Origin of the sequence: Streptomyces sp. NPDC007929, from assembly GCF_042959065.1 — a bacterium.
Classification (GTDB): domain Bacteria; phylum Actinomycetota; class Actinomycetes; order Streptomycetales; family Streptomycetaceae; genus Streptomyces.
Map to the genome: position 1 here is coordinate 110,944 of NZ_JBIBKD010000005.1, position 230,686 is coordinate 341,629.

A 230,686-nucleotide genomic window follows, 5' to 3' on the forward strand; every position below is an offset into this window, starting at 1 on the left:
GGCCGGGAGGTGCTCCCGCGCCGGCAGGGTGCCGGGAGAAGAGTCGGTTCGCATGGCACCGACTTTCGTCAGGCGTCCTGTTGCGCCCGTGTGGTGAGGCTGTGGCGTGCCTGTGAGTCCGGCTGCCGGTTCGTGTCCGGCTGCCGGTTCGTGTCCGGCTGCCGGTTCGTGTCCGGCTGCCGGTTCGTGTTCGGCTGACGGTACGTGTCCGCTTGCCGGTACGTGTCCGGCTGACGGTTCGTGTCCGGCTGTGGCTCGGGCGGCAGCGGCTCGGGCGGCAGCGCGGGCAGGTGCACCGTGAACACGGTCCGCCCGGGCACGCTGTCGACGGTCACGGCACCACTGTGCGCGGTCACCACGGCCTGCACGATGGCGAGGCCGAGACCGGTCGACCCGGTGGCGCGGGAGCGCGCGGAGTCGCCGCGCGCGAACCGTTCGAAGACGTGCGGGAGCAACTCGGCCGGGATGCCCTGCCCGTTGTCCTCGACGTCCACGCACAGCCAGGTCCCGCGCCGCTGAACGCGGGCGGTGACGGTCGTGCCGGGCGGCGTGTGCTTGCGGGCGTTGCCGAGGAGGTTGACGAGGACCTGTTGCAGCCGGGCGGCGTCCGCCGGCACGAGGGCGGGTTCGTCGGGCAGGTCGAGGCGCCACTTGTGGTCCTGGCCCGCGGCCCGGGCGTCACTGACGGTGTCGATGACGAGCGGCGCGAGGTCGGTCTGCTCGAACTGGAGCGGCCGTCCGGCGTCGAGCCGGGCGAGCAGCAGCAGATCCTCGACGAGGAGGGTCATCCGGCCGGCCTCGGACTCGATCCGGCCCAGGGCGTGCCGGGTGTCGGGCCCGACCTGCTCCCTGCCGCGCCGGGTGAGTTCGGCGTAGCCGCGGATGGAGGCGAGAGGGGTGCGCAGCTCATGGCTGGCGTCGGCGACGAACTGTCTGACCCGCGTCTCGCTCTGCTGCCGTGCGTGCAGCGCGCCGTGGACGTGGTCGAGCATCCGGTTGAGCGCGGCGCCGACCCTGCCGACCTCGGTGTGCGGGTCGGTCTCGGAGTCGGGGACCCGCTCGCTGAGGTTCACCTCGCCGGTGTGCAGGGGCAGTTCGGACACGCGGGTGGCGGTGGCGGAGACACGGCGCAGGGGCCTGGTGGCCACGCCGATGAGGACGGAACCGGCGATGGCGGCGGCGACCAGTCCGGCACCGGTGACGCTGACCTCGACGATGATCAGGGTGTTGATGGTGGTGGTGACGGACTCGGTGGGCAGGGCGACGTAGTAGGTGCCGCCGTCCTTCCCGTGCACGTACTGCACGCGGTACTCGCCGAGGTCGGGGAGGTCGACGGTGTGCAGGCCCCTGGTCGGAACCTCGGCCAGGGCGGCCTTCTGCTCGTCGGTGAGGCCGACGACCGAGTTCCTCTGGAAGGGGCCGTTGTCGTTGGACGACTGCTGGGCGAGGGCCGCCCGGGTGAGCGTACCGTCGGTTCCGACCTCGGCGGCGACGGTCCTCGGCTGTGCGGGCCCCTTGATGAAGCCGGTGATCCGGTCCGTCGTCGGCTCGGGGTCGTCATCGTCGCCCCCGGGCTTCATGGGTCCGGAGAGTCGCTTGCCGATGTCCTCGACCTGCGCGTCCAACTGCTCGTACAGATGCGACCGCAGCGCCAGCGTCGTCACCGTCCCGATCACCGCGCACACCACCGCGATCAGCACCACGGACGCGACGACGAGCCGTGTCCGCAGCGTGCGCGGCTTGCCTGCCCACCGCCTGCCCGCCGGCTGCTGCGTACGCGACCGCCGGCGTCCACTCATGACGCCGCGGGTTTGATCAGATACCCGGCACCGCGCCGTGTGTGGATCATCGGCTCGCGCCCGGCGTCGATCTTCCGCCGCAGATAGGAGATGTACAGCTCGACGACGTTGGCCTGGCCCCCGAAGTCGTACGACCAGACCCGGTCGAGGATCTGCGCCTTGCTGAGCACGCGGCGGGGGTTGCGCATCAGGAATCGCAGCAGCTCGAACTCGGTCGCGGTGAGGTGGATGTTGTCGCCGCCCCGCGTCACCTCGTGGCTGTCCTCGTCGAGGGTGAGGTCGCCGACGACCAGCATGGAGTCGGAGCGGCGGTCGGCGGCGCCGGAGCGGCGGATCAGCCCGCGCAGCCGCGCGACGACCTCTTCGAGGCTGAACGGCTTGGTGACGTAGTCGTCGCCACCGGCCGTGAGCCCGGCGATCCGGTCCTCGACGGCGTCCTTGGCGGTGAGGAACAGCACCGGGACGTCCGGCAGTTCCCGGCGCAGTCGCCCCAGCACGGCCAGTCCGTCCATGTCGGGCAGCATCATGTCGAGGATGACGGCATCGGGCCGGAAGTCGCGGGCGGTCTGGATCGCGCCCGTGCCGTCACCGGCACTGCGGATCTGCCATCCCTCGTAGCGCAGGGCCATGGACAGCAGCTCGGTGATCGACTGTTCGTCGTCGACCACCAGCACGCGGACGGGGCTCCCGTCCGGCCTGAGCAGTTCGGTGCGCCCCTGGGGCGAGGTCGTGGTCATGTGAACACGGTGTCGGCGACCTCTGAGAGCACGCTTTCGGCAACCTGTGTTTTCTCTGAGAAACACACAGGCGGTTCTCAGGGATCGGCTGGGGGGCCCGCCTTGGCGGCCGCACCCTTGCGGCCGCGCCTTGGCCGAGCCGGTTAGAACAAGCCGTCCTGCACGCCTGCCGCCTCCTTGAACTGCCGTACGGGCACCGTCAGTACGTCTGTGGTGGCGGGCACCAGCCCCCATCCGGTCATCAGCCGTGTGTCGAGTACGACGACTCCGCCGCCGGTGGCGAGGTGCAGATCGGGCCCGGCTGCCGCGACCAGCTCCCCACCGACCGCACCACCGGCGACCAGCTCACTGACGCCGCCGACGGCGACGGGCACCTCCGCCAGCCCGAACACCCCCATGTGATCGACGACCCGCAACGGCTCCCGCACCAGCGACTCCGGCCACGCGGGAAGCCGCACCGCCCTCTCATGCAGCTCGGCGACCTCACGGGCCCGGTCCGCGGCGGCCTCCGGCAGGGCGGCCCGTACCGCCCGCTTCTCGGCGTACGGAATCCGGTCGGGCACCCTCAGGGCGGCTCTGAGCAGCTCCTCCGTACGCCGTGCGGCCATGAGCGGACCGACGCCGAGCCAGCTGAAGCAGACGGCACCCTGTTCGAGCAGCCGGGCGGAGCCGCGCGCCTCGGCGGTGATCCCGACCTTGAGCATGCCGGGCCCGAACCACGCCAAGTAGACGTGGTACGGCCGGGGATCGTCGGCGATGGTGTCCGCGGCCACGGAGTGCGCCCGGTCCAGCCGCGCACACTCCTCGCACCGCGCCCCCGTACTCCGCCCCGGCACGGCCGCACCCACCGGACACGCGTGCCCCCGAGCCCCCACACAACTGCGCACACCCCCCTCCGCGACCTCGAAGGCCACGCGTTTCCCCCAGGTCAGCGCACTGCGCCGCCCGCCGTCCCACAGCAACACGGGACCGTCCGCCGACCACCGCAGCCCCGAGCATCTCCATGCCTGTGCCATCTCTGCCGAGAGTAGAGGGCACCACTGACAACGGAGGGTGTTCGACGGGGGGGCGCTCAGGGGACGGAGTCGGCCCTGGCGGGGACGGGGGGTGAACTCAATGCACCGGGTCGCCCCCGGCGGTGACGGGTGAGGCGGGCTCAGCGCACCGAGTCACCCCCTGCGGTGACGGTCTCCGGCTCGGCCGCGCGCTGCACCGGCATGCTCAGCTCTCCCGCTCCCGCACCCGCACCCACACCCGCACCACTCCGGCGCCCCCGCCCGGCCAGCCGGCACCCCAGGCACTCCGCGTGCCCGCCCGGCGCGGCCGAGTCACGGACCCGCCACCCCCACTCCGCCCGGGGCCGTACGCCCGGCCCCTTGCCCCACCCGGCGAGATGCAGGGCCCACGTGACGAGCAGAGCCACGGCCCCGATCGCCACCCCGCCCGCGATCAGCACACCGGAGACGGTGCAGACCCCCAGCCCCGCCACCCCGGCCCCGACGGTGGCGATGCCGAACCCGACCCAGCCCGCAGCCGTGTGCCCGTGGTCATACTGATGTGCACTCACGTGTCACTCCCTCGCACCTCGCACCCGAGGACTCCGACGCGCCGAACCCCTCACCTACTAAGACTTCTATAACCCAAACATCTCACGAACTAAGGGATCTGGGAATGCAAGCCAAGCCTCGTCCGGCCGCCACACCGGAGCAGGCGCTGTCGGCGATGGACCAGCTCATCGCGACTCACCTGGTCGGACAGCACGAGATCGCCCAGCAGGTGGGCCTGAGTGTGACCGACCTCACCTGCTTCGCCTATGTCATCGAGGCCGGCGAGAACCTCCCCACGGCAGGCGATCTGGCGGCCCGCGTCCATGTCACGACCGGCGCGGTCACCGGCATCCTCAACCGTCTGGAGCGCGCCGGCTACATCACCCGCCGCCCCGACCCGGCGGACCGCCGCCGCATCCGCGTGGCGGCCCAGCCCGAGGCGGTCGCCCGCGTCCGAGAGGTCTACGAGCCGTACTACGCCCGCCTCACCCACCTCTTCGCGGACTACTCCCCGGACGAGATCGCGGTCCTGCACGACTGGTTCACCCGCGCGAGCACACTCGCGGCGAACTACCTGGAGGAACACTGCCGCCCCGAGTGAACAGGCCACGGCACCGACGTGGAAGCCACCGCCCCCTTACCGCCACTCCAGGACCTCCCCCACGCGCAGCGCCCGGTCCGCGTCCCCTGCGGTGATCTTCTTCGGGGTCGTGCCGGGGGCGATGGGGGAGAGGAAGAACTCCAGCCGGGTGCCCTGGAGCGAGGCGAAGATCATCTGCTTGCCGTCCCGCGCGATGGCCCGCACCGTGTTCTTGCGATCCGTCGCCGGGATGATCGGGCCACCCAGGGCACCCTTCGGCAGATCCTCCGAGTCGTCGAGCCGGGAGGTGTCCAGCGTCCAGAAGGAGTTCTTCCGCTTCGGGTCCTTGGCCTCGCCGAGCCGGGGCCCGCACAGCACGGTCCTGTCGTCGACCCAGCCGTAGGGGTAGCAGTCGGCCTCGAACGGAATGCCGGTCGTTTTCACACCCTCGGCCTTGAGCAGCGCACTGCGCTGTGGCACGTCGACCACGTTGTAGCCGTTCCAGGTGATGAAGGCCGTGGCCTTGCGCCCGTCGGGACCGACCCGGACCTCCTTGCCGAAGAGTCCGCGCACCGGGTCTCCCGCGAGCGCGAGGCCGGCCCCGTCCATGTAATTGCCGTCGCCCTCCCCCTGTTCGGTCACCGCGTGATCCCCCGCCACGGAACGGCTGCCGATCCGCACCCGATCCGAGGAGTCGGTCTCGGTGAACCAGACAGCACTGCCGTCCTCGGCGAAGACCGCGTTCTCCTCCTTGGGCGTGTCACCGAAGTCCTCGCCCTGCCCGCCGGACAGCTTGGTCAGCTTGCCGCTGGTGTCGACGTAACCCACCCCTGTCGCCTCGGTCTCCCGATCGACGAGGACGACGGCCATCCGGGAGAAGTCCTTGTCGAAGAGCTGCCGCAGCCGGGTGGAGGAGACGGCGCGCGGCCCGTCCTCGGACGTACCCACACCGGGGAAGTTGTCAGCACACAGCTCTACAAGCGGGGAGGCGACGTCGTCGGCCTCCGCGACGACGGCCTCGGCCGGCACGGTGAAGGTCCGGGAGACGGTCTGCTTCCACGTCGCCGGATCCCAGCCCGTGACCGTCACGCTGGCGGGCCTGCTCGCGGGCACGGAACACAAGGCAGTGACGACGACCCCCCGTCCGGGAAACGCCCCGCTCCCCTGCGCAGCACCCTTACCCCCACCCTCGGCTCCCTTGGCCCCCGTGGCCCTCTTTCCCCCCGTGTCGCCGGACCCGGAGCCACACCCCGCGACGACCGCAACCAGCACCGCGGCCACCACCGACACACCCCACCGACGACCCCCGCGCCCCTCAGCCCTACGCACGCCGACGCCCCCTCACGCTCTCTGCTTACCCATCAACGGCCAGGTGATCGTAATGCGAACGGGCCCGAGCCACCGTGGAGTTGATCGCCGACCAGATAGAGTCCCGTGGCACCACGCAGGCCTGGCGACCAACCCTTGCCGTGTCGCCCGCCTCCGGCACCTGGCCGAGGCCGCGGTGGTCAACGACCGCCAAGAGGCTGATGATGTGGCGCCACCGCTTCATCACCGACTCGTGAGCAGTGGATCCCTGGTCGGCCTGCTCTACCTGCTCATGGCCGAAGCGATCCGCTGACCGGTGGGAGGAGTTCCCGAAGCCGCGCCTCGAAGGCAACGGCTACTGGCTCCTTACCTGAGCGTCGGCGATCAAGGGTTCGGCGGTCGCCGCTTCGCCCAGGCGACCATGGGCCATGCCCGTGTCCACGATGAGCTTCGGCTCGTCGAAGTAGCTCACCGTACGCCGAGCTGTGCGACCGGTACGCAACCGGACGGCACGAACCTTGCCCAGTGCGACTCCGACTGCGGCCGCCCGTACGGCCAGGCGTAGCACCAGACAGCAGCGGCGCGGCCGGCCTCGACTCGTGGTCGGCCGCGCTCGCCCGGAAGGAGAACAGACGTTGTCCGGCTCACCCTCTGAAATGCCGATCGTGGCCCTCGATGCCCTCATGCCCACGTCCCAGCGCCTGGTCCTGAACCGCCGGGGCTCCATGGTCTGGGAGGTGCAGAGCCATCGAGGTCACTACGCCGTCAAGGTCGGCTATCCGATCGAGGCTACGGCCGACTGGCCCGCTCAGCCCTGGACCGCCCTCGCCCCCGCACGCGAAGGGGCCGTGCTGCATCGCCTCGGCTTCGACGACTTCGCGTACGGAGAGTGGGAGCACGGGACGTGGAACTTCCAGCCGTGGCATGAAGGACCGGACCTGTACCGGCGGTGGGAGCCCTGCCGTGGCAAAGGCTCGTCCGTCGCACCGCACGCCAGCGTGGCGCTGGGTTGTGTCGAGGCCCTGGCCGAACTGCACGCCAAGGGCTGGGCCCACGGCGACGTGCAGCCCGCCCACTTCATCGTCGGGCCGGAAAGGACGCATCTCATCGACCTGGCGCTAGCCCGAGGCGGCCACGTCCCCGAGGGGTACGACTTCCCGTTCCGAGGCTGCCTCGTCCACTACGAAGCACCGGAGATCGCGCGCAGCGTGCTCGCCACGGGTGAAGCCGAGCCCACTCCGGAAGCCGACGTCTACGCCCTCGGCGCCTCCCTGCTCATCTCGGCCACCGGTTGGCGGGCTGTCGAGTATCCGGACGACGCTCCGCGCCATGTCCAGAGAGAGGCCGTGGCCAACGGCAGACGCCGCCCCGTCAATTCGCCCGGCGAGCTGGGCGAGTTGATCGAAGCCATGCTCAGCCACGCTCCCGAAGACCGGCCGACCATCTACGAGGTGGGTAAAGCCCTGAGCTGCCTCTAGAGCCCGGTTCGGCCCGGCGACGAACAGGGCGCCAACGCCCGCATGATCATGGAAGTCCTGGGTCACAGCTTGATTCGCGTGACCATGGACATCTACACCTTCGTCCGGCTCGACTCGCAGCGCTTGGCCTTCGACCGCGTGGGCCAAGCCCTGCGGAAGGACGACGACACGAAGCTGGGTGAATAGGTGGAGGCGAAACCGAGGCCCTGACCGGAACCACCGTGGTTCCGCATACCCGGGGCCGAGACGGAGCCCTCGCCGCGTTGGCAGGGGCTCCGTCTCAGCACGGGCCTACCTAAGTCAGCCGCTGATCAGGTCAATGGTTTCTACCCGAGCGGACCGGATCCTGAGCGTCACGACGATGTCACCGTCGCTGTCGAGGGTGTAGAAGTCGATGAAGTCGCCAACAGTCTTGAACCCGGTGGCTTCAACCTCACGCTTCCCGCTGAAGTCCTTATTGATCACGTACTTGTCCATCGCGATCAGCCCTTCGACTTCTTCGGGTCGCTGCCCGGCGGGACGGTGTTCTGCTCCCGCACCTGGCCGTTCTTGCCACGGACACGCAGCTCGCCGCCGCCGTCGTTGGCCAAGATCTCCTTGGCACGCGAGACCGCCTCAGCCTGAGTCGGCAGAACGGCACTGGCCCTCTCGGCCCCGGGCTTCGTCACTGCCCAGCCATCACCGCGCTTCGACACGTCCCGAGTATTGGGTCGGCCTGTCATGGCACATCCGTTTCTGAGGACGGACGCACGGGACGGCCATCTTGGAGGAACCAAGATGGGGCGATAGGGTCCGAAGGCGCGACCAACGCATCAGGCCCCATGCCATGCGCCCAACCTCGAGTTGGGCCCCGGCTGGGGCCTGCTTTGGTTTGGCGCACCTAGTGAAGCACCACTTACGACCCGTCAGCAAGCAAGACACCCCTACATATGCTGGGGTATCGACTACTCACCACAACATCTTGTGTTTAGGGAAGAGCTCAACACCAGGGTAACGGCACCCACTGACAGTCAGGCTTCCACGGCCAGGAGCCATCCATCCGCAAAGCCCCGCGCCCTACATCATCGAGCTGGCAGAGACCAAGATCGTGATCTTGGCAGCTGCGAGAGTGGTGGCACGTGAATCGCACCGCCCCCTTCGACCGTCACCGACACTCACCCCCGCCCACCGCCGGGGCCCCAAGCCGAGCTGCGGCCGGTTGCCGTCAACCGCTGCCGTCAACGCAAAAGCCAGAGGCCCTGTGGATCACTCCACAGGGCCTCTGACGTGCTGTGCACTCGGCAGGATTCGAACCTGCAACCTTCTGATCCGTAGTCAGATGCTCTATCCGTTAAGCTACGAGTGCTTGTTCTGTTTTTTCGCCGCTCTCGGGCCTTGCGGCTCGCTCGCGGCGACAGGAAGAACATTACATGACTGCCGCCGCCATGTGAAATCCGTTAGCCGCACCCCTTGTGAGCTGCGGAAACAGTGCTTACGGGCCGTATGACTGAGGTGCGTGAGTGGGACGACAACGAAGCCCCGGTCGGGTGACCGGGGCTTCGTGATCGAGTGCGGAGGCGGAGGGATTTGAACCCTCGATGGGCTTTAAGGCCCAAACCGCATTAGCAGTGCGGCGCCATAGACCGGACTAGGCGACGCCTCCAACATCACTGCCCGCGCGAGCGGTGCGTGCCGATGATGACACAGTCGAGCGTGCTGTCACCAATCGACCCCCACGGTACTAGGCGGGCGGGGCGCAGGGCAAAGGCCTTGTCAGGCGCCTGCGGGTCCCCGCCCGGGCGGGTGCGCGCAACATCCGGGGCCGCGCCGCGTTAGGCAGGGCATGTTGCGTGCCACTCCCCGGGCCACCGCCCGCCCCGTCCTGCGGCGCCTCCTCGTCGGTGCCGCCGCCTCCCTCGCCGCCGCCGGGTCGCTGACCGCGGCGCCCCCGGCCGCCTCTGCCCAGCCCGGCGGGGCCGACCTGCTGTCCCCGGTCCTGCCCGACGCCGGCCCTGATCGCGATCACCTCACCGTCACCGTGCGGAACGCCGGCGACGGCGCCGACGGGACGTTCGAGCTGTACTGCGGCCCCGACGGCGGCAGCCACCCCGACCCGAGCGGCGCCTGCGACGCGCTGGAGCGTGACACGCGGTGGGGGCGGGACGTCTTCGCACCCTCCCCGGAGGGCGGCTTCTGCACCATGCAGTACGGCGGACCGGCCACCGCGCACGTCACCGGCACCTGGGCCGGGCGGCCCGTCGACGCCAGGTACGACCGTCGCGACGGCTGCCAGATCTCCCGCTGGGACCGGCTCGTGCCGCTCCTGCCAGGGGTGGGGGGCGGCCAGGGCGTCAAAGCCTGAGCCGGAGCATGAGCCTGAGCTGGAGCTTGAGCCGGAGCCGGAGCTGGAGCCGGAGCTGGAGCCGGAGCTGGAGCCGGAGCCGGAGCTGGAGCTGGAGCCGGAGCATGAGGTGATCGTCGGGCCTGCGTCACTCACCCCCTTTGCGCCACTCTCCGCCCCCATCTCGCCAGCCCGGCCAAAAGGTACAGAAACGCCGTCGTCGTAAAGGCCTCGCGAAGGTCCCGCGACGTCGTCGCAGGAGGGCGGGTGTTTGGGGGTTACTCGGTCGTCAGTTCGGGGTCACTTCCTCGTGCGACCTCGCTCTCATCCGGCGTCGCGAGCGCAACCGCAGCCCTTAGACTCCCTCGCGTGACACGCTGCGGGACGGTTGGCAAGATGGCCCGAGCGGTCGGCAAGGTGCGGTAACAGGGAGGAAGCGTCTCGTGAGCAGCAGGCCATCCCGAGGCGCTGCTCGCCTCGCAGCCATACTGGACGCGCTTCCCGATGCGTTGGTGCTGGTCAACGCCAATGGGACGGTCGTCAACGCCAACACCATCGCCCTGGAGGCCTTCGAGACCCCGGGGACCGCTCTGGTGGGGCGCGGGCTGCTCGATCTGCTGCCGCAGTTCGACTCCAAGCTCATCCCCGGCTCCATGCGCCGGCCGGAGCACCTCGATCCGCACGCCCGGACCAAGCCCACCCGGATGATCGCGCGCAGGACCGACGGGAGCGAGTTCCCCGTCGAGGTCACCAGTGCGAATCTCGAGAACGGCCAGCAGGCCTACGACGGTTACGGCTACACCGGCGACGAGCTGCTCATGCTCGTCGTGCGCGACCTGTCCGGGACCGTGGACACCGAGGCCGAGCTCGCCCGCTCCCAGCGGCAGACCGAGATGATCCTGCGGGCCGCGGCCGAGGGCGTCGTCGGCACCGACACCGACGGGCGGGTCGTACTCGTCAATCCGGCCGCCGCCCAGATACTGGGCTTCCGGGCCAGCGACCTCGGCGGACGCGAACTGCACGACCTCGTCCTGCACTCCCGTGCCGACGGCTCGCCCTTCCCCTACGAGGACTCGCCGCTCGCCGACACCCTGCGCTCCGGGCGCAAGCACCGGGTGCGCGGGCAGGTGCTGTACGCCAAGGACGGCGGCAAGGTGCCGGTCGACCTGACGACCGCGCCGGTACGCGACGGCGACCAGCTCGTCGGCGCCGTGATGACCTTCACCGACCGGCGGCCGTACGACGCCGTCGTCGAGGAGAAGGAGGCCGCGCAGAAGCGGCACGCCGAGGCACTGGAGCGGATCGCCGAGGAGCACGCCTCCGAGCTCACCGCACTGCGCCAGCAGCACGTCACCGAAGTGGAGGAGCTCAGCGAGCGGCACGCCGAGGAGCTCGCCGCGAACGAGGAGCGGTACGCCGCCCTCGGCGAGCGGGAGAAGGACCGTTTCGAGGCGCTCGCCGCCCGGCACGAGCAGCTGCTGACCCTGCTCGGCCGGTCGCTGCGCGGACCCCTGGAGGAACTGCGCCGCGAGCTGGCCGCGCTGGCCGCCGACGACGCCGGGCAGCTGTGGCCCGAGGCCAACCAGGTGCTGCATCACCTGTCGGCCGGCTACTCGCGCATCACGACGCTGATCGACAACGTCCTCGGGTACCAGCGGCTCGACACCGGCAGCGAGAGCGTCTCCCGTACGAAGGTGATGCTGGACGCCGTCGTGGCCTCCGGGGTCGACGGGGCCATCGAGCTGATCGGGCCCGGGCGGGTGCAGTTCGCCGTGCACGCGCCGCCCATCGAGGCCGAGGTCGACCCCCGGCTGCTCGCGACCGCCCTCGCGCATCTCGTCGCCGACGTGGCCGGGGTCGACGCGACCGGCAACACGCCCGTGTCGGCGGGCGGTTACCTGGACAACACCGTCGTCGTGGCGGCGGCGCAGCGCGGCGAGGTCGTACGCATCGAGGTGCGCGGGCCGTACGCCGGTGGCGACACCGTGCACGAGCCGATCGTGCGCGGGATCGTCCGGGCCCACGGCGGTGTGCTGCAGACGCATGACGTGCCGGGGATGAGCGGGAGCGCCTACGTCCTCGAGGTGCCGATCGGGGGCGGGGCCGGGGCCGTCGCCGCCCAGCCGGTGGACGAGTCCGCCGCGCTCGCCCTCGTCGAACCCGCCGATCAGACGTCGGGTGGGGGGCGGCGCCGGGCGCGCCGGGCGTCCACCGACGCGTTCCTGGACGAGGACGTCCCGGGCGGCGAGGGCGACACGGCCGCGCCCGCCGGAGCCGATGCGGCGGGTGGTGCCGGAGCCGACGGGGCCGTGCCCACCGGGCGGCGCAGGCGCCGGGCCGGCGGCGAACAGGCGGCTCTTCCGGCGCAGGCGTCGGGTGAGGGCTCCGCGTCGGGCGGCACCGGACGGCGGCGGCGCGCCGCCGAGAACGCCGGTGCGGAGGGCGTCGGCAGTGCCGTCCAGGGTGTCGCCGAGGGAGCGGTGATGACGGCCGCCGAGCATGCGGCCGGGGCCGCCGCGTCCAACACGGGGCTGGGCGGGACCGTGCCGCCGCAGGGTGTGCCCGGGCCGTCCGGTCGGCGGGCCCGGCGTGAGCCCGGTGAGCAGGCCGCGCTGCCGCCCGCGTTGCCCGCGGCGTCCTCCGGTGGTGAGACCGCGGGTCCGGCCGGGGTGGATCAGGGGCAGGCCCAGCAGCCGACCGGGCGTCGGCGGCGTGCGCTGGCCGCCGCCAACGAGCGGGCCGCTGCTGCCGCGCAGGAGGCCGCGGCCGGGCCGCGGCCGGTGTTCGCGCTGCCGCCTGCCGAAGCGGATCAGACTCCGGGCCCTGCCCAGGGCCAGGCGCCTGCCCCTGCCCCTGCTCCTGCTCCTGCTCCTGCTCCGGCTCCGGCTCCGGCTCGGCAGGAGGCTCCGGGCTCGCAAGGGCAGCAGGTTTCCGCTGGACCCGGTGGTGCCGTGGGTGCTCCGGGTGTCGTGCCCCCTCAGGGGCAGGCCGCCATGGCCGTTCCCGGAGCGGCTGCCGCCGGGGCGGGTGTGGTCGAGGAGGGCCAGCACGACGCCGTTCCGCACGATCAGTCCGCCGACCACACTCCGCCGCAGCCGCATCCGACCAGCGCGCCGACCGGCCGTCGGCGACGGGCCGTCGCGGCCCCGCAGCCGGTTGAGGCGACGGAGGCGACGGAGGCGACCGGGGCGCAGGTGCCGGGCGGTGCCGGCCAGGTGAGCCCTGTGGCACCGGGCGCCGTACCGGCCGCCGGTCCTGTGCCTCCCGGCGCCGTGCCAGCCGCCAGCCCGGTAGCTCCCGGTGCCGTACCGGCCGCCGTCCCTGTGCCCCCCGGCGCCGTACCGGCCGCCGGTCCCGTGCCCCCCGGTGCCGTGCCAACTGCCGGTCCCGTGCCTCCCGGGGCCGTACCGGCCGCCGGTCCCGTGGTCACGCCGATGTCTGCGGGGCCCTCTCCGCAGGACGTCACCGGGCAGATCTCGCTGGGTCCTGCTGGGCTGGGCGGGCCCGTCGCGCCGGGTGCCGCCGTGCCGCCGCAGGGCAACGCGCCCCAGGCGACCGCCGGTGTGTCCGTCCCGGCTCAGGGCGGGCTCGGGCAGAGTGTGCAGGCCGCTCTCCCGGGGCAGGGCGTCGCCGTACCGGGGCCGCAGCAGTCCGTCGGCAGGCCGCTCCCCGCGGAGGCCGGGCCCGGGCAGGGCACCCCGCCTCAGGGCACTCCCGCTCAGGACACCAACGCCCACGGCGTATCCGCCCCCGGGGCCCCGCCGCCCGGCGGCACCCCCGCCGCCCAGCCCTGGCCCGCCGCCGACGAGACATCCGGGGCCGGTGTCGCCCACCCCGCGCCCCCCACGCCCCCCACGCCCCCCACGCCCCCCAACGGCGCCCCGCCCCGGCCCGCGCAGCACCACCACACCCCCGCCCCGGGCACCCCCCTGCCACCGGCAGGCGCGCCGCGGGCCGCTCAGCCGCTGCCCGCCGAGGCCGCAGCCCCCGTCGACCCGAACTCGACGCAGGGGCGGGCGATCAGCGTGCGGACGCTGGGCCAGGGCGTGCCGTTCACCCGGCAGGCCGCGCAGGTCCAGCAGCCGTCGGCCACGCCGGTACCGCAGTCCGTTCCGCAGGCCACTCCTGCGTCAGTTCCGCAGTCCGTTGCGCCGCAGTCGGAGACGCCCGCCCCGCATCAGCCGGGCGGATCGGGGCGGCGCCGCAAGCTGGGTACGCCGCCCGACCCGGCGACGCGTACGGACCAGGCGGCCCGCGCCGAGCAGGGGCAGCCGCGTCCGGCCGACCAGGCGCCCCGCCCGGAGCAGGGCGCGCGTCCGCACCCGGGCGCCGGGCACACGCCGCCGCCCGTCGCCGCGCAGGCCCCCGCCCCGGCCACCGCACCGGCCCCGGCGCAGCCGTCCCTCGCCGGGCAGTCGCGCCTCGCCCCGCTGACCGAGGGCGGTGGACGGTCGTACGCCATAGGCGCACCGGACGAGAACGCCGCCGAGGGGCCCGAGCCGCTGGACGGGCCCGGCGGGGCCGTCGAGGTGGCCGATCCGCCGCGGCCGCAGCCGATGGACGACGAGTTGCCGCCCGAGCCGCTGGACAACCCGCGGCGGCTGCTGGTGTGGCCGGCGCCGGACGTCAGCACGCAGCAGGCGCTGAGCGACCGCGGCTACCGGCCGGTGATCGTGAACTCGCGCGAGGAGGTCGACGCGCAGATCGCGGCCTTCCCCGCCGCGCTGTTCGTCGATCCGCTGACCGGGCCGATCACGCGTACGGCACTGCAGTCGCTGCGGCAGGCCGCGGTGGCCGCCGAGGTGCCCGTCCTCGTCACGGCCGGGCTCGGCCAGGCCTCACGGGACGCGGCGTACGGCGCCGATCCGGCCGTGCTGCTGAAGGCGCTGGCGCCGCGCGACAGTGAGCAGCACCCGCCGCGGGTGCTGCTGATCGAGGAGCACGCGGAGATCGCGCTGGCGCTGACGGCGACGCTGGAGCGGCGCGGGATGCAGGTCGCGCGGGCGGCGAGTGACGCGGACGCGGTGACGCTGGCGGGTCAGTTCCGGCCGAATCTGGTCGTGATGGACCTGCTGCAGGTGCAGCGGCGGCAGGAGGGATCCGCCGGGATCGTCGACTGGCTGAGGGCGAACGGGCAGCTCAACCGCACTCCGCTCGTCGTCTACACCGCCGCCGTCGACCAGGCCGACCTGCCGCGGCTGGCCTCCGGGGAAACGGTGCTGTTCCTCGCGGAGCGGTCCACCAGTCCCGAGGTGCAGACCAGGATCGTCGAACTGCTCAGCCGGATCGGCACCAACTAGCCGACTTGCTCAGCCGGATCCAGCCGGATCGACGACACCGATCGGTCGGCCTTGCCCAGCCGGATCGACAACACCGGGTTGGCCAGGGCGGTGGGGCAGTTCGGTGCTGCCGTACTCCGGGCCTCCCAGAAGCGCGACCGCCGGGCTCTTCGGGCTGTTCGGGCTGACCGCGAGCGCGGTGGCGCCGCTGGCGGGCGGACTGGTGGACCGGTTCGGGGCGGCGCGGGTGGTGCGGTCGGCGTATCTGATCGCCGCCGTGTCCGTACCGCTGTTCCGGCTGGGCGGGCACGTGCTGGGGGCGCTGTTCGCCGCCGTGCACGCCGCGCTCGTCGCCTCTCACGTCGCCAACCAGACCCTCGCCCTGACCGCGACCGCCAACCCCGCCACCCCCACCAACCCCGCCAACCCCGCCACGGCCAACACCGCCTATGTGGTCGCCGGTTTCGCGGGCGGCGCGGCGGCCTCGGCCCTCGCGGGGGTCGCCTTCAGCCACTTCGGGTGGGGCGGGGTGTGCGTCATCGCGGGGGCGTGGCTGGTGCTGGGGTGGGGCGTGACCGCCGTACGACGGTGAGCTGCCGTACGGCGGTCCGTGGGCGGGTCAGAGGCTGGTGACGTCCAGCTCCCCCTGGGCGTACTGCCGGCGCAGTACCTTCTTGTCGAATTTGCCGACGCTCGTCTTGGGGACCGCCGCGATGATCGTCCAGCGTTCCGGGAGCTGCCACTTGGCGATCTTGCCCTCGTCGGCGAGGAAGGCGCGCAGGGTCTCGAAGGTGGCGGTGGAGCCCTCCTTGAGGACGACCGTGGCCAGGGGGCGTTCGCCCCACTTCTCGTCGGGGACGGCCACGACGGCCGCCTCGGCGACGTCCGGGTGGGACATCAGCGCGTTCTCCAGCTCCACCGACGAGATCCACTCGCCGCCGGACTTGATGACGTCCTTCGCGCGGTCGGTGAGGGTGAGGAAGCCGTCGGCGGAGATGGTGCCGACGTCGCCGGTCTTGAGCCAGCCGTCCTCGCTGAACTTGTCGGCGGGGCGCAGCGGTTCGGCGCCGGGGCCGTTGTAGTAGGCGCCCGCGATCCAGGGGCCGCGCACCTCCAGCTCACCGGCGGACTCGCCGTCCCAGGGCAGGCGTTCCCCGCCCGGGCCGGTCAGGCGGGCCTCGACGCCGGCCGGGAAGCGGCCCTGAGTGAGGCGGTAGGCGAACTCCTCCTCCGTACCGGCCACACCGGCCGGCGGACGGGCGATCGTGCCGAGCGGGGACGTCTCCGTCATGCCCCAGGCGTGGCAGACCCGCATGCCCAGCTTGTCGAAGGCCTCCATCAGCGCGGGCGGACAGGCGGAGCCGCCGATGGTGACCTGGCCGAGGGAGGAGACGTCGCGGGGGTTCGCCGTCAGCTCGGCGAGCAGGCCCTGCCAGATGGTCGGGACGGCGGCCGCGTGGGTCGGCTTCTCGGCCTCGATCATCGCGGCGAGCGGGGCCGGCTGGAGGAAGCGGTCCGGCATCAGCATGTTCACGCCGGTCATGAACGTCGCGTGCGGCAGGCCCCAGGCGTTCACATGGAACTGGGGGACCACGACCAGCGAGGTGTCCTCGTCGGTCAGACCCATCGACTGGGCCATGTTGACCTGCATGGAGTGCAGGTAGATGGAGCGGTGGCTGTAGACCACGCCCTTGGGGTCGCCGGTGGTGCCGGAGGTGTAGCACATGGCGGCGGCCTGGCGTTCGTCCAGCTCGGGCCAGTCGTACGAGGTCGGCTTGCCGGCGATCAGGTCCTCGTACTCGTGGACGCTGACGGCCGCGTCGGCGAGGAGGGAGCGGTCTCCGGGGCCCGTGACGACCACGTGCTCGACCGGCTTGAGGTGCGGCAGCAGCGGGGCGAGCAGGGGGAGCAGCGAACCGTTGGCGATGATCACGCGGTCGGCGGCGTGGTTGACGATCCAGGCCAGCTGCTCGGGCGGGAGGCGGAGGTTCAGGGTGTGGAGGACCGCGCCCATGGAGGGGATCGCGAAGTAGGCCTCGACATGCTCCGCGTTGTTCCAGGCGAGGGTTGCCACGCGCTCGTCGCCGGTGACGCCGAGGTCGTCCTTCAGCGCGTGGGCCAGCTGGGCCGCGCGGGCGCCGATCTCCGCGAAGGAGCGGCGGTGCGGCTCGTCCTCACCGGTCCAGGTGGTCACCTGCGATGTCCCGTGGATCGTCGACCCGTGGGTCAGGATCCTCGAAATCAGCAGCGGTACGTCCTGCATCGTGCTCAGCACGGCGTCCTCCCGGGGCGACATTGCCTACGCGGTGGTAAGAGTTGCGCTGATTCTGCGCACATACCGCGCGGTATGTCACTAGGACCGGGCGATCGATCACATCACGGCGTGCCGGAGGGGCATCTCACAACCGGCCGACGCACCGCCTCACTGGCGGACAAGTCCCAGCTCAGCGTCCTCGCGGAGCTTGCCGAGCGCCCGGGAGACGGCCGATTTGACCGTACCCACCGAAACGCCGAGCACCTCGGCCGTCTGCACCTCGCTGAGGTCCTCGTAGTACCTGAGGACCACCATCGCCCGCTGCCGGGCGGGCAGCCGCATGATCGCCCGCCACATCGCGTCGCGCAGCGCCTGCTGCTCGGCCGGGTCGGCCCCGCCCGCCACCGGGTCCGGCTCGGGCAGCTCGTCACAGGCGAACTCGTCGACCTTGCGCTTGCGCCACTGGGAGGTCCGGGTGTTCAGCAGCGCCCGGCGCACATAGCCGTCGAGGGCACGGTGGTCCTCGATGCGCTCCCAGGCGACGTACGTCTTGGCGAGCGCGGTCTGCAGCAGGTCCTCCGCGTCGCTCGGGTTGCCGGTGAGCGAGCGGGCGGTACGCAGCAGCACCGGCTGGCGGGCCCTGACGTACGACGAGAACGACGGGTACGGAAGGGTCTGCGCCGCTGGTCCGGACGCCTTCGAAGCGCTCGAGCAGACGAGTGTGGTCATGGCTCCACGCTATGAGCGAGACCCCGGCGAGCGGATCGCCCGCAGGTCCCTAAGCGGGGTCCCCCTCAGGTTGTAGGGGTAGGGCCTGCTGCACCTCCTACAGGTGGAGCGCCGGCCCCGGGGTACTGCGGGTTCACCCCTGCGGGTCGGCGGTGAGGACGAGTCCCGACGTCGGTACGCCCGTCCCCGCCGTCACCAGGACCCGCTCCGCCCCGGGCACCGGGTTCGCCGCGGTGCCCCTGATCTGCCGGACGGCCTCCGCGATGCCGTTCATGCCGTGCAGGTACGCCTCCCCCAGCTGGCCGCCGTGTGTGTTGAGGGGCAGGTGCTCCTCGGCCACGAAGTCCGCCGCCTCACCGGGGCCGCAGAAGCCGAACTCCTCCAGCTGGGTCAGCACGAACGGGGTGAAGTGGTCGTAGAGGATGCCCACGTCGATGTCGGCCGGCGCGAGCCCCGAGGTCCGCCACAGCTGCCGGGCCACGACCGCCGCCTCGGGCAGGCCGGTCAGGTCGTCGCGGTAGAAGCTCGTCATCTGCTCCTGGGCGCGTCCGGCGCCCTGGGCCGCCGCGGCGATCACGGCGGGCGGATGCGGCAGGTGGCGGGCCCGTTCGAGCGAGGTGACGACGAGGGCCTGGCCGCCGTCCGTCTCCTGGCAGCAGTCCAGCAGCCGCAGCGGTTCGGCGATCCAGCGCGAGGCGGCGTGATCGGCCAGGGTGATGGGGCGGCCGTGGAAGTGGGCCGCCGGATTGGTCGCCGCGTACTTCCGGTCGACGACCGCCACATGCCCGAACGCCTCGGGGGTCAGCCCGTAGGTGTGCAGGTAACGCTGGGCGGCCATCGCCACCCACGAGGCCGGGGTGAGCAGGCCGAACGGCAGCGACCAGCCGAGGGCCGCGCCCTCCGCCGAGGGTTCCCGGTGGCGCACCCCGGAGCCGAAGCGGCGGCCCGAGCGTTCGTTGAACGCCCGGTAGCAGACGACCACGTCGGCCACGCCCGCCGCGATCGCCAGGGCGGCCTGCTGGACGGTGGCGCAGGCCGCGCCACCGCCGTAGTGGATCCGGGAGAAGAAGGAGAGCTCCCCGATGCCCGCCGCCTGGGCGACGGTGATCTCGGGGCTGGTGTCCATGGTGAAGGTGACCATCCCGTCGACGTCGGCCGGGGTCAGCCCGGCGTCCGCCAGGGCCGCCCGCACGGCCTCCACGGCGAGGCGCAGTTCGCTGCGGCCCGAGTCCTTGGAGAACGCGGTGGCCCCCACACCGACGACGGCCGCCCGCCCGCCGAGTGCGTCCCGCCTCCTGAGGCTCATGCCGGGACCCTCACCGTCACGGTGCCGGTGACATGGTCGCCGAGGCCGTTGGCGCCGACGACCCGGACGGTCGCCGTGTCGCCGTCGACCTCCTCGACCGTGCCGGTCAGGACCATGGTGTCGCCGGGGTGGTTGGGCGCGCCGAGCCGGATGGCGACGCGCAGCAGCTGTGCCCGTGGGCCGAAGTGGTCGGTGAGATAGCGGCCGACCAGGCCGTTGGTGGTCAGGATGTTCATGAAGATGTCGGGAGAGCCCTTCTGCCGCGCCAGGTCCGGGTCGTGGTGGACGTCCTGGTAGTCGCGAGAGGCGATCGCCCCGGCGATGATCAGGGTCCGGGTGATGGGAATCTCCAGCGGCGGAATCCGGTCACCGGGCTTCACGGCGTCACGCCCAGGGGTCCGGTCACCGGGCTTCACGGCGCCACCCTCGGACAGGCGGGCATCGGGCTTCACCGCGTCACCCCCTGGAAGACGGGCAGCACCAGTTCGTCGTCGTAGCGCCGGAACTCCAGCCGTACCGGCATGCCGATCCGGACCTCGCCGTAAGGGACGCCCACCACGTTGCTGACGATCCGCACCCCCTCGGCCAGCTCGATCAGCCCGACCGCGTACGGCGGTTCGAAGGCCGGGAAGGGCGGGTGGTGCAGGACGACGTAGGAGTAGACGGTGCCCTCGCCGCTCGCCTCGACGGTGTCCCAGTCGGGGGAGCCGCAGCTCGCGCACCCCGGCAGCCAGGGGAAACGCAGGGTCGCGCAGGCGGTGCAGCGCTGGATGAGGAGCGCGTGGCGGGCGACGCCCTCCCAGAAACCGGCGTTGTCGCGGTTGACGACGGGTCGGGGGCGGCGTTCGGCTGGCTTCGAAGGCCGGTGCGCGGGGGCGTACTTGAGGATGCGGAAGCGGTGGGTGCCGGCCGGCTCGCCGCCCGCGCGGACGTCCGTGCGGGTCGTGATGAAGTAGCCCGCCCCGAGTTTCGTGGTCTTGCGGCCGGACACCGACTCGATGACCGAGTCGAACGTGATCTCGTCGCCCGGGCGCAGCGGGCGCAGGTACTCCTGCTCGCAGTCGGTGGCGACGACCGCGTGGTGGCCCGACTCGTCGAGCAGGGTGAGGAGTTCGTCGTAGGCGGCGGTGCGTTCCGGGCGGCGGGTGAGGCCGGCCATCGTCCAAGCTTGGAGCATGGTGGGCGGAGCGACGGCGTCCGGCCCCGTGTACGCGGGGCTGGTGTCGCCCATGGCCTCGCACCAGTGCCTGATCATCGGCTCGTTGACCGGGTCGCGGCCGACTCCGGTGGCGGCGGCCGACCGGCCCTCGTAGGCCTTCAGGCGCGCCTCGAACTCCTCGTGGACCTCCGGCTCACCACTCACGGTTTCTGACTGTCCGTCAGATACGGTTCTCCGTCAAGACCCCGCGGCCCTCCCCAAGACCCCGCGGACGCGAGCACGCCTGCGCGGCGGTACCGGAGTACCGCCGCTCAGACGTTTGTCACCCCCACGAGACACCCCCCACGGCCCCCGGGCCGATGCCGCCGCACCGGCCCGGTCAGCTCACCACCACAGCGGGGAGAAGCTGACGGCGGTGTTGGCGTTGCCCTGGTTGACGGCGGTGAACTCCGAGCCGGTGACCTGGGCGGTGTTGCTCTGGTTCGAGGCGCCGTCCCCTACGGCCTGCTGCTGGGTGGTGGCCCCGTTGCCGAAGTTGTCGCCGCCGATGCCGCTGCCGAGGATGCCCTGCTCGGCCTCGGTGGCGGACGCGATGGATCCGTTGTCCGCGAAGGCGCCGCTGTCCGCCGTCGCGACCCCGGTGAAGAGGGCGGCCGCGAGCGGAAGGGCGGAGACGGCCGCGATGACGCGGGCGGTACGGATGCTTGCCATGTTTCTTGTCCCTCCAGGACTTTCGGGAACCGAGAACGCACCGGCCGATGACCGCCGGGTACGTGAACCACTGCTGTCACCAGGGAAGTTGGCCGACCGCCCCGGTGCGGTGCTCGACGTCGCGAGTCCAGAGTTGCCCACCGAATCCCCGGCGAACCACACCGGAAGCCGCGATTCGCACGCAAGCGTGAGGACATGTCGATAAACCCCCGTTCGTCACATCCGTACCGGACGGGACCGGAAGGGGGCGTTCGAACCCGGGTGCCGCAAGGGAAGAAGCGTCCCGGCACACCCTCGGGCCGCTGCCCGGCCCCGGCGCGCCGCACCCGATCCCCCTTTCCTTTTTCGAACGTACGTACGAAACTAGAGGCATGGCCACCACCGACCGGCAGGCCACGACGCTGGCCCTCGCACACGCCCTGTCAGCCGCCGAACGCGGACTGGCCGTCATCCCCCTGTCCCGCTCCAAGCTCCCGGCCCTGCGCTCCCCGCACCGCGACGAACCCGCCCCCTCCCCCTGCCACGGCGCGTGCGGGCGCCTCGGGCACGGGGTCTACGACGCCTCCAGCGACCCGGACCGCATCCGCGAGCTGTTCGCCGCCGCGCCCTGGGCGACCGGCTACGGCATCGCCTGCGGGCTGCCCCCGCACCATCTGATCGGTCTCGACCTGGACGTGAAGACCGGCACGGACTCCTCGGCCGCCCTGCGCGAGCTGGCACTGCGGCACCTGTTCACGATCCCGCCGACCGTGGTCGTCGTGACGCCCTCGGGCGGGCGGCACCTGTGGTTGAGCGGCCCGCCCGACGTGGTCGTCCCCAACTCGGCGGGCCGCCTCGCGCCCGGTATCGACATCCGGGGGGCGGGCGGCTACCTCGTCGGCCCCGGCTCCCGCACGGCCCACGGTGTGTACGCCGCCGCCCCCGGCACGGCGCACCTCGCCCCCGCCCCCTGCCCGCGCTCCCTGCTCCGGCTGCTGCTCCCGCCGCCACGCGCCCACCACCCGGTGTCCGCGGCGGCCGACGGACACGGCCAGGGCCTGATCCAGTTCGTCCTGGCCGCGCACGAGGGCCAGCGCAACACCCGCCTGTTCTGGGCGGCCTGCCGGGCCTACGAGAACGGCATCGGCCCCGCACTGTTGACCCCCCTGGTCGACGCGGCGCTGCACACCGGCCTGTCCGAACGGGAGGCTTGGACGACGATCGCGTCGGCGGCCCGGATGACGGGGCACCGGCCGTGAGCGGGGGCCCCGGGGCGGCCCTGCGCTCCGGGCCGTTCGAACGGGGGGCTGGACCGGGCGACCGCCTCGGCCCACCGAGGGCAATGCCCCACCACGACCGACAAGCCACCTCGGCCCACCGAGATCAAGGCTCCACACCACGACCGACAAGCCACCACGCTCCCCCCGCCGTGCCCCAGGCCCCGCCCATTCCCCCCAGCGGAAGAGCTCGATGCACCTCCACGCACCATCGCCGGTCCCGGCGCCCCGGCAGGCGAGAACGCCGGCCCTGGCGCTGGCCCGGCTCGTCCTGGCCTCCGGCCGCCCCGTGGATCTGGCCGAGCTGTGCTTCTCCTCGACCTACGGCGAGCTCCAGGACGGCTACCCCTGCAAGCCGCTGAACGACCTGCGCATCCGCGACCTGCTGCGGGCCGCCGAGCGGTGCCGCCCGGGCACGCCGGTGCACCTGGTCCCGCCCCGGCGCGAGTACCCCGACCAGTACGCGGGCGGGCTCGGGCCGGTCGAGGTGCTGCCCGCCGTGGCCTGTCTCGGCACGTTCCACTCCACGGCCCTGGACCCGGCTCGCGACCCGGTCGCCTACGGCTCGCGCCTGACCGTCGTCTGGTTCCAGGCCACCCCGCGCCTGCCCTCGGACTGCGACGCCGAGCCCGCACTGCGCGACCTCGACTGGCCGATTCTGGCCCGGGACACCCCGGCACGTCCGTAGGGTCGTCCGATGAGCTCTTCCCGTACGGAACTGCTGCGCCAGCAGTTCGAGTTGACCTGGTCGCTGTTCGAGTACCACCTGGAGCTGCTGGAGCCCGGCGACTTCCTCTGGGAGCCCGCGGCGCATTGCTGGACGATGCGCCGGGGTCCCAAGGGCACCTGGGTGCCGGACTGGGCGGACACCGAACCCGACCCGGTGCCCGTCCCCACCCTCGGCTGGGTGAGCTGGCACCTCGGATGGTGGTGGAGCGTCACCCTCGACCACGTACAGGGCCGCCCGCCGCGCGACCGCGAGGACGTCGAGTGGCCCGGCGAGGGCGCCCCCACCGTGGAGTGGCTGCGCGGCCTGCGCACGGAGTGGCTCAAGGTCCTGGACGACGTCACCGGCCCGGACCTGGACGCCGCGGCCTCGTTCCCGGTGCCGGACGATCCCGAGTACACCGTCGCCCACATGCTGGCCTGGGTGAACGCGGAGCTGATGAAGAACGTGGCCGAGATCGGCCAACTCCGGCTCCTGCGGGCGGCGTCCGCGCACAGCGAGACACGATGACCGCACGAGAAGAGGCGCGGTGACCGCACGAGAAGAGGCCCGGTGATCGCGTACGGCCCGGCCGCGTCCCGCTTCCCCGGCCGCGTCCCGTCTCCCTGGCCGCGTCCCGTCTCCTGGCCGCGTCCCGTCTCCCCGGCCCCGTCCCATTTCCCCGGGCGCGGCCACCCCGTGCGTGGCATCGTGGGGGCATGAGCATCACCGTCCGGCCGGCCCGGGACTTCGAGGGCGTCCGTGCCGTGCTCGGGCCCAAGTCGCCCGGGGCGAACGTCTGCTGGTGCCTGAGCTACCGGCTCCCCTCCCGGCTCAACAACGAACTGCGCGGCCCGGCCCGCGGCGAGTACGTCGCCGGACTGTGCCGCGAGGAGCCGCCCCCGGGTGTCCTCGCCCACGACGGTGACGAACCGGTCGGCTGGGCCGCCGTCGCCCCGCGCGCTGACACCTCGTTCGCCCGCAACCGCAAGATCCCGCACATCGACGACCTGCCGGTGTGGTCGCTCTGGTGCGTCCGGGTCCGCCCCGGCCACCGCAAGCAGGGCATCTCGCACGCCCTCATCGCCGGCGCCGTCGAGTTCGCCCGGGAGCGGGGCGCACCGGCGATCGAGGCGTACCCCCTGGACAACGGCGACGCCCGGGTCGACCTGACGATGGCCTACGCGGGACTGCGGAAGAACTTCGAACGCGCCGGCTTCGTCCACGCCGCCGACACGACGTCGGTCCTGGCCGGTCATCCCCGGATCCTGATGCGCCTCGACCTGCGCTGAGAGGCGTCTTGGAGCGCACAGAAAAACGCTCGACCGCTGGCGACGGGGGATGCACCAGCGGTCGAGCTATGGCCAAGGGTAACAAGCGCTTGCCCACCATGAGCCGACTGCCCGTCAGGAAGCCCAGGTTGTGACCCGTATCACGCAACTGCCGTGACCGCCGGAGCCGTTGGGCGGGACGGCCCCGTCAGCCGTCGCACGGCGGATCGTAGTCGAGCCGGGGCAGGTACTCACGCCAGGTGTCCGGCGTCAGCACACCCCGCGTCATCGAGCAGATGCGGCGCACGGCCGTGTCGACGTCGAGGTCCCAGAGCCTGATGGTGTCCGAGCCGCTCGACACCCCCAGCATGTGGCTGTTCGGGCTGAACGCCAGGAACGTGCCCGTCTTGGAGTTGGGGCTCATCGACTGCCCGATCGCGGTGGCGTGCGAGGGCTCGGAGACGTTCCACAGCCGGACGGTGCTGTCGTTGCCGCCGCTGGCCAGGGTGCGGCCGTCGCGGCTGAAGGTCAGCGACACGACCGCCTCCGTGTGGCCGGTGAGCCGCGCCTGCTGGGAGGCCCCGGCGGGGTTCGCGATGTCCCAGAGGCGGACCGAGTTGTCGTCACCGGCGCTGGCCAGGGTGCGGCCGTCGCGGCTGTAGGCGAGCGCGTTGACCGCTCCGAGGTGGCCCCGCAGCGGCTTCCCGATCAGGGTCGCCCGGCCGGGGGCGGTCACGTTCCACAGCCGGATCGTGCCGTCCGCGCTGCCGCTGGCGAGCGTCCGGGCGCCCGAGCCACTCTGGCCGCTCGGGCCGCTCGGGCCACTCGGGCCGCCCGGGCTGAACACGAGGTGGTTGACATAGCCCTTGTGGCCGGTGAGGGGCCTGCCGAGCGGGCGCGGCCGGGCCGGGTCGGCCACGTTCCACAGCTGGATGGTGCGGTCGTCGTAGGCGGTGGCCAGGAGCTGCCCGTCGGGGCTGAAGGCCAGTGGGTCGGCGTAACGGATGTGCAGGGGGAGGGGAGAGCCGCGGCGGACCGGGCGTTCGGGGTTGCCGAGGTCCCACAGCTCGACCACCCGGTCACTCGTCACGACCGCGAGGGTGCGGCCGTCCGGGGAGAACTCCAGCGAGCGCACATCGCCCTTGCCCGGGCGGAACGGTGCCCCCTGCCGCACGGGCTGCCCGGGCCTGCGCACGTCCCACAGCCGGATCCGCCCGTCCCGTGCGGCCGTCGCGAGCAGCCGGCCGTCCGGCCGGAACACTCCCGTCCGGCCGGTCATGTCCGCCGTCGGCAGCGACCACAGGCGGACCTTGTTGTCCCCCGCCCCGGTGGCGAGGGTGCGCCCGTCGGGGCTGAAGCCGAGCGCGTACATCTCGCCGCTGCTGCCCGCGAGGGGCCCGCCGACCTGCGACGGGTACTTCGGGTCGGTGACCTTCCACAGGCTCGCGGTGCTGTCCGCGCTGGCCGCGGCGAGCATGTTCCCGTCGGGGCTGAACGCCACCGACCAGACCGGCCCGGTGTGACCGGTCAGCGGCGCGCCGATGGGGGCCGGGCGGCCCGGACCGGCCATGTTCCACAGTTGGACGGTGCCGTCCGCGCCGCCGCTGGCGAGGGTGCGTCCGTCGGGGCTGAAGGCCACGGAGTGCACGGTGGCCGTGTGCCCGGTCAGCGGCGACCCGGCGGGCTCCGGGCGGGCCGGGTCGGACACGTTCCACAGCCGTACGGTGCCGTCGTCGCCGCCCGCGGCCAGGGTCCGCCCGTCCGGCCCGAACGCCACCGACCGCACGGCCGCCGTGTGCCCGGTCAGCGGCTCGCCCAGCGCCCGCGGCCGACGCGGGTCGGCCGTGTTCCACAGCCGTACGGTGTGGTCGTCGCCCGCGGAGGCCAGCGTGCGCCCGTCCGGGCTGAACGCGATCAGGTAGATCGTGCCGTCATGCCCGGTCAGGGGCTTGCCGAGCGACTTCGGATGCCCAGGGTCCGACACGTCCCACAGCCGTACGGTGCCGTCGTCGGAGGCGCTGGCGAGCGTACGGCCGTCCGGGCTGAAGACCGCGCTGCTCACCCAGCTCGTGTGTCCGGTGAGCGGCTTGCCCAGCGGCTCGGGGCGTCTGGGGTCGGAGACGTTCCACAGCCGTACGGTCCGGTCGTAGCTGGCGGTGGCCAGGATTCGTCCGTTCGGGCTGAAGGTCGTGAGGTAGACGGCGCCGGTGTGACCGGTGAGGGGGGTGGAGAGCGGGGCGTTCACGATGGAGATCAGGCGGCTGTTCGCGCCCTTGTCGTCCGGCCGCAGACCGTGTGCCACCAGGTCGAGCTGCGCGGACAGCGACGGATCAGTGTCCTGCACGCGGTCGGACTGGGCCAGCACCTGCTCGAAGACGGCCTCGTCCCGCTGCTGCCAGGCGACGACGGCCGACCCGACGGCCACCATCGCCAGGGCGACGAGCGTGGCCACCGCGCCCCGGCTGATCCAGATGATCCGCCTGCGCAGCCGGACCGACGCGGCCAGGAACTCCACGGCGCTGCGGGTCAGGAACGTGTCCCCGGCGGATCTCGCCCAGCCGTGCGCCTGCTCCAGCCGGGAGCCCCGGTAGAGCAGCGAGGCGTCGCGGTTCGACTCCTCCCAGGCCCGGCCGTCCTCCTCCAGGCGCTGGCGCAGCAGATTGCCCTGCCGGTCCTCGTCGATCCAGTCGCGCAGGCGCGGCCAGGCGTGCAGCAGTGCCTCGTGGGTGATCTCCACGGTCTCCGCGTCGAGCGTCACCAGCCGGGCGCGGACCAGCGCTTCGAGGGACTCCTCGGTCTTGCCCGGGTCGGTCGACTCCGCGGCGAGCTGACGCCGGGTCCCGCGGCGGCGCGTGGCCTGGGTGTCCTCGCCCAGCCGGACCAGGCGGAGCAGGAGCAGCCGGGCGGCGGTGCGCGCGGCGGGGTCGAGGCCGGTCCAGGCCCGTTCGGCGGTCGCCGCGACCGCGCCCTGGATGCCACCGGCGGCGCGATAGCCGGCCAGGGTGAGCCGGCCCCCCTTGCGGCGCTGCCAGGTGGCGAGCAGGGCGTGCGAGAGCAGCGGCAGCACGCCGGCGTCGTGCGCCCCGCGCGGGCCGTCCGTGCTGACCTCCCGGACGATCAGCTCCGCGAGCCCCGGCTCCAGCTCCAGGCCGACGGCCTTGGCCGGACCGGTCACGGCCTCGCGCAGTTCCGTGGTGGTCAGCGGCCCGAGCACCATGTGCCGGTGCTGGAGTGCGTCGGCCAGCTCGGGATACCGCAGGCAGCGGTCGTAGAAGTCGGCGCGTATGCCCAGCACGACGATCGCCGGGGCCCCTTCGCCCGGTGCGGCGGGTGAGCAGGCGGCGTGCAGGACCTCGACGAACGTACGCCGGTCCGCCTCGTCGGGGCAGAGGGTGAACGTCTCCTCGAACTGGTCCACGATGACGACCGGCCGGGCTCCGGAGGGGTCCACGCGCCGGGCCCACGCGGCGACGGCGGCGCGGACGGTCGCGGGGGAGGGCGGATCGGGGTGTTCTTCGGGGGCGGGGTCGGCTGTGGGGGAGGGCGGATCGGGGTCGACTGTGGGGGAGGCGTCCGAGGATCCGGTTCGTTCGGCAAGGGACGCGTCCGTCGCCGGCGCCCCCTCGGCCTCCTGAGGTGGGACCGCGGCCGTGACTGCGGCGGCCAGCTCGGGGATGCAGCGCCCCAGTTCGGCCAGCGGATCGCCACCCGGCACGAGCTGCACGACCTCACGCGCCCGTCCGCTCCCGCCGCCGCTCCCCTCATCGCCGCCGTCGACGTCACCGCCCAGCGCACCGTCCCGCAGGGCGGGCACCAGGCCGGCGTTCAGCAGCGAGGACTTCCCCGCCCCCGACGCACCCACGAGCATGACCAGCCCGCCCGCCCCCGCGACGGACCCGAGCTGGGTGACGAGCGCGTCCGTGCTCCGTTCCCGGCCGAAGAACCACCGGGCGTCCTCGCGCCGGTAGGAGGCCAGTCCCCGGTACGGGCACACCCCGCCGGGCGCGGACGCACTCTCGTCGGCGGACCGCTGCCGTTCCTCGGCGGTGGACGCGGACGCGGCAGGACGCTCGCCGACCGGGTCGGCCACCGCGCGCTCCCAGAGCCGCTGCCACTGGCCGAGGTCGTACAGCCCGGGGGAGACCGGCGTGGGCCGCGAGCGCCGCGCGTCGGGGATCAGCACGTGCAGCACCGCCGCCAGGGCGGGGAACTGGGCGGGTACGTTCCGGGCCCGCCGCCAGTCGCTGATGCGCTGGGCGGACACCCGCACGGGCCGCCCGCGTTCGTCGACGCGCTGGAGCCGGACGACCGCCTCGGACACCCGCTTGAGGGGAGGATTGCCGGCTTCCTTGTACAGCAGTGCGAGGCGTTCCGCGAAGGCGGTGCGTGCCCCCGAGTCGGAACTCAAGGTCTCAGCTCCTTACTTCCACGCCTGGACGTCCGGACCGGAAAACTCACTCTATATGGCTGACCTGCGGCTATACCCTCCGCCAAGCCCCGGAACCTCCTCCTCCGTGGCCGGAAATGGCAGGATCCGGACGCAGTAGAGCACCCATCCGGTCAGCTTCCGTCCGTGCCGGACGACGGCAGCTCCACCGTCCGGTACCGGTCCCCACGAGGGGAGGGACCGGTGCCGGACGCCGTGGTGAACCACCCCGCCGGTCCCGCTCGATCCACCCTGGAAAACTGACGACCCGTCAGCTATGGTCGCCCTGCCGTACCGCTTCCGGAGCGATGTACAGGGGTGAGCGCAGTGGAGTCACGTCCCGAGAGCCCACGACCACAGGGTGCTCCGCGCTGGGTCGCGATGTTCTACCGCCCGGCCACGGGCACCTGGCGAACGGCCGCCCAGGCCCCCCACCGCACACCCGTCCTGTACGCCCTCGGCGAGATGACCCACACCCTGCGCGCACGGGGCGACGAGGTGACGGTCGCCCTGTGGGGCCCCAGGGACGGCGCATGGCACCGCTTCGACACTCCACGTCACCCGACCCCCGCTTCTCAGCCCGATCCCGCCCCCGCGGCCCCGCCCTCCCCCGCCGAACCGGCCAAACTCACGGAGCGGATGACCGGCCGCCGCCACCAGGTCCTCCTGTCCGGCCTGACCAAGGCGGGCTTCTACGACCTCTCCCCCGAGGACGACACGACCGTCCAGGCCCTGGTCGACCGCCTCGACGAGGCCGCCGTACGACGGGTGGCCCACTGGCTGGCGACCGCCGCGGACAGGCGCTGACCGGCCCGGTTCAGCCCGCGCCCCACTGGGCAGTCAACTCCCGACGGCCATGGATTCCCTGGCCCCGACGCCGTCAGAAGGGAGACAGAAGAGGCATGAGGATCTCCGTCGACCGCGACCTCTGCTACGGCTCCGCCGAGTGCGCCCACCGCGCCCCGGCGGTCTTCGACTTCATCGACGGCTACGGCGTCGTCCGCCCGGGCCACGAGGAGACAGGCGAGAACCCGTCGATCCTGGAGGCGGCCGAGAGATGCCCGAGCCAGGCGATCAGCATCGCCCGCTCGTCCTCACCCCCGGGCCACCCCTAGGTGTGCAGCTGACGGATGCTGACGGATGCCTGCACCGAGCCTGCTCGCGGTCTTCGCCCACCCCGACGACGAGTCCCTGTCGGCGGGCGGCGTCCTCGCGCGCCACGCGGCCGAGGGCGCACGCACGGCGGTCGTCACGGCGACCTGGTCGGCGGACACCCCGCGCGCCGCGGAACTGGCCGACGCGCTCCACATCCTGGGCGCGGGCACCCCGCGCATGCTGGGCTACGCCGACTCCCGCGTCCCGGACTCGGCTCCGGGCAGGCCGCGCTGGTGCGAAGCGCCGCTGGACGAGGCGGTGCGGGAACTGGTCGCACACCTGCGGGACTTCCGCCCGCAGATCGTCGTCACGCATGACGCCTACGGCGGCCTGACCGGCCACGAGGACCATGTGCACACCCACCGAGTGGCCACGCTCGCCGTCACAGCGGCCGGTCTGGAACGTCTCTACCCGGACGCGGGAGAGCCCTGGCAGCCGAGCGCCCTCTACCTGTCCACGCACTCGCACGCGGCGGTCGGGGCATGGGGCGGACACCTCGCCGACGTGGGGAAGGCGCTGCGGACGGTCCCCGGCGAACGCGTCACCGCCACCGTCGACGTCACCCCCTGGCTGGACCGGAAGGTCGCGGCGATCCTGGCGCACCGCACGGAGGTGGCGCGGGGAGCCGCGCCGGGCCTGGTCGCCGCCCTGCCCGGGCCCGAAAGGGAACGGCTGCTCGGCACGGAGTACTACACCCGCCACGACCCGTCACCCACGGCCCCGGCACAGACCGAACTTCTCTCATAACGCCGCCGGCGCCCCCCACCGGAGGTGCGAGAGGGCTTGGGCCCTGGCCTCCACGACGGCCATGCGTACCTCGCGCTCGGCACGGTCCGTGTGGGCCGGCTGTCCCGTCACCTGCCCGGCCCACTTCCGGTACAGCAGGCCCACCTCGGCCGAGAACCAGCCCCGGCTCACCGCGTTCAGGGCCAGCAGGAGCCCGGTGTCCTCCGAGGCGGGCAGTGCCATCCAGCCGCCCAGGGCGAGCAGCAACTCCCGTCGTACGAACAGTGAGGCGGGATGCACGGGCGCGAGGAAGCCGTTCGCCTTCCAGTGCGCGAGCACCTCTCCGCGCTCGATCGGCCCCTGGTCCGGATCGCCGGGGAACCCTCCGGTCGACCCGTCGGGCAGGAGGTCGAGCACCCGCGACGTGGCCCAGCCGAGGTCCGGGTCACCCTCCAGCACGGCGAGGTCCCGGGCGAGCGCGCCCGGCGTCAGCTGGTCGTCGGCGTCGAGGACCTTCACGTACGCCCCGTCCCCGTGGGCCAGCGCCATGGTCCTCGCGACCCCGGGCCCCCCGGCCCGCCCCTGCCGGAACGTCACCCGAGCGTCGCTGGGCACATGCGGCAGGACGTCCTCGCTCTCCCCGTCCTCCTGCACGACCCAGTGCCACTCCCAGCCCTGGGGGAGTCGCTGCGCGCACAGCGACGCGTAGGCCTCCGGCAGGAACCGGGCGTGGGGGCCGTGCACGGCGGTGACGACGACGATGCGCCGACTCACGGCGACGCTCACCCACCCTTCTCCGACCGGCACGCCCTGGTGATCGTAGTGCTCAGTGCGCGTCCGGCGGCCCGGCCAGTTCCAGGACGAGGTGATGGCCGCCGACCAGGTCGATCCCGGTCCGCTCGCGCAGCAGCTTGATCGCCGCGATCTGCTGCCCGTTGCCGAGCAGCGCGGTCAACTCCCCGACCAGCGGGGCATCGAGCGTACGCAGCACGTCCAGCGCCTGACCACTGCTCGTGGGCAGCGCCTGCCCCTCGACCAGCAGCTCCAGGGCCTCCCGCGCCGCCCCCCGCTTGAGCCACGACCCCTTGCGCAACCGCCGCACGGCCTTCCCGGCCCGCCCCTCCCGCACCAACTGCCGCGCCTCGTCCTGGGCCTCCTGCCCAACAGGCGTGATCATCGCGGCGGTCCGGGCCTTGCTGTTCGTCATGACACTCCTGCGTCGTGAGGGGACTCACGCTGGAAGACGACACAGAGCCCACCCCCGTTGCCCCACACGAAAGGGGCGCCTCTCTCGCCGAGAGGCGCCCCTTACCTACTGCCACATCCATGACCTGCGCGGAGGCGGTGGGATTTGAACCCACGGTGACATCGCTGCCACGACGGTTTTCAAGATCTCTCGGCGGTACGGCAGGCCGGTGACTCTGCCGCAGGTCAGACGGGTACGAGCACCCTGGCGGAGCCGTCGTCATCGTCGTCGTGCCCCCTACGTGCCCCAGGCGGCACGATTGTGCAGGCTCAGCCACCAGTCGCAACGGGAACGATCACCGCCGCGACGGCCGACAGCAGCCCTGCCACAGCGAGGGCGCCATTGAACTTCTCTTTGGCTGTCGGGAACACGGAGCGACTCGCGCTCCCGACCTTGCTGCGCAAAACGATCATCTTCATCTTCTGCCACCGGTGCTGACGCTTCGGACAGCCCATCAACACGCCGTAGGCGTTGTTGCGACAGTAGGTCTGCCCATCCCGGTTGAGGGCTCCGCACCAGACAGGCACTTGGAAGGCCGCATAGGCCGAGAGACGCCAAGTGACAATGCCACGATCACCGGCAAGGACCACTGCTGGCTCCAAGCAACGATCAGAGCCGCGGCCACCATGTATCCCCAGTACAGATGCACCACTTTCCCCATGAGCACGCAGAGTATCTGTGCATATGCACAACGCATAGGTGTGAATTGGCCACGGCGAACGCCCCTGGTCGTGTTGCTGACCAGGGGCGTCACAAGTGCAGCGCGTCTCAGATCCCTTCTTGCCCTCCGAGCCACGCATCGGCCGCCTCCGCCACCTGGTCGTCACGACCGGCGACCGGCCGGGCGTAATGGCGAGTGGTGGCGCTCGCGTTCGAGTGGCCGAGCCGGTGAGCGGCGGTCATCACGCCGTACCGGTCGGCGACCCAGGTCCCGTGCGAGGCCCGGAGGTCATGCGGGGTCACGTCGGTCAGCCCGGCCGCCGACACTGCGGGGTCGAAGTAGGCCTTGCGCCACTGGTTGTAGCGCAGAGGCTTGCCGCCAGGCGTCGTGAACAGAAGCGCGTCATCCCCTCCGGGCAGGGACTCAAGGTGCCGGCGGCCGGAGCAGTGGCGTGCGCGGGGAGTTCCCATCCCGCCTGCCATCGACCCAGGCAGAGCCGAGCAGACGCGGCCCCTGGCGTCCAGGTCGTTCGTACAGTGGCGCGCTCCACCTGGACGCCAGGAACCACGCCCGCTCCACGGTGTGTGGGTCGACGGCAGACGGGATGGGAGCTGGGGTGAGTGGTGGGTTTCGGCGGAGCCGATCGTCGTAGCGCAGGCGAAAGCCCGGCAGGTCAATCGTTGTCGGCCGAGATGTCCGAGCGCATGGCCCCTCTGGTCTCCAGACGCAGTTCCAAGTACCTGCGTGTCAGTTCCTCAAGTTCATCACTATCAAGACGCGCCCCCGCGCTCACGGCATCGCGCATCATTCGCACTGCCCGACTACATTCCTCAGCTGGGCGAACGACGGAGGGCGGCGCGAGAAGCTCCAACTCATGGCGTGATGCGTAGCAGTGGGTGTAGGCCGACCGTGTCAGCCGGTACCGCTCGCCCGCATCGAGGCCGGGCGTGGCAGCAATGTTCCGCAGATCGCTGCCAGCTTGGGCATGAGCCGCGAGAAACCTTGAGTAAAGCTCCCGCCGTGTCCTATCCCACTCAGACACCGCCTCTCGCCGCGCTCTTCGGTGCTCCACGAGAAGTGCCGATCCCAGAGCAATCACGCCACCAGCAAGTGTTGCAAGTAGTGATATCCAGGCCACTTCGGAACGGTACAAGCGTCGGACGCGGGGGCCCAGTGGGCGTGCCCCAGCCGTGCCCGACAAAGCGGTAAGCAACGGGGAACCCCGGGCAGTCACAGAGTCCCAGCATGAGAACGGCCCCCGACCAAACATCCAGGTCAGGGACCGTTCTCACTGCTCAACCACGCGGAGGCGGTGGGATTTGAACCCACGGTGACATCGCTGCCACGACGGTTTTCAAGAGCGCTGTGTAGCGCGGCGCTGAACTGCCGTTGACCAGGGAGTTTACCGGCTACCTCACCAGTGGGGGGCCCGAGTTGGCCAGAGGATGGCCGCAAGGCGATCAGGCATCATTCACCGACCCGGCTCCGCCGACCTTAGTGAAGGGGCGTCCTATCCGAACGGGTTGCCGCCCTGTGCCTGGACTGCGGCGGTGACTGCTGCGAGATAGGCGGCGTACGTTTCCCGCTGGTTCCATGTGAAGAGGACGGTCCGCGAGTTGTTCGCGATGGCCTTCTGTGCCTCGGCGGTCGCTATCCGGAGCTGTCCGCGGTCCTGCTCGGTGGCGAGCTGTACGTACCCGTTCACGAGGCGGGTGGGCTCCTTGCACTGCACCTTGATGACGTCGCGGAGGGGGATCACGGAGTCCCTGGCCCCGGTCACCTTCCCCATGAGCTTGCGCTTGATCTCGGCACGATCCGCATGGAGCGTCACCGTCGCGACGTAGCCCTTGAAGACCTGGGATTCGGGCTGAGGTGCAGGCTCACCCTTGGAGAAGTCGTATGCCATTGGATCAGTTTGCCGCTTTGCCTGACGATCTGAGCCAAGTATGCCCGCAGTTGTGCGGTGGAGCGTCAGCAGAGAGGGTCCGAGCCATGGCAGACCTGCCGGCTCACGCGATTGTCATGACACCGGGCCTTCGTCGTCCACCGCATCCTCCTCGCGGGGGTCGACGCTGGCGGGATCGGGGTCCTGCAATAGCTCGAAGCGGCGTCGCTGGGCCAGCTCGTGCTGGATGGCCCGTTGCCGCTTCGACTCCGTCCGCTCGGAGAGGGGTGGGAGAGGATCGGAGCGGATGTAGGCCGAAAGGAGTTCAGTCAACTCGTCCGCCAACTCCGCGAGCCAGCTCACCGCGAACAGGTGCCGCACCCCGGCAGCCCTGAACTTCCGCATGACGCTCAGGAGGTCCCTCATGCGTGTGCGGAGTTCCCGGTCAGGGATGCGGGCCACGGCCCTCTGGACCCTCTCCATGTGGCCGAACACGGTGTCCAGGTACTCGGCGCTCTCGTCGGTGCGCATCGCGGCGACTTCGCCCCTGACGGACTCCAAGAACTCCCCGAGCGTGATCAGCTCGTTCAGGGCCTTGTCCGCCGCCTCTTGTCCGATCTCCAGGAGCCGGGACTCACGGGCCTGCTTCCTCTGGTGAGACAGGGTGAGCCACACACCCCCAAAGGACGACGCGCCACCAACGAGGGCGCCACCGAAACCGATCAGACCGGAGAGCACTTCAGGTTGCATGACGATCATCATGCCGACGGGATCAGTCGCGTGGGACTGATCCCGTCAAGTCCTGGCTAGCTAGCAGGCGACGGAGCGCGCCCTGCTCTCGGACCACTGGACGAATAGTCGATCGGCGGCCTGAACAACTACCAACACGATCACCGTCACCACCAGCCACGTAGCTTGCTTGAGAATCCCCGTGAGCGTCTCGCCATTGATCACGCACGCTAGGCAAGTGGCGAGGAAGATCAAATAGATGTTGCGACTGTCAGTGCCGTATGCGAGGGTACGAGACAGCATGCCCCCTCCAAGGGGGGCGATTGCACTGCGAGCCGGGCTGGACGTCACACGTTCTCCTTGTGTTCGTTAGAGGGGCGCCCGAACTTCTTTTGGCGAGAGGCGGGCGCCCCTTCCTGTTGTGTTGTGCCGCCAACGCTAGCGCACGGCACTGACAGATTTTTTTCGACCAATGGCTGCGTCGTGGAAAGAGCATGACGGCACATCAGCGATACGCCAAGCAGGTTATCCACAGGTGCACCTCAAAACCTGTGGATAACCATGTGGAGACTGTTCATAAACCTGTGTGAGCACACCGATAAATGAACACCACACATCCCCTGACCTGCGAAAACGCCTTTCTTGGCGTGTGACGGATGTCACACAACCGTGATCGAATCTATGACTTCCGGCGTTGTCAGTGGACGGGTATATAATCCCGAGCTTTCACCGGATTAGTGACCCGTGAGTAACAAGAATGACAGCCTCCGAACCCTGGGGCACTCTGACCGAACACGCTCGTTGTCAGTGGGTGCCTATATAATCCCGGCCCGTTCCATGAGTGATAGAGGCTGGACAACCTTCAGGCAGATCCCGGAATGCATTATTCCGAATGCGAGCTTCCGAATAATTCGGGTTCAGGCAAAAGGAAAGAAGGGCCCGGCCTGGAGAGCCGAACCCTTCCTCTACCTGCGGTTAAAGAGTGCATGCGACGAACGCTGACTGAGAGCCCGTCACGGCTGACCAGCGCGTTGCCCTCTCTGAGCCGGCACCTCGGAGTGCGCGGCTGCATCTGTGTGCGGCTCTGCGGTGGGAGAGATAAGCAGGGGAGCATCAGGCATGACCAACTCGCCCACCGGCCGTTGGGCCAACCATCCCGATCGTCGGTGCGACGGCTCCTCCGTGCGCACGTGCCTGAAGCGCAGACGTTCGTAGTAAGCGTGCAACTCCGTGTTCGTGCGCCAGGTGTCGATGCGCACCCAGGTGCGACCTTCCAGTGCTGCCAGGCGGCACATCCAGTCAATAACCCGCGTGCCGAGGTGCCGCCCGGATGCTTCGCGCGCAACGATCAGCTTGTACAGGTACAGGGCTGATTCGGGGCGGTCGGCGTCCCTCCAGAAGTCGCGATCGACGGGGCCGCGACTCACCGTCGCGAGCACTCGGTCGTGCTCACCAACGACGACCCACGCACGCCCCTCATCTATGCTGGCCCGCCACTTCGTGATGGCCTTCTCGCCGGTCTCAGGATCGCTCCACTGGTCCGTGCCCTTGGTTCGGAGCCACTCCTCTGCCTCTGTTCGAAGAGCCAAGAGGGCGGGTACGTCCTCCGCCGCTGCGGGGCGGAGGTACTCAGTCGGTGCTGACTTCATAGAGGATCTTGTGCCTGTCTCCGGGGAGGATGGTGACCATGCAGCGGAGGGGACGGCCGTCCGCGTCATAGCCGGTTCGGGTGTGCTCTGCAATTGGTGTGGCCGCAGGTAGGGCGAGTAGTTCAGCCTCCTGGCGAGTCGGCATGCGGACGGAGATCTCGTCCCTGTACTTGGCCTGCACAAGCCCAACGGAGGCCAGTACGCCGCCGGGTGCGGAGACGTCGCGCGGCTCCATCAAAGGGGTGCCGGTCACGAGGTCTTGAGGGAAGTACGAGTCGGCGAGGGCGTAAGGCCGGTTGTCTATGTACCGGACACGCTTACGTGCCACGGCCAGGCCGTCTGCGGGGAGTTCGAGGCATTCGCGGACGTGGGGCGGCGGCTCCACGATCGACACTGTGATGTCCTGGCGGGGGGCGTTCCCGTTCTCCGAAATCGCACTTGCCCACTGGTCACCGGCGGTCTGCCCTTCCACCGCTGTGGCGTGGCGACTCCGGCTCTCCAGCGTCGTCCAGTTCCATACGACCGGTGGGTAGTCCTCGCGAACGTACTTCCCCTGCCCCTGCCCCGTGACTACGAGTCCTTCCTCGATCAGGAGGCGGACGCCGGCGCGGATGGTCTCGCGACTGTAGCCGTACTGGCCCATCATCTTGGATTCGCTGGGGAGTGCCTCACCGCCCCCCAGTTGTCCGGACTGGATCTGTTGGCGCAGGTCAGAGGCGATTTCCTGAGCCTTTGTCATACCGCGTCGCACCGGTGATGCATCTCCTCTACTCCGACTCCTCCGTACAAGTTAGACCAGGGGGCTTGACTCTCCAAGCACGACTCGTGCAATCTCTTGCCCAGCGGCACTCCTCCAGACAAGCCGGACGGGGTGTCACGTACGGTTCGCCCGTACAGGCTGCGCTGGAGGAAAGCCCTGCAAGGGGTCAGTACGAAGGGAGCGGCGGTTGATTGAAAAATGAACAGTGATCGTGCGGGGCCGACGCGGGAGCGGCGGTCGCGGTAGGCGTCTAGGGCGAGGGCCCGGGGGCGAACCGCCATGATGAACGCCGCTCTCCCCCTATGCGCTTGGCAGGCGCCACCCGGATCGGGTGTGGGGAGGTGCAGCGGGGCCCCAATGCACGTGGCGGATATGAGAAGACCGCCCCCGCGACGACCGGGTGACGTCGTCGGCGGCACGCCACCCTGCACCGTTTCGTGCAGGCCGCCCTGCTGGCGTCAGAGCAGTGACGATGACGCGCCCGACATCCTGGCTCGGGATCGGTACTCCATGGCAACGGTGCACCGGTGAAGCCAGGTCCCATCGGACCCGAAACCGAGGGAGAACCTCGTGCCGAAGTACAGCTTCACCGCCGAAGAGCTCGCCGACGCCCTGGTCCCTGGGGAGATCACGAGCGCGAGCGGCACGTTGAACGCATCCTCGCCGCAGGCCGCCAGGGAGGCGGTCGAGCGCAGCTTGCGCAGCAGGGGATACGAGCCGACCGGCGACATCACGATCACCCAGAAGTAGCCGTACCTGCCCCCGCCTACACCCCATGAACGGCGCGCGGCCCCGGTGCTCGAACACCGGGGCCGCTGTTTGGGCCGTTACCACCTGCTAGGGAGACCACGACCCATGAACCACATCGTCACTGTTCAGGACGCTGTTACCGCATTCGCCGACTGGATCGAGCCGACGGACGCGGAGCTGGACGCGATCGAGCAGGAGATGCCCGTCATCCGGGCGGACGTTGACCTGCTCGACGCGCAGATCATCACGCTGGACCGCATCCCGACCGAGCTGGACAACCGGCGCCTGCGCCGGGCCCGCCGACGGGCACTGGCCGCGCGGCTCGCCGCAGCGAAGACCACCGCCGCCGCGACGGTGCCCGGGGGTGCCGCATGAGCGCCACCCGGAGCCTGGCGGCCGCGCACGCCGAGGTGAAGGCGGAGATCACGCGGACCGACACCAAGACCGGTCTCCTGCTGGCGTTCGTCGGCGCGGTCCTGGCTGGCGCCTGGACGGTCGCCCGCGACCTGCCCCTCACTGTCCCTGCATACATCGCGGGCGGGCTAGGGACGGTGCTGCTGGTCGCGGCGGCCGGTCTGCTGCTGCGCTCCACCCGGCCGAACCTGCGCGGCCGGCACGGCTTCCCGCTGTGGGCCACGCTCACCGCCGAGGAGATCACCGACGCTGTCGCGATCGACCTGGCCGCCGACATCGCCGGACTCTCCCGGCTCGCGGTCGCCAAGTTCACGATCCTGCGCCGCGCGGTCGACCTCACCTGCGCTGGCGGGGCGCTGCTCATCCTCGCTGTGCTGCTGACGCTGGGGGGTGCGCGGTGAACGCCACCAAGCTGACCCGCGTTCAGGTCGGGGTGCTGACGGCCGCGTTCGTGCCGATGCTCGCCACGGGCGTGTTCGGCGGGATCGGCACGTACAGCAACATCGGCCACGCCTACGGCAAGGGCACCGCGCTGGGCGCGCTCGCGGCCGGAGAGGGCGCCACCGCCGTGCTCGCCCTGGTCCTGCTCGGGCTGACCATGCTCGGGCAGTCCTCCCCGCGCATCGTGCGGGCCGGGCTGTGGGCGCTGCCGGCCGCCGCCGCCGTCATGGGCGCCATGGCCGCACCGGATCCGGGGCGCACGGTCATCTACGCCCTGACTCCGATGGGCATGTCTGTCTCGGCTGAGGGCATGGCGTTCCTCGCCCGAAGGATCGTCGTCCACACCGACGGCCGCGACGCGGAGAACGAACGCCGCACCGCCGATCTGGTCCAGGCGCTCGCCTACCACCGGGCCCGCGCCACCCAGCACCCCAGCGACCGAGTAAAGAAGTGGTCGGAGCGCAAGTCGTGGCGGCTGGCCCGCAAGGTCGGCGTCGGCGACACCGCGCTCGGATCGAGGCTGCTCGACGTGCAGCGCGACCGGCTCACGGCCGGAGCGGATGCCGCACTCGCCTCGATGTTCGGCGGAACCGCCCCCACCCCCACCCTCGATGCCGCACACTCCGCGAATACGGAGGAATCCACCGTGACCGTCAGGAAACGGTCTACGGCTGAACTGCGGGAATCGCCCCCTGACCCGGTGGTGACACTGACCCGTCTGACCGTGCCGGAGCCGGTGGCGGTCGACCTGGGCAAGTCGATCCCTCCGCTCAAGCCGGTGCCCGCGATCCCCGCCCCGATCGAGCCCCCGACCGCCAAGCCCGTGCGGCGGGCCGTGGCTGCGGAATCGACCCCGCCGGGCCGCCGGGCGACCGGTCGACTCCCCGACGTGGCCCGATCGCCCCGGCCCAAGCGCACCCCCGAAGAACTGCTCGCCGAAGCGCGGTCGGCTACGGCCGAATGGCCGGACGCGAAGGTGACCGCCGAGGGCATCCGCCGCGCGATCCGCACCTCACCGGCCAACGCCCGCACGCTGCGCGACACCCTCCTCGCCGAACGCGCCGCCTGACCTGCGGCAAGCCCCTGAGACGGAGATCAGTCGTGAAGACATCCGTGAGCACGCACAAGCTGCCCGGCTACGGCTCCACCCTGCGCACCTCCAGGCGGTTGACCGAGCAGGCCGTCAAGCTCGTCAGCCGGTCCGTGTCCGGCCGTATGCCGGACGTGGAAGTCATCCTGACCAACGAGCGCGGCATGGCCGAACTGATGGTCGCCGCTGACGTCGCCCTGGCCGGCGCCGTCGACCGCCGCGCCCTCAAGCGCGCCACCCGCCAGGCCAAGCACACCGCCCGTGAGGTGCAGGGGGCGGCGATCCCGCGCCCGGACGGCTCGACGCTGATCCTGATCGACGCCGACAAGCACCCGACCCCGGCGGACTTCGCTGTGACGCTCGTGCACGAGCTGGTGCACGCCATGCAGTTCAGCCGCAAGGGCGTGGTGGAACGGATCGTGCGCAACACCCGCGACGGTCTCGGCGTCGAGCGCCAGTCCCGCCGCCAGGCCCGCGAGTACGAGCAGCTGGTGGAGCTGGACGAGAACGAGGCGCACAGCCGCGAGTACCTCGCCGAGAAGCTCGTCCCCGGCGCCCGCGCCGCCTGACGCACACCGCACTGCTGCCCGGGGGTGGCCCCTTGTCTGCCAGGACCAGGCCACCCCGGGCGTCTCCCTCAACTCCCGCCCCCGCTCGGGGCAGTCAGGAGAACCCTCAGCATGTCCGACAACGTCGTACGCCTCCACAATGACCCCGAACCCCCCTCGCAGGACGCACCGGTGACCACGCTCACCGTGGTGCCCGACGTCCCCGCGCCGGCCCGGGTGCCGCTGTGGGTGCGCTCCGGGCGGGCCGTCAAGCGCATCGCCACCGACGAAAAGACCACCGCCACCCTCCGCGCGGTCGCCCGGCACGGGATGTACACCATCAACGGCAGCCGGATCATGGCCCGCCGTACCTGGGACGGCCGCACCGGCTCCCGCTACGAACGCATGATCCGCGCCGCTGAAGCCGCGGGGAACCACGAGCTGGCCGAGGAGTGGGAGGAGCGTCTCCAGCGCTTCCGCGATGCCCGGCACCGGCGCCGCATGGACCTGCTCACCTCGCCCGTCGACGTGGCCAAGGGCGCCGCCATCGGCACCGGGATGAGCATCGGAACCCTGGTCGCCCTCGGCATCGTGATGGCCCTCAACACCAAGGACATCGCCGACGTCATCACCCCGCTGAGCGCGGTGATCGAGTTCATCGGCCTGCTCATCACCATCGTTCAGGTCGTCTGGCCCTACGCCATCACCCTTGGCCCGCTGTTCGCCCTGCTCGCCCTGTGGTCGGTCGGCCGCAGGCAGCAGGCCGCACCCAACTGGGCACTGCCCGACAACGTCCGCAACGGCGAAGGTGAGCCGATCACGCCGTCCATCGTGGTCAAGGCCCTGCGCGACCTCGGAGTACCGGCCCTGCGCAACGCCATCAAGGAGATGGGCGACGCCGGCGCCTCCATGCTCGGGCCGATCCGGATCGCCGGATGCGGCGTGGAGGTCGACGTCACGCTCCCGTCGGGGGTGTCGACGGTGGAGGTGCAGCAGCGGCGCCGCAAGCTCGCCGAGAACCTCACGAGGCATGAGCACGAGGTGTTCATCACCATCCCCCAGGCCGCCCGCACGGTGCGGCTGTGGATCGCCGACTCCGGGGCGCTGGACGAGCCGATCGGCCCGTCTCCGCTGGTCACCGACGAGACGATGACCGCCGACTACGCCAAGGGCAAGGCGCCGTGGGGCCAAGACCTGCGCGGGGATGCGGCGGCCCTGAGCCTGTATCAGCGACACCTGCTCATCACGGGCCTGTCCAACCAGGGCAAGACCGTCGCGCTTCGGTCGTTGGCGCTGTGGCTGTCGCTGGACAAGTCGGTGCAGTTCCTCATGGGCGACCTCAAGGGCGTGGGCGACTGGGCCATGTTCGACGGGCTGGCCAGCACGCTCATCCAGGGTCCGACGGATGAGCACGTGATCCAGGTGACCGAGATGGTTGAGGGCGCCGTGGACGAGATGAACCGACGTATCCAGGCGCCGCCCGGAACGACGTTCCCGCCGCTGATCGTGCTGGTCGACGAGGCGCAGGTGGCGTTCATGTGCCCGGCCAAGGACGCCGACAAGCGCCCCTACGGCGGCGCCAAGGCCAACTCCCGGTACTTCATGGCTGTCCGGAAGATCCACAACCAGGGCCGGGCGGTCAACGTGCTGATGTGGCAGGGCACTCAGGACCCGACGAACGAGAACCTTCCCAAGCTGGTCCGCGAGGGCGCCCACACGCGGGCCTCTCTGGCGCTGGGCACCGAGTCGCAGGCCCGCATGGCGCTGGGGGACAAGGCCGTCGATGGCGGCGCCGCTCCCAACCTGCTGCGTCCCGGCCTAGACCGGGGAACCCTGGTCGTCGCATCCGACGGCATCACCATCCCGGCCGGACAGTCGTCCATCACGGTGCGCACGCACTACATCGACGACGACAGCGCCGAGGCCATCACCGACCGGGCCAAGGCGATCCGCGACGGCGTCACCACCCTGCACGCCATCGAGCAGGGCGAGGAGCGTGACTCGCTCGCCGACATCGCGAGCGTGCTCGGGGAGTCCTCGCGGGTGCGGACCAAGGATGTGCTCACCCGTCTGGCGAACCTGAACCAGGACGCCTACGGCGGCTGGTCGTTCATCGACCTCAAGCGCGTCCTGGACGACGCCGGCGCCGAGCCGTACAAGTCCGACGGCGTCATGGTCGTCAGCCGCGACCGCGTCGCCCGCGCCCTCGCCAACCGCGATGGAGACGGTTCCGCTTCCGCCGCCGAATGACAGGGAGCCGACCCCCGACGGGTCAGGGAGGCAGGGAGAACTCCCTAACCCCCTCCCTGACCCGCCTCCCTGGCCCTGACCTGCACAAATGATCAGTCAGGGAGTCAGGGAGGCACGCAGGTCAGCACCCCTGAAACCCCCTCCACAGCACTCCCGGAAGGGGGTGCCTCCGCCTCCCTGAACCGGCACCGGAAGGGATTCCACATGTACCCCGAACAGCACGGCCAAGCCCCCGCCGAGAGGGCCGTGGAAGTCCACCACCCCACCCCCATCGCCCCCGCCGCTGTGACGCCGGCGCCGCTCATACCTGTCCAGCCCGGCACCGTCCCGTCCGTGGCGAGCGTGGTCCTGCCCGACGGCCGGGTCGTCACCGGCTACGCCATCGAGCCCGCCAAGCCCGAACCGGCCGCGACCAAGCCCGTCGTCTCCCGCACAGCGGTGAACGTCGCCCTCGGTGGCATCGGGTTCCTCGCCGTCTGCGGCGGCCTGCTGCTGCTCACCACATTCATCACCGCCCTGACCGCGCTCATCACGCAGCTCATCACCCTCGCCGCCGTCATCTTCGGCGGCTGGATCGCCGTGCAGGTCTTCAGCGCGAGCAGCCACAAGGGCGGCAACACCTTCAACATCCGCAAGGCCGTCTTCAAGCGCAACCACTTCAACGGCTGACAGGAGCCCACGTGTTCGAGATCCGCGTCATCTGCGACCCCGCCGACACTGACCGTGTCGTCGCCGCACTGGACGGCACATTCACCGTCGGCACCGTGACCGTCTGCCCAACCCACGACGGCAAGCGACACCGCCTGTACGCCCCCGCCGACCTCCGCCCCACCCCGGCGGACTGGCCCACCCCCGAGGAGGCGTACTCCAAGGCGCCCAGCATCGTCAGCGAGATCGGCTGGACCGCGCGCACCATCGCCACGGCCGAGTGCTTCACCGAGCTGGACCGGGAGTTCTACCTGCGCAAGGCCGCCCTGCTGGACCGCATCGCGCTCATGGACGAACCCACCCCCGCCAGCGGCCTCGCCACCGAGACCGCCGAAGCGGCGGCCGTCTCCCTGCTCGACATGGACCAGCCCGGCCTGATCTGCGACCCGCGCGCCTACGTCCGCCAGCAGTACGCCCTCCTGGCCGTCGACGACCAGTAGCTACGCCAAGGGCGGCCCCCACCTCACGCCAATGAACGCGGGGCCGCCCTTGTCCACCTGCCACTCAACTGACCTGTGGAGGTCTTCCAGCATGACGCAACCCACCGTCATCCGGCGAGTGCCGGACACGTTCCGCCCGTTCCGGGTGCTGGACGCCTACTCGTGCATCGGCGGCGGCACCAAGGGCATCAAGCGAGCCATCCCGGGCGTGCACGTCACCGGTGTCGACGTCCAGGCGCAGCCGGACTACTGCGGCGACGCCTTCCACCAGGGCGACGCTATCGAGTTCATCCGCGCGCACGGCCACGAGTTCGACTTCATCCATGCCTCTCCGCCCTGCCAGGGCGAGGGCGCTCCCACTAAGGGCACCAATCGGGCTCGCAACGCAGCCATCGGCCGGACCTATCCGCGGCTCATCGCCCCCACCCGGGCCGCGCTGGAAGCGACCGGGCGGCCGTACGTGATGGAGAACGTGGCCGGCTCCGAGGTCCGCAAAGACCTGCGTCTGTGCGGCGAGATGTTCGGCCTAGGCGTGATCATGCACCGCTACTTCGAGTTGGGAGGCTGGACCACTCCGCAACCGGCCCACCCCCGGCACCGGGGCTACGTGCGCGGCTGGCGTCACGGCGTCTACCGCGACGGCCCCTACGTCGCCGCGTACGGCGCCGGCGGAGGCAAGGCCACCGTGGAGGAGATCCGCACGGCCAAGGGCATCGACTGGTCCACCGACCACCTGCGCCTGCGGGAGGCACTCCCGCCCGCCTACACCGAATGGATCGCCCACGCCTACCTCGCCACCCTCGCACCCGCGCTGGAGGTAGCCGCATGAGCACGCTGCACGAACCCCTGCGGACCGCGCTGACCCTGGCCGCCACCGGTGTCCCGGTGCTGCCCCTGCGCGAGGGCAAGGCACCGTTCGGCAACTGCCACCGGTGCGCGAACAACGCGTGCGGCGGCCGGCCGAACATGAAGAGCGCTGGACTGTGCCGCTGCCCTGGTGTCTGCCACGCGTGGGCCGCCGCCACCACCGACCCGGCCGTCCTCACCTCCCCGGCCTGGACGGCCGCATGGCGGCGGGCTGTCTGCGTCGCCTACCACCCGGGCGCCGCCGGGGTGACCGTGGTGGACCTGGACGACGCAGCGGCCGTCGACTGGGCCCGCGCTGCTCTGCCCGCCACACGGGCCGTGCGGACGACGCGCGGTGAGCACTGGATCTACCGGGGCACCATGCCGTCGCACAACGCGGTCCGTCCTGGTGTCGACATCAAGTCGACCATGGCCTACGCCCGGTATCTCGGGCCCGGCACCGGCACCATCACCGCCCTGCCGGACACCGTCCGCGCGCTGGCCGTGAAAGAACCGCCCGCCGTCCGGCCATCGCCCCGTTCCGTCTCCGTGCCCGCACGGTCCGACGGCGGGCAGTGCCCGCACCGCACGCCCGTCTTCCTGGAACGCGGCATCACCATGGCGGAGCAGCGCATCACGCAGGCCCGTAGCGCGATCCACGCCACCGTGTACGGGGCGTTCCTGGCCGTGCTGTCGACCCACGGCCGGTGCGGCTGCCTCACCGACACCCACGTCGCCCGGTTGTTCACCGCCGCGCAGGCCAAAGGCGAAACCCTGCGGCACTGCACGGACGCGTGGACCAACGCCCGCACCACGTTGGGACTGTGACCATGTCCGACGACGACAAGAACCCCGCACGCGAGGTCATCACCGACTACGCGCAATCCCACTTCCGGTACTTCCGCACCGCCGATGGCACCGTGTACGCGCAGAGGAACGGCCACCCCGTGGCCCGCCCGATCCGCTCCCAGGGCACCACGGGAAGCCACCGGCAGGAACTCATGGTCGGACTGTTCAAGGACGGCATCGGCGTGTTCAACGGCACCGCCATGAAGGAGGCGCTCGACTTGATCGAGGCACTCGCGCTGACCGAGGACGTGCAGCCCGTGCACATCCGCGTCGCCCCTGGATTCGACGGGGCCACGTGGCTCGACCTGGGCCGCAGCGACGGGCAGTCCGTGCGGATCCACCCCACCGGCTGGGACATCCGCACCCCGGACCCGCGTGAGGTGTGTTGGCGGCGCACCCAGCTCACCGGGGAACTGCCCCTGCCGGTCAAGGACACCGACGGCAAGGGCATCGATCTGCTGATGCGGCTGTGCAACTTCGCCACAGCGGAGACCGAGTGCCTGGCCATCGCCTGGCTCATCGGCTGCCTGGGGCCGACGGTGCCCGTCCCGGCGCCGTTCCTCACCGGGCCGCAGGGGGCGGGCAAGTCCACCGGTGGGCGGATGCTCGTGCGGATCATCGAGGGCATGACCGGGGACCTGCGCCGGGCCCCGAAGGATGAGGAGAACCTGATCACGGCGGTGGCGGCCGGTTGGGTCACCGCCCTGGACAACCTCTCCCACATGACTCCGGAGCTGTCCGACGCGATGTGCTGCATCGTGACCGGGGCGGAGAACGTCAAGCGCGCCCTGTTCACCGATGGGGACGTCTTCCGCGTCGGCTACCGCCGTCCCCTGCTGCTGACCGGCATCGACGTCGGTGTCATCCGGCCGGACCTCGCCGAACGGCTGTTGCCCCTGCGGCTGGAACGCCCCCGCGTCCGACGCACGGAGGCGGAACTGTGGTCCGACTTCGCGGAGGTGCTGCCCGTCATCCTCGGCTCGCTCCTGGACCTCACCGTGCAGGTGCGCGCGGCTGAGGCGGATATCCCGACGGACCTGCGCATGGCCGACTTCGCGCACCTGTGTGCGCAGCTCGACGCGGCCACCGGTCTGGGGGCGCTGGCTGCCTACCGGGCCAGCCTGGACGACCTCAATGACGACGTCATCGAGGGCGACTTGCTAGCGCAGACGGTCCTCAAGCACGCCGCCGGCATCGCCCCGGGCGCCGAGCAGCGGATGACGTCCGCTGAGTGGCTGCACTGCCTCACCGGCCTCTACACGGGCGAGGACTTCCGTCCCCTGCCTAAAGGGTGGCCGACCACCGGCAAGGTGCTCTCAGACCGCCTCAAGCGCCTTCAGCCCACCCTCGCCGCCCGGGGCGTCCTCATCGACTGGGGGCGCACCAAAACGTCCCGCTACATCGAGATCGCCCGGCCGTCCTCCGCACCGCCGCCGCACGAGCAGGAACCGGCCTTCTGACCGCGCGGCACCACGGCTGCCGGAACAAGCAAGAGGAGCACCCGGCGGCGCGTGCTCCTCTTGCTGTGCGGCGGCGGCGCCGCCCTGCGATGGACGCGCCGCGAAGCGGCCCCTTCTTCACACTCTCAGCCGCGCACCACTACAGACACCACCCCTCGCTTGTCCGAAGTAGAAGACCCTGCGTCACCTGCGTCACCCACACCCCGTAAATGGTCTGTGACCTGCTGAAAGAGCGGTGACGCAGACGGCCTATTTCCACGTCACCCTGCGTCACCCGCGTCACCCGATGACGAAGGCCTGTGTCACCGGTGACGCACCCCCAGGTTCCTGCGTCACCTCGAAGCCGCAGGTCAGAGGCGTGAATGACGCAGATGACGCGGGTGACGCAGAAATCCGCACCTCGGACAGACACGGACCCGCTTGCCCACCCTGCCCGCTGAACTCTCCGAAGGAGTCACTGCCTTGGCCCGCCCCAAGATGCTCAAGCTCCCCGAAGTCCTCGAAGAGATCGAGATGAGCCGCGCCGCGTTCTACCGCATGCGCGCCCGCGGCAAGGCCCCCAAGCTCATCAAGCTCCCCAACGGACAGCTCCGCTGTCGCCGCAGCGACCTGGACGCGTGGTGGGCCGAGCACGAGATGTGCGCCTGACCACGACCGACCCGAGGGGACCTCGCGGTTTGGCGAGGTCCCTTCTCCGTGAAGGAGAGCCATGCACAGCTACGACGTGCGCATTTGGAGCATCCGGAAGCGTCCGAGCAAGGCCGCGCCGTTCCAACTGCGGTGGCAGGTGGACGGCAAGGAGCACCAAGAGAAGTTCGCTACCAAGACACTCGCCGATGCGCGCCGCGCGGAGCTGCTGACAGCCACACGCAAGGGCGAGCCGTTCGACACGGAAACCGGGCTCCCCGTCTCCGAGGTGCGAGAGCGAAACCGCACGAACTGGTACACCCATGCTCGCGCGCACGCGGCCCGAAAGTGGCCGACAGCAGCAGCGAAGCACCGCGCGAGTATCTCGGAGAGCCTGACCATCGCCACGATGGCGCTGTGCCCGGCCGGGAAGGGCCGACCGGCGGACGAACTCTTGCGCCGCGCGCTTTACCAGTGGGGATTCAACGCGGGCCGCCACGGCCAGGAACCGCCAGAGGCGGAAGGCAAGGCGCTGGCATGGGTGGAGCGCAACGCGCCGGCCGTGGTCGACCTCGACAGCGCCCAGCGCGTGCGGGCGGTGCTGGAACACCTGGCCAAGCGGCAGGACGGCAAGCCGGCCGCCGCCAACACGTTCCGGCGCCGCCGCGCGGTGCTGAGCAACTGCCTGCGCCTGGCCGTCGAACACGAGCTGCTGCCCGGCAACCCGCTGCACCGCGTCCACTGGGAAACCCCCAAGGCGGTAGAGGAGCTGGACGTGCGGAGCGTCGCCACGCCGGCGCAGGCACGGGCCCTTCTGGACGCCGTCCGCGCTCAGGGGCCCCGTGGGGCGCACTTGGTCGCGTTCTTCGCGTGCATCTACTACGCGGCGATGCGACCCGAGGAGGTGTCCATGCTCAGCGCTGAACAGTGCGACCTCCCGTCGGACGGGTGGGGCCGTCTCATGCTGGCCGGCGCACGGCCACAGGTCGGATCGGCGTGGACGGACGATGGCAAGCCGTACGAGGAACGGCAACTGAAGCACCGGGCCCATCGCGCGGTCCGACCGGTGCCCATCCCGCCCGTGCTGGTCGGCATCCTGCGGGACCACCTGGAAGTGTCCGGGACCACGGCCGACGGTCGGCTGTTCAGCGCCGTGCGGGGTGGCCCGGTTCGGTCGCAGGAGTACGGGGCGGTGTGGAAGGAGGCCCGGCGGAAGGCGCTTACGCCCGCGCAGGTCGCCTCTCCGCTGGCCGCCATCCCGTACGACCTTCGGCACGCGTGTGTGTCGTTCTGGCTCCGCTCCGGGGTGAGCCTGGCCGAGACGGCACGCCGCGCGGGCCAGAGCGTCGCTGTACTTCAGCGCTACTACGCCAAGGTGCTGGATGGCGAGGAGGACAGGATGAACGCCCTGATCGATCAGGGTTTGGCGGAACACGCGGAGGGGGCCGAGGGGCGCTGATTCTTGGCCGCAGGTTGGCCGCACGCACTGGTCAGAGGTGGGATACCGCTGAACCAGGGTGAGACAGGGTGCATGCAGAAGGGGTGCCCCTCCGGAGAGGGGCACCCCTTCTGACCTGCAACATCTATGACCTGCGCGGAGGCGGTGGGATTTGAACCCACGGTGACATCGCTGCCACGACGGTTTTCAAGACCGTTCCCTTCGGCCGCTCGGGCACGCCTCCCCGCGCCGGCCGTGATCGGCGGCGCGGGGACAAGGGTAACGGGTCGGTGCGGGCGGGTGGGGGTCAGTTGTCGCCGACGCGGGAGCCGAGCGTGACCTCGACCGTGTGCTGCTTGCCGCCGCGCTCGTAGGTGATGGTGACCTTGTCGCCGGGCTGGTGGGTCCAGATCTCGCCGATCAGCGTGGGGCCGGAGTCGATCACCCGGTCGTCGAGCTTGGTGATGACGTCGCCGGGCTTGAGGCCCGCGTCGGCGGCCGGGCCGCCCGGCTCGACCGGTGCCGCGCCGCCCGCGCCCTGGTCGGTGATCTGCGCGCCCTCGGAGCTGTCGTCCAGGGAGACGGACGCGCCGATCTTCGCGTACACCGGCTTGCCGTTCTTGATCAGCTCCTGGGCTACGTACTTGGCCTGGTTGATCGGGATGGCGAAGCCCAGGCCGATCGAGCCCGACTGCCCGGTGCCGAAGCCGCCGTTGCCGGTGGACTGGATCGCGGAGTTGATGCCGATGACATTGCCCTGCGCGTCCAGCAGCGGACCGCCGGAGTTGCCCGGGTTGATCGAGGCGTCGGTCTGCAGGGCGCTCATGTACGACGCCTGGCTGCCGCTGCCGTCGCTGGAGGCCACCGGGCGGTTCTTGGCGCTGATGATGCCCGTCGTCACCGTGTCGGACAGGCCGAACGGGGCGCCGATCGCGATGGTCGAGTCGCCGACGGCCACCTTGTCCGAGTCGCCGAGGGTGAGCGGCTTCAGGTCGGCGGGGGCGTCCTTGAGCTTGATGACGGCCACGTCGTAGCCCTGCGCGTGACCGACGACCTCCGCGTCGTACTTCTTGCCGGTCGGGAAGGTCGCCGTGAGCTTGCCACCGTCCACCGCGTCCGCCACCACGTGGTTGTTGGTGACGATGTGGCCCTGCTTGTCGAAGACGAAGCCCGTGCCGGTGCCGCCCTCGCCGCTGGTGCTCTCGGCCTCGATGGTGACCGTGCTGGGCAGCGCCTTGGCGGCGACACCCGCGGTCGTGCCGGGGTCACGCTTGACGTCACCGCCGTTCGCGGAGGCCGAGACCGTCGTCGAGCCGGTGCTCTCGTCGTTGTCCTTCGCCAACACGTAGCCGAGCCCGCCGCCGATGCCGCCCGCCACCAGCGCGGCCACCAGGACCGCGGCGACCAGACCGCCGCGCCCGCGGCCGGACTTCGGCGCCGGCTGCTGGTACGACGAACCCCAGCCGCCCGGTCCGGCCCCGGAACCGCCGTCGCCGTAGGGGGCGGTCGGCGGCGGGGGCGGGGGCCAGGACGGGTCGGGGGCGGAAGAGGATGAGGAGGCGGTGGCAGGGTCGCCGGGGTGACCGGCGTCCCTGGCTGCGCCCTGCCCCTGCGGGTCCGGTGCCTGGGCGTCCTGACCGTACGGCCCCTGGGGAGCCTGCCCCTGAGGAGCCTGTGCCTGGGGCGGCTGTGCCTGGGGCGCCGGAGCAGCGGGAGCGTCCACCGGCACGGGGGGTGCGGACGGGGCGGGGGGTACCGCGGTGCCCTCGTTCTCGGTGCTCACAGCTTCTCTCCTAGATCCACGGCTGTTTTCCGGGTCGCACTCGGTCACGCTTGTCCACGCCGTCCGACGGTCCGGCGCGCTGCAGCTGTGCTTGTCCCTTTGTATGCCGTCAGCTTTTCCCACAGGCCGTCAGAGCACCATAAGCGGTGCCTGTGCGTCCGCGGCCATTCTTTATATAGGTCATTACTGGCGATAAGGATGCAATCCCAATGCCTCCGTCCGGACCTGTCCCACCGTCGAGTCCGTCCGACCGGACGCGTACCCGCACTCGGTGGCACCATGACGCGGTGACCCACGCACGACAGCATGTGATTCAAGTCGTCGCCCACCGCGGAGCCTCCGAGGACGCCCCGGAACACACCCTGGCCGCGTACACCAAGGCGATCGAGGACGGCGCGGACGCCCTCGAATGCGATGTGCGCCTCACCGCCGACGGCCACCTGGTGTGCGTACACGACCGCCGGATCAACCGTACGTCCAACGGCCGTGGCGCGGTCTCCGCGCTGGAGCTCGCCGACCTCGCCGCCCTGGACTTCGGCTCCTGGAAGACGGGCGAGGCCTGGAGGGGACGCGACGAGGAGCCCGACTGGGAGCACCGCCCGGAGGACCGCGAGGCGACCTCCGTCCTCACCCTGGAGCGGCTGCTGGAACTCGTCGCCGACGCCGGACGCCGCGTGGAACTGGCCATCGAGACCAAGCACCCCACCCGCTGGGCCGGCCAGGTCGAGGACCGGCTGCTGGTCCTGCTGAAGCGGTTCGGACTCGACGCCCCGGCCACCGCGGAAGAGTCCCAGGTGCGGGTCATGAGCTTCTCCGCCCGCTCGCTGCACCGCGTGCGTGCCGCCTCGCCGAGCCTCCCGACGGTCTACCTGACGCAGTTCCTCTCCCCCCGGCTGCGCGACGGACGGCTGCCCCCGGGCGTACGGATCGCAGGCCCCTCCATCCGCATCGTGCGCAACCACCCCACGTACATCCAGCGCCTCAAGCAGGCCGGGCACCAGGTGCACGTGTGGACCGTGAACGAGCCCGAGGACGTGGACCACTGCGTCGAACTGGGCGTCGACGCCATCATCACCAACCGCCCGCGCGCGGTACTGGACCAGCTCGGCCGCTGATCACCGGCCCCGAACCCCCGACTCCTGGCCTCGGCGCCCTCAACCTCTCAAGTCACACCAGAACCACGCACACCCCTTGACCCCACGCCTCGACGGGCGGGATCCTCCCTTATCGGCCACACCGATGATTTCCAGCCATGTGATTACAGGGAGTGCTCCGGCGCGTTCGTTCCGTATTCACGCATGGTGAATGCGTCACCGGACGTGGATTGGCCGGTTTCCGGTACAGGCCAATGGGGCATCCACACCGTGGCGTGGGGCGAAGGAGGTCTCGGGGGTGGCGTTGGTGGTGGCACAGGAGGTGCCCACGTCGTCGAGCATGGCCGTACCCCATGGCCCTGCGGGCGTGGGGGAAGCGCGACACCGGATGCGTACGCAGCTGCGCAGAGGTGGCGTCGCGGAATCGGTCATCGACGACGCCGTGCTGATCCTTTCCGAGCTCTTGAGCAATGCGTGCAAGCACGGCAGGCCGCTGGGCGACGCGTTCGCCGGTGACGGTGACGTCCGTGCCGCGTGGCGTGTGGAACCGGCCGGCCGGCTCGTCGTGGAGGTCACGGACGGCGGCGGCCCGACCCGCCCCGCCCCCGCGACCCCGTCGGTCACGGCACACGGCGGCCGCGGGCTGAACATCATCACCGCGCTCGCCGACGACTGGGGCGTGCGGGACGACATCCGCGGCGAGGTCACCGTGTGGGTCATCGTCCACGACGACGTCCACGACCCGGACGCGGGCCACCGCCGCGACGACTTCGCCACGCGCGTCATCGCCCCCGCGGTCTCCCACATACCGGGGCTCGACTTCGCGGACGCCTTCGACGACATGGACTGAGACGACATGGACTGAGCGATGAACTGAGCGGAGGGCCGGGCGCTGAACCGGTGGCGGTTGTCCACAGGGCCCCGTCGCCGCGGCCCGAACGGCTAGGCTCGCGACCGTACGAGACGAGCCGTAACCGGGAGACCCATCGATGGCCAAGAAGCGACCCCAGACGAAGGCCAAGCGCCCGCAGACCACGGGCGGAGCCCGCACCGCTGGTGCCGATGGAGACGTTCCGGTCGTCGGCGCTCGCGAGCCCTGCCCCTGCGGCAGCGGCCGCCGCTACAAGGCCTGCCACGGCCGGGCCGCCTCGCACGCCGTGACCGAGCTGGTGCACCGCCCCTTCGAGGGCCTGCCCGGCGAGTGCGACTGGGTGGCCCTGCGCGAGCTGGTCCCGGCGGCCACGGTCGGGCTGACCCTCAAGGACGGCCTGCCCGAAGGCGTCCCGGCGGTCACCCTGGCCACGGTCCTGCCCATGGCCTGGCCGGCGCTGCGCCGCGACGACGGCTCGGTCCTGCTCGGCCTGCAGAACGACACCTCGTCCGGCGACATCAGCCGCGACCTCGCCGACACCCTCCAGCGCGCCCTGGAAGCCGATCCGGGCACGCCCGTCCAGGGCCGCCGCGCCCCGGCCGACGGCCCGCGGCTGCAGGACCTGCTCGACCCCGAGGGCGCGTTCGAGCCAGAAGTGCACAGCGGCTTCGAGTTCTGGGTGCCGGACCCGGAGAACGCCACGCCCGACGTGACCGCCTCCCTGGAGCGGGCCAACTCGGCGGCCATCCCGACCGTCAAGCTCCAGGGCGTGGACGCCGCGTACTGGTGCGAGACGCCGGAGAAGAACCACCTGCGGTGGGTCATGCCGCACGCCGAGGAGCTGCTTCTGGACGCGCTCGCGCGGCTGCACGCAGCGGGCCGCTCCAGCCTCGGCGAGGGCACCCGCCTGGTCGGTTCCTTCCGCGCTCACGGACTCACCGTGCCGGTGTGGGACCTGCCCAGCGGGGTCACGGCCGAGGACGTCGAGAAGCCGGCCGCGGAGTTCGCCGAGCGCCTCGCCGCCGCCCTGGCGACGGACGCGCCGCTCACCCCGGACGAGCGCCGTGCCCGCGGCGGCCTCACCAACCGGCAGGTCACGCTCAGCTGACGCCCGCCTCGCCCGCCTCGGGCTCAGCTGACGCCCGCCTCGGCCTCTCGGGCTCAGCTGACGCCCGCCTCGCCCGCCTCGGCACCCGGGCCGGCCGGACCACCGGCCGGCCGGGTTGTCGCGCCTTCGACGGTTCACAACTCCCGTCGGGGACAAGCCAGTCGGTGACCGGAAAGACGAGTTCGAATTTGCGAACCGCCGATCTCTTGTTACCGTTCCTGTAGCCCGGTTGCTGGTGCATCCCCCGTCGCCAGCAACCGGGTCTTTGCGTCCGCACTCCCGTGCACCGGACCGAGCCGCTCGCCAACTCCCCTTTTCCGCAGGTCAGTTGCTTCCCGAGCGCAGCAGCAGCGGGCCCAGCCCGCCCCGCTCGGCGAACTCCGCGACGGCCGTGTACGCCGCCGGATTCCCATGTGCGGGCTCCCGGGGCGTCTCACAGGTGCCCGGCTCGTCCTCCGCCCCCACGGCGCACGTCATGCGCACGTTTCGGTCGTCCGGGCCCATCAGGCTCAGCACGGCGTCCAGCGCCTCGCCCGTCGCGTTGCGGTAGTAGGTCCGCGCCCAGGTCTGCGCACCCTGCGTCACCACACAGGTCTGCGCCTCGATGCCGTCGGGGGAGGAGAGTTCGGGGCCGCAGCGCACGGCGGTCGACAGTCCCTGGCCGAGCGCGGGGAGAGCGGCGGCGGAGGGCTCCGGCGCCCCGGGCGCCTTGCCGTCGGCGCGCGGGGCAGGCCGTAGGGCACCGGAACCGGACACTCGGGCGTCGCCACTCACCGACCCGGCGGCCTCCTTCGAGCCCGCGGCGCCCACCGACCCGGCAGCGCCCATGGAACCCTTGGACCCCGCAGGCCCCGTGGCACCCACCGACCCCGCGGACGCCGCCGCCAGCGGTAGTGCGATCGCGCACGCCGCCAGGACGCCCGCGAGGGCGAGGAATCTGGTCTTTCGGGAGTCCCGGGAACGCTTTCGGGAGTCCCGGGAGTCCCGGGGACGCCCCCGGGCATGTCGCCGCATGGTTCCGGAACTTAACGCGCCGGGGCGGACACCGGGCCCGGCGCGCCCGACAGCCCTACAACTCGGGCGCGCTCACACCCGTACGAGTGAGCGCCTCGACCACGGCGTCCACCACGGCCTCGACGTCGGGCAGCCACGGGGAGGCCGATCCGGGCAGCGGCGCGCGCTCCCAGCGGATCTCGCCACCACCGGTCTCGGACGGAGGCAGGGCCAGATACCCGCCCTCGCTGTGGAAGCGGAGGGAGCCGGGTACGAAGTCCTTGGCGTAGAGCAGCTCACCGAGCTGCTCCATGGAGTACGGCTTGACGAGGATCGCCCAGCGGGCGGGGGAGGCCACGACCGGGCCGAGCCGCATGCCCATCCGGTCGAGCGCCTTGAGGGCGCGGGCGGCCGGCAGGGCCGGCAGGGAGACCGCGCAGGGGGCCTGGCCGCCGGTGGCCAGGACGATCGGCGCCGTCGGCCGGTTGCCCCACCACCAGCGCACCATGCGTGCGTCGGTGGTGGCCGCGAGGAGGCCGGGGTCGAAGGGATGCGCGCCGGGCACCGTGCAGTCGGGGTCGGGGCAGCTGCAGCGGGAGTGCCCCTGCGGGTCCGCCGCCACGCCCGGGAGTACGGGCCACCGCCACTGCGTCGCATAGGTCAGGGCCGCGTCGATCAGCTCAGGCTTGTCGTCGCCGCGCTGGGACAAGAGCCTGCGTCGCCTTCCGAGGATCTCGCGCATGAGCGCTCGTTCCTTTCCGTTGCACGCCTGGCAACACCGTGGTCCACGTCACATCATGTGTCGATCACTTCACTGTGCGTACCTGTTGGCGCATCACACCCCTGCTTGAAGCAAGGGGAACCCCTCCGGGTCGAGCTTTGGGCTGCCTCCACGGCCGCCCGCCCATACTGGGTCTGTCGAAAGCACGGGCGTGGCGCAGGGGTGGCGAAGTATGGCGTTTGCCGTCGCGCGTATTTCTCTCCGCCTCCGCCACGGGAGGATGGGGCACGGTCGTCGGTGGATAGGACGCCCGGTTCCGTCACCAGGTTCCGGGTGGTTCCCAACCACCCCTGGCCTTTACCGAGTAGGTACCCATCACGACCGTTGTGACGCTCCGTCGAGCAAGCCCAGTCGACCGCAATAAGCCGTCCCCTGAGGCAGTTTTAAGCCAACTTTGCATTTCCGCAAGAGGAAGGGGAGTTGTTCCCGCGCACCTCACGGACACCAGGAATCCCGGCAGGACAATGCTGGACATCTCCTCACGAGTGCGTGTACATGTGGAGACACTGCTAGCGACGCAGAATGACATGGGGGTTTGCGATGCTTTTGAGCAGTACGTACCGGTTGGAAGGCCGGACGCCATGAACGCTCCGCACCCTCCGAAAGTGGCTGGAATCGATTCAACGGTTCCGGCACCCGCACACACTGTCGCGCCCGTGGCGGCGGGTTCGCCCCCGGCCGTCCCCGCACCTCCCCCGGTCCCTCCCAGCGCCGTGCTCCAGGACCGACTCGCCGGCTGGGTCTCCGACCTCACCACCCTGCACGAACTCACCGAACGCCTGGCCCGCACGGCCACCCTCGACGAGGCGCTCCAGGAACTGCTGGAGGCCGGCGCCGCCCTGGTGGGCGCCCGGCGCGGCCTCGTCGTCCTGGAACCGGGCGACGGACTCGGCCCGGACACCACCATCGGCCTGGGTCTGGCCCGCGCCGATCTCGGCCACATCGAGACGGTGCCGCGCAGCGCCCTGTCCTACGGGCGGATCCTCGAAGGCCTGCCGGGCGGCGAGGGCGGCATCGCCGTGCCCGACCTGTTCGCGCAGGAGGGGCTCGACCCCCGCCACCGCGACGTCGCCGCCCGCCTCGGCTACGCCGCCAGCTACGCCCTGCCCCTGGCCACCGACCCCGCCGGCCGCCTCGGCGCCGCCGTGTGGCTCTACGACGAGCCCGCCGAACCGGGCGAGCGGCAACGCCACCTCGCCGGGCTCTACACGCGCTACGCCGCCGAGCACCTGGCCCGGCTCCTCGAACTGGAACGCACGCGCACGTCCATGGCCACGATGTCCGACGAGCTGCTGCCCGCGCGGCTGCCCCGGGTCGCGGGCGTCCAGCTGGCCGCCCGGCACCGCACCGGCCCGCGCGGCGGCGGCGACTGGTACGACGCCCTGCCGCTGCCCGACGCCGCCCTGGGCCTGGCCGTGGGGTCCGTCACCGGCTCGGGGCCCAGCGCGGTCGCCGCGATGGGACGGCTGCGGGCGTCGCTGCGCGCCTACGCCGTGATGGAGGGGGAGGACCCGGTCGCCGTCCTGTCCGATCTGGAGCTGCTGCTGCGGCTGACCGAGCCGGCCCGCTCGGCCACCGCTCTGTTCGGCTACTGCGAACCGGCGGCGCGCAAGATCACGCTGGCCGGTGCCGGGCACAGCCCGCCGCTGCTGATCGGACCGCGCCGCACCGAGTTCGTCGAGACCTCCGTCTCAGCCCCGCTGGGCATGCTCGCCTGCTGGGAGGCGCCGAGCGTGGAGATCCTCGCCGAACCCGGAGAGACGGTTCTGCTGTACACCGACGGGCTGCTGCACCGCACCGGCGAGGCCACCGACCGCGCCTTCGCCCGGCTGCACACGGCGGCGGCCGGAGTGCCCAGGGCCCTGCGCGGCGACCCCGGCGCGATCGCCGACCACGTCCTGCGGAGCGTGCTGCCGGACGGGCTGGACGCCGCGGAGGGTGCGGAGGACGTCGTCCTGCTGGCGGTCCGCTTCGAGTAACGCTCCTCGTCATCGCCCCGGGCCCGGTTCCGCGCCGCCGTACAGTGGAGGACGGTCCAGTGCCGTATCGAGGAGGATGACCGTGGCCGAGGAGCTCACCCCGGCAGTGCCGGATTCCGCTGCTGACGCAGTGGGCCCGGACGAGAGCGAAGAGCCGATCAAGCAGCGGAAGAACGGACTGTACCCGGGCGTGTCCGACGAGCTTGCCGAGAACATGAAGAGCGGCTGGGCCGACACCGAGCTGCGCGACCTCGAGCCCATCCCCCAGGCCGCCGAGACCGCCGCCCGCCGGGCCGCGCTCTCCGCGCGCTTCCCGGGTGAGCGCCTGGTGATCCCCGCGGGCAACCTGAAGACCCGCTCGAACGACACCGAGTACGCCTTCCGCGCCTCCGTCGAGTACGCCTACCTCACCGGCAACCAGACGGAGGACGGCGTCCTGGTCCTGGAGCCCAAGGACGAGGGCCACGAGGCGACGATCTACCTCCTGCCGCGCTCCGACCGGGAGAACGGCGAGTTCTGGCTGAACGGCCAGGGCGAGCTGTGGGTGGGCCGCAGGCACTCCCTCACCGAGGCCGGGACGCTGTACGGCATCCCCGCCTCCGACGTGCGCGAGCTGGCCGGGGCCCTGCGCGAGGCCACCGGGCCGGTGCGGGTCGTGCGCGGCTACGACGCCGGCATCGAGGCGGCCCTGACCGACAAGGTCACCGCCGAGCGCGACGAGGAGCTGCGGGTCTTCCTCTCCGAGGCGCGCCTGGTCAAGGACGAGTTCGAGGTCGGCGAGCTGCAGAAGGCGGTCGACTCGACCGTGCGCGGCTTCGAGGACGTCGTGAAGGTCCTCGACAAGGCCGAGGCGACCTCCGAGCGGTACATCGAGGGCACGTTCTTCCTCCGCGCGCGCGTGGAGGGCAACGACGTCGGCTACGGCACGATCGCCGCGGCCGGGCCGCACGCCTGCACATTGCACTGGGTGCGCAACGACGGGGCGGTCCGCCCGGGTGAGCTGCTGCTGCTCGACGCGGGGGTGGAGACGCACACGTACTACACGGCCGACGTGACGCGCACGCTGCCGATCAACGGACGGTTCAGCGATCTCCAGCGCACGATCTACGACGCCGTGTACGAGGCCCAGGAGGCCGGGATCGCGGCGGTGAAGCCCGGCGCGAAGTACCGCGACTTCCATGACGCCGCGCAGCGGGTACTGGCCGAGAAGCTCGTCGAGTGGGGCCTCGTCGAGGGGCCCGTGGAGCGGGTGCTGGAGCTCGGGCTGCAGCGGCGCTGGACGCTGCACGGCACCGGGCACATGCTCGGCATGGACGTGCACGACTGCGCTGCCGCGCGGGTCGAGGCGTATGTGGACGGCGTCCTCGAACCGGGGATGTGCCTGACCGTGGAACCCGGGCTGTACTTCCAGGCGGACGACCTCACCGTGCCCGAGGAGTACCGGGGTATCGGGGTGCGGATCGAGGACGACATCCTCGTGACGGAGGACGGGAACCGGAACCTGAGCGCGGCGCTGCCCCGGCGTTCGGATGAGGTCGAGGCGTGGATGGCGTCGCTCAAGGGCTGACGTTCGGGTGCGGGTGATCTGTGGCTCGTCGCCCTCTCGCGGCGGAGCCGCACCGCGCCTCAGCCCCGCCCCCCCCTGAGACCTCAGGCCGCCCAGCCGGGCCTGGGGCTCGGGGGCGCCCTGGGGGCACCGGCCGGAGTCGTCCGACCGGTCGGTCAAGAAACAGCAGGTCAGCGGTAGTTGACGTATGAGATCATGGCCGACCTTGCCGGTCCGACTCGGGGAACAGGCGCGATCATCATGACGAACGTATCGACGGCGCTGACCATGCAGGACGCCATCCTCACGCTCCAGAAGTACTGGAGCGACAACGGCTGCATGATCACGCAGCCGCTGAACACCGAGGTCGGAGCCGGTACGGCCAACCCGGCCACGGCGCTGCGGGTGCTCGGTCCCGAGCCGTGGAGCGTCGCCTACGTGGAGCCGAGCGTACGGCCCGACGACTCGCGCTACGGCGAGAACCCCAACCGGCTCCAGACCCACACCCAGTTCCAGGTGATCCTCAAGCCCGACCCGGGCAACCCGCAGGAGCTGTATCTGGGCAGCCTGCGGGCGCTCGGCGTCGACCTGAACGCGCACGACGTGCGGTTCGTCGAGGACAACTGGGCCTCGCCCGCCCTCGGCGCCTGGGGGCTGGGCTGGGAGGTCTGGCTGGACGGCATGGAGATCACCCAGTTCACCTACTTCCAGCAGGTCGGCGGCGTCGCCCTGGACCCGGTGTCGGTGGAGATCACCTACGGCCTCGAACGCATCCTGATGAACCTTCAGGGCGTGTCCCACTTCAAGGACATCGCGTACGCGCCGGGCATCACCTACGGCGAGGTGTTCGGGCAGAACGAGTACGAGATGAGCCGCTACTACCTCGACGACGCCGACATCGACACCAACCAGCGGCTGTTCGACTCGTACGCGGCCGAGGCCCGGCGCCTGCTGGACCTGGAGCTGCCGGTCCCGGCGTACACCTACGTGCTCAAGTGCAGCCACACCTTCAACGTGCTCGACGCGCGCGGTGCGATCAGCACCACCGAGCGGGCCAAGGCGTTCTCGCTGATGCGGGGCCTGACCCATGAGACGGCCAAGCTGTGGGAGCGGCGGCGGGCCGCGCTGGAGCACCCGCTCGGACAGGCCGCCGCGCCCGCACCGGCCGAGCGGGCCGTGCTGCCCAAGGTGCCCGGCGTCGAGACGCTGCTGTTCGAGATCGGCGTCGAGGAGCTGCCCTACGCCGACGTCCCAGCGACCACCGAGGCGGTACGCGAGTCGGTCACCGCCAAGCTCGCCGCGACCCGGCTGGGGCACGGCGCGATCAACGTGCTGGCCACCCCCCGCCGGATCGTGATCACCGTCGACGGGGTGCAGCCGCGCGAGCGGGACACCATGCAGACCGTGCGCGGGCCGAAGGTCGCCGCCGCCTTCAAGGACGGCGCTCCCACTCCCGCGCTGCTGGGCTTCGCCCGCAGCCAGGGCGCCGAACCGACCGATGTGCGGATCGTCGAGGTCAAGGGGGTCGAGTACGTGGCCCTGACCCGGCACGAGGAGGGCCGCCCGGCCGTCGAAGTGCTCAGCGATCTGCTGGCCGAGGTCGTCTCCGGGCTGCGGGCCGGGCGCAACATGCGCTGGAGCGACCCGGGGCTGTCGTTCTCGCGTCCGGTGCGCTGGCTGCTCGCGCTGCTGGGCCGCACCCCCCTGCCCGTGGTGGTGTCCTCGCTGTCGTCCGGCGACACCACGCGGGTGCAGCGGCAGGCTCCTTACCCGGAGGTCCGGGTGACCTCCGCCGAGGGCTACCCGCACTTCCTGCACATGCACGGCATCCTGCTCGACCGGGACGCCCGGCGCGGCGCGGTCGTGCGCGGTGCCGTGGAGGCCGCCGCGGAGGTCGGCGGGCGCATCGACGTCGAGGGCCAGGCCGGGCTGATCGACGAGATCACCGACATCCTGGAGTTCCCGTACGCCGTGCGGGGGTCGTTCGACGAGCGCTACCTCGAACTGCCCGCGAGCGTCCTGACCACCGTGATGCGCAAGCACCAGCGCTATCTGCCGGTGCTGGACGGCGACCGGCTGATGCCGCACTTCGTGACCTTCGCCAACGCCCTGTGCGACGACGACGTGGTGCGGGCGGGCAACGAGGCGGTGCTCAGAGCCCGTTACGAGGACGCCGCGTTCTTCTGGCGGGCGGACCTGAAGGTGGCGCCGGAGGAGTTCCGGCGGCGGCTGGACAAGCTGACCTTCGAGGACCGGCTGGGCACGGTCGCCGACCGAGCCGTCCGGCTCGCCTCCCTCGCCCAGGACCTGGCCGGACGGGCCGGGCTCCCGGAATCGTCGGTGGAGGTCGTACGGCGGGCCGGCGCGCTGGCCAAGTTCGACCTGGCCTCACAGATGGTGATCGAGTTCTCCGGGCTGGCCGGGGTCATGGCGGAGGAGTACGCCCGCCGGGCCGGTGAGTCCCCGGAGGTCGCCCGGGCACTGGCCGAGATGGAGCTGCCCCGGTCCGCCGGTGGCGCCCTGCCCGCCACCGACGCGGGGGCCGTGCTGTCCCTCGCCGACCGGTTCGACCTGGTGACCGGCATGTTCCTCATCGGCGCCGCACCCACCGGCAGCTCCGACCCGTACGGGGTGCGCCGGGCGGCGATCGGGCTGCTCAACGTGTTGCGGAGCCTGCCCGCCCTAGCCGGGGTGCGGGTGAGCGAGGGACTGCGCGCGGCGGCCGTACGGTATGCCGCACAGGGCGTCGAAGTGCCCGCCGAGCGCGTCGCCGAGGCCGCCGAGCTCATCACCCGGCGCTATGAGCAGCAGCTCACGGACGCCGGGCACGAGCACCGGCTCGTCCAGGCCGTCCTGGTCTGGGCCGACCGGCCCGCCCACGGCGATCGCACGCTGGCCACGCTGGAGCGGCATGTCGGCAGCGAGGCCTTCGAGGCGCTCGCCGCCGCGTTCCAGCGGGTGGTGCGCATCCTGCCCGAGGGCGGTGTCGAGGCGGCGGACGCGTCCCTGCTGACCGCGCCCGCCGAACTGGCTCTCGCCGAGAGCGCACAGGCCGTGCGTCAGGCCTTGCAGGGCCGCGAAGACGACCTGGGCGCCCTGATCGAGGTCTCCGCCCCGCTGGTCGAGGCGATCGGCGTGTTCTTCGACGCGGTGCTGGTGATGGACCCCGACCCGGCGCTCCGGGCGGCGCGGCTGGCGCTGCTGACGGAGGTGGCGGGGCTGGCTCGTACGACGCTGGACTGGGACGCGCTGTAGGGGCGCCTGCCCGGCCGCACATGGTGTTGCTCCGCACGGTCGTTCACGGGCGGTGTTTCACGTGAAACACCGCCCGGCCGGAGAGGTCAGACCGCCATCAGCGGTGCGCCGGAGCGCCACTTGAGGACCTTGTCGAAGCTCACCACGGCTCCGCCCCGGCCCGGCTTGTTGCCGATGTGGACGTGGTCGGCGAGCTCCTCGATGAGGCACAGCCCCCTGCCGTTCTCCGCGTCGGAGTGCGCGGGGCGGATCGGCGGGCGGGGCCGGCCGGCGGACGCCGCGGGGAAGCCCGGACCGGCGTCGGCGACCTCGATCCGGCACTTCTCGCCGTCCAGATAGGCCGTGACCCGATACGCCTCCGAGCCGGGACCACGCCCCGTGTCCCCGCCGTGCTCCACGGCGTTCGCGCACGCCTCGCTGAGGGCGACGGAGAGGTCGTAGGAGATGTCCGGGTCGACGCCCGCGGTCTCCATCGTGCCGATCAGCAGGCGGCGGGCGAGCGGCACGCTCGCAGCTTCGCGCCGCAGATGGAGTGACCACCAGATGCTCATGCTCCAGCCTCCTGGCTGCGGCTCGACATACCGTTACGTATTGCCCTGCGTGCCCCTGTGTAAGCGTGAAGTTGACGTGACGCCGCCCATACGGCGGATGCGCGCTGGTCCTGATCGGTGTATGTGGGGGCGGACATCGGCGCATCCAGGGGCGGGCGGGGCCAGAGCATGACGTTCCGGTCGTACGGCATCTTGTGGACCTGCCGCACGGGGCGTGCGGGGCCAGTGCGATGATGAGCCCGCCATGACTGCCCCCCACGCGCGCGCGACGCGCTCCGGACACACGCTCCGGATCCTGCGGGCCGCGGTGTTCGCCGCGGTCTGTGTCGTGCTGGCCGGGGCAGGTCACGCACTCGCCTCGTGCGACGGCGTCCCGCTGTGGACGCTGGGCGCCGGGTTCCTCGGGGTGGCCGCCGTGGCGGCTCCGCTCGCCGGGCGCGTGCGCTCGCTGGCGGGGATCACGGTGCTGCTCACGGCCGGTCAGACGGTGCTGCACACCCTGTTCGGCCTCGGCCAGCACGGTACGGCCGCCGTCACGTCCTCGGCGGCAGCGGGCGGGAGCGACGCCGCACTCGTCCAGCAGGCCGCGCGGTTCGTGTGCGGCACGACAGCGGCGGCGATCAGCCCGGTGCAGGCGCAGAGGATCCTCGCCGACGCCCGGATCCAGCCGCACACCGGAACCCACACGCATGTGGCCGCGGACGCCGCCTCCACCTCCGCCGCCTCGCTGTGGCCGTCCCTGCCGATGCTGCTCGGACACCTCCTCGCGGCGCTCGTCACCGGCTGGCTGCTGCGCCACGGCGACCTGGCGCTGCTGCGGCTCACCGAACTGTCGGCGCAGGGAGTCGCCGAGGGAGCACTGGTGCGCTCCCTGCGGGCCGCCCTCGCGCTGGTACGCGCCCTGCGCTCCGGACTTCCGGCAGCCCCAAAGGCTCACCCGCGCCCGGTGCACACCACCCGGCCCGCGCCGCCGTTGCCGCGCACCCTGGCACTCCAGCACACGGTGATCCGGCGCGGCCCGCCGACCGCCCAGGCTTCCGCAGCCGCCCTCGCCCTCGCCGCCTGACGCGACGCGACCACACCACTCCGCCGACGCGGAGGAGGGGCCGCCGTCGTGCGGTGCGCGCGTGCGCGGTTCCCTCCTTCCCGTCCAGACCGACTCACAGCGGAGTGCTCCTTTCATGCAGGCTTCCCGAATCGTCGCGGCCGGTGCCGCCGCCGGTGTCACCGTTCTCGCCCTGTCCGCCCCCGCGTTCGCGCACGTCAGCGTGCAGCCCGAGGGCACCGCCGCCAAGGGCGGCTACGCGGTCATCGACTTCAAGGTGCCCAACGAGCGCGACGACGCCTCCACCACCAAGCTCGAGGTCAACTTCCCCACCGACCACCCGCTGGCCTCCGTCATGCCGGAGCCCATGCCCGGCTGGAAGATCGAGGTCACCAAGTCCAAGCTGGACAAGCCGCTGGAGATGCACGGCGAGAAGATCACCGAAGCCGTCTCCAAGGTCACCTGGACCGCCGACGGCAAGGGGATCAAGCCCGGCTACTTCGAGAAGTTCCCGCTCTCCATCGGCCAGCTCCCCGAGGACACCGACCAGCTGGCCTTCAAGGCCCTGCAGACGTACTCCAACAAGGAGGTCGTCCGCTGGATCGAGGTGCCGCAGAAGGGCAAGGAAGAGCCCGACAACCCCGCCCCGGTGCTGGAGCTGTCCGCCGCCGAGGAAGGACACCACGGCGCGGCGGCCGATGACGACGCCGACGCCAAGTCGGCCGAGAAGGCCTCCGCCGACACCGCCGCCGACGACTCCACCTCCTCCGACGGCACCGACACCACCGCCCGCGTGCTGGGCATCGTCGGCATCGTGGTCGGCGCCGCGGGCGTCGCCTACGGCGTGCTCGCCGGGCGCCGGCGGTCCAACGCCTGACGCCGTTACCTCTGACGGCGCGCACCGGATCCCCGCCCCGCGAGGCTCCCGGTGCGCGCCGGGTCACCGAAAACTGGGACATTCTCTATGCGCACCAAAACCTTCGCCGCGGCCGCGCTCCTCGCCGCCGCCTCCCTCACCCTGACCGCCTGCGGCAGCGGCACCGACAGCGGCAAGCCCGTCGCCGTGGTGTCGGAGGAGGCCGGCGCCGACAAGGCCGCCACCGTTCTCGACAAGCCGTTCGAGAAGCCGGACCTGGTCCTCACCGACACGCACGGCAAGAAGTACGACCTCCGCAAGGAGACCGCGGGCAAGCCCACGCTGATCTACTTCGGCTACACCCACTGCCCCGACGTCTGCCCGCTGACGATGAACAACATCGCCGTAGCCAAGAAGCAGCTGCCCAAGGCCGAACAGGACAAGCTGCGCGTCGTGTTCGTCACCACCGACCCCAAGCGCGACACCTCGGCCGAGCTCGGCAAGTGGCTCAAGGGCATCGACCCCGAGTTCGTCGGTCTCACCGGTGACTTCGCGACCATCCAGGCAGGCGCCCGCACCCTCGGCATCAGCATCGAGCCGACGCGGAAGGACAAGAACGGCAAGCTCATCTCCGAGCACGGCACCCAGGTCATCGCGTTCTCCCCGAAGACCGACGGCGGCTATGTGCTCTATGGCGAGGACGCCAAGGTCGAGGACTACACCAAGGACCTCCCCAAGATCATCAAGGGGGAGAACCCGTGAGGCGGCGGCTCGGCCCGGCGGCCCTGGTCATAACGGTCATAACCGGAGCCCTCGCCCTGGCGGGCTGCGGGGGCGCGGACTCGGACTCCGGCTCCAGCTCCGGCTCCGGCTCCGGCTCCAGCTCCGGAAAGGCGGAACTGTCCGCCGGTTCCGCGTACATGCCGCGGCCGGTGTCCGACGAGATGGCGGCCGGCTTCCTCACCGTCACCAACAAGGGCGGTGCCGCCGACGAGCTGACCTCGGTCACCAGCGACATCGCCGGGCAGGTCACCGTGCACGAGACCGTCGACGGGGCGATGCGGGAGGTCAAGAGCCTCAAGATCCCCGCGGGCGGCCGGCTGGAGCTGAAGAGCGGCGGCGACCACCTGATGTTCGAACAGCTGAAGAGCAAGCCGAAGGAAGGCCAGACGGTCTCCGTCGAACTGCGCTTCGCCCACTCCGCACCGCTCAAGGTCGAGATGCCGGTGAAACCGCCGACCTACACCCCGAGCACCGGACACTGAGGGAGGGACCCCTGTGACGCTGACCATTGCCCCCCGCGTCCGGACACTGCTGCTGCTGCTCCTGGCCGCGGCCTGCGCACTCCTCGCCGGAGCCGGCCCGGCCTCCGCGCACGCCGCGGTGACCGGCAGCGACCCCGGGCAGGGGGCGGTGGTCGACAAGGCCCCGGCCCGGATCACGCTCACCTTCTCCGAGCAGGTCGCCGTGTCCGACGACTCGCTGCGCGTCCTCGACCCCGAGGGCAAGCGCGTCGACAGGGCCGACCCGGCCAACGTCAGCGGTACGACGTACGCCGTGCCCCTGCACTCGGGCCTGCCCGACGGCACCTACACGGTGGCCTACCAGGTCGTGTCGGCGGACAGCCATCCCGTCGCCGGCGCCTACACCTTCTCCATCGGCGCCCCCTCCAAGACGTCCGTGTCGGTCTCCGGCCAGTCCGGCGACGACGGAGTCGTGGGGTGGCTGTACGGCTTCGGACGGTACGTGTCGTACGCCGGTTTCACCGTGATGGCCGGCGGCGCCGCCTTCGTGCTCGCCTGCTGGCGGCGCGGTGCCGGGGTGCGGCCCGTGCAGCGGTTCGTCGTCTCCGGCTGGGTCGCGCTCACCGCGTCCACCCTCGCGCTGCTGCTGCTGCGCGGCTCCTTCACCGGCTCCGGGAAGATCTCCGACGTCTTCGACCTGTCCCTGCTCGGGCAGGTGCTCCAGACCAAGAGCGGTGCGGCCCTGGTGTCCCGGCTGCTGCTGCTGGCCGCGGCGGCCCTCTTCATCGCCGTGCTGTTCGGGTCCTACGACAAGCGCGAGGACGCCCAGGAGAAGCGGGACCTGACCTTCGGGCTCGCGATCGGCGGCGCCGTGGTCGCGGCCGGGCTCGCGGCCAGCTGGGCGATGTCCGAGCACGCCTCCGTCGGCCTCCAGGCCGGCATCGCCATGCCCGTCGACGTACTGCATCTGCTGGCCGTCGCCGCCTGGCTCGGCGGACTGGGCGCGCTGCTGATCGCCCTGTACCGCGCGCCCGCCGACACACCCGTCGACGCACCGGCGGTCCGCCGCTTCTCCCAGGTCGCCTTCGGCAGCGTCCTCGTCCTCATCGCGACCGGGACGTACCAGTCCTGGCGCCAGCTCGGCTCCTGGTCGGCCTTCACCGACACCCGCTACGGCCAGCTCCTCCTGGCCAAGATCGCCCTCGTGGTCATCCTGGTCGGCGTCGCGTGTATCTCACGCCGGTGGACGGGGCGGCTGACGGAGACGCTGCCGGTCGAGGCAGCGACGGTACGGGAGAAGGAACGGGTCGGCGCGAGCCGCGACACCGACGGGCGTCCCGCCCCCGAGTCCACCGACACCGAGTCCGTCAGCAGCGGCCCCGCCGGCACCGGGCCCGCCGGCACCGGGCCCGCCGACTCGGCCCCCAGTGCCCCCGAACCCACTGAGGTCACTGAAACCACCGAACCCACCGAACCCATTCGCGCCGCGCAGCTCGCCCGCCAGCAGGCCGCCCGGAACGCGGCCCGGCAGAAGCGGGTGCGCGACGCGGACCCCAACCGCTTCGGGCTGCGCCGCTCCGTGCTGACCGAGGCCGGTGTCGCGGTCGTACTGCTCGCCGTGACCACCGTCCTGACCCAGACCGAACCGGGACGCACCGAGCAGGAGGCCAGGGCGGCCACCTCGGCCTCCGCGTCCTCCGCACCCGACGAGGGCGCGTCCGGGGCGCTGACCCTGAACATGCCCTTCGACACCGGCGGCGAGGACGGCAAGGGCATCGTCACCATCGACGTCGACCCCGCCCGCGTCGGCGGCAACGAGATGCACGTCTACGTGGAACGGCCCAACGGCCGCGCCTTCGACATCCCCGAGGTGAAGGTCGAGTTCACCCTCAAGGCCAAGGACATCGGGCCCCTGCCCGTCGTCCCCGACCACATCGCTACCGGACACTGGTCGGCGAACGGAGTGCAGATCCCCATCGCCGGGGACTGGCAGGTCGACGTGACCGTGCGCACCTCCGACATCGACGAGGTGACCGTCACCAAGAACGCGCAGATCGGCTGAACGACCATGCCCGACCAGTCCCTTCCCCAAGCCCGCACCCCCGAGCCCACCACGACCGAGCCCACCACGGCCGAGCCCACCACGGCCGAGCCCGCCACGGCCGAGAGCGAAGCCGCGTCCGCCCATGAGGGCATCTCACGACGCCGGCTGCTCGGCACCGCGGGTGCCACCGGGCTCGTCCTCGGCACGGCCGGTGCCGCCGTCGGCTACGCCGCCGCCCCCTCCGAAGCGGCCACTCCACTCACCTCGCTCGGCGCGGACCGGGCGATGTTTCACGGGAAACATCAGCCCGGCATCACCGACGGCCTCCAGGCACGCGGCCACCTCGTCGCCTTCGACCTGGCGGCGGGCGCCGGCCGCAAGGAGGCCGCCGCCCTGCTCCGCCGCTGGTCGGACACGGCCCGACGGCTGATGGCGGGCGAGCCCAGCGGTCACGACGACACCGACGTGGCCCGCGACGCCGGCCCCTCCTCGCTGACGATCACCTTCGGCTTCGGCCACAGCTTCTTCGCCCGGACAGGCCTGGAGAAGCAGCGCCCCACCGCCCTTGACCCACTGCCCGAGTTCTCCTCCGACCACCTCGACAAGAACCGCAGCAACGGCGACCTGTGGGTGCAGATCGGCGCCAACGACGCCCTGGTCGCCTTCCACGCCCTGCGCGCGATCCAGAAGGACGCGAGCCGGGCGGCCAGGGTCCGCTGGCAGATGAACGGCTTCAACCGCTCCCCGGGCGCCACCTCCCACCCCATGACCGCCCGCAACCTCATGGGCCAGATCGACGGCACCCGCAACCCCAAGCCGAGCGAAGCCGACTTCGACCAGCGCGTCTTCGTCCCCGAGAAGGCCCAGCCTGCCTGGATGGCGAACGGCTCCTACGCCGTCGTACGCCGCATCCGCATGCTCCTCGACGACTGGGAGCAGCTCTCCGTCAAGGCGCAGGAGGACGTGATCGGACGCCGCAAATCCGACGGGGCGGCCCTGTCCGGAGGCACCGAGACGACCACGATGGACCTGGAGAAGACGGACGCCAAGGGCAACCTGGTGGTCCCGATCAACGCCCACGCCCGCATCACCCGGCCCGACCAGAACGGCGGCGCGGCCATGCTCCGCCGCCCCTTCTCCTTCCACGACGGCATCGACAGCGACGGCGTGCCCGACGCGGGCCTGCTCTTCGTCTGCTGGCAGGCCGACCCCCTGCGCGGATTCGTGCCGGTGCAGCGCAAGCTCGATCGCGGCGACGCCCTGTCACAGTTCATCCGCCACGAATCCAGCGGGCTGTTCGCGGTGCCCGGCGGCGCGGCGGAGGGCGAGTACGTGGGGCAGAAGTTGCTGGAGGGGTGAGAGTTCACCCCTGTAGGGGCTTGTGGGGGATAGCGCTTCCGCGGGCCCATTAGGGTGAGGTCATGCCAGCGAGCTATGCGTATCTCGGTCCTGAGGGCACGTTCACCGAAGTCGCCCTGCGCACGCTTCCGGAGGCCGCGACCCGGGAGCTGATCCCGTACGTGTCGGTCCAGTCCGCGCTCGACGCGGTACGCGCCGGCGAGGCCGAGGCCGCCTTCGTGCCGATCGAGAACTCCGTCGAGGGCGGCATCACCACCACCCTCGACGAACTGGTCGCCGGCGCGCCGCTGATGATCTACCGCGAGGTGCTGCTGTCGATCACCTTCGCGCTGCTGGTCCGCCCGGGCACGACGCTGTCGGACATCAAGACCGTCTCGGCCCACCCGGCCGCGCAGCCACAGGTGCGCAACTGGCTGAAGAAGCACCTCCCGGACGCCCACTGGGAGTCCGCCGCCTCGAACGCGGACGCCGCCCGCCTGGTCCAGGAAGGCCAGTACGACGCGGCCTTCGCGGGTGAGTTCGCGGCCGCCCGCTACGGTCTTGAAGCCCTGGAGACCGGGATCCACGACGCGGAGAACGCCCAGACTCGGTTCGTGCTGGTGGGCCGCCCGGCCCGGCCCGCCGCGCCGACCGGCGCGGACAAGACCTCGATCGTGCTGTGGCAGCGCGACGACCACCCCGGTGGTCTGCGCGACCTGCTCGGCGAGTTCGCCACCCGCGGCATCAACCTGATGCTGCTCCAGTCCCGGCCCACCGGCGCGGGCATCGGCAACTACTGCTTCTGCATCGACGCCGAGGGGCACATCTCCGACCGCCGGATGGCCGACGCCCTGATGGGCCTGAAGCGGATCTGCCTCCAGGTGCGCTACCTCGGCTCCTACCCGCGCGCGGACGTGCGGCCGGGGGACGTGCGGCCGCCGCGGCTGGGCACCTCCGACGAGGAGTTCGCGGGGGCGGCGGACTGGGTCGCGCGATGCCAGGACGGGCGTTTCTGACCCGGTTCCGAGGCGGTCCGGGCCTGGTCCCGAGCCGGTTCCGCGCCTGTTCCTCGGCCGGTCGTACGTGCTGATAGTCGTTATCCACAGAAGTTATCCACAGGTCCGCTTCTCGACCTGGGGACAAGTCGACAACGAAGCATGAGTCGGTCGACAAATCGCCCTACAGGCCCCTGATGCACCCATGATCGGGCAGGTCACCCTTCGTCCACCGTTTCCCCTTCCGTAACTCTTCGGGGTGACCCCTTTCCACTCGAAAGTGAGGGTAGGGCGGGTTTGCGGAGGGAATTTATGGGGTGGTCGAGCCGTCCGGAGTGATCGATTCCGAAGTCCACAGATCTTGCACACAGCCTGTGGATAACTCAGGCGAGGGTGTGGATGCCTGTGGACAACTCACCGCCAAGTCCCGTGTCCCGCAAGGGATTCGAGTCAAAGCGACGCCTGCCGGATGCCTCGTTCCGGGGAGAGGCCTCTTCTTTATTGACACTGTGCGCAATTCACCCATAACGGTACGTAAGCCTCTATCGGAATAGTGAGTCGTGGGCGGTCACCCCGCACCGGTAGCCTTGGGCGCGTGATTGACCTTCGCCTGCTCCGTGAGGACCCCGACCGTGTGCGCGCGTCGCAGCGCGCCCGTGGAGAGGACGTCGCGCTCGTCGACGCCCTCCTGTCTGCCGACGAGAGGCGCAGGTCGTCCGGCGTCCGCTTCGACGAGCTGCGCGCCGAGCAGAAGGCGCTCGGCAAGCTCATCCCCAAGGCGGCCGGCGACGAGAAGTCCGAGCTGCTGAAGAAGGCGGGCCAGCTCGCCGCCGACGTCAAGGCGGCCGACGCCGAGCGCGACGCCGCCGCGAGCGAGACCCAGGAGCTGCTCCAGAAGCTCGGCAACCTCGTCCACCCGGACGTTCCCGTGGGCGGCGAGGAGGACTTCGTCACCCTCGAGAAGCACGGCACGATCCGCGACTTCGCCGCCGAGGGCTTCGAGCCCAAGGACCACCTGGCCCTCGGCCAGATCCTGGGCGCGATCGACGTCGAGCGGGGCGCCAAGGTCTCCGGCTCGCGCTTCTACTTCCTGACGGGCGTGGGCGCCCTCCTGGAACTCGCGCTGGTGAACGCGGCGATGGCGCAGGCCACCGCGGCCGGCTTCACCCCGATGCTGACCCCCGCCCTGGTGCGCCCGCAGTCCATGGCCGGCACCGGCTTCCTCGGTCAGGCCGCCCAGGACGTCTACCACCTCGCCGACGACGATCTCTACCTGGTCGGCACGTCCGAGGTGCCGCTCGCGGCGTACCACATGGACGAGATCCTCGACGCCGACCGGCTGCCCCTGCGCTACGCGGGCTTCTCGCCCTGCTTCCGCCGCGAGGCCGGCTCGCACGGCAAGGACACCCGGGGCATCTTCCGCGTGCACCAGTTCGACAAGGTCGAGATGTTCTCCTACGTCGCTCCCGAGGACTCGCAGGCCGAGCACCAGCGCCTGCTGGAGTGGGAGAAGCAGTGGCTGACCTCGCTGGAGCTGCCGTACCGCGTGATCGACGTGGCGAGCGCCGACCTGGGCGCGTCGGCCTCCCGCAAGTTCGACTGCGAAGCGTGGATCCCGACCCAGGGCAAGTACCGCGAGCTGACCTCGACCTCGGACTGCACCGAGTTCCAGTCCCGCCGCCTGTCGATCCGCGTCCGTGACGGCAAGCAAGTCAGGCCGCTGGCCACGCTCAACGGCACGCTGTGCGCGGTTCCCCGCACGATCGTGGCGATCCTGGAGAACCACCAGCAGGCCGACGGCTCGGTGCGCGTGCCCGAGGTGCTGCGCCCGTACCTGGGCGGCCGGGAGGTCCTGGAGCCGGTGTCCAAGTGAGCGACACGGCTTCCGCGGGAGGCTTCCCGTACCGGCTCGTCGCCACCGATCTCGACGGGACGCTGCTGCGCTCCGACGACACGGTGTCGCCCCGTACCCGTGAGGCGCTCGCCGCGGCCACCGCGGCGGGCGCCGCGCACATCGTCGTCACCGGCCGCGCGGTCCCGTGGACCCGGCACATCCTCGACGACCTCGGCTACCAGGGTCTTGCCGTGTGCGGCCAGGGCGCGCAGGTCTACGACGCCGGCGCGCACCGCCTGCTGACGTCGGTGACGCTGGACCGGCAGCTGGCCGGGGTGGCGCTGGCCAAGATCGAAGCGGAGGTCGGCCCGCTGCACCTGGCGGCGAGCCGCGACGGCCTCGACGGCGAGGTGCTGGTCGGCCCGGGCTACGCGGTCCAGGGCACCCTGCCCGCCACGCCCTTCACGGACGCGTCGGACCTGTGGGCCGCGCCCCTGAACAAGCTGTACATCCAGCACCCGACCCTGTCGGACGACGAGCTCTGCGAGGCGGCCACGCGGACCGCCGGCGGTTTCGTCACGGTCACGATGGCGGGCGAGGGCATCGTCGAGCTTCTCCCCCTGGGCCTGTCCAAGGCGACGGGTCTGTCCCTGGCGGCCCGCCGGCTCGGGATGAAGGCGGCCGACACGATCGCCTTCGGCGACATGCCCAACGACATACCGATGTTCGCCTGGGCCTCCTACGGCGTCGCCATGGCGGACGCCCACGAGGAACTGAAGGCGGTGGCCGACGAGGTGACTACCTCCCACGACGAGGACGGCATCGCGGTGGTACTGGAGCGCTTGCTGGGCTGAACGCCGGGCCGGTGCGCCCGTCGCTGGGCCGGATGTCGGGCTGGTGCGCTCGTCGCTGGGACTGAAGCCGGGTAGGTCGCCCGGCGTCAGGGTGGTGTTCGCGGGTGGTGCTCGGCGGAGGATGCACGGATCGAACGTGCGCGGGCCTTTCGACCCGACCACGGTTTAGCAAACCGGTGCCTTACCACTCGGCCAATCCTCCGGGTGGGCGGCCCACGCGATGTGCGATTCGCGTGCTCGAAGCGGCCGCCCCGGGCAGCTCCCCGTGTGGGGCGGGTTCGACGGAGGGGTAGTGGCTACTCCGGATCCCGCCGCGGGCTGCCCTGAAGGGAGCTGGACGTACTGCCGTGCATGGACATCGTCCCGCTCCTCTCCCAGAACGTGGCGCCGGGCTCCCCGGCCGTGACAACCACTGTGCCCGCCGGGCGAATTGGGCGCCACTGAATAAACTGGCTGATCGTCGGAGGCTGGATCGGTGGTGCGGCTGCTACTTCCTGCGCCACCTGCGCCGTCGGATCTTGCTGAAGAACCAGCCCGCGGGCGGCTCGTCGGAGCGCCAGGGCTGCGGCTCCGGCTCCTCGCGGCGCCACTTCGCGGCGAGCATCCGGGCACGGGCCGACGGCTCGGAGGTCCCGGCGGAGCGTATGAAGTCCTCGTCCAGTACGACATCGTCGAAGCCGTCCTTCTCGCCCGCCATCCCCGTCCTCCCAGCCGTCCAACTTCCGTATCGCTTCCCCTACATCCCGTTCGCCCAGTGTGCCCTGACCGAGGTGAAGTCTCCGTCAGGGCCGGGGCACGTCACTCCTCGCCGGCGAGGGTGAGGGAGCGCAGCTTCTGTCCGGCGAACCAGGTGGCCAGCACCGTGACCGCCGCCAGCAGCACCGTCGCCGTGGTCAGGCCGACGTCCGAGGAGACCAGGTCCCCGCCGGACACCTTCTGGGCCACCGCCAGCGACCACTGCTGCACGCTCAGCGTGCGCGCACCGGGCACCAGGGAGCCGAACAGGGCCTCCCAGACCAGGGCGTAGACGAGACCGAACACCACCGCGTGCCGGGAGACCGTGCCCAGCAGCAGGAACAGGGCCGCGTAGGCGATGGAGGCGACCAGCGCGGCCACCGTGTAGGCGACGGCGACCTGCTGGCCGTTGCCGTTCAGGATGAAGCCTGCGATGAGCGTCGGCACCGCGGAGAACACCATGGTCACCGCGATCGCGACGATCAGCTTGGTGAAGATGATCGTCGGCCGCTTGATCGGCTTCGACAGCAGGTACACCACCGAGCCGTCGTCGATCTCCGGACCGATCGCGCCCGTTCCGGCGATGACGCCGATGATCGGCACCATCGTGGCGAGGGCGAGGCCGCCCAGCAGGTCGGCCGCGGTCTGGTCGTCCGCCCCGGCCAGGCCGCGCACCGCCACGGCGATCACGATCAGCAGCATCGGCAGGGCGCCGAGGATGAGAGCCCGGCGGCGGCCGAGCAGGGCCCGGTAGGTGAGCCGGGCGACTGTGGGGTCGTACATCAGGGCCTCCTACGCCGCGACGAGATACGAGAAGACGGACTCGAGGGACTCGTCGGACGGCGAGACCGTGAGCAGCCGGATGCCGTGGTCCCTGGCCACCCGCGGCAGCAGGGCCGTGAAGCGGCCGAAGTCGACGGCCTGGATGCGCAGCGCGCCCTCGGCGAGGTCGACCTCGATGCCGGCCGTCGACGGGTCGGCGATCAGCGCGGCCGCGAGAGCGCGGTCGTCGCTGGAACGCACCAGGTAGCGGTGCGGCCGGTCGGTCATCAGGCGGCGGATCTTGCGGAAGTCACCGCTGGCGGCGTGCCGGCCGGCGACGACGACCTCGATGTGCCAGGCGAGTTGCTCGACCTCTTCGAGGATGTGGGACGAGAACAGCACGGTGCGGCCCTCGTCGCCCATACGGCGCAGCAGGTCCATCAGCTGCATGCGCTGCCGGGGGTCCATGCCGTTGAAGGGCTCATCGAGCAGCAGCAGCGACGGGTCGTGGACCAGGGCGCTCGCCATCTTCACGCGCTGGCGCATGCCCTTGGAGTACGTCTGGATCTTGCGGTCCTGCGCGTACTCCATCTCGACCGTGGCCAGGGCCTTCTGCGCCGCCTTGGCGCCCAGGCCGTGCAGTTCGGCGTTGGCGAGGACGAATTCCTTGCCGGTGAGGAAGTCGTACATCGCCTCCCGCTCGGGGACGACACCGATCTGCTTGTAGATCTGCTCGTTGCGCCACACGGGCCGGCCGTCGAGGGTGACCGTGCCGGTGGAGGGGGCCAGGAAGCCGCCCATCATGTTGATGAGGGTGGACTTTCCGGCGCCGTTGGGGCCGAGGAGGCCGGTGACGCCGGGGCCGATGGTCATGGTGATGTCGTTGACGGCGACCACGTTGCCGAACCAGCGGGAGACATGGTCGATGTTGAGCGTGGTCACAGTCCCACCTTCTTGTAGCGGCGCATCAGCAGGCCGTAGCTCGCCGCGATGAGGCCCAGGGCGACGACGACGTAGACGACGCCCTCGGCGGTGCTCGGGCCCACCCCGCTGGGGGAGGCGGACGTCGCGCCCAGGAACGCGGACTGCACACCGTCGATGATCGTGATCGGGGAGAACAGCCCGATCCATGGCACCGCGTCACCGCTGCCCTGCGCGTCGGCGATGGCCTGGAGGGTGGAGACCGCGCCGTAGGTGATGGTCAGCACGGCGATCACGGCCGCGATGCCGAAGCCGCGGCGCGGGGTGAAGGACGCGATGACGAGGCCGATGCCGGCGAAGAGCAGTGAGAGCAGTGCCACCGAGACGAGTCCCTGTGCGAATCCCTTGGTCTGGTCGGCGAAGTCGAGCTTGGCCAGCAGCGCGCCCACGTAGAGCACGAGCAGGGGGCCGGCGGTGAGGATGAAGAGCGCCGAGGCCAGCGCCGCGAACTTGGCACGGACGTAGTCGGCGGTCTCGATGGGCCGCGAGAAGTACAGCGGCACCGTCTTGAAGCGCAGGTCGCGCGAGACGGACTGGGGTGCCTGCGAGGCGACGTAGAGGCTGATGACCGCCTGCATGATGATCGCGTAGCGCGTGTAGTCGACGGGCAGGGCGTTGGCCTTGGTGGCGACCGCGACGGCGACCATGATGGCCGCGGGCACGCACATCACCACGAAGAGCAGCATCGGCAGCACCTTGGACTTCACCGAGCGGCCGAGGCCGTAGGAGCCGCGCAGGGACTGCGAGTACAGGGAGCGGCGGGCGTAGGCGCGGCCGAGGCGGGGGCCGTCGTAGGCGCGGTAGCCGATGTTGTGGATGCGGGTCTGGTCGCCCGGTGCCGGGGCGGCTGCCCCCGTGGAGTGCTCAACCGCCATGGCCGACCGCCTCCTTCCGCTGCTCGCGCTCGTCGGTGCTGGTGAAGACCTCGGAGATGTGGTGCCGGCGCTGCTCCATGCGCACCAGGCCGAGTCCGAGGTCCGCGATCACGTCCCGGACCACGTCGTACGTCTCCTCGCCCTGGGCGGTGAGCAGCAGGACGTGGCCGGCGCCGGGCAGGCCGCTGCCGTCCTCGACGCTCACCCCGCGCGCGTGCAGCGCCTCGCGGACCGCGTGGGTGCCGTCCGGGTGCTCGTCGGTGTCGGTGACCTCGATCGCGAGGGTGGTGGTGATCTGGGTGAAGTCCGTGGTGGAGCTGGAGCGCAGGAGTTTGCCGCCGTCGATGACGACGACGTGGTCGCAGGTGCGCTCCAGTTCGCCCAGGAGGTGGGAGGTGACCAGGACCGAGATGCCGAAGTCGGTGTGGATCCGGCGGATCAGGCCGAGCATCTCGTCGCGGCCGACCGGGTCGAGGCCGTTGGTCGGCTCGTCGAGGAAGACCAGCTGCGGGTCGTGGACGAGGGCCTGCGCGAGTTTGACGCGCTGCTTCATGCCGGTCGAGTAGCCGCCGATGGGGCGGTAGCGCTCCTCGTACAGCCCGACGTGGCGCAGGGTGTCGGCCGTGCGCTCGCGGGCGGCCGTGGGCGGCAGACCGGACATGCGCGCCATGTGGACGACGAACTCGGTGGCCGAGACGTCCGGCGGCAGGCAGTCGTGCTCGGGCATGTAGCCGACACGCTCGCGGATGGCGGCGCCCTTGGTCGCGACGTCGAGACCGAGCACTTCGGCACGGCCCTCGGTCGCGGGGGACAGACCCAGCAGGATCTTGATCATGGTGGACTTGCCGGCTCCATTGGCCCCGACGAGTCCGGTCACCCCGGGCCCGATGTCCATGGTCAGCCGGTCAAGCGCGGTCACCCGGGGGAACCGCTTGCTCAGGCTTTCGGTCGCGATCACAGTCACCCTTCGAAGTTAGGGGCCGTGGGCGTTTCGGTCATCACTCCGCAGAGCTGTCTTCGGATCAGCCCCAGGTATTACGGGCCCCTAGGGGAGCTGGTTCTCCAGGGTTACCACGCCGGGTGGGGACCGGAGCGGCGCCCTGTTGACGAACTCTCTAACAAGTGCCAGATTCACCGGATGACGTTGCTGACGGGTGCGCGGGAGCGCCGGGTGCGGACCGGCGAAGTCGAGCTGTGCGTGGCGGAGATGGGGGATCCCGGGCGGCCCACGGTCGTCCTGATCCACGGCTACCCGGACAGCAAGGAGGTGTGGTCCGAGGTCGCCGAGCGGCTCGCCGGACGCTTCCACGTGGTGGCGTACGACGTCCGCGGCCACGGCGGGTCGACGGCCCCGAGCCCGCTGCGGGGCGGGTTCACTCTGGAGAAGCTGACGGACGACTTCCTGGCCGTCGCTGACGCGGTGAGTCCGCACGCGCCGGTGCACCTGGTCGGGCACGACTGGGGCTCGGTGCAGGCCTGGGAGTTCACCACCGTCCGCCGCACCGAGGGCCGCATCGCCTCCTTCACCTCGATGTCCGGACCGTCCCTCGACCACTTCGGCCACTGGCTCGGCAAGCGGATGCGGCGGCCCACCCCGCGCCGGGTCGGGCAACTCCTCGGGCAGGGCGCCCGGTCCTGGTACGTGTACATGCTGCACACGCCCGTCCTGCCCGAGCTGGCCTGGCGCGGCCCGCTCGGCAAGCGCTGGCCGCGGGTGCTGGAGCGCGTCGAGAAGGTGCCCCGGGGCGACTACCCCACCGCATCCCTGCCGTCGGACGCGGCCCACGGGGCCTGGTTGTACCGGGACAACGTCCGGCCCCGGCTGCGCGGGCCACGCCCGGACGCGCACGCCCACGCGCCCGTTCAGATCATCACGCCCCTGGAGGACCGTTTCCTCTCGGAGCGGCTGTACGACGACCTGGAGCAGTGGGTTCCGCAGCTGACGCGCCGGACGATCCAGGCTGGGCACTGGCTCCCGCGGACCCGCCCGGACCGGCTGGCTTCCTGGATCGAGGAGTTCGTGACGTCCGTCGAGAGCGGGCGGTCCCCGCGGGCGGCGAACGGGGGGCACGCGCAGCGGTTCGGCGGGCAGCTCGTGCTGGTCACCGGGGCGGGCAGCGGCATCGGGCGGGCTACGGCGCTGGCGTTCGCCGAGGCCGGCGCGCGGGTGGTGGCCGTCGACCGCGACGCGGAGGCGGCGGTCCGCACCGCCGAGTCGGCCCGCCTGCTGGGCGCACCCGGCGCCTGGGCGGAGACGGCCGACGTCTCCGACGAGCAGGCCATGGAGAAGCTCGCCGACAGGGTCACCACGGCGTACGGCGTGGTGGACGTCCTGGTGAACAACGCCGGGATCGGGCTGGCCGGGTCCTTCTTCGACACCACGCCGGAGGACTGGAAGAGCGTCCTCGACGTCAATCTGTGGGGGGTCATCCACGGCTGCCGGCTCTTCGGCCGTCGGATGGCCGAGCGCGGGCAGGGCGGCCACATCGTCAATGTGGCCTCGGCGGCGGCCTACCAGCCGTCCCGGGCGCTGCCCGCGTACAGCACCTCCAAGGCGGCCGTGCTGATGCTCAGCGAGTGCCTGCGGGCGGAGCTCGCCGGGCAGGGCATCGGCGTCACGGCGGTCTCCCCGGGCATCGTGAACACCGCCATCACGTCGACGGCGCGTTTCGCCGGCGTCGACGCCCTGGAGGAGAAGCGGCTGCAGAAGCGCACAGCCCGCCTGTATGGGCTGCGGAACTATCCGCCGGAGAAGGTCGCCCGCGCGATCCTGCGGGCGGTGACGCGCAACGAGGCGGTGGTGCCGGTGACTCCGGAGGCACGGGGTGCGCGCTGGCTGTCGCGGTGGGCGCCGGGGGCGCTGCGGGGCCTCGCGCGCGTGAAGCCGCCGGTGTGAGGGCCCAAAGCCTGTTCGGCGAGGGCCAGTTGTCCACAGCATCGTCAATTCTGCTGTGGATAACCACACTTGGTTGTGGACCAAACCTGGGAAGTGAAACTCGATCGCGTGATTCCCGTCTCTCACGCACTCTGGTCGGATGGACGAGAGACGCACCGTGAAGGTGTCGAAGTACCTGTCGAAGCATCTGCGCCACCAGCCGGAACGCATCGGGCTCACACTGGACGAGGCCGGCTGGGTCGAGATCGACGCATTGCTTGCCGCGGCCGGCGCACACGGCTTCCGGTTCACCCGCGAGGAGCTGGACCACGTCGTCGCCAGCAACGACAAGCGGCGTTTCGCCGTCGAAGGAACCCGGATCCGCGCCAGCCAGGGCCACAGCGTGGAGGTCGACCTCGGCCTTGCGCCGGCCACCCCGCCCACCCACCTTTACCACGGCACCGTCGCCCGCAGCCTGGACGCGATCCGGGCCGAGGGGCTCCGGCCGATGAACCGGCATGCCGTGCACCTCTCACCCGACCGGGAGACGGCAACCCGAGTCGGCGCCCGACGGGGCCGCCCTGTCGTGCTGGACGTGGACGCGGCCGCCATGCACCGCGACGGTCATGTCTTCCAGGTGAGCGCGAACGGGGTGTGGCTGACCGAGGCCGTCCCGGCCCGCTATCTGCGCTTCCCCGCACGGCACTGACCTGCCGCATCCGGCCGACAGCGCACCGCGCCCGTGTTCACCCGAGCACGCGTGGTGACTGTTTCACGTGAAACACGGGTCACCCCCGGATGCTCCCTTACGCTCGATGCCATGAGTCTGCGCCTGAGCACCGTGATCCTCCCGTACCGCCGCTGGCACGAAGGCGGCCGTTCGGCCTGGACGCGTGCCGAGCAGCTCGGCTTCCACACCGCGTACACCTACGACCACCTGTCCTGGCGCAGCTTCCGGGACGGCCCGTGGTTCGGCGCCGTACCGACGCTCACGGCCGCCGCGGGAGTCACCGACCGGCTGCGGCTCGGCACGCTGGTGACCTCGCCGAACTTCCGGCACCCCGTGACCCTCGCCAAGGAGCTGATCTCCCTCGACGACATCTCCGGTGGGCGGGTCACGCTGGGCATCGGCGCGGGCGGCTCTGGCTTCGACGCCACCGCACTCGGCCAGGAACCGTGGACGCCGCGCGAGCGCGCCGACAGGTTCGCCGAGTTCGTCCCGCTGCTCGACCGGCTGCTCAGCGAGGACGCCGTGTCGTACGAGGGTGACTTCTACTCCGCCCACGAGGCGAGGAACATCCCCGGCTGTGTGCAGCGCCCCAGGCTGCCGTTCGCGGTGGCCGCCACCGGGCCCCGGGGGATGCGGCTCGCCGCCCGTTTCGGACAGGCGTGGGTGACCACCGGCGACCCCAAGCTGTACGAGAACGGCACGCCTGAACAGTCGATTCAGGCCATTCGCGGGCAGGCGGAGAGGCTCGACGACATCTGCGCCGAGGTCGGCCGGAACATGACCGATCTCGACCGGGTCCTGCTCACCGGATTCACTCCGGACCGTGTGGCCCCCCTCCAGTCCCTGAACGCGTTCGTGGACTTCGCCGGGCGCCATGCGGAGCTGGGCTTCACGGAGATCGTGATCCACTGGCCGATCCCCGACTCGCCGTTCGCGGTCGACCAGAAGGTCTTCGAGCAGATCGCGATGGAGGCGTCGGCGCAACTGCGCTGAGCGCGGAGGGATGTGCCGGGCCTTGGGCCCGGGGTCACTGGGGAAGCACTGCTGGTGAGGTCGGTATCCACTCACCTGCGCGGAGCCCTGCACGCCCGTGCAGGCATGTGCGGGACAATGGCCGGGTGACCTCAGCGACCCGACAGCCCGAGACCGCGGCCGAGACCCTCCCCCCGCGGCTGATCGCCACCGACCTCGACGGCACCCTGCTGCGCGACGACAAGTCGGTGTCACCGCGCACGGTCGCCGCGCTGGCCGCCGCCGAGGAGGCGGGCGTCGAGGTCTTCTTCGTCACAGGCCGCCCGGCCCGCTGGATGAACGTCGTCAGCGACCATGTGCACGGCCACGGCCTGGCGATCTGCGGCAACGGCGCCGCCGTGGTCGACCTGCACGGCGGCCCCGGCGCCCACCGGTTCGTGAAGGTGCGGGAGCTCGCCCGGGAGAACGCCCTGGACGCCGTACGGCTGCTGCGCGACGCGGCGCCGGGCACGGTGTACGCGGTGGAGCAGACCTACGGCTTCTACCAGGAGCCGGCGTACCCGAAGCTCCACATGGAGATACCGGACAGCCTCGCCCCGGCCGAGGAGCTGCTGGGCCCGGACCACCCGGCCGCAGCCGAGCCGGTGCTGAAGATCCTCGCCTACCACCCCGAGATCGACCCCGACGCCTTCCTGACCACGGCCCGCATCGCCATCGGCGACCGTGCCAACGTCACCCGCTCCAGCCCGAGCGCCCTGCTCGAGATCAGCGGCCCCGGGGTGTCGAAGGCCAGCACCCTCGCCCTGTGCTGCGCCGAGCGCGGCATCTCGCACGAGCAGGTCGTGGCCTTCGGTGACATGCCGAACGACGTGGAGATGCTGACCTGGGCGGGCCGGTCGTACGCGATGGGCAACGCGCACCCGGACGTGATCGCCGCTGCCTCGGGCCGGACGGTCGCGAACAACGACGACGGTGTGGCCGTCGTGATCGAGCGGTTGCTGACGGAACTGCCGTAGCCGCAGGGGCGGGGGTGTCTCGGATGCCGGGGTGTCTCACAGGGACACCCCGCGTGCCGACAGCCATGACACCGGATTCACCGCCGAGCCCGACTCCGGCGTGACCCGGGCCTCGAAGTGCAGGTGCGGCCCGGTGGAGTTACCCGTGGTGCCCGACTGGCCGATCCACTGCCCGGGACTGACGCGCTCCCCCTGGTCGACCGCGAGGGAAGCGAGATGGGCGTACTGCGTGTAGTAGCCGCCCGCGTGCTTGAGCACGATCTCCATGCCGAAGGGGCCGCCGCAGGACACCTTCACGACCCGGCCCGCCCCCACCGCGCGCACCGGAGTGCCGATCGGAACCGCGAAATCCTGCCCGGTGTGCCGGTTCGACCACCGTGCGCCGCCACTGCCGTAGGACGCCGACAGCTCGTACGTCTCGACCGGCGCGACCCAGTCGCCGTCGGTGAAGCCCGTCTCCGGCTGGTCCAGCCGGACGGCGCCGCGGCACGCCCCGGCGGCGACCGCCGCGTCCGCCTGGCCCTGTAGTTCCGAGCGGGCCGTCTCCAGCTTCTGTTCGATGTCCGCCTTGAGAGCGGCGAGTTGGGCGTTGCGCTTCTCCAGTTCCTGCCACTCGGCGGCGGCCTTGGCCTCGTCCGCCGCGAGCCGGGCTTCGGCCCGCTTGTTCTTGGAGATCGCGTTGTTCACCGCGAGATCCGCCTGTGAGAAGGCGTGCTGACCTCGCATCAGGCCATCGGGGCTGTCGGCCAGGATCATGTGGGCGGCCACCGGCAGGCCACCGCTGCTGCGGTACTGCGCCCGCGCGATCCGGCCCAGGTCCTCGTGCAGGGCCGCGATGTGCCGCCGCTGCGCGTCCAGGAGGGCCTCCGCACGCTGGGCCTCGGCCCGTTGGTCGTCGGCCTCTTTGCGCCCGGCTTCGTACTGCTGCGTCGCCACCGCGGCCTCTTCGTACAGCCGCACGACCTCGGCGCTGAGGCCGGTGGCCGGGCCGATGCCGGTGCCGGTGTCGCTGCCCGGGTCCTTGCCGGCCGCCGTCGGCCGGGCCGCGAGCACGGCCAGCGCGCACAACAGAACCGGAACGAGCAGCCGATGACGGCGATATGAGCACATGTCAGCGATCGTCACCCAGCACCGACGGCCCGGTCCTGTTCACGTCGTACGCCCGGGGGACCGGCTGCGCCGAACGGCCCAGTGCCGAGGTCAAGGTCTGAGGTCAAGGTCTGAGGTCATGGTGCTGAGTGCCGGGGTGCCGAGAGCCGGGGTGCCGAGGACCGGGTGCCGAGAGGCGGGTGCCGAGGACCGGGTGCCGAGGACCGGGTGCCGAGAGGCGGGTGCCGAGGACCGGGGCACCAAAACCGGGCTCTGAGGCCGGGGCACCAGGCTTCGACGGTCTACCGCGCCCCCACCAGCGACTCCGCCGCCGCCTCCCGTTCCGCCATGCCCCGCAGCGGTCCGTCCGCCGCCAGCAGCTCGGCGTACGGTCCGCGCTGCACCACGCGTCCCTCGTCCAGCACGATCACCTCATCGACCGCTTCGAGGCCCGCCAGCCGGTGCGTGATGAGCAGCGTCGTCCGGCCCGTGGTGGCGGCCAGCAGATCGGCGGTGAGGGCGTCGGCGGTCGGCAGGTCCAGGTGTTCGGCGGGCTCGTCGAGCACCAGGACGGGAAAGTCGGCGAGGAGCGCACGGGCCAGCGCCAGCCGCTGCCGCTGCCCTCCGGACAGCCGTGCCCCGTGCTCGCCGACGAGCGTGTCGAGCCCGTCGGGCAGGCTGTCGGCCCAGTCCAGCAGCCGGGCGCGACCCAGTGCGGCGCGCAGGTGCTCCTCGTCAGCGTCCTTCCGGGCGAGCAGCAGGTTCTCGCGCAGCGAGCTGTCGAAGAGGTGCGCGTCCTGCGCGCAGAGCCCGACGAGGCTCCTCACGTCGTCACCGCTCAGCCCGTACGCGTCCACGCCCGCCAGCGTGTACGAGCCCCCCTGGGCGTCCAGGAACCGCAGCAGCACCTGCGCCAGCGTGGTCTTGCCGGAGCCGGACGGGCCGACCACGGCGACCCGGCGGCCCTTCTCGAAGGTCAGGTCGAGCCCGGCGAGCGCGTCCCGGTCCTGCCCGGCGTGCCGGGCGGTCAGCCCCGAGACGACCAGTGGGAACGGCGACGCGGGCGCCTGCCGGGGCCGCTCCGGCTCCCGCACGGGTTCCGGGGCGTCCAGCACTTCGTAGACCCGCTCCGCGCTCCGGCGCACTCGCTGCCGGTACTGCACGGCGAGCGGCAGCCCGAGCACGGCCTCGAAGGCGGCGAGCGGGGTGAGGACGACGACGGCCATGGTCACGCCGTCGAGCCGCCCGACGACGACGGCCTGGGCACCGGCCAGGGCGGCTGCCGCGACGGTCAGTCCGGAGATCAGTGCGGTGAGGCCGTCGCCGAGGGCCGTGGCGGTGGCGGCGCGCGAGGCGAGCCGGGTGAGTACCCCGTCGGCCTCGCGTGTCCGGGCGGTCCGCTCGGGCAGCGCCCCGGCGACGGTCAGTTCCGCGGTGCCGGTGAGCAGGTCGGTCACCCGCGTCGCGAGCGCACCGCGCGCGGGTGCCAGCTTGTGCTCGGCCCGCCGGGCCACCGCGCCGGTGATCAGCGGCACGCCGACCCCAGCCGCCAGGAGCCCGGCCGCGAGTACCGCCCCGGCCTCGGGCAGCAGCCACGCCGTGAAGCCGACCGACGCCGCCGACACGACGACGGCCGCCCCGGCCGGCAGCAGCCACCGCAGCCAGTAGTCCTGGAGCGCGTCCACGTCCGCGACCAGCCGGGAGAGCAGATCACCCCGGCGGACCCGGCGCAGCCCGGCCGGCGCCAGCCGCTCCAGCCTGCGGAACACCGCGACCCGGGTGTCCGCCAGCATCCGCAGCACGGCGTCGTGCGACACCAGCCGCTCGGCGTAGCGGAACACGGCCCGCCCGATCCCGAAGGCCCGCGTCGCGGTGACGGCCATCATCAGGTACAGCACGGGCGGGTGCTGCGAGGCCCTGGAGATCAGCCACCCGGAGGTGGCCATGAGCCCCACGGCACTCCCCAGCGCCAGGCTCCCGAGCAGCAGCGCGAGTCCCAGGCGTCCGCGCCGGGCGCCGGACATGGCACGGACGCGTGCCAGGACATCGCCGGAAGCCGGTTCGTCGACGGACTCGGCCGGGGCGAGCGGCTCGACCTCGTCGGACCGTGTTCCGGATCCCCGGGCCACGGCGGGCGCCACCGCCAGGGCAGCAGTGGTCCCGGGCTCCTCCAGCCGCACCACCCGGTCCGCGACCTCCAGCAGCGCCGGCCGGTGCACCACCAGCAGGACCGTCCGGCCGGCCGCGAGGCGCCGTACCGCGGCCACGACCTCGGCCTCGGTGGCGCCGTCCAGCGCCGCCGTCGGCTCGTCGAGCAGCAGCACGGGCCGGTCCGCGAGGAACGCCCTGGCCAGCGCGAGCCGCTGCCGCTGACCGGCGGACAGGCCCGCGCCGTCCTCACCGAGCGCGGTATCAGGGCCTTCGGGCAGCGCGTCGACGAAGTCCAGCGCCCCGGCGTCCCGCAGCGCCCGGCGTACCGAGTCGTCGTCGGCGCCGGGCCGCGCCAGCCGTACGTTCTCGGCGATGGTCCCGGCAAACAGATGCGGGCGCTGCGGCACCCACGCGATCCGGGAGCGCCACTGCCCGAGGTCGGCGTCGACGAGGTCGGTCTCCCCGATCCGCACCCGCCCCGCGGCCGGTCGCTGAAACCCCAGCAGGACGCTCAGCAGCGTCGATTTGCCGGCGCCGCTCGGGCCCACCAGCGCGACGGTCTCCCCCGGCTCGACGCTGAAGGACACATTCGAGACGGCGTCCGTCGATCGCCCCGGGTACCGGACGCTCACGCCCTCGAACGACAGCGCACCGTCGGTCACGGCCTTCGAGCCGGACGCCGGGGCGGGTGTCTCCAGGACCTCGAAGATCTCCTCGGCTGCGGCGAGCCCCTCCGCCGCCGCGTGGTACTGCGCCCCGACCTGCCGCAGCGGCAGATACGCCTCGGGCGCGAGGACCAGGATGACGAGGCCGGTGTACAGGTCCATCTCACCGTGCACCAGGCGCATGCCGATCGTTACGGCGACCAGCGCCACCGAGATCGTCGCGAGCAGTTCCAGGGCGAAGGAGGAGATGAAGGCGATCCGCAGCGTCCGCATGGTCGCCTGCCGGTATGCGCCGGTGATGCGCCGGATGGACTCGGCCTGCGCCTTGGCCCGCCCGAAGACCTTGAGCGTCGGCAGCCCGGCGACGACGTCCAGGAAGTGCCCGGACAGCCGCGACAGCAACCGCCACTGACGGTCCATCCGGGACTGGGTCGCCCAGCCGATCAGCACCATGAAGACCGGGATGAGCGGCAGCGTGCCCACGATGATGGCCGCCGACACCCAGTCCTCGGTGACGATCCGCGCCAGCACGGCCACCGGCACGACCACCGCGAGACCCAACTGCGGCAGGTACCGCGAGAAGTAGTCGTCGAGGGCGTCGACTCCCCGGGTGGCCAGGGCGACCAGCGAACCGGTGCGCTGCCCGCTCAGCCACCCCGGCCCCAGCTCGGCGGAACGCTCCAGCAGTCGCCCTCGCAGCTCGGACTTCACGGCCGCGCTCGCCCGGTGTGCGGCGAGCTCGGTGAGCCAGCCGACCAGCGCCCGTCCGACAGCGACGGCGGCCAACAGCAGCAGGGGAGTGCCGAGTTCGGCCACCGCCATGCGGTGCTGGAACGCCCCCGCCACCACTTCGGCGATGAGCATCGCCTGCGCGATGACCAGCCCCGCCCCTACGGCCCCCAGGGCCACGACCGCCACCAGGAAGACCCGGGTGGCGCGGGCGTACCGGAGCAGACGCGGATCGATTGGTTTCACGTGAAACACACCTCAGTGCACGGTCTCGGCTATGTGCTGTGTGCCGATCCGCTTGCGGAACACCCAGTACGTCCAGCCCTGGTAGAGCAGCACGACCGGGGTGGCGATCCCGGCACACCACGTCATGATCTTCAGCGTGTACGGGCTGGACGAGGCGTTGGTGACCGTCAGGTTCCAGTCGGGGTTCAGGGTCGACGGCATGACGTTCGGGAAGAGCGTCAGGAAGAGCATCGCCACCGCGGCCACGATGGTGAGTCCCGACAGGGCGAACGCCCAGCCCTCGCGCCCGGCCCGGGCCGCGACCAGGGCCACGAGGAGCGAGGCCACGGCCACGACCATGGCCACGAGCGACGCACCATCACCCCGGTCGGACTGCGTCCACAGCAGGAAGGCGAGCGCCAGCAGGGCGGTCACCAGCCCGACGCGCAGCGCCAGCCTCCGTGCCCGCTCCCGGATCTCCCCGACGGTCTTGAGCCCGACGAACACCGTCCCGTGGAAGGTGAACAGCGAGAGCGTGACCAGACCGCCCAGCAGCGCGTACGGGTTGAGCAGATCCAGGACTCCGCCTGCGTAGTTGAAGTCCTGGTCGATCTTCACCCCCCGCACGATGTTGGCGAAGGCCACGCCCCACAGGAACGCGGGCAGCAGGGAGGCCCAGAAGATCGCCGTCTCCCAGTTGCGCTGCCAGCTCTCCTCGGGCCGCTTCACCCGGTACTCGAAGGCCACACCCCGGACGATCAGACAGACCAGGATGAGCAGCAGGGGCAGGTAGAAGCCGGAGAAGAGCGTGGCGTACCACTCGGGGAAGGCGGCGAAGGTCGCGCCGCCCGCCGAGAGCAGCCACACCTCGTTGCCGTCCCAGACGGGTCCGATGGTGTTGATCAGCACCCGCTTCTCGGGCCGGTTGCGGGCGAGCAGTTTGGTGAGCACCCCCACCCCGAAGTCGAAGCCCTCCAGGAAGAAGTAGCCGGTCCACAGGACGGCGATCAGGACGAACCAGACGTCGTGCAGTTCCATGACTGTGCAGCTCCCTCGGCCTAGTACGAGAAGGCCATCGGCTTGTCGGCGTCACGGGAGTCGCCGCCGATCTTCGTGGGCGGGTTGAGGTCGGCCTCGGTGAGCTCGGGCGGCCCGGCCTTGACGTACTTCACGAGCAGCTTGACCTCGATCACGGCGAGGATCGCGTACAGCGTCGTGAAGACGATCATCGAGGTGAGAACCTCGGCCTGGGAGACGCCGGGGGAGACCGCGTCACGCGTCTGGAACAGGCCGTAGACGACCCACGGCTGGCGGCCCATCTCGGTGAAGATCCAGCCCCAGGCGTTGGCGATCAGCGGGAAGGCCGTCGTCCAGACCGCCACCAGCCAATACAGGCGGGTGAGACGCGGCTGCAGCGGCTTCCGGAAGAGCACCAGGTGCGGCACCTCGTCGTCGCCGGTGCGCCAGGCGGCCGGCAGCAGGAACTTCTTGCGGGTGAGCCACAGTCCGAGCAGGCCGATGGAGAACGACGCCATGCCGAAGCCGATCATCCAGCGGAAGCCCCAGTAGGCGACGGGGACGATGGGCTTGTAGTCACCGGGGCCGAACTTCTCCTGGAGCGCCTTGTTGGTGTCGTTGATGCCCGGCACGTAGGACTCGAAGTCGCTGTGGGCCAGGAAGGAGAGCAGTCCGGGGATCTCCAGGGCGACCTTGTTGTGGCCCTTGTCGACGTCCCCGTACGCGAACACCGAGAAGGGCGCGGGCTTCTCGCCGTCCCACAGTGCCTCGGCGGCGGCCATCTTCATCGGCTGCTGCTCGTACATGACCTTGCCCAGGGTGTCCCCGCTGACCGCGGTGAGCAGGCCGCCGACGGCGACGGTGACGAGGCCGAGCCGGAGGGAAGTCCGCATGACGGGGATGTGCTTCTTGCGCAGCAGGTGGAAGGCGGCGATGCCCACCATGAAGGCGCCGCCGGTCAGGAAGGCCGCCGAGAAGCTGTGGAACACCTGGTTGAGCGTGGTGTTCTGGGTCAGCACCAGCCAGAAGTCGGTGAGCTCGGCCCGCCCCTTGGTCTCGTTGATGCGGTAGCCGACCGGGTGCTGCATCCAGGAGTTGGCGGCCAGGATGAAGTACGCCGACAGCAGCGTGCCGATCGAGACCATCCATATACAGGCCAGGTGGATCTTCTTCGGCAGCTTGTCCCAGCCGAAGATCCACAGACCGATGAAGGTCGACTCGAAGAAGAAGGCCATCAGGGCCTCGAAGGCCAGCGGGGCACCGAAGACGTCACCGACGAAGCGCGAGTAGTCGGACCAGTTCATGCCGAACTGGAACTCCTGGACGATGCCGGTTACCACGCCCATCGCGATGTTGATCAGGAAGAGCTTGCCCCAGAACTTCGTCGCCCGGAGGTATTTCTCCTTCTCCGTGCGCACCCAGGCCGTCTGCAGACCGGCCGTCAGAGCGGCCAGCGAGATCGTCAGGGGGACGAACAGAAAGTGGTAGACGGTGGTGATGCCGAACTGCCATCGGGCCAGGGTCTCCGGCGCCAGAGCCAGGTCCACGTCTCCGCTCCTTACATACGCTTGTGAAAGCGTTCACATTCACAAGCCATTATGCAGCACGGACATTCGAGCCCTGGAGGGGGTCCCCTGTCTGCCCCGTCACAGTCGGTCTCTTGGCTCGAACTTCAACATATTGTTGAATCAGTGGCATGCAGACACCGACATCGACACAGCTACGGATCTCCTGGCCCGCGGGCCATCTCGACGCGTCGCTCGACGACACTCCGACCAGTCAGGCGCTGGTCAAGGCGCTGCCCCTGGTCTCCACCGCCCGCACCTGGGGCGCGGAGGTCTACTTCGACACGGGGGTGTCGGTTTCACGTGAAACAGGCGCTCGCGAGGTCGTCGAGCCGGGCACCGTCGTCTTCTGGACCGACGGCGATGCCCTCGCCCTCCCCTACGGGCCCACGCCGATCTCACGGGGCGACGAGTGCCGCCTCGCGGGCCCGTGCAATGTCCTGGGCCACCTCGACGGCGACCCCGGCCTGCTCGCGACCGTGCGGGACGGCGACCCCGTACGCGTGGAACTCCTGCACGCCTGATCCGGCTCTCGGAAACGAGAGTTACAGCTCCTTACGGAACCCTTCCGACACCTTCAGGAAGATGTCGTTCGCCTCGGCCTCTCCGACCGTCACCCGCACACCCTCGCCCGGGAACGGCCGGATCACCACACCTGCCTGCTCGCACGCCTGCGCGAACGCGACCGTGCGCTCCCCCAGCCGCAGCCACACGAAGTTGGCCTGGGTCTCGGGCACCGTCCAGCCCTGCGAGCGCAGCCCGTCGACCACGCGCGTGCGCTCGCACACCAGCGAGCCGACCCGGCCGAACAGTTCGTCCTCGGCCCGCAGTGAGGCGATCGCCGCCTCCTGCGCGAGCTGGCTCACGCCGAACGGCACCGCCGTCTTGCGCAGCGCCGCGGCCACCGGCTCGTGGGCGATGGCGAAACCGACACGCAGGCCGGCGAGGCCGTACGCCTTGGAGAAGGTCCGCAGGACGCAGACGTTGGGCCGCTCGCGGTAGATCTCGCAGCCGTCCGGCACCTCGGGGTCACGGATGAACTCGCGGTAGGCCTCGTCGAGGACCACCAGCACATCGCTCGGCACCCGGTCGAGGAAACGCTCCAGCTCCGCCCGCCGCACCACCGTGCCGGTCGGGTTGTTGGGGTTGCAGACGAAGATCAGCCGCGTGCGGTCGGTGATCGCGTCGGCCATCGCGTCGAGATCGTGCACGTCCCCGGGCGTCAGCGGTACCTGGACCGACGTCGCGCCGCTGACCTGCGTGATGATCGGGTACGCCTCGAAAGACCGCCAGGCGTACATGACCTCGTCGCCCGGGCCCGCGGTGGCCTGGATCAGCTGCTGCGCGACACCGACCGAACCGGTGCCGGTGGCCAGGTGGGAGAGAGGCACCCCGAATCGCTCGGACAGCTCGTTCATCAGCCCTGTGCAGGCCATGTCCGGGTAGCGGTTGAAGTTGCCGGCCGCCGCCGTCACGCTCTCCAGCACGCCCGGCAGCGGCGGATACGGGTTCTCGTTGGAGGACAGCTTGTAGGCCACCGGCCCACCTGCCGCGGCGGGCTTGCCCGGCTTGTAGGTGGGGATCCCCTCCAGCTCGGCGCGCAGCTTGGGGCTCGTCTCGCTCACCGCAGTCCTCCTCGTGAAGACCGGCGGCCCATGACCGCCGCCGACATCCAATACTGCTCACCTTATGAGGATTCAGCGCCGCTGCGTATAGCCACGACCGAGCGACCGGCTCCGGCCTCGTCCGCCCCAGCGGCATCAGGGGCATCGCCACACCAAGGCGTACGAATCCGGGGGCGCGCTGCACATATATCTACGCGCCGGTGGTGCACGCCGTGGCGCGCATCCCCCGTGCAGGTGAGTTGAGACCTCTTCGCAACATCGCCCCCTCGGCAGGCCCGCACGCGCAGACAAGTCACGTACTGGCTTGAGAGCGCTCAACACCCTTTGTTCCGCAGGCAATTGAGGTTAAATGATCATGCAGAAACGTGCCTGTCAACGCGCGCATATGCGTCCGCACTACCCCACCGCATGAGCCCTACTATCGGCTCGCCATGACAGCAGCAGGGAAGCACCAGGTGAGCCGCGCGGAAACCTCACGACGAGGCAGTCGGCCGGGTCGGGCCGGCATCAGAGACGTGGCCGCCGCCGCCGGAGTCTCCATCACGACCGTCTCCGACGCCCTCAACGGCAAGGGGCGGCTCCCGGACGCCACCCGGCGCCACGTCCGGGAAGTCGCCGACCGGCTGGGCTACCGGCCCTCGGCCGCGGCCCGGACCCTCCGTACCGGCAAGTCGGGACTCATCGGCCTGACCGTGACCACGTACGGGGATGAACCTTTCACCTTCACGGAGTTCGCGTACTTCGCCGAGATGGCGCGAGCCGCCACCTCCGCCGCGCTCGCCCGCGGCTACGCCCTCGTCATCCTGCCCGCGACGTCCCGCCACGACGTGTGGTCGAACGTCGCCCTGGACGGCACGGTCGTCATCGACCCCTCCGACCAGGACCCGGTCGTCAGCGAACTCGTCCGGCAGGGGCTGCCCGTCGTCTCCGACGGCCGCCCGGCCGGCGCGCTGCCGGTCACGGCCTGGGTCGACAACGACCACGAGGCCGCCGTCCTCGGCATCCTCGACCACCTGGCCGACGCCGGCGCCCGCCGTATCGGCCTGCTCACCGGCACCAGCACGGACACGTACACCCACCTGTCGACCACCGCGTATCTGCGCTGGTGCGAGCGGGTCGGCCAGGATCCGGTGTACGAGGCCTACCCGGCGCACGATCCGTGCGCGGGCGCCGTCGCCGCCGACCGGCTCCTCGCCCGCCCCGACCGGCCCGACGCGGTCTACGGACTGTTCGACCCGAACGGCACCGACCTGCTCGCCGCCGCCCGCCGCTACGGCCTGCGCGTCCCCGAGGACCTGCTGCTGGTCTGCTGCAGCGAGTCCACGGTCTACGCCAACACCGAGCCGCCCATCACCACGCTCTCCCTGAAGCCGCGCCGCATCGGCACGGCGGTGGTCCAGCTCCTCATCGACGCCATCGAGGGAGTGGACTCCGACCACCCGGTGGAGCAGGTGATACCGACGGAGCTGATCGTGCGCACCTCGTCCCAGCGACGCCCGCCGCGCACGACGGTCAGCCCGCCGCGTTCACCCGAGGGGACGTAAGCCCCGCACCCGGGTCGACGGAAGGTCGCACTCCTGGGGAGAAACAGGGCCGGTCCCCCGGAGAGAAAGGATCGTTCTCGCGAAGAGAAGAGACGCGAGGACGGTCACACGGTGGTCAAAGCCCGGCCCAATCGGGGCGAAAGCCGCGGTGAACTGGACTCTTGCTCTGATTCACCACCCCTGGGTCATCACATGGCGCGATCCGCATTCCTATGATGGGCCCACGACACCCGCGGGCCGCTACGACCAGGCAGTCCGATGCGGTGCAATGCGGCGCGATGGTGGAGGGGTCGATGACTCAGGGGGCCGGTCAGGGACCCGAGGTGGAGCGGACGGCGACGTTGCGCGACTTCCGGGTGCCCGCGTACGTCCACGAGGCCGGTCCGCACGTCCACAGCGTCCACCCCGGCGAGGTCGCCCCGCCGCCCGAGGAGACCTACCCCGAGGGGTACACGCCGACCCAGCGCGACCTTCCCGTCGTCAACCGGGGTGACACTGTCCAGGTGACCGTGGACCCCGAGACCGCCGCCGCCCCGCAGGCCTCCACCGGACAGGGCCCGCTGTACGTCGTGGGCGACGTGCACGGCTACCTCGACCAGCTGGTGGCGGCCCTCCAGGAGAAGGGCCTGCTCGACGCCGCCGGCAACTGGTGCGCGGGCACCGCCCGGCTGTGGTTCCTCGGCGACTTCACCGACCGCGGCCCCGACGGCATCGGCGTCATCGACCTCGTGATGCGGCTGTCCGCCGAGGCCGCCGCGGCCGGCGGCTACTGCAAGGCACTCATGGGCAACCACGAGCTGCTGCTGCTGGGCGCGAAGCGGTTCGGCGACACCCCCGTCAACTCCGGCGCGGGCACCGCCACCTTCCAGGCGGCCTGGCTGCTCAACGGCGGCCAGAAGACCGACATGGACCGCCTCCAGGACCACCACCTGCAGTGGATGTCCCGCCTGGACGCCGTCGAGGAGGTCGACGGCCACCTGCTCGTCCACTCCGACACCACCGCCTACCTCGACTACGGCCGCTCCATCGAAGAGGTCAACGACACCGTCCGCGAGACCATCACCCGCAACGACGCGGACGAGGTCTGGGACCTGTTCCGCAAGTTCACCAAGCGCTTCTCCTTCCGTGACGAGGGCGGCGCCGACGCCGTGCGCTCCCTGCTCGATACGTACGGCGGCACCCGCATCGTTCACGGACACAGCCCGATTCCGTATCTGCTCGGCGAGGTCGGCTCCGAGGACGACGAGGACAACCGCGACCCCGTGATCGAGGGACCGCACGTCTACGCCGACGGACTCGCCATCGCCATGGACGGCGGCGTGACCATGGCCGGAAAGCTGCTGGTCCAGCAACTGCCGCTGGATACGTGAACGTTCACTGGGCAGGTGCTCCCGGTCGGAGGACCGGGCCGGTGAAGGGCCAATTTCGGTAAACCCCCTGTCACCGCATACCGTCACCGCTCTACCATCGGCTTATCCGTAGCAGGCTCCCCTCCGTTTCTGCCCGACGGCTCGTCAGCATGCCGAGCCCCAAGCCCTACGGAGCATCGGGGGATGCACATGAACAGCGTTCCGCAGCACCTGCTGAGCGAGGACCGCCAGGAATACGAGCGGATCCTCGATGAGGCGCTGCGCTCCGCACCACACCGTCCGGAACTGGCCGCAGTAGGACAGCGCCTCAACTCCGAACAGCTGCGCACCATGGCGCTGAACGCCACCGCGCTCATCACGGCGGCCGCGTCGACCGAGTACCAGCACTACGTCAAGGTCCGCGACGAACTGCGTCAACCGGCGTCGGCCGGCTCACCGATCCTGCGGGAAGCCGGGTCCTCCGAGCCGGGTACGGGCGCGTCGGGGCTCGCCACGACCATGGGAGGGGTCGCCGAGACCGCCGGCGCGGGCGCCGTAGCCGTCGTCGCCGTGCTCGCACCCGTCCTGGCCGGAACGGCCGCGGCGATCTTCCTGCTCGTCGGTTACATCCTGCGGATGCTCAACCCCGAGCAGGTGTTCGCCCGGACCATGCTCACCACGGGCTGGGTGTTCGGCGCCGTGACCGCGGTCGCGATCCTCGTCGCCGCCGTGGGGCTGCTGCTGACCGCCCTGCGCAACAAGCCCACGGCCGAAGGCGGGTCGAACGGCGAACTGCGGGGCGAGCTGGCCATGGCCAAGGAGGCCTGGCACGAGGCCCTGCTGGAGCGCGGCATCCTGCCCTTCCTGCGGGAGGCTCTCACCGATCCCGGCGCGGCCGCCGCGCTGCACCACACGCCGTCGTCGACACCGGTCAGCCGCATGCCCCACCTCGGCTACGACCGCCCGGGGTTCACCAGCCCGGACGAGGGCGACCGCGGCTCGCGCCCCAGCTTCAGCAGCCCGGACTACAGCAGCCCGGACTTCGGCGGGCCGGAGCACCAGCCGGAGTAAAGGGCCCAGGGCCCCACAGGCCGGGGACCAAAGGCCCCCGGGCCTGTGCGCGGGCGGATCAGTCCGCGATGGGTCAATCCGCGATGGGCAGGTACACGCGGCTCCCGCTCGCCGCGAACTCCTTCGACTTCAGGGCCATGCCCTCCTCGATCTCGGTCCGTGTGCCGCCGTGTTCACGGCGGATGTCCTGCGAGATCTTCAGACTGGACGAGTCCAGGCCGGAGTCGCGCCGTCTCGTTGTCGTACGCGGATGGCACAGTGCACCACCATGAACACTGACCGGTTCTGGAACATCATCGAGTCCGCGCGTTCGTCGGCCGCCATCTCTGGCGTGCCGTTCGACGAGGCCCTGGTGGAACTACTCGCCGGTCACCCTCCGCAGGAAATCCTTGAGTACGTCGAACGGTTCGATGAGGTGCACGACGCTCTGTACCGCTGGGACGTCTGGGCTGCGGCGTACCTCATCGGCGGCGGCTGCTCCGACGATCATTCGCTATCCACAACCAAGGGGTTCGGACATGGCAGAGGTCGTACTGTTCCATCACTCGCAGGGGCTGACACCCGGAGTCGCCGCATTCGCCGACGAACTCCGCGCGGCCGGCCACACCGTCCACACGCCCGATTTCTTCGATGGGCGAACGTTCGGCTCCCTTGAGGAGGGCATGGGCTACGTCGAGCAGATCGGCTTCGCCGAGATCACCGAGCGCGGCGTCCGTGCGGCCGAGCACCTGCCGCAGAACGTCGTTTACGTCGGCTTCTCACTCGGGGCGCTGCCCGCCCAGAAGCTTGCGCAGACGCGGGCGGGCGCGCGGGGCGCGCTCCTGTTCCACGCCTGCATCCCCGTCTCGGAGTTCGGCGCGCCATGGCCTGACAGTGTTCCGGTGCAGGTGCATGCGAAGGAAGCTGATCCGTTGTTCGCTGAGGACATCGACGCTGCCCGCGCGCTCGTCTCTGACTGTGCTGACGCGGAGATGTTCCTGTACCCCGGAGACCAGCACCTGTTCGCCGACACTTCGCTGCCGTCCCACGACCCGGAGGCCGCCAAGCTCCTGACCCAGCGGACAATCGAGTTCCTCAGCTCGCGCTAGGACCGCCGTTGAGCACGTAGGCAGATTCGTGCCCTACGGGCGGACAGAACGGCCCACGACTGCACGAGCCGTGGGCCGTCCCACACGGCTCCGGCTAATCCGCCAGCGGCAGATAGACCCGGTTCCCGCTCGCCGCGAACTCCTTCGACTTCTGGGCCATGCCCTCCTCGATCTCGGTCCGTGTGCCGCCGTGTTCACGACGGATGTCCTGCGAGATCTTCATGCTGCAGAACTTGGGACCGCACATCGAGCAGAAGTGAGCCGTCTTGGCCGGCTCCGCGGGCAGGGTCTCGTCGTGGAACTCCCGTGCCGTGTCCGGGTCGAGGGCCAGGTTGAACTGGTCTTCCCACCGGAACTCGAAACGGGCGTCGGACAGCGCGTCGTCCCACTCCTGCGCACCTGGGTGTCCCTTGGCGAGGTCGGCGGCGTGGGCGGCGATCTTGTAGGTGATGACGCCGGTCTTGACGTCGTCGCGGTTCGGCAGGCCCAGGTGCTCCTTGGGCGTGACGTAGCAGAGCATCGCCGTGCCCCACCAGGCGATCATCGCGGCACCGATGCCGGAGGTGATGTGGTCGTACGCCGGGGCGACGTCGGTGGTCAGCGGGCCGAGCGTATAGAACGGAGCTTCATCGCAGATCTCCTGCTGAAGGTCGATGTTCTCCTTGATCTTGTGCATCGGGACGTGGCCCGGGCCCTCGATCATGGTCTGTACGTTAAAACGCTTCGCGATCCGGTTGAGTTCCCCGAGGGTGCGCAGTTCCGCGAACTGCGCCTCGTCGTTGGCGTCCGCGATCGATCCCGGCCGCAGGCCGTCCCCGAGCGAGTAGGTGACGTCGTAGGCGGCGAGGATCTCGCAGAGCTCCTCGAAGTTCTCGTACAGGAACGACTCCTTGTGGTGCGCGAGGCACCACGCGGCCATGATCGAGCCGCCGCGGGAGACGATGCCGGTCTTGCGGTTCGCCGTCAGCGGCACGTACGCCAGGCGCACACCTGCGTGGACCGTCATGTAGTCCACGCCCTGCTCGGCCTGTTCGATGACCGTGTCCTTGTAGATCTCCCAGGTCAGCTCCTCCGCCCGACCGTCGACCTTCTCCAGGGCCTGGTAGAGCGGCACCGTGCCGATGGGGACGGGGGAATTGCGCAGCACCCACTCGCGCGTGGTGTGGATGTTGCGTCCGGTGGACAGGTCCATGACCGTGTCGGCGCCCCAGCGGGTCGCCCAGGTCATCTTCTCGACCTCCTCCTCGATGGAGGACGTCACCGCCGAGTTGCCGATGTTGGCGTTGACCTTCACCAGGAACCGCTTGCCGATGATCATCGGCTCGATCTCCGGGTGGTTGACGTTGGCCGGCAGCACGGCCCGGCCCGCGGCGATCTCGTCCCGCACGACCTCCGGCGCCACGTCCTCCCGGATGGCGACGTACTCCATCTCGGGCGTGATCTCGCCGCGGCGGGCGTACGCGAGCTGCGTGACCGCCTCGCCGTTCCTGCCGCGGCGCGGCTGACGCGGCCGGCCGGGGAAGACCGCGTCCAGGTTGCGGAGGCCGCCCCGGGGTGAGGTGTGCTTGATGCCGTCGTCCTCGGGGCGGACGGGGCGGCCCGCGTACTCCTCGGTGTCGCCGCGGGCGATGATCCAGTTCTCGCGCAGCGGCGGCAGGCCCCTGCGGACGTCGGTGTCGACGAGCGGATCGGTGTACGGGCCCGACGTGTCGTACAGCGTGACCGATTGGCCGTTGGTGAGGTGCACCTGACGGACCGGCACGCGCAGGTCGGGGCGGGTGCCCTCGACATACGCCTTGTGCCAGCCGATGGACTTCCCGGCCTCCTCGGACTTCTCGTCCTGAACGGAGGCAGGCGTGCGTGCGTCCTTGCTGGTCATGAGACCTACTCCCTACGCCGGCATTACCCGGTAACAGGTTCGGCGGTCGACGCAGCGGTGTCCGTCCGGCGACGTCTCGTGTGAAACATCACTCGAATCCGGCGATGTTTCATGTGAAACATCGCTGGGACGGAGGTCAGCGCCCTCTCAGCCCGGTGCTCCGAGCTCCCGCGTGTACAAAAGGTGCCACCACGCTAGCGGCAATTCTGGCGCGGTGAACAGAGGGCCCCCCTCGTTCTTGCGATGATCGGGCGGTGACCACGACGCAGCGTCCCCCCTACCCACCGCCCGAACCGCCCCGCGGATCCGGCGCCGGAAACGGCAACGGCCGTGGTGGCGGCCATCCTGACGGCCGTGACGGCGGCCCTGGTGGCGGCCGTGACGGCGGCCGTGGTGACGGCCGTGACGGCGGCCCTGGTGACGGCCGCGATTTCGCCGCCCCGGCCGGGCACGGGCCGACCGCGGGGCAGCGCCCCGGGCTCGGGTACGGGCGTGACGCGGGCCTCGGCCCGGGCTCCGGCTCCGGCTCCGGCTCCGGCTCCGGCTCCGGTGGTGCGTACGGGCCGGACTTCGGCGGCGGCCAGGGTGCCGGTCCTACCGGTGGTCACGGTGGCTTTGGCGGCCCCGCAGACGGGCACGGTGGGGGCGGCGGTTACGGGCACGGCGGGGACGACGGACACGGGCACGGCGGGGGCGGCGGCGGCGACGGACACGGTGGGGGCGGCGGACGCGGTCACGGCCCTGGTCCCGCCCCGGGCGGTGGGCACGGGCACTCCCACAGCCACAACCACGGTCCGGCCGCGCCCGTCTCCCGGCATCTGCGCAAGGTCATCGCGGCGATCCTGATCCCGTTCGCCGCGGCGGTCCTGGTCGGTCTGGCCGTGCTGTGGCCGGGTGGCGCTCCGTCGCACGAGCGCACCGGCGTCGGATTCGACCGGCAGACTCAGGACGCCACGGTCACCAAGGTGGTCGAGGTGAGCTGCAAGGAGGCCGGCGCTTCGGGCGTCCCGCCGACCGGCGACACCTCCACCGCCGAGGGTTCCTCCGCGGTGCAGCAGGAGAAGGGCGACTGCAAGCGCGCGACGATCCGGGTCGACAGCGGCGATGACAAGGGCCGTACGTTCACCGAGATCGTCCAGCCCGACCAGTCCCGCCAGCTGAGCGAGGGCCAGGAGGTCGTGGTCGCCTACGAGCCCTCGGCGCCGAAGGACCTGCAGTACTCGGTCACCGACATCAACCGCCGTCTGCCCATGGGGCTGCTGGCCGGTATCTTCGCGATCGCCGTCGTGGTCGTCGGACGGCTGCGGGGTGTCATGGCACTGGTCGCGCTGGCGATCAGTTTCATGGTGCTGAACTTCTTCATCCTCCCCGCGATCCTCCAGGGTTCGAACCCGCTGGTCGTGGCCGTGGTGGGGGCCAGCGCCATCATGCTCATCGCGCTGTACCTGTGCCACGGCCTGTCCGCCCGGACATCGGTGGCCGTACTGGGCACCCTGATCTCGCTGCTGCTGATCGGCATTCTCGGCTCGGTGTTCATCGACTGGGCTGCCCTGACCGGCAACACCGACGACAACACCGGTCTGATCCACGGCCTCTATCCGACGATCGACATGAGCGGTCTGCTGCTCGCCGGCGTCATCATCGGCTCGCTGGGCGTGCTCGACGACGTGACGGTCACCCAGACCTCTGCGGTCTGGGAGCTGCACGAGGCCAACCCCTCGATGGGCTGGCGCGGGCTCTACCGCGCGGGCATCCGGATCGGCCGCGACCACATCGCCTCGGTCGTGAACACTCTCGTCCTCGCCTACGCGGGTGCCGCCCTGCCGCTGCTGCTGCTGTTCTCGATCGCGCAGAGCAGCGTGGGGACGGTCGCCAACAGCGAACTGGTCGCGGAGGAGATCGTGCGCACGCTGGTCGGCTCGATCGGCCTGGTCGCCTCGGTGCCGGTCACGACGGCTCTGGCGGCCCTGATGGTCTCCGCCGACCGCCCCGGCACGGGACCGGCGGTGGAGGCCGCTGCCGCCCCCGCGCGCGCCGGGAGGGGCCGACGCCGCAAGCGCTGATGTCCCTGAGCCGAGGGAGGCGCCCCCGTCCTTCGCCGCCCGGCTCGCGAGAAGATCGCCCGGTCATACGAAGATCGCAGGAAGAAGCGTTCCTGCACAGCTCGGCGGCATCCGGTGAAGCGTTACTCCACCGCGCCGCCGGGCTCATGTCTCAACCAGCGCCCTGCTCGGCGAGGATGCGGTCCAGCGCCTCGTCGAGATGCGCGTCGAAATCGGCGAGCGAACCCTCCTGCCCCAGCGGCACCAGCTTGTCCGTACGGTCGAGGAAGGCGATGAGCGGTGCCGTCGACGACCGGAACAACGCCTGGTCACTGCCCACCTGAAGCCTGATCAACACCTCGCCCAGCGCATCGGGGTCGACGGGCGTGACCCGCACATCGCCCTCCCCGCACGGCCGGCCCACACCGTCGATCAGCAACTCCCGCCCGAAAGCCCAGGTAACCGGAGCATCGCCGGGCAAATGGAACGTCAGCCTGACGGCATAGGGATCACTGGACTCATAGCGCAGCTCCACCGGAATGCGGAAGGAGAGCTCCTCGGACACGAGAAAGCTCATCATGACCTCTGCTTGTACGGACTCGCGCATCGATAACCCCGTCATTCGCCGTGACTGGCCGGGAACGAACCTCTGACACTTGGTGGAATCTTGCTGAACGTACACAGCAGATCACAAGGAGTGAGTTTTCACATACTGATACAGAGCGCGAGCGAGCCGAGCAGCGACCCGATCTCGGCCTGCAACTGCCGGGCCGCGGGCAGCAACCGATCGGCCTGGTGTGCGGGGAGTGAGATGGCCATCGTCGCTGCCGTGGTGCCCAGCGTGAGCGGAATCGCGGCGCAGACCGTGCCCAGGGCGTACTCCTGACGCTCGGTCACCGGTTCCATCCGCCGGATCCGCTCCAGGCGCCGGAGCAGGGCGTGGTTGTCGCGCACCGTGTACGGCGTGAGGGGCTGCACCGGGTAGCGGTCGAGGTGGTCCCGGCGGGCTTCCTCGTCCAACTGGGAGAGCAGGCACTGGCCGACGGCGTGCGCGTGTCCGGTCTCCCGGAAATCGGCCCACTCCTCGACGGCCGGGATGCCCGGAGTGTCCGAGACGCACATGACCTCGATCTCCCCCTCGCGGTAGACCGCGTAGTACACGGGCACGCCCAGGACGTCCCGCCAGTGGGCGAGCGCGTCGACGACCGTGGTGCGACGTTTCTGCCGCGCTCCGCTGCTGCTCAGCCGCTCGGCGGCCGCTCCGAGGAAGAACAGGCCCTTGTCCCGGCGCAGATAGCCCTCGTGCACGAGCGTGCGCAGCAGGTGGTAGGTCGTGGGCAGCGCCAGCCCGGTCTCGCGGGCCAGTTGCTTGGCGGGGGCGCCGTACTCGTGCCCGGCGACGGTCTCCAGCAGGCGCATCGCGCGCTGCACGGATCCGATGAGAGTCGGCGCAGGCGGTGCCGCGGCGGAGGCGGGAGGTGGTCCTGACGGTGCCGCGGAGGCGGGCGGTGGCCCTGAAGGTGCCGCCGAGCGTGGTTGCGCGGGGACCGTGCGGAGGTGGACGGGGGCGGTGTCAGCCGGGACCAAGGGGCTCTCCCGAAGCGCGAGGGGGCAGCCCGTGCGGAGGAACACGGGTGGGGGTGAATGCCGCTCGCGGGGAAGTCCCCGCGTCGAGTTCCGGACTCTATTCGTCTGCCACCGCGTGCAGACCGCCCCGCCGGGAAACTTCCCCCGCCCGAGGGAACCGGTGATTCCAGGCGTTTCCCGCTACCCCCACCGGTTTCCCACGCGTCTCACCAGTCGCTGCGCGACGAAGAACTCGATGTGAACTTCCGTACGACGTAGATCAGGCCGCCGACCAGTGCCACGAAAACCAGCACCTTGAAGAGCAGTCCGATGACGAACCCGACCACGCTGGCGATCAGCCCACCGAACACGACCAGGGCGATGACCGGCACCGCGATCCACTTCACCCACCACGGCAGTCCCGTGAAGATCTCTCGCATCGCCCTCGTCCTTACCTCTCCGCCCGTTCGAGTGCCGGGTCCCGTCGGTCCTTCTGGATCTCTGATGTCCTGCACTCGATGCTAGGTCCGGGAGGGGGTCGAACGGGGGCCTCGCGCCCCTTGTCCTCCCCTGACCGAACCCCTAGGGAACCCTGAGGCGGTCCGTCACCTCTCGGGCGGAGAGAAGACGACCAGCACCCTCAGGTCCTCGGTGATGTGGTGGAACTTGTGGGCGACGCCCGCGGGCACGTAGACCACGCTGCCGCGCGCCACCTGGGTCGTCTCCAGACCGACGGTGATCGCCGCACGGCCGCTCACGATGAAGTAGACCTCGTCCTGATTGTGCGGCTTCTGTGGATCCTGCTCGCCCGCGTCGAGGGCGTACAGACCGACCGACATGTTCTGCTCCCGCAGAAACTGCAGGTAGGCGCCCTCGTTGGCGGCACGCTCCGCCTCCAGTTCATCCAGCCGGAATGCCTTCATCGCCTTGTCCGCCCCTGCCTCTTGTGCCCGCGTCCGATCAGGTCTGCCACGATCAGACACATGAAGAATTTCGTAGTCAAGACGATCGCCAACGCGGGCGCCCTGGCGGTCGCCGTGTGGCTGCTCGACAAGATCACCCTGACCGGTGACAACAAGGCCAGGGAATTCGGCACCCTGATCATCGTGGCGCTGCTCTTCGGCCTGGTGAACTTCCTGGTCAAGCCGCTCGTCAAGCTTCTCAGCCTGCCGCTGCTGATATTGACGCTCGGTCTGTTCACCCTGGTCGTCAACGCGCTGATGCTGCTGCTCACGTCGTGGCTGGCGGACAAGCTCGACCTGAGCTTCCACGTGGAGGGCTTCTGGACCGCCGTCGTGGGCGGCCTGATCATCTCGGTCGTCTCCTGGGCGCTGCACGTCGTGCTGCCCGACGGGGACTGAGCGGCCATGACGTACCGGGTCTGCTTCGTCTGCACGGGCAACATCTGCCGTTCCCCGATGGCCGAGATCGTCTTCCGCGCGCGAGTGGCGGAGGCCGGTCTCGACGAGCTGGTGGAGGTCGACAGCGCCGGCACGGGCGGCTGGCACCAGGGCGACGGAGCCGACCCGCGTACGGTGGCCGTCCTGGAGGACAACGGCTACGCCGGTGACCACACGGCCCGGCAGTTCCGGTCGTCCTGGTTCTCCCGCCTCGACCTGGTGGTCGCCCTCGACTCCGGCCATCTCGGTGCCCTGCGCCGGCTCGCGCCCACGGAGCAGGACGCCGAGAAGGTGCGGCTGCTGCGCTCGTACGACCCCGCCACGGGCGACGACGACCTCGACGTACCGGACCCCTACTACGGGGGCATCGGCGGCTTCGAGGAGTGTCTTGAGATGGTGGAGGCGGCGAGCGTCGGTCTGCTCGCCGCAGTGCGCGAGAAGGTGGAGGGACAGGCGGCATGAGCGATTCCGCGAAGGGTGACGCGGGCGGGACGGCGAGTGCCGTCAGCGAGGCCGGCGGTACCGCAGCCGAGGTGACGGGTGTCGTGGGCCCGTCGTCGGCCGCAGGCGCCGGGGACGGCACGCGTGCGGTACGGGCCGGGCTGCCCGAGCCGGTCAAGCACGAGCCGACGCTGCCCGGCCCCGTGTTCGCCGCTCACTTCCACCTGCCGGGCGACCCGACCGGCCCCTACACCTACGGCCGCGACGAGAACCCGACCTGGACGCTGCTGGAACGCGCCGTCGGCGAGCTGGAGGCACCCGGCGAGGACGGTGCCGAGACGCTCGTGTTCGCCTCCGGCATGGCCGCGATCTCGGCAGTGCTCTTCTCCCAGCTGAGCACCGGCGACGTGTGCGTCCTGCCCGACGACGGTTACCAGGCGCTGCCGCTGCTCCGGGCCCAGCTGGAGGCGTACGGCATCGAGGTGCGCACCGCGCCGACGGGCGGTGACGCCCAGCTGGACGTCCTCGACGGCGCACGGCTGCTGTGGATCGAGACCCCCTCGAACCCCGGGCTCGACGTGTGCGACATCAGGCGGCTCGCCGAGGCGGCACACGCGCGTGGTGCCCTGGTGGCCGTCGACAACACCCTCGCGACCCCGCTCGGCCAGCGTCCGCTGGCGCTCGGCGCCGACTTCGCGGTGGCCAGCGGCACCAAGCAGCTCACCGGTCACGGTGACGTGCTCCTGGGCTATGTCGTCGGCCGGAACGCCGAGGCCATGGCCGCCGTGCGTCGCTGGCGCAAGATCGTCGGGGCGATCCCCGGGCCCATGGAGGCCTGGCTCGCGCACCGTTCCATCGCGACGCTCCAGATGCGGGTCGACCGGCAGAGCGCGACGGCGCTGTCGGTCGCCGAGGCGCTGCGCGAGCGGCCCGAGGTGACGGGGGTGCGATACCCGGGGCTGCCCGGCGACCCCTCGCACGAGATCGCCGCGCGCCAGATGCGGCGCTTCGGATGCGTGGTGTCGTTCACCCTGCCCACGCGCGAGGTCGCCGACCGCTTCCTGGACGCGCTGCGTCTCGTGGACGACGCGACGAGCTTCGGCGGGGTGCGGTCCACCGCCGAACGGCGTGGACGCTGGGGCGGGGACGCGGTGCCGGAGGGCTTCATCCGCCTGTCGGTCGGCGCCGAGGACCCGGAGGACCTGGTGGCGGATGTGCTGCGGGCACTGGACGCGTCGGCCGCCTGATCATCGTCACGGACGGTCCGAGCCTCCCCCCTCGTGGCTCGGACCGTCCCCCGGTTCCGCGCGCAAGAACCGCGCGACCAAGGCTAGTTGACTCTCTGTCAGTGTCCAATCACAGTAGCGACAGAGACCTATCGACTTATTTATAGTTGAGCGCGGCCGGGGGGCCGGATCGGGGGCCGAAGAGGGAGTGTGTGCGGTGGATCTGGCCTTGCTGCGGACCTTCGTGACCGTGCACCGGGCCGGCTCATTCACCCGCGCCGCCGCTCTGCTCGGGCTCTCGCAACCCGCCGTCACCTCGCAGATACGGACGCTGGAGCGGCAGCTGGGCCGCCCCCTGTTCCTGCGGCAGGCCCGAGGCGTGACCCCGACGAGCATCGGCGACGAGCTCGCCCACAAGGCCGCGCCCCATCTCGACGCCCTGGTGGAGATCACCGAGACCGGCCTCGACGAAGACTCCTCCTTACGGACGCTGCACCTCGCAGGCCCCCCGGAGTTCACGGCCGAACGAGCCCTGCCCGCCCTCACCGAGCTGACCGGCGAGGACGGCCAGGGCTTTGCCTTGCGCGCGTCCTTCGGGAACGCCGAGGAAACACTGGAGGGGCTGTCCGCCGGACATCATGATCTGGCCATCAGCACCGCCCAGCCGCGCGGCGCCCTGCTCACGGCGACTGCGCTCTGCGACGAGGAACACGTCCTGGTCGCCGCCCCGCGCTGGGCCGAACAGCTCGGCACCGGCAGGCCGGACCGCGGGCCGGAACCGGCCCTCGAAAAGATGCCCGTGGTGGAGGTGCACGAGTCACTGCCGTTCGTCTCCCGCTACTGGGCCTCCGTCTTCGACTCACCCCCGGCGGTCCCGGGCACCGTGATCGTCCCCGACCTGCGCGCGGTCCTGGCCTGCGCCGTCGCGGGGGCGGGCCTGGCGGTGCTGCCCCGCTACCTCTGCGCGGCGGCGCTGGAGCGAGGCGAGGTCATCGCCCTGTACGAGCCGGCCGTGCCGCCGCTGCGCACGTACTTCCTCGTGGTCCGCACCGGGACGCTCGCTATGCCGCATATCGCGCGGGCTCACGAGTGGTTGCAGCAGGCTTCGGACGACTGGTGCTGAGGCCGCGCGGGAGCAGGGACGCGTGCGATGTTTCACGTGGAACCAGCCGGGCCACATTTCACTCATGACCGTCCGCCCCGTGGTCAAGCGCACCGCCCGCGCCGTTCTGCTGGACGGTGCCGACCTGATCTTGATCAAGCGCACCAAGCCGGGTGTCGATCCCTACTGGGTCACCCCCGGCGGCGGAGTCGAGCCCGGCGACTCGACCGTTGTCGACGCCCTGCACCGCGAGGTGTACGAGGAACTCGGCGCGAAGATCACCGATGTGGTGCCCTGTTTTGTGGACACCATGGAGCACATCGGGGAGGACGGCGGCGCGACCGGCGTGAAGGTGCAGCACTTCTTCGTCTGCCGTCTGGAGTCCATTGACCCGTCCCTGCGCCACGGCCCCGAGGTCGACGCGCCGGTCGGTGAGTACGAGATCGTGCGCGTGCCCTTCACTCGGGTCGGGATCGCCTCCGTCCATCTCGTGCCGCTGTCGCTGCGGCACTACCTCGACGGCAACATCGAGGGCGTCTTGGCGATGCACGCACCGGACCTGGGCTGATGCGCACGCCGGACCCGGGCCGAAACGCGGGTCAGCTCCCGGCGGCGACCAGTTCCTCGACGGAGTCGTGCCGTATGCGGTCCGACGGGATGCCGCTGTCCCGCAGGGCGTGCACACCGCTGCGGATCATCCCGGGCGGACCCGAGAGGTAGGCGTCGAACTCGTTCCACGGTCCGTAGGCACGTACGGCGTCCGGAAGCTGCTGGCGCGCCTGCTGGTCGATGATCGCTCTGACCGCGAGCCACGGGTGGGCCTGCTGGAGGCGGAGCATGGTGTCGATGTCATACAGGTCGTGGTCGGTGCGGGCTCCGTAGAAGACCTCGACGGAACGACGTTCACCATGCTCGGCGACGTCCTCCACCAGGGCCTTGATGGGCGCTATGCCCGTGCCGCCGCCGACGCAGAGCAGGCCGCTGTCGGTGGTGTGGTCCACGGTCATGGAACCCGCGGGCGGGCCGAGCCGGATGATGTCGCCGGGGCGGGCGCGGTGCACCAGGGCGTTGGAGACCCAGCCGGCCGGGACGGCCTTCACATGGAAGGACAGCAGCCCGTCGGAGCGGGGCGCCGAGGCGAAGGAGTAGTGCCGCCAGATCCGGGGCCACCAGGGCGTCTCCACGCTGGTGTACTGCCCGGCGAGGAAGGGGTACGGCTGGTCGGGGCGGACGGTGACGACCGCGACGTCGGGGGTTCTCATGTCGTGCGTGACGACCTCGGCGTACCACCAGGCCGGGGCGCGCAGTTCGTCCGCTGCCGCCGCGTCGATCATGACCTGGGAGATCGTGGTGTAGGCCCGGACCCAGGCCGCCTCCATCTCCGGGTTCCAGACCCCGGCGGCGTACTTGCTCAGCGCGCCGATCAGGCACTCGCCGACGGCCGGGTAGTGCTCGGGCCGGGTGCCGTACTTCCGGTGGCCCCGGCCGAGGTTCTGCAGGTATCCGACGAGGACGTCCTTGTTGTCGATGTGCTCGGCGGCCGTGAGCAGCGCTCTGAGCAGCCGGTCCCGCTGGGTGTCCATCGAGGCCGGGAACAGCGACCGCAGATCGGGGTGGCGGACGAAGAGCAGGGCGTAGAAGTACGACGTCACCTTGTCGGACACCGGGGCGACCTCGGCCATGGCGCGTCGAATGAGGATGGCGTCGGGGGAGCCTGCTTCGGCCGACACCGGGGTGACTTCTTCCGCGGGCGGCGTCGGGGCGAGCCGCTGGGCGGGAACACGCTCCTCGGCGGCAGTCGTGGGCGTCGGCGGAGCCATGGTGGAGGCGAAGGGCGTCGGGGTGAGCGCTGTCGGCACGGGACCATGTCCGGTGCCCGGCATCGTGCCGGTGGCAAGGCCCGAGACCGCGGGGGTGCTCCCATCGTCGGGGGCCGCGGGAGCGCTCGCACCGTCGGGGGCCGCGGGGATGTCGTCGGCCGGTGCTGCTGCCGGGGCGGCTCCGGGCCTGCCCACCGGGCGTATCGCGGCCGGTCGTCGCACTTCTGCCGGCTTGTCTGCGGTTCCGGCGTCGCTGTCCGGCGTCGTCGTCGGATTCTTGCGGGGTGTGAACCAGCCGCCCCCGCCGCCAGAAGTGCCGTTGTCGGCCGACGTGGTGGTCGGAGCGTCCATGGTGTGCCTCGCCTCGAGCATCTTTCGGTCGGTCTGCGCACTTCCCAGGTCGGAAGGTGCCTGCTTCCCCCGTGGACGGTCTGCGTTCCTCTCCTCGTCGCGGCCAATGCGGCCACATTCAACCCGTATTCCGGCTCTGTACGGACAAGTAAGGCGAGAGTGTGACATTGGCCGCAACGACTCTCATCGAGCATCCCACTCGCCAGGACGCTTCCCTCGCATACCCGGAAACACGGGTCCTCGATCTTTTCGTCCCGTTAGGCTGCTTTGCCCTGCACCGAGCCCACTCGGGACGGGTCGTACCATCCCGGATGCGAACCGGAGTCGACCCTACCGGCCACCGCCGCGCACACAAGTCCCCCCTCGTCACGAATACGGGCACGCGGCGCATCATCGAGTCCGTCAACTATTGGACAAGAACAGCCTGTTCAACACCTCGTTCGGACACTCGGTGTTCTTACGTGTTTCACGTGAAACACGCAGCGGTGGTCCACACCGTGTGCGGGCGGCGACAACTGGCCAAAAGCTCGTATGACTCCTCCGAAAGAGGTGGACGCCAGGGGCCGATGTCAGACAGCCTGACCTGCGTGTCGACTCCTTCCCTTGCCTCATTGCCCATCCGCCGTCTGACGCTCCGCGATCAAACCGCCTGCGCCGACTTGTCCGAGGACCGGGGGTGGCCACGGGAGGAGCACAAGTGGGGCTTCCTCCTCACGGCCGGGACGGGCTATGGCATCGACGACCCCGACGGCGGCCTCGTGAGCGCCTGCGTCGTCACCGAGTACGGCCCCCAGAACCCCTCCCTGGCCGCGATCGGCATGGTCCTGGTCGCCGGACGGCACGCACGACAGGGGGCGGGGCGCCGCCTGATGCGTCATGTCGTCTCCACCATGGGCACCACGCCCATCACCCTGCACGCGACGCCGAACGGCCGCCCCCTGTACGAGGAACTGGGGTTCAAGGTCACCGGCCGGGCCGAGATGGTCATCGGGCGTTTCACACCTGGCGGACCGGAGCCGAAGGTCGCCACCCGGGCCGCCACCGCGGAGGACCTCACCGCGATCCTCCGCCTCGACGAGCAGGTGTTCGGGACCGACCGCACGCACATCGTCACCCGACTCCCCGCCTTCGCCGATCAGTTGCGGGTCGCCGAGGAGGACGGGCGGATCATCGGATACGCGGCCGCCTGGCCCAACATGGACACCCACGTCGTCGGTCCGCTCATCGCGCGCGACACGTCGGTGGCGCAGGCGCTCATCGCCTCCCTCGCCACCCACACCGACCGTCCCCTGCGCACCGACATCGACGTGCGCCACGAAGAGCTCCTCGCATGGGTGAAGGAACGCGGCCTGGAGTCCGTGGCCTTCAACGCGGTGATGGCGTACGGAATCACCGAGCTGCCCGGAGACTGGACCCGGCGGTTCGCGCCGGTCACCGTCGCGGCGGGCTGACGATCTGGACACGGCGACGCCGGCTCCCCGGGGCTCGGGGAACCGGCGTCGCCGCACTGAGGGCCTCGCGCTACGGGACCGGTCAGGCGAGGGCCTCCACGGCGGCCGTGGCGAAGCCGTGGTCCTGCTCCGGGGCACCACCGCCGACGCCGATCGCGCCGATCAGGCGGCCGTCGCGGTGCACCGGCACCCCGCCCGCGATGAACAGCAGGGGGCGGTCGAGCGCGGTCGGCAGCGTGTGGAAGAGACCGCCGGGCTGTACCGCGTCGACCAGGTCGGCGGTGGGCGCGTTCAGCTGGAGGGCAGTGTAGGCCTTGCGGGTGCTGGTCTCACCGGAGATCAGTACGGCGCGGTCGTCCCGCCGGAAGGCGAGCAGATGGCCGCCCGCGTCCAGGACGGTGACGCTGACGGTGACGTCTGCGGCCTGTGCGGCGCGGTGGGCGGCGGCGACGAGGGCGTCGGCGTCCTGCGTGGTCAGCGGGGCGACAGCGGTGATGGTGCTCATGAGAGGTTCTCCTGAAACGTGCTGGTGGTGCCGGATCGTGAGGTACGTCGGGGCGATCCGGTTGCTCAGTGGTGGGCAGCGGCGCGCTGCCCGGCCGGTGCGGCTCCCGTGACGACGGTGCCGGAGCCACCGGCACGGCGCTCCAGTGCGGCCGAGAGGAGCGCCAGGATCAGCGCCCCGGCCGCCAGGGCGGCACCGACCCAGTTCGGGGCGGTGTAGCCGAGGCCGGCCGCGATCACGAGGCCGCCGAGCCATGCGGACAGCGCGTTGCCGAGGTTGAAGGCGCCGATGTTCACTGCGGAGGCCAGCGTCGGGGCGCCGTGCGCCTGGTCCAGGACCCGCTTCTGGAGCGGCGGCACAGTGGCGAAGCCCAGGGCTCCGATCAGCGCGACGGTGATCGCCGACAGGACCTTGTCGTGGGCGGTGAGGGTGAACAGCGCCAGGACGACGGCCAGGGCGCCCAGCGAGACGTACAGCATGGGCATCAGAGCGCGGTCGGCGAACTTGCCGCCCACGAGGTTGCCACCGACCATGCCGAGGCCGAAGAGGACCAGCAGCCAGGTGACGGAACCGTCCGCGAAGCCTGCGACGTGGGTCATCATCGGCGCGATGTAGGTGATGGCCGCGAAGACGCCGCCGAAGCCGAGGACGGTCATGGCCATCGCGAGCAGGACCTGCACGTTCTTGAACGCGGCCAGCTCGTGCCGCAGGTGCACGCCCTCCGGCTTGGGCATGTCGGGGACGAGCCGGGCGATGCCGGCCAGGCCGATGACGCCGAGGGCGGCGACGAGGCCGAACGTCACCCGCCAGCCGAGGGACTGCCCGACCAGCGTGCCCAGCGGAACGCCGACCACGTTGGCGACGGTCAGGCCAGTGAACATCATCGCGATGGCTCCGGCCCTCTTGTCCGGAGCGACAAGGTCGGCCGCGACGACCGAGCCGATACCGAAGAAGGCGCCGTGGGCCAGCGAGGCGACGATCCGCCCGATCAGCATGACGGAGAAGGCGGGGGCGAACGCCGAGAGCAGATTGCCGACGATGAACAGGCCCATCAGCAGCATCAGCATCCGCTTGCGGGAAATCTTGGTACCGAGGACGGTCATCAGCGGGGCGCCGAACATGACGCCGAGCGCGTAGCCGGTCACCAGGTATCCGGCCGTGGGGATGGAGATCCCGTAGTCGCCCGCGACCTCGGGCAGCAAGCCCATGATCACGAATTCCGTCGTTCCGATCCCGAAGGCCCCGATCGCGAGGGCCAGAAGCGCGAGAGGCATGGAGGGGTTACCTTCCCAGAAGATTGCAGGAGCGCTTTGCGTGCGTCCACAATAGTTGCACACGCGGGTTATAGGCAAACGCCCTCAATCGCGGTTGTGCTCTATCCTGGGTGACAGCCGCTCCGGGACGGAGGAAACGCCCATGACAGCGACGGACCCCGCGCTCACCGCTCTCGCCCAGAGCTGGTGCGCCCTCTCCCTGCTCCACGGGAGGATCGAGGCCCACATCGAACGGGCCCTGCAGGCCGGACACGACCTCAGCGCGCGCGAGTACTCCCTGCTGGACGTGCTCAGCAGGCAGCACGACGGGGACGGCGGGCATCTGCAGATGAAGCAGGTCGCCGACGCGGTCGTCCTCAGCCAGAGCGCCACCACCCGCCTGGTCACCCGCCTGGAAGACCGCGGTCTCCTGGAGCGCTACCTGTGCCCCACCGACCGCCGGGGCATCTACACCAACGTCACCGCGGCAGGCCTTGAGCTGCTGGAAGCGGCCCGCCCGACCAATGACGCCGCCCTGCGCGAGGCCCTCGACGACGCGGCGAAGAACCCCGAGCTGGCCCCGCTGGTCCGCGTCGTGGAGACACTGAAGGCGCCGGTGCCTGCCTAGAGCAAGGCTGCGGTGCCCGCCTGGAACAAGGCGCCGGTGCCCTCCTGGAACGCGGCCGCGGGTGATCTCTTCTCCCCGGGCGGCCGTCTCCGCGTCGGGTGCCGCCATGTGCGTAGGGTGCGGCCATGGGAGATCTTGAAATACGCGCCGCCGTCGCCGACGACGTCCCGGCGATCGTCGGCATGCTCGCGGACGACCCACTGGGCGCACAGCGCGAGTCGCCGGACGACCTCGCCCCCTACCTGTCCGCTCTCGAGCGGCTCAGCTCCGACCCGAACCAGCGCCTGATGGTGGCGGTCAGGGAGGGCCAGGTCGTCGGCACCCTCCAGCTCACGATCATTCCGGGGCTCTCCCGACGCGGCGCGACCAGGTCCATCATCGAGGGAGTGCGCATCCACGCGGACGAACGCGGCAGCGGCCTGGGATCCGAGCTCATCGAGTGGGCGATCGACGAATCCCGGCGCCAGGGATGCCAGTTGGTCCAGCTGACCTCCGACAAGACCCGCACCGACGCCCACCGCTTCTACGAGCGGCTCGGATTCACGGCCTCCCACACAGGCTTCAAACTCCAGCTCTGACCGGGCTGCTCGGGCGCCCTGTTTCACGTGAAACAGGGCGCCCGAGCCTCGCACTCTGCCTAGCCGATGCCGCGCCACCCCTCGGGATCGACACCACCCGGCACGGAAGCGTCCTCGCCGTACGGCTCACGCGTGAACACGAACGAGCCGAGGTCCAGATGGCTCACCGACCCGTCCGGCCGCCGGGCGGCCCGCAGAAGCTCGCCCGAGTAGTAGCCCTCCAGCCCCGCCCATGTGCCGTCACCGTTCGGGCGGAACCGCGAGCGACGGCCGGCGCCCGTCAACGGTCCGAGTGAGACCAGCCCGTCGGACGTCAGCCGCAGCACGAACGCGTGCGTCCCCCAGTACCACTGCCCCGTCAGCTCCAGCAGCGACCGGTCGGCCTCGCCCAGCGGCTTCCACGGCGCCGGGATACGCGGCTCCGCCTCGGCGACGATACGGACCAGGTCGGCGGCGACGGCGAACAGCAGCGGGCCGGACGTGCAGTTGGCCAGAGCGATCGCCGCGACGTCGTCCTCGACGCTGATCATGAGGCACGCGAGGAACCCGGGCAGCGAACCGGTGTGTCCGACGAGGGACCGCCCGTTCCGTCGCCGGATCTCCATGCCCAGGCAGTATGCGTAACCGCTCGCCACGTCCGCCGCCTCGTGAGGTGCGGACGGTGTCCTCATCTCACGCAGCGTCTCGGCACTCAGCACCCGCTCGTCTCCGTTGACCAGGAACACCGCGAAGCGCGCCAAGTCACCCGTCGTCGACCAGAGTTGACCGGCCGCTGCCATCCGCCCCAGGTCCTCGGTAGGCTCGGGAAGCATCACATCGGCCCAGGGATGGACGGCCCAGCCGCCCGCATGGGGAGCCTCCGGCCGGGCGCTCGTGCGATGCAGCCCCAGAGGTTCGAGCACTTCCCGCCGTAGGACGTCCTCCCAGGGAGCCCCGCGGAGCTTCTCGATGAGCGCGCCGAGCACGGCGTATCCCGGGTTCGAGTAAAGAACCGGCGGCCCGGTGCAGTCAGCGCAGGCCGCTCGCCCAGCACGTCGGCGAGTTCGGGCCGCAGAGCCCCGGGACTGCGCTCCCACCACGGCCCCGGCGTCTCGGCCGCAAGCCCGCCGGTGTGCGCGAGGAGCTCGGCGACCGTCACCTCCCCCAGGCCAGTGCCCGGCAGGTGCTTCTCGATCGGGTCCTCGAGATCCAGTGCACCCTCGTCGCGCAGCCTCAGCACGAGAACAGCCGTGAAGGTCTTGGTGATCGAACCGATCCGGTACTGCACGTCCTCGTCCGGCGCGTGCCCGTCCACCGAGGTCCGCGCACCCGTCCACACCGTCGTCCCGTCCCGTACGACGGCCGCGACGAGAGACGGGGCCCGTCCTTCGGCCTGCGCGACCGCGATGCGGTGCAGCAGAGCGCGACGCGTGCCGGGAAGCAGTTCTCCCTGAGATGTCGTCATGCCCCCAGTCCACCTGGCCCGGCATCCCCTCGTCGAGCACATTCGGGGGCAGGGCCGATGCGGGCGGGTGTAAGATCCCGCGGTTCGTGTCATAGAGCATCGCGTTGACCTGCAGCTTCTCTTTGAGTCTCACAGCGTGACGAGCTTGATCAATCTCACGGACGTGGCAGATTCCTCAGCACGAGGAAGACTGCCTCGGTGACCTCGAACGCGACACCCCCTGCCCGGCACGAGCCACTCCCGGCCGACGCTTCCTTGTATCCAGACCTGGCGTCCGCCGGCAGCTTCGCCGGAGCACTGGAAGCCGTGGCTGCTGAGCTCGGTCTCTCCCTAGGCAGGGTTCTTGTGGATGATTCGAACCCGCTCCGGACGGCAGGCGTCGAGAGCACGGTGGCTGACCGTGAGGCGTGCTGGATCAGCCTGGGGTCTGTGGAGCGGTGGTTCATCTTCAGCGGTTGGTCCATGGGGGTGCAGTCGGTCTCGGGCGCGACTCAGGACTTGGGCGAGATGGCACGGGCCCTGGAGGCATGGCGGAACGGCCTGAGGCTCAAAGAGATCTGCGAGGTGAGCCCATTCGTCAAGGTCACCGAGCTGGCCGAAGCCCATGAAAAGGGTCCGGCCGAGGCGGTCGCGGTGAAGTGGCGCTTGCTCCTTGAAGGCCTGCGCCGAGATTCGGACCGCCGGGAGCTCGCCCATCGGACGCTGAAGGTTGCCGAGCTTGCGCATGCCGAACCACAGCTGCGCCAGCTGCTTCCGTTCACCAGCCACTGGTCGCTTCATTTCACAACCTGCACTGGGTTCCCGTACTCATGGGACGTGCCGTTCATCGATCCGCTGAGCGACGGACGCTATCGAGTCTGCGGCCCTTCACGAGGAAGAGTGATCGGTGAGGCGGACACCGCTGAGCACGCGATCGCTTTGGTGGTGGGCGGGCTTCCGGCGAACTGCGGACCAGCAGTCGCCGGCACTGTCAACGATCAACAGTCTTTGTAGTTCCCCCTCCGCCCGTCCGATCTCATGACGGCCGGGCTGCGATCTGCCGACGGGCGGAGTTCCAGACCTCCTCGAACCCGTCGGAGGTCAGCTGCTTCGGATCGTGGCCTTCCCACTCGGAGACGGGCTGTTCGGCTGTGATCCCGAACCTGTTGTCGTACTCGTCGAGGCGGCCTGCGTCGCGGGCCCGCTGCCACTCGGCGAGGGAGGCAGCTGCGATCGGGGTCAGCTCAGGCCCTTCGAGTTCGACCTGCCGGATCACCCAGCCTTCGGCGTCGACCTCGAAGTAGAACCAGGTGTCTTCCTCGTCCCAGTAGCAGCGCATCCAGGTGGTCACCAGGCCATGATGACGGGCCAGGCGCACCGCGCTGCTCCGCTTCGCCTCATGACTGGGCGATGAATCCTGCGGATCGATCGAGCTGGAAAGGAGAACCGACCCGGGTGGGATCCCAGCCCTGATCCCGTGCCGCTCGAATGCCGACAGCAACGTGTGCTGGGCGAATGGGCTCCGTCTCGACGCCTACCCAGTTGCTGGGAGGGGCCTGGCCGCTGGTGACGATCAAGGTCGTGCCCGGCTGGCTGTCGCTGGCCGCTTCGACCGCGTAGGTCATCAGTGTCCAGCAGAGTCCCTGCATGTAGGAGGGCTTCCTGCGGATCTGCCAGCGGTACTCGATTCCGTCAACGGCTATACGCCGGGAACCCTTCTGGTTCAGCGCCATCTTCGCCTCTTCCGCTGTTGGACTGTGCTGTGTCGCCGCGGGCGCGAAAAGCAGGTTGCACGCGAACGTACCGAACGTCATCGCCGACAAGTACCTTCTCGACTACGGATGGGTTGATCAGCCCATAAGTTGGTGTCAGTGCCGAGCGACCCGGCGCATCGCACCCACCCCGGGTGCACTGACCGCGATCGGAGAGCACCGTGAAGAACAGCCCGTTGTGGCGAGTGGTTGACAACGAGAGTGGTAGCCAGTCCATCGTCAGCACGCCCTCCGAGGCGGTCACGTTCGTCAACAGCCGGTTCGACACCGATGACGACGACGAGCCGTTCAGCATCATCGAGGTCGGTCCTCTCCTTCCGAAGCCGCTCGGGGTCATCACCGCATGGGCCGCCGAGAAGGACGGCGAGCGAACCGACGGGCGTACTGCCCCGATCACCATCAGGCCGGTTGTGACGGACAACGCCAGCGAGTTCGATGACGTCGTGCTCTGGGGCGACGTGTACGTCTCCTGGGACCACGACATGTACACCGTCGAGGGGCCGGACGGCTCCGAGTACAGCGAGGCTTACAGCGCAACCGAGTTGAGTGCGATCCTTGACGAGTACGCCGATGACTATGAGTACGCGCCTGAAGGGCCCGACAGCCACAGGTGGCCGAAACCGGAAGAGTTGATCACCTACGGTGCCCGGGAGTGCGCCAAGCGGTTCGGGCACCTCGACGACGACGCCCTGCTGTGGCTCGCTGCCACCCGCATCACGCTCGCCGTGTGGCGCAACACACCCGTCGAGAACTGGCATGCCGGGAAGAGTCCGCTGCACGACGGCACGATGATGCGGATCAACACGGCAACCACCCGACTCGTGCGCTCGATGCTGTCGTTCGACCATGTCGACTGGATCGGTCTCGGTCTCGCGATCGTCAACCCGTCCCGGGTTCTACCGACAGGGCAGTCCGTACTCGAGCTCGGGCTGGCCTGCCACAACCCTGACGACCCGGCGCACGAGGTTGATCCGCGAGAAGAACTCGCGGAGATGGCGCAGGTCGCGATCTCATGGGGGCGAAGGTACTGCCTTCACGAGAAGGAGTTCGGCCTGCGAACCCTGATCGAATCCTTCTGTGCGTCCGACAACGGCTGGTTCGGAGCACCGAGTTGGGGGCGCATCGTCGATCGGTTCCTTACGGCTGTCGACGACCGGGAGAATGCGCACTGGGGCATATACCAGGACAAGCCTTGGTTCAACGAGTGGTTCACCAACCGGCCGGCCGACATTGCGGAGACCACGGAATTTCGTCGGCTGCTCCTTGCCGGGCCCGACCTGCTTTCCGAGAAGGCCGCCGAATGGTGCGTGGATGGTGCCATCGGCTACGTCTGCCAGGACGACCACGCGAACGACTGCTGGCGGTGCGGTATCCCGCTGGCAACGGAATCCCCCAACGAGTGAATTACCCCGGGTGCGGTCCCCGGCCTTGCGTACGGACGGAAGCGAGACGACCGCCTCCGCCTCACTCTCCGGAAGCTCGATGGCGGCCTGCTCGCGCGAGAGCCGCAGGGCCATGCGCCGCTCGGCGATTGTGGTGCCCAGCCCGAGATTCCACCGCTCCAACAAATCAGCGACGGCAAGCCGGCCGTCAGGAAAGCGATACTTCGAGGCCGCCAGCTGTCGGGCGAACGTCAACGCGTCCTCGCTCAGCGGCATCTCGGCCGATGGCGCGTGCTCCCAGACCAGCGTGCGCCATGCCGTGCTCGAACATCTTCGCTGGGGACATCCGCAGACCCGGCAGACCGGGATCGACCAGACTGGAATGCGGCCGGCAGTGATAGACCGCCGCGGTCCACTCCCGGATGATCGCCTCAAGCTCGTCGAGGAAGAAGAACACGTCGTCCTCCGGGCTCTCACCCCGCGAGTGGATGTCGGGGCCCTTATAGCCGGGCAGCACCTCCCGCGAAGTCCGGAAGTAGCGCTCGACCGGCCCCTTATCGCGGCCCGTCCGCAGCCGGGCCGGCTGGATGGAGATGCCCATCCGTCGGCAGACACTGGTCAGGTGCTCCGAGACATAGACCTTGCCGTGGTCGACGACCAGCGTCTCGGGAACCAAACGCGGCGAGGCCAGCCCCGGCCCGGTGGCGCCTTCGACATCGACCAGGACGGTGCGGTGGATGCCATGCTCGGGCCAGACCGCGTGCCGCGGCCAGTCCCGCCCCGCCAGCCGCGGCCGAAACGACTGGAACAGCACCGCACTGACATCCACCGCCTTCGTCGAGACCGGAGTCAGCCGGATCCCCGTGATACAGCGGGAATACCAGTCCATCAATAAGAGTGAACGATCCGAGCTGCGAGTCTCATGATGGCTGCACAAATGCCATCCATATGCAGCGGGCGCTGAGATTATGAAGCTGGATTTGAGACCCTACAGGGACGGTTCAGGTCTGCGCCATGTCCACGAAACGCGAGTAGTGGCCCTGGAAGGCGACGGTGATCGTCGCTGTAGGACCGTTTCGGTGCTTGCCGACGATGATGTCCGCCTCACCCGCGCGAGGCGACTCCTTCTCGTACGCGTCCTCGCGGTGCAGCAGGATCACCATGTCGGCGTCCTGCTCGATGGAGCCCGACTCACGCAGGTCGGACACCATCGGCTTCTTGTCCGTGCGCTGCTCGGGGCCACGGTTGAGCTGGGAGAGCGCGATCACCGGAACCTCCAGCTCCTTGGCCAGGAGCTTGAGGTTACGGGACATGTCCGAGACCTCCTGCTGACGGCTCTCGGAGCGCTTGGAGCCCCCGGCCTGCATCAGCTGGAGATAGTCGATGATCACGAGCCTGATGTCGTTGCGCTGCTTCAGCCGGCGGCACTTCGCACGGATCTCCATCATCGACAGGTTCGGGGAGTCGTCGATGTACAGCGGGGCGGACGACACCTCGGGCATCCGGCGTGCCAGACGCGTCCAGTCCTCGTCCGTCATGGTGCCGGAACGCATGTGGTGAAGGGCGACACGCGCCTCCGCGGACAGCAGACGCATCGCGATCTCGTTGCGCCCCATCTCCAGGGAGAAGATGACGCTCGGCAGGTTGTGCTTGATCGACGCGGCCCGGGCGAAGTCCAGGGCCAGCGTCGACTTACCCATCGCGGGACGGGCCGCGATGACGATCATCTGCCCAGGGTGCAGACCGTTGGTGAGCGAGTCGAAGTCGGTGAACCCCGTCGGCACACCGGTCATCTCGCCGCTGCGCGAGCCGATGGCCTCGATCTCGTCGAGCGCGCCCTCCATGATGTCGCCGAGCGGCAGATAGTCCTCGCTGGTGCGCTGCTCGGTGACCGCGTAGACCTCCGCCTGGGCACGGTTGACGATCTCGTCGACATCGTCGTCGGCCGCGTATCCCATCTGCGTGATGCGGGTTCCGGCCTCGACCAGCCGGCGCAGGACGGCCCGCTCGTGGACGATCTCCGCGTAGTACGCCGCGTTGGCCGCCGTGGGCACCGTCTGGACGAGCGTGTGCAGATACGAGGCGCCGCCGACCTTGTTGATCTCGCCGCGCTTGGTGAGCTCGGCCGCGATCGTGATGGGGTCGGCCGGCTCACCCTTGGCGTAGACGTCGAGGACGGCCTGGAAGATCGTCTCGTGGGCGGGCTTGTAGAAGTCGTGACCCTTGAGGATCTCGACGACGTCGGCGATGGCGTCCTTGGACAGGAGCATGCCGCCGAGGACCGACTGCTCGGCGTCGATGTCCTGCGGGGGGACCCGCTCGAACGACGGGGCGGATCCACCGTCCCACTCCCCGTTGTCCCTGCCGCGCTCGTGCTGTTCGTCGCGGCCCCGGGGTCCATCACCCCGCCGGCGGGAGGCGGGCAGACGATCACTGGGCCCGCTGTCGGCCCACGGGTCGTCCAAGGGCTCGGAAATGCTCACCGAGCCACCTCCTCCCGTCCGCCGAAGCAGACCTAGCCGTGCCTCTCTGTTCTACGGCACGGCACTGACAATTAGGAGGCCCAACTCCGGTTGGCACGCGCCGGTTTTGTGGCGTTTTGAAAACCGGCGGACGGAGCGGGCGCCGGACTACCGTAGGCCCCACGGCACCGTCAGCCAATCTGGTTATCCACAGCCCATGTGGACGACGGCCCAGATGCTGTGGAGAACTCCGCGAAACCTGTGCACGATCCGGTGGACAGGCCTGTGAACAAGCGACGCCCTTCGTGAGAAGAACCACTCTGACCTGCTACTTCACCATCCACGGGCTGTGCAGAACAAAAACTTCCCCAACCGGCCCAAGATCGCCTCGAACAGTGCACAGCAGTGCGCACTCCAGGACGGAAAGTAAGGGTCACAAAAGCTTTGCATCTCTTACCTGTGGACGATTAGATTGGTGCACATGACACAGGCCCCCGTGCGCCGCCGAACCGGCCGGAGACAGCACGACCGCGAGATCGTCGCACTGGCCCTTCCGGCCTTCGGCGCCCTCGTCGCCGAGCCCCTCTTCCTCATGACCGACACCGCCATCGTCGGCCATCTGGGCACGGCCCAACTGGCCGGTCTCGGCATCGCCTCGGCCCTGCTGATGACCGCCGTGAGCATCTTCGTCTTCCTCGCCTACGCCACAACGGCGGCCGTCGCCCGCCGTGTCGGAGCGGGCGACCTGCAAGCCGCCATCCGGCAAGGCATGGACGGCATCTGGCTGGCCCTGTTCCTCGGCGCCGTCGTCGTCGCCGTCGCCCTGCCGACAGCACCCCACCTCGTGGACCTCTTCGGCGCCTCGGACGCGGCGACCCCCTACGCGACCACGTATCTGCGCATCTCCGTGCTCGGCATACCGGCCATGCTCGTCGTCCTCGCGGCGACCGGCGTCCTGCGCGGCCTGCAAGACACAAAGACCCCGCTCTATGTCGCCATCGCCGGCTTCGTCGCCAACGGCGCCCTCAACGCCGGGCTCGTCTACGGCGCCGATCTCGGGATCGCCGGTTCCGCATGGGGCACCGTCATCGCCCAGTGCGGCATGGCCGCGGTCTACCTCGCGGTCGTTCTGCGAGGAGCACGCAAGCACGGCGCCTCGCTGCGCCCGGATGCCGCCGGTATCAAGGCGTCCGCACAAGCCGGTGCGCCTCTCCTCGTCCGCACCCTCTCCCTGCGGGCGATCCTGATGATCGCCACGGCTGTCGCCGCCCGCCTCGGGGACGCCGACATCGCCGCCCACCAGATCATCCTCTCTCTGTGGAACCTACTGGCCTTCGCCCTCGACGCCATCGCCATCGCGGGGCAGGCCATCATCGGCCGCTATCTCGGAGCCGGTGACACCCAGGGCGCGAGGGACGCGTGCCGTCGGATGGTGGAGTGGGGCATCGCCGTCGGGGTCGTCCTCGGCATCCTGGTGGTCATCGCCCGGCCGACCTTCCTGCCCCTGTTCACCAGTGACCCCGGGGTCAAGGACGTGGCGCTGCCCGCCCTGATCATCGTCGCCCTCTCCCAGCCGATCTCCGGCATCGTCTTCGTACTGGACGGAGTCCTGATGGGTGCGGGCGACGGCCCGTACCTCGCCTGGGCCATGCTGCTCACCCTGGCGGTGTTCACGCCGGTGGCCCTGCTGGTCCCCATGCTGGGCGGTGGACTCACCGCCCTCTGGGCGACGATGACGCTGATGATGACCGTGCGGATGCTGACGCTGTGGCTCCGCGCACGTTCGGGGCGCTGGATCGTCACGGGCGCGACGCGCTGACTGTTTCACGTGAAACGTCAGTAGGCACCGTTCCAAGTGACCCGTCAGCAGGCACCGTTCCAGGTGAAACGTCAGCGGGCACCGTTTCACGTGAAACAAGGACGCCTCTCAGCATCCATGCGCGCCCCACAGACACGAAAGGGGCCGCACCCCGAGGGTGCGGCCCCTTCGCTTACTGCTTCAGCACACGCGGCACTCAGGCAGCGACGACCTCGATGTTGACCTTGGCGGCAACCTCGGGGTGCAGACGCACGGACGTCTCGTGAGCGCCCAGCGTCTTGATCGGCGAGCCGAGCTCGATGCGACGCTTGTCGACCTCGGGACCACCGGAGGCCTTGATCGCGGAAGCGACGTCGGCCGGCGTGACGGAACCGAAGAGACGACCGGCCTCGCCGGAACGCACGGCCAGACGGACCTTGACACCCTCGAGCTGGGCCTTCACAGCGTTGGCCTGCTCGATGGTCTGGATCTCGTGGATCTTGCGAGCACGACGGATCTGCTCGACGTCCTTCTCGCCACCCTTGGTCCAGCGGATGGCGAACTTCCGCGGGATCAGGTAGTTGCGAGCGTAACCGTCCTTGACGTCGACGACGTCGCCCGCGGCACCGAGGCCGGAGACCTCGTGGGTGAGGATGATCTTCATGAGTCGGTCACCCTTCCCTTATCGCGCGGTGGAGGTGTAGGGCAGCAGCGCCATCTCACGGCTGTTCTTCACAGCCGTGGCGACGTCACGCTGGTGCTGCGTGCAGTTGCCGGTCACGCGGCGGGCACGGATCTTGCCGCGGTCGGAAATGAACTTCCGCAGCATGTTCGTGTCCTTGTAGTCCACGTACGTGACCTTGTCCTTGCAGAATGCGCAGACCTTCTTCTTCGGCTTGCGCACAGGCGGCTTAGCCATGGTGTTTCTCCTGTGTGATCAAGAAGTGTGAGTGCGAACCCGCCCCTAGAAGGGGGGCTCGTCCGAGTAGCCGCCGCCGCTGCCGCCGCCGGAGTTTCCACCCCAGCCGCCGCCACCGCCACCGCCCTGGTTGCCACCGGCGGGAGCGCCGGTCGCCCACGGGTCGTCGGCGGGAGCGCCGCCGCCCTGCTGGCCGCCACCGGGGCCGCCGCCCCAGCCGCCGCCACCCTGGGCGCCGCCACCGCCGCCGTAGCCACCCTGGCCACCCTGTCCACCGCGGCCGGTGGTCTTGGTGACCTTGGCCGTGGCGTTGCGCAGGCTGGCGCCGACTTCCTCGACGTCCAGCTCGTAGACCGTGCGCTTGACACCCTCACGGTCCTCGTAGGACCGCTGCTTCAGCCGGCCCTGCACGATGACGCGCATGCCTCGCTGGAGCGACTCGGCGACGTTCTCCGCCGCCTGACGCCAGACCGAGCAGGTCAGGAACAGGCTTTCGCCGTCCTTCCACTCGTTCGTCTGGCGGTCGAAGGTGCGGGGAGTGGACGCGACACGGAACTTCGCGACCGCCGCACCGGAGGGGGTGAAGCGCAGCTCGGGGTCGTCGACAAGATTGCCGACAACCGTGATGACGGTCTCGCCTGCCATGGGGGAACCTCTCGGCGGGTTTGCTCTGGCTGCTTGCTACTCGAATCCCGGGATCAGCTGAGCTGGGAAGCTCAGTGGGTCTCGGGACGGAGGACCTTGGTCCGGAGGACCGACTCGTTCAGGTTCATCTGGCGGTCGAGCTCCTTGACGACCGCAGGCTCGGCCTGCAGGTCGATGACCGAGTAGATGCCCTCGGGCTTCTTCTTGATCTCGTACGCGAGACGACGACGGCCCCAGGTGTCGACCTTCTCGACCTTTCCGCCGCCGTCACGGACGACAGAGAGGAAGTTCTCGATCAGCGGAGAGACAGCGCGCTCCTCGACCTCGGGGTCGAGGATGACCATCACCTCGTAGTGACGCATGTGGAACCCACCTCCTTTGGACTCAGCGGCCACGGTCGTTCCGTGGCAGGAGGGTTGTGATGCGTAGCAACGGTATCGGCCACCACTGACAGTCGGGGTTTCTGGCGAGAAGCCCCTGCCGTGACGTGGACAGACACCGGTGCGGACGGTACAGACTACCCGCACAGCGGCTTGCGGTTGAAATCCGGCCGCCAGGGCAGCCAATCTGTACCCATCGGGTGTGTATGGCGCTACGGTGCGCCGACTCTCGCAGGAGGTGCCCTATGGCACAGGCATTGCGACCCAACACCGCCGGCGGCCTCTTCGCCACGGACGGCAAGCCCCATCCCCTCCAGGACGCGCTGCTCGCGGTGACCCTGGTGCTGGGCCTCACCTCGTTCCTCTCGGCGATCATCGACGAGGACCTGCATCTGCTCAGCTCCTGGGCCGGTCTCGTGGGCATCCTCACGGGCGCGTACGGCCAGTGGATCTCGGAGACGACCCGGGAACGCTTCGGCCTGATCCTCGGTCTGGGCGCATCGGGCGTCGGGTTCTTCCTGGGCATGGCGCACGGCGGCCTCATCGGCTGACGCCGGGACACCCCCTCAACCGAACACCGGGTCACGCCCCGGCCGGCCTCGGGCCGGGGCGAAGGTTCCGTACGCCCAACCGGCGCGCTTCCACGGCGCAGTAGGCTTCGCGCGAGAGCCGGAGCCCCTGTACCCATGGGGACACACCAGCCCGAGGAGCGCCCCGAAATGAGCCTGACCCTGAGGACCATCAGTCGCGAGCAGCATCTGGCCTACATCCAGAGCCTGCCGTCGGCGAGCCACATGCAGGTCCCGGCCTGGGCTGATGTCAAGGCGGAGTGGCGCTCCGAGAACCTCGGCTGGTTCGACGACCGCACGGGCGAGATGGTCGGTGCCGGTCTGGTCCTCTACCGGCAGCTCCCCAAGATCAAGCGCTACCTCGCCTACCTGCCCGAGGGCCCGGTCATCAACTGGTTCGCGCCGAATCTGCAGGACTGGATCGAGCCGATGCTGGCGCACCTGAAGCAGCAGGGCGCCTTCTCCGTGAAGATGGGCCCGCCGGTGATCATCCGGCGCTGGGAGGCCCCCTCCATCAAGGCGGGCATCCAGAACCCTGACGTGAAGCGGCTGCGTGACATCGAGGCCGATCACATCGAGCCGCGCGCCTTCGAGGTCGCCGACAAGCTGCGCCGCATGGGCTGGCAGCAGGGCGAGGACGGCGGCGCCGGCTTCGGAGACGTCCAGCCGCGCTACGTGTACCAGGTGCCGCTGGCGAACCGCTCCCTGGAAGAGGTCCACAAGAACTTCAACCAGCTGTGGCGCCGCAACATCAAGAAAGCCGAGAAGGCCGGGGTCGAGGTCGTCCAGGGCGGCTACCAGGACCTCGAGGAGTGGCAGCGGCTGTACGAGATCACGGCCGTGCGCGACCACTTCCGGCCGCGTCCGCTGTCGTACTTCCAGCGCATGTGGACGGCCCTCAACACCGAGGACCCCAACCGCATGCGGCTGTACTTCGCCCGGCACAACGGCGTGAACCTGTCGGCCGCGACAATGCTCATCGTCGGTGGGCATGTCTGGTACTCCTACGGCGCCTCCGACAACATCGGCCGTGAGGTCCGCCCCTCGAACGCGATGCAGTGGCGGATGCTGCGCGACGCCTACGCGCTCGGCGCCACCGTCTATGACCTGCGCGGCATCTCCGACTCGCTGGACGAGACCGACCACCTCTTCGGCCTGATCCAGTTCAAGGTGGGTACCGGCGGCCAGGCGGCCGAGTACCTCGGCGAGTGGGACTTCCCGCTGAACAAACTGCTCCACAAGGCGCTCGATATCTACATGTCACGCCGCTGATGTTCCGGTCAGTGCTTCTATACCTCTGATACACGGCAATCGCCGCTACACGGCACCGCGAGAAAGGTTCCAGGTCCGGCCATGGCGCTCACGCTCTACGTCGACACCGCGCGCTGGCGTGCGCACCACAAGCACGTGCAGGAGCAGTTCCCGGGCCTCGTGCCGGTCTGCAAGGGCAACGGCTACGGCTTCGGGCACGAGCGGCTCGCGGAGGAGGCCACGCGGCTGGGCTCGGACGTCCTCGCCGTCGGCACCACCTACGAGGCCGCCCGGATCAAGGACTGGTTCGGTGGGGACCTGCTGGTGCTGACGCCCTACCGGCGGGGCGAGGAGCCGGTGCCGCTGCCGGACCGGGTCATCCGCTCGGTGTCGTCGATAGACGGTGTGTACGGCCTGGTCGGCGCCCGCGTGGTGATCGAGGTGATGTCCTCGATGAAGCGGCACGGCATCAGCGAGCAGGACCTGGCACAGCTGCACGCCGCCATCGAGAACGTCCGCCTGGAGGGCTTCGCCATCCATCTGCCGCTGGACCGCACCGACGGCTCGGACGCCGTCGAGGAGGTCATCGGCTGGATGGACCGGCTGCGTGCCGCCCGGCTGCCCCTGCACACCATGTTCGTCAGCCACCTCAAGGCCGAGGAACTCGCCCGGCTCCAGCAGCAGTTCCCGCAGACCCGCTTCCGGGCGCGTATCGGCACGCGGTTGTGGCTGGGGGACCATGACGCCACCGAGTACCGCGGCGCGGTCCTGGACGTCACGCGGGTCGCCAAGGGCGACCGTTTCGGCTACCGGCAGCAGAAGGCGGCCTCGGACGGCTTCCTGGTCGTCGTGGCGGGCGGTACGTCGCACGGGGTGGGTCTGGAGGCTCCCAAGGCTCTGCACGGCGTCATGCCGCGGGCCAAGGGCGTCGCCCGCGCCGGTCTCGCGACGGTGAACCGGAACCTTTCTCCGTTCGTCTGGGGCGGCAAGCAGCGCTGGTTCGCGGAGCCGCCGCACATGCAGGTCTCGATCCTGTTCGTGCCGGCGGACGCGCCCGAGCCGAAGGTCGGCGATGAGCTGGTGGCCCATCTGCGGCACACCACCACGCAGTTCGACCGGATCATGGACCGCTGACCGTCGCGCTCCTCGCAGCGCAGCAGGAAGGCCGTACACGGTGTCCCGTGTACGGCCTTCTCGCGTTTCCGGCTGCGGCTACTCGCGTTCCCGGCTGCGACTACTCGCGCCGTTCGCTCAGAGCGAACCGCCTGTAGGGCCGGGCCTGCCCCACTCGACCGGCGGCCGGTCGAACTGGGCATCGGCCTGCCGTCGAGGACGAGCCGCCGGGCCGAGGACGAACACGTCCTCGGCGCCGTCGAGCACTCCGCCCGAGGGGTCGTCGTCGCCGGAGCGCCGTACCGGGTCCCGGTCCGGCATGAAGATGTCGCGCACGACCATCACGCACAGGTACAGCGTCCCGAGCAGATGAAGGCCGATGGCCCAGTGGTAGCCGTCCGTCGGCAGCCCCTTGTGAGCGTCTCCGCTGGTCGTGTACGCGAGGTACAGCCAGATCCCCAGGAAGTACGCCACCTCGCAGGCCTGCCAGATCAGGAAGTCCCGCCACTTCGGCCGCGCGAGAGCGGCCAGCGGCACCAGCCACAGGACGTACTGCGGGGAGTAGACCTTGTTGGTGAGGATGAACGCCGCGACGATCAGAAAGGCCAGCTGGGCGAAGCGTGGGCGGCGCGGTGCGGTCAGTGCGAGCGCCGCGACAGCCGCACAGCACACCAGCATCAGCAGCGTGGCCGAGGTGTTGACGGTGTCGATGCTGAGCGGATCGTCCGAGTTCTGGGCCATGATCAGCCAGAAGGAGCCGAAGTCGACGCCCCGCTCCTGGCTGAAGGTGTAGAACTTCGACCAGCCCTCGAAGGCGAAGAGCATCACCGGCCCGTTCACGACGACCCAGGCGACGCTCGCGCCGCCCAGAGCCTTCCCGAACTCGCGCCACCGGCCCGCGCGCCAGCACAGCACCATCAGCGGCCCGAGAAGCAGGAAGGGGTAGAGCTTGGCGGCAGTGGCGAGCCCGAGCAGAACACCGAACGCGAGGGAACGGCCACGTGACCACATCAGCATCGCCGCCGCCGTCAGAGCCACGGCGAGCAGGTCCCAGTTGATGGTCGCCGTCAGCGCGGCGGCAGGCGCCAGGGCGACCAGCAGACCGTCCCAGGGGCGCCGGGCGTGGGTGCGGGCCACGCAGACGACGATGACCGCCGCACACACCATGAGCATTCCGGCGTTGACCATCCAGTACCACTGCTCCTGGTGCTGGATGGTGCCGCTGCCGGGGGTGAGCCAGGAAGCGACCTCCATGAAGACACCGGTGAGCACCGGGTACTCCAGGTACTGCATGTCGCCGGGAAGCCGGTCGAAGTACGGCACGAGCCCATCGGCGAAGCCCCGCCCCTGGTAGAGGTGGGGGATGTCCGAGTAGCACGCGTGCGTGTACTGGGAGCTGGCGCCGAAGAACCAGGCGCCGTTGTAGCAGGGCGCCTTCTGGACCAGGCCGAGGGCGAACATGCCGATCGCGACCAACGCGATCACCCGCACGGGAGTCCACCAGGACGACCCGAGCAGGGCAAACCGCCCGAGCGGACCGCCGATCAGCTCGCTGCCGGCCGCGGCGACCTCGTCCTCCTTGGTCGGCCGCACCTGCTCCCGCTCGTGGACGCTCGCTTGCGTCGATTCTGCACTGGCCATGCCGCACATCCTGCCGTACGAGTCTGGCAATACGCCGAGGGCCGCCGTACCCGTGGGGGACGGCGGCCCTTGTTTCACGTGAAACACCCTCGCGTTTCACGTGAAACACCCAAGCCGGGCGATCTGGCTGCGGCTATCCCTCGGGGCCTCCGAAGAAGCCTCCGTTGCCGTTGCCCCTGCTGTTGCCGCCGTTCTCTGCCGTGTCGGTCGGAGAGGGCTCGGTGCTCGCCCCTCCGTCCGCCCCGCCGTTCTCATTGCCGGCGTTCTCCGTACCGCCGTCGTCCTCGCAGCCGAAGAACCCACAGGTGTCACTCGGGGTCGGCGACGGGCTCGTGCTTTCGGAGGGCGAGGGGCTCGGCTGCTCGGACTCCGTCTCGCTGGGCGTCACGCTGGGACTCGGCGTGGGCGACGGGGCACCTGCCTCGTCCTGGATCTCGCCGATCTTCTCCGCGTCGGGGAAGCCGGTGTCGGTCACGCCCTTCAGCGCGGCCTTCATGTACTCGGTCCACACCAGCGTGGGGACGTCACCACCGTGGATGGATTCTTCGCCCGCCGTGCCGTTCATGGAGAGCAGCTTGGCGCTCTTGGGGTCCTCACGGAACATCGCGACCGAGGTCGACAGCTGCTGGGTGTAACCGACGAACCAGGCCGACTTGTTCTCGTCGGTGGTACCGGTCTTGCCGGCCGCGGTGCGGCCCAGGGCGAGGGCGTTCTTACCCGTTCCGTTCTGGATCACGTTCTCCAGAATGTCGGTGACGTTGTTGGCCACGTTCTCCGGCATCGCCTGGGTGATCCTCGGCTTGTCGAAGCCGTCGACCTCCTGGCCGTTGAACTTGACGCTGGTCACCGAGTACGGGGCGGCCTGCTTGCCCGAGGCGGCGAAGGTCGCGTAGGCGTCGGCCATACGGATCGCGCTGGGGGTCGACGTTCCGAGTGCGAACGACGGGTTGAGCGTGGCGAAGCTGGAGTCCAGGATGCCGGACTTCTCGGCCACGTCCCGCACGTTCCTCATCCCCACATCCATGCCGAGTTGCACGAACGGAGTGTTGACCGACTGCTCCATCGCCTTGCGCAGCGAGATGTAGCCCCAGGGGTAGTTGCTCTCGTTCTCCTGGAAGAACGGGGTGTTGTCCTTCTTCAGGACGTAGGTGCCGTCGTTGTTCTTGACCTTGAGATGGTCGTTGCCGTTGTACTTGCTCAGCGGCGAGAGGGGACCGTCGCTCCGGTAGGTGCCGTGCTCCATCGCGGCGGCGAGCACGAACGGCTTCCACGTCGAACCGACGGGGACACCCGAGGTGTCCGCGTTGTTGTTGAAGTGGCCGTTCTCGTACCCCGCGCCGCCGTAGAGCGCGACGATCGCGCCGTCCTTGGGCTTCACCGACGCCGCACCGAACTGGACGTGCTTGTCCAGCTCACGCTTTTTCGGGTCGAGCTTCTCCTTCTCGACCTTCTTGACGGCCTTCGCCAGCGCCTCGACGTTGGCCTTCTTGAAGGTCGTCTTGATCTGGTAGCCGCCCAGGTCGAACTGCTTCTCGGAGATGTTGGAATGGTTCAGGACATACTTCTTGGCCGTGTCCACCAGGTAGCCGATCTGGCCGCTCATGCCCTTGGACGCCTTGCGCTCCTGGGGCATGGGGTACTTCTTGATGGCGTCCTGGTACTGCTTGTCCGTGATCCTCTTGTCGTTGTGCATCTGCTCGAGGATCCAGCCCCAACGGGCCTCGGAGCGCTTGCGGTTGGCTTTGCGGGTCGCCGTCTTGTCGATGCCCTCGTTGCCCGCGGGGTCGTAGTACGTCGGGCCCTTGAGCAAGGCGGCGAGGAAGGCGCACTCGCTCGGCTTGAGGTCCTTCGCTTCCTTGCCGTAGTAGGTCTGGGCCGCGGCCTGGATGCCGTAGGCGCCACGGCCGTAGTACGAGGTGTTCAGGTAGCCCTGGAGGATCACCGGCTTGGAGACCTTAGTGCCCACCTTGATGGAGATGAACATCTCCTTGAACTTACGGCTGAGCGACTGTTCCTGGCTCAGATAGGTGTTCTTGACGAACTGCTGGGTGATCGTCGAACCACCCTGTGTGTCACCGCCCCGGGCCATGTTCGCCAGGGCCCTGGCGATGCCCATGGGGTCGACGCCCTTGTCCTGGTAGAAGCTCTTGTTCTCGGCCGAGATCACCGCCCACTGCATGGCCTTGGGGATCCGGTCGATGGTGACGTTCTGCCGGTTCTGCCCACTGCCCGCCGCGACCATCTGGCTGCCGTCGGCCCAGTAGTAGACGTTGTTCTGCGACAGCGCCGCGGCGTTCTCCTCATTGGGGACGCCCACCATGGCGTAGCCGATGCCCGCCACGGCCAGGAGGCTGCCGATGAAGCCGATGCACAGACCGGAGACGAGCTTCCAGGACGGCATCCAGCGCTGCCAGCCGTACTTACCGGCCCGCGGGTAGTCGATCAGCCGCTTCTTGTCCGGGACGGCGGCGGCGCGCCCTCGGCCCCGCCCGGGCCCGTTCGGCCCGCCGGGGGCGGCGCGCCGGCCACCTCGGGTGGGTTCGGCCGCTCTGCGGCGGCTGCCACCCGTACTTCTTTGCGCAGCACGGCGGGCCTCGGCACGGCCGCCGTACTGACGCTCCTCACCCCCTGAGTCGAAAGCGTCCGACCCATAGGAGTCGGACGGAGACCCGGTGGCGCCTCGCGGTGCCGCGCGGCGGCCGGAGGACGAGCCGGACTGGCCGCGTCGGGCCGCGGCACGTCCGCCTCCCTGCGGCTGCGGCGGTTTGCGACGGTGCTCGCTCATCGAACGACTACTCCTCGGGCAGGCGCACCCCTGCGCGCCTGGAAACGGCGGCTGGTTTCCGGTCCCCCCGAAGTACGGATGCGGTCGGCTCCGCATTCATCGGTCCCGCATGCACCCGTACTACACCGAAGACGACGACGCTCTCAGGCGTCACTCGGTTCCCGGTGATGTGCATGGCGCACAGACTACGCACCGTCAAAACCTGCCGAGCCCCGAAGTTCACCTCAAATCAGGCAACTCGTGTCCGATGAATCGGTGATGTGATCCCGACCACCCACCCCCCTCTTGTCGCATCCGGAAGGCCGTTCTATCGTCGTGATGTATCGAGTCGATACATCAGCTCGACACATCGGCCCGACACATCGGACTGATACATGCGCACCACGGCGAGAGGAGGCGACGATGAGCCGACGTTCCGGGATCCTCGAGTTCGCCGTCCTCGGCCTGCTCCGCGAGTCTCCGATGCACGGCTATGAGCTGCGTAAACGGCTCAACACATCGCTGGGCGTCTTCCGTGCGTTCAGCTACGGGACGCTCTACCCCTGCCTCAAGACGCTGGTCGCCAACGGCTGGTTGATCGAGGAACCCGGGAGTACCCCGGAGGAACCCCTCGCCGCCCCCCTCGCGGGGCGTCGCGCCAAGATCGTCTACCGGTTGACGGCGGAGGGGAAAGAGCACTTCGAGCAGCTGCTCTCGCAGACCGGGCCCGACGCGTACGAGGACGAAACCTTCGCGGCTCGTTTCGCCTTCTTCGGACAGACCTCACGCGATGTCCGCATGCGCGTGCTGGAAGGCCGCCGCAGCCGGCTGGAGGAGCGGCTGGAGAAGATGAGCGCGTCCCTGGCCCGGACCCGGGAGCGCCTCGACGACTACACGCTCGAGCTCCAGCGCCACGGGATGGAGTCCGTGGAGCGCGAGGTGCGCTGGCTGAACGAGCTCATCGAGAGCGAGCGGGCGGGGCGGGACCTCAAGGGTCCGGCCACCGGGGAGCCCGCCTCGCGTGACACCACATCTGGAGCGTCGGGCGGCCTGCCCCGGCCGGGGGGCGACCCCCGTCCGGATACGCCCGACGACACCGCCACGTGAGAGCCCACTCAGGGCCTCACTCGTACACACAGGGAGCAACCGGAATGGGTTCGGTTCGCGTAGCCATCGTCGGTGTGGGCAACTGCGCCGCATCGCTGGTGCAGGGAGTCGAGTACTACAAGGACGCCGACCCGGCGTCCAGGGTGCCGGGCCTGATGCACGTCCAGTTCGGCGACTACCACGTCAGCGACATCGAGTTCGTCGCCGCGTTCGACGTGGACGCCAAGAAGGTCGGTCTCGACCTGGCGGACGCCATCGGCGCCTCCGAGAACAACACCATCAAGATCTGCGACGTCCCCAGCACGGGTGTCACGGTGCAGCGCGGCCACACCCTCGACGGCCTCGGCAAGTACTACCGCGAGACCATCGAGGAGTCCGCCGAGGAGCCGGCCGACATCGTCAAGGTCCTCAAGGACCGGCAGGTCGACGTCCTCGTCTGCTACCTGCCCGTCGGCTCCGAGGACGCGGCGAAGTACTACGCGCAGTGCGCCATCGACGCCAAGGTCGCCTTCGTCAACGCCCTTCCGGTCTTCATCGCCGGCACCAAGGAGTGGGCGGACAAGTTCACCGAGGCGGGCGTCCCGATCGTCGGTGACGACATCAAGTCGCAGGTCGGCGCCACCATCACGCACCGTGTGATGGCCAAGCTGTTCGAGGACCGGGGCGTCGTCCTGGACCGCACGATGCAGCTGAACGTCGGCGGCAACATGGACTTCAAGAACATGCTCGAGCGCGACCGCCTCGAGTCGAAGAAGATCTCCAAGACGCAGGCCGTCACCTCCCAGATCCGCGACCGCGAGCTGGGCGAGGGCAACGTCCACATCGGCCCGTCCGACTACGTCGCCTGGCTGGACGACCGCAAGTGGGCCTACGTCCGCCTCGAAGGCCGCGCCTTCGGCGACGTCCCGCTGAACCTGGAGTACAAGCTCGAGGTCTGGGACTCCCCGAACTCCGCCGGCGTCATCATCGACGCTCTGCGCGCCGCGAAGATCGCCAAGGACCGCGGTATCGGCGGTCCGATCCTCTCCGCGTCGAGCTACTTCATGAAGTCCCCGCCCGTGCAGTACTTCGACGACGAGGCTCGCGAGAACGTCGAGAAGTTCATCAAGGGTGAGGTCGAGCGCTGAGGCGCCGCAACCAGTCGCTCCTGCCAGGGCTGTGAGGGTCCCCGGGTCGTACGACCCGGGGACCCTCCCCGTATGTGAGGCTGGGCCCCATGGCCGTCGTCCGTGACCTGCGCGTCCTGTTGCGCTTCCAGGGCTTCCGGCGCCTGCTCGCCGTGCGCCTGCTGTCCCAGGGTGCCGACGGCGTCTACCAGGTCGCGCTCGCCGCGTACGTGGTCTTCTCGCCGGAGAAGGAGACCACGGCGGCCGGTGTCGCCTCCGCGATGGCCGTGCTGCTGCTCCCGTACTCCCTCGTCGGCCCCTTCGCCGGAGTCCTGCTTGACCGCTGGAGGCGCCGTCAGGTCCTGCTGTTCGGCAGCCTGTTGCGGGCCCTGCTGGCCCTGGCCACGGCCCTGCTGATCCTCAGTCCGGCACCGGACTGGCTCTTCTACGTCTCGGCCCTGTGCGTCACCGCCGTCAACCGCTTCGTCCTGTCAGGCCTTTCCGCCGCCCTGCCGCGTGTGGTGGACGCCGACCGCCTGGTCATCGCCAACTCCCTCTCCCCGACGGCCGGGACGCTGGCCGCGACCGCGGGCGGCGGCCTCGCCTTCGTGGTGCGCCTGGCGGTGGCGGACTCGGACGCCGCGGTGGTGCTCGTGGGGGCCGGGCTGTATCTGTGCGCCGCGCTCGCCTCGCTGACCATGGCGCCGGAACTCCTCGGCCCGGACCGGCCCTTGCCGCGCGAGCAGATCGGGACGGCCCTCACGGGCACCGCCCGCGACCTGGCGGCGGGCGTACGTCACCTGGCCGCCCCGCAGCGCCGGGAGGCCGCCTGGGCGCTCACGGCGATGTCGCTGATGCGGTTCTGCTACGGCGCCCTGCTGGTCATGCTGCTGATGCTGTGCCGGTACGCGCTCACCTCGACCACGGACGACGGACTCGCCCTGCTGGGTCTGGCGTTGGGCTTCTCCGGCGCCGGATTCTTCGCGGCTGCCGTGGTGACCCCCTGGACCGCCGGGCGGCTCGGGCCGGGCCGATGGATCATGGTGTGCGCGGGAGCCGCGGCACTGCTGGAGCCCGCACTCGGACTGCCGTTCGCCACCGCCCCGCTGCTGGCCGCGGCGTTCGTCCTGGGACTCACCACCCAGGGCGCGAAGATCGCCACGGACACCGTCGTCCAGTCCTGCGTCGAGGACGGCTTCCGTGGCCGAATCTTCTCGGTGTACGACGTCCTCTTCAACGTTTCCTTCGTCGGGGCGGCCGCCGTGGCCGCCCTGATACTGCCGCCGGATGGCCGCTCCGTCCCGCTGGTGATCACGATCGCCGTTATCTACGCGACAGTAGCTGTGGCTATGGGTCGATTTGGCCGCCAGTAAGTGTCACATCAATGACACAGAGCCACTTCCGGCTACTGCGTTGTCGGTGCGGGCCGCTACCTTACGTGGGTCTTATCTCGCGACATGTTCGCGTCACTCACCATGTTCTAGGGGGACCCCCAAGTGACTACTCCGCCGCCCCAGGGCAATCCGTTCGCGCAGGGCCAGCCCGGGGCCGCGCCCCAGGCCCCGTTCCCGCCCCAGGGCGGCTACCCGCAGCAGCCCGGCCAGCCCGGCTTCCCGCCCCAGGGCGCCACTCCGTACGCTCCGGTCCCCCCGCAGCCGTCCGGTCGCAAGCTCAGCTTCAAGACGATCAAGAACATCGTCGTCGTCATAGCCGTGGCGGGTGTCGCCATCGGCGGCTACCTGGCCAGCCGGGACGACGCCAACACAGCGGCGGTCGGCGACTGCATGCACCGCGGCAGCGCCAGCGACAACAACCCGGATCTCGAGGTCGTCGAGTGCAGCGACGCGAAGGCCCAGTTCAAGGTGCTGGCCAAGATCGAGGGCTCGTACCTCACGCAGACGCTGGCCTCCAGCAAGTGCGAGGCCGAGGCGAAGGACTTCCAGTACACGTACACCGAGAGTGGTGACGGCAAGGACTTCCTGCTCTGCCTGAAGGACTACAAGAAGTAGGCAGACGCGACGAGGGGCGGTGTTTCACGTGAAACACCGCCCCTCGGTCTGTATCCGGCAGGCTGCCGACTGCAACGGGGTCATGTTTCACGTGAAACATGACCCCGTTGCACAGCTCAGCTCTCCTGCCCGGCCCACCACTCCTTGAGCGCCGCCACTGCGGCGTCATGTTCCATCGGCCCGTTCTCCAGACGCATCTCCAGCATGTGCTGGTAGGCGCGACCGATGACCGGCCCGGGACCCACGCCGAGGATCTCCATGATCTGGTTGCCGTCGAGGTCCGGACGGATCGAGTCCAGCTCCTCCTGCTCCTGCAGCTTGGCGATCCGCTCCTCCAGCCCGTCGTAGGCACGCGAGAGAGCCGCCGCCTTGCGCTTGTTGCGCGTCGTGCAGTCCGAGCGGGTCAGCTTGTGAAGGCGGGTCAGGAGCGGACCGGCGTCACGGACGTAGCGGCGGACCGCCGAGTCCGTCCACTCACCGGTGCCGTAGCCATGGAAGCGCAGGTGGAGTTCGACCAGACGTGAGACGTCCTTCACCAGCTCGTTGGAGTACTTCAGAGCCGTCATGCGCTTCTTGGTCATCTTCGCCCCGACCACCTCGTGGTGGTGGAACGAGACCCGGCCGTCCTTCTCGAATCGGCGGGTGCGCGGCTTGCCGATGTCGTGGAGAAGGGCGGCCAGGCGGAGGGTGAGATCGGGGCCGTCCTCCTCCAGCGCCATCGCCTGCTCCAGGACGATCAGCGAGTGGTCATAGACGTCCTTGTGACGGTGGTGCTCATCACGCTCCAGACGCAGGGCCGGAAGCTCCGGCACCACGTGCTCGGCGAGGCCCGTCTCGACGAGCAGCGTCAGGCCCGTGCGCGGCTGCTGGGAGAGGATCAGCTTGTTCAGCTCGTCCCGCACCCGCTCCGCCGAGACGATCTCGATGCGCCCGGCCATCTGAGTCATCGCCGTGACGACCTCGGGGGCGACCTCGAAACCGAGCTGAGCCGCGAATCGCGCGGCCCTCATCATCCGCAGGGGATCGTCCGAGAACGACTCCTCCGGAGTGCCGGGAGTACGCAGCACACGCGCCGCGAGGTCCTCCAGCCCCCCGTGCGGGTCGACGAACTCCTTCTCCGGCAGGGCCACCGCCATCGCGTTCACCGTGAAGTCACGGCGGACGAGATCCTCCTCGATGGAGTCCCCGTACGACACCTCGGGCTTGCGCGAGGTGCGGTCGTAGGCCTCGGAGCGGTAGGTGGTGACCTCGATCTGGTAGCCGCCCTTGTGGGCACCGACCGTGCCGAAGGCGATTCCGACCTCCCAGACGGCGTCCGCCCACGGGCGCACGATCTTGAGGACGTCCTCGGGGCGGGCGTCGGTCGTGAAGTCCAGGTCGTTGCCGAGCCGTCCCAGCAGCGCGTCCCGTACCGAACCGCCGACGAGGGCGAGTGAGAACCCGGCCTCCTGGAAGCGGCGGGCGAGGTCGTCGGCGACAGGAGCGACCCGCAGCAGTTCACTCACCGCGCGATGCTGCACCTGGCTCAGGGCACTGGAGGTTTCTTCGTTGGCGTTCGGCACAACAGAAGAGGGTACGTGGCCCTGGCCCCCGCGAGCTCCTCCGATTCCCCCCGCCCTTCCCCGTACAGACGCCCGGGGACAGGTCCGTCATGGGCGCACAAGCGCAGCTCTTGAGCCGTAAAGAGCCACTCCCGCCCATAGAGCCATATAGCGGGCAACCCCCGGTCGGCCCGCGATCTTGTGGAACGGACCGCGGCACTTCCCCTCAGCGCGCATCGTTACCATGCGTGGACGCACATTCCGACGACCACTGACGACGACGAGGGACGGACGAGCGCGTGGCCGAGGCGGCAGACTTCCAGGGGGCCGGTGCCTCACCTGCCCGCCGCTGGCTGCGGCGCACCGGGGCACTGCTCACCGGCGCGCCGCTGCTGGCCGGACTCCTCCAGCTGCCCGCCGCGACGCCGGCGGACGCGGCCGGGCAGGAGTCCCTCCAGGCTGCCGCGGGCGGCTCGGTATCGGTCGCCGTCGACTCGCTCACACCCAGCGCCCCCTCCGAGGGCGACACGATCACCGTGTCGGGCACGGTGACCAACAACGGCAAGCAGACGGTCACCGGCGCCCATGTGGACCTCCAGGTGGGGCCCCCTCTCGAAACCCGCTCGTCGATCGACACCCTCGCCAAGAAGAGCGACGATCTCCAGGGCCCCTCCGGCGAGAAGGTCGGCGGCAAGTACACCGAGAAGTACGCCAAGCTCACGCCCGGTGTCGCGGAGCCCTTCAGCATCTCCGTACCGGTCGACAAGCTGGATCTCGGCCGTGACGGCGTCTACCAGCTGGCCGTCTCACTCTCCGGGGAGACCTCCGCACAGCCCTGGGACCAGGTGCTCGGCATCCAGCGCACGTTTCTGCCGTGGCAGCCCGAGGAAGCCGGCACCAAGACGAAGACCACCTTCCTGTGGCCGCTCGTCTCCAGTGCCCACATGGCGGCCGAGACGGGGTCGAACGAGCAGCAGACGCCCGTCTTCCGTGACGAGGAACTCGCCGAGGAGATCTCCCCGGGCGGCCGCCTCGACCAGATGGTGTCGCTGGGCAAGGGCCTCGACGTCACCTGGGTGGTCGACCCCGACCTGCTGGCATCCGTCGACGCGATGACGCGGAGCTACGAGGTCCGCACCGCGGACGGCACCACCACACCCGGCAAGAACCAGGAGGTCGCCAAGCACTGGCTGGCCGAACTCCAGCAAGCCGTCACGGGCAACGAGGTGGCCGCCCTGCCCTTCGGCGACCCGGACCTGGCCTCCCTCGCCCACAACGGCACGAACGTCACCGGCTCCCTGGGCCACCTCAAGGAGGCCACCGACGTCGCCGACGAGACGGTGGAGACCATCCTCCATGTGAAACCGTCCACGGACTTCGTCTGGCCCGTGGACGGCGCCATCGACCCGTCGATCGTGAAGGTCGCCACCTCCGCGGGCGCCGACAAGGTGATCACCCGCAGCGACAGCCTCCAGGACAACCTGCCGTACACGCCCTCCGCGGCCCGGCCCATCGGCGGCGGCACCACGGCCGTCGTCGCCGACTCCAGGATGTCGACGCCCTTCCGGGGCGACCTGACCAAGGCCTCCGCCTCCACACTCGCCGTACAGCGATTCCTGGCCCAGAGCCTCACGCTCGACCTGCAGACCAGCAAGCAGCGCAGCGTCGTCGTCGCCCCGCAGCGCATGCCGTCCGTGAGCCAGGCCCAGGCCATGGCGGAAGCTCTCGGAGCCCTCCAGGGCGGCAACTGGTCCGAGCCGCAGGACCTCACGGACGCCGCCAAGACCAAGCCCGACCCCGCGGCCAACACCCGCGTGCCATCGGCCTCCGCCTACCCCTCCGCACTGCGCAAGCAGGAGCTGGGCCGGGCCGCCTTCGAGCAGATCGCCCGCACCCAGGGCAAGCTCGACAAGTTCAAGGTGATCCTCACCCGCCAGTCCCGTGTGGTGACCCCGTTCGGGCGGGCCATGAACCGCGAGATGTCCACGTCGTGGCGCGGCCGGGGCGTCGCGGCGGTGGGATACCGCGACGGCATCGAGTCGTACCTCAACGGGCTCATCGACGGGGTCAAGCTGATCCAGAAGTCGGAGACCAAGCTCTCCGGCCGCAGTGCCATGATCCCCGTGACCGTCCAGAACAACCTGGTCCAAGGCGTCGACCACCTGGAACTGCGGCTCACGTCGAAGAACCCCACGCGACTCAAGATCGGCGGAGACGCCTACCAGGAGCAGCGCGTCACCGTGAACGGCGGCCACGCCCAGTCGGTGAAGTTCACCACGTCGGCCAACGCCAACGGCCGGGCGGAAGTCGTCGCCCAGCTGTACACGGAGGACGGCCAGAAGTACGGCGCACCGGTCACCTTCGACGTGAAGGTCACCGAGGTCACGCCCACGGTGATGCTGGTCATCGGCGGTGGCGTCCTGCTCCTGGTGCTCGCGGGCTTCCGGATGTACACCCACCGCAAGCGCGCCGCCGCCCGTGAGGCCGCCGAGGACGACACCGCCGAGGCGACCGACGAGACCGACGGCCCGCACGACCGGGAGAACGCTCCGCAGAACCCGGAGCCCTCCGGCGCACGTCTCAAGGAGGAGGACGGGGCCGACGCGGAGGCAGACGCCTCCGAGCAGCCGAGTGACCCGGCCCCGGACACCGCAGCGGAAAACGCCGACCCGTCCGGCACGGGTGAGAGAGTGGACCGTTGAGAAATCGTGGCCGGTGGGCCCGGGACGATGAGGTGGGGTAACCATGAACGCGCCGTACGACGGTGACCGCGGCCGTGCCGCGGGCAGCTCGGGCTACCCCGACACGGGTGGGCCCGAGGATTCACCGCCCGAGCACGGCCAGGTGCCGCCGCAGCCGCCCGCGGACATCTACCTCCAGGACGCCTACGGCCAGGACCCCTACCGGGCCCAGGACCTCTCCGCCCAGGACCCGGTCGGCGAGGCGCTCTACGACCGCTCCGCGCACCCGCCGCCCGCTCCCGGCACGTACCAGCCGCAGCAGCAGCTGTACGGTCAGCCGCCGCAGTCGCCGTACGCCCCCGACCCTCAGGTGTGGGCGCAGACACCCGCGCCCGAGCCGGAGGGCCCGACGCGGCACCTGCCGTACGGCGACGACCCCCGCACCACCCAGTTCGTCGGCGTGGACGACCTCGTCTCCCAGGCGGGCGAGCCGCGCCAGGAGCCGGACGCCTTCGCACACCTCTTCCGGGACCAGCAACAGGGCAGCGGTCACCCGTCGTACGAGTCTCCGGCGGTCCCCGGCCCGTCCCCGGCCCCCGGCCAGATGGCACAGGGCCCGTACGGCCCGCAGGGCCAGTACGCCGAGCCCGGCCGGACCGCCGCGGCACCGCCCGTCGTGGACGACCCGCCGGCCCCTGAGCCCGCCGCCCCGTCCGCCCCGAAGAAGAGCGGCCGCGCCGCGGGCCTGATGAAGTCCAGCGCCGTGATGGCGGCGGGCACCATGGTCTCCCGCCTCACCGGCTTCATCCGCTCCGCGCTGATCGTGTCGGCGCTCGGCGTCGGCCTCCTCGGTGACACCTTCCAGGTCGCCTACCAGCTGCCGACGATGATCTACATCCTCACCGTCGGTGGTGGTCTCAACTCCGTCTTCGTGCCGCAGCTCGTGCGCGCCATGAAGGAGGACGACGACGGCGGCGAGGCCTACGCCAACCGTCTGCTCACCCTGGTCATCGTGACGCTGGGCGGACTCACCGCGCTCTCGGTCCTCGGCGCGCCGCTGCTGATCCGCCTGCTGTCCGACGGGGTCGCCAGCGACCCGGCGGCCAACGAGGTCGCCGTCACCTTCGCCCAGTACTTCCTGCCCACCATCTTCTTCATGGGCATCCACGTGGTGATGGGCCAGATCCTCAATGCCCGCGGCAAGTTCGGCGCGATGATGTGGACCCCGGTCCTGAACAACATCGTCATCATTGTGACGCTGGGCATGTTCATCTACGTCTACGGCACCGCGGCCGACTCCGGGATGAAGGCCGCGAGCATCCCGCCGGAGGGCCAGCGCCTGCTCGGCATCGGCGTCCTGCTCGGTCTCGTGGTCCAGGCGCTCGCGATGATCCCCTACCTGCGCGAGACCGGCTTCCGGTTGCGGCTGCGCTTCGACTGGAAGGGCCAGGGGCTCGGCAAGGCCGTCACGCTGGCCAAGTGGACGGTCCTGTTCGTCCTCGCCAACCAGGCCGGCGCCATGATCGTCATCCAGCTGTCCACCGCGGCGGGCAAGGCCTCGCCCGTGGACGGCACCGGCTTCGCCGCCTACGCCAACGCCCAACTGATCTGGGGCCTGCCGCAGGCCATCATCACGGTCTCCCTCATGGCCGCCCTGCTGCCGCGCCTGTCACGCTCGGCGGTCGAGGGCGACGGAGGCGCCGTCCGCGACGACATCTCCCAGGGCCTGCGCACCACAGCGGTCGCGATCGTCCCGATCGCCTTCGGCTTCCTCTCCCTCGGCATCCCGATGTGCACGCTGATGTTCGGCTCCTCGGGCACCAGCGAGGCCACCAACATGGGCTTCATGCTCATGGCGTTCGGTCTCGGCCTGATCCCGTACTCCGTCCAGTACGTGGTCCTGCGCGCCTTCTACGCCTACGAGGACACCCGAACTCCCTTCTACAACACGGTCATCGTGGCCGCGGTCAACGCGGGCGCATCGGCGATCTGCTTCTTCGTCATCCCCTCCCGCTGGGCCGTGGTCGGCATGGCCGCCTCGTACGGCCTGGCCTACGCGATCGGCGTCGGCGTCGCCTGGCGCCGGCTGCGCAAGCGGCTCGGCGGAGACCTCGACGGCGCCCGTGTCCTGCGGACTTACGCCCGGCTGTGCATCGCGTCGGTCCCGGCCGCCCTGCTCAGCGGCGCGGCCTGCTACGGCATCGGCCACACGCTCGGCCAGGGCCCGGCCGGCTCGCTCGCGGCGGTCCTGGCCGGCGGCGTCGTGCTCCTCGGGATCTTCTTCGTCGCCGCCCGCCGCATGCGCATCGAGGAACTCAACTCGCTGGTCGGCATGGTCCGCGGACGCCTGGGACGCTGAGTCGGGGGGTAGACGCACAACCATCGTCAGCCACCGCGTGTCGTGCATAGCGGCGGACTGTGGGCACAATTGGTTTCGGCGTCGGGCGGCATGCACGGGACGCCGGCCGGCGCGTAATGGATGGGGAGGCAGGAACGACGGTGGCGGAACGGAGTACGGCTGCCGTCGACGTGGCAGACAACAGCGACGAGTCGTCGCTGACCGCACAGGCGGACCAGTCCACGGCCGACGGGGTGGCCAAGAACCGGGAGCGGGACACGGACAGCGACGAGGTACAGGAGAGCACCCGGACCGACGGTGCCGGAACAACCTCGCCGCCTGAACTGCACAGTGGTCACAAACTGGCCAGACGCTACCGCCTCGAGGAGTGCGTCACCCGTCTGGACGGTTTCAGCAGTTGGCGTGCCGTGGACGAGAAACTCCGCCGCGCCGTCGGGGTGCACATCCTGCCCGCCGACCACGCACGGGCCCGCTCCGTCCTGGCGGCCGCCCGCTCGTCCGCCCTCCTGGGCGACCCGCGCTTCGTCCAGGTGCTGGACGCGGTGGAGGAGAACGACGTCGTCTACGTCGTGCACGAATGGCTCCCCGACGCCACGGAACTGACCACGCTCCTCGCCTCCGGGCCCCTGGAGCCCTACGACGCCTACCAGATGGTCAGCCAGGTCTCCTCCGCCATGGCCGCCGCCCACCGTGAGGGCCTCGCCCATCTGCGCCTGAACCCCAACGCCGTGCTCCGCGCCTCGACCGGCCAATGGCGCATCCGCGGCCTCGCCGTCAACGCCGCCCTGCGCGGCGTCTCGTCCGACACTCCGCAGCGCGCGGACACCGAGGCCATCGGCGCCCTGCTGTACGCGGCGCTCACCCAGCGCTGGCCGTACGAGAGCGACGCCTACGGCCTGTCGGGCCTGCCGAAGGACATCGGCCTGATCGCGCCGGACCAGGTGCGGGCCGGTGTGCACCGTGGTCTGTCCGAGCTGTCCATGCGCGCGCTCGTCAACGACGGCGCCACCGCCTCCCGTCACGAGTCGCCGTGCACCACGCCGGAGGAGCTGGTGAAGGCGATCGGCGAGATGCCCCGCATCCGTCCGCCGGAGCCGGCGTTCACCGCCCCGCCCGAGTACCAGCGCACGACGTACCAGCAGGGCACGTACGGCCGTCAGACGCCACATCCCGGCGTCACCCAGCCGGTCCCGACTCCGCCGCCCCCGCTCCAGAGCCGCACAGGCAAGGCCCTGAAGTGGGCGGTCTCCGCGCTCCTGATCGCCGCGCTGGGCCTCGGCAGCTGGCAGCTGGCGGACGCACTGATGGACCAGGGCGGCAAGAACGAGGACCCGGGCCGGACACAGACGAACGACGGGGACGACAAGAGCCCGAAGAAGCCGGTCAGCAAGCCGATCACCATCAAGGGCGCCCAGGACTTCGACCCGCTGGGCAATGACGGTTCCGAGAATCCGGATGAGATAAACCGTCTCTACGACAACGCACCCGGCACCTACTGGGAGACAAGCTTCTATGCCAGCGCCGACTTCGGCCGGCTGAAGTCCGGTGTGGGCGTCATTCTCGACCTCGGCAAGGTTCAGGACGTCGGGAAGGTGACGGTCTCCTTCAAGGGGGACACCTCCGTCGAATTGCGTGCCCCCAGTGGCGCGGCGACGCAGCCCCAGTCGCTCGACGGTTACACCAAGGTCGCCCAGGGGTCCGGTACCACGGTGACCCTCAAGCCCGACGAGTCTCTCAAGAGCCGGTACCTCCTGGTGTGGCTGACCAAGCTGCCGCTGACGGAGCAAAACAACTACCGGGGCCGGGTCGTGGACATCAAGGTGACCAGCTGACGGCATCTGCCTCGAGGAAGGAGGCCGATGGCAGACGGCACCGGATTTGACGGAGTGAGCGATCAGGATCTGCTCGCCCGGCACGTCGAAGGCGACCCCGACGCGTTCGGTGAGATCGTGCGGCGGCATCGCGACCGGCTCTGGGCCGTCGCCCTGCGGACGCTCGGTGACCGCGAGGAGGCCGCTGACGCTGTGCAGGACGCCCTCGTGTCCGCCTACCGGGCCGCCCACACCTTCCGGGGCCAGTCCGCCGTCACGACGTGGCTGCACAGGATCACGGTGAACGCCTGCCTGGACCGCGCCCGCAAGGCGGCCTCCCGCAAGACCTCTCCCGTCGACGACACCGAACGCCTTGAGCAGCTGCTGGAGCCGCACGAGTCGGCCTCGGCCCCCGCCGAGCGCAACGATCTCCACCGGCAGCTCATCGAAGCCCTGGGAACCCTCCCGGCCGACCAGCGCGCCGCGCTCGTCCTGGTGGACATGCAGGGCTACCCGGTCGCGGAGGCCGCCCGCATCCTCGACGTGCCGACCGGCACGGTGAAGAGCAGATGTGCGCGCGGACGAGCCAGACTCCTGCCGCTGCTCACCCATCTCAGGCCGGACCACGGCGGTGAGGGCAAGAACCCGGGCGGAGAACGGAACCGGACGCAGGGGCCGGCCGTCCCACCCGCAGCGGGACCGAACCGAGCGGAACCCCCGGACACAGGACCGAGCGACTCAGCTGCAGTGAAGGGCGGAGGTGGACGAGCGTGACGTCGACGACAGACATGGCCGGGCACCCGGACGTCGCGGAGATCTCCGACCTCGCCGAGGGTCTCCTCCCACCGGACCGGACCGCCGAGCTGCGACGGCACCTGGACGACTGCGAGCTCTGCGCCGACGTCTACGCCTCCCTGGAGGAGATCCGCGGGTTGCTCGGCACCCTTCCGGGTCCGCCTCGCATGCCCGCCGAGGTCGCCGGTCGCATCGATGCCGCTCTCGCCGCCGAGGCCCTGCTGAACGCCGCGGGTACCGAGGCCGCGGAGAGCCCGGACCCGATGAGCGTTCCCGGTTCCGCCTCCCAGAACGACGGCGACGACAGCGACGGGCGTGTTTCACGTGAAACATCGACGCCCCCCGACCGGCCTGCCGGTCGCCCCCGTCTCTCCACCACCGGCCCGGGCCGTAAGAGCCGCACCCGTAGTGGACGCCGCAGGATCGCCGTTCTGGGGACCGTCTTCACCGTGGCCGCCCTGGGTCTGGGATCCGTCCTGCTGACGTCGCTCGGCGACAACAAGCCTCCCACCGGCGCGGAAGCCGAACGGCAGACCACGGCGGCGGACACCTTCTCCGAGGGGAAACTGCCGGAGCAGGTCACCGGTCTCCTGGCCGAGAACAAGACCAAGGGCGGCGGCTCCCGCACTCCCTTCGGCGCGGCGACGGCTCCTGGCACCAACCAGCCGAAGCTCGCCAGGGAGGTCGTGGTGCCCGGCTGCGTCCGTGACGGCATCGGTCGCGACGACGCTGCCCTCGCCGCCGAGAACGGCACCTACCAGGGGAAGAAGGCCATGCTCGTGCTGCTTCCCGACGCCGCTGACGACACTCGGGTCACCGCCTACATCGTCGACGCGACCTGTGTCGATCACAAGCCGCCCACCGCGGCCGGCAAGGTGCTCCTGCAGCGCACCTACCCCTCGACCTGAGCGAACACCTCGTCCCTCCTGCTGCTGGGTCACCGCAGGGCACGGCATCTCCGTGTGCCCGGACACAGCGGGAATGCGCGCCCCTTAGGATCCGTTGGGTGGGGTGAGAGGTCATAGAGAACTCCCACCGCTCGACCGACGCAGTCCAGAGACGAGGAAACAAGCCGTGAGCGACGTCCGTAACGTGATCATCATCGGCTCCGGGCCCGCCGGCTACACGGCGGCGCTCTACACCGCGCGCGCGTCGCTGAAGCCACTGGTGTTCGAGGGTGCCGTCACCGCGGGTGGTGCCCTCATGAACACCACCGACGTCGAGAACTTCCCGGGTTTCCAGGACGGAATCATGGGCCCCGAGCTCATGGACAACATGCGTGCCCAGTCGGAGCGCTTCGGAGCCGAGCTCGTCCCGGACGACATCGTCTCCGTCGATCTGAGCGGTGAGATCAAGACCGTCACGGACACGGCCGGCACCGTGCACCGGGCGAAGGCCGTCATCGTCGCTACCGGCTCGCAGCACCGCAAGCTCGGACTGCCGAACGAGGACGCCCTGTCGGGCCGCGGTGTGTCCTGGTGCGCCACCTGCGACGGGTTCTTCTTCAAGGACCAGGACATTGCCGTGATCGGTGGCGGTGACACCGCGATGGAGGAGGCCACCTTCCTCTCGCGGTTCGCCAAGTCCGTGACCGTCGTGCACCGCCGCGACACCCTGCGCGCCTCCAAGGCCATGCAGGAGCGTGCCTTCGCCGACCCGAAGATCTCCTTCGTGTGGGACAGCGAGGTCGCCGAGATCCAGGGCGACCCGAAGCTCTCCGGTCTGAAGCTGCGCAACCTCAAGACCGGTGAGATCTCGGACCTGCCGGTGACCGGACTCTTCATCGCCATCGGCCACGACCCGCGCACCGAGCTCTTCAAGGGCCAGCTCGACCTGGACGAAGAGGGCTACCTGAAGGTGAGCGCGCCGTCGACGCGCACCAACATGACCGGTGTCTTCGCCGCCGGCGACGTGGTCGACCATACCTACCGTCAGGCGATCACCGCGGCCGGGACCGGCTGCTCCGCAGCTCTCGACGCCGAGCGCTACCTCGCCGCCCTGGCGGACGAGGAGCAGCCCGAGCCCGAGAAGACCTCTGTCTGACCTCCCCCCTACCCGCCTCACGCACCAACCAGTTAAGGAGCCCGCCGTGGCCGGCACCCTGAAGAACGTGACCGACGACTCCTTCGAGCAGGACGTCCTCAAGAGCGACAAGCCTGTCCTGGTGGACTTCTGGGCCGCCTGGTGCGGTCCGTGCCGCCAGATCGCTCCGTCCCTCGAGGCGATCGCCGCCGAGTACGGCGACAAGATCGAGATCGTCAAGCTCAACATCGACGAGAACCCGGGTACGGCCGCCAAGTACGGCGTCATGTCCATCCCGACCCTGAACGTCTACCAGGATGGCGAGGTCGCCAAGACCATCGTGGGCGCGAAGCCGAAGGCCGCGATCGTCCGCGACCTCGAAGCCTTCATCGCCGAGTGACTCGGCTGAAACGTCGCACCAGCAGTGCATGTTTCACGTGAAACACGAATGGGCCAACCCGAAAGGGTTGGCCCATTCGTCTGTCTGCTCACAGCGGCCGCAGCGCAGGCTCCTTCTGCACGGCTCCCAGAAGCCGGTCCAAAGCCATCTCGACGTCTTCCTTCCAGGAGAGCGTCGACCTCAGTTCCAGCCTCAGCCGCGGATGGGTGGGATGCTGGCGGACCGTCTTGAAGCCCACCGCGAGGAGATGGTCGGCGGGCAGCACACAGGCCGGTTCCTTCCAGCGCGCGTCTCCGAAGGCCTCGATCGCCTTGAACCCACGCCGCAGCAGATCCTTGGCGACCGTCTGCACCATCACTCTGCCCAGTCCCTGCCCCTGGTAGCCGGGCACGATGAACGCGGTCATCAACTGCACCGCGTCCGGCGAGACGGGGCTCGTGGGAAATGCCGCGGATCGGGGGACGTAGGCGGGCGGGGCGTAGAGCACATATCCCACGGGCACGTCGTCGACGTACACGACCCGGCCGCAGGAGCCCCAGTCCAGCAGCACCGCTGAGATCCAGGCTTCCTTCTCCGAAGCGGACGTGCCCTCTTTTACCGCGGCCTCACCGCTGACTGGGTCGAGCTCCCAGAAGACACACGAGCGACAACGCTTGGGAAGGTCCTGGAGGTTGTCCAGCGTGAGCGGTACGAGCCGGCGGCCCATGAAGGCTGATCCTCGCTTCCTTCGCCCGCCACCGCGTCGCGGGCGGCTGTCAGAGCGCTCCGTTCCCTGAGGAGACTGCCGATGAACCCACCGACCGCTCCCAGCCCCAAACCGGCACTCATCAGTCCGGTGCGGCTCATGGTTCGCATGGCCCCTGGCTCCCTTTCAGAGGTGCTGCCGAGTGGTTGCGCCCTACCTGACGCATCGTATCCACGATGCGATTCCATCGATACCGCCAGAAAGGAAAGAGCGAGCCATGTTCCGGCACATCCCGGACACGGCTCGCTCTGTCTCCCCGCACAGCGGAGGCCCCATGCCAGAGGCTCAGGACTCGCTCTCTTCGGAGTCGTCCTCCGAGAGACTGTTCTGCAGCACCGGCCCCTCGCCAGGAGCGAGTGAGCCGAGGATCCGCTCAAGATCCTCCATCGAGGCGAACTCGACGGTGATCTTGCCCTTCTTCTGTCCCAGGTCGACCTTCACCCGCGTCTCGAAGCGGTCCGAGAGCCGTGTGGCGAGCTCGGACAGGGCCGGAGAAACCCGGGCACCGGCACGCGGGCCCTTCGGCTTCTGAGCCTTCTGCGGGCGCGACCCCATCAGAGTCACGATCTCCTCGACGGCCCGCACCGAGAGGCCCTCGGCCACGATGCGATGAGCCAGCCGATCCTGCTCCTCCGAGTCATCGACGGACAGCAGCGCCCGGGCGTGGCCGGCGGAAAGCACTCCGGCTGCGACCCGGCGCTGCACAGCCGGCGAGAGCTTCAGCAGACGCAGGGTGTTGGAAACCTGCGGGCGGGATCGGCCGATGCGGTCCGCCAGCTGGTCGTGCGTGCAGTTGAAGTCCCTCAGCAGCTGGTCGTAGGCGGCGGCCTCTTCCAGCGGGTTCAGCTGCGCACGGTGCAGGTTCTCCAGCAATGCGTCCAGGAGGAGCTTCTCGTCCTCGGTGGCCCGCACGATCGCCGGGATCGCCTCCAGCCCCGCCTCACGGCAGGCCCGCCAGCGGCGCTCACCCATGATGAGCTCGTACCGGTCGACACCCACCTGCCGTACGACGACCGGCTGAAGGAGCCCCACTTCCTTGATGGAGGTGATGAGCTCGGACAGCGCGTCCTCGTCGAACACATCACGAGGCTGACGCGGGTTCGGCGTGATGAAGTCGAGGGGGATCTCGGCGAAATGCGCACCGATGGGTGCCGCAGGCGTCGACGCAGCACTCGGCTGCACCGGCTCCTCTGTTTCACGTGAAACAGCCGGCAGGGTCGCCACCTTCGCCGCCGCCACCCCACGATCGCTCGGCAGCACCGGGACTGCCGCCGGGGACGTGGAAGCAGCATTCCCCGCCGCGGCCTGGGCCACCGACTTCTCCGTCGGTGCGGCAGGGATCAGTGCGCCGAGACCACGACCCAGCCCCCTCCGTCGCTCGCTCACTGGATGCCCTCCACCATGCTCGGGTCGTTCTGCTGTGCGCCGATATGGGCGTGCGTGGCGTCATAGCTGATGCCGACGCCCTTCAGCGCGATCTCGCGTGCCGCCTCCAGATAGGAGAGGGCACCGCTCGATCCTGGATCGTAGGTCAAAACCGTCTGGCCATAACTCGGCGCCTCCGAGATACGGACGGATCGGGGGATGCTCGTTCGCAGCACCTCGTCGCCGAAGTGGGTGCGTACCTCTTCAGCGACCTGGGACGCGAGGCGTGTCCGGCCGTCATACATCGTGAGCAGGATGGTCGACACATGCAGGGCGGGGTTGAGGTGCCCCCGCACCAGGTCGACGTTGCGCAGCAGCTGCCCGAGGCCTTCCAGCGCGTAGTACTCGCACTGGATCGGGATCAGAACCTCCTGGCCCGCCACGAGGGCGTTGACCGTCAGCAGACCGAGCGAGGGCGGGCAGTCGATGAGGATGTAGTCCAGCGGCTGCTCGTACGCCTGGATCGCGCGCTGCAGCCTGCTCTCCCGTGCCACCAGAGACACCAGCTCGATCTCCGCACCGGCGAGATCGATCGTGGCGGGGGCACAGAAGAGGCCCTCTACATCGGGGACCGGCTGGACGACCTCGGAGAGAGGCCGACTCTCCACCAACACGTCATAGATGGAAGGGACTTCGGCGTGATGGTCGATGCCCAGCGCGGTGGACGCATTGCCCTGCGGATCGAGATCGACCACAAGGACCCGGCCGCCGTGCAGCGCCAGTGATGCGGCAAGGTTGACGGTCGTCGTCGTCTTGCCCACACCGCCCTTCTGGTTGGCGACCACGATGATGCGGGTCTGCTCGGGCCGTGGCAAGCCCTCGCCGGCACGACCCAGAGCCTCCACCGCCAGTTGGGCAGCACGACCGATGGGAGTGTCGTCCATCGGAGGCGGTGTTTCACGTGAAACATCCGCCCCCATCGACTCGGTACGGGGACCGGGGACCGGATCGGTCATCGGTCCCGCGATGTTGGCGTCGGACCGCAAGGATTCACTCTCCTCGACTTCAGGCTCGCAATGAACAGAGCCTCCCATGTCTTCGGGGTCGTGAACCAGTGAGGCCTGGCGTTCTGTGGAGAAATCCACCTCTGTGGATACCTCGGGTCCCTCATCGAGTGAACCAAGAGGCTTTCGGTCGCGGGGTTCGGCCGCAGCGCGGCCACGACTGATGATGCCGTGCAGCAGTGAGCGACGTTTCACGTGAAACACGATGCACAGCAGCCGTGGCCCAACTGCCGCGACACTCCGGCATGCATAGGTTTGGCAGCTTGTGTGGAGTACGTCTCGTCCTCAGGACGGATCAGCGTCGACGACGCGTCCGCCCCGTACGAGCCGCCTTCGCCCGCTTCGCGGCGAAGCGCACACCGCCAGGGCTCTCCCCGACCTCGACCCGCACGACAGTGGACAACGGGTCCACCACACCCTCACCCACATGCAGGATGGACGTCTCCACCGCACCCAGCTTGCTCAGCGCCACCGAGGCGCTCTTCAGCTCCTCCTCGGCGGTGTCACCCTTGAGCGCGAGCATCTCCCCGTACGGCCGCAGCAGCGGAATGCCCCAGGTGGCGAGCCGGTCGAGCGGCGCCACGGCTCGGGCCGTCACCACATGGACGGGCTGGATCTTCCCCATGACCTCTTCGGCTCGCCCGCGCACCACGGTCACATGATCAAGGCCGAGTAGTTCCACGACCTCGGTGAGGAAGTTGGTGCGCCGCAACAGCGGCTCCAGAAGCGTGATCTTCAGGTCGGTGCGGACCAGCGCCAGCGGAATGCCGGGAAGACCAGCACCCGAGCCGACATCACACACGGTCACGCCGTCGGGCACAACCTCCGAGAGCACCGCACAGTTCAGCAGGTGCCGCTCCCACAGGCGAGGCACCTCACGCGGGCCGATGAGGCCACGCTGCACACCGGCCTCAGCGAGCAGCTCGGCGTACCGCACCGCATCCGCGAAGCGATCACCGAACACCTCGCGCGCCTGCTCGGGCGCGGGGGGAAGCTCCGCTGCCTCCGTCACGGGGGACCGTCCTTCCGTACCGCGTCAGCGCACCCGGCGCCGACACCAGAACCACCAGAACTATCAGGCTGACAAAGTTCGGCCCCGCCTGCTCAACAGACGGGGCCGGGGAAAGAAAACGCCGATCAGGCGGGCAGCACGACGACGAAGCGCTGCGGCTCCTCGCCCTCGGACTCGCTGCGCAGACCCGCGGCCTTGACCGCGTCGTGCACGACCTTGCGCTCGAACGGCGACATCGGCTTCAGCTTCACGGCCTCACCGCTGCTCTTGGCCTCCGCGGCGGCCTTGGCGCCCAGCTCGGACAGCTCCGAGCGCTTCTGCGCACGGTAACCGGCGATGTCGAGCATCAGGCGGCTGCGGTCACCGGTCTCCCGGTGCACGGCCAGACGGGTGAGCTCCTGGAGCGCCTCCAGGACCTCACCGTCACGGCCGACCAGCTTCTGCAGGTCACGGCCGCCCGAGTCGCTGATGATCGAGACGGAGGCACGGTCGGCCTCGACGTCCATGTCGATGTCGCCGTCGAGATCGGCGATATCGAGCAGACCCTCCAGGTAGTCCGCCGCGATCTCACCTTCCTGCTCCAGGCGAGTCAGGGTGTCTGCACCCTCGGCAGCGGCGGAGGTGGTGCCTTCCGTCACGGGATGGACTCCTTCTTACTTCTTGGACGGGGACTTGGGCCGCTGCGGACCCTTGCGCTGTCCGGACTGGGCCTTGCTGCGGGTACCGCCGGCGGGCTTCGGGCCGCCCTTCTTGGCGGCAGCGGCGGGCTTGGTGTCCTCCGGCTCGCCGGACTTGGTCAGCGACGTCTTCGGCTCGTCGGTCTCACCGGCCGCCTTGGCGCCGCCGTGCTGCCGCTGCGACTTGCTCTGCCGCTTGGGCTGCTGACGCTTCGGGGTGCCGCCGGTGATCGGCGTACCGTCCTCGGCCTGAGCCGCGGCCGCGCTGTCGCTCTTGATCACGGTGCCGTCGGCCTGGGCAGCGAGTCCGGCCTTGCTCAGGCCGTTGATGAACTTGCGCTCGAACTCGTTGCGGTCGCGGCCCTTGGCGACGATCGCCTTGACGATCGCCCGGTCACGGCGCTTGCCGACCTTGTTGTGCTGCGCGATGTGCTTGGTCAGGCGGTCGAGGTACGAGGCCTGGGCCTTGGAACCCGGGGTCGGGTTGTTGTGGATCACGTACATCTGCTGGCCCATGGTCCACACGTTGGTGGTCAGCCAGTAGACGAGGACACCGACCGGGAAGTTGATACCGAAGACGGCGAACATGACCGGGAAGACGTACATCAGCATCTTCTGCTGCTGCATGAACGGGGTCTTCACCGTGGTGTCGACGTTCTTCGTCATCAGCTGGCGCTGGGTGAAGAACTGCGACGCCGACATCAGGACGATCATGATGGCGGTGACCACACGGACGTCGGTGAGGGAGGCACCGAGTGCTTCCACCTTCGACGAGCTGTCGGTGAACTTCGCCGCCAGCGGAGCACCGACGATGTGCGCCTTCTGCGCGCTCTGCAGCAGGCTCTGGTTGATCACACCGATGGTGTCGCCCGTCGCGATGCTGTTGAGCACGTGGTACAGGGCGAAGAAGAACGGGGACTGCGCCAGGATCGGAAGGCACGAGGAGAGCGGGTTGGTACCCGTCTCCTTGTACAGCTTCATCATCTCTTCGGACTGACGCTGCTTGTCGTTCTTGTAGCGCTCTTGGATCTTCTTCATCTCGGGCTGCAGCGTCTGCATGGCCCGAGTCGACTTGATCTGCTTCACGAAGAGCGGGATGAGGCAGATACGGATCAGGATCACCAGGGACACGATCGACAGGCCCCAGGCCCAGCCGGTGTCGGGGCCGAAGATGGCGCCGTACACCGAGTGGAACTGGACGATGACCCAGGAGACGGGTGTGGTGATAAAGCTGAAGAGGCTGGCAATCGTGTCCACTAATCATGCTCCTTGGGCATGGGACGGTGTCTCTGCGGCCGGGCCCGAAGGACTGGACGGACTTGTGGGAGAAGTCTGTCCCTCGGTCGCCGGTCCCGCGGCGGAGGGCCCGCCCTTGCGTGCACGCCACGCGTTACGCAGCATTTCGTGCCACCGCGGGCGCTTACGCGGCGGGACATGATCCACACCGCCCAGCGACCACGGATTGCATCGCAGGATGCGCCAGGCCGTGAGTGCCGTTCCCTTGATGGCACCATGCCGGTCGATGGCCGTGAAGCCGTAGTGGGAGCACGACGGGTAGTACTTGCAGACCGGCCCGAGCAGCGGACTGATCGTCCACTGGTAGAGCTTGATCAGAGCCAGCAGCGGGTACTTCATCGCGCGCCCCCTCCCAGCAACCGCTGGAGAGCGGCATCCAGGTCTCGGGCCAGCTGTGCATGGTCGGCGTCGCCCGATCCGGGCAGCGCTCGTACGACTACCAGGCTACCGGGGGGCAGCTGGGCCACTCGCTCCCGCATCAGGTGGCGAAGCCTGCGCTTCACTGTGTTCCGCACGACCGCACCACCCACTGCCTTGCTCACGACGAAACCCGCACGCGTCGGGGGAGCGCTCTCCCCAGGCGCGTGCGGGTCCGTGGAACCGCTACGTAGATGGACGACGAGGAGCGGGCGTCCAGCCCGGCGCCCTCGCCGTACCGCGGTCGCGAAGTCCTCGCGCCGCCTCAGCCGATGCTCGGTAGGCAGCACGACGTCATGACCTGATCAGGATCAGGCGGACAGGCTGGCGCGACCCTTGCTGCGGCGGTTCGCGAGAATCGCGCGACCGGCACGGGTACGCATCCGCAGGCGGAAGCCGTGGGTCTTCGCGCGACGACGGTTGTTCGGCTGGAAGGTGCGCTTGCTCACTCGGGGGCTCCAGAAGAAATCGGTAGTTGCGGGGTGCCGTCCTGGCTGTCACCGTGCGCCCACGAGTAGCTCGCAGTTACGCCCGAGTGCACCGCTGACCGATCACCCAAATGATCTGTGCCCATCGGAGGCAGGCGGCAGCAGCCATCGACAACTCGACCTGGTTACGGTACGCGCGGCTACGCCATCCGGTCAAACCAGGAGTCGCCGGGAGACACTTGTCCACAGGCTGGGGACAACAACTTGAACCGTACCGGCCGCCCTGACTACCGTGACGGAACTCCGATTCGTTCCCTTATCCCTGCCCCACCCGATTTACATCCCGAGCCGTCCCAGAACCACACGTTCGTGGGACCTGTGAGAGAGCGTGCCCTGTGGCTGACGTACCTGCCGATCTTGCCGCAGTGTGGCCACGCGTATTGGAGCAGCTCCTCGGGGAGGGCCGCGGCCAAGGGGTGGAAGGGAAGGACGAGCACTGGATCCGGCGCTGCCAGCCGCTCGCGCTGGTCGCGGACACCGCTCTGCTCGCCGTACCGAACGAATTCGCGAAAGGCGTACTCGAGGGCCGGCTGGCACCGATCGTCAGCGAGACGCTGAGCCGCGAGTGCGGCCGCCCGATCCGGATCGCCATCACCGTCGACGACTCCGCGGGCGAGCCCCCCGCCGCGCCGGCGCCCCCGGCCCGCACCCAGCCGCGCTACGAGGAGCCCGAGCTCCCGGCCGCACGCCAGGACCGCGACGCGTACGACCGCCCAGACCGTGACAGCTACGACCGCCCCGAGCGGGACGCGTACGACCGACCCGAACGCGAGGCCTACGACCGACCCGAACGCGAGGCCTACGACCGTTCCGACCGTGACGGGTACGACCGCCCCGAGCGCGACGGATACGACCGTCCGGAACGCGACCCCTATGACCGCCAGGACCGCGACGGGTACGAGGGATACGGCCGCCACCGGGCCGACCAACTGCCCGACCCGGCCGGTGACCAGCTTCCGCCTACGCGCGCAGATCAGCTTCCCACCGCCCGCCCCGCCTACCCGTCCGAGTACCAGCGCCCCGAGCCCGGCGCCTGGCCACGGCCCACACAGCAGGACGACTACGGCTGGCAGCAGCAGCGCCTCGGCTTCCCCGAGCGTGACCCGTACGCGTCACCCGGGCAGGACGCGTACGGCTCGCAGAACTCCTACGGCTCCCAGGACACATACGGCTCCTCCTCGCAGGACTACCGCCCGCAGCCCATGGAGCGCCCCTCCTACGAGCAGCAGCGCCCCGACTACGACACGTCACGCGGCGACTACGACCAGCGCGACCCGGTACGCCGGGAGCTGCCCGAGCCGCCGGCCGGCTCCGGGCACGTCCACCGAGGCGGCCCGGTCGGCTCGAACCTGCCGACGACCGGTGCCCCCGGCCCACTGGCCGCACAGCCCGCCCCGGCGACCGGCCCCGGCGAACCCACCGCGCGGCTGAACCCGAAGTACCTCTTCGACACCTTCGTCATCGGCGCCTCCAACCGTTTCGCCCACGCGGCCGCGGTCGCCGTGGCCGAGGCACCGGCGAAGGCGTACAACCCCTTGTTCATCTACGGGGAGAGCGGACTCGGCAAGACGCACCTGCTGCACGCGATCGGGCACTACGCGCGCAGCCTCTACCCGGGCACGCGCGTGCGGTACGTGAGCTCGGAGGAGTTCACCAACGAGTTCATCAACTCCATCCGCGACGGCAAGGGCGACAGCTTCCGCAAGCGGTACCGCGAGATGGACATCCTGCTCGTCGACGACATCCAGTTCCTCGCGGACAAGGAGTCGACTCAGGAGGAGTTCTTCCACACCTTCAACACCCTCCACAACGCCAACAAGCAGATCGTGCTGTCCTCCGACCGGCCGCCGAAACAGCTGGTCACGCTGGAGGACCGGCTGCGGAACCGTTTCGAGTGGGGTCTGATCACGGACGTCCAGCCGCCCGAGCTGGAGACGCGGATCGCGATCCTCCGCAAGAAGGCGGTGCAGGAGCAGCTGAACGCGCCGCCGGAGGTGCTGGAGTTCATCGCGTCCCGGATCTCGCGCAACATCCGCGAGCTGGAGGGCGCCCTGATCCGGGTCACGGCGTTCGCCTCGCTCAACCGGCAGCCGGTGGACCTCGGCCTGACGGAGATCGTCCTCAAGGACCTCATCCCCGGTGGTGAGGACTCGGCCCCCGAGATCACCTCCACGGCCATCATGGGCGCGACCGCCGACTACTTCGGCCTGACCGTCGAGGACCTGTGCGGCACGTCCCGGGGCCGCGCCCTCGTCACGGCCCGGCAGATCGCCATGTATCTGTGCCGTGAGCTGACGGACCTGTCGCTGCCGAAGATCGGCGCGCTGTTCGGCGGCCGCGACCACACCACGGTCATGCACGCGGACCGCAAGATTCGCAACCTGATGGCCGAGCGCCGTTCCATCTACAACCAGGTCACCGAGCTGACCAACCGCATCAAGAACGGCTGACGGCGACCGGCCGCCGACGGCGGCTGGAGTCCGCTGAGGGCGCCCCCGGAGCATCCAGGGCGCCCTTCTTCATACGCCGAGCCCCCTCACCCGCTCCCTCCGCTCCCTCACCCGCTCCCATGCCCGCCGCCTCACCCGCTCCCGCCCCGCACACCCACCCGCAACCCGCTGTTCGATTACGGGCCGGGTTACGGCCTCTCTCCACAGATTCGGTGACTTTCTGCCGTCCACATCCTGGGGATCGGGGAGTTGTCCAGATCGTGTCCACAGCTGCCGCTGTTGAAAGACCATCAGACCAGCTCAGGTGGTTGTGGATTCGTGGACAAAGGATCTCCACAGCCTGTGGATGACGAGATGATCCACAGGCTGTGCACCGAGTTGTCCACCGGCAACCCACAGGCTGGGGTCAGTTGTCCCCAGCAAACCGTGGCTTCTCCACATCCCTGTCCACTGTTCGGCAACACGACGCGCCTCCTCACCGGGTCGAGTGAAAGGCGTCACACAAAGCTGCCAGGTTGGGCTGTGGGAAAGCTGGGTAAAGCTGGGGACAACGCTGGGGAGAACTCACCTCTCCCTGTGCATGGCGTGTGCAGAACTTTCTGTTCTCCACAGACGCGCCCAGTTGTCCACCGCCTCCACCCACAGGACCCGTGGACAAAATTCCTGCTCTGAGCTGGGCAAACGAGGTTATCCACGGTATCCACAGGCCCTACTACTACTCCCGACTAGAGAGAGCTGGGAATCCGTTTCGAAGGGGGCCCTGTGCACAACTCGGTCTTCGGTGCCCGACCGCGCCTCGTCACAACTTGACCCCGAGGGGCACCTACTGTCAGTGCCGTGCGTCAGACTGGTCCCCGGTGTCCTCCCCGTCACAGGGACCGTCGACACCGAGACAGACGACGAGGGCCAGGCAGAGCGAGAAGCGCCGGCAACAGCAGGAGGCGGCAACAGTGAAGATCCGGGTGGAACGCGACGTACTCGCGGAGGCAGTGGCCTGGGCGGCACGCAGCCTCCCGGCCCGTCCGCCGGCGCCTGTCCTCGCCGGCCTGCTGCTGAAGGCCGAGGACGGCCAGCTGAGCCTGTCCAGCTTCGACTACGAGGTCTCGGCGCGGGTGTCCGTGGAGGCCGAGGTCGACGAGGAGGGCACGGTCCTGGTCTCCGGCCGCCTGCTCGCGGACATCTGCCGGGCGCTGCCGAACCGGCCGGTGGAGATCTCCACCGACGGTGTACGGGCGACGGTGGTCTGCGGCTCGTCCCGGTTCACACTCCACACCCTGCCTGTGGAGGAGTACCCGGCCCTGCCGCAGATGCCGAACGCGACGGGCACGGTCCCCGGCGAGGTCTTCGCCTCCGCCGCCTCCCAGGTCGCCATCGCGGCGGGCCGTGACGACACGCTGCCCGTCCTCACCGGTGTCCGCATCGAGATCGAGGGCGACACCGTCACGCTGGCGTCCACCGACCGCTACCGCTTCGCGGTCCGAGAGTTCCTGTGGAAGCCGGAGAACCCCGACGCCTCCGCTGTCGCCCTGGTGCCCGCCAAGACGCTCCTGGACACCGCCAAGGCCCTGACCAGCGGCGACCAGGTGATCCTGGCGCTGTCCGGCTCGGGCTCCGGCGAGGGCCTGATCGGTTTCGAGGGCGCCGGTCGCCGTACGACGACCCGGCTGCTGGAGGGCGACCTCCCGAAGTACCGCACGCTGTTCCCGACGGAGTTCAACAGCGTCGCCGTCATCGAGACCGCCCCCTTCGTGGAGGCCGTCAAGCGCGTGGCCCTGGTCGCCGAGCGCAACACCCCGGTGCGGCTCAGCTTCGAGCAGGGCGTGCTGATCCTGGAGGCCGGTTCCAGCGACGACGCACAGGCTGTGGAAAGGGTGGACGCGCAGCTGGAGGGCGACGACATCTCGATCGCCTTCAACCCGACGTTTCTGCTGGACGGCCTGAGCGCCATCGACTCCCCGGTGGCGCAGCTGTCGTTCACGACGTCCACCAAGCCCGCGCTGCTCAGCGGCAAGCCGGCGCTGGACGCCGAGGCGGACGAGGCCTACAAGTACCTGATCATGCCGGTGCGCCTCAGCGGCTGAGCTCTCCCGGGGACAGGCGGGACGTCGCGGATCATCCACGGCTGTCCACAGGCTGAGGACAAACCTGCAGGTGAGGGCGTACGACTGAGCGCGTATGCCCACAGATGTGCGCGAGCGTCCGGGTTTAGGCTCGGACGCGGTACGAAAGTGCCGCGCGGTACGCACGTGCCGCCACGCCACGTCGCAGAACCTAAGGAACACAACTGATGGAGCTCGGTCTCGTCGGCCTCGGCAAGATGGGCGGCAACATGCGCGAGCGGATACGCCGCGCAGGCCACACCGTCCTCGGATACGACCGCAACCCGGACCTCGCCGATGTCCACAGCCTGGAAGAGCTGGTGGGCAAGCTCAGTGGCCCGCGCGTGATCTGGGTGATGGTCCCGGCCGGTGAGGCCACGCAGACCACGATCGACCAGCTCGCCGAGCTGCTGGAGCCGGGTGACGTCGTCGTGGACGGCGGCAACTCCCGCTGGACCGACGACGAGAAGCACGCCGCGGAGCTGGCGGCCAAGGGCATCGGCTTCGTCGACTGCGGTGTCTCCGGCGGCGTCTGGGGCCTGGAGAACGGCTACGCGCTGATGTACGGCGGCGACAAGGAGAACGTCGCCAAGGTGCAGCCGGTCTTCGACGCCCTGAAGCCGGAGGGTGACTCCGGCTCGGTGCACGCCGGCAAGGTAGGCGCGGGCCACTTCGCGAAGATGGTCCACAACGGCATCGAGTACGCGATGATGCAGGCCTACGCCGAGGGCTGGGAGCTGCTGGAGAAGGTCGACTCCGTGACCGACGTCCGGGAGGTCTTCCGCTCCTGGCAGGAGGGCACGGTGATCCGCTCCTGGCTGCTCGATCTCGCGGTCAACGCGCTCGACGGGGACGAGCACCTGGACGAGCTCCGGGGTTATGCACAGGACTCGGGCGAGGGACGCTGGACGGTGGAGGCGGCCATCGACAACGCGGTGCCGCTGCCGGCGATCACCGCATCGCTGTTCGCGCGGTTCTCCTCCCGGCAGGAGGACTCGCCCCAGATGAAGATGATCGCGGCGCTGCGGAACCAGTTCGGCGGCCACGCGGTCGAGAAGAAGTAACCGAGTACCTGACGAAGTGACCGAGGATCCAGGGAGGTCGGCGAAACGACCATGCACGTCACGCATCTGTCGCTGGCCGACTTCCGCTCCTACCCCCGGGTCGAGGTCCCGCTCGATCCCGGGGTGACGGCCTTCGTCGGGCCGAACGGGCAGGGCAAGACCAACCTCGTCGAGGCCGTCGGCTATCTGGCCACCCTGGGCAGTCACCGGGTGTCCTCCGATGCTCCTCTGGTCCGGATGGGTGCCGAGCGTGCGATCATCCGGGCGCAGGTCCGGCAGGGCGAACGGCAGCAGCTGGTCGAGCTGGAGCTGAACCCGGGGCGCGCCAACCGGGCCCGGATCAACAGGTCCTCGCAGGTCAGGCCGCGTGATGTGTTGGGGATCGTGCGGACCGTGCTGTTCGCGCCGGAGGATCTCGCGCTGGTCAAGGGCGATCCGGGGGAGCGGCGGCGCTTCCTCGACGAGTTGATCACCGCGCGTTCTCCCCGTATGGCCGGGGTCCGTTCCGACTACGACCGGGTTCTCAAGCAGCGCAACACCCTGCTGAAGTCGGCGGCGCTGGCTCGTCGGCACGGCGGACGCACCATGGACATGTCCACCTTGGACGTGTGGGACCAGCATCTCGCGCGCGCGGGCGCCGAGTTGCTGGCCCAGCGTCTGGACCTGATCGCCACGATCCAGCCGCTGGCCGACAAGGCGTATGAGCAACTGGCGCCGGGTGGCGGGCCGATCGCGCTGGAGTACAAGCCGTCCGCGCCGGGCGAGGCGCACACCCGCGAGGACCTCTTCGAGCAGTTGATGGCGGCGCTCGCGGAGGCCCGGAAGCAGGAGATCGAGCGCGGCGTCACCTTGATCGGTCCGCATCGGGACGACCTGCAGCTCAAGCTCGGCCAGCTCCCCGCCAAGGGCTATGCCTCTCATGGCGAGTCCTGGTCCTATGCGCTGGCGTTGCGCCTGGCCTCGTACGACCTCCTCAGGGCGGAGGGCAACGAGCCGGTGCTGGTGCTCGACGACGTCTTCGCCGAACTGGACACCCGTCGTCGGGAGCGTCTGGCCGAGTTGGTCGCTCCCGGTGAGCAGGTCCTGGTGACGGCCGCGGTCGACGACGACGTACCGCATGTGCTGTCGGGGACGCGGTTCGCGGTGTCGGAGGGGGCGGTCGAGCGCGTATGACGGAGAACACATCCAGCGGCACCCCCGAGCCTTCCGGTGTGGATCTCGCGCGGGTGGCGCTGCGTGCCGCGAAGGAGGCCGCCCGCGCGCGGGGGGACGCGGCGCAGCAGAAGAAGCAGGCGCGTCGCGGTGGTCTGCGCTCCGGCGCGCGCGCCGACGGGCGCGATCCCATGGCGTTCGGCGCCGCGATCAACCGGCTGATCACCGAGCGCGGCTGGGAGGCGCCGGCCGCGGTGGGCGGTGTGATGGGTCGTTGGCCGCAGATCGTGGGCGAGGACGTCGCCAAGCACTGTGTGCCGGAGAAGTACGACGAGGACGAGCGCGTCCTGACCGTGCGCTGTGACTCGACGGCCTGGGCGACCAATCTCCGGCTGCTGGCGCCGACGCTGGTCGCGCGCCTGAACGAGGATCTGGGGCACGGCAGGGTGACGCTGATCAAGGTGCAGGGCCCGGGTGGCCCGGCCCGCCGCTACGGCCCGTTGCGCGCCCCCGGCAGTACCGGTCCGGGCGATACCTACGGCTGATCTGGAGCTGATCTACGGCTGATCTGCGGCTGATCGGCACCCGTTCCCCGCCCGTGGACAGCACGTGACTGACATCACATCAAGGGCTCCCGTCTGCTCTTTCGGAGCGCCGGAGGCGGCTTCGTCGTGGGCCCGCACACGGTTGCGAATCGCGACCTGACTCCGAAGTAGCAAAGGGTTGACGGCCGGAAGCGCTGAGTGCCTCCGTGAGCCTCTTGGAGCCCCCATCCGCATATCGGGAGTCGGACAAGACCCGTCGAGGGCGGCACATGCGGACTCAGGTACCGGCAAACCCCCATCAGTGTCAGTGCTACCGGTAGACTGGAAGCAATCCCGCCCCACTCGCTGGGGACCGTCCGGGAAAAGCTGAGCAACGCTGATCAAGGCTTACCAACGCAACATGCCGCAGCCGCTCCGGCAACCCGCCGACGAGCCTGGCTCGTGCTGTGCCAGAAAGGGCGCTTCGTGGCCGATTCCGGCAACCCCAACGAGAACATTCCGTCCACCGACGCCGGCACCACCGGCGCGGTCACCTCGTCGAACGGCGAGGTGACCGCCTCGTACGACGCCAGCGCCATCACCGTCCTCGAGGGTCTGGACGCGGTCCGCAAGCGACCCGGTATGTACATCGGCTCGACCGGTGAGCGCGGACTCCACCACCTGGTGCAGGAAGTCGTCGACAACTCCGTCGACGAGGCGCTCGCCGGGCACGCGGACACCATCGACGTCACGATCCTCGCCGACGGTGGCGTGCGGGTCGTCGACAACGGCCGTGGCATCCCGGTCGGCATCGTCCCCTCCGAGGGCAAGCCGGCCGTCGAGGTCGTGCTGACGGTCCTGCACGCGGGCGGTAAGTTCGGCGGCGGCGGCTACGCGGTCTCCGGCGGTCTGCACGGCGTGGGTGTCTCCGTCGTCAACGCCCTGTCCACCAGGGTCGCGGTGGAGGTCAAGACCGACGGCCACCGCTGGACGCAGGACTACAAGTTGGGCGTCCCGACGGCCCCGCTCGCCAAGCACGAGGCCACCGACGAGCACGGCACCTCGGTCACCTTCTGGGCCGACCCGGACATCTTCGAGACCACGGACTACTCCTTCGAGACGCTGTCGCGGCGCTTCCAGGAGATGGCGTTCCTCAACAAGGGCCTGCGCATCAACCTCACCGACGAGCGCGAGTCGGCGAAGGCCACCGCCGGCGCGGACGAGGCGGGCGAGGACGAGAAGCACGAGGTCAAGAGCGTCTCGTACCACTACGAGGGCGGCATCGTCGACTTCGTGACGTACCTCAACTCCCGCAAGGGAGACCTGGTGCACCCCACCGTCATCGACCTCGAGGCCGAGGACAAGGACAAGAGCCTGTCCCTCGAGGTCGCGATGCAGTGGAACGGCGGCTACACCGAGGGCGTGTACTCCTTCGCCAACATCATCCACACCCACGAGGGCGGTACGCACGAAGAGGGCTTCCGCGCCGCGCTGACCTCGCTGATCAACAAGTACGCGCGCGACAAGCGGCTGCTGCGCGAGAAGGACGACAACCTCACGGGTGACGACATCCGCGAGGGTCTGACGGCGATCATCTCGGTCAAGCTGAGCGAGCCCCAGTTCGAGGGCCAGACGAAGACCAAGCTGGGCAACACCGAGGTGAAGACCTTCGTGCAGAAGGTCGTCTACGAGCACCTCACGGACTGGCTGGACCGCAACCCCAACGAGGCCGCGGACATCATCCGCAAGGGCATCCAGGCGGCCACCGCACGCGTGGCGGCCCGCAAGGCCCGTGACCTCACGCGGCGCAAGGGCCTGCTGGAGACGGCGTCCCTGCCGGGCAAGCTCTCCGACTGCCAGTCGAACGACCCCACCAAGTGCGAGATCTTCATCGTCGAGGGTGACTCCGCCGGTGGCTCGGCCAAGTCCGGCCGCAATCCGCAGTACCAGGCGATCCTCCCGATCCGCGGCAAGATCCTGAACGTCGAGAAGGCGCGGATCGACAAGATCCTGCAGAACCAGGAGATCCAGGCGCTGATCTCGGCCTTCGGCACCGGAGTCCACGAGGACTTCGACATCGAGAAGCTGCGCTATCACAAGATCATCCTGATGGCCGACGCCGACGTCGACGGCCAGCACATCAACACCCTGCTGCTGACCTTCCTGTTCCGCTTCATGCGGCCCCTGGTCGAGGCCGGGCACGTGTACCTCTCCCGCCCGCCGCTCTACAAGATCAAGTGGGGCAAGGACGACTTCGAGTACGCGTACTCCGACCGCGAGCGCGACGCCCTGATCGAGATGGGCCGCAACGCGGGCAAGCGCATCAAGGACGACTCGGTGCAGCGCTTCAAGGGTCTCGGTGAGATGAACGCCGAGGAGCTGCGCATCACGACCATGGACCAGGAGCACCGCGTGCTGGGCCAGGTCACCCTCGACGACGCCGCCCAGGCCGACGACCTGTTCTCGGTCCTCATGGGCGAGGACGTCGAGGCCCGCCGCGCGTTCATCCAGCGCAACGCCAAGGACGTCCGCTTCCTCGACATCTGAGTCGGTCTCAGCTGACCGCACAGGGAAGGATCTTCACCAGCAATGACCGACGAGAACACTCCCGTGACGACGCCCGAGGGTGACGCCCTCGCCATGCGCGTCGAGCCCGTCGGGCTCGAGACGGAGATGCAGCGCTCGTATCTCGACTACGCGATGTCCGTCATCGTCTCGCGTGCGCTGCCGGACGTCCGTGACGGCCTCAAGCCCGTCCACCGCCGCGTCCTGTACGCCATGTACGACGGCGGCTACCGCCCCGAGCGCGGCTTCTACAAGTGCGCCCGCGTCGTCGGCGACGTCATGGGCAACTACCACCCGCACGGCGACTCCTCCATCTACGACGCGCTGGTCCGCCTGGCCCAGCCGTGGTCGATGCGCATGCCGCTCGTCGACTCCAACGGCAACTTCGGCTCCCCGGGCAACGACCCGGCCGCGGCCATGCGGTACACCGAGTGCAAGATGGCGCCGCTGTCGATGGAGATGGTCCGCGACATCGACGAGGAGACCGTCGACTTCACGGACAACTACGACGGCCGCTCCCAGGAGCCGACCGTCCTGCCGGCCCGCTTCCCGAACCTGCTGATCAACGGCTCGGCCGGTATCGCGGTCGGTATGGCCACCAACATCCCGCCGCACAACCTGCGCGAGGTGGCCGCCGGAGCCCAGTGGTACCTGGAGAACCCCGAGGCCTCCCACGAGGAGCTCCTGGAAGCGCTCATCGAGCGCATCAAGGGCCCGGACTTCCCGACCGGCGCGCTGGTCGTGGGCCGCCGGGGCATCGAGGAGGCGTACCGCACCGGCCGCGGATCCATCACGATGCGCGCGGTCGTCGAGGTCGAGGAGATCCAGAACCGCCAGTGCCTGGTGGTCACGGAGCTGCCGTACCAGGTCAACCCGGACAACCTCGCCCAGAAGATCGCCGACCTCGTCAAGGACGGCAAGATCGGCGGCATCGCGGACGTCCGTGACGAGACCTCCTCGCGCACCGGCCAGCGCCTGGTCATCGTGCTGAAGCGGGACGCGGTCGCCAAGGTCGTGCTGAACAACCTCTACAAGCACACCGACCTGCAGACGAACTTCGGCGCCAACATGCTGGCGCTGGTGGACGGCGTGCCGCGCACGCTCTCGCTGGACGCGTTCATCCGCCACTGGGTGACGCACCAGATCGAGGTCATCGTCCGCCGTACGCGCTTCAGGCTGCGCAAGGCCGAGGAGCGGGCGCACATCCTGCGCGGTCTGCTGAAGGCCCTGGACGCCATCGACGAGGTCATCGCGCTGATCCGGCGCAGCGACACCGTCGAGATCGCCCGCGGCGGCCTGATGAGCCTGCTGGAGATCGACGAGATCCAGGCCAACGCCATCCTCGAGATGCAGCTGCGCCGGCTGGCCGCCCTGGAGCGCCAGAAGATCGTCCAGGAGCACGACGAGCTCCAGGCGAAGATCAACGAGTACAACGAGATCCTCGCGTCTCCGGTCCGCCAGCGCGGCATCGTCAGCGCCGAACTGGCCGCGATCGTGGAGAAGTTCGGCGACGACCGCAAGACGACGCTGATCCCCTACGAGGGCGACATGTCCATCGAGGACCTGATCGCCGAGGAGGACATCGTCGTCACGGTCACCCGGGGCGGCTACATCAAGCGCACCAAGACCGACGACTACCGCGCCCAGAAGCGCGGCGGCAAGGGCGTGCGCGGCACGAAGCTCAAGGAAGACGACATCGTCGACCACTTCTTCGTGTCCACCACGCACCACTGGCTGCTGTTCTTCACGAACAAGGGCCGGGTCTACCGCGTGAAGGGCTACGAGCTGCCCGACGCCGGCCGGGACGCGCGCGGTCAGCACGTGGCGAACCTGCTCGCCTTCCAGCCGGACGAGGCGATCGCCGAGATCCTGGCGATCCGCGACTACGAGGCGGTTCCCTACCTCGTGCTCGCCACCAAGGCCGGCCTTGTGAAGAAGACGCCTCTGAAGGATTACGATTCGCCCCGTTCCGGCGGTGTGATCGCCATCAACCTGCGTGAGGGTCAGGACGGTTCGGACGATGAACTGATCGGAGCCGAACTGGTCTCGGCGGACGACGATCTGCTTCTGATCAGCAAGAAGGCCCAATCGATCAGGTTCACTGCATCGGACGACACCCTGCGCCCCATGGGCCGTGCCACCTCGGGTGTCAAGGGCATGAGCTTCCGCGAGGGCGACGAGCTGCTCTCGATGAATGTTGTTCGACCCGGTACGTTCGTGTTCACTGCCACAGACGGCGGGTACGCGAAGCGGACCAACGTCGACGAGTACCGCGTCCAGGGTCGCGGCGGCCTCGGTATCAAGGCCGCCAAGATCGTCGAGGACCGCGGATCCCTCGTGGGCGCGCTGGTGGTCGAGGAGACCGACGAGATCCTCGCCATCACGCTGTCGGGCGGTGTGATTCGTACGCGAGTCAACGAGATCAGGGAAACCGGCCGTGACACCATGGGCGTCCAACTGATCAATCTGGGCAAGCGCGATGCCGTCGTGGGCATCGCTCGCAACGCCGAGGCGGGGCGCGAGGCGGAGGAGGTCGACGGCGACGTGGTCGTCGACGAGACCGCCGAAGGCGCCGTGACCACCGGCACGGACGAGGGTGAGGCGCCCTCGGCCGAGTAGGCACGAGGAGTGAGTCAGCGTGAGCGGAGCCACGGGCGCCGGACCGGCCGGAACCTCGAGGGGTACGGAAGCGGACGACGGCGGCCGTGGCTCCGCCGCGCGTGCGGCGGACCCGCACACGACCAACCTGAAGGCGATCAAGTCCCCGACCAAGGACACGTCCTCGCCTGACGGGCATGAATCACAGGGGGGAACTGTGACGGACACCAGAGGTCCGCAGACCCAGAAGAACAAGCCCGGCCCGGGCGCGTCCGCCACCGCCGCGCAGCCGCAGCCGGCCGCGCAGGAGCCGGCCACGGCCTCGCCGCTGCCCGGGGAACGGCAGACGCAGCAGCAGGCTGCCGGGCCGTACCACCCGCCGCAGGCCTATCCGGCGCAGCAGGGGGCGGCCGGGGGCGCGGAGGGCGGCGCCGCTGGTGCCGTGCGGCGTCCGCGCACGGGGGCGCGCACCACGCCGCGTGTCCGCAAGGCGCGGCTGCGGGTGGCGAAGGCCGACCCGTGGTCGGTGATGAAGGTGAGCTTCCTGCTCTCCATCGCCCTGGGCATCTGCACGATCGTCGCGTCCGCCGTGCTGTGGATGGTCATGGACGCGATGGGCGTCTTCTCGACGGTCGGCGGCACGATCTCCGAGGCCACCGGCTCGAACGAGTCCAACGGCTTCGACCTCCAGGCCTTCCTGTCGCTGCCCAACGTCCTGATGTTCGCGTCGATCATCGCGGTCATCGACGTCGTCCTGGCGACCGCTCTCGCGACCCTCGGCGCGTTCATCTACAACCTCTCCGCGGGCTTCGTGGGCGGCGTCGAGCTGACCCTCGCCGAGGACGAGTGACAGCACCTCTGCCGTGCCTCTGTGGCTGCCCTGACGGTGCCCCGACAACCGATTTTGGGACTGCCCACGTCGTGCGCTAATCTTCAGGAGTCAGCGCGCGGGACACACCGCAGAGCGCGGCGGGGCTATAGCTCAGTTGGTTAGAGCGCATCCCTGATAAGGATGAGGCCACAGGTTCAAATCCTGTTAGCCCCACCAGCGAAAAGACCTCCGGTCCACCAGGACCGGGGGTCTTTCGCATTTCAGACGGGGAAGCTGGGCCGAGGGGCCTCACCGACCGCCGTCGGTTCCGGCACAGCACCTCGTCAGGGCAAAGATGATCAGAAGGTCGAGTGTCGTCACGGCGCCGGCGAACAGGGGCGCGCCGCTCAGCCTGTCGTCCTGGCCGGCCCTCCGTCCTCTGTATGGGCATGCCCTGCCCCGGGGCTGGGGCAGGGCATGCGTAAGCCCGGCCGCTCTGTGAGCTGCCGGGCTCTGTACGCAGATCGCTAGGGTCGTGCTTACGGGGTTCAGCGCTTCAGCGGCGTGAGATGGTCCGCGTCGGCGTCGGGGTCCTCGTCGGTGCAGTCGGTGCCGGGCGCGGACGCCGTGTCCGCGGGTGAGCGGTGCCGGCAGCGAGGGGTCTTGCCGTGGGCCTCGGCGCGGATGCGCTGCTTCATCGTGGGGGGCAGGGCTCTGGGGGAGGACCAGGGGAACATCGCCGGTGCCGCCGTCCGCTGCTGCGGGATGCTCGCGCCGTTGCTGTTGGTGTTGCTCTTCTGCTCGGTCTGCGGTACGGCCGCGGCGGCGGTCGTGGTGACGAGTCCGAGCGCCGTGCACAGCGCGATGAATGCGGTGACGATGGTGGTCCACACCTTCATGACCTTGTTCCGGGCCATGGCCCCTCACTTTCGGGTTGGGCGATTTGCGTACTTTCCTCATGATGTGTATGGGGGCCGCGAAGTGGTGGACCTCCGCCCGTGGCGCGGCGATGTTCAGATGAACACCACCCGGATGGCCCCAAGAGCGGCGAAAAGGTAGGGAGAGGGGAGGAGGGAGGTCAAAGTAACCGTCCGTCGGGGTGTGATCACCCTCCGATCGGAGCGGTGTACTCCGCTTCTATCCCGGTCACGGGGACGGGAGTTGAGGGCCGACTCAGGTCACCGATCGGTCTCGGTCGGTGTGTATAGTCGGGCGCCAGAGGTCCCCTACGTCAACGAAAGACGAGGTCGCGCGGTGAAGAAGCTTCTCCTGGTCGCACTGGCCGCCATCGGCGGGCTCCTCGTGTACCGCCAGATCCAGGCGGATCGCGCCGAGCAGGATCTGTGGACGGAGGCGACTGACTCCGTGCCCACGGGTTCGTGAGTCACGACAACCCAGACCGAGCACACCCCGGCCGCCTCGCGGTCGGGGTTTTGTGTGCCGAGGGCCGGTCGTGAACCCGGCCCGCGCGGCAGGATGGGCCACAGGTGGCACGACTTCGTGACCGGCGACGGTGAGGGGTGGCGCGTGAGGGGTCGGTGTCGTACGGAACGGCGTCGTACGGCGTGGAAGCGGCGCGCGGGGGCGTGGAGCGCAGGGGCGTGGAGCCCGGGCGGGTGGGGCGCAGGGGCGTGGAGCGCAGGAGTGTGGGGCGCGGGGGCGTGGCGCCGCCGTCCGGTGGTTGGCTTGCGCGTCGGCGCCGCCGCCGTGGTGCTGGGGGCGACCGCGGTCGTACTGCCCGGACAGGCCGCCGCAGCCGGAAAGGCCGACCGCACCCCGAGCCCGTACGCCTTCGCCGACGGCGCGCAGAGTGTCGAGGGAGCGCGAAGCACCGCGGACGCCGCCCCGCTGAAACCCGGCTCGACCTACCGGAGCTCCCTGCCGAGCAACGGCGAGGTCAGCTACCGCCTCGACCTCGACGCCGCGTCGAACGCCTACGTCTCCGTCACCGCCGTACCCCCCGCCGACAGCACCGTCTCCGTCATCGACGGGGTCAAGGTGAGCGTGCAGGACGCCGAGGGCCACACCTGCTCCACCGACACCCAGAGTTTCGGGGCCGCACGCAGCCCCCACCCCATCGCGGCCTGGGGCAGACGCGACACCGGCAGACCACTGTGCCAGAAGGCCGGCGCCTACTTCGTGACCGTGGAACGCGCCGACCCCGACGCCGAGGGCTCCTCGCCGGACACCTGGGACCTCGAACTCGTCGCGATGACGGAACCCGGCGAAGCGAAGACCGGCGCGACCAGCGCACCCGGGGCATGGAACTCCGCAACGCCCCAGCCGCTCCCGGGGGAGCCCGAGCGCCGGAAGGGCGGCGCCGGATTCAGCCGAGCCACCCCCATCGACCAAGGTGTCTGGCGGGACGACATCCGGCCCGGCCAGACCCTCTTCTACGCGGTGCCGGTCGACTGGGGGCAGCAGGTGGCCGTCACCGCGGAACTCGGCAGCTCGGGCTCCGGCCGCACCGGCTACACGTCCGACGCGCTCGACGTGGACCTCTACAACCCCGCACGCGGCCGCGTCGCCGACATCGGGGTCGGCTACGACGGCGACCAGAAGTCCGGCAGCCTCCCTCCCCTGCCACCGGTCGACCACGCCAACCGCTACGCCCCCACCGCCCAGGTCGGCGCACTGCGCTTCGCCGGTTCCCACTACCTCGTCGCCCACCTCTCCGAGGCCGTCGCGAACACCTTCGGGGACGGGCCGTACGCGATGACCCTGCGGGTCCGCACGAGCGGGCAGCCCAGGAGCGGGCCCGAGTACGCGGGGGAGTCCGTGCCGAAGGGCGTCTTCGAGGTCTCCGACGAGGACCGGGAGGCGGCCGCGGAAGGAGTGGCCGCGGGCGACGACACCGCCATGAGGGCGCTCGCCGTGGGCGGCATCGGCACCGGGAGCGCCCTGCTCGTGGGACTCGGCGTCTGGACGGTGATGGCCAGGCGGAGGACCCCGGCGTAGCACGCGTGCGCTGCCGGACCCCTCAGATGCGGGTGAGGGCCCAGAAACCCACCGCGTAACAGGCCAGCGCCAGGAGCAGCAGCGGCACCACCACCCTGGCCGCAGGCCCGGCATGGGAAGGCCGCTGTGCCCGGTGCCGTGACGGCGTTTGGCCGACCACGGGGGTTTGCGGGCTCGGGGCGGTGTAGGAGGCCGTGGAGGCGTCCATGTGGTACTGCTCCGCAGGGGGCAGGGGCGGGCCCGAGTACACCGGTGGAAGTGGCTGGGCGGGGGACAGGCGGTGCGTCGGATCGTGGGGCGAGACGGGCGCCTGCCGATACGGAGCCGGCCCGGCCGGTGGCACGGGCGTGGGCGTGGGCGTGGGCGACGAGGTGACGGAGGCCTGCGGAGGCGGCAGATGGAAGCTGCCGGTGTCCGACATCGACGGCAACGGGGTGGAGTCGGGGCCGGTGGCGCGGCGCGGGTCGGCCGGCACCGCCTCGGCATCCGGCCGCCGCCGCTCGGCGTGCTGCCCGCCGGACACCGGGGAATCGCCCGCGTCGCCCCCTCGCCGGGACGGGTTCTCGCCGATCCTGGAGGAATCGGACGGCCCCTGCCCCGGCCCCAGCCCCTTCGCTCTCTCCAGCGGCCCCTCGGGCGCGAACCCCGGGGGAAGCGGACCGAGTTGGTCGAAGATCTCGATCAGCTCGTCGTCCGGCCCCGGCTCCTCAAGCAGCTCCGCGGCGGCGGCGAGGGCCTTGCGCGCCCCCGTGGCCGTACGGAACCGCGCCTGAGGGTCCGGCTGCAGCAACATTGCCACCACCTGCCACAGCGGCTCCGGGATGCCCTTGGGCGCACCGGGCGTGCCGTGCTCGGCGAAGTACTGGATGAGCGCCTTGCTGTCCGGCTTGGCCCCCTCCAGCAGATACAGCGCGACCAGCCCTACCGCGAACAGGTCGGCGGGGAAATCCGGTTCGGCGCCCATCAACTGCTCGGGAGCGAGATAGCCAGGCGTCCCGACGACCAGGTTGGTCTCCGTCAGGCGGGGCTCACCCAGCCGCATCGCGATACCGAAGTCGGACAGCCGCAGCCGCGGCCGGCCCGTGCCCGTGGCCTCCAGCAGCACGTTGGCGGGTTTGACGTCACGATGCACGACGTCCTCCGCGTGCACCGCGGCCAGGCCCGCCAGCAGCTGGTCGAGCAAAGTGCAGACGAACTGCGGTGGGAGAGGTCCGTAGTCCCCGACGAGATGGACCAGGGAACCGCCCGCGACCAGATCCATGGTGAACAGGACCTTGTCGTCGTCGGCGGCCCAGCTGGTGGGCGCCAGCACATGGGGATGGTCGATCCGCAGCGCCTGCTCCCTGACGAACCGCAGCAACGAGTGCGCGTCGCTCTGCAGCAGGACCTTGGCGGCCACATAGCGACGGCGGCGGTGGTCCCAGGCACGCCAGACGGCACCGACCCCTCCGCGTCCGATCGGGTCGACCAGTTCGTACCGGCCGGCGAACACCTCACCCATGGCTGTACGTCGCTCCTCCCCCTGCGCCTTCCCCCCTTGCTTCCCCCTCGGCGAGCGCTACGACTCCCCGACGGGCGAAACAGCACCACGAAACACCTGAATCCCCTGAATCCCCCGGGCCCCCAGGACCACACGGGACTCCCCCGGACTCCCCCGAGTCCTTCGACGATCTGTACATCCCCCTCGCGTCGGCCGGTCCCCCGTACGTAACACGCCCCCTCGTGCCCGTCCGTGCGCGACGCGTCCCCCGTCACCTCACCCGCAACCCGCTGCCGAACCCCCTTCAGCGCCGGGCGGCGGGATCAGTTCTGGTGGGACTGGTAATGCGTGACGGCGTCCGAGGTGCGGCCCGCGCCGTAGACCCGGAGGAACTCCGCCAGTTCCGGATGGGTCGGAGCGAGGGTGTCGGCGGCGTCGATGATGTCACCCGCCGCCGCGACCGACCGCAGCAGCGACTGGATCTCACGGACGACCCGCTTGACCGTCGGCGCCCCCGAACTGCTCGTCGTCTGCGTGGTGTTGCTGAGCACCGACCCCCCTTGTGACTTCTTGATCTCCTCCATCCGCTCGGTGGCCTCGGCGGCGCTCACGCTGCCGTCCGCGACCTGCCCCGCCAGATCCTGCAACAGCTGCACCCGCTGCACGACAGCCGGATTGCCGATCTTCGCCCGCTGACCACTCATCAGCTGCGACAGCATCGGCGCGGACAGTCCCAGAACCCCCGCGAGACGAGCCTGGTTGAGACCAAGATCGTCGATAAGCCTACGGAAGAGCGCCCCCAGCGGCTCCCCATACCAGTTCCGCTGCAGTTCCCGCGCTCTTGCGGTCGCTTCCTGCTGTGCGGCGTCCATTGCGTCTCCCCATCGCTTCCCCATGTACGGCGGTTCGCGGTAGCGAACCACGCCGAGCATCTTACGGAGAGTGGTCGGCGACGGGGACCCCCAATCTTTTTGCGGAACCACGGGGGTGACCCGGTACTCTGGTCTCCGACGCCCGCCGGGACGCGGTTTCTCCGGCCGGACGTCCCCTTAAGGGGCCTTAGCTCAGTTGGTAGAGCGCTGTCTTTGCATGGCAGATGTCAGGGGTTCGACTCCCCTAGGCTCCACATCCCAGAAATGCCCTCCGAACTGCGAGAACGCAGCATCGGAGGGCATTTTTCGCACGCCGGCGCAGCTAGGGGCGGCCCTGTTTCACGTGAAACAGAGCGGTGGGGCGGGAGACCCTCAAGTCTCCCGCCCCACCGCGCTGTTGAATCCGGTGCGCCCTCAGGAACGGTCGTCGCGGCCGGCCGCCTCATCCTCGGCCTGCTTGGCCTCGACCTCCGGGTCCAGGACCGACGGGCCCGTGCCGTCCACGGACGACAAGTGCCCCGACTCGGGAACCTCCGTCGCCGCCGGCGGCTCCACCAGCCAGTCCGGGTTGGCCTGCTTGTCCCACCACTTCCACGCGGCGAAAGCACCACCGGCCACAGCGCCCAGGATCACCAGCGTCTTCATGACCTTGCCGGCCTTCGCCCGCCGCTCATGCCTGCGGACCAGCCGCTGGATCTCCTTGGACGTGACCTGACCGCGCAGCGCGGCCAGCGCGGCCGTACTCCGGGCCGCGGCCTCCGTCGTGACAGGCACGGCCGCGGCCACCGCCTGCTCGATCCTCGGCCTGGAGTACTCCGCCGCCTGACGGGCGGCCTTGCGCGTGCGCTCGGCGGCTTCCTGGGCGGCCTGGTCGACCTTCGGCGGCACATGCGTGCGGGCCTGCTCCAGATACGGCTGCACATGCGTGCCGTACTGGACGCGCGCCTGCCCTGCGGCCTGCGTCACCTTGGGCGCTAGCCGTACGCGTGCCTCGTGTGCGTAGTGCGCGGCCCTGTCCTTGGCCGTGTCGGCGTAGGGCGCCACCACTTCCGCGGCGTGCAGCACGCTGTCCTTCGCCGAACCAGTCGCGGCGCGCACGCTGTCGATGCGGGTCACGGGTTCCTCCTCCTCGGTGGCGTACGGTATTTCGACTTTCCACCCTTTTACGGATCATGCCTCCTGGCGCACGACCAGGCATGCGCGGAAGGGCATCCGGGTCACACACACCGGCATCTGTGAACCGATCACGTGCGATAGCGGACGAATAAGGGGCAACAGGAGCTTGTCGTCGACAATGCCACGGATCGCCGCCCGGCGCCCCCGCCCCGCGACCACTGGCCTGAATTTCTGCGGACACCCGCCGAGGGTTTCCCCCCGACGCACCGAGGCCGGGCGACGCGAGCACCGGACCGTGCGAGGATCAGGGGGTCACGGAAAGACAACGGAAGGCAGATCGTGGCCGAGCAGCTCTACGCCACCCTGAAGACCAACCACGGCGACATCGAAGTCCGGCTCCTGCCGAACCACGCGCCCAAAACGGTCAAGAACTTCGTCGAGCTCGCCCAGGGCGAGCGCGAGTGGACCCACCCCGAGACGGGCGAGAAGTCCACGGCCAGGCTCTACGACGGCACGGTCTTTCACCGGGTGATCAGTGGCTTCATGATCCAGGGCGGCGACCCGCTGGGCAACGGCACCGGCGGCCCCGGCTACCAGTTCGAGGACGAGTTCCACCCCGACCTGCGCTTCGACAAGCCCTACCTGCTGGCCATGGCCAACGCCGGCCCCGGCACCAACGGCTCACAGTTCTTCGTCACCGTCTCCCCGACGGCCTGGCTGAACCGCAAGCACACCATCTTCGGCGAGGTCACCGACCCGGCCAGCCAGAAGGTCGTCGACACCATCGCCACCATCCAGACCAACCCGCGCACCGACCGGCCGCTCAACGACGTCGTCATCGAATCCGTCGTCATCGAGACCCGCTGAGTGCGACCGCTCCCGCAGGGAACCAATCGCCCCGCTTATCCGTAAGGATGGGCGGGGCGAGCTTTACTCACACAACCTAGGGGAGACCATGGACGACCAGGCTGCGGGCAGCCCGCAGGACGCCCACAGCGTCCCCATGTGCTACCGCCACCCCGACCGCGAAACCGGCATCCGCTGCACCCGCTGCGAACGCCCGATCTGCCCCGAGTGCATGGTCAACGCCTCCGTCGGCTTCCACTGCCCCGAATGCGTCCGCACCGGCTCCGGCACAGGACACTCGCCCACCGCCACCATGCCCCGCACCATCGCCGGCGGCTCCATCGCCGCCGACCCCCGGCTCCTGACCAAGATCCTCATCGGGATCAACCTGGCCGTGTTCATCGCCGTCCAGGTCCACGAGTCGCTGCTCAACGACATCGTCCTCCTCGGCGCCTGGCCGCCCGCCCCCTTCACACCCACCCAGGGCGTGGCGGGAGGCGAGTGGTACCGCATGGTGACCTCGATCTTCACCCACCAGGAGATCTGGCACATCGCGTTCAACATGCTCAGCCTGTGGTGGCTCGGCGGACCACTCGAAGCGGCCCTCGGACGCGCCCGCTACCTCGCCCTCTACTTCATCTCCGGCCTCGCCGGCAGCGCCCTCGCCTACCTGCTGGCCTCCCCGAGCACCGCGACCCTGGGCGCCTCCGGCGCGATCTTCGGCCTCTTCGGCGCCACGGCCGTGCTGATGCGCCGGCTCAACTACGACATGCGGCCGATCATCGCGCTGCTCGTGATCAACCTGATCTTCACCTTCAGCCCAGGCTTCAACATCTCCTGGCAGGCCCACATCGGAGGCCTGGTCGCCGGTGTCGTCGTCGGATACGCCATGGTCCACGCCCCGCGGGAGCGCCGCGCACTGGTCCAGTACGGCACCTGCGCCCTGGTCCTGGCTGTGGTCGTGCTCGTGACCGTTCTGAGGACGGCGCAGCTCGCCTGACCAGGCGTTGTCCACAGCGGGTGTCGGATCTTGTGCATACGGTGCGGGAACATGTGTGCCCCCTGGCGCTGACTTGAGTTTCCGCAGGTCAGGCAGGGGGCGAACAAGTTTTCGAGCGCCGGTACTTCCGTCATACCGGCGTCAACGTCCAACGGGTTATCCACAGATCGTCTTCATTATCCCCATGTGGATAACTGCTGTGGATAACTCAGCGAACACCCCTGGGCAGAGGTGCGTTCACCGCAGCGTGGCCGCTACTTCCACTGGGTCGAGACGCCGAATCCGGCGGCGATGAAGCCGAAGCCCACCACGATGTTCCAGTTGCCCAGCGAGTCGATGGGCAGCGAGCCGTCGGTGACGTAGAAGACGACGATCCAGGCCAGGCCGATCAGGAACATGGCCAGCATGACCGGCGCGACCCAGGCACGGTTGCTCAGCTTGATGGCGGTCGTCTGCTTGGCAGGCGGCGGCGTGTAGTCGGCCTTCTTGCGGATACGTGACTTCGGCACGAGGGTCTCTCCTGTCGATGCGCTGCGTGGCCGCGCAGGTAACTGGGTCGGTCTCGGGGCAGCGTAAGGGGACTCCGATTGCTCCCCCGGGCGTCCGTTAGCGTAGTGCTTCCGCCGCGCCGAAGGAGATAAGGGTACGTTGAGCAATTCTGCCGACTCCCCCGGGACGGGATCCACCCCTGAGCGCGTGCGCCGTTTTCGGCCCGTGCGTGTCCTCACGGCGGCGGTGTTCGCTCTCGCGGGGCTCATCTTCTTCACCAGCTTCGACACCGCCAAGGGCACCAACATCCGCACGGACAGTTCGCTGCTGAAGCTGTCGGACCTCATCCATGAGCGCAGCCAGGAGAACGGCGAGCTGGACGAGACCAACGGCACCCTGCGCCAGGAGATAGAGGCGCTGGCCGAGCGGGACGACGGCAGTACCAAGGCGGAGGACGACAAGCTCGCGGCTCTGGAGAAGCGTGCGGGGACGCAGAAGCTCACGGGTGAGTCGCTGACGGTCACGCTGAACGACGCTCCGCCGGACGCCACCGCCAAGCTTCCGGGCTATCCGGAGCCGCAGCCCGACTATCTGGTCATTCACCAGCAGGATCTGCAGGCCGTGGTGAACGCGATGTGGCAGGGCGGGGCCAAGGGGATCAAGGTCATGGATCAGCGGCTGATCTCCACGAGTGCCGTGCGCTGCGTGGGTAACACGCTGATCCTTCAGGGGCGGGTGTACTCGCCGCCGTACAAGATCACGGCGGTCGGTGAACCGGGGAAGCTGCAGAAGGCGCTCGCCGCGTCTCGGGCGATCCAGAACTACATGGTCTACGTCAATGTCTATGGGCTCGGCTGGAAGGTTGAGGAGAACGGCCCGGTGACCCTGCCCGGCTACTCGGGCACAGTGGATCTGCGTTACGCGAAGCCCGTGGAGGAGTAGCCGGACCGGGGGAGCTGCCGGTGCGCGTGATCGTCAGGACCGTCAGCGAACTGTGTATCACCGTCGGCAGTCTGATCGTGCTGTTCGTCGTCTATGTGCTGTTCTGGACCGGGGTGAAGGCCGACGGTGTCATGGACGATCAGATCGACCTGCTGCGCAGGGAGTGGTCCAAGCCCCGTCCGCCGGCCGCCGGGTCCCCTGTGGGGCCGGTGAAGCCGGGGCCCTACGCCGAGGGCAGGCCTTTCGCGATCATGTACATCCCGCGGCTTGGTTTCACGTGGAACAAGCCCGTGCTGGAGGGGACGGCGACCGGCACGCTGAAGAAAGGGCTCGGTCACTATGCCGAGACGGCTCAGCTCGGGCAGAGGGGGAATTTCGCGGTCGCCGGTCACCGCCGCACCTACGGGGACCCGTTCAAGGACTTTCCCGAGCTCAGGCGGGGTGATGCCGTGGTGCTGACCGACGGCACGACCTGGTTCACGTATCGGATCGACAAAGGCCCGTACAAAACAGTGCCCTCGGACATCGAGGTGATCGACCCTGTGCCACGTACTTCCGGGTACACGCGTTCGGGCCGGTATCTGACGTTGACCACGTGCGAACCGGAGTGGGGGCACAGTCACCGTCTGATCGTCTGGGCGCACCTGGACTCCACCCAGCCTGTGGAGGCCGGGAAACCGGAGGCGTTGCGCCGTTAGTCTGGTGGCTGTACGGCGTGGGTCTGGTGCCGTGGTACGACGGAAGGGACGGCATGTACGGCTGGATCTGGCGGCATCTGCCGGGGAGCACGTGGGTGAAGGCAGTGATCTCACTCGTCCTGGTCGTGGCCGTGGTCTACGTCCTCTTCCAGTACGTCTTCCCGTGGGCGGAACCGCTGCTGCCCTTCAACGATGTGACGGTGGACAACCAGTGAGCGCGCGCATTCTCGTCGTCGACAACTACGACAGCTTTGTCTTCAACCTGGTCCAGTACCTCTATCAGCTCGGTGCCGAGTGTGAGGTGCTGCGCAATGACGAGGTGTCGACGGCGCACGCCCAGGACGGTTTCGACGGGGTTCTGCTGTCTCCGGGGCCCGGCACGCCCGAGCAGGCGGGGGTGTGCGTGGACATGGTGCGGCACTGCGCCGACACGGGTGTTCCGGTGTTCGGTGTCTGCCTGGGCATGCAGTCGATGCAGGTGGCGTACGGCGGGGTGGTGGATCGGGCGCCGGAGCTGCTGCATGGCAAGACCTCGCTGGTCGAGCACGGTGGTGGTGGTGTCTTCGCCGGTCTGCCTTCGCCTTTCACGGCGACGCGGTATCACTCGCTGGCCGCTGAGCCGGCGACGGTTCCGGCGGAGCTGGAGGTCACCGCGCGTACGCACGACGGGATCGTGATGGGGCTGCGGCACCGTGAACTGCCGGTCGAGGGTGTGCAGTTCCATCCGGAGTCGGTGTTGACGGAGCATGGGCACCGGATGCTGGCCAACTGGCTGGTGGAGTGTGGTGACCAGGGTGCGGTGGCGAGGTCGGCCGGGCTCGCCCCGGTGGTGGGCAGGGCCTCGGCGTGACCGCCCTGCGCCCCGAGCGCGAGTCCGACACCTCGTACGGGCAGCAGTCGTACGGGGCGCGGGGTGCGTTCGAGGAGTGGTCGGGCGGGGAGACGTACGGGGTGTCCGCTCAGCCGCCGTCGCAGTCGCAGCAGCCGTACGGGTCGTACGAGCCTGTTCCGGAGGAGGCGTATCTGCCGCCTGCCGACGAGGAGACGGTGGCGCTGCGGATACCGGATCCGCCGCCGGGGGTGGGTGACTTCACGGCGGGCTCCGGAGGCACTGCGCGCTCTGGGGGCTCTGGGGGCTCTGGGGGCTCTTCCGGGTCTCGGCGGGGTGAGCCTGCCCCTGGGGGGCGTGCGGCCCGTAGGAAGGCCGCCAAGCGTCGTCATGGGCGTCATGGGGGTGTGTCGGACACCCTGTCGGCCGCGGAGGCCGGTGCTGAGGGCGGGGCGGGCCGGTCGCGGGCGCCGTTGTCGCGGGTCGAGGCGCGGCGGCAGGCGCGGGCGCGTAAGCCTGGGCCTGCGGTTGTCGCGAGCCGGGCGATCGGTGAGGTGTTCATCACCATGGGTGTGCTGATGCTGTTGTTCGTCACGTATCAGCTGTGGTGGACGAACGTGCGGGCGCATGCTCAGGCCGGCCGGGAGGCGAGCAGCCTGCAGAACGACTGGGCGAGCGGGAAGCGGAACCCGGGGGTGTTCGAGCCGGGGCAGGGTTTCGCGATCCTGCATATTCCGAAGCTGGACGTGGTGGTTCCGATCGCGGAGGGCACGAACAGCAAGGGTGTGCTCGACCGGGGCATGGTCGGTCATTACGCCGAGGGGGCGCTGAAGACGGCGATGCCTGGTGACAAGAGCGGCAATTTCGGGCTGGCGGGGCATCGCAATACGCACGGAGAGCCGTTCCGGTACATCAACAAGTTGGCTCCGGGCGATCCGATCGTCGTGGAGACGCAGGACGAGTACTTCGTCTACAAGATGGCGTCGATCCTGCCGGTGACGTCGCCGAGCAACACGAGCGTGCTGAATCCGGTGCCCGCGGGCTCCGGGTTTACCGAGCCCGGCCGTTACATCACGCTGACCACGTGCACGCCGGAGTTCACCAGCAAGTACCGGATGATCGTCTGGGGCAAGATGGTCGAGGAACGGCCGCGCAGCAAGGGCAAGCCGGATGCGCTCGTCAGTTAAGGGCAGATGACCAGTGGCAGCGACCACCGACACCGATCATGAGAAGTTCACCGGCGGGGGGTCCCGGCGGCCTGCGGCGCGTCGCAGGCCCGGCCCGGTGGCCATGGCGGTCAGCTTCTTCGGGGAACTCCTCATCACCACGGGCCTGGTCCTGGGGTTGTTCGTCGTCTACTCGTTGTGGTGGACGAACGTGGTCGCCGATCGTGCGGCGGGCAAGCAGGCCGACGAGGTCCGTGAGGGCTGGGCGCACGGCCGGGGCGGGCCGGGTGCGCTGGATACCGGGAACGGGATCGGTTTCCTGCACGTTCCCGCGATGAGCGGCAGTGAGGTCCTGGTCGAGAAGGGGACGTCGAACAAGATCCTCAACGATGGTGTCGCCGGCTACTACGTCGACCCCGTGAAGGCGACCCTGCCGATGTCGGGCAAGGAGGGCAACTTCTCCCTCGCCGCCCACCGTGACGGTCACGGGGCGAAGTTCCACAACATCGACAAGATCAGGAAGGGCGACCCGATCGTCTTCGAGACGAAGGACAAGTGGTTCGTCTACAAGGTCTACGACATCCTCCCGGAGACCTCGAAGTTCAACGTCAAGGTCCTCTCCAAGGTCCCGGAGGAGTCCGGCAAGAAGAAGCCGGGCCACTACATCACGTTGACGACCTGCACGCCGGTGTACACGAGCACGTACCGGTATGTGGTGTGGGGTGAGCTGGAGCGGGTGGAGAAGGTGAACAGCGAGCGGACACCGCCGAAGGAACTGGGTTGATCGCCTTCCTCGTGGAGGGTGAGCCGCTAGCATGACGGAGGCCCGAAGCCGCAACTTTTCCTTGCGACTTCGGGCCTTTTGGTGGTCGGGCCTCGGTCGGGCGGCTACTCCAGGACGGGCAGGGCCGTTCCGGCGCTCCATTCCTCGACCAGGCCGCGGTGGACGGCGGTGATGCCGCTTTCGGCGGCGATGTTGAGGGCGTCGCGGGTGAAGGGGCAGGTCGCCACGAACAGGGCCACCTCGGAGTCGTGGAGGACCTTGGCGGCTCCGAGGAACTTCTGGAGTTCGGGGCTGGTGATGGAGAGGTGGGGGGCGAACCTCTTGCACTGGACGACGACGCGCCGCCCGTCGGCGGTGAGCGCGGTGATGTCGATGCCCCGGTCCCTTCCGCCGCCTTGGACGACGACGCCGGTGCAGCCGTCGCGGCGGAGCAGCGCGGCGACGTGCTCTTCGAACTCGCGCCCGTTCATGGCGTCCATGGCGGCCATCACTCCGGCGAGGGGGCGGTTCTCGTGGGGGCTTTCCAGCCGCTGGAGCCGGGTGTGGTGCTGTCGGAGTCGCTTCTCGATCCGTTGGACGCCTGCCCGGAGGGCGATGAGCTCTCGCCGGTGCTCGCTCGACGTTTCGATCAGGGCGTTGAACATGGGGACGACGGTGGTCCCCAGGACGCGGGTGATGCGCTGGTCGATGCGGGCGTCGAGGGAGGCAGCGTCCATCGACATGGAGTTTTCCACAGGCTGTGTGCGTGCCAGGGATTCCGTGTCGAGGAGGTACACACGCACCTGACGTGCGACTTCGCTGTCTCGGAGCAGCATGGCGATGTTGAGGACGGCGCGCCGGGGGAAGAGGGCGAGGGAGGGGGTGCGGGAGCGGATTCCACTGAGGTTCTTGAAGGACCTCAGTTCGTTGCCGGTCAGCAGTCGGTAGCCGCTGGCTTGCAGCTCGGGTCGGTGGTCCTTGACGAGCGATTTGATGGCTTCGAGACCGACGTCGAAGTACGACGCCACCATCGCGGTCGTCACATGCATCCCGTCCGGCAGCAGTGACAGTGCCTTGACCCTGTCGAGTACGTCCGTGTGGTCGAGCACGCTGCCGCGCAGGGTGGGTGATTCCAGCAGGGCCGTTTCGTTGATCACGTTCTGTCCTTCGGCTCGTGTGGCCGGGACGGGGTTCTGATTCCCCACCCCACCCGGTGAACGAGTCGGGACATATGAAGACACGATCGATGGACGCACGTTCTTGCGGGTCTGCCGTCGGCTGGGTACGGCAGAGCCCCCGGCCTGGGTGGGGCCGGGGGCTCTGGGGTGGGTCGGTGTGGTGCGGGCGGGGTCAGTCGTCCCTGTTGCCGTTGAGGCCGCCGAAGATTCCGCCGTTGCCGTTGCCGCCGTTGTTGTTGCCTCCGACGCCGACGGTCTGGAGGGTGATCGTCGTGGCGGCGGGGTCGTCGACCTCCTGGTTGGGGCCGGGGTTTTGGCCGGCGACGAGGGCGTTGTCGCTCTGGTCGCTGCCGCCCGCGAACTGGATGTTGGTGAAGCCGGCCTGCGCGAGGATCTGCTTGGCCTGGCCGACCGTCTGGCCGACGACCTGCGGGACCTTGACCTTCTCCTGCTGCTTCTTCTTGCCGATCTGGATGTTGACCGAGGAGTTCGGGTCGACCGAGGTGCCGGCCTGCGGGGTGGTCTGGATGACCTTGCCGACCTGGTTGTCGTCGTCGGTCTCGACCTCGGTGCAGTTGCCGACCAGTTCGCTGGCCTGCATCTGCTGCTTGGCCGCGTCGCAGGTCTGGCCGAGTACGTCCGGGACGGTGGACTTCTCGGCTTCCTTGGCGACGGTCAGGGTGATCGTGGAGCCCTTCTCCACTTCTTCACCCGTGGTGGGGTTCTGGTCCAGGACGGTGCCCGGTTCCTCGGGGGACGTGCGGGGCTTCGTCTCGATCTTGAACTCGTACTTGTCGCCCGCCAGCTTTTCCTTGGCCTCGTCGACACTCAGGCCGGTGACGCTGGGAACCGTCACCTTCGGCGCGCCCGTCGACACGACCAGGGAGATGGTGTCGCCCTTGTTGACCGTGTCCCCGGCCTTCGGGTCCTGCGAGCAGATGTTGCCCTTGGCCTGCGCTTCGCAGGGCTTGTTGGAGAACGACAGCTCGAGGTCGGAGTTGTCGGCCAGTTGCTGGGCGCTCTTCTTCGTCTCGCCGACGAAGTTGGGCGCCGCGAGGGAGTCGTTGCCGACGCCCCCGTCCCCGCTGAACGCCCACCGGCCGATCAGGATCGCGCCGACCAGGACGAGGATGCCGGCCACCACCAGCAGGATCGTGGAGGTGTTGGACTTGCGTTGCTGGCCGCGGCGTCGGTCGGGGCGTTCGTCGTAGCCGTAGCCGCCGTCGTCGGGGTTCATGGGGGGGAGCATGGACGTGGCGCCGGCGCCGGAGTCGGCGCGCAGGGCCGTCGTCGGCTGGTCGTCGGGGTAGCCGCCGTAGCCCGCGGCGCCCATCGCGGCGGTCGCGGCGACGGGCTGGCCGTCGAGGCAGGCCTCGATGTCGGCGCGCATCTCGTCGGCGGACTGGTAGCGGTAGTCCGGGTCCTTGACGAGGGCCTTCAGCACGATCGCGTCCATCTCGGGCGTGATCTCGGGGTCGAAGACGCTCGGGGACTGCGGCTCCTCGCGGACGTGCTGGTAGGCCACGGCCACGGGGGAGTCGCCGACGAAGGGCGGGCGGACGGTCAGCAGCTCGTAGAGCAGACAGCCGGTGGAGTACAGGTCGGAGCGGGCGTCGACCTGCTCGCCCTTGGCCTGCTCCGGGGAGAGGTACTGGGCGGTGCCGATGACCGCGGAGGTCTGTGTCATCGTCATGCCGGAGTCGCCCATGGCGCGGGCGATGCCGAAGTCCATGACCTTGACCTGGCCGTTGCGCGTGAGCATGACGTTGGCCGGTTTGATGTCGCGGTGGACGATGCCGGCGCGGTGGGAGTACTCGAGGGCCTGGAGGATGCCGATGGTCATCTCCATGGAGCGCTCGGGCAGCAGCTTGCGGCCGGAGTGCAGCAGCTCACGCAGGGTCGAGCCGTCCACGTACTCCATGACGATGTACGGGATCGACACGTTGTCGATGTAGTCCTCGCCCGTGTCGTAGACCGCGACGATCGCGGGATGGTTGAGCGAGGCGGCCGACTGGGCCTCCCGGCGGAACCGGGCCTGGAAGGAAGGGTCACGCGCGAGATCCGCGCGCAGCGTCTTCACCGCCACGGTGCGGCCGAGGCGGGTGTCATGCGCGAGGTAGACCTCCGCCATGCCACCACGCCCGAGCACCTGGCCCAGTTCGTACCGGCCGCCGAGGCGACGCGGCTCTTCCATAGCTACCTACCAGCCCTCTCCGTCGGTCCCGACCGGCATGCTTGTACGGTCGGAGGCTGCCGTCCGGGCCTACCGTACCCGGCTCGCTTTGTGTGACCTGGCCAAGCCCGTCAGCCGATACAGGACCGGTATCGCAACGTGCAACGATGTGAAGCAGGCGTGAGCGGGGTCACTTCTTGCTGTCGATGACCGCCTCCATCACGTTCCTCGCGATCGGGGCCGCGAGGCCGCCGCCGGAGATGTCGTCACGGACGGCGTTGTCGTCCTCGACGACGACCGCCACGGCGACCGGTGAGCTGCCGTCCTCGCCCTTGGCGTAGGAGATGAACCACGCGTAGGGGTTCTCGCTGTTGTCGACGCCGTGCTGGGCGGTACCGGTCTTGCCGCCGACGGTGACACCGGGGATCTTGGCGTTCGAGCCGGTGCCCTTGTCGACGACCGTCTCCATCATCGACTGGAGGATCTGGGCGTTCTCCGCCGACAGCGGCTGGCTCAGCTCCTCGGGGTCGGTCTTCTCGATCGGGTCGACGCCGGAGGACTGGAGTTCGTCCACCATGTACGGCTTCATCAGCTTGCCGTCGTTGGCGACGGCGGAGGCGACCATGGCCATCTGCAGCGGGGTCGCGGCGGTGTTGTACTGGCCGATGGAGGACAGCGCGGTCTGCGAGGGGTTCATGTCGTCGGAGAAGACCGAGGCGTTGGCGCGGACCGGTGTGAAGTGCTCCTCGTCGAAGCCGAACTTCTTGGCCATGTCCAGCATCTTGTCGTTGCCGAGGTCGGCGCCGATCTTGCCGAAGACGGTGTTGCAGGAGTACTGGAGGGCCACCCGCAGCGTCGCGTTCTTGCAGGGGATGTTGCCCTCGTTGGGCAGCTTGGTGTTGGTGCCCGTCATGGTCCACGGGTCCGGGGAGTCCGTCTTGGCGTCGGCGGACGTGTAGAGCTCGTCCTCCAGGGCCGCGGCGGCGGTGACCACCTTGAAGGTGGAGCCGGGCGGGTAGGTCTCGCGCAGCGCCCGGTTGAGCATCGGGTCGTCCGGGTTGTTCTTCTTCTGCAGCTTCGACCAGGCCCCGCCGTCCTTCGACGTGGAGTTGCCCGCGAAGGACGAGGGGTCGTACGACGGGTAGGAGGCGAGCGCCAGGATCTTGCCGGTCGACGGATCGAGGGCCGCGACGGCGCCCTTGCCGCCCTGCCTCTTCAGGCCGTTGTAGGCGGCCTTCTGCGCGGCGGCGTTCAGTGTCGTGACGACGTTGCCGCCCTGCTGCTTCTTGCCCGTGAGCATGTCGAGGGTGTTGCGGAAGAACAGCCGGTCGTCGTTGCCGGTGAGGATGCCGTCCTCGATGTTCTCGATCTGGCTGGCGCCGAAGGCCTGTGAGGCGTAGCCGGTGACCGGCGCCCACATGGGGCCGTCCTTGTAGGTGCGCTTGAACTTGAAGTCGCTGCCCGACGACTCGGCGGAGCCGGTGATCGGCTTGCCGTCGACGATGATGTCGCCGCGGGGCGAGGCGTAGCGCTCGATGGTGACGCGGCGGTTGTTCTTGTCGGTTCGCAGTTCGTCGGCCTGTACGTACTGGATCCAGTTGTCGCGGATCAGGAGGGCCAGCACGAGCAGGCCGCAGAAGATCGCGATCCGGCGCAGGGGCTTGTTCATGACGGGCGGACCACCTGGGTCATCTCGGCGTCGGGGTTGGCGGCGGGTGCGGGGGCGGGGCGGCGGGCCGTGTCGCTGATTCTCAGCAGGATGCCGATCAGTGCCCAGTTGGCGATCACGGAGGATCCGCCGTAGGCCACGAACGGCAGCGTCATACCGGTCAGCGGGATGAGGCCCATCACGCCGCCGGCGACGACGAAGACCTGGAGGCCGAAGGCGCCGGACAGGCCGATGGCGAGCAGCTTGCCGAACGGGTCGCGGGCCGCGAGGGCGGTGCGTACGCCGCGTTCGATGATCAGGCCGTAGAGCAGCATGATCGCCATGACGCCGGCGAGGCCCAGTTCCTCGCCGAAGGTGGCGAGGATGAAGTCGGAGTTGGCGGCGAAGCCGATGAGGTCGGAGTTGCCCTGGCCGAGGCCGGTGCCGAGGGTGCCGCCGGAGCCGAAGGCCCACAGGGCCTGCATGGCCTGCTCGGAGTGGACGACGCCGTCCTGGACGCCGGCGCGGGAGAGCGCGAATTCGCGTGCCGGGTCCAGCCAGGCCTGTACACGGGTCTGGATGTGCGGCTCGAAGCTTGCCACTCCGACGGCGCCGACCGCGGACATCAGCAGACCGAAGACGATCCAGCTGGTCCGCTCGGTGGCGACGTACAGCATGATGACGAACATCCCGAAGAACAGCAGGGACGTACCGAGGTCGGTCTCGAAGACCAGGATGAGGATCGAGATCACCCAGACCACGAGGATGGGTCCGAGGTCGCGGCCGCGCGGCAGGTACAGGCCCATGAAGCGGCGGCTGGCCAGGGCCAGGGCGTCTCTCTTGACCATGAGGTAGCCGGCGAAGAACACCGCGAGGGCGATCTTCGCGAACTCACCGGGCTGGAGCGTGCCGAGGCCGGGGATCTTGATCCAGATCTTGGCGCCGTAGATGTTCGCGCCGAGTCCGGGCACGAGCGGCAGGATCAGCAGGAACAGCGCGCCGGCCATGGAGATGTAGGTGTAGCGCTGCAGGACGCGGTGGTCCTTGAGGAAGACGAGTACGACGGCCAGCAGGGCGACGCCCATCGCCGAGTAGAGCAGCTGCCGTGGTGCGGCGTCGGCGTAGTTGCTGAGCCGCTTGGACTGGTCCAGTCGCCAGATGACCACGAGTCCGAGGCCGTTCAGCAGGGTGGCCAGCGGCAGCATCAGGGGGTCGGCGTACGGTGCGAACTTCCGGACGACGAGGTGGCCGACGCCTGCGAGCAGGCCGAGTCCGAGCCCGTAGCTCAGCAGGCCCGGTGGCACCGAGTCGTGCAGGGCCAGGCCGACGTTGGCGTAGGCGAACACCGGGATGACGACGGCGAACACCAGCAGCGCGAGCTCGGTGTTGCGCCGGCTCGGCGCGCCGATGGCGCCGATCGTGGACGTGTGGTTCGTCGGCGAGTGCGACGTATTCGTACCGCTCATCGTGTGACAGGGCCTCTCACGGCTACTGCTTACCGCACAGCGAGACGACCTTCTGCTCTTCCTCCGAGAGGCTGGGGCCGGGGCTGGAATTGGGTGCGGTCGTGGTCGGGGGCGTGGACTTCTCCGGGGCCGACGGTGAACCCGACGGGCTGGACGGGTTCGGCGACGGTGTGGCCTTGGACGTGAAGGAGGCGGGAGTGGTTCCCGTGGTGCCCCCGGCCTCGCCTTCGCCGGTCTTGGAGTTGTTCTTGCTCTCGGCTTCGCGCCGCTGCGCTTCCTTCTTGCACGCGGAGGCCTGCACCGACAGTTCCTGGATCTTCGCCTGGGCGTCCTTCAGGCCGCCCTCGGGGATGGTCGCCTCGACGAGCTTTTGCTGGTAGGGCGGCAGGTACTTGAGTTCGATCTCGGGGTGGTCCTTCTCGACCTTCGAGAGCGAGACCCAGGCCAGGTCCTGGCTGATGCCCCGGTACAGCGCGACGTGCTGGTCCTCGGCGCCGACGTAGTACTGCGTCTGTGTCCAGCGGTATCCGCCGTAGAGGCCGCCGCCGATGACGGCCAGTGCGAGGGCGCTGTAGAGGGTTCTCTTCAGCCACCGGCCCTTGCGGCGGGGCTTGGTGAAGTCGTCGTCGCCGTAGTCGAAGCCGGTCGCGGGGATGTAGCCGGTGGTGTCGCCGGATCCGGGCGGGCCGAACTCGCCGCCGCCCCGGCCGTGGCCCTGGCGGCCGAGCCCGGAGGCGCGGCCGGCGGGGGTCTGCATGATGCCGTTGTCGTGTGGCTGGTGCTGGTTCTCGGCGACGGCGCCGACCACGACGGGGGTGTCGGACAGCTGTCCCGCGAGGGTGTCGCCGGTGTCGAGGTCGAGGACGTCGGCGATGATGACGGTGATGTTGTCCGGGCCGCCGCCGCGCAGGGCCAGCTCGATGAGGTTCTGGACGGTCTCCTGGGGGCCCTGGTAGCTGGCGAGGGTGTCCTCCAGGGTCTGGTGGGACACCACCCCGGACAGGCCGTCGGAGCAGATCAGGTAGCGGTCGCCGGCGCGGACCTCGCGGATGGACAGGTCGGGTTCGACGTGGTCGCCGGAGCCGAGGGCGCGCATCAGCAGTGAGCGCTGCGGGTGTGTGGTCGCCTCTTCCTCGGTAATCCGGCCCTCGTCGACCAGGCGCTGCACCCAGGTGTGGTCCTGGGTGATCTGTGTGAGGACGCCGTCGCGCAGCAGGTAGGCGCGTGAGTCGCCGACGTGGACGAGTCCGAGGCGCTGGCCGGTCCACAGCAGGGCGGTCAGGGTGGTGCCCATGCCCTCCAGCTGGGGGTCGTCCTCGACCATGGAGCGCAGCTGGTCGTTGGCGCGCTGTACGGCGGTGCCGAGGGAGGTGAGGACGTCGGAGCCGGGGACGTCGTCGTCGAGGGCGACGATGGTGGAGATGGCCTCGGAGGAGGCGACCTCACCGGCCGCGGCGCCGCCCATGCCGTCGGCGATGGCGAGCAGGCGGGGGCCGGCGTAACCGGAGTCCTCGTTGCCCTCCCGGATCATGCCCTTGTGCGATCCGGCCGCGAAGCGCAGTGACAGACTCATGCGCACCTCGCCTGTCGGCTCCGGGTACAGCCGGTCGTGTCGAGCCACACTGCCCACCCTCCGGTCGGGAGCGCGCGGGGGGCCGGGGTGGGGCCCGCCGCTGCGTGCTCGCTCCGCTCGCGCCTATCCATGATGTAGCACTACTTCCGCAGCTCGATGACGGTCTTGCCGATGCGGATCGGCGCGCCCAGCGCAATCGGTGTGGGAGTCGTCAGCCGGGACCGGTCCAGGTATGTGCCGTTGGTGGAGCCGAGGTCCTCGACGATCCACTGGCCGTCGCGGTCCGGGTAGATCCTGGCATGGCGGCTGGAGGCGTAGTCGTCGTCCAGCACGATCGTCGAGTCGTGCGCCCGGCCCAGGGTGATGGTCTGGCCCTGGAGCGCGACGGTGGTGCCGGTGAGGGTGCCCTCGGTGACGACCAGCTTGGTGGGGGCGTTGCGGCCGCGTCGGCCTCCGGCGGGCTGCTGGCGCTGTTGGGGCGGCGCCTGGCGGGCGGCGGCCTGCTGCTGCCTGCCTGCCTCGCGGCGCGATCCGCGCTGTGTGACACGCGTCCCGAACAGGTCGCTGCGGATGACCTGCACGGCCACGATCACGAACAGCCACAGTACGGCCAGGAAACCCAGCCGCATGACCGTGAGGGTCAGCTCTGACATTGCCCCCGCTTCACCCTTCGGCTTGCCGGTAAATGATGGTGGTGCTGCCCACGACGATCCGCGAGCCGTCGCGGAGCGTAGCGCGGGTGGTGTGCTGCCCGTCCACCACGATGCCGTTGGTGGATCCGAGATCCTGGATCGTCGAGGGCGTTCCGGTCCGGATCTCGCAGTGCCGGCGGGAGACGCCGGGGTCGTCGATCCGCACGTCGGCGTCGGTGCTGCGGCCCATCACCAGGGTCGCGCGGGAGATCTGGTGGCGGGTGCCGTTGATCTCGATCCAGTGGCGGGTGCGTCCGCCGGTGGCCGGGGGCCGCTGGCCGCTCGCGGCGGGCGGGTAGCCGTAGCCGCCGGGGCGGCCGCCGGGCGGCGGCGCGGCGGGCATGGGCGGGGCGCCGGCGGGTGCCGCGGCGGGCGGGTAGCCGTAGCCGCCGGGGCGTGAGCCCTGCGGGGCGGCGGGTGCCGCGCCGCCGGGGCCCTGCTGGCTGCTGGAGGAGGCGAGTGTGCGGCTGCGCACCCGGTAGAGGCCGGTGTCGAGGTCGTCGGCCTTCTCCAGGTGCACCTTGATCGGGCCCATGAAGGTGTAGCGCTGCTGCTTGGCGTAGTCGCGCACCATGCCGGCGAGCTCGTCGCCGAGCTGGCCGGAGTAGGGGCTGAGCCGCTCGAAGTCGGGGGTGCTCAGTTCGACGATGAAGTCGTTGGGCACGACCGTGCGGTCGCGGTTCCAGATGGTGGCGTTGTTGTCGCACTCGCGCTGGAGCGCTCCCGCGATCTCCACGGGCTGGACCTCGGACTTGAACACCTTGGCGAAGGTGCCGTTGACCAGACCTTCGAGACGTTGCTCGAACTTCTTCAGGACTCCCATGGGGCACCTCCTCCTTGGCTGCCGTCCTGTGTACTGCCCTGTGGGCCGCTTGCCGGGTACTGCTGGTACTGCTTACTGATCGTATCCACGCGCGGCTCGATCGGCTGGTTCCCCCTGTCAGCCCCGCCGACGGGTGTCGACGCATGACGAAGTTCCCTGTGGAGCTCTTCTTCGAACTCCTCCGGTGGTACTGCTGCGCGTGACCGTCTCCGGTATGCCTGCATGGATCGTAGAGGCGGCTGAAGACCAGTGTCCCGCACCTGACTGTGGACCCCGACCCCCTCCTGCGGAGACGGCGGGTACCGGTACGAGGTTGATACGTGAACCGGTACGGGTTGATACGTGGCAGGGGCATCGAACGTTCGGTGGGGGGTCTGCCTGCGGGGATAAGGGATGTGAACCCACCCCTTCCAGCGTGCTAATGTTCTGGGTGTCGGAAGGCGCCACGCCCCAAGGGGCAGGCACCCAGGACACACCCAATGCGCGGGTGGCGGAATAGGCAGACGCGCTGGATTCAGGTTCCAGTGCCCGCAAGGGCGTGGGGGTTCAACTCCCCCCTCGCGCACCATGGAGCACCGACGCTAGGTGCTTCTGAGCAGCGACGAAACGGTCGTCATCGTGGTCACGGTGGCGGCCGTTTTGCATTGTTGTCGTGGTTCGTAGGGGATCCAGCGGTGCGGGCGCGCGTCTGGTTGGCCCGGGCTGTGGGGGCGCCGGGGTTGTTGGCGGTGTGATTTTCCTGTCGGTGTGAGGTCTCTCTCACTAGGTGGTGAGGTGGCCTGTGGGGGTCCAGCTGCCGAGAGATTTGGTCGGTCGGCGGCGGGTCGGCCGTCGGTGCGGTGGCTGTCCGTCGGGCGGGATGGTGACGAGCCAGCGGTCGATCTTGCGGCGGTTGGCGGGCGCGAGCTGGAAGGCCAGCAGGACCGTCTGGGCGGCGATGCCGCGGATGCGGCGGGTGCCGGGCTGTTCGATGGCTTCGTGGAGGGGGTCTTTGGCGAAGCCGTTGAAGCCTTCGACGCTGTTGCGGAGCCGGAAGTAGACACGCTGCCAGTCCGCGCTGCCGTAGGGAAGGACCTGGTGGTGCTGGGCTCCGACCTCCGGTGGGATGGTGATCGACTGCTGGGCGCAGATCTTGGCCGGTCCGGCGGGAGACGGCTCGGGGTCGGCCAGGGGCAGGCGTGGGTCGCGGCCGAGGCTGGAGGTATTGATCGGGCACTGGACGCGTCCGGCGGCGGCCGGGCAGAACATCCGCTGGTGACCTTCGAGGTCGGGATGTTGCTTGGGGACGAGCTGGAACGGGATCCGGGCGGCGATCCGGCGGATCCAGGTCTCCTGGTCGATGGCTTCGCTGTGGAGGTCTCTGGTCGCGGTGACCAGAGCTGAAGGGAGCGCGGGGCAGTACCAGGTGCCTTCGATGAGCTGGGCTCCGGCGGTGCCGGCCTGGATGCCGAGCTGGTCCTGGCGGTAGTCGAAGACGAGCCGGTAGCCCAGGGCGCGAGCGGGGAGCTGAAAGTCGTCGGGGGCGCTGTTGTTGTAGGCGCGGTCACCGGCGAGGAAACCGGCGGGGTGCCCGCGTCGGCGGACGTCGGCCAGGACTCGGACGGCGTTGGGCCCGGGGGCGTGGCCGGGCTTTTCCAGGTGAAGCCGGTGACCACGGCGGGCGGGACGCGGGGGTCGGCGGCGCCGTCGGGGCGGGGTGTCCCGTCGTGGTGGGGGTTGCGTGCGATGGCGAGGGTGGCGTCGTAGCCGAACATCGCCTTGGCGGTGGTGCGTTGCCGCTTGCCGTTCTTCTTCGTGTTCTTGGTGGTCTGGGCCGGGAGGGTGTCGGGGTCGCGGTGGTCGCCGTCGCGGACGTACCAGCCGGCGTCGGGATCGGTGGCCAGGTCCGGGCCGGTGGTGCGCAGGCCGCGGGAGTAGGTGCGCACGGGGGTGGCGTCGAGGGCGGTGGAGCCGTCCCAGTGCGCGTCGAGGTGCGGCCGGATCCGGGTGAGGGAGGCGTCGACGACGGCGTTGCCGGTGCGCAGCAGGAGCGCTGCGTGGTGCTGTATCGCAGCGGGGTCGGCGGCGGCCTGGAGGCGGCGAGCGGTGGCCTTGTCGAGGCGATGGTTCTTGGGCAGCGGCGAGGGGTCCATGGTGTCGGTGAGCCGGTGGAACAGGCGCCGGACGACGGCGTATCCGGCCTCGAAACCGCGGGCGTCATCAGGGCGTTCGGGAATTCCGAAGTGTTCGCGCATGCCGGGGCTGATGGCCCAATGGTTGTCTATATCCAGCAGTTCCGCGATCTCCGCCGCTTTCCAGTGCCGTTCGGGCTGCTGCCCCGGCAACTGGATCACCTGGGTCTTGCGGGTCAGCCCGCTGCCCTCGCCCCCCTCCGGCTGGTGATCATCGTCCTCGGCCTGGTCGGCGGATCTTCCTTTGGGACGAGGCGCGTTGTGCTGCCTGAGGTAATCGACATCCGCCTTGACCTCGACGAGACGCCGGGCCGTCTTGAGCCGCTCGCGCATGAGACGTACCTGTCCCTGCAAGTCCGTAAGGCCCTCCTCCAGCTTGACCACGAGCTTTTCCGGCTCGGCCGCCATCTCGTCCCAATCGGGAAAGTCTAATGTCATGGCGGAACCGTAGCCCAGCGAAATCTTGATCGTGCAGATCCCTATAACGAAACAGAAGGAATCAAGGAAATCGCAGGGGTAAGGGTGGAAAGGTAAGGGGCGGATCCTGTCGATTCGGACTTGCCTTTCCGGTTGCCCTGCTGGCGCGACGGCAGCGGAAAGCAGCCCAGAAAGAGGTAAGTCGGGATGCTCGCGGTGGAAAGGTAACCGACCAAGGTAACCTTTCCTTTAGTCAATCGCTCCCATTGCGATCCGAGGTGGCGTCAGTCCAGGCTTGGCGGAGTCCAGTCGGCGTGCCGCAGGATGGCCCGGACGGTAACGCCGGAAGGGGCCAGCCGGAGTCCCGTATTGCGCAGGGCCACGGCAAGAGGGTGTGAAAGTTGCTGGCCCATCCGGCCGGCCTGGCGCGCGGCCCGGGCCACTGACTGGGTGCGCGGGCGGCGCTCGGCGTCGTAGCGGGCCAGTGCCGATTCGACCGTGGGCTCGGTGGCGAGCGCGGCGGCCAGGGCGGCCGCGTCCTCCAATGCCTGGCAGGCGCTCTGGCCGAGGTTCGGGGTCATGGCGTGTGCCGCGTCACCGAGCAGCACGACCCGGCCATCGGTGAAGGCGGGCAAGGGCGTTGCCAGTTCGTGGATGTCGTGGTGCAGGACCGCGTCCGGCCGGGTCGCGTCCAGCAGCGCGGGGATCGGGTCGTGCCAGCCGCCGAACCGGCGGCGCATCGCGGCAAGGGTGTCCGCATGCCGTGTGCCGGGCGGCGAGTTGAGCACCGCGTGCCATTCGGCCCGGCCATCGGTGAAGGCGATGTGGCCGAACTCGGCACCCTTGCCCCAGGTCAGTTCGAAGTCGGTGCGCAACGGCACCGGATGCTCGGTGATGGCACGAAGCACTGTCGATCCGCTGTAGATGGGGCCGGGGTGACCGGGGAACAACTGGCCGCGCAGCTGGCTGTCCACTCCGTCGGCCGCCACGACCAGGTCCGCGTCCAGGACGCCCTCCTTGACCGGCACTCGCACCCGGCCGGGCTCCGAGCAGTCGACGGACATCACCTCGGCCCCGATGACCAGGCACTCGGCAGGCAGTGCCTCGCGCAGCAGGCGGTGCACCTCGGCCCGGGGGATGCCGACGATCGGCGTGCCCAGTTCGCGCTCCAGTACGGCTCCGTCCATCCGGGCCAGCCATCCGCCGCCGGGCGTGCGGGTGCCCTCGGTGTACTGGGGCCGCGCGGCAGCGCGTACTGCTTCACCGACGCCAAGGACGTCCAGCGCGCGGATGCCGTTGGCATGCAGGGAAATGCCCGCGCCCACGTCAGCCAGGACCCGAGCCCGTTCGACGACCGTCACCTCTCAGCCGATCCGGCGCAGGCCGATCGCCGCGGCCAGCCCGCCGATGCCTCCCCCGACCACCACCGCACTGCCGCCCATGCCAGCCCCTATCCTGCCGCCCTGTCGAATCGCTTCTACAGATGTAGAAGGAGGGTAGCGCCGGCTTCTACAGGTGTAGAAATGGGGGGTGCCCGACGAACGACGTACCGTCCTTGCCGACACGGCCATCGCAGTGCTCGCCGAGACCGGGATGCGAGGACTGACCCACCGCGCGGTGGACCGGGCGGCGGGCCTGCCGCCCGGCACCACCTCCGCCTACTTCCGCACCCGTCAGGCACTTCTCACCGCACTGGTCCGGCGCCTGGTCGCCCTCGATCAGGCGGAACTCCAGGAAATCGGGAGCCGGACACCGGTACCGCAGAGCGCCGAGGAACTGGTAGCCGGGATCGCCGCCTTCCTCGAACAGCGACTTACGGGAGAGGGACGACGACGCTCTCTCGCGCGCTACGCGTGTGCCATCGAGAGCGTGCATCACCCCGAACTGCGGGAGATCCTCGTGCCGCGGCACAACGCAGGGCGGCAAGTCGTAAGCGACTTTCTGACCGCGCATGGCGTCGCGGGCGTCGAGGATCGCACCGTCACGTTGCTGACCTGCATCGACGGACTGGTTTTCGATCGTCTGGTGGGCGGCGGAACCGTCTCGGACCAGGAGATCCGTGGTCTGGTGGCGGCGGCGCTGCGATAGGCCACAGTCGTCGACGATGCTGCACCTTGCCCCAAATATTAGTTAGTGCTAATTTTTCGTGGTGGCCGAACCTTATGAGCTGCGGTTCTTTGAAGATGTGCTGGACTGGATCAAGACGCTTGCCAAGGAGGACCCGGACAGCCACCTTCATGTGATAGCTGCTCTGGAACGGCTCCAGGAGGTGGGTCCGGCGCTCCGCCGTCCGACGGTCGGTGCGATCGAGAAAAGCTGCTACCGGAACATGCGGGAACTGCGTCCGCGCAGCGGCGGGACAGTGAGCATCCGGATGCTGTTCGTCTTCGACCCCGAACGGCGTGCCATCTTTCTGGTGGCGGGCAACAAGGCGGCCGGGCGGCAGTGGGCAGCCTGGTATCCCAGAGCGATCAAGGAAGCGGACGACAAGTACACCGCTTACCTTGAAGCGCTGGAGCAGGAGAAGAAGGAGGGACAGGGCAGATGAAACTCGGCACCATGGCCGACCTGACGGCCGACATCACCCCCGAGAAGCGTGAGCGTATCGACGCCATCAAGGCGGAGCTGGTCGACGCCGAGCGGGGACATGAACTGGCCGCTCTCCGAAAGGCCCAGGGCTTCACGCAGGTTCAGGTCGCCAAGGCCATGGGGGTCACCCAGGGGCGGGTCAGCCAGATCGAGCGGGGTCTCGCCCGCCTGGACACCTCGACCATGGCCGCATACCTGCACGCGATCGGCGGCGAGCTGACCATAACGGCCACGGTAGGAAACCTCTCCGTGAAGCTGTAGGAGGCGGAACCACCGGCTGAATGGGGTGACCGGCGAACGCCTCTCCGTGGTGGGAAACGATCTACGTGAGCGTGGGAAGCGATCAGTACCGACGGGGGGATTCGCCCTGGCTACGGACTTCCGTCGGTGCCCCACCATGGAGCACCGACGAAAGTGCTCTGGCTGCACCGACGGAATGGGCGGCATCGCGATGGCGATGCCGCCCATTCCTGTTTTGCTTGATCGGCTCTCGGGGTGCGCGCTCTGTGAGGAAGGTCTCAGCGCTGGGTGATGTGGCCCGAGGGGGCCCGGGCGCTCAGGGGCCGGGTCCTGCGGCGCCGGGTGGAGGCCGTCGGCGGCGTCGTCGGGTGGGCCGTCGGCAGTGCGGTCGGGTGGGCCGTCGGCGGCGGCGTCGGGGCTGTGCGCGTGCATGTCAACGCTGGGCTTGTTCCGGCCGGTGATGGTCATGAGGGCGACGACCAGGTCGGCGGGCGCCTCGGTGCGCGAGGCCTCCGGGGGCGTCGCAGGTGTCGTCATAGCCAGCCACGTTGTGCGGCTTTGATGCCTGCTTCGAAGCGGCTGGAGGCGCTGAGGCGTTCCATGATCGAGGCGACCTGTCGCCGGATCGTGCGATCGGTGAGGCCGAGGCGCTGTCCGGCCGCTTCGTCGGTGAGGCCGGTGCCGAGCAGGCGCAGGAGTTCGCGTTCATGGTTGGTGAGGCCGGCCCGAGGGTCGTCGGGGCACGTGGACCCGAGGGGTACGGCTGTGTTCCAGGCCTGCTCGAAGAGTTCGAGCAGGGCGGTGACGATGCCGGGCTCGGTGACGTGCAGTGCGCCTTTGCGGTTGTCGGCGGGGTCGGTCGGCACCAGGGCGTGGACGCGGTCGACGATCACCATGCGCTGGGGGACGGTGGGGGCGGTGCGGACTTCTCCGCCGTGGCTGAGCAGCGTGTGCGCGTAGGTGGCTATGTGGGTGTGGCGGCGGGCGTGTTCCTGGTACAGAGCGCGCAGGGTGACGCCGCGGCCGAGGGCGGAGAGGTCATGGTCGCGTCCGGCGTCGAGGTCGTCGGGGCGCTGGATGCCGGGTTGGACGCCGATGATCTCGGTGTGGGCATTGCGGCACAGGCGTTCCAGCCGGTTGTGGATGGCGTCCATGCCCAGCAGGCGTTCGCCGTGGGTGGAGCGGTGCTGGGCGCGATCGGCGACCATGCGAGTGACCGCCGCGCGGGATGCGGCCAGTTGGGCCTGCCGCGCTGCGAGTTCGGCCTCCTGGCGGGCGACGATGTCGGCCAGGCCGATGTCGGGGTCGACGGCCCGCATCTGTCCGGGGTGCTCGCTGGACGCGCGAACCAGCATCAACTGGCCTAGTTCGTCGAGGCAGTTGTGGACTTGTGTGGGCGAGAGGCCGCATACGTCAGCGATTTGGTCGACACCGTGGTCAGGGTGGTCGAGCATCGCCTGGTAGACGTCCGCGGCGTCGTTGCTCACTCCGAGTGCTTGCAGCATGCCCCCGTGGTCCCCCTTCTGAACGCCGCCCCCCGGCCGCGCGTCGGGGCTCATGATTCCAACCCTCAGCACCCCCGTTCAAGATTATTTCAGCCACGCGTGTCGGAGTCGTACAGACGGTCGATCGGCAGTGGCGTGCAGGTAGGTCGGCGAGACGTGGCACCGAGAAGGGGGCGAATCTGGCCAAATGGGGCGGGGTCGCATGTCCTGATCCGGATAGGCCCTGTTCAGGACTCCCGGAAAGCCTTCCTACGGGTTTTGGCCGAGGGGAAGCTGTTCATCGCCGGAACGGGACAGCCCGAACGGCAGCCGGGCCAAGCGTCAACCGCGGGACGCGAGACCGGCTGGGGACACCTCGCCATGTCAGTACGAAAGGAACGGTCACCATGATCCGCACGTGTTTCGCCAAGGCCACCGCGGTCGCCGCTCTCATGCTCGGCGTCACCGTGCTCCTGGCTCCCGCCGCGGTCGCGGTCGTACCCGCCGCCCCGGCGGCGGTCGCCCTGGCTCCCGCTCCCCCGGTGGACAGCACGAACACCGGTACCTGGGGCGGCTGAGTGCCGCATGGACATCGTCTACACCAGCCTGAACCGTCGCGGCAGGGTCCCTGCCGACCCGACGAGCGAGGTGGCCGAGGTGCTGGGCGCCCTGTGGGCCCACACGACACGCGAGGACGGTTTGGAGCACGCCTCCGGGCGTGCTGAGCAAGACCGTGTCGATCTGCTGGTGTATCTGCTCACTCTCGATCCGGCCGCGCCCGGTTTCCGCAGCGCGACCTGCCGCATCAACGCCCTGCTTCACCGTTGCCATGCGGCTTCACCGCTGATGCGGCACCGCTATCTGCCGCCGGAGATGTCGGCGTAGTCGCGCCGGCGGCCTCGACCGACAACTGCCGCGACCGGATCGGGCAGGTCGGCCGCTGTTCGCGCGGAACAGTCCCAACGACGTGGAATCCGCGCCTTCCCATGCGCCTGCCCTCCGAGTGAGGCGGCCAGAACACACGACCGGTCGGGGCCTTGGGACGGCCTGACCACGGCCGGCCCGTCGGCCGGCCATCCGAAGAACATCAGGCGAAGCGAGGTGCGATGTCGAATCAGCCCGACAACCCCCAGGCCAGTTTTCATGTCGTCGTCAACGATGAGGGCCAGTACTCGATCTGGCCCGGGCCGGCGGACGTCCCGGCCGGATGGACGGTGTGCCACGGTGCGGCCGACCGCTCCTCCTGCCTCGAGTACATCACCACGCACTGGACCGACATGCGTCCGCTGAGTCTGGTGGCACACATGACCCAGGCTTCCGCCGACGGTCGGGGAGAGCCACGGTGACCTCGAGAGTGACGTCATCACGTCTGGAGGCGATGTCCCCGGCGAAGCGCGCGCTTCTGGCGAAGCGTCTTGCCGGCGGCGGGGGCCCCGGTGCCGCCGGTGTGCCGGTGGCCGGGGCGCAGCCCCGGCCGCTCTCCCCCGACCAGAAGCGCGGACCGCTCAGCTTCGCCGAAGAGCGCTTCTGGATCGCGTACGCCTTCGAGGGGCAGTCGTCCGCGTATCACGTGCCGGTCACCCTGCACCTGAGAGGGACCCTGTCCGTGCCCGCCCTCACACAGGCCCTGCGGACACTGACCGTCCGGCACAGCATCCTGCGTACGCGCTACCCGGTCGGGCCCGAAGGCGAACCGGTCGCGGTCGTCAGCGACCCCGGGCCTGTCGACCTGCCGTGCCGGGACGTGACGGGGGACGTGTGGGAGCTGATCGACCGCGCCGCTGCCGTGCCGTTCGACCTGGAGGAGGACGCGCCGATCCGCACGGTGCTGTTCAGGGTCTCCGACGACGAGCACTATCTGCACCTCACGCTGCACCACATCGTCACGGACGCCTGGTCGACCAACATCCTGCTCCAGGAGCTGACGACCGCGTACACCCTGCATCTGCGCGGCGAGCGGCCCGGGCTTCCCGAGCTCACGGTCCAGTACCGCGACCACGCACGCCGGCAGCGCGCCCGGGCCGAGCCGTTCGCCGGGCAGCTGGCCTACTGGCAGGAGACCCTGGACGGCGCTCCGCGTGATCTGGGGCTGCCCACCGACCGGCCCAGGCCGGCGGAGCACCGGCCCCTGGTCCCGGGACGCTGTATCACCACCGTGATTCCGGCCGGTCCGGCCCTCCAGCTGACCCGGCGTACCGGGGCGACCCTGTTCATGGTGGCGCTCGCTGCCTACGCGGCGGTCCTGGGCCGCCGCGCGGGCCGTGAGGACGTGGTGGTCGGAACGCCGGTGGCGGGCCGGACCGACCCCGCGGCCGATCCGTTGATCGGCTGTTTCATCAACACGCTCGCGATGCGGACGGATCTGTCCGGCGACCCCACCGTCGCCGAGCTGCTCTCCCGGGTGCGAGAGCGCACGCTCCACGCCTACGAGAACCAGGACGTGCCGTTCCAGCAGGTCATGGAGTGCGTGGGCCGGCGTACCGACGGCCGCAAGGCGCTGTTCCAGGCTTGGCTGGCACTGCAGAACGTTCCCGACGCGCCGCTGGAGATGGGCGGCCTCGCGGTCGAGGAAGCGGCCGACGTCGTGGAGGCGACGAAATTCGACCTCACCTTCCATCTGCTCCCGGCCGGGGACCGGCTGGAACTTCGTGTCGAGTACGACACCTCGCTCTTCGAGGAGGAGTCGGTGCGCGGACTGGTCGCGGAGTTCAGCGCCTTCCTCACGGCCGCCGCGGCCGACCCGGACCGACGGCTGTCCGAGACCGCGACTCATCCATCCGATCTGGAGGTTCTCCAGTGGCGGTAACCGCCAAGCCGGGCTCGCTCTTCCGGCACCGAAGCTTCTTCCTGCTGTGGTCCAGTCAGTCCATCTCGTTCCTCGGCACGCAGATCACCTATGTCGCGCTCCCCCTGACCGCGGTGCTGGTTCTGGACGCGACGGCCATGGAGTCCGGGCTGGTGGGGGCGCTGGAGAAGCTGCCGTTCCTCCTGTTCGGCCTCTTCGTCGGCGTGTTCGTGGACCGCCGGGCCCGACGGCCGATCCTCATCTGGACCAACGCCATCCGGTTCGCCGCGCTGGCCTGGATCCCGTTCGCCTACATCCTGGACATGCTGACCATGGGACAGCTGTTCCTGGTGGTCTTCGTCGTCGGCACGATGACCGTCTTCTTCGAGATCGCCTATCCGTCCTATGTCCCCGGCCTGGTCGGCCGAGAGCGGCTCATGGAGGCGAACGGGAAGCTCCAGGTGTCGGAGTCGGTGGCGGAGGTCGCCGGCCCCGGCACCGCCGGAGTGCTGATCAGCACCCTGAGCGCACCCGTGGTGATCCTCCTGGACGCCGTGAGCTACGCCGTTTCCGCCCTGACCTTGCTGAAGCTGCCGCCGGACGAGGCCCCGCAGGCCCCGAAGGACGATCGCACAGCGCCCTCGGTGTGGGCGTCGGTGCGTGAGGGCTTCAGCGTCATCAGGCAGCACGCCCTGCTGTGCTGGTGCACGGTGGCAGCCGTCTTCACCAGCCTCTTCTTCAGCGCCGTGATGGCCGTGTACTTCCTCTTCCTCATCAAGGAAGCCAAGGTCGGAGCGGCCGAGATCGGCGTGATCACGGCCGTGGGCAGCGCCGGCGCCCTGTGCGGCGCGGTACTGGCCGACCGGTTGACCCTCCGGCTCGGCGTCGGCCCGACGCTGGTCATGTCCCTGGCGTTCCCGGCGTTGGGCTACCTGGTCCTCGCGAGCGTGCAGGGGAACTCCGTCGGGGCGGTGGCGACCGCGGCGGTCGCCAGCTTCGTCGCCCTCTTCGGCATCCCCGTCTTCGACGTGACCGTCATCAGCTTTCGGCAGGCGGTGACCCCGGACCACGTGCTCGGGCGGGTGAACGCCACGGTGCGCACCTTCGCCTGGGGCGCCCTCTCGGTGGGCTCGCTGCTCGGTGGCGCGCTCGGTACCGCGCTGGGCCTCAGGCAGGCCGTCCTGGTGTCGGCGATCGGCCTGTTCGTGCCCTCGCTGATCCTTCTTCTTTCCCCGGCTCGCCGGGTGCGCCGGCTGGACGAGGCCGCACAGGCCGCAGCCGAGCCGCAGTCCCCGCAGCCGTCTCTCCACCTCGACAAGTGAGGAACGTCATGACCGCAACGTCTCCCCTGAGCGTCCGGGGCATCCGTCGTCGGGTGGCCGTGTCCGGCACGCGGGAACTGGTGTCCGTCAGTCACAGCGAGCACTCCGTCATCTCCGTGATCGAGCCCACGGCGCCCTCCGTCGACCTCGCCCACTGGGTGCGCGCCAACCGCTCCCGTGTCGAGGGACTGCTGGGCGAGCGTGGCGCGGTGCTGTTCCGCGGCTTCTCCGTGTCCGACGCCGGGGACTTCCACGCCGTCGTCAAGTCGTGGTCCCCGGTGCTGCTCAACTACACCTACGGATCGACGCCGCGCAGCCGCGCCGACGTGGCCGGGGTGTACACGTCGACCGAATACCCTGCCGACCAGACGATCCCGCAGCACAACGAGATGGCCTACGCGCGGATCTGGCCGACCCATCTGTGGTTCTACTGCCACCAGGCCGCCGTCGCGGGCGGCGCGACCCCGCTCGCGGACAGCCGCCGGGTCGCCGCGCGCCTGGACCGCTCGCTGCTGGAGGAGTTCGCCCGGCGCGGGGTGCGTTACGTGCGCAACTACGGGACCGGCTTCGACCTGAGCTGGCAGCAGGCGTTCGAGACCGAGGACCGTACCGAGGCCGAGGCGCTGTGCCGGGCCCAGGGCATCGAGTTCACCTGGTACGGGGACGACGGGCTGCGCACCTCGCAGCTCTGCCAGGCCGTGATCGAGCACCCCGTGACCGGGGCGGAACTCTGGTTCAACCAGGCGCACCTCTTCCACACCTCCGCACTGCCCGCCGAGGTGAGCGCCGAACTGCTGGACGGTGATCCCGCGGACATCCCGCGGCAGGTCTATTTCGGGGACGGCGCGTCGATCGAGGACGCCGTGCTCGACGAGGTGCGCGCGGCCTTCGACGCCGAGACGGTGCGCGAGCCCTGGCAGGAGGGCGACGTCCTGCTGATCGACAACATGCTCGTCTCGCACGGCCGGGACCCCTACGAGGGCCCGCGCCGGGTCCTGGTGGCGATGACCGACGAGCACGACGGCTCTCAGAACGAACGTACGGGGGAATGAGAATGACCGCGGTCGAACCCGAGCAGATCGAGGGTTACCAGCTTTCGCCCCAGCAGGAGGCGGTGTACCTGCGGGAGGGTGCGCGCAACCGGGCCGAGCGCAGTGTGCGCTGCCCGTCGGGCATCGGTCCGGGCCCGCTGGCCGAGCGGCTGGCGGCACTGGTCGAGGAGCACGAGATCCTGCGGACCAGGTACGTGGATCTTCCCGGGCTGCGGCTGCCCGTGCAGGTGGTGGACGCGGCCGGGCCGGTGGATGTGGGGCCCGGACCGCTCGGCAGCACGCTGCTGCGGGCCGGTGAGCTCACGGTGGAGCACACCGGCAGTCCGGACGGCACCGTGCTGCGGCTCGGTCTGCCGCGGCTCAGCGTGGACCGTACGACCTGGAGCCTGATCACCGGGTTCCTGCTCGGCGGGGCGCCCCTCGGCGGTGACGCGCAGGCCGCGGAGGAGCGGCCGCAGTACGCCGACGTCGCCGGCTGGCTCGCCGATGAACTGGCCGTGCCGGACCCGGCCGAGGAGGCGGAGGCGACAGCGGTGGCACGGGTGGCGCTGCCGTTCCTCGTGCCGGGGCAGGGCGACCCCGACGCCGGGATCGAGACGATCACCCTGACGGTCGAGGGCCCCGTGCTCCAGCGGTTGCGCACCGCCGCCCGGGACCTCGACGTGGACGAGGCGTCGCTGTTGCTCGCCGCATGGCGGTCGCTGTACGCGCGCTACACGTACAACAGCGACGACCGGGTTCTGGTGATCACGGACGGGCGCTCCGCGGAGGGACTCGGCGGGATGCCGGGCCCGTTCGACCGCCCGGTGGTCACGCGTCTGCCCCTCGACCCGGAGGAGGCGTACGCGAGCGCCGCGCATGCCGCGGCCGGTGCCCTGCGGGACGCCGCGGCCAGGGAATGCCGGTGCGACCCGAAGACCGCCGTGGGCGGCGAGTCCGGTCCCGTCATCTCCTTCCGTCACCAGCGCGACGCCTGGGCCGCGGCCACCGAGCCCGGACTCCTCGACAGGTCCGACACGCCCGGCACGCTCCACCTGGAGTGCACCGAGGGCCCCGAGAGCCTGTTCCTGACCTTCGCGGCCGCCGGAACCCGGGTCGCCCCCGGTGACCTGGTAGCGCTCGCCGAGGCGTACGAGCAACTGCTCGCCGACGCCCTCACCGACCCCGGGCGGGCCGCGGGCACACTGCGCCTGGTGGCGGCCGGCGGGTCCGGGCCGTCGGCCGAACTCGCCGACGAGCAGGAGACGGTGCTGCGGCGCTTCCTTGAGCAGGCCGGGCGAACCCCCGATCTGGCAGCCGTGCGCGACGGCGACGAGACGCTGACGTACCGCGAACTGGCCGGGCGGGCCGAGGCGGTCGCTGCCGTGCTGCGCGCCCGGGGCGTGCGGGCCGGTGACCGCATACCCCTGCTGGCTCCGGCGTCCGCGGACACGCTGGCCGCCATGCTCGGCGTCTGGCTGGCCGGAGCGGCGTTCGCGCCCGTCGACCCCGCGTGGCCCACGGAGCGCATCGAGGCCGTGGTCGGGCAACTCGGTTCCGCGCCGGTGCTGGTGCCGCGGGCCGCCGCACAGGTGGCGCTCCGCGTGCCGTCGCTGCCCGTGCCGGACGCCGGTGCTCTGCCCGCCGGCCGCACGGTGGATCCGGTCACCGCCGAGGGCGCCGCGTACGTGATCTTCACCTCGGGTACCTCGGGGCTGCCCAAGGGTGTCGTAGTGGGCCACCGCCAGCTGGCCCATTACGCCGAGGCCGCCCTGGACCGGTTCGGGCTGCCGGACGGCGCCGGGTTCGCCGCCGTGTCCACGCTGGCCGCGGACCTCGCCTACACGGCCGTGTTCCCCACGCTCGCGAGCGGCGGCTGCGTCCATCTCTTCGACACGGACGTCGCCACCAGCCCGCGGGTGCTCGCCGAGCGGCTGCGCGCCCACCCGGTGGCCGCGCTGAAACTCGTGCCCTCGCACCTGTCCGCGCTGCTGGCCGAGGCCGACGACCCGCGGGAGCTGCTCCCGCGCGAGGTGCTGGTGCTCGGCGGCGAGCCACTGCCGCGCGCCCTGCTCGACCGGCTCCGCGACATCGCCCCGGAACTGCGGGTGTTCAACCACTACGGGCCTACGGAGACCACCATCGGAGCCTCGTGCCTGCCGCTGGAGGCGGCGGTCGACGAGCGGTGTTCCTCGGTGCCGGTGGGTAGCGGCCTCGGCCGGAACACGCTGACCGTCGTCGACGCCGACGGGCGGCCGGTGCCGCCGTGGTGCCCCGGCGAGGTGCTGATCAGCGGCCCCGGCGTCGCCCTCGGCTATCTGTCCGAACTGGACGAGGGCCGCACCGGTTTCGGCCGTCCCGGTGACGAGGGGGGCTACCGGTCCGGCGATGTCGGCCGACTGGTGCCCGGCTTCGGCGTCGAGATCATCGGCCGCCTCGACGACCAGGTCAAACTGCGCGGTTACCGGCTCCAGCTCGGGGAGGTCGAGGCGCTGCTGCACCGGCAGACCGGCGTGCGCGCCGCGGCCGTGGCCGCCCGTACCGACGAGAACGGCCTGGTGTCGCACCTCGACGCCTACGTCGTGGGGGCCGAGGAGGGAGGCGCCCCGTCGGTCGCGGAGCTGCGGAAGGCTCTCGGGGACGAGCTTCCCGCGGCCCTGGTCCCGAGCGGATGGCAGGTCCTGGAACGGCTGCCGCTGACCCGCAACGGCAAACTCGACCGCAAGGCCCTGGCACCGGTGCAGGCGCAGCGCACCCGGGCCGGCCGCCCGCGCGACGCCGTCGAGCAGCGTCTCCTCGTGCTGTGGTCAGAGGTGCTGGGCTTGGACGGCATCGCGCCCGAGGACGACTTCTTCGAGCTCGGCGGACACTCGCTGCGCGCCATCAAGCTGATCTCCCGCACCAACGCCGCCTTCGGCTGCCGGCTTCCGATGTCCTCGATCTTCAAGGCGCGGACCGTCGCGACCATGGCCGAGCTGGTGCGCGGCAGCGACGCGCAGGACAGCAACCTGGTGCCGCTGCGGCACGCCGAGGGCGCCGCCCCGGTCTTCTGCATCCACCCCGGTGGCGGCAGCACGCTCAGCTACTGGGAACTCGCCCGCCTGCTCCCGGCCGGCCGGCCCGTGCTCGGCGTCGAGTCCTGGGGGCTGCACGGCCGGCCGCCGCACGGGGACTTCCGGGAGATGGCCGAGAGCTACGCGGAGACGATCGCCGCGGCCTGCGACGAGCCGCCGGTCCTCATCGGCTGGTGCTACGGCGGACTGATGGCGCTGGAGACGGCCCGGGCCCTGCGCCGCAAGGGCTGCGAGGTGGCCCGTTTGGTGATCGTCGACTGCCCGGCTCCCGGCTACGGCGAGGAGGACGAGGCCGGTGACGCGCCGCAGCCCCTGACCGAGTCGGTCCTGGTCGGCCGCTTCGCCTGGCACTACGAACTCCAGCTGCCCGACGAGCTGCCCTCGGGGCCCGCGGCGTACGACCTGCTCCTGGAGGCCATGCAGAGCAACGGTCATCTGCCGCCGACCGCCGGCGGGGAGGAGCTGCGCACGCTGTTCGACGTGTACGCCTCGAACATGACCGCGCTGGAAGGGCTCCGCGAGGACATGGACGACAGCACCAGGACTCCCGACTACCCCGTCCTGCTGGTCCGTGCCGAGCCCGCCGGCGAGCCGCAGGACGAGGACCGGAGCTGGGGCTGGCGTGCGCTGGCCGGGCCCCGCCTCTCGTTCGCCTCCGTCGACGCGGACCACCACGGCATCATGCGCGCGCCCGAGGTCGGCGAGCTCGCCGACCTGGTGACGCGGGCCATCGAGGAGCCCACGGCACAGGGACGGGGCAACTGTGACTGAACGTCAGCAGCCCGCCGAGCCGTCCGCGCTCCGTCTGCCGGCGGACCGGGTGCCCTCCGCCGAGCGCCGCCGCGGCGCGCAGTCCCTCACGTTCACCCTGAGCCCGGCCACGGCTCGCCGCCTCGACGAGGTGAGCGGGGCGCACGGAGTCACCCGCGCCACGACACTCCTCGCCGTGTTCCAGCTCGTCCTGGGCCGGTACGCGGGGGTGCGGGACGTCGGCGTCGAGGTACAACTGCCGTCGGACGCCCTCTCGGGCCCCTGCGCTCAGGTCGTCACGGCGCGCTGGGAGGACGGGCAGAGCTTCGCGGAGTTCCTGCGCCGGGTGGGCGCGTGCGTACCGGCGGCTCCCGGGCCGTCCGACGGGCCCGGCACCGTGCCGTCGTTCCGGACCGAGGACCTGTCCGTGGCCTGGGAGGCGGAGCCGGCCGAGGACGCGGGGCCGGGCGCGCTGCACGGTACGGCGGTGTACGACGGTGACCTGCTCGACCGCACGACCGTCGAACGGCTTGCCGGGCACTATCTGACCTTGCTCGCAGCGGCGCTGGCCACGCCCGTGGCACGCCTCGCGGACCTGGCGCACACCACGCCCGCGGAGCGTGCGCTGCTGGCCGCGTGGGGCACCGAAGAAGGCGCGGCCCGCGCCGAGAACGTGGTGACCGCCTTCCGGGCCCGGGCCGAGGCCACCCCGGACGCCGTCGCGCTGGCCTACGGCGAGGAGACCCTCAGCTATGCCCGGCTCCGGGAACGCGCGGCGCACCTGGCGCACCTGCTCACCGAGCGCGGCGTGGGGCCGGAGAGCGTGGTCGGCCTCGCCATGGAGCGGTCGGCGTCGCTCGTCGTCGCCATGCTCGGCGTCCTCACCGCGGGTGCGGCGTACGTGCCGCTGGACCCGGGACACCCTGAAGCGCGGCTGGCGTTCATGGTGGAGGACAGCGGGGCGTGCCTCGTGCTCGCCGACCGGGACGTCGACTTCGCCGGCGGGGTGCCGGTCCTGCGGGCCGACACACTGCCCGCACCGCGTCCCGTCCCCTCCCGGGCCTTGGGGCAGGCGCCCGCGGTGCATCCGGAGCAGCAGGCGTGTGTGCTCTACACCTCCGGATCCACCGGCCGCCCCAAGGGCGTCGCGATCACCCACCGGGGGATCGTGCGCCTCGTGTGCGACGCGGACTACCTCGGCTTCGGGCCCTCCGACGTCGTCGCGCAGGTGGCCAACACCTCCTTCGACGCGGCCACCTGGGAGGTCTGGGGCGCGCTGCTGAACGGCGCCCGGCTGGTCGGGATCAACAAGGACGAGGTGCTCACGCCCGGCCTGCTCCGCGCCCGTGTCGAGGAGCACGGCGTCACCGCGATGCTGCTCACCACCGCCCTCTTCCACCGGTGCGTGGACACCGAGCCGGCCATGTTCGCCTCGCTGCGCACCCTCTTCTTCGGCGGCGAGGCGGCGGACCCGCGGCGGGTGCTGGCCCTGCGCTCTGCCGTGCCCGGGCTGCGGCTGGTGAACGCGTACGGCCCCACCGAGGGCACCACCATCGCCGGCACGTACGACGTCGTGGATCCGGTGCCGGACGCGGTCCGTGTGCCCATCGGCCGGCCCATCGCCGGCACCCGTCTGCACGTGCTCGACCCGTACGGTCGGGAGTCCGGCATCGGCGTGCCCGGCGAGCTGTACATCGGCGGGGCGGGCATCGCGCGCGGCTACGTCGGACGGCCCGACCTGACCGCGGAGCGGTTCGTGCCGAGCCCGTTCGGGGTGGGTGAGCGCCTGTACCGTACCGGTGACGTGGTGCGCTGGCGCGAGGACGGTGCGCTCGAGTACCTGGGCCGCGCCGACACGCAGGTGAAGATCCGGGGCGTGCGTATCGAGCCCGACGAGATCGCCGGGGTGCTCTCCACGCACCGGGACGTGCGGGCGTCCGTCGTCGACGTCCAGGGCGCGGACGGCTCCGAGCGGCTCGTCGCGTACGTCGTGCCGCGGGGCGAGCGGCGGGCCACGCCGCGCGAGCTGCGCGCGTACGCCGCGTCCCGGCTGCCCGAGGCGATGGTGCCCGCCAGGTACGTCACGCTGCCGGAACTGCCGGTCACCCCGAACGGCAAGCTGGACCGCCGCGCCCTGCCCGTGCCGTCGGACGAGGACGGTGTGCAGGCCGAGACGTACGTCGCGCCGCGCGGCGCGACCGAGGAACTCGTCGCGCAGGTCTGGGGCGACCTCCTGGGCGTCCCGAGGATCTCCGCCCAGGACGACTTCTTCGCGCTCGGCGGTCACTCCCTCCTCGCGACGCAGGCCGTCGCACGCGTCGCCGCACGGCTCGGCGTGGAACTCGGCGTCCGCGCGGTCTTCGAGGCGCCGACGGTCGAGGGGTTCGCCGCGCGCGCCGCGGCGGCCCGCCGCGCGGACACCCACCTGCCCGTCGCCGCCACCGGCGACGGCCCGCACGCGCTGTCCTTCGCCCAGCGGCGCCTGTGGTTCCTGGACCGGCTGGCCCCGGGCAGCCCGCTGTACAACGTGCCGCTGGTGCTCGCCGTCGACGGTCCGCTCGACGTGGCCGCTCTCGGCGAAGGGGTCCGGGAGCTGGTACGGCGGCACGCCTCGCTGCGCACCCGGCTCGTGGCGGACGGCGACGAGCCGCTCCAGGTGGTCGACGCGGACGCGGAACTACCCCTCCGGGTCGAGGACCTGCGGCAGCTGCCGGAGGCGCTGCGCGAGCGTGAGGCCGACGAGCGCGCGCGGCGCGAGGCCGAAGAGCCCTTCGATCTGGCCCGTGGGCCGTTGGCCCGGGTCCGTCTGCTGCGCCTCGCCGAGGAGCGTCATCGGCTGCTGCTCACGATGCACCATGCCGTCTCCGACGGCTGGTCGGTGGGGGTCCTGATCCGCGACCTCGGCGCGCTGTACGCGGCGGCGCGGGACGGCGCGGCGGCGGTCCTGCCGCCCCTCCCGGTCCAGTACGCGGACTACGCGCGGTGGCAGCGGCGCTTCCTGGACGCCGGCGCGCGCGACGAGCAACTCGTGTACTGGAAGGAGCGTCTCGCGGGGGTGCCGGCAAGTCTCGACCTGCCGGTCGACCGCCCGCGTCCCGCCGTACCCCGGAACTCGGGGGAGGCGTTCCCGCTGCGGCTGACCCCTGAGCTCACCGAGCGCCTCGGCGAGGTGAGCCGGGCGCACGGCGTGACCCGTTTCATGACGCTCCTGGCCGTGTTCCAGCTCCTCCTGGGCCGGTACGCGGACGCGCGGGACGTCAGCGTCGGCACACCGGTGTCCGGGCGCACCCGCCCGGAGTTCGAGGAGCTCGTCGGCTTCTTCGTGAACACGCTGGTGCTGCGCACGTGCTGGGAGGACGGGCTCACCTTCGCGGAGTTCCTCGCCCGGGTGCGGGAGACCACGCTGGGTGCCTACGAGCACCAGGACGTGCCGTTCGAGCAGATCGTGGAGGCGGTACGGCCGCCACGTGACCCGAGCCGGACGCCGTTGTTCCAGGTGATGCTGGCGATGCAGAACGCCCCCGCGGGCACCACGGCGCTGCCCGGCCTGACCGTGTCACTGCGCGAAGGCCCGGTCAGGGTCGCCAAGTTCGACCTGACCGTGGCGTGGGAGGAGGCGTCGCTGGACTCCGGCGAACTGTGCGGTTCGGTCGAGTACGACGTCGACCTCTTCGACCGCGCGACGGTCGAGCGGATGATGCGGCACTACGTCATGCTGCTCGGCTCCGCGCTCGCCGCGCCGGACGCCCGCCTGACCGAACTGGAGATGATCGGCGCCGAGGAACTCACCGCCCTGGTCGGGCCGGTGGCCGAGGCGCCCCGGCGGCCGGACGCCACACTGCACGGGCTCGTGGACGCCGCGGCCGCCCGTACGCCGGAGTGCACGGCACTGGTGCAGGGCCAACGGTCGATCGGCTACGCGGAGCTGCGCGAGCGCTCGGACGCCGTGTGCGCGTATCTGCGCGCGCACGGGGTGGGCGCCGGTGACACGGTCGTCGTGCGGATGGACCGCTGCCTGGCGTGGCCCGCCGCACTGCTCGGCGTGCTCAAGGCGGGCGCCGCGTACGTCCCCGTCGACCTGGGCACGCCGCCGGAACGCCTCGGTCACGTGCTGCGTGACGCGCGGGCCGCCCTGGTCCTCGGGTCGCGCGCGGACGGCGCGCCACCGCGGGTGACGGTGCCCTTCGCCGCGGTGGAGGACGCCTTCGAGGCCGGGGCCGACCTGCCCGCCGGGGAGCACGCCGCGCATGCCGCGGCGACCGCGTACGTGCTGTACACCTCCGGCACGACGGGCCGCCCGAAGGGTGTGTGCGTCAGTCACGCGAACCTCGTGCACACGCTGGAGGCGGTCGCGGAGCGGTACGGACTCGGCGCGGAGGACCGAGTCCTGCAGTTCGCGTCGCTCACCTTCGACGTGGCGGCGGAGGAGCTCTTCGCGAGCCTCGTCCGCGGCGCGACCGTCGTCCTGCTGCCGACGGGGCCTGTGCCCGGCATCGCCGAGCTGACGTCCCTGGCCCGGCGGGAACGCCTTTCGGTGCTCAACCTGCCGGGGTCGTACTGGCACGAGTGGGTGTCCGCCCTGGACCGGCACCCGCCGGCGGCGTGCGACGCGCTGCGCCTGGTGATCGTCGGCAGTGAACGTGTCGACGGCGGCAAGCTCGCCGAGTGGCAGGCCGTCGCGCCCGCGCACATTCGCCTGCTCAACGCCTACGGTCCGACCGAGACGACGATCACGGCGACCGTCCACGAGCCGTCCGCCACAGCGGTGCCGGGGCGGGCGCCGGGCGGCACCGTACCGATCGGCAGGCCGCTGCCCGGGGTGCGCGCCTATGTGCTGGACGCCGCGCTGCGGCCGGTTCCGCGGGGGGTGCCCGGCGACCTGTACCTCGCGGGCCCCGGCGTCTCGTACGGCTATCTCGGCGACCCCGGACGTACCGCCGGGTCCTTCCTGCCGGACCCCTGGGGGCGGCCCGGCGAGCGCATGTACGCCACCCAAGACCGTGCCCGCTGCGGCGCCGACGGCGAACTGGAGTTCCTCGGACGCGCCGACGACCAGATCAAGCTGCGCGGCTTCCGCATCGAACTCGGCGAGATCGAGGCCGCCCTCGCCACGCACCCGGGGGTGCGGGACGCGGCGGCGGTGCTGCGCGAGGACATCCCCGGCCGGCCCGAGCTCGTGGGATACGTGGCGCTCACCGACGCCACGTCGGAGGCGGGGCTGCGCGCGCACCTGGAGCGGCGGCTGCCGGGCTACATGGTGCCCACCGCGATCGTCACGCTCGACCGGCTGCCCCGCAACGAGCGCGGCAAGACCGACCGGCGCGCCCTGCCGGCCCCCACCCGCCCGGAGCGGCCGACCGCGGTGCCGGACGCGCCCATGGGTGAGGTGGAGCGTGTGGTCGCCTCGATCTGGCGGGAGATCCTCGCCGCCGAGCACGTCGGCGTGGACGACAACTTCTTCGAACTGGGCGGCCACTCGCTCCTCGTGGTGCGGGTGCAGTCGCGGCTGACCGAGACGCTCGGCACGACGGTGCCGGTGGTCGACCTGTTCCGGTTCCCGACGGTGCGCTCCCTCGCCCGGCACCTCGCCGGCGAGGTGCCCACGGCGGCAGCGGGCGGCGAGGGGCGCCGTCGCGCCGCCGCCCGGCGGCAGCGGCAGGGGGCTCGGGCGGCGAGGACCAGGAGGCAGACGACATGAGACCGCAGGCGCTGCGGACGGATGTGCGGCCACCGATGACGGACTACTTGGAGACAGAAGCGATGAGCAGCGAAAATCACCTGCCCGCCGGCGCCGTTGCCGTCGTCGGCATGGCCCTCAGGGTCCCCGGCGCGGACTCGCCGGACGCCTTCTGGCGCAACCTGCGCGACGGCGTGGACAGCGTCACGACGCTCACGGACGAGGAACTCCTCGCCGATGGCGCGGCCCCCGAGGACCTCGCGCACCCGGATCATCGTCCGGCGCTCGGCGTCCTCGAAGCGATGGACCGCTTCGACGCCCGGTTCTTCGGGTTCTCCCCGCGCGAGGCCCAGATGCTCGATCCGCAGGCCCGGATCTTCCTGGAGTGCGCCTGGGAGGCCCTGGAGCACGCGGGCCGGCCCTCGGACGCGACCGACGCGGTCACCGGCGTCTACGCGGGTGTGGGGGAGAGCGCCTATCTGCGCCACAACCTCCTGGCCCACGACGGCCTCGTCGAGCGCATCGGCGCCTTCCAGACCTCCATCGGCAACGACAAGGACTTCGTGCCGACCCGGGTCTCCTACAAGCTGAATCTGCGCGGCCCGAGCGTCAGCGTGCAGACCGGCTGTTCCACCTCGCTGGTGGCGGTGCACACCGCGTGTCAGGCCCTGATCGGCGGCGAGTGCGATGTCGCACTCGCCGGCGGGGCGACCGTCGTCCCGCACCGGCGCGGTTACCGGTACGAGGAGGGCGGCGTCCTGTCCGCCGACGGCCGCTGCCGTGCCTTCGACGCCACCGCGTCCGGCACCGTGCCGGGCAGCGGTGCCGGTGTCGTGGTCCTCAAGCGCCTCGCGGACGCCCTCGCGGACGGCGATGTCATCCACGCCGTGATCCGCGGTTCCGCGATCAACAACGACGGCGACCGCAAGGTCGGCTTCACCGCCCCGAGTGTCGAGGGACAGGCCGACGTGATCGCGGAGGCCCTCGACGTCGCGGAGGTCGATCCGGCCACCGTGTCGTACGTGGAGGCCCATGGCACCGGCACGCAGCTCGGCGACCCCATCGAGGTGGCCGCCCTCAAGCATGCCTTCGCCGACGCGGGCGCCGCGCACCGCTGCGCCCTCGGCTCGGTGAAGACCAACATCGGCCACCTCGATACCGCCGCGGGCGTGGTCGGCCTGATCAAGACGGTGCTGGCGCTCAAGGCCCGGGAGCTGCCGCCGTCCCTCCACTACACCGAGCCGAACCCGCAACTCGGCCTGGACGAGGGCCCGTTCCACGTCAACGCGGTCCTCACGCCGTGGCGCGGCGACCTGCTGCGCGCCGGCGTCAGCTCGTTCGGCATCGGCGGCACCAACGCCCATGTGATCCTCGAGGAGGCGCCCGAGCGCTCCGCCGCCGGACCGGGGCGCGCCCGGCAGGTCCTGCCCCTCTCGGCCGCCACGGCCACCGCGCTCGACAGCGCCGCCGCGGAACTCGCCGCCCATCTGCGGGCGCACCCGGGGCAGCGTCTCGACGAGGTGGCGTACACGCTGCAGCGCGGCCGCTGGACCCTGCCGTACCGGCGTTTCGTGGTGGCCGGTGACACGGAGGAGGCGGCCGAGGCGCTGAGCGGGCCCGCCCCGGCGCGCCCGGCCGAGCCCGAGACGGACCGGGACCGCGAGGTCGTGTTCGCCTTCCCGGGGCAGGGCGCACAGCGCGTCGGCATGGGGCTCGCCCTGTACGAGCGCGAGCCGGTCTTCCGGGCGGAGGTCGACCGGGCCGCCGAGATCCTCCTCCCGGTCCTCGGCGAGGACCTGCGCCGCCTGCTGTACCCCGGTGAGGCGGAGCGGGAGGCCGCCCAGGACAAGCTCCGGCGGACCGAGTACGCGCAGCCCGCTCTCTTCGTCGTGGAGCACGCCCTCGCCCGGCTGTGGATGTCCTGGGGCATCCGGCCGGCGGCCATGCTCGGACACAGCCTCGGTGAGTTCGTGGCCGCGTGCCTGGCGGGCGTCATGGCGTACGAGGACGCGCTGCGGCTGGTCGCCGTCCGCGGCCGGCTGATGCAGGGCGCACCCGCCGGCGCGATGGCGGCCGTGCCGCTTCCGGAGGCCGAGGTCCTGCCGCTGCTCGGCGCGGAGGTGGCCCTCGCCGCGGTGAACGGTCCGCGCGAGTGCGTGGTGTCCGGTCCCTTCGAGGCGGTCGCCGCCGTCGAGGAGCGCCTCGCTGAGCGCGGCGTCACCACGAAGCGGTTGCGCACCTCGCACGCCTTCCACTCGCGGATGATGGACGACGCCGCCGACGCGTTCGAGGCGGAGGTCGCACGCGTCGCGCTGGTGGCCCCCCGGATCCCCTTCGTGTCCGACGTGACCGGCGCGTGGATCACCGACGAGGAGGCCACGAGCCCGGCCTACTGGGCCCGCCACCTGCGTTCCACGGTGCGGTTCGGTGACGGGCTGCGCACGGTGTGCCGTCCCGGCGCGACGCTGCTCGAGGTCGGCCCGGGCCAGGTCCTGACGGGCCTGGTGCGCGGCGCGAGCGACCTGCACGGGGCGGTCGCCTCGCTGCCGGCGGCCGGTCCCGACACCGACGCCGAGACGGAGGTGCTGACCGCCGCCGGAGAGCTCTGGCGCCTGGGCGCGCCCCTGGTGTGGGAGGCGCTGCACGGCGAGCAGACGCCGTCGCGCACCGTGCTCCCGACCTACCCCTTCGAACGCGAGCGGTACTGGGTCGATCCGCCGCGCGGAACCCGCACGGCGCGCGCCAACCCGGACGGCCTGGCGGTGCGGGGCTTCCGCCGGGTGGGCCCGGCGGCGCCCGCGGGGGCCCGGGACGGCGCGGCACCGGCCGCCTGGCTGCTGGTCACGGGCCCGGCCGGTGCTCCCGGCGGCCTCGCCGAGCGCCTGCGCGGCACGCACCGCCGGGTGCTGGAGGTCCCGGCCGGTGCCGTCGGCACCCAGGAACACTGGGAGCGGGTCCTCGGCTCTTCGCTCCCCGCGGACGAGCGGATCGAGGGGGTGCTCCACGCGGCGCTGCTCGGCACCGGCACCGAGGGGCGCGCCGATGGCACAGCGGAGGAGCTGGAGTCGCTGGAACGGGCCCTCGCGGCCCGGGGGGACGACGCCGCGCGGCTCGTGGCCGTGGTGTCCGGCGCGTTGGACGTCACCGGTGAGGAGCCGCTCGCTCCCGCGATCGGCGCGCTGGCCGCGTGGGCCCGCGCCGGACGGCGACCGGGCTCCCGGGTGCTCCTCGACGTGACCGCGCCCGGGACACCGGCGGCCGCCCGCAGGCTGGCCGCCGCGCTGCTCACGGAGATCGGCGGCACGCCCGGGGAGCCCGTGGTCGCGTTCCGTGGCGGACACCGCTTCGTGCCGGACCTGGAGCCCCTCGACACCGCGGAGGGCGCTGACACCGGCCGGGACGGTGCGCGCTACGCGGCGGCGGGTGACGAGCGGATCGCGGCCGTGTTCGGCCGGGCCCTGGCGCGAGCGGGAGCCACGGTGACCCCGCTGTCCGAGACCGCGGCCGTACCGTCCACCGTCCTGGTGCTGCTCGACGCGACGGCTCCGCGGGCCTGTGCGCTGGACGCGTTGGAGAGCGCCGCCGCGGCGGTCGCCCGAACGCCGGAGGGCACCGTGCCGGCCTGCGAGGTCCATCTCGTGGGCGGCGCCGGCTTCGACCCGTCCCGCTCGTCCGTCGCCGCCGTCGTCGAGACGCACGTCGCGCTGCTGTGCCGCGAGTCCGGGATCCCGTGGACCAGCTTCGTCTGGGCCGGGGCTGACCACGCCACGGTCGAGCGCCGGGCGGCGCGCGTGGTGGGCTCGGCCGCCGGTGGTTGTCAGGTGGTGGTGGAACCGACGGCCGATCTCGCGCCGGACCCCGAGCCCGCCGCGCGGACCGCCGCTCCCGAGGGCCGCGCCGACCGGGCCGACGACATCGAGCGTCAGGTCGCCGCGATCTTCTCGGACCTCCTCGGAGTGGCCGACATCGCGGCGGACACCAACTTCTTCGAGCTGGGCGGCCACTCCCTGCTCGCGGCGCAGTTCGTCGCGCAGGTCCGCACGGTGTGCGGCGTCGAGGTCCCGCTGCGCACGTTCGTCGGTGAGCCGACGATCCGCGGCCTGGCCGCCGCCGTGCGCGCCGCCCGCGCCGAGGCCGGGGACGTTCTGCTGGAGGCGCTGCCGACCGTGGTGCCGGACCCCGCGAACGAAGGCGAGCCCTTCCCGCTGACGGATGTTCAGCAGGCGTACTGGATCGGCCGTACCGGCGTCTTCGAGATCGGCAACGTCGGGATGCACGGGTACGAGGAGTTCGACGTCCAGGACCTGGACCTGCCGCGCATGCAGCAGGCGCTGCGCCGGCTCATCCAGCGGCACGGCATGCTCCGGGCCGTGGTGCTCCCGCACGGTGAGCAGCAGATCCTGACCGATGTCCCCGACTACGTCATCGAGGCGGAGGATCTGCGCGGGCTGCCCGGGGACGAGGTGAGCGCGGCGCTCGAGAGCACCCGCGCGGTGATGTCCCACCAGAACTTCGAGGCCGACCGCTGGCCGCTGTTCGAACTGCGCGCCTCGGTCCTCGACGACGGCCGCACCCGGCTGCACTACAGCATCGACGGCCTGCTCACCGATGCCCGGGCCTCCAACGTCCTGCTGCGCGAACTCGCCCACCTCTACGAGCACCCGGACGTCGAGCTGCCCGCGCTGGAACTGTCGTTCCGGGACTACGTGCTGGCGGAGAAGGACCTGGAGTCCTCCGAGCTGTACCGCCGCGCGGAGACCTACTGGAAGGAGCGGATCCCCGGCCTCGCGACCGCTCCGGAGCTGCCGCTGGCCTGTGACCCGCGCACTGTCGACTTCCCGCACTTCAAGCGGGTGGAGGGCAAGCTGCCCCGGGAGACCTGGGAGCGCGTCAAGTCAAGGGCGTCGCAGCGGGGGATCACCCCCACGGCCCTGCTGCTGGCGGCCTACAGCGAGGCGCTGGCCACCTGGTCGAAGAACCGCCGCTTCACGCTCAACCTCCCCATGGCGAACCGGCTTCCGCTCCACCCGGAGGTGGACGCCATCGTCGGTGACTTCACCTCGGTGACGCTGCTGGAGGTCGACGCGGCGAGCGAGGCCTCGTTCGAGGCGCGCGCCTGCGCCGTGCGGGACCGGCTCATCACCGACATCGACCACCGGGTGTTCAGCGGTGTCCGCGTCATACGCGAGATGAAGAAGGTGCGCGGGGACGCGGCGGCGGCCATGCCGGTCGTGTTCACCAGCCTCTTCCTCGACCACGGCCAGGACACTCCCATCGGAGAAGTGGCGTACAGCATCTCGCAGACCCCGCAGGTCTGGATCGACGCGCAGGTCTACGAGGTGGACGGTGCGCTGGCGTTCGACATCGACGCGGTCGAGCAGCTCTTCCCCGAGGGTCTGGTCGGCTCGATCCACGCGGCAACCCTGGAACTGCTCAAGTGGCTCGCGGGGGACGAGGAGAACTGGAGCCGGCCCGCGCCGCTGCTCGTGCCGCGCGCCGAACTGGCCGAGCGGGAGGCGTACAACCGGACCGAGGGCCCGCTGCCGTCGGGCCTGCTGCACGCGCCGTTCTTCACCGCGGCGGCCGCGACGCCCGAGCGCATCGCCGTCGTCACGCCGGGCCGCACCCTCAGCTACGGAGAACTCGCCGCCCGGGCCGGTGGCATCGCCCGTCGTCTCACCGGCCTCGACGTCCGCCCCAACGACCTGGTGGCCGTGGTGATGGAGAAGGGCTGGGAGCAGTGCGCCGCCGTCCTCGGCATCCTCGCCGCCGGCGCCGCGTACCTGCCCATCGACCCCGAACTGCCCGATGAGCGGGTCCGTCTCCTGCTCGAACACGGACAGGCCCGCGCGGTCCTCACCCAGGGCCGGGTCGCACAGGGCGGGGAGGACCGCTTCGCCGGGGTGCAGGCCGTGTTCCGGGTCGATGAACTCCCTCTGGAGGAGGACGCGGCCGACGGTCTGCGGCTGGACGGCCCCGCCACGCCGGGTGATCTCGCCTACGTCATCTTCACCTCGGGCTCGACGGGCCTGCCGAAGGGCGTGATGATCGACCACCGCGGTGCTCTGAACACGGTGGCCGACATCAACGACCGCTTCGGTGTCGGGGCGGACGACCGGGTCCTGGCCCTGTCCTCGCTCAGCTTCGACCTGTCGGTGTACGACGTCTTCGGCCCGCTGGCGGTCGGCGGTGCCGTCGTCATGCCGGACGCCGGTGCGCACCGTGATCCGGCGGCCTGGCTGGAGCTGCTGGAAACGGCCCGGGTCACCCTCTGGAACTCGGTGCCGGCGCTGATGGAGCTGCTCGTCGAGCACATGAGTGTGAAGGAGGCGACCAGCACGGCGCTGCGGCTCGTGATGCTCAGCGGCGACTGGCTGCCCGTCACGCTGCCGGACCGCATCCGACGGGCGCTCGGCGCTCCCGAGGTCGTCAGCCTCGGCGGTGCGACGGAGGCCTCGATCTGGTCCATCCTCTACCCGATCGGGGAGGTGCCGTCCGACTGGCCCAGCATTCCGTACGGCAGGCCGATGCGGAATCAGACGTTCCATGTCTTGGACGACGCGCTCCGGCCCCGGCCGACCGGCGTCCCGGGCCAGCTCTACATCGGCGGCGTGGGTCTGGCGCAGGGCTATCTGCGCGACGAGGCCAAGACCAAGGGCTCCTTCGTCGTCCACCCGGAGACCGGCCTGCGTCTCTACCGGACCGGAGACCTCGGTCGCTTCCTGCCGAGCGGCGACATCGAGTTCCTCGGCCGCGAGGACTTCCAGGTCAAGGTGCAGGGCTACCGCATCGAGCTCGGCGAGATCGAGACCGCGATCACACAGCACCCGGACGTCCGGGCGGCGGTGGCCGTGGTCCAGGGGGAGCCGCGCGGCGCGAAGCGGCTGGTCGCCTTCGTCGTCCCGCAGACGGCGCACGGTGTGCCCCGGGATCTGCGCGACTTCCTCGGGACCAAGCTGCCCCGCTACATGGTGCCGGACGTCTACGTGGAGATCGACGGCCTGCCGCTCACCGCGAACGGCAAGGTGGACCGCCGGGCCCTGGTCGTCCCCGAACATGCGGTCGAGGAGGCCGCGCCGCCCTACGAGGCGCCGCGGACACCGGTCGAGGAGGCCATCGCCGGGATCTGGGCAAGCATGCTCCAGGTCGAGCGCGTCGGCGTTCACGACAACTTCTTCGCCCTCGGCGGGGATTCACTCATGGCCATGCGCGCGGTGGTCCGCCTGCGCAAGGCACTGGGCGCCGAACTGCCGATCCGCGTCCTGTTCGACAACCAGACGCTGGAGGACACTGCGTCCGTCGTCGAGGACCACATCCTCGCCGAGATCGAGGAACTGACCGAGGAAGAAGCTCAGGCGCTGCTCGCCGACTGAGCCGATCTGTCACGGAGACCTCAACGTGAACCGAACCGCAACCCCCCGCGCGACGCGCGCCCACGGCTGGATCGTGGGCGCGCGGCGCCCGGCCCCGCCGGCCGTCCGCCTCTTCTGCCTCCCGTACGCCGGAGGCGGTGCCTCGACCTACGCCGCCTGGCCCGGCCTGCTCCCGGATGGCATCGAAGTCTGCCCCGTCGAACTCCCGGGCCGGCTGACCCGCTGGGGCGAGAAGGCCTTCACAGAGGCCGAGCCCCTGGTCGAGACACTCGCCACCGCGCTGGAGGGCGAACTCGACGTGCCCTACGCACTCTTCGGGCACAGCATGGGCGGCCTCCTGGCGTTCGAACTGGCCCGGACGCTGCGCAGGCGCGGCGCCGGCGACCCGCGCGTCCTCTTCGTCTCCGGCAGCCCCGCACCCCAGCTCCCGCGCCGGCTGCCGCCGATTCACGACCAGCCGGACGACGTCGTGGTGGCCAGGCTGCGCGACCTGGGCGCCGTACCGGAGGACGTCTACGCCGAACCGGAGCTGCTCGAACTGCTCATGCCGACCATCCGTGCGGACTTCTCGGTCGTCGAGACGTACGCGCACCGGCCCGAGCCCCCACTCGGGTGCCCCGTCGTGGCCTTCGCGGGGACGGAGGACCGGGAAGTGCCGCCCGAGCTGACGGCCTCCTGGCACGAGCAGACGACGGGCCGTTTCACTCGCCACGTTCTGCCCGGCGACCACTTCTTCCTGCACGGCGAGCGGACCGCTCTGCTGGACACGGTCCGCGCCGCGCTGACGGCGGCCTCCGGACGGCCGTGAGCGGTCGTGGGGCGCCTGATCGACCCGATGAATCCGACCCGGACGAAAGGAAACCAGTGATGGACCCGACCGAGGCCTGTGGCCTGATGCTTCCCCGCTGCTGCGCCCACCTGATGACTCGGGGCGACGGTCCGCCCACGGCCCGCACCCCCGCCGTCACCGCCCCCGCGGGCCTCTCGGCCCGGGCCGGTGCCGCGGAGTACGGGAGTGCCGCCGAGCCCTCCGTGCTCCGGCTCCCGGCGTCGCGGGCGGTCGGTGCGTGAACGACAGCGACCTGAAGATCGCCGGCGACATCCTCGAAGTCCCGCACCTCCTGAAGCCTCCGCGGGAACACCCGGTCACCGTCGCGGAGTTCGTCGGCCTGGCCCGCGCCATCGCCGCCGACCGCTTCCAATGGGAGCCCCTCGTGCGGTACGACGCCACGACGCGCTGGTACCACCGTCTGCGCACGGGCCAGGGTTACGAGGTGTGGCTGCTGTCCTGGGTGCCCGGTCAGGGCAGCGCACTGCACGACCACGGCCGCTCCTGCGGGGTGCTGACCGTCCTGGAGGGCACCCTGACCGAGCGGACGCCGACAGGAAGGCGCGTGCTGCGTACGGGCGCGCAGCGGGTGTTCGCGCCGGGGTGTGTGCATCAAGTCGTCAACGAGGCGCTGGAACCGGCGGTGAGTCTGCACGTCTACTACCCGGGCCTGACCGAGATGGCGACACACACCCCCCGACTCCGAGGCGCGCACGCGGCGGTGTCCGGTGACAGTCCGGAAGACCTGGTGAGCCGATGACCGCCCCGGATATGCTGCCCCGTCTTGTCAGGCCAGGGAGGAACCCCACCATGAGCGGCACCTCGATACCCTTTCCCGAGCGGATCGAGCTCGCGGGGGAAGGCCTCGTACTGCGCGACTGGACGGAGGCGGACCTGGCCGCGATGCCGGATCTGTTCGACCATCCGGACATCGCGTACTGGACGCCGATCGTCTCGCCCTTCGACGAAGCGGTCGCTCGCGCACGGCTGGACCGGGATCGGCAGATGCGGGCGGAGGGCACGACCATCCTGCTCGCCATCACCGTCGACGGCCGCGCGCCGCTCGGCGAGGTGATGCTGCGGCGCACCCCCGAGGGCGCAGAGATCGGCTACGTGGTCGGCCCGGCGCACCGCGGCCAGGGGCTGGCCGCACGGGCGGTCCGGGTGATGGCCGAGTATGCCTTCGCACAGCTGGGCGTGGGACAGGTGGTCCTGGAGCTGGAGGCCGAGAACGCCGCGAGCGTCGCGGTGGCCACCAAGGCGGGCTTCAGGCTCCTCGACGTGCCGCTGATCCAGGGGGAGGAGAAGGGACGGCCCTATGCCCTGCAGACGTGGGGCCTGCTGCCGGACGGCAGCGGACGTCCGGCGTGAGCTTCCCGCACGAGGAAGCTCTCAGGCCTGGTCGGCCTGGTCGGCCGGGTCGGCCGGGTCGGTCGGGGCGTCGCCGAGGGTTCGCCCCGAGGTGAAGCGGTCCCGTACGACCGGGGCGTCGAGGAGGCGGGCGGGGTAGCCGGGGCCGGTGCGGGCGGTGATGTCCCGGGGGTGCCGGGGCTCGCCGCAGGCGGAGCAGACGACCCGGGCCTCGGTGTCGTGGCCGCAGGGCGTGTGGCGCAGCACCACCGGGGTGCCCTCGTCGTCGGCCGGCCGGCGGTCGCCCCGGGCGTTGATCGCGAGGTCCGTCTCATGGGTCAGGGTCGGCGGCTCGCCGCGGCCGGTGCCGGCTACTCGCGTATCCCCGCCAGGTCCGCCGGGCGCCGTCGCAGGGTGCGGGCGGCGGGGATCGTCGCGCAGGTCAGGGCCAGGAGGGCGCAGGCGAGGGTCGTCGTGCCGAGGGCCTGCCACGGGAGGGTGAGCGTGGGCCGGACCGACAGCAGGGTGAGGGCGCCCCACATTCCGGCGAGGTTGACGACGGTGACCAGCAGGCCGAGGAGCGCTCCGGCCGTGACGGCCGTCAGGGCCTCGGCGGCGGTCAGTCGCAGCACCTGCCACCGACCGGCTCCGGTCAGTCGCAGCACCGCCAGGTCACGGACCCGGTCGGCGGCCGCCATGACCGTGGTGTTGGCCACGGAGATGCCCGTGTAGAGCAGGGCGATGCCGAGCACCAGGAGGAGGCCGAGGCGGGTGGTGCGGCTGGTTTCGGGGTGGGTGGCCCGGATCCACTCCTCCCGGGTGAGGACCTGGCCGCCCGTCGTGCCGAGGGCCGCGCGCAGGTCGGTGGCCGCGGGGCCCGGGTCCGTGCCCGCCGTCAGGGCCACGTCCACGCGGTCGGTTCCGGCGCCCGGGGCGTTGCGCGGGGTGACGTAGACGCCGTTGCCGCCGGTTCCGGTGCGCATCACCGCGGCGACGCGCAGGGTGCGCGGTGTCCCGTCGCCGAGCCAGACCTTGACCCGGTCGCCCACCCGGTGCCGCTGCCACTCCTCGTTGACGACGATCGAGTCGTCGTCGAGATCGCTCAGTTTTCCGGCGGTGAGCGGCAGGCGGGTGGTGGCGGCCAGGCCCGCGGGGGTCGCGGCGCGGGCGTCGGAGCGGATCAGGGCCACGCCGTCCTCCAGGACGTGCACGGCCGTCGACGACGTCGGTGAGATCCGCGTGCCCGGTACGGCGGCCAGCCGGTGCAGGGTGGCGGTGTCGAAGGTCGTTCCGGCGGCCGGGGTGACGACGAGGGCCGCGGTGGTGCGCTCGCTCGTCTCTGAGGTCGCGGCGTGGTTCAGGGTCGCGGTGGCGCCGAGGAGTGAACCGGCGAGCGCGACCGTGACGAGGACGGGGGCCGCGAGGGCGGCGGTGCGGCGTACTCCGGTGGTCGTGTTGGCGCGGACCAGCATGCCCACGGCCGAGGGGAAGCAGCTCAGCAGACGCGTCAGGGGCCGCAGCACGAGGGGGGCGAGCAGGGCGGCCGCGGTGATCAGCAGCATGGGGCGGCTGATGTACGTCTTGCGGTGGAGCAGGTCGGAGGGGTCCGTGGTGAGGGACAGGGCCAGGGTCACGGCGGCGGTGAGCAGGAGGGCGGCGCCGCAGAGCAGGCGTCCCCGGGTCAGGGGCCCCTGGTCGGCCGCCGCCTCGCGCAGGGCCTCGGTGGGGGCGGTGCGGCCGGCCCGCCAGGAGGCCGCGCTCGCTCCGCACAGGGCGACGAGCAGACCCGTCCAGAACGCCGCGTGGTAGGGCCAGGTGTGCTCGCTGATGGTGAACCAGGCCGGGGCGAGGCCCTCGTCGGCCACGCGTGCGGCCAGCAACGGCGCCCCGTGGGAGCCGAGCACACAGCCGGTGGCGGAGGCGAGGGTGCCGACGGCCAGGGCCTCGGCGAGGACGCTGCGGCGGATCTGCGCGGGGGTCGCCCCGGCGGTGCGCAGCAGGGCGAACTCCCGGCGCCGCTGGGCGACCGCGAAGGCGAAGGTCGACGCCACGACGAAGACCGACACGAAGGCGGTGACGCCGCCGGCGGTGCCGAACAGGGAGTTCATCGCGGTGAGCGCCTCACCGTCCCGGCCGGGGTCGGCGTCGGCGAGGCGGCGGGCGCCACCGGTGAGGACCTGGGCGCTGTCGCCCACCGCCTTTCGTACGGACTCCGGGTCGGCCCGTACGACGAACTGCGTTGCGGTCGGGGCCAGTCGGGCCGCGCGGGCGTCGGTGAAGAACACGGCGTTCTCGAAGCCGCGCGCGGTGAGCGTGCCGACGACGCGCACCGGGCCTTTGTCGGTGCGCAGTACCGGGCCTTTGTCGGTGCGCGCCTGCCGGCCCGGGTTCGCCCAGTCGCCGGTGACGACGACCTCGTCGGGCGCCCGGGGTGCCCGGCCGGTGGCGAGGGTGTAGGGGGCGAACGCGGCGGTGGACCACGGGTGCCCGACCAGCTCCGCGGGGCCGCCCTCGGCCCGGACGGGGAAGGAGCGGTCCTCGACGACCGGGCCCAGCGCCCGCAGCCGGGCGAGGGCCGGGGCGGGGACGGGGCGCGGGTGGGCGAGGGGGGACTCGCGGGTGCCGGCCGGGGTCGGTACGCGCAGGGTGTCGTGGCCCTTGACCACGACCGGTGCGGCGGCGAAGCGTTCGGGGCCGCGCCGCGGGGCGTCGGCTGTGGAGGCCAGGGCCAGTCCCATCACGGTGAGCAGTGCCACGCCCAGACTGAGCGCGACGAAGCTGCCGGTGAAGGCGGTCCAGCGGGTGCGGAGGGTGCGCAGGGTGGTGCTCAGCACGGCGCGGCCTCCGGGCGGCAGCGGGCGGTCCGGTGGGCGGGCGGGGTGTGCGGGGTGCGCGGTGTGCGCGGCGTGGGTGGGGTGCGCGGGGTGCGCGGGGTGGTGCTCAGCACGGCGTGGCCTCCAGGCGGGTCATGCGTGTGGCGATGGTGTCGGCGTCGGCGGCCGTCAGTTCGCCGCTCACCCGGCCGTCGACGAGGAAGACCACCCGGTCGGCGTGGGCCGCGGCCACCGGGTCGTGCGTGACCATGACGACCGTCTGGCCCTCACCGTCGACCATGCCGCGCAGCAGGCCGAGCACCTCGCGGCCGGTGCGGGTGTCCAGGGCGCCGGTCGGTTCGTCGCCGAACAGCACCTCGGGACGGGTGATCAACGCGCGTGCCAGGGCGACGCGTTGCTGCTGGCCCCCGGAGAGTTCGGACGGCCGGTGCCGGGCCCGGTCGGCGAGACCGACCTGCGCGAGCGCCCGGCGCACCCGGGCGGCGGGGACGCGGCGGCCGGCCAGGCGCAGGGGCAGCGCCACGTTCTGCTCGGCGGTCAGCGAGGGCAGCAGGTTGAACGCCTGGAAGACGAACCCGACGCGCTCGCGCCGCAGCAGGGTCAGCCGCCGCTCGCCGAGCCCGGTGAGTTCGGTGCCGCCGACGGTGACCGATCCGGAGGTGGGCCGGTCGAGGCCGGCCGCGCACTGGAGCAGCGTCGACTTGCCGGAGCCGGAGGGGCCCATGACGGCGGTGAAGGTCCCGGTGGGGAACGCGAGTGTCACTCCGTCGAGTGCTCTCACGTGTCCGTAGGTCCTGGTGACGGAGTCCAGCCGGACGGCGTCGTGTGTCATGGGTCCCCCGGTGTCGGTGTCGGTGTCGCATGGGTCGGTGTGACGTCCACGAAACCGGGTGGGAGCGGGTCCGCGCAGTGCGGCGGGGCCTAGACGTGGGGTAGGGCCAGGCATACCCCCGGGCCTCGGTCCCGGCCCATGGCCGGGGCCCGGAGCGGCTTCTACGGTGATCCCCATGCACCCTCGCAACGTGTGGCAGGCCATGTCCCGCCCCCGCTATCCGCTGTCGGCGTGGCCGTGGCGGTCGGCGTGTCATCTGCTCACCGGAGCGCTCACGGGTGCCGTTGTGCTGGTCGGGATCGTGGGCTCGGTGGTGGTCGGCGGGGTGCTCGCGCTCGCGCTGGTGGGGCTGCCGGTGCTGCTCGGGACGGCCCTGGTGGGGCTTCCGGTGGCGGCACTTGAGCGGTACCGGCTGCGGCTGGTCGACACCGAGCCGGCGCCAAACCCGCACGAGACACCCGGGGAGCCGGGGCTGCGGGCCTGGCTGTCGACGCGGCTGCGGGAGCGGGCCACCTGGCGGGAGCTGGGTCATGCCCTGCTGTTCGCGGGGCTGTTGTGGCCGGTCGACGCCCTCGCGTTCGCCGTTCTGCTGCTGGGGCCGCTGTCCGTGGTGGCGACGCCGCTGATCCTGGCCGTCGTGGGCGAGGCGAAGGTCCTCAAGGTGTGGCTGGTCACGACCTGGCCGGCCGCCGTCGGGTGGGCCGTCCTGGGCCTGGTCCTGCTCCTCCTGGGGGCCTACCTGCTGGGCGTGGTGGCCGGGGCCCGGGCCGGGCTGGCACGGCTGCTGGTCGCGCCACGGGAGGCCGACCTGGGGGCCAGGGTGGTCGAACTGGCCCGCTCCCGGGTGCGGTTGGTGGACGCCTTCGAGGCGGAGCGGCGGCGTATCGAGCGCGATCTGCACGACGGGGCGCAGCAGCGGCTCGTCGCGCTGACGATGACGCTCGGGCTGGCCCGCCTCGACGCCCCGCCCGGTCCGCTCGCCGACCAGCTCACCAAGGCGCACCAGGAGGCGGGCACGGCCCTCGCGGAGCTGCGCGAGCTCATCCACGGCATCCACCCCAAGGTCCTCGCCGACTACGGCCTCGAAGCCGCGGTCGCCGACGCCGCGGACCGTTCGGCCGTGCCCGTGGACGTCGATCTGGAGCTGCCCGGCCGGCTCTCCCCGGCGGTCGAGGCGGCCGCGTACTTCGTGGTGTGCGAGGCGCTCGCCAACGTGGGCCGGCACAGCGGGGCCGGCCGGGCCGAGGTGAGCGGCGGGCACCGCGACGGGCGGCTGCTGCTGAGCGTCCGCGACGACGGGTGCGGTGGCGCGCGGGCCCGGCAGGGCAGCGGACTGACCGGACTCGCGGACCGGGTGTCGGTGCTCGATGGCAGACTCTCCCTGTCCAGTCCGCCCGGCGGACCGACCCTGCTGCGTGTGGAGATCCCTTGTGACCTTGCGAGTTGAGCGGCCGCTGCGGGTCGTCCTGGCGGAGGACAGCGTCCTGCTGCGGGACGGGCTGGTCGGGCTGCTCGGGCGCTGCGGGCACGAGGTCGTCGCGGCGGTGGGCGACGCCGGGGCGCTGGTCGCGGCCGTCGGGGAGCACGACCCGGACGTGGTCGTCACGGACGTGCGCATGCCGCCCGGCTTCCAGGACGAGGGGTTGCACGCGGCCGTGCGGCTGCGCGCGGAGCGGCCCGCGCTGCCCGTGCTGGTCCTCAGCCAGTACGTGCAGCGCCGGTACGCCGCCGAGCTGCTGGACTCCGGCGACGGCACGGGCGTCGGCTATCTGCTCAAGGACCGCGTCGGCCAGGTCGAGGAGTTCGTCGAAGCGCTCGGCAAGGTCGCGGACGGCGGCACGGTCGTCGACCCCGAGGTCGTACGGCAGTTGCTGCGCCGCCGCCGCGACCCGCTGGAGCGGCTCACCCCGCGCGAGCGTGAGGTGCTGGCGCTGATCGCCGAGGGCAGGTCCAACGGCGCGATCGCCCGCGAACTGGTCGTCTCCGAGGCGGCCGTGGGCAAACACGTCTCCGGCATCCTCACCAAGCTGGACCTGCCGCCGGCGGACGCGACCCACCGCCGGGTGCTGGCCGTGCTGGCGTATCTGCGGGCGTGAGGCGGTGCTGCCCCAAGGCCGTTGCCTTGTCGACGCGTTGTACAAAAGCGGCCGAGTTGGTTTCATGGCGTCGCCATCAGAGGCCTGCAGGGGAGCCACGGGTGACCAAACAGGAGCGGGCCGTCCGGACCCGCCTCGCGCTGATCCGGTCGGCGGCCGAGCAGTTCGAGGCCCGCGGATATGTCGGGGCCAGCTTGGCGGAGATCAGCGCGGGGGCCGGGGTCAGTTCCGGCGCGCTGCACTTCCACTTCGCCAACAAGGCCGCCGTCGCCGAGGCCGTCGAGCACGCGGCAGAGCAAGCCCTGCGCGAGGCAGCGGCCCGGCACCGCGACGGCGACGGCGACGGCAGCGCCCTGCAACGCCTCGTGGACGTCACCCACCACGTCGCCCGGCTGCTCTGCGCCGACGTCGTGGTCCGGGCCGGACTGCGGCTCAACGCCGAGCAGGTCGGTGGGCAGGTCGCCGGGCGGGTGCGGGATCTGCGTCGGGAGTGGCGGGAGTGTGTGCAGGGGCTGCTGGCCGAGGCGGAGCGCGGGGGTGAACTCGCCACCGGGGTGACGCCGCAGCGCACCAGCGCCGTCGTCCTGGCCGCCACGACCGGCATCGAGGTGCTCGCACGGGAGGACGACGGCTGGCTCGCCCGGCCCTCGCTGACCGACCTGTGGCAGCTGCTGCTGCCGTGCCTGGCGACGCCGTGCCTGGCCGGGACGCTGGATCCGGCGGGGAGTGAGGCGGCGGGGAGTGACCTCGTGGGGGTCGAAGGGGCCGGGAGCGGGTCGGCCGAGCCGGGTGTTCAGGCGGAGGCGGGCGGCCGGGTGGGACTGGCTCTGCGGTAGCCGCGGAAGCAGGGGCGGCAGCGGCGGCAGCAGAAGCAGGGGCGGCAGCGGAAGCAGCGGCGGCGGAGGTAGGAGCGCGCTAGCCATGCGTCGGCGTCGAAGTCGTGGCTAAAACAAACCGGTTGCCAAGTTTTTCCGCTCCGCGGAACGCACGATGGTCCTCCAGCCCTTGGACCGAGGAGCGATGAGCCATGGCAGAAGAACAGGCCTGCCCCTTCCTGTCGATCGACCCGGCCGGTCAGGACCTCTACGGTGAGATATCCCGGATCCGCGCCCGGGGCCCGGCCGTGGAGGTCGAACTCCCCGGCGGTGTGAAAGCGTGGTGGATCAACGGCCTGGAGCTGAACAAGCGGCTCCTGGCCGGGCCCGAGACCAGCAAGGACGCCTACCAGCACTGGCCCGCCTGGATCAACGGGGACATCTCCCGCACCTGGCCGCTCGCCATCTGGGTCTCGGTGCGCAACATGGTCACCGCCTACGGCTCCGATCACAGCCGGCTGCGCAAGCCCATGGCCGCCGCGTTCACCAAGCGCCGCGTCGACGCGCTGCTGCCACGCGTCCAGGAGATCGTCGACCGGGCGCTGGACGCCCTGGAGCGCGTGCCCGAGGACGAAGTCGTCGACCTTCGGGCGGCGTTCGCGGCGCCCGTCCCGCACGAGGTGGTGTGCGAGCTGTTCGGCGTACCGCCCGGTGAGGACGGTCCGCGCGCGGCCCTCTACCGCATCATCAGCCGCTTCTTCGACACGGCGATCTCGCTGGAGGACGCCCAGGCCAACGGCGTCGACCTCTACGGCACGCTCACCGCGTTCCTCCGGTACAAGCGCGAGCACCCCGCCGACGACCTGACGACGGCGCTCATCGCCGCGCACGACGAAGGGAGCCTCAGCGAACAGGAGTTGATGGACAACCTGATCCTGCTGCTCACCGCCGGGTTCGAGACGACCGTCAACCTCATCGACAACACCGTGCACAGTCTGCTCGCCCACCCCGACCAGCTCGACCTCGTCCGCTCCGGGAAGGCGACCTGGGAGGACGCCCTGGAGGAGTCGCTGCGCTTCGAGGCACCGGGCGCCATGTCGGGCCTGCGCTACGCCGTCGAGGACATCGAGATCGAGCCGGGCCTGACCATCCCGAAGGGCGACCCGCTCGTGGTCTCCTTCGCGGGTGCCGGGCGCGATCCCGACCGGCACGGCCCCGACGCCGAACGCTTCGACCTCACACGTGTCACCAGCCGCGACCACGTGTCCTTCGGCCACGGCGTGCACCACTGCCTGGGCCGTCCCCTGGCCATGGCCGAGGCCACCGTCGCCCTGAGCTCCCTGTTCGCGCGCTTCCCGCGACTGGCCCTGGCCGATCCGTCGCGTCCGCCGAGGCGGCTGCGGTCCATCATCTCCACGGGGCACGAGGAGCTGCCGGTGCTGCTGCACGGCGATCGGGGCCCGGGGATCACGGGGGCTTAGGGCCCCTTAGTCGGTCAGAGAACCCTCCGGCCCTGGAGGAACGCGCGGTACCAGGGCGCCGCGCGGCGGAGCCCGGCTTCGAACCCGTCGCCGGGCGAGCAGTCGGCGTCCTTCCAGAACGCGTCGTCCACGAACCAGTGGTCGACCGTGAGCATGCCGAGGTGATGGAGGGCGAGGGGGGAACCCGCGGCCCGGTCGAGGGCGGTGGCCACGTCCACGGCCGCCGTCCCGCCGCCGGGCTCCCCCAGCTCCCGTCCCACGGACGCCAGCAGGCCGGAGACGGTCACCGGCTCGGGGTGGTTCACGTGGTGCACCCCGCCCGGCATCGGGGAGAGCGCCGCGGCCACCACCGCACGGGCCAGGGTGTCGACGTCGATCATCGACTGGAGCGCCTCGCAGCCGGTCAGGGCGGTGGCCGAGAGCTCCTTCATCAGCCACACCAGGCCGGGTACCACCCAGCGGTCGCCCTCGCCGTACACGAGGTGCGGGCGCAGCACCAGGCCGCCCGCGTCGAGGACGTACCGTTCGGCGGCTGCCCGGGTGCGGCTGGTGGGTGACGCGGGTGCGATCGGCACCTCGCCGGGGCCCACGCCGTGGAAGGGGCCCCGGCCGTGGACGGCGGCCGTGCTGACGTACACGATCCGGCGCACTCCGGCGCGTACGGCCTCCTCGACCAGGGCGCGGGTGCCGTGGTCGTTGACCGCCTCGGCGGTCTCGGCGTCGCCGCCGACCCGCGCGGCGCAGTGCACCAGGACGTCGGTGCCGGCGCAGACGCCGCGCAGGGAGGGCGGGGCGCAGAGGTCGCCGTGGACGTACTCGGGGCCGTGCGGTGCGTGCCGGGACAACAGGCCTACGTGGGTGTCCGGTTGGCGCTGTGCCGTGGCGGCCACGCGGCTGCCGACGAAGCCGCTCGCGCCCGTGATCAGAAGCTTGATCGTCACGACAGGGACCGTACCCGCGCCGGTCGGGCGGCCGGCAGGGCGGCGGTGAGGGCGGCGGTGAAGACCGGCTCGCCGTCCTGCCGCCCCGACACCCGTACGGTCACCTCCCCTTGGCGCTCGTGGAGGGTCTCGGTCTCGATGCGGCAGGGGCTGTGCAGCTCGGCGTACCGGGTGAAGCGGGAGGTCATCGTGGTCGGCAGGAAGGGGTTCAGGCCGGTCGTGGCGGTCGCGGCCTGGCGGGCCGCCTCGAACAGCACCATGCCGGGGACGTGGTCGTTGGGCCGGGGGAAGAGGACCGGGTGGCCGGTGTCGACGCGCAGGTGCCAGACGCCCGGGCGGTCGGCGGGTGAGAGGACGACGTCGTCGGGGCTGGTGCGTCCCGCGGTGTGCGGGGATATTCCGGGCAGCAGCGGCACCGGGGTGCCCGAGGCGTCCAGCCTGCCTGCCCGCAGACGGCGGTAGGCGCGCGGCGAGGTGCAGCCGGTGCTGCCGGTGCCGCTCGCGACGAGCCGTCCCGCGCGGCGGAACTCCATCGTGGTCCGCATGCTGTGCAGGCCGTGGCCGCGGCGGCGCACCTCGGAGCACTCGACG

Annotated in this window: 198 protein-coding genes, 7 tRNA genes, 7 pseudogenes and 1 riboswitch (2 of these 213 running past the window's edge); of the genes and pseudogenes, 119 read left to right on the forward strand and 93 right to left on the reverse strand. The window is 70.3% G+C overall.

All coding sequences use genetic code 11. The annotated features are described in order from the left end of the window. The 5 genes from ACFZDE_RS17950 to ACFZDE_RS17970 form a co-directional block, all read right to left on the reverse strand. Nucleotides 1–54 carry the 5' end (the start) of a glycosyltransferase gene (locus ACFZDE_RS17950; protein ID WP_391200627.1) on the reverse strand. Its footprint begins 1,329 nt before the window's first position, so only the first 54 of its 1,383 coding nucleotides appear in the window; it begins with the start codon at nt 52–54; the stop codon falls past the left edge of the window. Between the two features lie 14 nt (nt 55–68). Next, complete coding sequence (locus ACFZDE_RS17955; protein ID WP_391200629.1) at nt 69–1,799, reverse strand: ATP-binding protein; 1,731 nt, start codon at nt 1,797–1,799, stop codon at nt 69–71. Further along, nucleotides 1,796–2,536, reverse strand: coding sequence for a response regulator (locus tag ACFZDE_RS17960; protein WP_390998257.1), 741 nt, complete (start codon nt 2,534–2,536; stop codon nt 1,796–1,798). Before ACFZDE_RS17960 ends, ACFZDE_RS17955 begins: the two co-directional genes overlap by 4 nt. Nucleotides 2,537–2,679: 143 nt before the next feature. Next, on the reverse strand, nt 2,680–3,552 hold the full coding sequence (locus ACFZDE_RS17965) for a DUF2797 domain-containing protein (protein ID WP_391200632.1): 873 nt from the start codon (nt 3,550–3,552) through the stop codon (nt 2,680–2,682). 140 nt (nt 3,553–3,692) lie between these two features. After that, nucleotides 3,693–4,103 (reverse strand): HGxxPAAW family protein, encoded by a 411-nt coding sequence (locus tag ACFZDE_RS17970; protein ID WP_391200634.1) that lies wholly within the window; start codon nt 4,101–4,103, stop codon nt 3,693–3,695. Between the two features lie 104 nt (nt 4,104–4,207). Here ACFZDE_RS17970 and ACFZDE_RS17975 point away from each other — a divergent pair, with 104 nt between their 5' ends. Then, nucleotides 4,208–4,684 carry a MarR family transcriptional regulator gene (locus tag ACFZDE_RS17975; protein WP_391200636.1) on the forward strand — a complete coding sequence of 159 codons (477 nt, stop codon included), beginning with the start codon at nt 4,208–4,210 and terminating at the stop codon, nt 4,682–4,684. A 36-nt stretch (nt 4,685–4,720) separates the two neighbouring features. On the opposite strand, the gene ACFZDE_RS17980 is transcribed toward ACFZDE_RS17975, so the two are convergent. Beyond that, complete coding sequence (locus tag ACFZDE_RS17980) at nt 4,721–5,776, reverse strand: hypothetical protein (RefSeq protein WP_391200638.1); 1,056 nt, start codon at nt 5,774–5,776, stop codon at nt 4,721–4,723. Nucleotides 5,777–6,261: 485 nt separating this feature from the next. Further along, nucleotides 6,262–6,443: pseudogene (locus tag ACFZDE_RS17985) on the reverse strand (hypothetical protein); the annotation flags it as partial. A 163-nt stretch (nt 6,444–6,606) separates the two neighbouring features. On the opposite strand from ACFZDE_RS17985, the gene ACFZDE_RS17990 reads away from it, so the two are divergent. Beyond that, nucleotides 6,607–7,449 carry a protein kinase gene (locus ACFZDE_RS17990; protein ID WP_391200640.1) on the forward strand — a complete coding sequence of 281 codons (843 nt, stop codon included), beginning with the start codon at nt 6,607–6,609 and terminating at the stop codon, nt 7,447–7,449. Between the two features lie 300 nt (nt 7,450–7,749). Here the strand turns inward: ACFZDE_RS17990 and ACFZDE_RS17995 are convergent, their stop codons facing one another. From ACFZDE_RS17995 to ACFZDE_RS18010, 4 genes are all read right to left on the reverse strand, one after another. Then, a complete protein-coding gene (locus tag ACFZDE_RS17995; protein ID WP_346137949.1) occupies nt 7,750–7,926 on the reverse strand; it encodes a hypothetical protein in 177 nt (58 codons plus the stop codon). Between the two features lie 5 nt (nt 7,927–7,931). After that, on the reverse strand, nt 7,932–8,171 hold the full coding sequence (locus tag ACFZDE_RS18000; RefSeq protein WP_086843770.1) for a DUF2188 domain-containing protein: 240 nt from the start codon (nt 8,169–8,171) through the stop codon (nt 7,932–7,934). Between the two features lie 550 nt (nt 8,172–8,721). Next, nucleotides 8,722–8,794, reverse strand: a tRNA-Arg gene (locus ACFZDE_RS18005). Between the two features lie 206 nt (nt 8,795–9,000). Then, nucleotides 9,001–9,091 (reverse strand) — tRNA-Ser (locus tag ACFZDE_RS18010). A 180-nt stretch (nt 9,092–9,271) separates the two neighbouring features. Between ACFZDE_RS18010 and ACFZDE_RS18015 the strand changes: the two genes are divergently transcribed. From ACFZDE_RS18015 to ACFZDE_RS18025, 3 genes and pseudogenes are all read left to right on the forward strand, one after another. Then, nucleotides 9,272–9,790, forward strand: coding sequence for an SSI family serine proteinase inhibitor (locus tag ACFZDE_RS18015; protein ID WP_391200643.1), 519 nt, complete (start codon nt 9,272–9,274; stop codon nt 9,788–9,790). A gap of 422 nt (nt 9,791–10,212) precedes the next feature. Beyond that, nucleotides 10,213–15,069: a PAS domain-containing protein gene (locus tag ACFZDE_RS18020; protein ID WP_391200646.1), complete on the forward strand. Its 4,857-nt coding sequence runs from the start codon at nt 10,213–10,215 to the stop codon at nt 15,067–15,069. A 130-nt stretch (nt 15,070–15,199) separates the two neighbouring features. Then, nucleotides 15,200–15,640 (forward strand): annotated as a pseudogene (locus ACFZDE_RS18025) (hypothetical protein); the annotation flags it as partial. Between the two features lie 27 nt (nt 15,641–15,667). Here the strand turns inward: ACFZDE_RS18025 and ACFZDE_RS18030 are convergent. From ACFZDE_RS18030 to ACFZDE_RS18055, 6 genes are all read right to left on the reverse strand, one after another. Further along, entirely contained in the window at nt 15,668–17,344 is a 1,677-nt protein-coding gene (locus ACFZDE_RS18030; protein WP_391200648.1) for a long-chain-fatty-acid--CoA ligase, read from the reverse strand. A 126-nt stretch (nt 17,345–17,470) separates the two neighbouring features. Then, on the reverse strand, nt 17,471–18,031 hold the full coding sequence (locus ACFZDE_RS18035; RefSeq protein WP_390998284.1) for a SigE family RNA polymerase sigma factor: 561 nt from the start codon (nt 18,029–18,031) through the stop codon (nt 17,471–17,473). Nucleotides 18,032–18,164: 133 nt separating this feature from the next. Further along, a complete protein-coding gene (locus ACFZDE_RS18040; protein WP_391200650.1) occupies nt 18,165–19,337 on the reverse strand; it encodes a lipid-transfer protein in 1,173 nt (390 codons plus the stop codon). Continuing rightward, a complete protein-coding gene (locus ACFZDE_RS18045) occupies nt 19,334–19,717 on the reverse strand; it encodes a MaoC/PaaZ C-terminal domain-containing protein (RefSeq protein ID WP_390999103.1) in 384 nt (127 codons plus the stop codon). The genes ACFZDE_RS18040 and ACFZDE_RS18045 overlap by 4 nt, the downstream gene beginning before the upstream one ends. Before the next feature lie 68 nt (nt 19,718–19,785). Next, a complete protein-coding gene (locus ACFZDE_RS18050) occupies nt 19,786–20,700 on the reverse strand; it encodes an OB-fold domain-containing protein (RefSeq protein ID WP_391200652.1) in 915 nt (304 codons plus the stop codon). A 180-nt stretch (nt 20,701–20,880) separates the two neighbouring features. Beyond that, the gene (locus ACFZDE_RS18055) at nt 20,881–21,207 is read right to left on the reverse strand and encodes a hypothetical protein (protein ID WP_391200654.1); all 327 of its coding nucleotides are present in this window, start codon (nt 21,205–21,207) and stop codon (nt 20,881–20,883) included. 371 nt (nt 21,208–21,578) lie between these two features. Between ACFZDE_RS18055 and ACFZDE_RS18060 the strand changes: the two genes are divergently transcribed. From ACFZDE_RS18060 to ACFZDE_RS18075, 4 genes are all read left to right on the forward strand, one after another. Then, the gene (locus ACFZDE_RS18060; protein WP_391200656.1) at nt 21,579–22,445 is read left to right on the forward strand and encodes a bifunctional DNA primase/polymerase; all 867 of its coding nucleotides are present in this window, start codon (nt 21,579–21,581) and stop codon (nt 22,443–22,445) included. Between the two features lie 211 nt (nt 22,446–22,656). After that, the gene (locus ACFZDE_RS18065) at nt 22,657–23,151 is read left to right on the forward strand and encodes a hypothetical protein (RefSeq protein ID WP_391200658.1); all 495 of its coding nucleotides are present in this window, start codon (nt 22,657–22,659) and stop codon (nt 23,149–23,151) included. 9 nt (nt 23,152–23,160) lie between these two features. Further along, entirely contained in the window at nt 23,161–23,700 is a 540-nt protein-coding gene (locus tag ACFZDE_RS18070) for a DinB family protein (protein ID WP_391200660.1), read from the forward strand. Between the two features lie 188 nt (nt 23,701–23,888). Beyond that, the gene (locus ACFZDE_RS18075) at nt 23,889–24,461 is read left to right on the forward strand and encodes a GNAT family N-acetyltransferase (protein ID WP_390998303.1); all 573 of its coding nucleotides are present in this window, start codon (nt 23,889–23,891) and stop codon (nt 24,459–24,461) included. 187 nt (nt 24,462–24,648) lie between these two features. On the opposite strand, the gene ACFZDE_RS18080 is transcribed toward ACFZDE_RS18075, so the two are convergent. After that, complete coding sequence (locus ACFZDE_RS18080) at nt 24,649–28,848, reverse strand: AAA family ATPase (RefSeq protein ID WP_391200662.1); 4,200 nt, start codon at nt 28,846–28,848, stop codon at nt 24,649–24,651. Nucleotides 28,849–29,193: 345 nt separating this feature from the next. Here ACFZDE_RS18080 and ACFZDE_RS18085 point away from each other — a divergent pair, with 345 nt between their 5' ends. The 3 genes from ACFZDE_RS18085 to ACFZDE_RS18095 all read left to right on the forward strand — a co-directional run bounded on the left by ACFZDE_RS18085 (nt 29,194) and on the right by ACFZDE_RS18095 (nt 30,768). Further along, on the forward strand, nt 29,194–29,673 hold the full coding sequence (locus ACFZDE_RS18085; protein ID WP_391200664.1) for a hypothetical protein: 480 nt from the start codon (nt 29,194–29,196) through the stop codon (nt 29,671–29,673). Between the two features lie 95 nt (nt 29,674–29,768). Beyond that, on the forward strand, nt 29,769–29,981 hold the full coding sequence (locus ACFZDE_RS18090) for a 4Fe-4S domain-containing protein (RefSeq protein WP_391200666.1): 213 nt from the start codon (nt 29,769–29,771) through the stop codon (nt 29,979–29,981). A gap of 25 nt (nt 29,982–30,006) precedes the next feature. Then, complete coding sequence (locus tag ACFZDE_RS18095) at nt 30,007–30,768, forward strand: PIG-L family deacetylase (protein ID WP_391200668.1); 762 nt, start codon at nt 30,007–30,009, stop codon at nt 30,766–30,768. Here the strand turns inward: ACFZDE_RS18095 and ACFZDE_RS18100 are convergent. The 9 genes and pseudogenes from ACFZDE_RS18100 to ACFZDE_RS18140 all read right to left on the reverse strand — a co-directional run bounded on the left by ACFZDE_RS18100 (nt 30,763) and on the right by ACFZDE_RS18140 (nt 37,668). Then, complete coding sequence (locus ACFZDE_RS18100) at nt 30,763–31,533, reverse strand: glycosyltransferase (RefSeq protein WP_391200670.1); 771 nt, start codon at nt 31,531–31,533, stop codon at nt 30,763–30,765. The genes ACFZDE_RS18095 and ACFZDE_RS18100 overlap by 6 nt on opposite strands. Before the next feature lie 40 nt (nt 31,534–31,573). Further along, nucleotides 31,574–31,954, reverse strand: a complete 381-nt coding sequence (locus ACFZDE_RS18105; protein ID WP_391200672.1) for a hypothetical protein — start codon at nt 31,952–31,954, stop codon at nt 31,574–31,576. A gap of 308 nt (nt 31,955–32,262) precedes the next feature. Next, complete coding sequence (locus ACFZDE_RS18110; protein WP_391200673.1) at nt 32,263–32,595, reverse strand: hypothetical protein; 333 nt, start codon at nt 32,593–32,595, stop codon at nt 32,263–32,265. 166 nt (nt 32,596–32,761) lie between these two features. Beyond that, a pseudogene (locus tag ACFZDE_RS18115) lies at nt 32,762–33,088 on the reverse strand (tyrosine-type recombinase/integrase); the annotation flags it as partial. A gap of 1,076 nt (nt 33,089–34,164) precedes the next feature. Next, entirely contained in the window at nt 34,165–34,560 is a 396-nt protein-coding gene (locus ACFZDE_RS18120) for a hypothetical protein (protein ID WP_391200675.1), read from the reverse strand. A gap of 114 nt (nt 34,561–34,674) precedes the next feature. Further along, nucleotides 34,675–35,301, reverse strand: a complete 627-nt coding sequence (locus ACFZDE_RS18125; RefSeq protein ID WP_391200677.1) for a hypothetical protein — start codon at nt 35,299–35,301, stop codon at nt 34,675–34,677. 48 nt (nt 35,302–35,349) lie between these two features. Next, entirely contained in the window at nt 35,350–35,571 is a 222-nt protein-coding gene (locus tag ACFZDE_RS18130) for a hypothetical protein (RefSeq protein ID WP_359143659.1), read from the reverse strand. 710 nt (nt 35,572–36,281) lie between these two features. Further along, entirely contained in the window at nt 36,282–36,857 is a 576-nt protein-coding gene (locus ACFZDE_RS18135; RefSeq protein WP_391200680.1) for a GNAT family N-acetyltransferase, read from the reverse strand. A 40-nt stretch (nt 36,858–36,897) separates the two neighbouring features. Next, entirely contained in the window at nt 36,898–37,668 is a 771-nt protein-coding gene (locus ACFZDE_RS18140) for a GntR family transcriptional regulator (RefSeq protein WP_369196807.1), read from the reverse strand. A gap of 579 nt (nt 37,669–38,247) precedes the next feature. Between ACFZDE_RS18140 and ACFZDE_RS18145 the strand changes: the two genes are divergently transcribed. From ACFZDE_RS18145 to ACFZDE_RS18205, 13 genes are all read left to right on the forward strand, one after another. Continuing rightward, the gene (locus ACFZDE_RS18145; protein ID WP_391200683.1) at nt 38,248–38,427 is read left to right on the forward strand and encodes a hypothetical protein; all 180 of its coding nucleotides are present in this window, start codon (nt 38,248–38,250) and stop codon (nt 38,425–38,427) included. Between the two features lie 105 nt (nt 38,428–38,532). Then, nucleotides 38,533–38,802 carry a DUF6284 family protein gene (locus tag ACFZDE_RS18150; protein ID WP_391200685.1) on the forward strand — a complete coding sequence of 90 codons (270 nt, stop codon included), beginning with the start codon at nt 38,533–38,535 and terminating at the stop codon, nt 38,800–38,802. Next, the gene (locus tag ACFZDE_RS18155; protein ID WP_391200687.1) at nt 38,799–39,242 is read left to right on the forward strand and encodes a Pycsar system effector family protein; all 444 of its coding nucleotides are present in this window, start codon (nt 38,799–38,801) and stop codon (nt 39,240–39,242) included. Before ACFZDE_RS18150 ends, ACFZDE_RS18155 begins: the two co-directional genes overlap by 4 nt. After that, on the forward strand, nt 39,239–40,351 hold the full coding sequence (locus ACFZDE_RS18160; RefSeq protein WP_391200689.1) for a conjugal transfer protein: 1,113 nt from the start codon (nt 39,239–39,241) through the stop codon (nt 40,349–40,351). Before ACFZDE_RS18155 ends, ACFZDE_RS18160 begins: the two co-directional genes overlap by 4 nt. A 44-nt stretch (nt 40,352–40,395) precedes the next feature. Further along, nucleotides 40,396–40,941: a hypothetical protein gene (locus ACFZDE_RS18165; RefSeq protein WP_391200691.1), complete on the forward strand. Its 546-nt coding sequence runs from the start codon at nt 40,396–40,398 to the stop codon at nt 40,939–40,941. 111 nt (nt 40,942–41,052) lie between these two features. After that, nucleotides 41,053–43,170, forward strand: coding sequence for an FtsK/SpoIIIE domain-containing protein (locus ACFZDE_RS18170; RefSeq protein ID WP_391200693.1), 2,118 nt, complete (start codon nt 41,053–41,055; stop codon nt 43,168–43,170). Between the two features lie 204 nt (nt 43,171–43,374). Continuing rightward, nucleotides 43,375–43,839, forward strand: coding sequence for a hypothetical protein (locus ACFZDE_RS18175; protein ID WP_391200696.1), 465 nt, complete (start codon nt 43,375–43,377; stop codon nt 43,837–43,839). Nucleotides 43,840–43,850: 11 nt separating this feature from the next. Further along, nucleotides 43,851–44,318 (forward strand): hypothetical protein, encoded by a 468-nt coding sequence (locus ACFZDE_RS18180; protein WP_391200698.1) that lies wholly within the window; start codon nt 43,851–43,853, stop codon nt 44,316–44,318. Nucleotides 44,319–44,409: 91 nt separating this feature from the next. Next, entirely contained in the window at nt 44,410–45,147 is a 738-nt protein-coding gene (locus ACFZDE_RS18185; protein ID WP_391200700.1) for a DNA methylase, read from the forward strand. Next, nucleotides 45,144–45,992 carry a bifunctional DNA primase/polymerase gene (locus ACFZDE_RS18190; RefSeq protein WP_391200702.1) on the forward strand — a complete coding sequence of 283 codons (849 nt, stop codon included), beginning with the start codon at nt 45,144–45,146 and terminating at the stop codon, nt 45,990–45,992. Before ACFZDE_RS18185 ends, ACFZDE_RS18190 begins: the two co-directional genes overlap by 4 nt. Before the next feature lie 2 nt (nt 45,993–45,994). After that, nucleotides 45,995–47,473, forward strand: a complete 1,479-nt coding sequence (locus ACFZDE_RS18195; RefSeq protein WP_391201348.1) for an ATP-binding protein — start codon at nt 45,995–45,997, stop codon at nt 47,471–47,473. Nucleotides 47,474–47,935: 462 nt separating this feature from the next. Beyond that, nucleotides 47,936–48,121, forward strand: coding sequence for a helix-turn-helix domain-containing protein (locus ACFZDE_RS18200; RefSeq protein ID WP_210635412.1), 186 nt, complete (start codon nt 47,936–47,938; stop codon nt 48,119–48,121). Nucleotides 48,122–48,182: 61 nt separating this feature from the next. Continuing rightward, nucleotides 48,183–49,559, forward strand: coding sequence for a tyrosine-type recombinase/integrase (locus ACFZDE_RS18205; RefSeq protein WP_391200705.1), 1,377 nt, complete (start codon nt 48,183–48,185; stop codon nt 49,557–49,559). 136 nt (nt 49,560–49,695) lie between these two features. On the opposite strand, the gene ACFZDE_RS18210 is transcribed toward ACFZDE_RS18205, so the two are convergent. Beyond that, nucleotides 49,696–49,782: transfer RNA gene (locus ACFZDE_RS18210), tRNA-Ser, on the reverse strand. A gap of 63 nt (nt 49,783–49,845) precedes the next feature. After that, on the reverse strand, nt 49,846–51,321 hold the full coding sequence (locus ACFZDE_RS18215; protein WP_390998321.1) for a trypsin-like peptidase domain-containing protein: 1,476 nt from the start codon (nt 51,319–51,321) through the stop codon (nt 49,846–49,848). Nucleotides 51,322–51,608: 287 nt separating this feature from the next. Between ACFZDE_RS18215 and ACFZDE_RS18220 the strand changes: the two genes are divergently transcribed. The 3 genes from ACFZDE_RS18220 to ACFZDE_RS18230 all read left to right on the forward strand — a co-directional run bounded on the left by ACFZDE_RS18220 (nt 51,609) and on the right by ACFZDE_RS18230 (nt 54,394). Beyond that, nucleotides 51,609–52,436: a glycerophosphodiester phosphodiesterase family protein gene (locus tag ACFZDE_RS18220; RefSeq protein WP_391200707.1), complete on the forward strand. Its 828-nt coding sequence runs from the start codon at nt 51,609–51,611 to the stop codon at nt 52,434–52,436. A gap of 190 nt (nt 52,437–52,626) precedes the next feature. Further along, nucleotides 52,627–53,265: an ATP-binding protein gene (locus tag ACFZDE_RS18225; protein ID WP_390998326.1), complete on the forward strand. Its 639-nt coding sequence runs from the start codon at nt 52,627–52,629 to the stop codon at nt 53,263–53,265. 139 nt (nt 53,266–53,404) lie between these two features. Beyond that, nucleotides 53,405–54,394, forward strand: coding sequence for a DUF5926 family protein (locus tag ACFZDE_RS18230; protein WP_391200709.1), 990 nt, complete (start codon nt 53,405–53,407; stop codon nt 54,392–54,394). A gap of 324 nt (nt 54,395–54,718) precedes the next feature. On the opposite strand, the gene ACFZDE_RS18235 is transcribed toward ACFZDE_RS18230, so the two are convergent. Together ACFZDE_RS18235 and ACFZDE_RS18240 are read right to left on the reverse strand one after the other, a co-directional pair. Next, entirely contained in the window at nt 54,719–55,309 is a 591-nt protein-coding gene (locus ACFZDE_RS18235) for a hypothetical protein (protein ID WP_391201351.1), read from the reverse strand. A 154-nt stretch (nt 55,310–55,463) separates the two neighbouring features. Beyond that, the gene (locus tag ACFZDE_RS18240) at nt 55,464–56,129 is read right to left on the reverse strand and encodes a bifunctional DNA primase/polymerase (RefSeq protein WP_390998333.1); all 666 of its coding nucleotides are present in this window, start codon (nt 56,127–56,129) and stop codon (nt 55,464–55,466) included. Between the two features lie 503 nt (nt 56,130–56,632). Between ACFZDE_RS18240 and ACFZDE_RS18245 the strand changes: the two genes are divergently transcribed. From ACFZDE_RS18245 to ACFZDE_RS18255, 3 genes are all read left to right on the forward strand, one after another. Beyond that, the gene (locus ACFZDE_RS18245; protein WP_391200710.1) at nt 56,633–58,147 is read left to right on the forward strand and encodes a SpoIIE family protein phosphatase; all 1,515 of its coding nucleotides are present in this window, start codon (nt 56,633–56,635) and stop codon (nt 58,145–58,147) included. A 76-nt stretch (nt 58,148–58,223) separates the two neighbouring features. Beyond that, nucleotides 58,224–59,714 carry an aminopeptidase P N-terminal domain-containing protein gene (locus tag ACFZDE_RS18250; protein ID WP_390998339.1) on the forward strand — a complete coding sequence of 497 codons (1,491 nt, stop codon included), beginning with the start codon at nt 58,224–58,226 and terminating at the stop codon, nt 59,712–59,714. 240 nt (nt 59,715–59,954) lie between these two features. Next, nucleotides 59,955–62,948 (forward strand): glycine--tRNA ligase, encoded by a 2,994-nt coding sequence (locus ACFZDE_RS18255; protein WP_391200713.1) that lies wholly within the window; start codon nt 59,955–59,957, stop codon nt 62,946–62,948. Between the two features lie 86 nt (nt 62,949–63,034). Here ACFZDE_RS18255 and ACFZDE_RS18260 read toward each other — a convergent pair whose 3' ends face one another. Continuing rightward, a complete protein-coding gene (locus tag ACFZDE_RS18260; protein WP_142162052.1) occupies nt 63,035–63,499 on the reverse strand; it encodes an ATP-binding protein in 465 nt (154 codons plus the stop codon). Nucleotides 63,500–63,743: 244 nt separating this feature from the next. On the opposite strand from ACFZDE_RS18260, the gene ACFZDE_RS18265 reads away from it, so the two are divergent. The 9 genes from ACFZDE_RS18265 to ACFZDE_RS18305 all read left to right on the forward strand — a co-directional run bounded on the left by ACFZDE_RS18265 (nt 63,744) and on the right by ACFZDE_RS18305 (nt 73,709). Next, nucleotides 63,744–64,565 carry a hypothetical protein gene (locus ACFZDE_RS18265; protein ID WP_391200717.1) on the forward strand — a complete coding sequence of 274 codons (822 nt, stop codon included), beginning with the start codon at nt 63,744–63,746 and terminating at the stop codon, nt 64,563–64,565. Nucleotides 64,566–64,680: 115 nt separating this feature from the next. Next, nucleotides 64,681–65,421, forward strand: coding sequence for a DUF1775 domain-containing protein (locus tag ACFZDE_RS18270; RefSeq protein WP_391200719.1), 741 nt, complete (start codon nt 64,681–64,683; stop codon nt 65,419–65,421). Nucleotides 65,422–65,508: 87 nt separating this feature from the next. Then, a complete protein-coding gene (locus ACFZDE_RS18275) occupies nt 65,509–66,162 on the forward strand; it encodes an SCO family protein (RefSeq protein ID WP_391200721.1) in 654 nt (217 codons plus the stop codon). Then, complete coding sequence (locus ACFZDE_RS18280) at nt 66,159–66,665, forward strand: copper chaperone PCu(A)C (protein WP_391200723.1); 507 nt, start codon at nt 66,159–66,161, stop codon at nt 66,663–66,665. Before ACFZDE_RS18275 ends, ACFZDE_RS18280 begins: the two co-directional genes overlap by 4 nt. A gap of 13 nt (nt 66,666–66,678) precedes the next feature. Continuing rightward, the gene (locus tag ACFZDE_RS18285) at nt 66,679–68,706 is read left to right on the forward strand and encodes a copper resistance protein CopC (protein WP_391200726.1); all 2,028 of its coding nucleotides are present in this window, start codon (nt 66,679–66,681) and stop codon (nt 68,704–68,706) included. Between the two features lie 6 nt (nt 68,707–68,712). Then, nucleotides 68,713–70,047: an iron uptake transporter deferrochelatase/peroxidase subunit gene (efeB, locus tag ACFZDE_RS18290; protein ID WP_391200728.1), complete on the forward strand. Its 1,335-nt coding sequence runs from the start codon at nt 68,713–68,715 to the stop codon at nt 70,045–70,047. 62 nt (nt 70,048–70,109) lie between these two features. After that, nucleotides 70,110–71,042, forward strand: a complete 933-nt coding sequence (gene pheA, locus ACFZDE_RS18295) for a prephenate dehydratase (RefSeq protein WP_390998362.1) — start codon at nt 70,110–70,112, stop codon at nt 71,040–71,042. A 574-nt stretch (nt 71,043–71,616) separates the two neighbouring features. Continuing rightward, nucleotides 71,617–72,894, forward strand: coding sequence for a serine--tRNA ligase (serS, locus tag ACFZDE_RS18300; RefSeq protein ID WP_390998365.1), 1,278 nt, complete (start codon nt 71,617–71,619; stop codon nt 72,892–72,894). Next, nucleotides 72,891–73,709 carry an HAD-IIB family hydrolase gene (locus ACFZDE_RS18305; RefSeq protein WP_391200730.1) on the forward strand — a complete coding sequence of 273 codons (819 nt, stop codon included), beginning with the start codon at nt 72,891–72,893 and terminating at the stop codon, nt 73,707–73,709. The genes serS and ACFZDE_RS18305 overlap by 4 nt, the downstream gene beginning before the upstream one ends. A gap of 115 nt (nt 73,710–73,824) precedes the next feature. On the opposite strand, the gene ACFZDE_RS18310 is transcribed toward ACFZDE_RS18305, so the two are convergent. The 6 genes from ACFZDE_RS18310 to ACFZDE_RS18335 form a co-directional block, all read right to left on the reverse strand. Then, nucleotides 73,825–73,911 (reverse strand) — tRNA-Ser (locus ACFZDE_RS18310). A 285-nt stretch (nt 73,912–74,196) separates the two neighbouring features. Continuing rightward, nucleotides 74,197–74,406 (reverse strand): hypothetical protein, encoded by a 210-nt coding sequence (locus tag ACFZDE_RS18315; protein ID WP_390998371.1) that lies wholly within the window; start codon nt 74,404–74,406, stop codon nt 74,197–74,199. A gap of 101 nt (nt 74,407–74,507) precedes the next feature. Beyond that, nucleotides 74,508–75,227 carry an ABC transporter permease subunit gene (locus ACFZDE_RS18320; protein WP_390998373.1) on the reverse strand — a complete coding sequence of 240 codons (720 nt, stop codon included), beginning with the start codon at nt 75,225–75,227 and terminating at the stop codon, nt 74,508–74,510. Between the two features lie 9 nt (nt 75,228–75,236). After that, nucleotides 75,237–76,148 carry an ATP-binding cassette domain-containing protein gene (locus ACFZDE_RS18325; RefSeq protein ID WP_390998376.1) on the reverse strand — a complete coding sequence of 304 codons (912 nt, stop codon included), beginning with the start codon at nt 76,146–76,148 and terminating at the stop codon, nt 75,237–75,239. Continuing rightward, entirely contained in the window at nt 76,145–77,062 is a 918-nt protein-coding gene (locus tag ACFZDE_RS18330) for an ABC transporter permease (protein WP_391200732.1), read from the reverse strand. The genes ACFZDE_RS18325 and ACFZDE_RS18330 overlap by 4 nt, the downstream gene beginning before the upstream one ends. After that, the gene (locus tag ACFZDE_RS18335) at nt 77,052–78,020 is read right to left on the reverse strand and encodes an ATP-binding cassette domain-containing protein (RefSeq protein ID WP_391201354.1); all 969 of its coding nucleotides are present in this window, start codon (nt 78,018–78,020) and stop codon (nt 77,052–77,054) included. The genes ACFZDE_RS18330 and ACFZDE_RS18335 overlap by 11 nt, the downstream gene beginning before the upstream one ends. Nucleotides 78,021–78,200: 180 nt before the next feature. Here ACFZDE_RS18335 and ACFZDE_RS18340 point away from each other — a divergent pair, with 180 nt between their 5' ends. The 4 genes from ACFZDE_RS18340 to ACFZDE_RS18355 all read left to right on the forward strand — a co-directional run bounded on the left by ACFZDE_RS18340 (nt 78,201) and on the right by ACFZDE_RS18355 (nt 82,655). Beyond that, nucleotides 78,201–79,958 carry an SDR family oxidoreductase gene (locus ACFZDE_RS18340; protein WP_391200734.1) on the forward strand — a complete coding sequence of 586 codons (1,758 nt, stop codon included), beginning with the start codon at nt 78,201–78,203 and terminating at the stop codon, nt 79,956–79,958. A gap of 139 nt (nt 79,959–80,097) precedes the next feature. Then, a complete protein-coding gene (locus ACFZDE_RS18345) occupies nt 80,098–80,646 on the forward strand; it encodes an RNA 2'-phosphotransferase (protein WP_391200736.1) in 549 nt (182 codons plus the stop codon). Nucleotides 80,647–80,757: 111 nt separating this feature from the next. Then, nucleotides 80,758–81,660 carry an LLM class flavin-dependent oxidoreductase gene (locus ACFZDE_RS18350; RefSeq protein ID WP_391200738.1) on the forward strand — a complete coding sequence of 301 codons (903 nt, stop codon included), beginning with the start codon at nt 80,758–80,760 and terminating at the stop codon, nt 81,658–81,660. 107 nt (nt 81,661–81,767) lie between these two features. Next, nucleotides 81,768–82,655, forward strand: coding sequence for an HAD hydrolase family protein (locus tag ACFZDE_RS18355; RefSeq protein WP_391200740.1), 888 nt, complete (start codon nt 81,768–81,770; stop codon nt 82,653–82,655). 36 nt (nt 82,656–82,691) lie between these two features. Here ACFZDE_RS18355 and ACFZDE_RS18360 read toward each other — a convergent pair whose 3' ends face one another. From ACFZDE_RS18360 to ACFZDE_RS18375, 4 genes are all read right to left on the reverse strand, one after another. Then, entirely contained in the window at nt 82,692–83,765 is a 1,074-nt protein-coding gene (locus ACFZDE_RS18360; protein WP_391200742.1) for a peptidoglycan DD-metalloendopeptidase family protein, read from the reverse strand. Between the two features lie 281 nt (nt 83,766–84,046). Beyond that, nucleotides 84,047–87,544: a thiol reductant ABC exporter subunit CydD gene (gene cydD / locus ACFZDE_RS18365; RefSeq protein ID WP_391200744.1), complete on the reverse strand. Its 3,498-nt coding sequence runs from the start codon at nt 87,542–87,544 to the stop codon at nt 84,047–84,049. Nucleotides 87,545–87,547: 3 nt separating this feature from the next. Further along, nucleotides 87,548–88,552 (reverse strand): cytochrome d ubiquinol oxidase subunit II, encoded by a 1,005-nt coding sequence (gene cydB, locus ACFZDE_RS18370; protein ID WP_390998396.1) that lies wholly within the window; start codon nt 88,550–88,552, stop codon nt 87,548–87,550. A 20-nt stretch (nt 88,553–88,572) separates the two neighbouring features. Then, complete coding sequence (locus ACFZDE_RS18375; protein ID WP_391200746.1) at nt 88,573–90,078, reverse strand: cytochrome ubiquinol oxidase subunit I; 1,506 nt, start codon at nt 90,076–90,078, stop codon at nt 88,573–88,575. A gap of 149 nt (nt 90,079–90,227) precedes the next feature. On the opposite strand from ACFZDE_RS18375, the gene ACFZDE_RS18380 reads away from it, so the two are divergent. Next, entirely contained in the window at nt 90,228–90,620 is a 393-nt protein-coding gene (locus ACFZDE_RS18380) for a cyclophilin-like fold protein (protein WP_390998401.1), read from the forward strand. A 21-nt stretch (nt 90,621–90,641) separates the two neighbouring features. Here the strand turns inward: ACFZDE_RS18380 and hisC are convergent, their stop codons facing one another. Further along, nucleotides 90,642–91,721 (reverse strand): histidinol-phosphate transaminase, encoded by a 1,080-nt coding sequence (gene hisC, locus ACFZDE_RS18385; protein ID WP_391200748.1) that lies wholly within the window; start codon nt 91,719–91,721, stop codon nt 90,642–90,644. A gap of 431 nt (nt 91,722–92,152) precedes the next feature. Between hisC and ACFZDE_RS18390 the strand changes: the two genes are divergently transcribed. The 3 genes from ACFZDE_RS18390 to ACFZDE_RS18400 all read left to right on the forward strand — a co-directional run bounded on the left by ACFZDE_RS18390 (nt 92,153) and on the right by ACFZDE_RS18400 (nt 95,685). Beyond that, the gene (locus ACFZDE_RS18390; protein WP_190900722.1) at nt 92,153–93,265 is read left to right on the forward strand and encodes a LacI family DNA-binding transcriptional regulator; all 1,113 of its coding nucleotides are present in this window, start codon (nt 92,153–92,155) and stop codon (nt 93,263–93,265) included. Between the two features lie 278 nt (nt 93,266–93,543). After that, a complete protein-coding gene (locus ACFZDE_RS18395; RefSeq protein ID WP_390998407.1) occupies nt 93,544–94,635 on the forward strand; it encodes a metallophosphoesterase in 1,092 nt (363 codons plus the stop codon). A 183-nt stretch (nt 94,636–94,818) separates the two neighbouring features. Beyond that, the gene (locus tag ACFZDE_RS18400) at nt 94,819–95,685 is read left to right on the forward strand and encodes a hypothetical protein (RefSeq protein WP_391200751.1); all 867 of its coding nucleotides are present in this window, start codon (nt 94,819–94,821) and stop codon (nt 95,683–95,685) included. Nucleotides 95,686–95,758: 73 nt separating this feature from the next. Here the strand turns inward: ACFZDE_RS18400 and ACFZDE_RS18405 are convergent. Next, a pseudogene (locus ACFZDE_RS18405) lies at nt 95,759–95,890 on the reverse strand (thiamine biosynthesis protein ThiC); the annotation flags it as partial. Nucleotides 95,891–95,953: 63 nt separating this feature from the next. Here ACFZDE_RS18405 and ACFZDE_RS18410 point away from each other — a divergent pair. Then, complete coding sequence (locus ACFZDE_RS18410; RefSeq protein WP_391200753.1) at nt 95,954–96,340, forward strand: DUF4240 domain-containing protein; 387 nt, start codon at nt 95,954–95,956, stop codon at nt 96,338–96,340. Then, complete coding sequence (locus ACFZDE_RS18415) at nt 96,240–96,773, forward strand: dienelactone hydrolase family protein (RefSeq protein WP_391201357.1); 534 nt, start codon at nt 96,240–96,242, stop codon at nt 96,771–96,773. Before ACFZDE_RS18410 ends, ACFZDE_RS18415 begins: the two co-directional genes overlap by 101 nt. A gap of 94 nt (nt 96,774–96,867) precedes the next feature. Here ACFZDE_RS18415 and thiC read toward each other — a convergent pair whose 3' ends face one another. Then, nucleotides 96,868–98,652, reverse strand: a complete 1,785-nt coding sequence (gene thiC, locus ACFZDE_RS18420) for a phosphomethylpyrimidine synthase ThiC (RefSeq protein WP_391200755.1) — start codon at nt 98,650–98,652, stop codon at nt 96,868–96,870. Beyond that, a riboswitch (TPP riboswitch) is annotated at nt 98,645–98,834 on the reverse strand. It overlaps the preceding gene by 8 nt. A 72-nt stretch (nt 98,835–98,906) precedes the next feature. Here thiC and ACFZDE_RS18425 point away from each other — a divergent pair. Further along, nucleotides 98,907–100,715, forward strand: a complete 1,809-nt coding sequence (locus ACFZDE_RS18425; RefSeq protein WP_391200757.1) for a YibE/F family protein — start codon at nt 98,907–98,909, stop codon at nt 100,713–100,715. Nucleotides 100,716–100,866: 151 nt separating this feature from the next. Here ACFZDE_RS18425 and ACFZDE_RS18430 read toward each other — a convergent pair whose 3' ends face one another. From ACFZDE_RS18430 to ACFZDE_RS18445, 4 genes are all read right to left on the reverse strand, one after another. Further along, nucleotides 100,867–101,301, reverse strand: a complete 435-nt coding sequence (locus ACFZDE_RS18430; RefSeq protein ID WP_390998418.1) for an SsgA family sporulation/cell division regulator — start codon at nt 101,299–101,301, stop codon at nt 100,867–100,869. A gap of 98 nt (nt 101,302–101,399) precedes the next feature. Continuing rightward, nucleotides 101,400–102,125 carry an IclR family transcriptional regulator C-terminal domain-containing protein gene (locus ACFZDE_RS18435; protein ID WP_391200759.1) on the reverse strand — a complete coding sequence of 242 codons (726 nt, stop codon included), beginning with the start codon at nt 102,123–102,125 and terminating at the stop codon, nt 101,400–101,402. Between the two features lie 362 nt (nt 102,126–102,487). Continuing rightward, entirely contained in the window at nt 102,488–102,700 is a 213-nt protein-coding gene (locus ACFZDE_RS18440; RefSeq protein ID WP_020271174.1) for a DUF5326 family protein, read from the reverse strand. A gap of 165 nt (nt 102,701–102,865) precedes the next feature. After that, entirely contained in the window at nt 102,866–103,183 is a 318-nt protein-coding gene (locus ACFZDE_RS18445; protein ID WP_221754281.1) for a cupin domain-containing protein, read from the reverse strand. Between the two features lie 60 nt (nt 103,184–103,243). On the opposite strand from ACFZDE_RS18445, the gene ACFZDE_RS18450 reads away from it, so the two are divergent. The 5 genes from ACFZDE_RS18450 to ACFZDE_RS18470 all read left to right on the forward strand — a co-directional run bounded on the left by ACFZDE_RS18450 (nt 103,244) and on the right by ACFZDE_RS18470 (nt 106,997). Next, a complete protein-coding gene (locus ACFZDE_RS18450; RefSeq protein WP_390998424.1) occupies nt 103,244–103,621 on the forward strand; it encodes a phage holin family protein in 378 nt (125 codons plus the stop codon). A 6-nt stretch (nt 103,622–103,627) separates the two neighbouring features. Further along, nucleotides 103,628–104,122, forward strand: a complete 495-nt coding sequence (locus ACFZDE_RS18455) for a low molecular weight protein-tyrosine-phosphatase (protein ID WP_391200762.1) — start codon at nt 103,628–103,630, stop codon at nt 104,120–104,122. After that, nucleotides 104,119–105,348 (forward strand): cystathionine gamma-lyase, encoded by a 1,230-nt coding sequence (locus ACFZDE_RS18460; RefSeq protein ID WP_391200765.1) that lies wholly within the window; start codon nt 104,119–104,121, stop codon nt 105,346–105,348. The genes ACFZDE_RS18455 and ACFZDE_RS18460 overlap by 4 nt, the downstream gene beginning before the upstream one ends. Nucleotides 105,349–105,544: 196 nt before the next feature. After that, nucleotides 105,545–106,450 (forward strand): LysR substrate-binding domain-containing protein, encoded by a 906-nt coding sequence (locus ACFZDE_RS18465; protein WP_391200767.1) that lies wholly within the window; start codon nt 105,545–105,547, stop codon nt 106,448–106,450. Nucleotides 106,451–106,514: 64 nt separating this feature from the next. Beyond that, nucleotides 106,515–106,997 carry an NUDIX domain-containing protein gene (locus ACFZDE_RS18470; RefSeq protein ID WP_391200769.1) on the forward strand — a complete coding sequence of 161 codons (483 nt, stop codon included), beginning with the start codon at nt 106,515–106,517 and terminating at the stop codon, nt 106,995–106,997. 31 nt (nt 106,998–107,028) lie between these two features. Here ACFZDE_RS18470 and ACFZDE_RS18475 read toward each other — a convergent pair whose 3' ends face one another. Further along, nucleotides 107,029–108,600: a globin domain-containing protein gene (locus tag ACFZDE_RS18475; protein ID WP_391200772.1), complete on the reverse strand. Its 1,572-nt coding sequence runs from the start codon at nt 108,598–108,600 to the stop codon at nt 107,029–107,031. A gap of 587 nt (nt 108,601–109,187) precedes the next feature. Here ACFZDE_RS18475 and ACFZDE_RS18480 point away from each other — a divergent pair. Next, nucleotides 109,188–110,051: a GNAT family N-acetyltransferase gene (locus ACFZDE_RS18480; protein WP_391200774.1), complete on the forward strand. Its 864-nt coding sequence runs from the start codon at nt 109,188–109,190 to the stop codon at nt 110,049–110,051. Between the two features lie 82 nt (nt 110,052–110,133). On the opposite strand, the gene ACFZDE_RS18485 is transcribed toward ACFZDE_RS18480, so the two are convergent. Together ACFZDE_RS18485 and ACFZDE_RS18490 are read right to left on the reverse strand one after the other, a co-directional pair. Further along, nucleotides 110,134–110,556, reverse strand: coding sequence for a heme-binding protein (locus tag ACFZDE_RS18485; protein ID WP_391200776.1), 423 nt, complete (start codon nt 110,554–110,556; stop codon nt 110,134–110,136). A 65-nt stretch (nt 110,557–110,621) separates the two neighbouring features. Continuing rightward, a complete protein-coding gene (locus ACFZDE_RS18490; RefSeq protein ID WP_391200778.1) occupies nt 110,622–111,830 on the reverse strand; it encodes an MFS transporter in 1,209 nt (402 codons plus the stop codon). Nucleotides 111,831–111,972: 142 nt separating this feature from the next. On the opposite strand from ACFZDE_RS18490, the gene ACFZDE_RS18495 reads away from it, so the two are divergent. Together ACFZDE_RS18495 and ACFZDE_RS18500 are read left to right on the forward strand one after the other, a co-directional pair. After that, a complete protein-coding gene (locus ACFZDE_RS18495; protein WP_381427584.1) occupies nt 111,973–112,437 on the forward strand; it encodes a MarR family winged helix-turn-helix transcriptional regulator in 465 nt (154 codons plus the stop codon). Between the two features lie 125 nt (nt 112,438–112,562). Then, entirely contained in the window at nt 112,563–113,015 is a 453-nt protein-coding gene (locus tag ACFZDE_RS18500) for a GNAT family N-acetyltransferase (protein ID WP_391200780.1), read from the forward strand. A 59-nt stretch (nt 113,016–113,074) separates the two neighbouring features. Here ACFZDE_RS18500 and ACFZDE_RS18505 read toward each other — a convergent pair. Continuing rightward, nucleotides 113,075–114,459, reverse strand: a pseudogene (locus ACFZDE_RS18505) (serine hydrolase domain-containing protein). 198 nt (nt 114,460–114,657) lie between these two features. Between ACFZDE_RS18505 and ACFZDE_RS18510 the strand changes: the two are divergent. Continuing rightward, nucleotides 114,658–115,452 carry a DUF6193 family natural product biosynthesis protein gene (locus tag ACFZDE_RS18510; RefSeq protein WP_391200782.1) on the forward strand — a complete coding sequence of 265 codons (795 nt, stop codon included), beginning with the start codon at nt 114,658–114,660 and terminating at the stop codon, nt 115,450–115,452. 22 nt (nt 115,453–115,474) lie between these two features. Here ACFZDE_RS18510 and ACFZDE_RS18515 read toward each other — a convergent pair whose 3' ends face one another. Both ACFZDE_RS18515 and ACFZDE_RS18520 read right to left on the reverse strand, forming a co-directional pair. Beyond that, nucleotides 115,475–115,777 (reverse strand): hypothetical protein, encoded by a 303-nt coding sequence (locus ACFZDE_RS18515; protein ID WP_391201360.1) that lies wholly within the window; start codon nt 115,775–115,777, stop codon nt 115,475–115,477. A gap of 58 nt (nt 115,778–115,835) precedes the next feature. Next, a complete protein-coding gene (locus tag ACFZDE_RS18520; protein WP_391200785.1) occupies nt 115,836–116,252 on the reverse strand; it encodes a hypothetical protein in 417 nt (138 codons plus the stop codon). Between the two features lie 119 nt (nt 116,253–116,371). Between ACFZDE_RS18520 and ACFZDE_RS18525 the strand changes: the two genes are divergently transcribed. After that, the gene (locus tag ACFZDE_RS18525) at nt 116,372–117,613 is read left to right on the forward strand and encodes a hypothetical protein (RefSeq protein ID WP_391200786.1); all 1,242 of its coding nucleotides are present in this window, start codon (nt 116,372–116,374) and stop codon (nt 117,611–117,613) included. A 21-nt stretch (nt 117,614–117,634) separates the two neighbouring features. On the opposite strand, the pseudogene ACFZDE_RS18530 reads toward ACFZDE_RS18525, so the two are convergent. Further along, nucleotides 117,635–118,481 (reverse strand): annotated as a pseudogene (locus ACFZDE_RS18530) (hypothetical protein); the annotation flags it as partial. A 112-nt stretch (nt 118,482–118,593) separates the two neighbouring features. Further along, entirely contained in the window at nt 118,594–120,075 is a 1,482-nt protein-coding gene (dnaB, locus tag ACFZDE_RS18535; protein WP_390998458.1) for a replicative DNA helicase, read from the reverse strand. Between the two features lie 460 nt (nt 120,076–120,535). Here dnaB and ACFZDE_RS18540 point away from each other — a divergent pair, with 460 nt between their 5' ends. Continuing rightward, on the forward strand, nt 120,536–121,873 hold the full coding sequence (locus tag ACFZDE_RS18540) for an MATE family efflux transporter (protein WP_391200788.1): 1,338 nt from the start codon (nt 120,536–120,538) through the stop codon (nt 121,871–121,873). Nucleotides 121,874–122,069: 196 nt separating this feature from the next. On the opposite strand, the gene rplI is transcribed toward ACFZDE_RS18540, so the two are convergent. The 4 genes from rplI to rpsF form a co-directional block, all read right to left on the reverse strand. Next, entirely contained in the window at nt 122,070–122,516 is a 447-nt protein-coding gene (gene rplI, locus ACFZDE_RS18545; protein ID WP_190900757.1) for a 50S ribosomal protein L9, read from the reverse strand. 18 nt (nt 122,517–122,534) lie between these two features. Next, nucleotides 122,535–122,771, reverse strand: coding sequence for a 30S ribosomal protein S18 (gene rpsR / locus ACFZDE_RS18550; RefSeq protein WP_003949403.1), 237 nt, complete (start codon nt 122,769–122,771; stop codon nt 122,535–122,537). A 45-nt stretch (nt 122,772–122,816) separates the two neighbouring features. After that, nucleotides 122,817–123,416, reverse strand: coding sequence for a single-stranded DNA-binding protein (locus ACFZDE_RS18555; protein WP_390998464.1), 600 nt, complete (start codon nt 123,414–123,416; stop codon nt 122,817–122,819). A gap of 71 nt (nt 123,417–123,487) precedes the next feature. After that, nucleotides 123,488–123,778 carry a 30S ribosomal protein S6 gene (rpsF, locus tag ACFZDE_RS18560; protein ID WP_030847098.1) on the reverse strand — a complete coding sequence of 97 codons (291 nt, stop codon included), beginning with the start codon at nt 123,776–123,778 and terminating at the stop codon, nt 123,488–123,490. Nucleotides 123,779–124,041: 263 nt separating this feature from the next. Here rpsF and ACFZDE_RS18565 point away from each other — a divergent pair, with 263 nt between their 5' ends. The 3 genes from ACFZDE_RS18565 to ACFZDE_RS18575 all read left to right on the forward strand — a co-directional run bounded on the left by ACFZDE_RS18565 (nt 124,042) and on the right by ACFZDE_RS18575 (nt 126,750). After that, the gene (locus ACFZDE_RS18565; RefSeq protein ID WP_184909768.1) at nt 124,042–124,347 is read left to right on the forward strand and encodes a hypothetical protein; all 306 of its coding nucleotides are present in this window, start codon (nt 124,042–124,044) and stop codon (nt 124,345–124,347) included. Nucleotides 124,348–124,515: 168 nt separating this feature from the next. Next, nucleotides 124,516–125,637 carry a peptidoglycan bridge formation glycyltransferase FemX gene (femX, locus tag ACFZDE_RS18570; RefSeq protein WP_142161973.1) on the forward strand — a complete coding sequence of 374 codons (1,122 nt, stop codon included), beginning with the start codon at nt 124,516–124,518 and terminating at the stop codon, nt 125,635–125,637. An 81-nt stretch (nt 125,638–125,718) separates the two neighbouring features. Then, entirely contained in the window at nt 125,719–126,750 is a 1,032-nt protein-coding gene (locus ACFZDE_RS18575) for an alanine racemase (RefSeq protein WP_030847092.1), read from the forward strand. A gap of 117 nt (nt 126,751–126,867) precedes the next feature. On the opposite strand, the gene ACFZDE_RS18580 is transcribed toward ACFZDE_RS18575, so the two are convergent. Both ACFZDE_RS18580 and ACFZDE_RS18585 read right to left on the reverse strand, forming a co-directional pair. Then, nucleotides 126,868–128,379, reverse strand: coding sequence for a glycosyltransferase 87 family protein (locus ACFZDE_RS18580; protein ID WP_391201362.1), 1,512 nt, complete (start codon nt 128,377–128,379; stop codon nt 126,868–126,870). A gap of 124 nt (nt 128,380–128,503) precedes the next feature. Beyond that, entirely contained in the window at nt 128,504–131,155 is a 2,652-nt protein-coding gene (locus ACFZDE_RS18585) for a transglycosylase domain-containing protein (protein ID WP_391200790.1), read from the reverse strand. A 402-nt stretch (nt 131,156–131,557) separates the two neighbouring features. Here ACFZDE_RS18585 and ACFZDE_RS18590 point away from each other — a divergent pair, with 402 nt between their 5' ends. From ACFZDE_RS18590 to ACFZDE_RS18605, 4 genes are all read left to right on the forward strand, one after another. After that, nucleotides 131,558–132,241: a helix-turn-helix transcriptional regulator gene (locus tag ACFZDE_RS18590; RefSeq protein ID WP_390998470.1), complete on the forward strand. Its 684-nt coding sequence runs from the start codon at nt 131,558–131,560 to the stop codon at nt 132,239–132,241. Nucleotides 132,242–132,285: 44 nt separating this feature from the next. Further along, nucleotides 132,286–133,368, forward strand: coding sequence for an inositol-3-phosphate synthase (locus ACFZDE_RS18595; RefSeq protein ID WP_390998472.1), 1,083 nt, complete (start codon nt 132,286–132,288; stop codon nt 133,366–133,368). A gap of 89 nt (nt 133,369–133,457) precedes the next feature. Next, entirely contained in the window at nt 133,458–134,720 is a 1,263-nt protein-coding gene (locus ACFZDE_RS18600) for an MFS transporter (RefSeq protein ID WP_391200792.1), read from the forward strand. Between the two features lie 123 nt (nt 134,721–134,843). Continuing rightward, nucleotides 134,844–135,356: a hypothetical protein gene (locus tag ACFZDE_RS18605; protein WP_391200794.1), complete on the forward strand. Its 513-nt coding sequence runs from the start codon at nt 134,844–134,846 to the stop codon at nt 135,354–135,356. Between the two features lie 116 nt (nt 135,357–135,472). Here the strand turns inward: ACFZDE_RS18605 and ACFZDE_RS18610 are convergent, their stop codons facing one another. Next, nucleotides 135,473–136,918 carry a CCA tRNA nucleotidyltransferase gene (locus tag ACFZDE_RS18610; RefSeq protein WP_391200796.1) on the reverse strand — a complete coding sequence of 482 codons (1,446 nt, stop codon included), beginning with the start codon at nt 136,916–136,918 and terminating at the stop codon, nt 135,473–135,475. A gap of 278 nt (nt 136,919–137,196) precedes the next feature. Here ACFZDE_RS18610 and ACFZDE_RS18615 point away from each other — a divergent pair, with 278 nt between their 5' ends. The 7 genes from ACFZDE_RS18615 to trxA all read left to right on the forward strand — a co-directional run bounded on the left by ACFZDE_RS18615 (nt 137,197) and on the right by trxA (nt 146,965). Beyond that, on the forward strand, nt 137,197–139,599 hold the full coding sequence (locus ACFZDE_RS18615; protein ID WP_391200798.1) for a DUF6049 family protein: 2,403 nt from the start codon (nt 137,197–137,199) through the stop codon (nt 139,597–139,599). A gap of 43 nt (nt 139,600–139,642) precedes the next feature. After that, nucleotides 139,643–141,937 carry a murein biosynthesis integral membrane protein MurJ gene (murJ, locus tag ACFZDE_RS18620; RefSeq protein WP_391200800.1) on the forward strand — a complete coding sequence of 765 codons (2,295 nt, stop codon included), beginning with the start codon at nt 139,643–139,645 and terminating at the stop codon, nt 141,935–141,937. A gap of 140 nt (nt 141,938–142,077) precedes the next feature. After that, nucleotides 142,078–143,769: a protein kinase family protein gene (locus ACFZDE_RS18625; RefSeq protein WP_391200803.1), complete on the forward strand. Its 1,692-nt coding sequence runs from the start codon at nt 142,078–142,080 to the stop codon at nt 143,767–143,769. 27 nt (nt 143,770–143,796) lie between these two features. Further along, nucleotides 143,797–144,522, forward strand: a complete 726-nt coding sequence (gene sigM / locus ACFZDE_RS18630) for an RNA polymerase sigma factor SigM (RefSeq protein WP_391200805.1) — start codon at nt 143,797–143,799, stop codon at nt 144,520–144,522. Then, nucleotides 144,519–145,451, forward strand: coding sequence for an anti-sigma factor family protein (locus ACFZDE_RS18635; RefSeq protein WP_391200807.1), 933 nt, complete (start codon nt 144,519–144,521; stop codon nt 145,449–145,451). Before sigM ends, ACFZDE_RS18635 begins: the two co-directional genes overlap by 4 nt. Before the next feature lie 166 nt (nt 145,452–145,617). Continuing rightward, entirely contained in the window at nt 145,618–146,586 is a 969-nt protein-coding gene (trxB, locus tag ACFZDE_RS18640) for a thioredoxin-disulfide reductase (protein WP_390998500.1), read from the forward strand. Between the two features lie 46 nt (nt 146,587–146,632). Beyond that, nucleotides 146,633–146,965, forward strand: a complete 333-nt coding sequence (gene trxA / locus ACFZDE_RS18645; protein WP_020134150.1) for a thioredoxin — start codon at nt 146,633–146,635, stop codon at nt 146,963–146,965. A gap of 88 nt (nt 146,966–147,053) precedes the next feature. Here trxA and ACFZDE_RS18650 read toward each other — a convergent pair whose 3' ends face one another. From ACFZDE_RS18650 to rpmH, 9 genes are all read right to left on the reverse strand, one after another. Next, complete coding sequence (locus ACFZDE_RS18650; protein WP_391200809.1) at nt 147,054–147,671, reverse strand: GNAT family N-acetyltransferase; 618 nt, start codon at nt 147,669–147,671, stop codon at nt 147,054–147,056. A gap of 324 nt (nt 147,672–147,995) precedes the next feature. Then, nucleotides 147,996–149,096, reverse strand: coding sequence for a ParB/RepB/Spo0J family partition protein (locus ACFZDE_RS18655; protein ID WP_390998506.1), 1,101 nt, complete (start codon nt 149,094–149,096; stop codon nt 147,996–147,998). After that, nucleotides 149,093–150,169, reverse strand: a complete 1,077-nt coding sequence (locus ACFZDE_RS18660) for a ParA family protein (RefSeq protein WP_185008886.1) — start codon at nt 150,167–150,169, stop codon at nt 149,093–149,095. The genes ACFZDE_RS18655 and ACFZDE_RS18660 overlap by 4 nt, the downstream gene beginning before the upstream one ends. A gap of 265 nt (nt 150,170–150,434) precedes the next feature. After that, a complete protein-coding gene (gene rsmG, locus ACFZDE_RS18665) occupies nt 150,435–151,151 on the reverse strand; it encodes a 16S rRNA (guanine(527)-N(7))-methyltransferase RsmG (RefSeq protein WP_097217901.1) in 717 nt (238 codons plus the stop codon). Between the two features lie 125 nt (nt 151,152–151,276). Then, a complete protein-coding gene (locus tag ACFZDE_RS18670) occupies nt 151,277–151,789 on the reverse strand; it encodes a R3H domain-containing nucleic acid-binding protein (protein ID WP_185008428.1) in 513 nt (170 codons plus the stop codon). A gap of 15 nt (nt 151,790–151,804) precedes the next feature. Then, nucleotides 151,805–153,085, reverse strand: coding sequence for a membrane protein insertase YidC (yidC, locus tag ACFZDE_RS18675; protein ID WP_390998510.1), 1,281 nt, complete (start codon nt 153,083–153,085; stop codon nt 151,805–151,807). 3 nt (nt 153,086–153,088) lie between these two features. Next, nucleotides 153,089–153,463 (reverse strand): membrane protein insertion efficiency factor YidD, encoded by a 375-nt coding sequence (gene yidD, locus ACFZDE_RS18680; protein WP_358280244.1) that lies wholly within the window; start codon nt 153,461–153,463, stop codon nt 153,089–153,091. After that, a complete protein-coding gene (rnpA, locus tag ACFZDE_RS18685) occupies nt 153,460–153,831 on the reverse strand; it encodes a ribonuclease P protein component (protein WP_390998514.1) in 372 nt (123 codons plus the stop codon). Before rnpA ends, yidD begins: the two co-directional genes overlap by 4 nt. A 21-nt stretch (nt 153,832–153,852) precedes the next feature. Continuing rightward, entirely contained in the window at nt 153,853–153,990 is a 138-nt protein-coding gene (gene rpmH / locus ACFZDE_RS18690) for a 50S ribosomal protein L34 (protein ID WP_005482975.1), read from the reverse strand. A gap of 374 nt (nt 153,991–154,364) precedes the next feature. Here rpmH and dnaA point away from each other — a divergent pair, with 374 nt between their 5' ends. The 9 genes from dnaA to ACFZDE_RS18735 all read left to right on the forward strand — a co-directional run bounded on the left by dnaA (nt 154,365) and on the right by ACFZDE_RS18735 (nt 167,529). Continuing rightward, complete coding sequence (gene dnaA, locus ACFZDE_RS18695; protein ID WP_391200811.1) at nt 154,365–156,479, forward strand: chromosomal replication initiator protein DnaA; 2,115 nt, start codon at nt 154,365–154,367, stop codon at nt 156,477–156,479. 950 nt (nt 156,480–157,429) lie between these two features. Further along, entirely contained in the window at nt 157,430–158,560 is a 1,131-nt protein-coding gene (gene dnaN, locus ACFZDE_RS18700; RefSeq protein WP_390998519.1) for a DNA polymerase III subunit beta, read from the forward strand. Between the two features lie 206 nt (nt 158,561–158,766). After that, nucleotides 158,767–159,642, forward strand: a complete 876-nt coding sequence (gene gnd / locus ACFZDE_RS18705) for a phosphogluconate dehydrogenase (NAD(+)-dependent, decarboxylating) (RefSeq protein WP_390998521.1) — start codon at nt 158,767–158,769, stop codon at nt 159,640–159,642. A gap of 51 nt (nt 159,643–159,693) precedes the next feature. Then, nucleotides 159,694–160,815, forward strand: coding sequence for a DNA replication/repair protein RecF (gene recF / locus ACFZDE_RS18710; protein ID WP_352097338.1), 1,122 nt, complete (start codon nt 159,694–159,696; stop codon nt 160,813–160,815). Then, complete coding sequence (locus tag ACFZDE_RS18715; protein ID WP_390998525.1) at nt 160,812–161,339, forward strand: DciA family protein; 528 nt, start codon at nt 160,812–160,814, stop codon at nt 161,337–161,339. Before recF ends, ACFZDE_RS18715 begins: the two co-directional genes overlap by 4 nt. Before the next feature lie 465 nt (nt 161,340–161,804). Next, the gene (gene gyrB, locus ACFZDE_RS18720; RefSeq protein WP_390998528.1) at nt 161,805–163,865 is read left to right on the forward strand and encodes a DNA topoisomerase (ATP-hydrolyzing) subunit B; all 2,061 of its coding nucleotides are present in this window, start codon (nt 161,805–161,807) and stop codon (nt 163,863–163,865) included. Between the two features lie 42 nt (nt 163,866–163,907). Next, on the forward strand, nt 163,908–166,502 hold the full coding sequence (gene gyrA, locus ACFZDE_RS18725) for a DNA gyrase subunit A (protein ID WP_391200813.1): 2,595 nt from the start codon (nt 163,908–163,910) through the stop codon (nt 166,500–166,502). Between the two features lie 19 nt (nt 166,503–166,521). Then, nucleotides 166,522–167,331 carry a DUF3566 domain-containing protein gene (locus ACFZDE_RS18730; protein ID WP_391200816.1) on the forward strand — a complete coding sequence of 270 codons (810 nt, stop codon included), beginning with the start codon at nt 166,522–166,524 and terminating at the stop codon, nt 167,329–167,331. A 121-nt stretch (nt 167,332–167,452) separates the two neighbouring features. Then, a tRNA-Ile gene (locus ACFZDE_RS18735) sits at nt 167,453–167,529 on the forward strand. A 311-nt stretch (nt 167,530–167,840) separates the two neighbouring features. Here the strand turns inward: ACFZDE_RS18735 and ACFZDE_RS18740 are convergent. After that, nucleotides 167,841–168,209, reverse strand: a complete 369-nt coding sequence (locus ACFZDE_RS18740; protein WP_390998535.1) for a DUF6344 domain-containing protein — start codon at nt 168,207–168,209, stop codon at nt 167,841–167,843. Nucleotides 168,210–168,546: 337 nt separating this feature from the next. On the opposite strand from ACFZDE_RS18740, the gene ACFZDE_RS18745 reads away from it, so the two are divergent. Together ACFZDE_RS18745 and ACFZDE_RS18750 are read left to right on the forward strand one after the other, a co-directional pair. Beyond that, the gene (locus tag ACFZDE_RS18745; RefSeq protein WP_003999697.1) at nt 168,547–168,675 is read left to right on the forward strand and encodes a DLW-39 family protein; all 129 of its coding nucleotides are present in this window, start codon (nt 168,547–168,549) and stop codon (nt 168,673–168,675) included. Between the two features lie 93 nt (nt 168,676–168,768). Further along, the gene (locus ACFZDE_RS18750; protein ID WP_391200818.1) at nt 168,769–170,250 is read left to right on the forward strand and encodes a hypothetical protein; all 1,482 of its coding nucleotides are present in this window, start codon (nt 168,769–168,771) and stop codon (nt 170,248–170,250) included. Nucleotides 170,251–170,272: 22 nt separating this feature from the next. Here the strand turns inward: ACFZDE_RS18750 and ACFZDE_RS18755 are convergent, their stop codons facing one another. Both ACFZDE_RS18755 and ACFZDE_RS18760 read right to left on the reverse strand, forming a co-directional pair. Further along, nucleotides 170,273–171,751: a protein kinase gene (locus ACFZDE_RS18755; RefSeq protein ID WP_391200820.1), complete on the reverse strand. Its 1,479-nt coding sequence runs from the start codon at nt 171,749–171,751 to the stop codon at nt 170,273–170,275. A gap of 302 nt (nt 171,752–172,053) precedes the next feature. Next, the gene (locus tag ACFZDE_RS18760) at nt 172,054–172,602 is read right to left on the reverse strand and encodes a DNA-binding protein (RefSeq protein ID WP_031105349.1); all 549 of its coding nucleotides are present in this window, start codon (nt 172,600–172,602) and stop codon (nt 172,054–172,056) included. Nucleotides 172,603–172,783: 181 nt separating this feature from the next. On the opposite strand from ACFZDE_RS18760, the gene ACFZDE_RS18765 reads away from it, so the two are divergent. Then, nucleotides 172,784–172,856, forward strand: a tRNA-Ala gene (locus ACFZDE_RS18765). Between the two features lie 160 nt (nt 172,857–173,016). Here ACFZDE_RS18765 and ACFZDE_RS18770 read toward each other — a convergent pair. Beyond that, complete coding sequence (locus ACFZDE_RS18770; RefSeq protein ID WP_390998545.1) at nt 173,017–173,718, reverse strand: DUF5324 family protein; 702 nt, start codon at nt 173,716–173,718, stop codon at nt 173,017–173,019. A 339-nt stretch (nt 173,719–174,057) separates the two neighbouring features. Between ACFZDE_RS18770 and ACFZDE_RS18775 the strand changes: the two genes are divergently transcribed. Next, on the forward strand, nt 174,058–174,585 hold the full coding sequence (locus ACFZDE_RS18775; protein WP_391200822.1) for a peptidylprolyl isomerase: 528 nt from the start codon (nt 174,058–174,060) through the stop codon (nt 174,583–174,585). An 88-nt stretch (nt 174,586–174,673) separates the two neighbouring features. Continuing rightward, complete coding sequence (locus ACFZDE_RS18780) at nt 174,674–175,564, forward strand: rhomboid family intramembrane serine protease (RefSeq protein ID WP_391200825.1); 891 nt, start codon at nt 174,674–174,676, stop codon at nt 175,562–175,564. A 254-nt stretch (nt 175,565–175,818) separates the two neighbouring features. Here the strand turns inward: ACFZDE_RS18780 and crgA are convergent, their stop codons facing one another. Continuing rightward, on the reverse strand, nt 175,819–176,073 hold the full coding sequence (gene crgA / locus ACFZDE_RS18785) for a cell division protein CrgA (RefSeq protein ID WP_030846986.1): 255 nt from the start codon (nt 176,071–176,073) through the stop codon (nt 175,819–175,821). Between the two features lie 139 nt (nt 176,074–176,212). Between crgA and ACFZDE_RS18790 the strand changes: the two genes are divergently transcribed. From ACFZDE_RS18790 to ACFZDE_RS18815, 6 genes are read left to right on the forward strand one after another with little or no spacing between them, the layout of a single operon-like run. Beyond that, nucleotides 176,213–176,995 (forward strand): DUF881 domain-containing protein, encoded by a 783-nt coding sequence (locus tag ACFZDE_RS18790; protein ID WP_390998553.1) that lies wholly within the window; start codon nt 176,213–176,215, stop codon nt 176,993–176,995. Nucleotides 176,996–177,015: 20 nt separating this feature from the next. Continuing rightward, complete coding sequence (locus ACFZDE_RS18795) at nt 177,016–177,693, forward strand: class E sortase (protein ID WP_390998556.1); 678 nt, start codon at nt 177,016–177,018, stop codon at nt 177,691–177,693. Between the two features lie 17 nt (nt 177,694–177,710). Then, the gene (locus tag ACFZDE_RS18800; RefSeq protein WP_390999147.1) at nt 177,711–177,908 is read left to right on the forward strand and encodes a hypothetical protein; all 198 of its coding nucleotides are present in this window, start codon (nt 177,711–177,713) and stop codon (nt 177,906–177,908) included. Continuing rightward, nucleotides 177,905–178,543 (forward strand): aminodeoxychorismate/anthranilate synthase component II, encoded by a 639-nt coding sequence (locus tag ACFZDE_RS18805; RefSeq protein WP_306927411.1) that lies wholly within the window; start codon nt 177,905–177,907, stop codon nt 178,541–178,543. Before ACFZDE_RS18800 ends, ACFZDE_RS18805 begins: the two co-directional genes overlap by 4 nt. Beyond that, nucleotides 178,540–179,709, forward strand: coding sequence for a class E sortase (locus ACFZDE_RS18810; RefSeq protein WP_391200828.1), 1,170 nt, complete (start codon nt 178,540–178,542; stop codon nt 179,707–179,709). The genes ACFZDE_RS18805 and ACFZDE_RS18810 overlap by 4 nt, the downstream gene beginning before the upstream one ends. Before the next feature lie 13 nt (nt 179,710–179,722). Continuing rightward, nucleotides 179,723–180,472, forward strand: coding sequence for a class E sortase (locus ACFZDE_RS18815; RefSeq protein WP_391200830.1), 750 nt, complete (start codon nt 179,723–179,725; stop codon nt 180,470–180,472). 104 nt (nt 180,473–180,576) lie between these two features. Here the strand turns inward: ACFZDE_RS18815 and ACFZDE_RS18820 are convergent, their stop codons facing one another. The 7 genes from ACFZDE_RS18820 to ACFZDE_RS18850 form a co-directional block, all read right to left on the reverse strand. Further along, a complete protein-coding gene (locus tag ACFZDE_RS18820) occupies nt 180,577–181,608 on the reverse strand; it encodes a restriction endonuclease (protein WP_391200832.1) in 1,032 nt (343 codons plus the stop codon). A 193-nt stretch (nt 181,609–181,801) separates the two neighbouring features. Continuing rightward, on the reverse strand, nt 181,802–183,823 hold the full coding sequence (gene pknB, locus ACFZDE_RS18825; RefSeq protein ID WP_391200834.1) for a Stk1 family PASTA domain-containing Ser/Thr kinase: 2,022 nt from the start codon (nt 183,821–183,823) through the stop codon (nt 181,802–181,804). 169 nt (nt 183,824–183,992) lie between these two features. Further along, nucleotides 183,993–185,471, reverse strand: coding sequence for a penicillin-binding transpeptidase domain-containing protein (locus tag ACFZDE_RS18830; protein WP_391200836.1), 1,479 nt, complete (start codon nt 185,469–185,471; stop codon nt 183,993–183,995). After that, nucleotides 185,468–186,916: an FtsW/RodA/SpoVE family cell cycle protein gene (locus ACFZDE_RS18835; RefSeq protein WP_390998573.1), complete on the reverse strand. Its 1,449-nt coding sequence runs from the start codon at nt 186,914–186,916 to the stop codon at nt 185,468–185,470. The genes ACFZDE_RS18830 and ACFZDE_RS18835 overlap by 4 nt, the downstream gene beginning before the upstream one ends. Before the next feature lie 22 nt (nt 186,917–186,938). After that, nucleotides 186,939–188,489 (reverse strand): Stp1/IreP family PP2C-type Ser/Thr phosphatase, encoded by a 1,551-nt coding sequence (locus ACFZDE_RS18840; RefSeq protein WP_390998575.1) that lies wholly within the window; start codon nt 188,487–188,489, stop codon nt 186,939–186,941. A 140-nt stretch (nt 188,490–188,629) separates the two neighbouring features. Further along, complete coding sequence (locus tag ACFZDE_RS18845; protein WP_033309926.1) at nt 188,630–189,142, reverse strand: FHA domain-containing protein; 513 nt, start codon at nt 189,140–189,142, stop codon at nt 188,630–188,632. 10 nt (nt 189,143–189,152) lie between these two features. Beyond that, nucleotides 189,153–190,004, reverse strand: coding sequence for an FhaA domain-containing protein (locus ACFZDE_RS18850; protein WP_390998579.1), 852 nt, complete (start codon nt 190,002–190,004; stop codon nt 189,153–189,155). Between the two features lie 481 nt (nt 190,005–190,485). On the opposite strand from ACFZDE_RS18850, the gene ACFZDE_RS18855 reads away from it, so the two are divergent. Beyond that, nucleotides 190,486–190,572: transfer RNA gene (locus ACFZDE_RS18855), tRNA-Leu, on the forward strand. A 194-nt stretch (nt 190,573–190,766) separates the two neighbouring features. On the opposite strand, the gene ACFZDE_RS18860 is transcribed toward ACFZDE_RS18855, so the two are convergent. Continuing rightward, nucleotides 190,767–191,252 (reverse strand): hypothetical protein, encoded by a 486-nt coding sequence (locus ACFZDE_RS18860; RefSeq protein WP_391201419.1) that lies wholly within the window; start codon nt 191,250–191,252, stop codon nt 190,767–190,769. Nucleotides 191,253–191,258: 6 nt separating this feature from the next. Between ACFZDE_RS18860 and ACFZDE_RS18865 the strand changes: the two genes are divergently transcribed. Next, complete coding sequence (locus tag ACFZDE_RS18865) at nt 191,259–191,387, forward strand: hypothetical protein (protein WP_391201422.1); 129 nt, start codon at nt 191,259–191,261, stop codon at nt 191,385–191,387. A gap of 575 nt (nt 191,388–191,962) precedes the next feature. Continuing rightward, nucleotides 191,963–192,607: a hypothetical protein gene (locus ACFZDE_RS18870; RefSeq protein WP_391201425.1), complete on the forward strand. Its 645-nt coding sequence runs from the start codon at nt 191,963–191,965 to the stop codon at nt 192,605–192,607. A 269-nt stretch (nt 192,608–192,876) separates the two neighbouring features. On the opposite strand, the pseudogene ACFZDE_RS18875 reads toward ACFZDE_RS18870, so the two are convergent. Then, a pseudogene (locus ACFZDE_RS18875) lies at nt 192,877–194,034 on the reverse strand (FAD-dependent monooxygenase). An 88-nt stretch (nt 194,035–194,122) separates the two neighbouring features. On the opposite strand from ACFZDE_RS18875, the gene ACFZDE_RS18880 reads away from it, so the two are divergent. The 3 genes from ACFZDE_RS18880 to ACFZDE_RS18890 all read left to right on the forward strand — a co-directional run bounded on the left by ACFZDE_RS18880 (nt 194,123) and on the right by ACFZDE_RS18890 (nt 195,442). Further along, complete coding sequence (locus tag ACFZDE_RS18880; protein ID WP_391200839.1) at nt 194,123–194,680, forward strand: TetR family transcriptional regulator; 558 nt, start codon at nt 194,123–194,125, stop codon at nt 194,678–194,680. Between the two features lie 61 nt (nt 194,681–194,741). Continuing rightward, nucleotides 194,742–195,140: a type II toxin-antitoxin system RelE/ParE family toxin gene (locus ACFZDE_RS18885; RefSeq protein ID WP_391200841.1), complete on the forward strand. Its 399-nt coding sequence runs from the start codon at nt 194,742–194,744 to the stop codon at nt 195,138–195,140. Continuing rightward, entirely contained in the window at nt 195,137–195,442 is a 306-nt protein-coding gene (locus ACFZDE_RS18890; RefSeq protein WP_391200843.1) for a helix-turn-helix domain-containing protein, read from the forward strand. The genes ACFZDE_RS18885 and ACFZDE_RS18890 overlap by 4 nt, the downstream gene beginning before the upstream one ends. A 512-nt stretch (nt 195,443–195,954) precedes the next feature. Here the strand turns inward: ACFZDE_RS18890 and ACFZDE_RS18895 are convergent. Beyond that, nucleotides 195,955–196,926, reverse strand: coding sequence for a LuxR C-terminal-related transcriptional regulator (locus ACFZDE_RS18895; RefSeq protein ID WP_391200845.1), 972 nt, complete (start codon nt 196,924–196,926; stop codon nt 195,955–195,957). Between the two features lie 386 nt (nt 196,927–197,312). Here ACFZDE_RS18895 and ACFZDE_RS18900 point away from each other — a divergent pair, with 386 nt between their 5' ends. The 13 genes from ACFZDE_RS18900 (at nt 197,313) to ACFZDE_RS18960 (ending at nt 221,117) form a co-directional block, all read left to right on the forward strand. Further along, nucleotides 197,313–197,483 carry a hypothetical protein gene (locus tag ACFZDE_RS18900; protein ID WP_391200848.1) on the forward strand — a complete coding sequence of 57 codons (171 nt, stop codon included), beginning with the start codon at nt 197,313–197,315 and terminating at the stop codon, nt 197,481–197,483. 7 nt (nt 197,484–197,490) lie between these two features. After that, nucleotides 197,491–197,790, forward strand: coding sequence for a hypothetical protein (locus tag ACFZDE_RS18905; protein ID WP_391200851.1), 300 nt, complete (start codon nt 197,491–197,493; stop codon nt 197,788–197,790). Between the two features lie 221 nt (nt 197,791–198,011). After that, complete coding sequence (locus ACFZDE_RS18910; protein ID WP_390998590.1) at nt 198,012–198,251, forward strand: MbtH family NRPS accessory protein; 240 nt, start codon at nt 198,012–198,014, stop codon at nt 198,249–198,251. A gap of 8 nt (nt 198,252–198,259) precedes the next feature. Then, nucleotides 198,260–199,711 (forward strand): condensation domain-containing protein, encoded by a 1,452-nt coding sequence (locus tag ACFZDE_RS18915; RefSeq protein ID WP_390998592.1) that lies wholly within the window; start codon nt 198,260–198,262, stop codon nt 199,709–199,711. Continuing rightward, nucleotides 199,702–201,012 (forward strand): MFS transporter, encoded by a 1,311-nt coding sequence (locus tag ACFZDE_RS18920; protein ID WP_391200853.1) that lies wholly within the window; start codon nt 199,702–199,704, stop codon nt 201,010–201,012. Before ACFZDE_RS18915 ends, ACFZDE_RS18920 begins: the two co-directional genes overlap by 10 nt. Before the next feature lie 8 nt (nt 201,013–201,020). Continuing rightward, nucleotides 201,021–202,064 (forward strand): TauD/TfdA family dioxygenase, encoded by a 1,044-nt coding sequence (locus ACFZDE_RS18925; protein ID WP_390998597.1) that lies wholly within the window; start codon nt 201,021–201,023, stop codon nt 202,062–202,064. 2 nt (nt 202,065–202,066) lie between these two features. Beyond that, entirely contained in the window at nt 202,067–205,888 is a 3,822-nt protein-coding gene (locus ACFZDE_RS18930; RefSeq protein ID WP_391200855.1) for an amino acid adenylation domain-containing protein, read from the forward strand. Next, on the forward strand, nt 205,881–211,565 hold the full coding sequence (locus ACFZDE_RS18935) for an amino acid adenylation domain-containing protein (protein WP_391200857.1): 5,685 nt from the start codon (nt 205,881–205,883) through the stop codon (nt 211,563–211,565). The genes ACFZDE_RS18930 and ACFZDE_RS18935 overlap by 8 nt, the downstream gene beginning before the upstream one ends. 62 nt (nt 211,566–211,627) lie before the next feature. Beyond that, nucleotides 211,628–218,917, forward strand: coding sequence for an amino acid adenylation domain-containing protein (locus ACFZDE_RS18940; RefSeq protein WP_391200860.1), 7,290 nt, complete (start codon nt 211,628–211,630; stop codon nt 218,915–218,917). Nucleotides 218,918–218,942: 25 nt separating this feature from the next. Then, the gene (locus tag ACFZDE_RS18945; RefSeq protein ID WP_391200863.1) at nt 218,943–219,725 is read left to right on the forward strand and encodes an alpha/beta fold hydrolase; all 783 of its coding nucleotides are present in this window, start codon (nt 218,943–218,945) and stop codon (nt 219,723–219,725) included. Nucleotides 219,726–219,784: 59 nt separating this feature from the next. Continuing rightward, on the forward strand, nt 219,785–219,988 hold the full coding sequence (locus ACFZDE_RS18950) for a hypothetical protein (protein WP_391200865.1): 204 nt from the start codon (nt 219,785–219,787) through the stop codon (nt 219,986–219,988). Further along, a complete protein-coding gene (locus ACFZDE_RS18955; RefSeq protein ID WP_391200866.1) occupies nt 219,985–220,506 on the forward strand; it encodes a cysteine dioxygenase in 522 nt (173 codons plus the stop codon). Before ACFZDE_RS18950 ends, ACFZDE_RS18955 begins: the two co-directional genes overlap by 4 nt. Nucleotides 220,507–220,556: 50 nt before the next feature. Further along, complete coding sequence (locus ACFZDE_RS18960) at nt 220,557–221,117, forward strand: GNAT family N-acetyltransferase (RefSeq protein ID WP_390998616.1); 561 nt, start codon at nt 220,557–220,559, stop codon at nt 221,115–221,117. A 21-nt stretch (nt 221,118–221,138) separates the two neighbouring features. On the opposite strand, the gene ACFZDE_RS18965 is transcribed toward ACFZDE_RS18960, so the two are convergent. The 3 genes from ACFZDE_RS18965 to ACFZDE_RS18975 all read right to left on the reverse strand — a co-directional run bounded on the left by ACFZDE_RS18965 (nt 221,139) and on the right by ACFZDE_RS18975 (nt 224,762). Beyond that, complete coding sequence (locus ACFZDE_RS18965) at nt 221,139–221,366, reverse strand: hypothetical protein (protein ID WP_391200869.1); 228 nt, start codon at nt 221,364–221,366, stop codon at nt 221,139–221,141. 101 nt (nt 221,367–221,467) lie between these two features. Beyond that, nucleotides 221,468–223,930: an FtsX-like permease family protein gene (locus ACFZDE_RS18970; RefSeq protein WP_391200870.1), complete on the reverse strand. Its 2,463-nt coding sequence runs from the start codon at nt 223,928–223,930 to the stop codon at nt 221,468–221,470. 106 nt (nt 223,931–224,036) lie between these two features. Continuing rightward, nucleotides 224,037–224,762: an ATP-binding cassette domain-containing protein gene (locus ACFZDE_RS18975; RefSeq protein ID WP_390998624.1), complete on the reverse strand. Its 726-nt coding sequence runs from the start codon at nt 224,760–224,762 to the stop codon at nt 224,037–224,039. 202 nt (nt 224,763–224,964) lie between these two features. Between ACFZDE_RS18975 and ACFZDE_RS18980 the strand changes: the two genes are divergently transcribed. The 4 genes from ACFZDE_RS18980 to ACFZDE_RS18995 all read left to right on the forward strand — a co-directional run bounded on the left by ACFZDE_RS18980 (nt 224,965) and on the right by ACFZDE_RS18995 (nt 229,154). Next, a complete protein-coding gene (locus ACFZDE_RS18980; RefSeq protein WP_391201366.1) occupies nt 224,965–226,209 on the forward strand; it encodes a sensor domain-containing protein in 1,245 nt (414 codons plus the stop codon). After that, complete coding sequence (locus ACFZDE_RS18985; protein ID WP_391201368.1) at nt 226,199–226,858, forward strand: response regulator; 660 nt, start codon at nt 226,199–226,201, stop codon at nt 226,856–226,858. Before ACFZDE_RS18980 ends, ACFZDE_RS18985 begins: the two co-directional genes overlap by 11 nt. Nucleotides 226,859–226,959: 101 nt before the next feature. Further along, complete coding sequence (locus ACFZDE_RS18990; RefSeq protein WP_391200872.1) at nt 226,960–227,694, forward strand: ScbR family autoregulator-binding transcription factor; 735 nt, start codon at nt 226,960–226,962, stop codon at nt 227,692–227,694. A 191-nt stretch (nt 227,695–227,885) separates the two neighbouring features. Continuing rightward, complete coding sequence (locus ACFZDE_RS18995) at nt 227,886–229,154, forward strand: cytochrome P450 (protein ID WP_390998631.1); 1,269 nt, start codon at nt 227,886–227,888, stop codon at nt 229,152–229,154. 14 nt (nt 229,155–229,168) lie between these two features. On the opposite strand, the gene ACFZDE_RS19000 is transcribed toward ACFZDE_RS18995, so the two are convergent. Both ACFZDE_RS19000 and ACFZDE_RS19005 read right to left on the reverse strand, forming a co-directional pair. Further along, complete coding sequence (locus ACFZDE_RS19000) at nt 229,169–230,095, reverse strand: NAD-dependent epimerase/dehydratase family protein (protein WP_391200874.1); 927 nt, start codon at nt 230,093–230,095, stop codon at nt 229,169–229,171. Then, a protein-coding gene (locus ACFZDE_RS19005) for a ScbA/BarX family gamma-butyrolactone biosynthesis protein (protein ID WP_391200876.1) crosses the window boundary here: on the reverse strand, nt 230,092–230,686 show its 3' portion. The gene runs 491 nt beyond the window's last position; only the last 595 of its 1,086 coding nucleotides appear in the window; its start codon lies beyond the right edge, outside the window; its stop codon occupies nt 230,092–230,094. Before ACFZDE_RS19005 ends, ACFZDE_RS19000 begins: the two co-directional genes overlap by 4 nt.

Bases quoted from the DNA above. Each gene is read 5' to 3' on its own strand.
- ACFZDE_RS18980 (WP_391201366.1), top strand. From the start codon at position 224,965: ATGTCCCGCCCCCGCTATCCGCTGTCGGCGTGGCCGTGGCGGTCGGCG.
- ACFZDE_RS18540 (WP_391200788.1), top strand. From the start codon at position 120,536: ATGACACAGGCCCCCGTGCGCCGCCGAACCGGCCGGAGACAGCACGAC.
- ACFZDE_RS18910 (WP_390998590.1), top strand. From the start codon at position 198,012: ATGTCGAATCAGCCCGACAACCCCCAGGCCAGTTTTCATGTCGTCGTC.
- ACFZDE_RS18400 (WP_391200751.1), top strand. From the start codon at position 94,819: ATGCACATGAACAGCGTTCCGCAGCACCTGCTGAGCGAGGACCGCCAG.
- ACFZDE_RS18495 (WP_381427584.1), top strand. From the start codon at position 111,973: ATGACAGCGACGGACCCCGCGCTCACCGCTCTCGCCCAGAGCTGGTGC.
- ACFZDE_RS18660 (WP_185008886.1), bottom strand. From the start codon at position 150,169: ATGGGAGGCTCTGTTCATTGCGAGCCTGAAGTCGAGGAGAGTGAATCC.
- ACFZDE_RS18185 (WP_391200700.1), top strand. From the start codon at position 44,410: ATGACGCAACCCACCGTCATCCGGCGAGTGCCGGACACGTTCCGCCCG.
- ACFZDE_RS18520 (WP_391200785.1), bottom strand. From the start codon at position 116,252: ATGACGTTCGGTACGTTCGCGTGCAACCTGCTTTTCGCGCCCGCGGCG.
- ACFZDE_RS18330 (WP_391200732.1), bottom strand. From the start codon at position 77,062: ATGGCGGTTGAGCACTCCACGGGGGCAGCCGCCCCGGCACCGGGCGAC.
- ACFZDE_RS18470 (WP_391200769.1), top strand. From the start codon at position 106,515: ATGACCGTCCGCCCCGTGGTCAAGCGCACCGCCCGCGCCGTTCTGCTG.
- ACFZDE_RS18715 (WP_390998525.1), top strand. From the start codon at position 160,812: ATGACGGAGAACACATCCAGCGGCACCCCCGAGCCTTCCGGTGTGGAT.
- gyrA (WP_391200813.1), top strand. From the start codon at position 163,908: ATGACCGACGAGAACACTCCCGTGACGACGCCCGAGGGTGACGCCCTC.
- ACFZDE_RS18035 (WP_390998284.1), bottom strand. From the start codon at position 18,031: ATGACCACACTCGTCTGCTCGAGCGCTTCGAAGGCGTCCGGACCAGCG.
- ACFZDE_RS18925 (WP_390998597.1), top strand. From the start codon at position 201,021: ATGACCGCAACGTCTCCCCTGAGCGTCCGGGGCATCCGTCGTCGGGTG.
- ACFZDE_RS18740 (WP_390998535.1), bottom strand. From the start codon at position 168,209: ATGGCCCGGAACAAGGTCATGAAGGTGTGGACCACCATCGTCACCGCA.
- ACFZDE_RS18040 (WP_391200650.1), bottom strand. From the start codon at position 19,337: ATGAGCCTCAGGAGGCGGGACGCACTCGGCGGGCGGGCGGCCGTCGTC.
- gnd (WP_390998521.1), top strand. From the start codon at position 158,767: ATGGAGCTCGGTCTCGTCGGCCTCGGCAAGATGGGCGGCAACATGCGC.
- ACFZDE_RS18030 (WP_391200648.1), bottom strand. From the start codon at position 17,344: ATGTCGCCCCGGGAGGACGCCGTGCTGAGCACGATGCAGGACGTACCG.
- ACFZDE_RS18095 (WP_391200668.1), top strand. From the start codon at position 30,007: ATGCCTGCACCGAGCCTGCTCGCGGTCTTCGCCCACCCCGACGACGAG.
- ACFZDE_RS18345 (WP_391200736.1), top strand. From the start codon at position 80,098: ATGGACGAGAGACGCACCGTGAAGGTGTCGAAGTACCTGTCGAAGCAT.
- ACFZDE_RS18850 (WP_390998579.1), bottom strand. From the start codon at position 190,004: ATGGGAGTCCTGAAGAAGTTCGAGCAACGTCTCGAAGGTCTGGTCAAC.
- ACFZDE_RS18490 (WP_391200778.1), bottom strand. From the start codon at position 111,830: ATGCCTCTCGCGCTTCTGGCCCTCGCGATCGGGGCCTTCGGGATCGGA.
- ACFZDE_RS18065 (WP_391200658.1), top strand. From the start codon at position 22,657: ATGCACCTCCACGCACCATCGCCGGTCCCGGCGCCCCGGCAGGCGAGA.
- ACFZDE_RS18585 (WP_391200790.1), bottom strand. From the start codon at position 131,155: ATGAGCGAGCACCGTCGCAAACCGCCGCAGCCGCAGGGAGGCGGACGT.
- ACFZDE_RS18995 (WP_390998631.1), top strand. From the start codon at position 227,886: ATGGCAGAAGAACAGGCCTGCCCCTTCCTGTCGATCGACCCGGCCGGT.
- ACFZDE_RS18580 (WP_391201362.1), bottom strand. From the start codon at position 128,379: ATGTGCGGCATGGCCAGTGCAGAATCGACGCAAGCGAGCGTCCACGAG.
- ACFZDE_RS18130 (WP_359143659.1), bottom strand. From the start codon at position 35,571: ATGCTGTCTCGTACCCTCGCATACGGCACTGACAGTCGCAACATCTAT.
- ACFZDE_RS18380 (WP_390998401.1), top strand. From the start codon at position 90,228: ATGCAGACACCGACATCGACACAGCTACGGATCTCCTGGCCCGCGGGC.
- ACFZDE_RS18890 (WP_391200843.1), top strand. From the start codon at position 195,137: ATGAAACTCGGCACCATGGCCGACCTGACGGCCGACATCACCCCCGAG.
- ACFZDE_RS18255 (WP_391200713.1), top strand. From the start codon at position 59,955: ATGACGAACGTATCGACGGCGCTGACCATGCAGGACGCCATCCTCACG.
- thiC (WP_391200755.1), bottom strand. From the start codon at position 98,652: ATGACCAGCAAGGACGCACGCACGCCTGCCTCCGTTCAGGACGAGAAG.
- ACFZDE_RS18230 (WP_391200709.1), top strand. From the start codon at position 53,405: ATGGCCAAGAAGCGACCCCAGACGAAGGCCAAGCGCCCGCAGACCACG.
- ACFZDE_RS18840 (WP_390998575.1), bottom strand. From the start codon at position 188,489: ATGAGTCTGTCACTGCGCTTCGCGGCCGGATCGCACAAGGGCATGATC.
- ACFZDE_RS18240 (WP_390998333.1), bottom strand. From the start codon at position 56,129: ATGCGCGAGATCCTCGGAAGGCGACGCAGGCTCTTGTCCCAGCGCGGC.
- ACFZDE_RS18555 (WP_390998464.1), bottom strand. From the start codon at position 123,416: ATGGCAGGCGAGACCGTCATCACGGTTGTCGGCAATCTTGTCGACGAC.
- murJ (WP_391200800.1), top strand. From the start codon at position 139,643: ATGAACGCGCCGTACGACGGTGACCGCGGCCGTGCCGCGGGCAGCTCG.
- ACFZDE_RS18975 (WP_390998624.1), bottom strand. From the start codon at position 224,762: ATGACACACGACGCCGTCCGGCTGGACTCCGTCACCAGGACCTACGGA.
- ACFZDE_RS18445 (WP_221754281.1), bottom strand. From the start codon at position 103,183: ATGAAGGCATTCCGGCTGGATGAACTGGAGGCGGAGCGTGCCGCCAAC.
- ACFZDE_RS18175 (WP_391200696.1), top strand. From the start codon at position 43,375: ATGTACCCCGAACAGCACGGCCAAGCCCCCGCCGAGAGGGCCGTGGAA.
- ACFZDE_RS18150 (WP_391200685.1), top strand. From the start codon at position 38,533: ATGAACCACATCGTCACTGTTCAGGACGCTGTTACCGCATTCGCCGAC.
- cydB (WP_390998396.1), bottom strand. From the start codon at position 88,552: ATGGAACTGCACGACGTCTGGTTCGTCCTGATCGCCGTCCTGTGGACC.
- ACFZDE_RS18315 (WP_390998371.1), bottom strand. From the start codon at position 74,406: ATGGCGGGCGAGAAGGACGGCTTCGACGATGTCGTACTGGACGAGGAC.
- ACFZDE_RS18125 (WP_391200677.1), bottom strand. From the start codon at position 35,301: ATGATGATCGTCATGCAACCTGAAGTGCTCTCCGGTCTGATCGGTTTC.
- ACFZDE_RS18590 (WP_390998470.1), top strand. From the start codon at position 131,558: ATGAGCCGACGTTCCGGGATCCTCGAGTTCGCCGTCCTCGGCCTGCTC.
- ACFZDE_RS18760 (WP_031105349.1), bottom strand. From the start codon at position 172,602: ATGGACGCCGCACAGCAGGAAGCGACCGCAAGAGCGCGGGAACTGCAG.
- ACFZDE_RS18900 (WP_391200848.1), top strand. From the start codon at position 197,313: ATGATCCGCACGTGTTTCGCCAAGGCCACCGCGGTCGCCGCTCTCATG.
- ACFZDE_RS18015 (WP_391200643.1), top strand. From the start codon at position 9,272: ATGTTGCGTGCCACTCCCCGGGCCACCGCCCGCCCCGTCCTGCGGCGC.
- ACFZDE_RS18895 (WP_391200845.1), bottom strand. From the start codon at position 196,926: ATGCTGCAAGCACTCGGAGTGAGCAACGACGCCGCGGACGTCTACCAG.
- rplI (WP_190900757.1), bottom strand. From the start codon at position 122,516: ATGAAGATCATCCTCACCCACGAGGTCTCCGGCCTCGGTGCCGCGGGC.
- ACFZDE_RS18780 (WP_391200825.1), top strand. From the start codon at position 174,674: ATGGACGACCAGGCTGCGGGCAGCCCGCAGGACGCCCACAGCGTCCCC.
- ACFZDE_RS18275 (WP_391200721.1), top strand. From the start codon at position 65,509: ATGCGCACCAAAACCTTCGCCGCGGCCGCGCTCCTCGCCGCCGCCTCC.
- ACFZDE_RS18500 (WP_391200780.1), top strand. From the start codon at position 112,563: ATGGGAGATCTTGAAATACGCGCCGCCGTCGCCGACGACGTCCCGGCG.
- ACFZDE_RS18270 (WP_391200719.1), top strand. From the start codon at position 64,681: ATGCAGGCTTCCCGAATCGTCGCGGCCGGTGCCGCCGCCGGTGTCACC.
- ACFZDE_RS18430 (WP_390998418.1), bottom strand. From the start codon at position 101,301: ATGCGCGAGTCCGTACAAGCAGAGGTCATGATGAGCTTTCTCGTGTCC.
- rpsR (WP_003949403.1), bottom strand. From the start codon at position 122,771: ATGGCTAAGCCGCCTGTGCGCAAGCCGAAGAAGAAGGTCTGCGCATTC.
- ACFZDE_RS18260 (WP_142162052.1), bottom strand. From the start codon at position 63,499: ATGAGCATCTGGTGGTCACTCCATCTGCGGCGCGAAGCTGCGAGCGTG.
- ACFZDE_RS18075 (WP_390998303.1), top strand. From the start codon at position 23,889: ATGAGCATCACCGTCCGGCCGGCCCGGGACTTCGAGGGCGTCCGTGCC.
- ACFZDE_RS18845 (WP_033309926.1), bottom strand. From the start codon at position 189,142: ATGTCAGAGCTGACCCTCACGGTCATGCGGCTGGGTTTCCTGGCCGTA.
- ACFZDE_RS18070 (WP_391200660.1), top strand. From the start codon at position 23,161: ATGAGCTCTTCCCGTACGGAACTGCTGCGCCAGCAGTTCGAGTTGACC.
- rpsF (WP_030847098.1), bottom strand. From the start codon at position 123,778: ATGCGTCACTACGAGGTGATGGTCATCCTCGACCCCGAGGTCGAGGAG.
- ACFZDE_RS18940 (WP_391200860.1), top strand. From the start codon at position 211,628: ATGAGCAGCGAAAATCACCTGCCCGCCGGCGCCGTTGCCGTCGTCGGC.
- ACFZDE_RS18360 (WP_391200742.1), bottom strand. From the start codon at position 83,765: ATGTGCTCATATCGCCGTCATCGGCTGCTCGTTCCGGTTCTGTTGTGC.
- ACFZDE_RS18170 (WP_391200693.1), top strand. From the start codon at position 41,053: ATGTCCGACAACGTCGTACGCCTCCACAATGACCCCGAACCCCCCTCG.
- ACFZDE_RS18250 (WP_390998339.1), top strand. From the start codon at position 58,224: ATGACCGTGGCCGAGGAGCTCACCCCGGCAGTGCCGGATTCCGCTGCT.
- femX (WP_142161973.1), top strand. From the start codon at position 124,516: ATGAGCCTGACCCTGAGGACCATCAGTCGCGAGCAGCATCTGGCCTAC.
- ACFZDE_RS18265 (WP_391200717.1), top strand. From the start codon at position 63,744: ATGACTGCCCCCCACGCGCGCGCGACGCGCTCCGGACACACGCTCCGG.
- ACFZDE_RS18460 (WP_391200765.1), top strand. From the start codon at position 104,119: ATGAGCGATTCCGCGAAGGGTGACGCGGGCGGGACGGCGAGTGCCGTC.
- ACFZDE_RS18485 (WP_391200776.1), bottom strand. From the start codon at position 110,556: ATGAGCACCATCACCGCTGTCGCCCCGCTGACCACGCAGGACGCCGAC.
- ACFZDE_RS17995 (WP_346137949.1), bottom strand. From the start codon at position 7,926: ATGGACAAGTACGTGATCAATAAGGACTTCAGCGGGAAGCGTGAGGTT.
- ACFZDE_RS18395 (WP_390998407.1), top strand. From the start codon at position 93,544: ATGGTGGAGGGGTCGATGACTCAGGGGGCCGGTCAGGGACCCGAGGTG.
- ACFZDE_RS18475 (WP_391200772.1), bottom strand. From the start codon at position 108,600: ATGGACGCTCCGACCACCACGTCGGCCGACAACGGCACTTCTGGCGGC.
- ACFZDE_RS17965 (WP_391200632.1), bottom strand. From the start codon at position 3,552: ATGGCACAGGCATGGAGATGCTCGGGGCTGCGGTGGTCGGCGGACGGT.
- ACFZDE_RS18245 (WP_391200710.1), top strand. From the start codon at position 56,633: ATGCTGGACATCTCCTCACGAGTGCGTGTACATGTGGAGACACTGCTA.
- ACFZDE_RS18000 (WP_086843770.1), bottom strand. From the start codon at position 8,171: ATGACAGGCCGACCCAATACTCGGGACGTGTCGAAGCGCGGTGATGGC.
- ACFZDE_RS18515 (WP_391201360.1), bottom strand. From the start codon at position 115,777: ATGCGCTGCTACTGGGACGAGGAAGACACCTGGTTCTACTTCGAGGTC.
- ACFZDE_RS17960 (WP_390998257.1), bottom strand. From the start codon at position 2,536: ATGACCACGACCTCGCCCCAGGGGCGCACCGAACTGCTCAGGCCGGAC.
- recF (WP_352097338.1), top strand. From the start codon at position 159,694: ATGCACGTCACGCATCTGTCGCTGGCCGACTTCCGCTCCTACCCCCGG.
- ACFZDE_RS18835 (WP_390998573.1), bottom strand. From the start codon at position 186,916: ATGAGCGGTACGAATACGTCGCACTCGCCGACGAACCACACGTCCACG.
- sigM (WP_391200805.1), top strand. From the start codon at position 143,797: ATGGCAGACGGCACCGGATTTGACGGAGTGAGCGATCAGGATCTGCTC.
- ACFZDE_RS17955 (WP_391200629.1), bottom strand. From the start codon at position 1,799: ATGAGTGGACGCCGGCGGTCGCGTACGCAGCAGCCGGCGGGCAGGCGG.
- ACFZDE_RS18350 (WP_391200738.1), top strand. From the start codon at position 80,758: ATGAGTCTGCGCCTGAGCACCGTGATCCTCCCGTACCGCCGCTGGCAC.
- ACFZDE_RS18905 (WP_391200851.1), top strand. From the start codon at position 197,491: ATGGACATCGTCTACACCAGCCTGAACCGTCGCGGCAGGGTCCCTGCC.
- ACFZDE_RS18190 (WP_391200702.1), top strand. From the start codon at position 45,144: ATGAGCACGCTGCACGAACCCCTGCGGACCGCGCTGACCCTGGCCGCC.
- ACFZDE_RS18755 (WP_391200820.1), bottom strand. From the start codon at position 171,751: ATGGGTGAGGTGTTCGCCGGCCGGTACGAACTGGTCGACCCGATCGGA.
- ACFZDE_RS17975 (WP_391200636.1), top strand. From the start codon at position 4,208: ATGCAAGCCAAGCCTCGTCCGGCCGCCACACCGGAGCAGGCGCTGTCG.
- ACFZDE_RS18600 (WP_391200792.1), top strand. From the start codon at position 133,458: ATGGCCGTCGTCCGTGACCTGCGCGTCCTGTTGCGCTTCCAGGGCTTC.
- ACFZDE_RS18105 (WP_391200672.1), bottom strand. From the start codon at position 31,954: ATGACGAACAGCAAGGCCCGGACCGCCGCGATGATCACGCCTGTTGGG.
- ACFZDE_RS18650 (WP_391200809.1), bottom strand. From the start codon at position 147,671: ATGGGCCGCCGGCTCGTACCGCTCACGCTGGACAACCTCCAGGACCTT.
- ACFZDE_RS18440 (WP_020271174.1), bottom strand. From the start codon at position 102,700: ATGCGAGAGATCTTCACGGGACTGCCGTGGTGGGTGAAGTGGATCGCG.
- ACFZDE_RS18750 (WP_391200818.1), top strand. From the start codon at position 168,769: ATGGGCCACAGGTGGCACGACTTCGTGACCGGCGACGGTGAGGGGTGG.
- ACFZDE_RS18410 (WP_391200753.1), top strand. From the start codon at position 95,954: ATGAACACTGACCGGTTCTGGAACATCATCGAGTCCGCGCGTTCGTCG.
- ACFZDE_RS18830 (WP_391200836.1), bottom strand. From the start codon at position 185,471: ATGAACAAGCCCCTGCGCCGGATCGCGATCTTCTGCGGCCTGCTCGTG.
- ACFZDE_RS18575 (WP_030847092.1), top strand. From the start codon at position 125,719: ATGGCGCTCACGCTCTACGTCGACACCGCGCGCTGGCGTGCGCACCAC.
- efeB (WP_391200728.1), top strand. From the start codon at position 68,713: ATGCCCGACCAGTCCCTTCCCCAAGCCCGCACCCCCGAGCCCACCACG.
- ACFZDE_RS18090 (WP_391200666.1), top strand. From the start codon at position 29,769: ATGAGGATCTCCGTCGACCGCGACCTCTGCTACGGCTCCGCCGAGTGC.
- ACFZDE_RS18320 (WP_390998373.1), bottom strand. From the start codon at position 75,227: ATGTACGACCCCACAGTCGCCCGGCTCACCTACCGGGCCCTGCTCGGC.
- ACFZDE_RS18930 (WP_391200855.1), top strand. From the start codon at position 202,067: ATGACCGCGGTCGAACCCGAGCAGATCGAGGGTTACCAGCTTTCGCCC.
- ACFZDE_RS18595 (WP_390998472.1), top strand. From the start codon at position 132,286: ATGGGTTCGGTTCGCGTAGCCATCGTCGGTGTGGGCAACTGCGCCGCA.
- ACFZDE_RS18950 (WP_391200865.1), top strand. From the start codon at position 219,785: ATGGACCCGACCGAGGCCTGTGGCCTGATGCTTCCCCGCTGCTGCGCC.
- ACFZDE_RS18060 (WP_391200656.1), top strand. From the start codon at position 21,579: ATGGCCACCACCGACCGGCAGGCCACGACGCTGGCCCTCGCACACGCC.
- ACFZDE_RS18960 (WP_390998616.1), top strand. From the start codon at position 220,557: ATGAGCGGCACCTCGATACCCTTTCCCGAGCGGATCGAGCTCGCGGGG.
- ACFZDE_RS18155 (WP_391200687.1), top strand. From the start codon at position 38,799: ATGAGCGCCACCCGGAGCCTGGCGGCCGCGCACGCCGAGGTGAAGGCG.
- ACFZDE_RS18565 (WP_184909768.1), top strand. From the start codon at position 124,042: ATGGCACAGGCATTGCGACCCAACACCGCCGGCGGCCTCTTCGCCACG.
- pknB (WP_391200834.1), bottom strand. From the start codon at position 183,823: ATGGAAGAGCCGCGTCGCCTCGGCGGCCGGTACGAACTGGGCCAGGTG.
- ACFZDE_RS18860 (WP_391201419.1), bottom strand. From the start codon at position 191,252: ATGTTCTGCCCGGCCGCCGCCGGACGCGTCCAGTGCCCGATCAATACC.
- ACFZDE_RS18340 (WP_391200734.1), top strand. From the start codon at position 78,201: ATGACGTTGCTGACGGGTGCGCGGGAGCGCCGGGTGCGGACCGGCGAA.
- ACFZDE_RS18455 (WP_391200762.1), top strand. From the start codon at position 103,628: ATGACGTACCGGGTCTGCTTCGTCTGCACGGGCAACATCTGCCGTTCC.
- ACFZDE_RS18195 (WP_391201348.1), top strand. From the start codon at position 45,995: ATGTCCGACGACGACAAGAACCCCGCACGCGAGGTCATCACCGACTAC.
- ACFZDE_RS18205 (WP_391200705.1), top strand. From the start codon at position 48,183: ATGCACAGCTACGACGTGCGCATTTGGAGCATCCGGAAGCGTCCGAGC.
- ACFZDE_RS18055 (WP_391200654.1), bottom strand. From the start codon at position 21,207: ATGGCAAGCATCCGTACCGCCCGCGTCATCGCGGCCGTCTCCGCCCTT.
- ACFZDE_RS18450 (WP_390998424.1), top strand. From the start codon at position 103,244: ATGAAGAATTTCGTAGTCAAGACGATCGCCAACGCGGGCGCCCTGGCG.
- ACFZDE_RS18390 (WP_190900722.1), top strand. From the start codon at position 92,153: ATGACAGCAGCAGGGAAGCACCAGGTGAGCCGCGCGGAAACCTCACGA.
- yidD (WP_358280244.1), bottom strand. From the start codon at position 153,463: ATGAAGTACCCGCTGCTGGCTCTGATCAAGCTCTACCAGTGGACGATC.
- ACFZDE_RS18120 (WP_391200675.1), bottom strand. From the start codon at position 34,560: ATGGCATACGACTTCTCCAAGGGTGAGCCTGCACCTCAGCCCGAATCC.
- pheA (WP_390998362.1), top strand. From the start codon at position 70,110: ATGCCAGCGAGCTATGCGTATCTCGGTCCTGAGGGCACGTTCACCGAA.
- ACFZDE_RS18225 (WP_390998326.1), top strand. From the start codon at position 52,627: ATGCGTCACCGGACGTGGATTGGCCGGTTTCCGGTACAGGCCAATGGG.